General features: G+C 63.0%; 223 protein-coding genes and 1 tRNA gene (2 of these 224 only partly in view). 87 read left to right on the forward strand and 137 right to left on the reverse strand.

What is annotated here, in order from left to right:
- Nucleotides 1–751: the 3' portion of a 3-hydroxyacyl-CoA dehydrogenase NAD-binding domain-containing protein gene (locus ACGYLI_RS02480; protein WP_394416828.1), read on the forward strand. It extends 1,451 nt beyond the left edge of the window; only the last 751 of its 2,202 coding nucleotides appear in the window; the start codon falls outside the window, past its left edge; it ends in the stop codon at nt 749–751.
- A gap of 213 nt (nt 752–964) precedes the next feature.
- Here ACGYLI_RS02480 and ACGYLI_RS02485 read toward each other — a convergent pair whose 3' ends face one another.
- Entirely contained in the window at nt 965–1,606 is a 642-nt protein-coding gene (locus tag ACGYLI_RS02485; RefSeq protein WP_394416830.1) for a sulfotransferase family 2 domain-containing protein, read from the reverse strand.
- Nucleotides 1,603–2,535 carry a DMT family transporter gene (locus tag ACGYLI_RS02490; protein ID WP_394416832.1) on the reverse strand — a complete coding sequence of 311 codons (933 nt, stop codon included), beginning with the start codon at nt 2,533–2,535 and terminating at the stop codon, nt 1,603–1,605. The genes ACGYLI_RS02485 and ACGYLI_RS02490 overlap by 4 nt, the downstream gene beginning before the upstream one ends.
- Nucleotides 2,536–2,629: 94 nt before the next feature.
- Between ACGYLI_RS02490 and ACGYLI_RS02495 the strand changes: the two genes are divergently transcribed.
- Nucleotides 2,630–4,255 carry an AMP-binding protein gene (locus tag ACGYLI_RS02495; RefSeq protein WP_394416834.1) on the forward strand — a complete coding sequence of 542 codons (1,626 nt, stop codon included), beginning with the start codon at nt 2,630–2,632 and terminating at the stop codon, nt 4,253–4,255.
- Nucleotides 4,256–4,339: 84 nt separating this feature from the next.
- On the forward strand, nt 4,340–5,353 hold the full coding sequence (locus ACGYLI_RS02500; RefSeq protein WP_394416835.1) for a hypothetical protein: 1,014 nt from the start codon (nt 4,340–4,342) through the stop codon (nt 5,351–5,353).
- A 69-nt stretch (nt 5,354–5,422) separates the two neighbouring features.
- Here the strand turns inward: ACGYLI_RS02500 and ACGYLI_RS02505 are convergent, their stop codons facing one another.
- From ACGYLI_RS02505 to ACGYLI_RS02525, 5 genes are all read right to left on the reverse strand, one after another.
- A complete protein-coding gene (locus ACGYLI_RS02505; protein WP_394416837.1) occupies nt 5,423–6,856 on the reverse strand; it encodes an SPOR domain-containing protein in 1,434 nt (477 codons plus the stop codon).
- An 87-nt stretch (nt 6,857–6,943) separates the two neighbouring features.
- Nucleotides 6,944–7,585: a uracil phosphoribosyltransferase gene (gene upp, locus ACGYLI_RS02510; RefSeq protein ID WP_067263778.1), complete on the reverse strand. Its 642-nt coding sequence runs from the start codon at nt 7,583–7,585 to the stop codon at nt 6,944–6,946.
- 70 nt (nt 7,586–7,655) lie between these two features.
- Nucleotides 7,656–8,846, reverse strand: coding sequence for a phosphopentomutase (locus ACGYLI_RS02515; RefSeq protein WP_394416839.1), 1,191 nt, complete (start codon nt 8,844–8,846; stop codon nt 7,656–7,658).
- Nucleotides 8,846–10,150 (reverse strand): thymidine phosphorylase, encoded by a 1,305-nt coding sequence (locus ACGYLI_RS02520; RefSeq protein WP_394416841.1) that lies wholly within the window; start codon nt 10,148–10,150, stop codon nt 8,846–8,848. Before ACGYLI_RS02520 ends, ACGYLI_RS02515 begins: the two co-directional genes overlap by 1 nt.
- A 4-nt stretch (nt 10,151–10,154) precedes the next feature.
- A complete protein-coding gene (locus ACGYLI_RS02525) occupies nt 10,155–10,547 on the reverse strand; it encodes a cytidine deaminase (protein ID WP_394416843.1) in 393 nt (130 codons plus the stop codon).
- A 220-nt stretch (nt 10,548–10,767) separates the two neighbouring features.
- Between ACGYLI_RS02525 and ACGYLI_RS02530 the strand changes: the two genes are divergently transcribed.
- Complete coding sequence (locus tag ACGYLI_RS02530) at nt 10,768–13,041, forward strand: NADP-dependent malic enzyme (protein WP_394416845.1); 2,274 nt, start codon at nt 10,768–10,770, stop codon at nt 13,039–13,041.
- 42 nt (nt 13,042–13,083) lie between these two features.
- Here the strand turns inward: ACGYLI_RS02530 and ACGYLI_RS02535 are convergent, their stop codons facing one another.
- Nucleotides 13,084–13,827 (reverse strand): MipA/OmpV family protein, encoded by a 744-nt coding sequence (locus ACGYLI_RS02535; RefSeq protein WP_394416846.1) that lies wholly within the window; start codon nt 13,825–13,827, stop codon nt 13,084–13,086.
- Nucleotides 13,828–14,035: 208 nt separating this feature from the next.
- Between ACGYLI_RS02535 and ACGYLI_RS02540 the strand changes: the two genes are divergently transcribed.
- The 3 genes from ACGYLI_RS02540 (at nt 14,036) to ACGYLI_RS02550 (ending at nt 18,509) form a co-directional block, all read left to right on the forward strand.
- On the forward strand, nt 14,036–15,928 hold the full coding sequence (locus tag ACGYLI_RS02540; protein WP_394416848.1) for a propionyl-CoA synthetase: 1,893 nt from the start codon (nt 14,036–14,038) through the stop codon (nt 15,926–15,928).
- 225 nt (nt 15,929–16,153) lie between these two features.
- Nucleotides 16,154–17,248: a carboxynorspermidine decarboxylase gene (locus ACGYLI_RS02545; RefSeq protein WP_394416850.1), complete on the forward strand. Its 1,095-nt coding sequence runs from the start codon at nt 16,154–16,156 to the stop codon at nt 17,246–17,248.
- 19 nt (nt 17,249–17,267) lie between these two features.
- Nucleotides 17,268–18,509 carry a saccharopine dehydrogenase family protein gene (locus tag ACGYLI_RS02550; protein ID WP_394416852.1) on the forward strand — a complete coding sequence of 414 codons (1,242 nt, stop codon included), beginning with the start codon at nt 17,268–17,270 and terminating at the stop codon, nt 18,507–18,509.
- Between the two features lie 64 nt (nt 18,510–18,573).
- On the opposite strand, the gene ACGYLI_RS02555 is transcribed toward ACGYLI_RS02550, so the two are convergent.
- On the reverse strand, nt 18,574–18,771 hold the full coding sequence (locus ACGYLI_RS02555; protein WP_067267282.1) for a CsbD family protein: 198 nt from the start codon (nt 18,769–18,771) through the stop codon (nt 18,574–18,576).
- 123 nt (nt 18,772–18,894) lie between these two features.
- On the reverse strand, nt 18,895–19,656 hold the full coding sequence (locus tag ACGYLI_RS02560) for an NAD kinase (RefSeq protein ID WP_067267283.1): 762 nt from the start codon (nt 19,654–19,656) through the stop codon (nt 18,895–18,897).
- Between the two features lie 181 nt (nt 19,657–19,837).
- Here ACGYLI_RS02560 and glyA point away from each other — a divergent pair, with 181 nt between their 5' ends.
- Together glyA and ACGYLI_RS02570 are read left to right on the forward strand one after the other, a co-directional pair.
- Nucleotides 19,838–21,115 (forward strand): serine hydroxymethyltransferase, encoded by a 1,278-nt coding sequence (glyA, locus tag ACGYLI_RS02565; protein WP_259945921.1) that lies wholly within the window; start codon nt 19,838–19,840, stop codon nt 21,113–21,115.
- A gap of 277 nt (nt 21,116–21,392) precedes the next feature.
- Entirely contained in the window at nt 21,393–21,791 is a 399-nt protein-coding gene (locus ACGYLI_RS02570) for a cupin domain-containing protein (protein ID WP_394416854.1), read from the forward strand.
- A gap of 17 nt (nt 21,792–21,808) precedes the next feature.
- Here the strand turns inward: ACGYLI_RS02570 and ACGYLI_RS02575 are convergent, their stop codons facing one another.
- On the reverse strand, nt 21,809–22,183 hold the full coding sequence (locus tag ACGYLI_RS02575) for a hypothetical protein (RefSeq protein WP_394416856.1): 375 nt from the start codon (nt 22,181–22,183) through the stop codon (nt 21,809–21,811).
- Between the two features lie 54 nt (nt 22,184–22,237).
- On the opposite strand from ACGYLI_RS02575, the gene ACGYLI_RS02580 reads away from it, so the two are divergent.
- Both ACGYLI_RS02580 and carB read left to right on the forward strand, forming a co-directional pair.
- The gene (locus tag ACGYLI_RS02580; protein WP_394416858.1) at nt 22,238–23,023 is read left to right on the forward strand and encodes an alpha/beta fold hydrolase; all 786 of its coding nucleotides are present in this window, start codon (nt 22,238–22,240) and stop codon (nt 23,021–23,023) included.
- Between the two features lie 156 nt (nt 23,024–23,179).
- A complete protein-coding gene (gene carB / locus ACGYLI_RS02585; protein WP_394416860.1) occupies nt 23,180–26,539 on the forward strand; it encodes a carbamoyl-phosphate synthase large subunit in 3,360 nt (1,119 codons plus the stop codon).
- A gap of 55 nt (nt 26,540–26,594) precedes the next feature.
- On the opposite strand, the gene ACGYLI_RS02590 is transcribed toward carB, so the two are convergent.
- Genes ACGYLI_RS02590 through ACGYLI_RS02600 form a run of 3 tightly spaced genes read right to left on the reverse strand, consistent with a single transcriptional unit; the run spans nt 26,595 to nt 29,364 of the window.
- Nucleotides 26,595–27,158: a TadE/TadG family type IV pilus assembly protein gene (locus ACGYLI_RS02590; RefSeq protein ID WP_394416862.1), complete on the reverse strand. Its 564-nt coding sequence runs from the start codon at nt 27,156–27,158 to the stop codon at nt 26,595–26,597.
- Nucleotides 27,155–27,685 carry a TadE/TadG family type IV pilus assembly protein gene (locus ACGYLI_RS02595; protein WP_394416864.1) on the reverse strand — a complete coding sequence of 177 codons (531 nt, stop codon included), beginning with the start codon at nt 27,683–27,685 and terminating at the stop codon, nt 27,155–27,157. The genes ACGYLI_RS02590 and ACGYLI_RS02595 overlap by 4 nt, the downstream gene beginning before the upstream one ends.
- On the reverse strand, nt 27,682–29,364 hold the full coding sequence (locus ACGYLI_RS02600) for a pilus assembly protein (protein WP_394416866.1): 1,683 nt from the start codon (nt 29,362–29,364) through the stop codon (nt 27,682–27,684). Before ACGYLI_RS02600 ends, ACGYLI_RS02595 begins: the two co-directional genes overlap by 4 nt.
- Before the next feature lie 415 nt (nt 29,365–29,779).
- On the opposite strand from ACGYLI_RS02600, the gene ACGYLI_RS02605 reads away from it, so the two are divergent.
- Together ACGYLI_RS02605 and ACGYLI_RS02610 are read left to right on the forward strand one after the other, a co-directional pair.
- Nucleotides 29,780–30,904, forward strand: a complete 1,125-nt coding sequence (locus ACGYLI_RS02605; protein ID WP_394416868.1) for a beta-ketoacyl-ACP synthase III — start codon at nt 29,780–29,782, stop codon at nt 30,902–30,904.
- A gap of 77 nt (nt 30,905–30,981) precedes the next feature.
- Nucleotides 30,982–31,563 (forward strand): thymidine kinase, encoded by a 582-nt coding sequence (locus tag ACGYLI_RS02610; RefSeq protein WP_067267300.1) that lies wholly within the window; start codon nt 30,982–30,984, stop codon nt 31,561–31,563.
- Here the strand turns inward: ACGYLI_RS02610 and ACGYLI_RS02615 are convergent.
- From ACGYLI_RS02615 to ACGYLI_RS02635, 5 genes are all read right to left on the reverse strand, one after another.
- Nucleotides 31,560–32,510 (reverse strand): 2-hydroxyacid dehydrogenase, encoded by a 951-nt coding sequence (locus ACGYLI_RS02615; RefSeq protein ID WP_394416869.1) that lies wholly within the window; start codon nt 32,508–32,510, stop codon nt 31,560–31,562. The two genes, ACGYLI_RS02610 and ACGYLI_RS02615, sit on opposite strands and share 4 nt — an antisense overlap.
- Nucleotides 32,507–32,845 (reverse strand): tRNA-binding protein, encoded by a 339-nt coding sequence (locus ACGYLI_RS02620; RefSeq protein WP_209218245.1) that lies wholly within the window; start codon nt 32,843–32,845, stop codon nt 32,507–32,509. Before ACGYLI_RS02620 ends, ACGYLI_RS02615 begins: the two co-directional genes overlap by 4 nt.
- Nucleotides 32,838–33,653, reverse strand: coding sequence for a pyrroline-5-carboxylate reductase (proC, locus tag ACGYLI_RS02625; RefSeq protein ID WP_394416871.1), 816 nt, complete (start codon nt 33,651–33,653; stop codon nt 32,838–32,840). Before proC ends, ACGYLI_RS02620 begins: the two co-directional genes overlap by 8 nt.
- A gap of 30 nt (nt 33,654–33,683) precedes the next feature.
- Nucleotides 33,684–34,184: a YbjN domain-containing protein gene (locus ACGYLI_RS02630; RefSeq protein ID WP_394416873.1), complete on the reverse strand. Its 501-nt coding sequence runs from the start codon at nt 34,182–34,184 to the stop codon at nt 33,684–33,686.
- Between the two features lie 300 nt (nt 34,185–34,484).
- Nucleotides 34,485–34,727 carry an accessory factor UbiK family protein gene (locus tag ACGYLI_RS02635; RefSeq protein WP_067267308.1) on the reverse strand — a complete coding sequence of 81 codons (243 nt, stop codon included), beginning with the start codon at nt 34,725–34,727 and terminating at the stop codon, nt 34,485–34,487.
- A 94-nt stretch (nt 34,728–34,821) separates the two neighbouring features.
- On the opposite strand from ACGYLI_RS02635, the gene lgt reads away from it, so the two are divergent.
- From lgt to ACGYLI_RS02660, 5 genes are all read left to right on the forward strand, one after another.
- Nucleotides 34,822–35,706, forward strand: coding sequence for a prolipoprotein diacylglyceryl transferase (gene lgt / locus ACGYLI_RS02640; RefSeq protein WP_322328280.1), 885 nt, complete (start codon nt 34,822–34,824; stop codon nt 35,704–35,706).
- On the forward strand, nt 35,703–36,761 hold the full coding sequence (locus ACGYLI_RS02645; protein WP_394416875.1) for a class I SAM-dependent methyltransferase: 1,059 nt from the start codon (nt 35,703–35,705) through the stop codon (nt 36,759–36,761). Before lgt ends, ACGYLI_RS02645 begins: the two co-directional genes overlap by 4 nt.
- On the forward strand, nt 36,758–37,513 hold the full coding sequence (pgeF, locus tag ACGYLI_RS02650) for a peptidoglycan editing factor PgeF (protein ID WP_394416877.1): 756 nt from the start codon (nt 36,758–36,760) through the stop codon (nt 37,511–37,513). The genes ACGYLI_RS02645 and pgeF overlap by 4 nt, the downstream gene beginning before the upstream one ends.
- A 271-nt stretch (nt 37,514–37,784) precedes the next feature.
- A complete protein-coding gene (locus ACGYLI_RS02655) occupies nt 37,785–37,928 on the forward strand; it encodes a hypothetical protein (RefSeq protein ID WP_394416879.1) in 144 nt (47 codons plus the stop codon).
- Between the two features lie 272 nt (nt 37,929–38,200).
- Nucleotides 38,201–38,914, forward strand: coding sequence for a Hint domain-containing protein (locus tag ACGYLI_RS02660; RefSeq protein WP_394416881.1), 714 nt, complete (start codon nt 38,201–38,203; stop codon nt 38,912–38,914).
- Between the two features lie 2 nt (nt 38,915–38,916).
- Here ACGYLI_RS02660 and ACGYLI_RS02665 read toward each other — a convergent pair whose 3' ends face one another.
- A complete protein-coding gene (locus ACGYLI_RS02665; RefSeq protein ID WP_067267317.1) occupies nt 38,917–39,417 on the reverse strand; it encodes an Lrp/AsnC family transcriptional regulator in 501 nt (166 codons plus the stop codon).
- 215 nt (nt 39,418–39,632) lie between these two features.
- Here ACGYLI_RS02665 and trxB point away from each other — a divergent pair, with 215 nt between their 5' ends.
- Both trxB and ACGYLI_RS02675 read left to right on the forward strand, forming a co-directional pair.
- Nucleotides 39,633–40,637, forward strand: coding sequence for a thioredoxin-disulfide reductase (gene trxB, locus ACGYLI_RS02670; RefSeq protein ID WP_271688145.1), 1,005 nt, complete (start codon nt 39,633–39,635; stop codon nt 40,635–40,637).
- 193 nt (nt 40,638–40,830) lie between these two features.
- Nucleotides 40,831–42,543, forward strand: coding sequence for a bifunctional sulfate adenylyltransferase/adenylylsulfate kinase (locus ACGYLI_RS02675; protein WP_394416883.1), 1,713 nt, complete (start codon nt 40,831–40,833; stop codon nt 42,541–42,543).
- 59 nt (nt 42,544–42,602) lie between these two features.
- On the opposite strand, the gene ACGYLI_RS02680 is transcribed toward ACGYLI_RS02675, so the two are convergent.
- From ACGYLI_RS02680 to ACGYLI_RS02690, 3 genes are all read right to left on the reverse strand, one after another.
- Nucleotides 42,603–43,481 (reverse strand): PhzF family phenazine biosynthesis protein, encoded by an 879-nt coding sequence (locus ACGYLI_RS02680; RefSeq protein ID WP_394416885.1) that lies wholly within the window; start codon nt 43,479–43,481, stop codon nt 42,603–42,605.
- A 78-nt stretch (nt 43,482–43,559) separates the two neighbouring features.
- Complete coding sequence (locus tag ACGYLI_RS02685; RefSeq protein ID WP_007119022.1) at nt 43,560–43,778, reverse strand: DUF1150 family protein; 219 nt, start codon at nt 43,776–43,778, stop codon at nt 43,560–43,562.
- A gap of 4 nt (nt 43,779–43,782) precedes the next feature.
- Entirely contained in the window at nt 43,783–44,196 is a 414-nt protein-coding gene (locus ACGYLI_RS02690; RefSeq protein ID WP_067267324.1) for an Hsp20 family protein, read from the reverse strand.
- 163 nt (nt 44,197–44,359) lie between these two features.
- On the opposite strand from ACGYLI_RS02690, the gene ACGYLI_RS02695 reads away from it, so the two are divergent.
- From ACGYLI_RS02695 to ACGYLI_RS02705, 3 genes are all read left to right on the forward strand, one after another.
- Nucleotides 44,360–44,584 carry a YdcH family protein gene (locus ACGYLI_RS02695; RefSeq protein WP_067267347.1) on the forward strand — a complete coding sequence of 75 codons (225 nt, stop codon included), beginning with the start codon at nt 44,360–44,362 and terminating at the stop codon, nt 44,582–44,584.
- A 95-nt stretch (nt 44,585–44,679) separates the two neighbouring features.
- A complete protein-coding gene (gene purE, locus ACGYLI_RS02700; protein ID WP_209218256.1) occupies nt 44,680–45,165 on the forward strand; it encodes a 5-(carboxyamino)imidazole ribonucleotide mutase in 486 nt (161 codons plus the stop codon).
- A complete protein-coding gene (locus ACGYLI_RS02705; RefSeq protein WP_394416887.1) occupies nt 45,158–46,228 on the forward strand; it encodes a 5-(carboxyamino)imidazole ribonucleotide synthase in 1,071 nt (356 codons plus the stop codon). Before purE ends, ACGYLI_RS02705 begins: the two co-directional genes overlap by 8 nt.
- Before the next feature lie 2 nt (nt 46,229–46,230).
- On the opposite strand, the gene ACGYLI_RS02710 is transcribed toward ACGYLI_RS02705, so the two are convergent.
- Together ACGYLI_RS02710 and ACGYLI_RS02715 are read right to left on the reverse strand one after the other, a co-directional pair.
- Nucleotides 46,231–47,373: an alpha-D-ribose 1-methylphosphonate 5-triphosphate diphosphatase gene (locus tag ACGYLI_RS02710; protein WP_394416889.1), complete on the reverse strand. Its 1,143-nt coding sequence runs from the start codon at nt 47,371–47,373 to the stop codon at nt 46,231–46,233.
- Entirely contained in the window at nt 47,360–48,157 is a 798-nt protein-coding gene (locus tag ACGYLI_RS02715) for an alpha/beta fold hydrolase (protein WP_271688151.1), read from the reverse strand. The genes ACGYLI_RS02710 and ACGYLI_RS02715 overlap by 14 nt, the downstream gene beginning before the upstream one ends.
- Before the next feature lie 66 nt (nt 48,158–48,223).
- Here ACGYLI_RS02715 and ACGYLI_RS02720 point away from each other — a divergent pair, with 66 nt between their 5' ends.
- A complete protein-coding gene (locus ACGYLI_RS02720; RefSeq protein ID WP_394416891.1) occupies nt 48,224–48,688 on the forward strand; it encodes an NUDIX domain-containing protein in 465 nt (154 codons plus the stop codon).
- Here ACGYLI_RS02720 and ACGYLI_RS02725 read toward each other — a convergent pair.
- From ACGYLI_RS02725 to ACGYLI_RS02735, 3 genes are all read right to left on the reverse strand, one after another.
- A complete protein-coding gene (locus ACGYLI_RS02725) occupies nt 48,654–49,502 on the reverse strand; it encodes a DMT family transporter (protein WP_394416893.1) in 849 nt (282 codons plus the stop codon). The genes ACGYLI_RS02720 and ACGYLI_RS02725 overlap by 35 nt on opposite strands.
- 184 nt (nt 49,503–49,686) lie before the next feature.
- Nucleotides 49,687–50,436, reverse strand: a complete 750-nt coding sequence (locus ACGYLI_RS02730) for an ATP-binding protein (protein ID WP_394416895.1) — start codon at nt 50,434–50,436, stop codon at nt 49,687–49,689.
- Nucleotides 50,437–50,506: 70 nt separating this feature from the next.
- Nucleotides 50,507–51,898 (reverse strand): extracellular solute-binding protein, encoded by a 1,392-nt coding sequence (locus ACGYLI_RS02735; protein WP_394416897.1) that lies wholly within the window; start codon nt 51,896–51,898, stop codon nt 50,507–50,509.
- 83 nt (nt 51,899–51,981) lie between these two features.
- Between ACGYLI_RS02735 and ACGYLI_RS02740 the strand changes: the two genes are divergently transcribed.
- Entirely contained in the window at nt 51,982–54,045 is a 2,064-nt protein-coding gene (locus ACGYLI_RS02740; RefSeq protein ID WP_394416899.1) for an ATP-binding protein, read from the forward strand.
- A 23-nt stretch (nt 54,046–54,068) separates the two neighbouring features.
- On the forward strand, nt 54,069–54,497 hold the full coding sequence (locus tag ACGYLI_RS02745; RefSeq protein WP_067267334.1) for a response regulator: 429 nt from the start codon (nt 54,069–54,071) through the stop codon (nt 54,495–54,497).
- A 99-nt stretch (nt 54,498–54,596) separates the two neighbouring features.
- Here the strand turns inward: ACGYLI_RS02745 and groL are convergent, their stop codons facing one another.
- From groL to ACGYLI_RS02760, 3 genes are all read right to left on the reverse strand, one after another.
- Nucleotides 54,597–56,240, reverse strand: coding sequence for a chaperonin GroEL (gene groL / locus ACGYLI_RS02750; protein WP_067267336.1), 1,644 nt, complete (start codon nt 56,238–56,240; stop codon nt 54,597–54,599).
- A gap of 64 nt (nt 56,241–56,304) precedes the next feature.
- The gene (gene groES, locus ACGYLI_RS02755; RefSeq protein WP_067267338.1) at nt 56,305–56,592 is read right to left on the reverse strand and encodes a co-chaperone GroES; all 288 of its coding nucleotides are present in this window, start codon (nt 56,590–56,592) and stop codon (nt 56,305–56,307) included.
- Nucleotides 56,593–56,758: 166 nt separating this feature from the next.
- A complete protein-coding gene (locus ACGYLI_RS02760; RefSeq protein ID WP_394416900.1) occupies nt 56,759–57,439 on the reverse strand; it encodes a DUF2161 domain-containing phosphodiesterase in 681 nt (226 codons plus the stop codon).
- A gap of 151 nt (nt 57,440–57,590) precedes the next feature.
- On the opposite strand from ACGYLI_RS02760, the gene ACGYLI_RS02765 reads away from it, so the two are divergent.
- The 6 genes from ACGYLI_RS02765 (at nt 57,591) to ACGYLI_RS02790 (ending at nt 62,463) form a co-directional block, all read left to right on the forward strand.
- Nucleotides 57,591–58,511: a manganese-dependent inorganic pyrophosphatase gene (locus ACGYLI_RS02765; RefSeq protein ID WP_394416902.1), complete on the forward strand. Its 921-nt coding sequence runs from the start codon at nt 57,591–57,593 to the stop codon at nt 58,509–58,511.
- A 50-nt stretch (nt 58,512–58,561) separates the two neighbouring features.
- Nucleotides 58,562–59,434: a TIGR01459 family HAD-type hydrolase gene (locus tag ACGYLI_RS02770; RefSeq protein ID WP_394416904.1), complete on the forward strand. Its 873-nt coding sequence runs from the start codon at nt 58,562–58,564 to the stop codon at nt 59,432–59,434.
- 89 nt (nt 59,435–59,523) lie between these two features.
- Nucleotides 59,524–59,967 carry a MaoC family dehydratase gene (locus ACGYLI_RS02775; protein WP_067267345.1) on the forward strand — a complete coding sequence of 148 codons (444 nt, stop codon included), beginning with the start codon at nt 59,524–59,526 and terminating at the stop codon, nt 59,965–59,967.
- Nucleotides 59,968–60,029: 62 nt separating this feature from the next.
- On the forward strand, nt 60,030–60,962 hold the full coding sequence (locus ACGYLI_RS02780; RefSeq protein WP_394416906.1) for a bifunctional riboflavin kinase/FAD synthetase: 933 nt from the start codon (nt 60,030–60,032) through the stop codon (nt 60,960–60,962).
- Complete coding sequence (locus ACGYLI_RS02785; RefSeq protein ID WP_067262747.1) at nt 60,959–61,429, forward strand: YcgN family cysteine cluster protein; 471 nt, start codon at nt 60,959–60,961, stop codon at nt 61,427–61,429. Before ACGYLI_RS02780 ends, ACGYLI_RS02785 begins: the two co-directional genes overlap by 4 nt.
- Nucleotides 61,429–62,463 carry a threonine aldolase family protein gene (locus ACGYLI_RS02790; protein ID WP_394416908.1) on the forward strand — a complete coding sequence of 345 codons (1,035 nt, stop codon included), beginning with the start codon at nt 61,429–61,431 and terminating at the stop codon, nt 62,461–62,463. The genes ACGYLI_RS02785 and ACGYLI_RS02790 overlap by 1 nt, the downstream gene beginning before the upstream one ends.
- A gap of 4 nt (nt 62,464–62,467) precedes the next feature.
- Here ACGYLI_RS02790 and ACGYLI_RS02795 read toward each other — a convergent pair whose 3' ends face one another.
- Both ACGYLI_RS02795 and ACGYLI_RS02800 read right to left on the reverse strand, forming a co-directional pair.
- The gene (locus tag ACGYLI_RS02795; RefSeq protein ID WP_394416910.1) at nt 62,468–63,265 is read right to left on the reverse strand and encodes an alpha/beta fold hydrolase; all 798 of its coding nucleotides are present in this window, start codon (nt 63,263–63,265) and stop codon (nt 62,468–62,470) included.
- The gene (locus tag ACGYLI_RS02800; RefSeq protein ID WP_067262740.1) at nt 63,262–63,858 is read right to left on the reverse strand and encodes a 2-hydroxychromene-2-carboxylate isomerase; all 597 of its coding nucleotides are present in this window, start codon (nt 63,856–63,858) and stop codon (nt 63,262–63,264) included. Before ACGYLI_RS02800 ends, ACGYLI_RS02795 begins: the two co-directional genes overlap by 4 nt.
- 102 nt (nt 63,859–63,960) lie before the next feature.
- Here ACGYLI_RS02800 and ACGYLI_RS02805 point away from each other — a divergent pair, with 102 nt between their 5' ends.
- Nucleotides 63,961–64,980, forward strand: coding sequence for a ribose-phosphate pyrophosphokinase (locus tag ACGYLI_RS02805; protein WP_067262737.1), 1,020 nt, complete (start codon nt 63,961–63,963; stop codon nt 64,978–64,980).
- Between the two features lie 76 nt (nt 64,981–65,056).
- Here the strand turns inward: ACGYLI_RS02805 and ACGYLI_RS02810 are convergent, their stop codons facing one another.
- From ACGYLI_RS02810 to ACGYLI_RS02840, 7 genes are all read right to left on the reverse strand, one after another.
- The gene (locus ACGYLI_RS02810) at nt 65,057–65,407 is read right to left on the reverse strand and encodes an H-type lectin domain-containing protein (RefSeq protein ID WP_394416912.1); all 351 of its coding nucleotides are present in this window, start codon (nt 65,405–65,407) and stop codon (nt 65,057–65,059) included.
- 112 nt (nt 65,408–65,519) lie between these two features.
- The gene (locus tag ACGYLI_RS02815) at nt 65,520–65,960 is read right to left on the reverse strand and encodes a F0F1 ATP synthase subunit epsilon (protein ID WP_067262733.1); all 441 of its coding nucleotides are present in this window, start codon (nt 65,958–65,960) and stop codon (nt 65,520–65,522) included.
- 12 nt (nt 65,961–65,972) lie between these two features.
- Nucleotides 65,973–67,397, reverse strand: coding sequence for a F0F1 ATP synthase subunit beta (atpD, locus tag ACGYLI_RS02820; protein WP_209218274.1), 1,425 nt, complete (start codon nt 67,395–67,397; stop codon nt 65,973–65,975).
- An 18-nt stretch (nt 67,398–67,415) separates the two neighbouring features.
- Nucleotides 67,416–68,297, reverse strand: a complete 882-nt coding sequence (locus ACGYLI_RS02825) for a F0F1 ATP synthase subunit gamma (RefSeq protein ID WP_136720392.1) — start codon at nt 68,295–68,297, stop codon at nt 67,416–67,418.
- Between the two features lie 15 nt (nt 68,298–68,312).
- Nucleotides 68,313–69,851, reverse strand: coding sequence for a F0F1 ATP synthase subunit alpha (gene atpA / locus ACGYLI_RS02830; protein WP_209218275.1), 1,539 nt, complete (start codon nt 69,849–69,851; stop codon nt 68,313–68,315).
- Nucleotides 69,852–70,412: a F0F1 ATP synthase subunit delta gene (locus tag ACGYLI_RS02835; protein WP_067262214.1), complete on the reverse strand. Its 561-nt coding sequence runs from the start codon at nt 70,410–70,412 to the stop codon at nt 69,852–69,854.
- Between the two features lie 294 nt (nt 70,413–70,706).
- Nucleotides 70,707–71,453, reverse strand: coding sequence for a class I SAM-dependent methyltransferase (locus ACGYLI_RS02840; RefSeq protein WP_067262215.1), 747 nt, complete (start codon nt 71,451–71,453; stop codon nt 70,707–70,709).
- A gap of 63 nt (nt 71,454–71,516) precedes the next feature.
- Between ACGYLI_RS02840 and gloB the strand changes: the two genes are divergently transcribed.
- From gloB to ACGYLI_RS02855, 3 genes are all read left to right on the forward strand, one after another.
- The gene (gloB, locus tag ACGYLI_RS02845) at nt 71,517–72,284 is read left to right on the forward strand and encodes a hydroxyacylglutathione hydrolase (RefSeq protein ID WP_394416914.1); all 768 of its coding nucleotides are present in this window, start codon (nt 71,517–71,519) and stop codon (nt 72,282–72,284) included.
- Nucleotides 72,285–72,459: 175 nt separating this feature from the next.
- Entirely contained in the window at nt 72,460–74,781 is a 2,322-nt protein-coding gene (clpA, locus tag ACGYLI_RS02850; RefSeq protein WP_067262217.1) for an ATP-dependent Clp protease ATP-binding subunit ClpA, read from the forward strand.
- Nucleotides 74,778–75,731, forward strand: coding sequence for a M23 family metallopeptidase (locus tag ACGYLI_RS02855; protein ID WP_394416916.1), 954 nt, complete (start codon nt 74,778–74,780; stop codon nt 75,729–75,731). The genes clpA and ACGYLI_RS02855 overlap by 4 nt, the downstream gene beginning before the upstream one ends.
- A 15-nt stretch (nt 75,732–75,746) precedes the next feature.
- On the opposite strand, the gene ACGYLI_RS02860 is transcribed toward ACGYLI_RS02855, so the two are convergent.
- The 3 genes from ACGYLI_RS02860 to ACGYLI_RS02870 form a co-directional block, all read right to left on the reverse strand.
- Nucleotides 75,747–77,684 (reverse strand): peptidoglycan -binding protein, encoded by a 1,938-nt coding sequence (locus ACGYLI_RS02860; protein WP_394416918.1) that lies wholly within the window; start codon nt 77,682–77,684, stop codon nt 75,747–75,749.
- On the reverse strand, nt 77,684–78,883 hold the full coding sequence (locus tag ACGYLI_RS02865) for a biopolymer transporter ExbB (protein WP_394410482.1): 1,200 nt from the start codon (nt 78,881–78,883) through the stop codon (nt 77,684–77,686). The genes ACGYLI_RS02860 and ACGYLI_RS02865 overlap by 1 nt, the downstream gene beginning before the upstream one ends.
- A 71-nt stretch (nt 78,884–78,954) precedes the next feature.
- Entirely contained in the window at nt 78,955–79,485 is a 531-nt protein-coding gene (locus ACGYLI_RS02870) for a gamma-glutamylcyclotransferase (protein WP_271693054.1), read from the reverse strand.
- A gap of 66 nt (nt 79,486–79,551) precedes the next feature.
- Here ACGYLI_RS02870 and ACGYLI_RS02875 point away from each other — a divergent pair, with 66 nt between their 5' ends.
- Nucleotides 79,552–80,559 (forward strand): DUF2125 domain-containing protein, encoded by a 1,008-nt coding sequence (locus ACGYLI_RS02875; protein WP_394416920.1) that lies wholly within the window; start codon nt 79,552–79,554, stop codon nt 80,557–80,559.
- Between the two features lie 7 nt (nt 80,560–80,566).
- Here the strand turns inward: ACGYLI_RS02875 and ACGYLI_RS02880 are convergent, their stop codons facing one another.
- From ACGYLI_RS02880 to ACGYLI_RS02900, 5 genes are all read right to left on the reverse strand, one after another.
- A complete protein-coding gene (locus ACGYLI_RS02880; RefSeq protein WP_394416922.1) occupies nt 80,567–81,361 on the reverse strand; it encodes an extensin family protein in 795 nt (264 codons plus the stop codon).
- The gene (locus ACGYLI_RS02885) at nt 81,358–82,278 is read right to left on the reverse strand and encodes a prephenate/arogenate dehydrogenase family protein (RefSeq protein WP_394416924.1); all 921 of its coding nucleotides are present in this window, start codon (nt 82,276–82,278) and stop codon (nt 81,358–81,360) included. The genes ACGYLI_RS02880 and ACGYLI_RS02885 overlap by 4 nt, the downstream gene beginning before the upstream one ends.
- Nucleotides 82,278–83,360: a histidinol-phosphate transaminase gene (hisC, locus tag ACGYLI_RS02890; protein ID WP_394416926.1), complete on the reverse strand. Its 1,083-nt coding sequence runs from the start codon at nt 83,358–83,360 to the stop codon at nt 82,278–82,280. The genes ACGYLI_RS02885 and hisC overlap by 1 nt, the downstream gene beginning before the upstream one ends.
- Nucleotides 83,361–83,542: 182 nt before the next feature.
- On the reverse strand, nt 83,543–84,163 hold the full coding sequence (gene rpsD, locus ACGYLI_RS02895; protein WP_394416928.1) for a 30S ribosomal protein S4: 621 nt from the start codon (nt 84,161–84,163) through the stop codon (nt 83,543–83,545).
- A 170-nt stretch (nt 84,164–84,333) separates the two neighbouring features.
- Nucleotides 84,334–84,903, reverse strand: a complete 570-nt coding sequence (locus ACGYLI_RS02900) for a DNA-3-methyladenine glycosylase I (RefSeq protein WP_394410497.1) — start codon at nt 84,901–84,903, stop codon at nt 84,334–84,336.
- Between the two features lie 105 nt (nt 84,904–85,008).
- On the opposite strand from ACGYLI_RS02900, the gene ACGYLI_RS02905 reads away from it, so the two are divergent.
- From ACGYLI_RS02905 to phbB, 3 genes are all read left to right on the forward strand, one after another.
- Nucleotides 85,009–85,851, forward strand: coding sequence for an EAL domain-containing protein (locus ACGYLI_RS02905; RefSeq protein ID WP_394410500.1), 843 nt, complete (start codon nt 85,009–85,011; stop codon nt 85,849–85,851).
- A 163-nt stretch (nt 85,852–86,014) separates the two neighbouring features.
- Nucleotides 86,015–87,190, forward strand: coding sequence for an acetyl-CoA C-acetyltransferase (locus tag ACGYLI_RS02910; RefSeq protein WP_209218288.1), 1,176 nt, complete (start codon nt 86,015–86,017; stop codon nt 87,188–87,190).
- A gap of 75 nt (nt 87,191–87,265) precedes the next feature.
- Nucleotides 87,266–87,988, forward strand: coding sequence for an acetoacetyl-CoA reductase (phbB, locus tag ACGYLI_RS02915; protein ID WP_209218289.1), 723 nt, complete (start codon nt 87,266–87,268; stop codon nt 87,986–87,988).
- Between the two features lie 159 nt (nt 87,989–88,147).
- On the opposite strand, the gene ACGYLI_RS02920 is transcribed toward phbB, so the two are convergent.
- The 3 genes from ACGYLI_RS02920 to ACGYLI_RS02930 form a co-directional block, all read right to left on the reverse strand.
- Entirely contained in the window at nt 88,148–88,312 is a 165-nt protein-coding gene (locus ACGYLI_RS02920; RefSeq protein ID WP_082852182.1) for a YdcH family protein, read from the reverse strand.
- A gap of 100 nt (nt 88,313–88,412) precedes the next feature.
- Nucleotides 88,413–89,180, reverse strand: a complete 768-nt coding sequence (locus ACGYLI_RS02925) for a tRNA1(Val) (adenine(37)-N6)-methyltransferase (protein ID WP_271693046.1) — start codon at nt 89,178–89,180, stop codon at nt 88,413–88,415.
- Entirely contained in the window at nt 89,177–89,392 is a 216-nt protein-coding gene (locus tag ACGYLI_RS02930) for a DUF2007 domain-containing protein (RefSeq protein WP_040700850.1), read from the reverse strand. Before ACGYLI_RS02930 ends, ACGYLI_RS02925 begins: the two co-directional genes overlap by 4 nt.
- Before the next feature lie 55 nt (nt 89,393–89,447).
- Here ACGYLI_RS02930 and ACGYLI_RS02935 point away from each other — a divergent pair, with 55 nt between their 5' ends.
- Complete coding sequence (locus ACGYLI_RS02935; RefSeq protein ID WP_394416931.1) at nt 89,448–90,446, forward strand: polyprenyl synthetase family protein; 999 nt, start codon at nt 89,448–89,450, stop codon at nt 90,444–90,446.
- Here ACGYLI_RS02935 and ACGYLI_RS02940 read toward each other — a convergent pair.
- The 3 genes from ACGYLI_RS02940 to ACGYLI_RS02950 form a co-directional block, all read right to left on the reverse strand.
- Entirely contained in the window at nt 90,443–91,315 is an 873-nt protein-coding gene (locus ACGYLI_RS02940) for a 4-(cytidine 5'-diphospho)-2-C-methyl-D-erythritol kinase (protein ID WP_394416933.1), read from the reverse strand. The genes ACGYLI_RS02935 and ACGYLI_RS02940 overlap by 4 nt on opposite strands.
- Nucleotides 91,312–93,021: a tetratricopeptide repeat protein gene (locus tag ACGYLI_RS02945; RefSeq protein WP_394416935.1), complete on the reverse strand. Its 1,710-nt coding sequence runs from the start codon at nt 93,019–93,021 to the stop codon at nt 91,312–91,314. The genes ACGYLI_RS02940 and ACGYLI_RS02945 overlap by 4 nt, the downstream gene beginning before the upstream one ends.
- Nucleotides 93,022–93,184: 163 nt before the next feature.
- Complete coding sequence (locus tag ACGYLI_RS02950) at nt 93,185–94,837, reverse strand: 4Fe-4S dicluster domain-containing protein (RefSeq protein ID WP_394416937.1); 1,653 nt, start codon at nt 94,835–94,837, stop codon at nt 93,185–93,187.
- 365 nt (nt 94,838–95,202) lie between these two features.
- On the opposite strand from ACGYLI_RS02950, the gene greA reads away from it, so the two are divergent.
- Complete coding sequence (gene greA / locus ACGYLI_RS02955; RefSeq protein WP_394410518.1) at nt 95,203–95,673, forward strand: transcription elongation factor GreA; 471 nt, start codon at nt 95,203–95,205, stop codon at nt 95,671–95,673.
- A gap of 14 nt (nt 95,674–95,687) precedes the next feature.
- On the forward strand, nt 95,688–96,755 hold the full coding sequence (locus ACGYLI_RS02960) for a hypothetical protein (protein ID WP_394416939.1): 1,068 nt from the start codon (nt 95,688–95,690) through the stop codon (nt 96,753–96,755).
- Nucleotides 96,756–96,764: 9 nt separating this feature from the next.
- Here ACGYLI_RS02960 and ACGYLI_RS02965 read toward each other — a convergent pair whose 3' ends face one another.
- Genes ACGYLI_RS02965 through ACGYLI_RS02975 form a run of 3 tightly spaced genes read right to left on the reverse strand, consistent with a single transcriptional unit; the run spans nt 96,765 to nt 100,016 of the window.
- Nucleotides 96,765–98,528 carry a bifunctional molybdopterin-guanine dinucleotide biosynthesis adaptor protein MobB/molybdopterin molybdotransferase MoeA gene (locus ACGYLI_RS02965; RefSeq protein ID WP_394416941.1) on the reverse strand — a complete coding sequence of 588 codons (1,764 nt, stop codon included), beginning with the start codon at nt 98,526–98,528 and terminating at the stop codon, nt 96,765–96,767.
- Nucleotides 98,525–99,127: a molybdenum cofactor guanylyltransferase MobA gene (gene mobA / locus ACGYLI_RS02970; protein ID WP_394416943.1), complete on the reverse strand. Its 603-nt coding sequence runs from the start codon at nt 99,125–99,127 to the stop codon at nt 98,525–98,527. The genes ACGYLI_RS02965 and mobA overlap by 4 nt, the downstream gene beginning before the upstream one ends.
- A gap of 4 nt (nt 99,128–99,131) precedes the next feature.
- A complete protein-coding gene (locus ACGYLI_RS02975; RefSeq protein ID WP_394416945.1) occupies nt 99,132–100,016 on the reverse strand; it encodes a formate dehydrogenase accessory sulfurtransferase FdhD in 885 nt (294 codons plus the stop codon).
- 55 nt (nt 100,017–100,071) lie between these two features.
- On the opposite strand from ACGYLI_RS02975, the gene ACGYLI_RS02980 reads away from it, so the two are divergent.
- Nucleotides 100,072–100,797 (forward strand): AzlC family ABC transporter permease, encoded by a 726-nt coding sequence (locus ACGYLI_RS02980; protein WP_394416947.1) that lies wholly within the window; start codon nt 100,072–100,074, stop codon nt 100,795–100,797.
- Nucleotides 100,794–101,120 carry an AzlD domain-containing protein gene (locus ACGYLI_RS02985; protein WP_067265610.1) on the forward strand — a complete coding sequence of 109 codons (327 nt, stop codon included), beginning with the start codon at nt 100,794–100,796 and terminating at the stop codon, nt 101,118–101,120. The genes ACGYLI_RS02980 and ACGYLI_RS02985 overlap by 4 nt, the downstream gene beginning before the upstream one ends.
- A gap of 9 nt (nt 101,121–101,129) precedes the next feature.
- On the opposite strand, the gene ACGYLI_RS02990 is transcribed toward ACGYLI_RS02985, so the two are convergent.
- The 5 genes from ACGYLI_RS02990 to ACGYLI_RS03010 form a co-directional block, all read right to left on the reverse strand.
- A complete protein-coding gene (locus tag ACGYLI_RS02990) occupies nt 101,130–101,738 on the reverse strand; it encodes a hypothetical protein (RefSeq protein WP_394416948.1) in 609 nt (202 codons plus the stop codon).
- Nucleotides 101,739–101,771: 33 nt separating this feature from the next.
- Nucleotides 101,772–101,906: an aa3-type cytochrome c oxidase subunit IV gene (locus ACGYLI_RS02995; RefSeq protein ID WP_394416950.1), complete on the reverse strand. Its 135-nt coding sequence runs from the start codon at nt 101,904–101,906 to the stop codon at nt 101,772–101,774.
- A gap of 150 nt (nt 101,907–102,056) precedes the next feature.
- Complete coding sequence (locus ACGYLI_RS03000; protein ID WP_394416952.1) at nt 102,057–102,521, reverse strand: DUF6173 family protein; 465 nt, start codon at nt 102,519–102,521, stop codon at nt 102,057–102,059.
- 3 nt (nt 102,522–102,524) lie between these two features.
- On the reverse strand, nt 102,525–103,601 hold the full coding sequence (locus ACGYLI_RS03005; protein WP_394416954.1) for an MBL fold metallo-hydrolase: 1,077 nt from the start codon (nt 103,599–103,601) through the stop codon (nt 102,525–102,527).
- Nucleotides 103,601–105,328: an acyl-CoA dehydrogenase gene (locus ACGYLI_RS03010; RefSeq protein ID WP_394416956.1), complete on the reverse strand. Its 1,728-nt coding sequence runs from the start codon at nt 105,326–105,328 to the stop codon at nt 103,601–103,603. The genes ACGYLI_RS03005 and ACGYLI_RS03010 overlap by 1 nt, the downstream gene beginning before the upstream one ends.
- Nucleotides 105,329–105,486: 158 nt before the next feature.
- Between ACGYLI_RS03010 and ACGYLI_RS03015 the strand changes: the two genes are divergently transcribed.
- Nucleotides 105,487–106,428, forward strand: coding sequence for an L-threonylcarbamoyladenylate synthase (locus tag ACGYLI_RS03015; RefSeq protein ID WP_394416958.1), 942 nt, complete (start codon nt 105,487–105,489; stop codon nt 106,426–106,428).
- Here ACGYLI_RS03015 and ACGYLI_RS03020 read toward each other — a convergent pair.
- Nucleotides 106,425–106,979: a YqgE/AlgH family protein gene (locus ACGYLI_RS03020; RefSeq protein WP_067265595.1), complete on the reverse strand. Its 555-nt coding sequence runs from the start codon at nt 106,977–106,979 to the stop codon at nt 106,425–106,427. The two genes, ACGYLI_RS03015 and ACGYLI_RS03020, sit on opposite strands and share 4 nt — an antisense overlap.
- Before the next feature lie 164 nt (nt 106,980–107,143).
- Here ACGYLI_RS03020 and ACGYLI_RS03025 point away from each other — a divergent pair, with 164 nt between their 5' ends.
- A complete protein-coding gene (locus tag ACGYLI_RS03025) occupies nt 107,144–107,956 on the forward strand; it encodes a protein-disulfide reductase DsbD domain-containing protein (RefSeq protein WP_394416960.1) in 813 nt (270 codons plus the stop codon).
- A gap of 9 nt (nt 107,957–107,965) precedes the next feature.
- On the opposite strand, the gene moaB is transcribed toward ACGYLI_RS03025, so the two are convergent.
- From moaB to ACGYLI_RS03040, 3 genes are read right to left on the reverse strand one after another with little or no spacing between them, the layout of a single operon-like run.
- Nucleotides 107,966–108,508 carry a molybdenum cofactor biosynthesis protein B gene (gene moaB / locus ACGYLI_RS03030; protein WP_394416962.1) on the reverse strand — a complete coding sequence of 181 codons (543 nt, stop codon included), beginning with the start codon at nt 108,506–108,508 and terminating at the stop codon, nt 107,966–107,968.
- A complete protein-coding gene (locus ACGYLI_RS03035) occupies nt 108,505–109,119 on the reverse strand; it encodes a LysE family translocator (protein ID WP_394416964.1) in 615 nt (204 codons plus the stop codon). The genes moaB and ACGYLI_RS03035 overlap by 4 nt, the downstream gene beginning before the upstream one ends.
- The gene (locus ACGYLI_RS03040; protein ID WP_394416966.1) at nt 109,112–109,876 is read right to left on the reverse strand and encodes a uracil-DNA glycosylase family protein; all 765 of its coding nucleotides are present in this window, start codon (nt 109,874–109,876) and stop codon (nt 109,112–109,114) included. The genes ACGYLI_RS03035 and ACGYLI_RS03040 overlap by 8 nt, the downstream gene beginning before the upstream one ends.
- 109 nt (nt 109,877–109,985) lie before the next feature.
- On the opposite strand from ACGYLI_RS03040, the gene ACGYLI_RS03045 reads away from it, so the two are divergent.
- The 4 genes from ACGYLI_RS03045 to plsY all read left to right on the forward strand — a co-directional run bounded on the left by ACGYLI_RS03045 (nt 109,986) and on the right by plsY (nt 113,664).
- The gene (locus ACGYLI_RS03045; protein WP_322328326.1) at nt 109,986–110,933 is read left to right on the forward strand and encodes an aspartate carbamoyltransferase catalytic subunit; all 948 of its coding nucleotides are present in this window, start codon (nt 109,986–109,988) and stop codon (nt 110,931–110,933) included.
- A 56-nt stretch (nt 110,934–110,989) separates the two neighbouring features.
- Nucleotides 110,990–111,523, forward strand: coding sequence for a hypothetical protein (locus ACGYLI_RS03050; protein ID WP_394416968.1), 534 nt, complete (start codon nt 110,990–110,992; stop codon nt 111,521–111,523).
- A 252-nt stretch (nt 111,524–111,775) separates the two neighbouring features.
- Nucleotides 111,776–113,056: a dihydroorotase gene (pyrC, locus tag ACGYLI_RS03055; protein ID WP_394416970.1), complete on the forward strand. Its 1,281-nt coding sequence runs from the start codon at nt 111,776–111,778 to the stop codon at nt 113,054–113,056.
- The gene (gene plsY / locus ACGYLI_RS03060) at nt 113,056–113,664 is read left to right on the forward strand and encodes a glycerol-3-phosphate 1-O-acyltransferase PlsY (protein ID WP_394416972.1); all 609 of its coding nucleotides are present in this window, start codon (nt 113,056–113,058) and stop codon (nt 113,662–113,664) included. Before pyrC ends, plsY begins: the two co-directional genes overlap by 1 nt.
- A gap of 34 nt (nt 113,665–113,698) precedes the next feature.
- Here plsY and ACGYLI_RS03065 read toward each other — a convergent pair whose 3' ends face one another.
- The 3 genes from ACGYLI_RS03065 to ACGYLI_RS03075 form a co-directional block, all read right to left on the reverse strand.
- Nucleotides 113,699–115,069, reverse strand: a complete 1,371-nt coding sequence (locus tag ACGYLI_RS03065) for a glutamate--cysteine ligase (RefSeq protein ID WP_394416974.1) — start codon at nt 115,067–115,069, stop codon at nt 113,699–113,701.
- Between the two features lie 96 nt (nt 115,070–115,165).
- Complete coding sequence (locus ACGYLI_RS03070; RefSeq protein ID WP_394416976.1) at nt 115,166–115,696, reverse strand: hypothetical protein; 531 nt, start codon at nt 115,694–115,696, stop codon at nt 115,166–115,168.
- A gap of 16 nt (nt 115,697–115,712) precedes the next feature.
- A complete protein-coding gene (locus tag ACGYLI_RS03075; protein ID WP_394416978.1) occupies nt 115,713–116,432 on the reverse strand; it encodes a 16S rRNA (uracil(1498)-N(3))-methyltransferase in 720 nt (239 codons plus the stop codon).
- A gap of 12 nt (nt 116,433–116,444) precedes the next feature.
- On the opposite strand from ACGYLI_RS03075, the gene ubiA reads away from it, so the two are divergent.
- Genes ubiA through ACGYLI_RS03095 form a run of 4 tightly spaced genes read left to right on the forward strand, consistent with a single transcriptional unit; the run spans nt 116,445 to nt 120,133 of the window.
- Complete coding sequence (ubiA, locus tag ACGYLI_RS03080) at nt 116,445–117,419, forward strand: 4-hydroxybenzoate octaprenyltransferase (protein WP_394416980.1); 975 nt, start codon at nt 116,445–116,447, stop codon at nt 117,417–117,419.
- A gap of 59 nt (nt 117,420–117,478) precedes the next feature.
- Nucleotides 117,479–119,404 (forward strand): OmpA family protein, encoded by a 1,926-nt coding sequence (locus ACGYLI_RS03085; RefSeq protein ID WP_394416982.1) that lies wholly within the window; start codon nt 117,479–117,481, stop codon nt 119,402–119,404.
- Nucleotides 119,391–119,714 (forward strand): hypothetical protein, encoded by a 324-nt coding sequence (locus ACGYLI_RS03090; RefSeq protein ID WP_007118939.1) that lies wholly within the window; start codon nt 119,391–119,393, stop codon nt 119,712–119,714. The genes ACGYLI_RS03085 and ACGYLI_RS03090 overlap by 14 nt, the downstream gene beginning before the upstream one ends.
- 23 nt (nt 119,715–119,737) lie before the next feature.
- Nucleotides 119,738–120,133, forward strand: a complete 396-nt coding sequence (locus ACGYLI_RS03095; RefSeq protein WP_394416984.1) for a VOC family protein — start codon at nt 119,738–119,740, stop codon at nt 120,131–120,133.
- Between the two features lie 9 nt (nt 120,134–120,142).
- Here the strand turns inward: ACGYLI_RS03095 and ACGYLI_RS03100 are convergent, their stop codons facing one another.
- The 10 genes from ACGYLI_RS03100 to ACGYLI_RS03145 all read right to left on the reverse strand — a co-directional run bounded on the left by ACGYLI_RS03100 (nt 120,143) and on the right by ACGYLI_RS03145 (nt 128,787).
- Nucleotides 120,143–120,586, reverse strand: a complete 444-nt coding sequence (locus ACGYLI_RS03100) for a molybdenum cofactor biosynthesis protein MoaE (RefSeq protein ID WP_394416986.1) — start codon at nt 120,584–120,586, stop codon at nt 120,143–120,145.
- A gap of 3 nt (nt 120,587–120,589) precedes the next feature.
- Nucleotides 120,590–120,835 (reverse strand): molybdopterin converting factor subunit 1, encoded by a 246-nt coding sequence (moaD, locus tag ACGYLI_RS03105; RefSeq protein ID WP_209218317.1) that lies wholly within the window; start codon nt 120,833–120,835, stop codon nt 120,590–120,592.
- On the reverse strand, nt 120,835–121,500 hold the full coding sequence (pgsA, locus tag ACGYLI_RS03110; protein ID WP_067265553.1) for a CDP-diacylglycerol--glycerol-3-phosphate 3-phosphatidyltransferase: 666 nt from the start codon (nt 121,498–121,500) through the stop codon (nt 120,835–120,837). Before pgsA ends, moaD begins: the two co-directional genes overlap by 1 nt.
- A gap of 84 nt (nt 121,501–121,584) precedes the next feature.
- Entirely contained in the window at nt 121,585–123,453 is a 1,869-nt protein-coding gene (uvrC, locus tag ACGYLI_RS03115; protein WP_394416988.1) for an excinuclease ABC subunit UvrC, read from the reverse strand.
- Between the two features lie 285 nt (nt 123,454–123,738).
- Nucleotides 123,739–124,518, reverse strand: coding sequence for an SDR family oxidoreductase (locus ACGYLI_RS03120; protein WP_394416990.1), 780 nt, complete (start codon nt 124,516–124,518; stop codon nt 123,739–123,741).
- A 12-nt stretch (nt 124,519–124,530) separates the two neighbouring features.
- Nucleotides 124,531–125,490, reverse strand: a complete 960-nt coding sequence (locus ACGYLI_RS03125) for a calcium/sodium antiporter (RefSeq protein WP_247744594.1) — start codon at nt 125,488–125,490, stop codon at nt 124,531–124,533.
- A gap of 167 nt (nt 125,491–125,657) precedes the next feature.
- Nucleotides 125,658–126,455 (reverse strand): S49 family peptidase, encoded by a 798-nt coding sequence (locus ACGYLI_RS03130; RefSeq protein ID WP_394416992.1) that lies wholly within the window; start codon nt 126,453–126,455, stop codon nt 125,658–125,660.
- 59 nt (nt 126,456–126,514) lie between these two features.
- Nucleotides 126,515–127,276 carry an ABC transporter permease gene (locus ACGYLI_RS03135; RefSeq protein WP_067265544.1) on the reverse strand — a complete coding sequence of 254 codons (762 nt, stop codon included), beginning with the start codon at nt 127,274–127,276 and terminating at the stop codon, nt 126,515–126,517.
- Complete coding sequence (locus ACGYLI_RS03140) at nt 127,273–128,202, reverse strand: ABC transporter ATP-binding protein (RefSeq protein WP_271693019.1); 930 nt, start codon at nt 128,200–128,202, stop codon at nt 127,273–127,275. Before ACGYLI_RS03140 ends, ACGYLI_RS03135 begins: the two co-directional genes overlap by 4 nt.
- A 63-nt stretch (nt 128,203–128,265) precedes the next feature.
- Nucleotides 128,266–128,787 carry a CoxG family protein gene (locus ACGYLI_RS03145; protein ID WP_394416995.1) on the reverse strand — a complete coding sequence of 174 codons (522 nt, stop codon included), beginning with the start codon at nt 128,785–128,787 and terminating at the stop codon, nt 128,266–128,268.
- Nucleotides 128,788–128,890: 103 nt separating this feature from the next.
- On the opposite strand from ACGYLI_RS03145, the gene ACGYLI_RS03150 reads away from it, so the two are divergent.
- Nucleotides 128,891–129,871, forward strand: coding sequence for a DMT family transporter (locus ACGYLI_RS03150; protein WP_394416997.1), 981 nt, complete (start codon nt 128,891–128,893; stop codon nt 129,869–129,871).
- Here ACGYLI_RS03150 and ACGYLI_RS03155 read toward each other — a convergent pair.
- From ACGYLI_RS03155 to ACGYLI_RS03180, 6 genes are all read right to left on the reverse strand, one after another.
- Entirely contained in the window at nt 129,868–130,833 is a 966-nt protein-coding gene (locus ACGYLI_RS03155) for an NADPH:quinone oxidoreductase family protein (RefSeq protein WP_394416999.1), read from the reverse strand. The two genes, ACGYLI_RS03150 and ACGYLI_RS03155, sit on opposite strands and share 4 nt — an antisense overlap.
- Nucleotides 130,834–130,915: 82 nt before the next feature.
- A complete protein-coding gene (locus ACGYLI_RS03160; RefSeq protein ID WP_136720396.1) occupies nt 130,916–131,026 on the reverse strand; it encodes a DUF2474 family protein in 111 nt (36 codons plus the stop codon).
- A complete protein-coding gene (gene cydB, locus ACGYLI_RS03165; protein WP_394411611.1) occupies nt 131,026–132,033 on the reverse strand; it encodes a cytochrome d ubiquinol oxidase subunit II in 1,008 nt (335 codons plus the stop codon). The genes ACGYLI_RS03160 and cydB overlap by 1 nt, the downstream gene beginning before the upstream one ends.
- Before the next feature lies 1 nt (nt 132,034).
- Nucleotides 132,035–133,513 (reverse strand): cytochrome ubiquinol oxidase subunit I, encoded by a 1,479-nt coding sequence (locus tag ACGYLI_RS03170; protein WP_394417001.1) that lies wholly within the window; start codon nt 133,511–133,513, stop codon nt 132,035–132,037.
- Between the two features lie 90 nt (nt 133,514–133,603).
- Nucleotides 133,604–134,953, reverse strand: a complete 1,350-nt coding sequence (locus ACGYLI_RS03175) for a sensor histidine kinase (RefSeq protein WP_394417003.1) — start codon at nt 134,951–134,953, stop codon at nt 133,604–133,606.
- Nucleotides 134,950–135,621, reverse strand: coding sequence for a response regulator (locus tag ACGYLI_RS03180; RefSeq protein WP_394417005.1), 672 nt, complete (start codon nt 135,619–135,621; stop codon nt 134,950–134,952). The genes ACGYLI_RS03175 and ACGYLI_RS03180 overlap by 4 nt, the downstream gene beginning before the upstream one ends.
- Before the next feature lie 162 nt (nt 135,622–135,783).
- Between ACGYLI_RS03180 and ACGYLI_RS03185 the strand changes: the two genes are divergently transcribed.
- Nucleotides 135,784–136,905 carry a Do family serine endopeptidase gene (locus ACGYLI_RS03185; protein WP_394417007.1) on the forward strand — a complete coding sequence of 374 codons (1,122 nt, stop codon included), beginning with the start codon at nt 135,784–135,786 and terminating at the stop codon, nt 136,903–136,905.
- 105 nt (nt 136,906–137,010) lie between these two features.
- Here ACGYLI_RS03185 and ACGYLI_RS03190 read toward each other — a convergent pair whose 3' ends face one another.
- Both ACGYLI_RS03190 and ACGYLI_RS03195 read right to left on the reverse strand, forming a co-directional pair.
- Nucleotides 137,011–137,649 (reverse strand): response regulator transcription factor, encoded by a 639-nt coding sequence (locus tag ACGYLI_RS03190; RefSeq protein ID WP_394417009.1) that lies wholly within the window; start codon nt 137,647–137,649, stop codon nt 137,011–137,013.
- Between the two features lies 1 nt (nt 137,650).
- Nucleotides 137,651–140,167: a PAS domain-containing protein gene (locus ACGYLI_RS03195; RefSeq protein ID WP_394417011.1), complete on the reverse strand. Its 2,517-nt coding sequence runs from the start codon at nt 140,165–140,167 to the stop codon at nt 137,651–137,653.
- A 286-nt stretch (nt 140,168–140,453) separates the two neighbouring features.
- On the opposite strand from ACGYLI_RS03195, the gene ACGYLI_RS03200 reads away from it, so the two are divergent.
- Entirely contained in the window at nt 140,454–140,678 is a 225-nt protein-coding gene (locus tag ACGYLI_RS03200; RefSeq protein ID WP_394417012.1) for a hypothetical protein, read from the forward strand.
- Between the two features lie 13 nt (nt 140,679–140,691).
- Here ACGYLI_RS03200 and ACGYLI_RS03205 read toward each other — a convergent pair whose 3' ends face one another.
- Nucleotides 140,692–141,297, reverse strand: coding sequence for a helix-turn-helix transcriptional regulator (locus ACGYLI_RS03205; RefSeq protein WP_067265514.1), 606 nt, complete (start codon nt 141,295–141,297; stop codon nt 140,692–140,694).
- A 233-nt stretch (nt 141,298–141,530) separates the two neighbouring features.
- On the opposite strand from ACGYLI_RS03205, the gene ACGYLI_RS03210 reads away from it, so the two are divergent.
- Both ACGYLI_RS03210 and ACGYLI_RS03215 read left to right on the forward strand, forming a co-directional pair.
- Nucleotides 141,531–142,394, forward strand: a complete 864-nt coding sequence (locus tag ACGYLI_RS03210; RefSeq protein WP_394417014.1) for an alpha/beta fold hydrolase — start codon at nt 141,531–141,533, stop codon at nt 142,392–142,394.
- A 162-nt stretch (nt 142,395–142,556) separates the two neighbouring features.
- A complete protein-coding gene (locus tag ACGYLI_RS03215) occupies nt 142,557–144,629 on the forward strand; it encodes an ATP-binding protein (protein WP_394417016.1) in 2,073 nt (690 codons plus the stop codon).
- A 31-nt stretch (nt 144,630–144,660) separates the two neighbouring features.
- Here ACGYLI_RS03215 and ACGYLI_RS03220 read toward each other — a convergent pair whose 3' ends face one another.
- Nucleotides 144,661–145,515 carry a fumarylacetoacetate hydrolase family protein gene (locus tag ACGYLI_RS03220; protein ID WP_394417018.1) on the reverse strand — a complete coding sequence of 285 codons (855 nt, stop codon included), beginning with the start codon at nt 145,513–145,515 and terminating at the stop codon, nt 144,661–144,663.
- Nucleotides 145,516–145,764: 249 nt separating this feature from the next.
- Between ACGYLI_RS03220 and ACGYLI_RS03225 the strand changes: the two genes are divergently transcribed.
- Nucleotides 145,765–147,354: an ATP-binding protein gene (locus tag ACGYLI_RS03225; protein ID WP_394417020.1), complete on the forward strand. Its 1,590-nt coding sequence runs from the start codon at nt 145,765–145,767 to the stop codon at nt 147,352–147,354.
- Between the two features lie 25 nt (nt 147,355–147,379).
- Here the strand turns inward: ACGYLI_RS03225 and ACGYLI_RS03230 are convergent, their stop codons facing one another.
- From ACGYLI_RS03230 to ACGYLI_RS03240, 3 genes are all read right to left on the reverse strand, one after another.
- Nucleotides 147,380–148,519, reverse strand: a complete 1,140-nt coding sequence (locus ACGYLI_RS03230; protein WP_394417022.1) for an aminotransferase class V-fold PLP-dependent enzyme — start codon at nt 148,517–148,519, stop codon at nt 147,380–147,382.
- A 73-nt stretch (nt 148,520–148,592) separates the two neighbouring features.
- Complete coding sequence (locus ACGYLI_RS03235) at nt 148,593–149,264, reverse strand: amino acid ABC transporter permease (RefSeq protein ID WP_067265504.1); 672 nt, start codon at nt 149,262–149,264, stop codon at nt 148,593–148,595.
- Nucleotides 149,265–149,344: 80 nt separating this feature from the next.
- Nucleotides 149,345–150,154, reverse strand: coding sequence for an ABC transporter substrate-binding protein (locus ACGYLI_RS03240; RefSeq protein ID WP_394417024.1), 810 nt, complete (start codon nt 150,152–150,154; stop codon nt 149,345–149,347).
- A 198-nt stretch (nt 150,155–150,352) separates the two neighbouring features.
- Here ACGYLI_RS03240 and ACGYLI_RS03245 point away from each other — a divergent pair, with 198 nt between their 5' ends.
- Nucleotides 150,353–150,985 (forward strand): GntR family transcriptional regulator, encoded by a 633-nt coding sequence (locus ACGYLI_RS03245; protein WP_276155682.1) that lies wholly within the window; start codon nt 150,353–150,355, stop codon nt 150,983–150,985.
- On the opposite strand, the gene ACGYLI_RS03250 is transcribed toward ACGYLI_RS03245, so the two are convergent.
- Nucleotides 150,982–151,857 (reverse strand): LysR substrate-binding domain-containing protein, encoded by an 876-nt coding sequence (locus tag ACGYLI_RS03250; protein ID WP_394417142.1) that lies wholly within the window; start codon nt 151,855–151,857, stop codon nt 150,982–150,984. The genes ACGYLI_RS03245 and ACGYLI_RS03250 overlap by 4 nt on opposite strands.
- A gap of 130 nt (nt 151,858–151,987) precedes the next feature.
- Between ACGYLI_RS03250 and ACGYLI_RS03255 the strand changes: the two genes are divergently transcribed.
- The 3 genes from ACGYLI_RS03255 (at nt 151,988) to htpX (ending at nt 154,020) form a co-directional block, all read left to right on the forward strand.
- Nucleotides 151,988–152,692, forward strand: a complete 705-nt coding sequence (locus tag ACGYLI_RS03255; RefSeq protein WP_394417026.1) for an SDR family oxidoreductase — start codon at nt 151,988–151,990, stop codon at nt 152,690–152,692.
- The gene (locus ACGYLI_RS03260) at nt 152,682–152,930 is read left to right on the forward strand and encodes a DUF6552 family protein (RefSeq protein ID WP_394417028.1); all 249 of its coding nucleotides are present in this window, start codon (nt 152,682–152,684) and stop codon (nt 152,928–152,930) included. Before ACGYLI_RS03255 ends, ACGYLI_RS03260 begins: the two co-directional genes overlap by 11 nt.
- A 166-nt stretch (nt 152,931–153,096) precedes the next feature.
- A complete protein-coding gene (htpX, locus tag ACGYLI_RS03265; RefSeq protein WP_394417030.1) occupies nt 153,097–154,020 on the forward strand; it encodes a zinc metalloprotease HtpX in 924 nt (307 codons plus the stop codon).
- A gap of 7 nt (nt 154,021–154,027) precedes the next feature.
- Here the strand turns inward: htpX and ACGYLI_RS03270 are convergent, their stop codons facing one another.
- From ACGYLI_RS03270 to ACGYLI_RS03310, 9 genes are all read right to left on the reverse strand, one after another.
- Nucleotides 154,028–155,071 (reverse strand): siderophore-interacting protein, encoded by a 1,044-nt coding sequence (locus tag ACGYLI_RS03270; protein ID WP_394417032.1) that lies wholly within the window; start codon nt 155,069–155,071, stop codon nt 154,028–154,030.
- Between the two features lie 60 nt (nt 155,072–155,131).
- Nucleotides 155,132–157,228, reverse strand: a complete 2,097-nt coding sequence (locus ACGYLI_RS03275; RefSeq protein ID WP_394417034.1) for a TonB-dependent siderophore receptor — start codon at nt 157,226–157,228, stop codon at nt 155,132–155,134.
- Nucleotides 157,229–157,326: 98 nt separating this feature from the next.
- A complete protein-coding gene (locus ACGYLI_RS03280; RefSeq protein ID WP_394417036.1) occupies nt 157,327–158,151 on the reverse strand; it encodes an ABC transporter ATP-binding protein in 825 nt (274 codons plus the stop codon).
- The gene (locus tag ACGYLI_RS03285) at nt 158,148–159,179 is read right to left on the reverse strand and encodes a FecCD family ABC transporter permease (protein WP_394417038.1); all 1,032 of its coding nucleotides are present in this window, start codon (nt 159,177–159,179) and stop codon (nt 158,148–158,150) included. Before ACGYLI_RS03285 ends, ACGYLI_RS03280 begins: the two co-directional genes overlap by 4 nt.
- Nucleotides 159,176–160,177, reverse strand: a complete 1,002-nt coding sequence (locus ACGYLI_RS03290; protein WP_394417040.1) for a FecCD family ABC transporter permease — start codon at nt 160,175–160,177, stop codon at nt 159,176–159,178. The genes ACGYLI_RS03285 and ACGYLI_RS03290 overlap by 4 nt, the downstream gene beginning before the upstream one ends.
- Entirely contained in the window at nt 160,177–161,094 is a 918-nt protein-coding gene (locus ACGYLI_RS03295) for an iron-siderophore ABC transporter substrate-binding protein (RefSeq protein WP_394417042.1), read from the reverse strand. Before ACGYLI_RS03295 ends, ACGYLI_RS03290 begins: the two co-directional genes overlap by 1 nt.
- Nucleotides 161,095–161,281: 187 nt before the next feature.
- On the reverse strand, nt 161,282–166,393 hold the full coding sequence (locus tag ACGYLI_RS03300) for a GEVED domain-containing protein (RefSeq protein ID WP_394417044.1): 5,112 nt from the start codon (nt 166,391–166,393) through the stop codon (nt 161,282–161,284).
- 529 nt (nt 166,394–166,922) lie between these two features.
- Nucleotides 166,923–169,457, reverse strand: coding sequence for an ATP-binding protein (locus tag ACGYLI_RS03305; RefSeq protein WP_394417144.1), 2,535 nt, complete (start codon nt 169,455–169,457; stop codon nt 166,923–166,925).
- Nucleotides 169,458–169,535: 78 nt separating this feature from the next.
- Nucleotides 169,536–170,018 (reverse strand): molybdopterin-dependent oxidoreductase, encoded by a 483-nt coding sequence (locus tag ACGYLI_RS03310; protein WP_209218349.1) that lies wholly within the window; start codon nt 170,016–170,018, stop codon nt 169,536–169,538.
- A 251-nt stretch (nt 170,019–170,269) separates the two neighbouring features.
- Here ACGYLI_RS03310 and ACGYLI_RS03315 point away from each other — a divergent pair, with 251 nt between their 5' ends.
- From ACGYLI_RS03315 to ACGYLI_RS03335, 5 genes are all read left to right on the forward strand, one after another.
- On the forward strand, nt 170,270–170,890 hold the full coding sequence (locus tag ACGYLI_RS03315; protein ID WP_067267389.1) for a response regulator transcription factor: 621 nt from the start codon (nt 170,270–170,272) through the stop codon (nt 170,888–170,890).
- A 418-nt stretch (nt 170,891–171,308) separates the two neighbouring features.
- A complete protein-coding gene (locus ACGYLI_RS03320) occupies nt 171,309–171,821 on the forward strand; it encodes a hypothetical protein (protein WP_394417046.1) in 513 nt (170 codons plus the stop codon).
- Between the two features lie 58 nt (nt 171,822–171,879).
- A complete protein-coding gene (locus ACGYLI_RS03325) occupies nt 171,880–174,513 on the forward strand; it encodes a beta strand repeat-containing protein (protein WP_394410674.1) in 2,634 nt (877 codons plus the stop codon).
- A gap of 119 nt (nt 174,514–174,632) precedes the next feature.
- Entirely contained in the window at nt 174,633–180,374 is a 5,742-nt protein-coding gene (locus ACGYLI_RS03330; RefSeq protein WP_394417048.1) for a hypothetical protein, read from the forward strand.
- Between the two features lie 225 nt (nt 180,375–180,599).
- Entirely contained in the window at nt 180,600–181,328 is a 729-nt protein-coding gene (locus tag ACGYLI_RS03335) for a hypothetical protein (protein WP_394417050.1), read from the forward strand.
- Nucleotides 181,329–181,409: 81 nt separating this feature from the next.
- On the opposite strand, the gene ACGYLI_RS03340 is transcribed toward ACGYLI_RS03335, so the two are convergent.
- The 3 genes from ACGYLI_RS03340 to ACGYLI_RS03350 form a co-directional block, all read right to left on the reverse strand.
- On the reverse strand, nt 181,410–182,516 hold the full coding sequence (locus tag ACGYLI_RS03340) for a M24 family metallopeptidase (RefSeq protein WP_394417052.1): 1,107 nt from the start codon (nt 182,514–182,516) through the stop codon (nt 181,410–181,412).
- An 89-nt stretch (nt 182,517–182,605) separates the two neighbouring features.
- Nucleotides 182,606–184,195, reverse strand: a complete 1,590-nt coding sequence (locus ACGYLI_RS03345; RefSeq protein ID WP_394417054.1) for an ABC transporter substrate-binding protein — start codon at nt 184,193–184,195, stop codon at nt 182,606–182,608.
- A 52-nt stretch (nt 184,196–184,247) separates the two neighbouring features.
- Nucleotides 184,248–184,856, reverse strand: a complete 609-nt coding sequence (locus ACGYLI_RS03350) for a helix-turn-helix domain-containing protein (RefSeq protein WP_394417146.1) — start codon at nt 184,854–184,856, stop codon at nt 184,248–184,250.
- Nucleotides 184,857–185,062: 206 nt separating this feature from the next.
- On the opposite strand from ACGYLI_RS03350, the gene ACGYLI_RS03355 reads away from it, so the two are divergent.
- From ACGYLI_RS03355 to ACGYLI_RS03380, 6 genes are all read left to right on the forward strand, one after another.
- Nucleotides 185,063–186,094: an ABC transporter permease gene (locus tag ACGYLI_RS03355; protein ID WP_168613200.1), complete on the forward strand. Its 1,032-nt coding sequence runs from the start codon at nt 185,063–185,065 to the stop codon at nt 186,092–186,094.
- Between the two features lie 9 nt (nt 186,095–186,103).
- Complete coding sequence (locus tag ACGYLI_RS03360) at nt 186,104–187,009, forward strand: ABC transporter permease (protein ID WP_168613199.1); 906 nt, start codon at nt 186,104–186,106, stop codon at nt 187,007–187,009.
- Nucleotides 187,006–187,842, forward strand: a complete 837-nt coding sequence (locus ACGYLI_RS03365) for an ABC transporter ATP-binding protein (protein ID WP_394417056.1) — start codon at nt 187,006–187,008, stop codon at nt 187,840–187,842. The genes ACGYLI_RS03360 and ACGYLI_RS03365 overlap by 4 nt, the downstream gene beginning before the upstream one ends.
- Entirely contained in the window at nt 187,839–188,594 is a 756-nt protein-coding gene (locus tag ACGYLI_RS03370; RefSeq protein WP_394417058.1) for an ABC transporter ATP-binding protein, read from the forward strand. The genes ACGYLI_RS03365 and ACGYLI_RS03370 overlap by 4 nt, the downstream gene beginning before the upstream one ends.
- On the forward strand, nt 188,591–189,088 hold the full coding sequence (locus tag ACGYLI_RS03375; RefSeq protein ID WP_322328370.1) for a GAF domain-containing protein: 498 nt from the start codon (nt 188,591–188,593) through the stop codon (nt 189,086–189,088). The genes ACGYLI_RS03370 and ACGYLI_RS03375 overlap by 4 nt, the downstream gene beginning before the upstream one ends.
- Nucleotides 189,089–189,518: 430 nt before the next feature.
- On the forward strand, nt 189,519–190,160 hold the full coding sequence (locus tag ACGYLI_RS03380; RefSeq protein WP_394417061.1) for a 2-hydroxychromene-2-carboxylate isomerase: 642 nt from the start codon (nt 189,519–189,521) through the stop codon (nt 190,158–190,160).
- Between the two features lie 37 nt (nt 190,161–190,197).
- Here ACGYLI_RS03380 and ACGYLI_RS03385 read toward each other — a convergent pair.
- The 4 genes from ACGYLI_RS03385 to ACGYLI_RS03400 form a co-directional block, all read right to left on the reverse strand.
- Nucleotides 190,198–190,274 (reverse strand) — tRNA-Arg (locus ACGYLI_RS03385).
- A 76-nt stretch (nt 190,275–190,350) separates the two neighbouring features.
- Nucleotides 190,351–191,736, reverse strand: a complete 1,386-nt coding sequence (locus ACGYLI_RS03390; protein ID WP_394417062.1) for a sensor histidine kinase — start codon at nt 191,734–191,736, stop codon at nt 190,351–190,353.
- Between the two features lie 8 nt (nt 191,737–191,744).
- Nucleotides 191,745–193,166, reverse strand: a complete 1,422-nt coding sequence (locus tag ACGYLI_RS03395; protein ID WP_394417064.1) for a dihydrolipoyl dehydrogenase family protein — start codon at nt 193,164–193,166, stop codon at nt 191,745–191,747.
- The gene (locus tag ACGYLI_RS03400; RefSeq protein ID WP_394417066.1) at nt 193,163–193,921 is read right to left on the reverse strand and encodes a TVP38/TMEM64 family protein; all 759 of its coding nucleotides are present in this window, start codon (nt 193,919–193,921) and stop codon (nt 193,163–193,165) included. Before ACGYLI_RS03400 ends, ACGYLI_RS03395 begins: the two co-directional genes overlap by 4 nt.
- Nucleotides 193,922–194,237: 316 nt before the next feature.
- Here ACGYLI_RS03400 and rpmH point away from each other — a divergent pair, with 316 nt between their 5' ends.
- From rpmH to ACGYLI_RS03450, 10 genes are all read left to right on the forward strand, one after another.
- Nucleotides 194,238–194,372, forward strand: a complete 135-nt coding sequence (gene rpmH / locus ACGYLI_RS03405; protein WP_007118882.1) for a 50S ribosomal protein L34 — start codon at nt 194,238–194,240, stop codon at nt 194,370–194,372.
- A 26-nt stretch (nt 194,373–194,398) separates the two neighbouring features.
- Nucleotides 194,399–194,821, forward strand: coding sequence for a ribonuclease P protein component (gene rnpA, locus ACGYLI_RS03410; protein ID WP_067267461.1), 423 nt, complete (start codon nt 194,399–194,401; stop codon nt 194,819–194,821).
- The gene (gene yidD, locus ACGYLI_RS03415; protein WP_067267460.1) at nt 194,818–195,039 is read left to right on the forward strand and encodes a membrane protein insertion efficiency factor YidD; all 222 of its coding nucleotides are present in this window, start codon (nt 194,818–194,820) and stop codon (nt 195,037–195,039) included. Before rnpA ends, yidD begins: the two co-directional genes overlap by 4 nt.
- Nucleotides 195,040–195,105: 66 nt before the next feature.
- Nucleotides 195,106–195,975, forward strand: coding sequence for a tRNA 2-thiocytidine(32) synthetase TtcA (ttcA, locus tag ACGYLI_RS03420; protein ID WP_394417069.1), 870 nt, complete (start codon nt 195,106–195,108; stop codon nt 195,973–195,975).
- 107 nt (nt 195,976–196,082) lie between these two features.
- The gene (locus ACGYLI_RS03425; RefSeq protein ID WP_394417071.1) at nt 196,083–197,624 is read left to right on the forward strand and encodes a putative bifunctional diguanylate cyclase/phosphodiesterase; all 1,542 of its coding nucleotides are present in this window, start codon (nt 196,083–196,085) and stop codon (nt 197,622–197,624) included.
- A gap of 303 nt (nt 197,625–197,927) precedes the next feature.
- Entirely contained in the window at nt 197,928–199,799 is a 1,872-nt protein-coding gene (gene yidC, locus ACGYLI_RS03430) for a membrane protein insertase YidC (protein ID WP_394417073.1), read from the forward strand.
- Nucleotides 199,796–200,536 (forward strand): MOSC domain-containing protein, encoded by a 741-nt coding sequence (locus ACGYLI_RS03435; protein WP_394417075.1) that lies wholly within the window; start codon nt 199,796–199,798, stop codon nt 200,534–200,536. The genes yidC and ACGYLI_RS03435 overlap by 4 nt, the downstream gene beginning before the upstream one ends.
- Nucleotides 200,536–201,186: a ribosome biogenesis GTP-binding protein YihA/YsxC gene (gene yihA, locus ACGYLI_RS03440; RefSeq protein WP_394417077.1), complete on the forward strand. Its 651-nt coding sequence runs from the start codon at nt 200,536–200,538 to the stop codon at nt 201,184–201,186. The genes ACGYLI_RS03435 and yihA overlap by 1 nt, the downstream gene beginning before the upstream one ends.
- Before the next feature lie 37 nt (nt 201,187–201,223).
- The gene (gene argB / locus ACGYLI_RS03445; protein WP_394417079.1) at nt 201,224–202,087 is read left to right on the forward strand and encodes an acetylglutamate kinase; all 864 of its coding nucleotides are present in this window, start codon (nt 201,224–201,226) and stop codon (nt 202,085–202,087) included.
- Nucleotides 202,088–202,153: 66 nt separating this feature from the next.
- The gene (locus ACGYLI_RS03450) at nt 202,154–202,648 is read left to right on the forward strand and encodes a SixA phosphatase family protein (RefSeq protein WP_394417081.1); all 495 of its coding nucleotides are present in this window, start codon (nt 202,154–202,156) and stop codon (nt 202,646–202,648) included.
- Nucleotides 202,649–202,710: 62 nt separating this feature from the next.
- Here ACGYLI_RS03450 and ACGYLI_RS03455 read toward each other — a convergent pair whose 3' ends face one another.
- The 28 genes from ACGYLI_RS03455 to rpmC form a co-directional block, all read right to left on the reverse strand.
- Nucleotides 202,711–203,478, reverse strand: a complete 768-nt coding sequence (locus ACGYLI_RS03455) for an amino acid ABC transporter ATP-binding protein (RefSeq protein WP_067263096.1) — start codon at nt 203,476–203,478, stop codon at nt 202,711–202,713.
- 14 nt (nt 203,479–203,492) lie between these two features.
- Nucleotides 203,493–204,791 carry an amino acid ABC transporter permease gene (locus ACGYLI_RS03460; RefSeq protein WP_271692981.1) on the reverse strand — a complete coding sequence of 433 codons (1,299 nt, stop codon included), beginning with the start codon at nt 204,789–204,791 and terminating at the stop codon, nt 203,493–203,495.
- A gap of 3 nt (nt 204,792–204,794) precedes the next feature.
- Nucleotides 204,795–206,009 (reverse strand): amino acid ABC transporter permease, encoded by a 1,215-nt coding sequence (locus ACGYLI_RS03465; protein WP_394417083.1) that lies wholly within the window; start codon nt 206,007–206,009, stop codon nt 204,795–204,797.
- 242 nt (nt 206,010–206,251) lie between these two features.
- On the reverse strand, nt 206,252–207,268 hold the full coding sequence (locus ACGYLI_RS03470; protein ID WP_209218372.1) for an amino acid ABC transporter substrate-binding protein: 1,017 nt from the start codon (nt 207,266–207,268) through the stop codon (nt 206,252–206,254).
- Between the two features lie 193 nt (nt 207,269–207,461).
- Nucleotides 207,462–208,175 carry an ATP12 family chaperone protein gene (locus ACGYLI_RS03475; RefSeq protein ID WP_394417085.1) on the reverse strand — a complete coding sequence of 238 codons (714 nt, stop codon included), beginning with the start codon at nt 208,173–208,175 and terminating at the stop codon, nt 207,462–207,464.
- A complete protein-coding gene (locus tag ACGYLI_RS03480; protein ID WP_394417087.1) occupies nt 208,172–208,855 on the reverse strand; it encodes an HAD-IA family hydrolase in 684 nt (227 codons plus the stop codon). Before ACGYLI_RS03480 ends, ACGYLI_RS03475 begins: the two co-directional genes overlap by 4 nt.
- Nucleotides 208,852–209,898 carry an RluA family pseudouridine synthase gene (locus tag ACGYLI_RS03485; RefSeq protein ID WP_394417089.1) on the reverse strand — a complete coding sequence of 349 codons (1,047 nt, stop codon included), beginning with the start codon at nt 209,896–209,898 and terminating at the stop codon, nt 208,852–208,854. Before ACGYLI_RS03485 ends, ACGYLI_RS03480 begins: the two co-directional genes overlap by 4 nt.
- The gene (locus tag ACGYLI_RS03490; protein WP_209218376.1) at nt 209,895–210,248 is read right to left on the reverse strand and encodes a CrcB family protein; all 354 of its coding nucleotides are present in this window, start codon (nt 210,246–210,248) and stop codon (nt 209,895–209,897) included. Before ACGYLI_RS03490 ends, ACGYLI_RS03485 begins: the two co-directional genes overlap by 4 nt.
- 31 nt (nt 210,249–210,279) lie before the next feature.
- Nucleotides 210,280–211,587: a replication-associated recombination protein A gene (locus ACGYLI_RS03495; RefSeq protein WP_394417091.1), complete on the reverse strand. Its 1,308-nt coding sequence runs from the start codon at nt 211,585–211,587 to the stop codon at nt 210,280–210,282.
- Between the two features lies 1 nt (nt 211,588).
- Nucleotides 211,589–212,962 (reverse strand): trypsin-like peptidase domain-containing protein, encoded by a 1,374-nt coding sequence (locus ACGYLI_RS03500; RefSeq protein ID WP_394417093.1) that lies wholly within the window; start codon nt 212,960–212,962, stop codon nt 211,589–211,591.
- Nucleotides 212,963–213,076: 114 nt separating this feature from the next.
- The gene (rplQ, locus tag ACGYLI_RS03505) at nt 213,077–213,493 is read right to left on the reverse strand and encodes a 50S ribosomal protein L17 (protein ID WP_067263154.1); all 417 of its coding nucleotides are present in this window, start codon (nt 213,491–213,493) and stop codon (nt 213,077–213,079) included.
- A gap of 163 nt (nt 213,494–213,656) precedes the next feature.
- Nucleotides 213,657–214,673 carry a DNA-directed RNA polymerase subunit alpha gene (locus ACGYLI_RS03510; protein ID WP_007118862.1) on the reverse strand — a complete coding sequence of 339 codons (1,017 nt, stop codon included), beginning with the start codon at nt 214,671–214,673 and terminating at the stop codon, nt 213,657–213,659.
- A 114-nt stretch (nt 214,674–214,787) separates the two neighbouring features.
- A complete protein-coding gene (rpsK, locus tag ACGYLI_RS03515; protein WP_067263152.1) occupies nt 214,788–215,177 on the reverse strand; it encodes a 30S ribosomal protein S11 in 390 nt (129 codons plus the stop codon).
- A 15-nt stretch (nt 215,178–215,192) separates the two neighbouring features.
- Nucleotides 215,193–215,561, reverse strand: coding sequence for a 30S ribosomal protein S13 (gene rpsM / locus ACGYLI_RS03520; RefSeq protein WP_067263150.1), 369 nt, complete (start codon nt 215,559–215,561; stop codon nt 215,193–215,195).
- 260 nt (nt 215,562–215,821) lie between these two features.
- On the reverse strand, nt 215,822–216,469 hold the full coding sequence (locus ACGYLI_RS03525) for an adenylate kinase (protein ID WP_271688297.1): 648 nt from the start codon (nt 216,467–216,469) through the stop codon (nt 215,822–215,824).
- Nucleotides 216,466–217,848: a preprotein translocase subunit SecY gene (gene secY / locus ACGYLI_RS03530; protein WP_394417095.1), complete on the reverse strand. Its 1,383-nt coding sequence runs from the start codon at nt 217,846–217,848 to the stop codon at nt 216,466–216,468. The genes ACGYLI_RS03525 and secY overlap by 4 nt, the downstream gene beginning before the upstream one ends.
- A gap of 119 nt (nt 217,849–217,967) precedes the next feature.
- Nucleotides 217,968–218,450 (reverse strand): 50S ribosomal protein L15, encoded by a 483-nt coding sequence (gene rplO, locus ACGYLI_RS03535; RefSeq protein ID WP_394417097.1) that lies wholly within the window; start codon nt 218,448–218,450, stop codon nt 217,968–217,970.
- 433 nt (nt 218,451–218,883) lie between these two features.
- On the reverse strand, nt 218,884–219,072 hold the full coding sequence (gene rpmD / locus ACGYLI_RS03540) for a 50S ribosomal protein L30 (RefSeq protein WP_067267994.1): 189 nt from the start codon (nt 219,070–219,072) through the stop codon (nt 218,884–218,886).
- A 2-nt stretch (nt 219,073–219,074) separates the two neighbouring features.
- Nucleotides 219,075–219,656, reverse strand: coding sequence for a 30S ribosomal protein S5 (rpsE, locus tag ACGYLI_RS03545; protein WP_067267992.1), 582 nt, complete (start codon nt 219,654–219,656; stop codon nt 219,075–219,077).
- Between the two features lie 170 nt (nt 219,657–219,826).
- Complete coding sequence (gene rplR, locus ACGYLI_RS03550; RefSeq protein ID WP_271692971.1) at nt 219,827–220,186, reverse strand: 50S ribosomal protein L18; 360 nt, start codon at nt 220,184–220,186, stop codon at nt 219,827–219,829.
- Nucleotides 220,187–220,197: 11 nt separating this feature from the next.
- On the reverse strand, nt 220,198–220,731 hold the full coding sequence (rplF, locus tag ACGYLI_RS03555) for a 50S ribosomal protein L6 (protein WP_067267988.1): 534 nt from the start codon (nt 220,729–220,731) through the stop codon (nt 220,198–220,200).
- Nucleotides 220,732–220,741: 10 nt separating this feature from the next.
- A complete protein-coding gene (gene rpsH / locus ACGYLI_RS03560; RefSeq protein WP_067267987.1) occupies nt 220,742–221,134 on the reverse strand; it encodes a 30S ribosomal protein S8 in 393 nt (130 codons plus the stop codon).
- Nucleotides 221,135–221,146: 12 nt separating this feature from the next.
- On the reverse strand, nt 221,147–221,452 hold the full coding sequence (gene rpsN / locus ACGYLI_RS03565; RefSeq protein ID WP_136720403.1) for a 30S ribosomal protein S14: 306 nt from the start codon (nt 221,450–221,452) through the stop codon (nt 221,147–221,149).
- Between the two features lie 18 nt (nt 221,453–221,470).
- Entirely contained in the window at nt 221,471–222,034 is a 564-nt protein-coding gene (gene rplE / locus ACGYLI_RS03570) for a 50S ribosomal protein L5 (protein WP_209218383.1), read from the reverse strand.
- Nucleotides 222,027–222,338: a 50S ribosomal protein L24 gene (rplX, locus tag ACGYLI_RS03575; protein ID WP_067267981.1), complete on the reverse strand. Its 312-nt coding sequence runs from the start codon at nt 222,336–222,338 to the stop codon at nt 222,027–222,029. Before rplX ends, rplE begins: the two co-directional genes overlap by 8 nt.
- A gap of 2 nt (nt 222,339–222,340) precedes the next feature.
- On the reverse strand, nt 222,341–222,709 hold the full coding sequence (rplN, locus tag ACGYLI_RS03580) for a 50S ribosomal protein L14 (RefSeq protein WP_005621870.1): 369 nt from the start codon (nt 222,707–222,709) through the stop codon (nt 222,341–222,343).
- 63 nt (nt 222,710–222,772) lie between these two features.
- Nucleotides 222,773–223,018, reverse strand: coding sequence for a 30S ribosomal protein S17 (rpsQ, locus tag ACGYLI_RS03585; protein ID WP_067267977.1), 246 nt, complete (start codon nt 223,016–223,018; stop codon nt 222,773–222,775).
- A 14-nt stretch (nt 223,019–223,032) separates the two neighbouring features.
- Complete coding sequence (gene rpmC / locus ACGYLI_RS03590) at nt 223,033–223,236, reverse strand: 50S ribosomal protein L29 (RefSeq protein ID WP_209218384.1); 204 nt, start codon at nt 223,234–223,236, stop codon at nt 223,033–223,035.
- Between the two features lie 181 nt (nt 223,237–223,417).
- Between rpmC and ACGYLI_RS03595 the strand changes: the two genes are divergently transcribed.
- Nucleotides 223,418–223,977: the 5' portion of a 2OG-Fe(II) oxygenase family protein gene (locus ACGYLI_RS03595; protein WP_394417099.1), read on the forward strand. The gene runs 64 nt beyond the window's last position; the window shows 560 of its 624 coding nt (coding positions 1–560); the start codon lies at nt 223,418–223,420; its stop codon lies off the right edge, out of view.

A 223,977-nucleotide genomic window follows, 5' to 3' on the forward strand; every position in this document is an offset into this window, starting at 1 on the left:
CGACCGGGCCGTGGCCAAGGCGCTCGACTATGTGCGCCAGATCCGCAAGACGCCGATCGTGGTCAATGACGCGCGCTTCTTCTACGCCAATCGCTGCATTATTCCCTACATCAACGAGGGTGTGCGGATGGTGCAGGAGGGTGTCGAGCCCGCGCTGATCGAGAATGCCGCGAAGTTGGTCGGCATGCCGTTGGGCCCGCTGCAGCTGATGGATGAGACCTCGATCGATCTGGGCGCCAAGATTGCCCGTGCGACTAAGGCGGCGATGGGCGATGAATACCCCAACGACGACATCGACCCGCTGGTGTTCTGGATGGAGGAAGAGGGCCGTCTGGGTCGCAAGGCCAACGCCGGTTTCTACAGCTATGACGCCAAGGGCAAGCGCGAGGGTCTGTGGCGCGGCATGGGGCACAAGTACCCCGTGGCCGACGATCAGCCCGAGCTGATCGAAGTGCAGCACCGGTTGCTGTTCTCGCAGGTCTTGGAGGCCGTGCGCGCGCTGGAAGAAGGCGTGTTGATGGACATCCGCGAGGGGGACGTGGGCGCGATCCTTGGCTGGGGTTTTGCGCCTTGGTCCGGTGGCCCACTGAGCTGGCTCGATATGATCGGCGCGCCCTATGCGGCGGAGCGTTGTGACGCGTTGACCAAGAAATACGGTGAGCGCTTTGCCTGCCCGGACCTACTGCGCGAAATGGCGCAGAAGAACCAGAGTTTCTACGGACGGTTCAACCCGGACGCCAAGGCGGCGTGAGGGGGAGAGGGGCGCTTCGGCGCCCCTTTTTATTTGACGCTCCTGCTGCCACCCGGCCCGGAATCAAGCCGCAGGCGCCGGGCCATCGCCTGCCCGTCCCCCGGGTAGGCGATTTGGTGAGGCTGAGCGTGACCCCGCGAGGGCACATCACGGTTGAACCATAAAGTGGCAACAACACTGCGCGGGTCGCCAACCCACGGGCAGGCGCTGGCCCTAGTGCTCTTGGTAAACGTAGCCGAACCGCGCGATCTCCTCGGCGCAGAGCTCCGCCACTAGATCGTGCAACTCGGGTGTATAGGCCGCCTCCCCTTCCGAGGCATTCACCCGCGGCAATTCCAACTCAAACCCAAGATGCTCAAACAACGGCGCCGCATCTTCGAAAAAATGCTCCAGCCGAATATAGAGATCACAGCGCTCCCGCCCTGCAGCATCCTGCATATACCGCCGCGCAGGCCATGCGCGCAGACTGGCTTGCGTCTGCGGATGCCGCAGGAACCCGGCGAAATCCGTCGCCTTCGCCAGCGCCACCGCCGGATGCTCAAACCCCTGCCCCCGCAGCCAGCGATAGTAGCTCGCGACCCGCTCCCAAGGATTGCGCACCAGCGTGAAGCAGAACAGCCCCGAGAGTTCCTCCGCTGTCACCAACCCGTCGATGTCCGCCAGCGTCGAATGCTTCCACAGCCGCCCCGCGGTCTCGCCCCCCTGCACCCGCCGCCGCCGCTTGCGCGCTTTCGGCGTATCCCCCAGCATCACATCGTCTTTCATCGCGCGATCCTCAAGCGCCAGCGCCAGTGAGGTGCCCCCGGTCTTGGGGATATGCACGAAGACGTAACGCCGACCGCGACTGATGATCACTCCACCGCCTCCGGCGCGCGTAGGGTCGAAGGCTCATCGCTGCGCAGGGCGATCACCGCCCCGGCCAGTGCGATCAACGCCATGCCCGCGAATGCCAAGGGCGGCACCTCTTGATCCCAAAGGATATAGGCCCAGAAACTGGCGAAGATCAGAAGGGAGTACTCGAAAATCGCCACATGCCCGGCCTCTCCCAATTGGTAGCCGCGCACCAGAAAGCCGATGCCGATGAGCGAGCCTGCCGCCTGCACCGCGATCCAGAACCACATCGGGCCGTCAAGCGGCCCCCATGTGCGGCTGACGAAACCTTCGGCCCCCGCCACCTCCGCCCCCGGCAGAACCAAGACACCGATGCCGCCCATGACTGCCAACATGCCGAAGAAGCCCGCGGTCATCACCATCGTGCTCTCCCCCTCGCACCACGCCCGCGTCGCTACGGCGCCGATGGCATAGAGCGCCCCGGCCAACAGCGGGAGGAAGGCCACGGGGTCAAGATCGCTCGGGTCAGGGCGGATCACCATCAAGGCCCCGGCAAAGCCCACGGCCACGGCCCCCCACCGCCACGGGCCGACGCGTTTGCCCTGAAACAGGGCCGAGATCATCAGCACGAAAAGCGGCGAGGTGAACAGCCCGGCCACCACCACCCCGATGGGCAGAAAGGCAAGACAGCCGAAATAGATCAACATCGCGCCCGCCTGAAACAGGCTGCGCCCGGCCACGGCCCAGAACCGCCGCGGGCGCAGAATGCCGAAACCCAGGGCCGCGAGCACCATCAGGATCGCCACCGCCATAAGCCCCCGCAGGAAGTGAAACTGCCAGAGCGACCCGCGCTCGGTGATGAAGGGGACGAAATTATCCGTCAGCCCCAAAGCCGCCATACCGCTCACCGCGTAAAGCGCCGCCAGCCCCGATTTTACCGCTATGTCCTGCATCTGCCCTCCTTTTCCCTCCTGACCTCTTTTCAAAGTCACGTCCGGGCAGCAATACTCAACCCCAAATCGCAACCAATGCCTTGGGAGGGGTCGCATGGGGTGGATGACGGATGAAAGCGGGCTTGAGAAATGCGCGGCGAATTTCGTGCCGCTCACGCCCTTGTCGCATTTGGCCCGCGCCGCAGAGGTTTTCCCGAACCAGACGGCAGTGATCCACGGCGTGCATCGCGTCACCTATGCCCAGTACCATGACCGCTGCACCCGCCTCGCCGCGCTACTGGCCGAGATCGGCGTGACCCCGGGCGATGTGGTCGCCACCCTTATCCCCAACTTGCCCGCGCAGGCCGAGGCGCATTTCGGCGTGCCCGCCTGCGGGGCCGTGCTCAACACCATCAACATCCGTCTCGATGCCGGGACGGTGGCCTATATCCTCGACCACGGCGGCGCCAAGGTGCTGCTGGTCGATACCGAGTTCCTGCCGCTGGCCGAGGAGGCCTGCGCGCAGATGGAAGGCACCTGCCCCGCGATCATCGAAGTGCCCGACCCCACCGCCGGCTTTCCCGCCACCGGGCGGCATCCGCAATACGAAGAACTGCTGGCCGAGGCGAACCCCAATTTCCAGTGGATCATGCCGCAGGACGAATGGGAAAGCCTCGCGCTGAACTACACCTCCGGCACCACCGGGCGGCCCAAAGGCGTGGTCTATCATCACCGCGGCGCTTACCTGATGACCATGGGCACGGTGATCTCATGGCAGATGGTGCTGCGCCCGGTCTTCATGCAGATCGTGCCGCTGTTTCACTGCAACGGCTGGAACCACACTTGGATGATGCCGCTTCTGAGCGGCACGCTGGTCTGTTGCCGCGACATCACCGCGGCGGCGATCTATGACGCCATCGCCGATCACGGCGTCACCCATTTCGGCGGCGCGCCCATCGTGCTGAACATGCTGGTCAACGCGGAGGCAGAAGACCGCCGCGCCTTCGATCACCGGGTCGAGGTTTTCACCGCGGGCGCGCCCCCGGCCCCCGCGACCCTGTCGAAGATCGAAAAGCTGGGGTTCAACGTCACGCAGGTCTATGGGCTGACCGAGACCTTTGGCCATGTCACCGAATGTCTCTGGCAAGGCGAATGGGATGGGCTGCCCGAGCCTGAGCGCGCCGGGATCAAAGCGCGCCAAGGTGTCGCCATGCCGATGATGGAAGAGATCACCGTGATGGACGCCGAGATGGCCCAAACCCCGCGCGACGGCGCGGCACAGGGCGAGATCATGATCCGCGGCAATGCGGTGATGAAAGGCTACCTCAAAAACCCAGACGCCACGGCCGAAGCCTTTGCGGGCGGCTACTTCCACTCCGGCGACATCGCGGTGCAGCATCCCGACGGCTACATCCAGATCGCCGACCGCGCCAAGGACATCATCATCTCGGGCGGAGAGAATATTTCGAGCGTCGAGGTCGAGGGTGTGTTGATGGGCCACGGCGCGGTCAACCTCGCCGCCGTGGTGGCGCAACCGGATGAAAAATGGGGCGAGGTGCCCTGCGCCTTTGTCGAGTTGAAACCGGGGGCGGAGGCCAGCGAAGAGGCGCTGATCGCCTTCGCCCGCGCGCGCCTTGCCGGGTTCAAGACGCCCAAGCGCGTGGTCTTTGGCGAACTGCCCAAAACCTCCACCGGGAAGATCCAGAAGTTCGAATTGCGCAAACAGGCGGCGTGCCTCTAAGGCGGGGCATTATGTCACCTGCCATTGCTGATCCCGCAGCGCGTGGTAGAGTGGCGAAAACTGACAGGCCCGCAGCAGAACCCCATGACCGCCTTGACAAAATACGCCCGGCTCGAAGCGACGGGCCTCTGGCGCGCCGCGCCCGATGCGCAGCGGCGCGAGGTGATCGTCTCTATCGGTGACGCGACACTGGTGATCAGCGATCTCAAGGATCAGGCGCTGACCCATTGGTCGCTGGCCGCCGTCGACAGGGCCAACCCCGGCCAGACCCCCGCGCTCTATCATCCCGACGGGGATCCGGGCGAAACCCTGGAACTGCCCGACAATGAAACCGAGATGATCGAGGCCATCGAAAAGCTGCGCCGCGCGATCAATCGCAGCCGTCCCAAGCCGGGGCGTTTGCGGTCGGTCGGGATGCTGGCCTCCGTCGCGGTGGTGGCGGCGCTGGCGGTCTTTTGGATGCCCGGCGCGCTGCGCGATCATGCGATCAAAGTGGTGCCAGAGGTCAAGCGTGTCTCTTTGGGCACGGCGCTGCTCAAGCGGCTTGAACGCGTCTCTGGCCCCGCCTGCGAAAGCCCCGGTGGAAGCGCCGCGCTGGCGCGGCTCACCAAACGGTTGGAGGTCGGGCGCGTGGCGATCCTGCCTGATATGACCCGCGCCAGCCTGCATCTGCCGGGCCGTCTCATCGTGCTCGACCGCGCGGTGCTGGAGGATTACGAAGAGCCCGATGTCGCCGCGGGCTATGTGCTGACCGAGGATGTGGCGCGCCGGGAACATGACCCGCTGCGCGCGCTCTTGGAGGCTGTGGGCCTGCGCGAGAATTTCCGCCTGCTGACCACCGGCGATATCTCTTCCGAGGCGCTGGATGCCTATGCCGAGCAACTGCTGATGCGCCCCGCCGCGACACCGCAGGTTGAGGCTCAACTGGCGCGATTTGCCAAAGCCGAGCTGCGCAGCAAGCCCTATGCCTTTGCGCGTGACATCACCGGCGAAAGCACCCTGCCCCTGATCGAAGGTGACCCGATGAACGGCAAGCTGACCGCGCCGCTGATGTCGGATGCCGATTGGCTGAGATTGCAAAGCATCTGCGGCGGCTGACTGATTGGCCCAAGAAAAAGGCCAGCCCGGGGAAACCGCGGCTGGCCTTTTACCTTCATTACAAAACGCTTAGCGCCGCAGATAGGCGTCCCGGTATCCTGCCCGGCGCAATTGGCCAAGCGCCGCTTGGGCAGAGCCGCCCGCGATGGGGCCTGCCTGAACGCTGTGGTAGGTCTTGCCGCCACGGGTCTGTTTGCCAATGCGGGCGGGCAGCCCCAAGGCCGCGATCTGCCGGGCCGCGCGCTGCGCATTGGCGGGGCTGCCAAAGACACCGACCTGCACATAGCCCGCTTTGGTGCTGGGCTGGGCTGTCGGGGCCGAGCGGCTGGAATAGACGGGGGCCTTCTTGATCGGGCGGGCATCCCGATGGATCGGCGCGGCGTTGCGGTAGCGCAGCACCCGTTTCACCACTTGGCCATCCCGCTCGACGATCTTGACCCGCCCCAGCTTGCGGCGCTGCGTTTCGATATCGAGATAGGGATAGATCAGCGGCACTTTGGCGGTCACGTCTTCGCCGGTGGCCTTGTTGACCAAACGGCGCGGCAGGGTCTGGGTCCAGACCAATAGCATGTCGGCGCGGCCTTCCAAGGTTTGCTCGGCCCGGTGCGGGTTCAGACGGTCGTCTTCCCAAACCTTCCGGTATCCTTTCGGGACTTTCACATTGGTCGTGTTCACCCGATTGATCGCCACATGTTTCGGCACGATCCGCGTCTGCGTGCCCACGGCGCGGGCGGGCTTGGCGCTGACCACCGGTGCGGCGACGGCGGCAGGGGCCACGATCCGCGCGGGTGCAGTGGCAACGCCGGGCATCACACCCGCGCTGCGGTAGGGCTGCGGTGCGGTGCCGCGCTGCGGGCTCGAAGGGGCAAGACGCCCCGTCACAATCGGCTCCGCCTGCGGACCGCAGCGCACGCTATAGCCATCCCCGCGCCGCATATAGCGCTGCGACAGGGGCGAAGCGCCGGGGCAAGCGGTGACAAAGCCAGCCGGTGCCGGGGCGGCCAGCGCGACGGGTTTGCTGGGCACCACCGGCACGGGGCGCGGTGCGGTCTCGCGCACGACCTTGGGCGCGGATGCACGCACCGGGGCCGGCGCCACACGGCGCACCACCTTTTGCGGCGCGGGCCGCGCCACGGGGGCCTTCGGCTTTGCCTTAGGCGCGGACGCTTCGGCGACGCGGACCGGGGGTGTCTTTGCGGGGGCCGGTTCGACCTTGGTCCGCGCCGCCTCAACCTTGGCCTCTGCCACTTTCACGCCATTCGTGGGCTGGAACCCGCAAATTTGCTCGCGCGCGCGGCTCATGCGGGGCACCCAAGACACATTCCCGTCAATGCCCGCGCGGATGAACACACATCCCGCGCTGTCGACATATTGCTTACCCTTGTAAGAGGACGGCGGAAACTCTGCCGGTTGGCTGCGGCTGTCCTGCGCTTGGGTCTGCGATCCGCCGACGCCCAAGGCTGCGACGATCATCGCCATGGCAATACTTCTGGTAAGTGTCATCTAATGCCCCCACACTATCTGGTAGAACGATGCATCAGCGCGCGGCCTGAGTAAAGCACCGCGCGCCGATTAGCGAAACTTACCCGATCACTTGGTGCCGAACATCCGGTCACCCGCGTCGCCCAAACCGGGGATGATATAGCCCTTTTCGTTGAGGGACTCGTCCAGCGAGGCCGTGACGATGCGCACGTCCGGATGCGCCGCTTTCATGGTGGCGACCCCCTCGGGCGAGGCCAGCAGGCAGAGGAAGATGATATTGGTGGCGCCTGCCTCTTTGAGCAGATTGATCGCCGCGACCGAAGAATTGCCGGTGGCCAGCATCGGGTCCACGGCGATGACGAGGCGGTCTTCCATCGCCTCGGGCACTTTGAAGTAATACTGCACCGGCTGGAGGGTCTCTTCGTCACGGTAGAGACCGACAAAGCCGACCCGCGCCGAGGGGATCAATTCAAGCACCCCATCCATCAGCCCGTTGCCCGCCCGCAGGATCGAAATCAGCGCCAGTTTTTTGCCGTCGAGCGTTGGCGCGTCCATCTCTTGCATCGGGGTCTCGACCCGTTTGGTCGTCATCGGCAGGCCGCGCGTCACCTCATAGGCCAAAAGCTGGCTGATCTCGCGCAGCAACTGCCGGAAGACGGCGGTCGAGGTGGCTTTGTCGCGCATGATGGTCAGCTTGTGCTGCACCAGCGGATGGTCGACGATCGTCAGGTGATTGGGGGTATCGGTCATGCGGCAGGCTCCTTTATTTGCCCTGCTTCTAGCCGCACAAGCGCCCCGCTCGCAAGCAAAGGCTGCGCGGCTACTGCGGCACCTCTACCCCCAGATGCCCGGCGACGAGGGCTGCGACATCGGTAAAGCCGATCTGCCCCAACGCCCCCGCCCCGGTCCCTGCGACCAGCACCTGCACCCTTTCGCGGGTGTGATCGCTGCCCGCCCATGTCGGATCATTGCCATGGTCTGCCGTCACCACCAGCATGTCGCCCTCGCGCAGTGCGGCGATCACCTTGCCGATCTCGGCATCGAACCACTCCAACGCGCGGGCATAGCCCGAGACATCGCGGCGGTGTCCATAAAGGCTGTCGAACTCCACGAAGTTGGCAAAGGTCAGGCTGCCCTCTTCGGCCTCGGCAACCAGATCATGCAGATGGTCTATCAGCTTGGCATCCGGCCCTTTGCGCAGCTCGTCGATGCCCTGCATGGTAAAGATATCGCCGATCTTTCCCACTGCATAGACCCGCCCTCCGGCGTTCTGCACCCAATTGGTGAGCACTGGTTTCGGCGGGGTGATGGCATAGTCGCGCCGGTTCGCGGTGCGCTGGAATGCGCCCGGTTCGCCAGTGAAGGGCCGCGCGATGACACGGCCCACCTTCATCTCATGCAGGCGGGGCGCGATGTCTTGGCAAAGCGTCAAAAGGCGGTCGAGGCCAAAGGTCTCTTCATGCGCGGCGATCTGGAACACGCTGTCGGCAGAGGTATAGCAGATCGGCCAGCCGCTTTCGCAATGCTCCGCCCCCAGCCGTTCGATGATTGCCGTGCCAGAGGCGTGGCAATTGCCCAAGATGCCATCGGTGCCCGCGAGCCGCGCGACCTCTGCGGTCAGGTCTGCGGGAAAGGCAGGCGTTTCATCCGGGAAGTAATGCCATGCCCAAGGCACCGGCAGCCCGGCCAATTCCCAATGGCCCGAGGGGGTGTCTTTGCCCTGCGAAACCTCCGTCGCAGCCCCCCAGCGGCCTTCGGGCGCAGCACCCAGCCCCGGCGCCTCCATCCCACTGGCGAGCTTCAGCGCGGCACCCAGACCCAACCGGTCGAGATTGGGCAGGGCCAGCGGCCCGCTGCGCCCCTCTTCAGCCTCTCCCGCGGCACAGGCCTGCGCGATATGACCCAGCGTATTGGCCCCGGTATCGGGCAGATCACCGTTAAAGAAACCCCCCGCGTCCGGCGCACCGCCGATGCCGACGGAATCGATCACGACCAAGAATGCACGTCCCATCAATCGATCCTTTCCAAAATCAAATCCGGCGCTTCAACCGCCTTGTCCCCTAGCGTGATCGCCGCCAGAACCGTCGCCTCTGCCGCATCCGCAGCCGCCTCTCCCGCCGCGTGGATCGTGGCCAAAGGCGCGCCCGCGCGGACCTCTTCGCCCAAGCGCAGCACCTGCGACAGGCCCACCGCCGGGTCGATCTGGTCCGCCTCGACCACCCGGCCCCCGCCGAGGTTGACCACCGCCATGCCGAGCGCGGCGCCGTCGATCGCGCTCACATAGCCGCCTCGCGGCGCGGGAACCGCTCGGATCACCGGGGCTTTGGGCAGAATGCGCTCCCAGTTTTCGGCGAAATCGGCAGGTGCGCCCATGGCGCTGAGCATCCGGGTGAAACGCTCCAACGCGCGGCCATCGCGGACCGCCGTGCGCAGGGCTTCGGCCCCCGCCTCAGCCGTCGCGGCCAGACCGCCATTGGCAAGAAGCCCACCGCCCAATTCAGCCGTCACATCAAGGATCGGCCCCGTCACCGCCCCGGTCAGCACCCGCATTACCGCGGCCACTTCCAGCGCGTTGCCAAGGCTCGGCACCAGCGGCTGGTTCATGTCACTGATCACCGCCGTCGTCGGGCAGCCCGCCGCCGTGGCGGTGCCGCTCAGCGCTTCGGCCAAGGCACGCGCCTGCGCGAGCTCCTTCATGAAGGCGCCCGAGCCCACCTTCACGTCGAGCACCAGCCCATCCAGCCCGGCGGCGAGCTTTTTCGACAGGATCGACGCGGTGATCAGGTCGAGCGAATCTACGGTCGAGGTCACATCCCGCACCGCATAAAGGCGCCGATCCGCCGGGGCGATGTCGCCGCTGGCGCTGACGATGGCGCAGCCCACCTCCCGCACGACCGCGCGAAACCGCGCCTCATCCAACTGCGTGCTGACGCCGGGGATCGCCTCAAGCTTATCCAGCGTGCCGCCCGTATGCCCCAGCCCCCGGCCCGAGATCATCGGCACATAGGCCCCGCAGGCGGCCAGCGCGGGGGCGAGGATCAATGAGACGCAATCGCCCACCCCGCCGGTCGAATGTTTGTCGAGCACGGGGCCGTCCAAGTCCCAGTCCAACACCTGCCCCGAATCGCGCATCGCGAGGGTCAGCGCCACGCGGCCCTGCTGGTCCAAGCCATTCAGGCAGATGCCCATGGCAAAGGCTCCGGCCTGCGCGTCGCTGACACGGCCATCGGCCAGCGCCCCGGCCATCCAGGTCAGCGCCTCTGCATCCAATGCCTCACCATGGCGCAGCCGCGCCAGAATGTCCCGCGCGCTCATGCGGTTAACCCTGCATATGGGCGGCGCCAAAGGCCCCCGGCAGCAAGTCGCCCATGGTGGTCTGCTGTTCCTTGCCCGCCACGGTCGCCATGGTGACGGATACATCCCCGCCCGAGAATTCCACCAGTTTCTGGCGGCAGCCGCCGCAGGGCGTCACCGGCATATCGCTGCCCGCCACGACATAGACCTCGGCGATCTCACGCTCGCCTGCTGCGACCATGGCAGCAATCGCGCCCGCCTCGGCGCAGGTGCCCTGCGGGTAGGCGACGTTTTCGACATTGCAGCCACTGAACACCGCGCCCGAGGCGGTGCGGATCGCCGCGCCGACCTTGAAATTCGAATAGGGCGCATGGGCGTTTTCCCGCACCAATACAGCCGCGTCGCGCAAATCAGTCATTAGGCTCTCCCTTTTCTAGGACTATAGAAAATTGCCCCGCCCTGTGCGATGCAAAACCACATGTCCCCTCAATCGCCTCTTAAAGCCCGCGCAAAATGACCTGCAAGGGCGACGCTGGGGCAAAGCCATCCGGCACCCAGACCGCCCCCGCCAAAAGCCGCTTTGCTTGCGCGCAAAAATTAGTTTAACGCTAAACCATTATTCGGGAGAAGCATAAACGATGTCCGACACCCCCAACCTGCGCCAAGCTGCATTGGATTACCACGAACACCCCCGGCCCGGGAAACTGGAGATCCGCGCGACCAAACCGCTGGCCAATGGCCGCGATCTGGCGCGGGCCTATTCACCGGGCGTGGCCGAGGCCTGCATCGAGATCAAGAACGACCCCGACACCGCCGCGCGCTATACCTCGCGCGGCAATCTGGTGGCCGTGGTCAGCAATGGCACGGCAGTGCTGGGGCTGGGCAATATCGGCGCGCTGGCCTCGAAACCGGTGATGGAGGGCAAGGCCGTGCTCTTCAAAAAATTCGCCAACATCGACTGTTTCGACATCGAGCTTGATCAGTCCGACCCCGAGAAACTGGCCGAGATCGTCTGCGCAATGGAGCCGAGCTTTGGCGCGATCAACCTCGAAGACATCAAGGCGCCCGACTGTTTCGTAGTCGAGAAGATCTGCCGCGAGCGGATGAACATCCCCGTTTTCCATGATGACCAGCACGGCACCGCCATCGTCGTCGGCGCCGCCGCCAAGAACGCGCTGCATGTGGCGGGCAAGCGTTTCGAGGACATCAAGATCGTCTCCACCGGGGGCGGGGCGGCGGGCATTGCCTGCCTCAATATGCTGCTGAAACTCGGCGTAAAGCGTGAGAACGTCTGGCTCTGCGACATCAACGGGCTGGTCTATGAGGGCCGGACCGAGGATATGAACCCCAGCAAAGCCGAATATGCGCAGAAATCCGACCTGCGCACGCTGGATGATGTGATCGACGGGGCCGACCTCTTCCTCGGTCTCTCCGGCCCCGGTGTACTCTCGCCCGAGATGGTGGCGAAGATGGCCAAACGCCCGATCATCTTCGCGCTGGCGAACCCCACGCCAGAAATCCTGCCCGATATCGCCCGCGCCGTGGCACCGGACGCGATCATCGCCACAGGGCGCAGCGATTTTCCCAATCAGGTCAACAACGTGCTCTGCTTCCCCTTCATCTTCCGGGGCGCGCTGGACGTGGGTGCGACCACGATCAACGACGAGATGAAGATCGCCTGTATCGACGGCATCGCCGCCCTCGCCCGCGCCACCACGAGCGCGGAGGCGGCAGCGGCCTATCAGGGCGAGCAGCTGACTTTTGGCGCGGAATATCTGATCCCGAAACCCTTCGATCCGCGCCTCATCGGCGTGGTCTCTTCCGCCGTGGCGAAGGCCGCGATGGAGACGGGCGTAGCGGCGCGGCCCATCGAAGACCTCGACGCCTACAAGCGCAAACTCGACGGATCGGTGTTCAAATCGGCGCTGATCATGCGCCCGGTCTTTGAATCCGCCCGCTCCTCCCCCCGCCGTCTGGTCTTTGCCGAGGGCGAGGACGAACGCGTGCTGCGCGCCGCGCAGGCGATCATCGAAGAGACGGTGGAACGGCCCATTCTGATTGGCCGCCCCGAGGTGATCGAACGGCGCATCGAAAAGGCGGGTCTGAACCTGCAACTGGGCCAAAACGTCGATCTGGTGAACCCCGAGAACGACCCCCGCTACCGCGATTATTGGGAGACCTACCACAGCCTGATGTGCCGCCGCGGCGTCAGCCCCGACATCGCGCGGGCAATCATGCGCACCAATACCACCGCCATTGGCGCCGTCATGGTGCATCGTGGTGAGGCCGACAGCCTGATCTGCGGCACCTTTGGCGAATTTGGCTGGCACCTCAATTACGTCAACCAAGTGCTGGGCCGCGACGGTTTCCGCCCGCATGGCGCGCTTTCGATGATGATCCTCGAAGACGGGCCGCTTTTCATCGCGGATACCCAAGTGAACCTGCACCCCACCCCCGAACAGATCGCCGAGATCGCCATCGGGGCCGCCCGCCACGTCCGCCGCTTTGGCATCGAGCCGAAAGTGGCGCTCTGCTCACAAAGCCAGTTCGGCAATCAGGGCGAAGGATCGGGCAAACGTCTGCGCGCGGCGCTGGAGATCCTCGACGCGGGCAACCATGATTTCGTCTACGAAGGTGAGATGAACATCGACACCGCGCTTGATGCCGAACTTCGCGCGCGGCTGCTGCCCTGTAACCGAATGGAAGGGGCCGCCAATGTGCTGGTCTTCGCCCATGCCGATGCCGCCTCGGGCGTGCGCAACATCCTGAAAATGAAGGGCGACGGGCTTGAGGTCGGGCCGATCCTGATGGGCATGGGCAACCGCGCGCATATCGTGTCGCCCTCGATCACCGCGCGCGGGCTGCTGAACGTGGGCGCCATCGCGGGCACGCCGGTCGCGCATTACGGCTAAGGCCAGACAAGGCGCCGCCCCGAAAGGGCGGCGCAACGCCGTTCAGAACCGCCAGGTGAAGGCGCGGCTGACGCCAATGCGCATGGTCCATTGATCCTCTGACCCGGCCTGTGTGATCGGGCTGTCGGCGGCGTCATTCAGCAGACGTTGATAGGCCACGGCCCCTTCCAGCGCCCATGCCTCGTCCAAACGATAGGTCGCCTCGACCTCGACACCCGCGCCGAGCAGACCGCCACCGGCCTCATAAGCGGCGAAGTTCGTGGTGGCGGTGTCGACGCCGTAATAGGTGTCAGCATAGGTGTCGTTGCCAAGGCTGAAACGCGGGCCTGCGGTGATAGTCCAGCGTTCATCGGGGCGGAAGATCACATCGGCGCCAATGTCGCCGGTCACGCCTTCATGGCCGCCAAAGCCACGGCGCACCTTGCCGAAGACCTGCCAGTTCACCTCGCGGTAGACCACGCCAAAGCCCAGTTCGACCGCCGCGTCGATATCCTCAAGCCCCGCAAGCTCCGCGTGATCGGAACTGTCACGCTCACCCAGATAGCGGAACGCGCCGGTGAAACCGAAACCGGTCTTGGGCGCTTCGCCAATGTTGGTGCCGATCTTGCGCCCGCCCCATTCCAGCGAACCGAAGGTAAAGGCCAAATCCGGCGTCGCACGATAGCTGCTCGCCCCCGGATAATCCGGCGCCGCCCCGACACCGCCGCGCAGGGCGAAGTTGATGCTACGGTCCTGCGCCGCCGCAGGCAGCGCGGCAACAATGGCAAGGCAGGATGCAAGAGGCAAAGAAAGGGCGAGACGCATAATGGCAGGCTCCGGAAAAACTGTGAATTTCCGCCCAATCTAGCATGACGCGGCGCGACTGACAGGAACAATAGCGTTCCGCTTGCCGAAATCTTTCTAAGCGGCCAGAGTGACTGGAAATAATTGCGCGACACTGCACCTATACCCGGCCCGCGGGTTTGCCGCACAGTGCAACAGGAGGAGGAACACCATGGGATATCGCGACACCTACGACCGCTGGAAGGCCGACCCGGAAGCCTATTGGCTAGAGCAAGCCGAGGCGATCGACTGGGACATCGCGCCGACGCGCGCGCTGTTTGATCGGGGCGACCATATCTACGAATGGTTCGCGGATGCCAGTGTGAACACCTGCTACAACGCCGTGGACCGCCATGTCGACCAAGGCAATGGCAAGCGCGTCGCAATCATCCATGACAGCCCGATCACCGGCAATAAATCGACCCTGACCTATAGCGAGTTGCAGGCCCATGTCGCCTCGCTCGCCGGGGCGTTGGTGGCGCAGGGCGTCGAGAAGGGCGACCGCGTGGTGATCTATATGCCCATGGTCCCCGAAGCGGTGGAGGCGATGCTGGCCTGCGCGCGGATCGGCGCGATTCATTCCGTGGTCTTCGGCGGCTTCGCCTCTAGCGAATTGGCGGTGCGGATCGACGATTGCAAACCCAAGGCGATCATCGCCGCCTCCTGCGGGGTGGAGCCGTCGCGGGTGGTGGATTACAAACCGCTGCTTGATGGGGCCATCGAACAGGCCAACCACAAGCCTGACACCTGCATCATCCTGCAACGCGGCCAGAAACCCTGCGAGTTGAACCCCGAGCGGGACATCGATTGGTATGCCGCCCAAGACGGCGTGCGCCCGGCGCCCTGCGTGCCCGTGGAGGGGAACCACCCGGCCTATATCCTCTACACATCCGGCACCACCGGCGCGCCCAAGGGCGTGGTGCGGCCCACGGCGGGGCATCTGGTGGCGCTGAACTGGACCATGAAAAACGTCTATAACGTCGAACCGGGAGAGGTCTTTTGGGCCGCCTCGGACGTGGGATGGGTCGTGGGGCACAGCTATATCTGCTACGCGCCGCTGATCGCGGGCAACACCACCGTCGTATTCGAAGGCAAGCCCGTGGGCACGCCCGACGCCGGCACCTTCTGGCGGGTGATTGAGGAACATGGCGTGGCGAGCTTCTTTACCGCCCCCACCGCCATCCGCGCCGTGAAACGCGAAGACCCCGAGGGCGAAGAGATCAAGGAATACGACCTGTCGAGCCTGCGTGCGCTCTATCTCGCGGGGGAGCGGGCGGACCCCGATACCGTCGAATGGGCGCAGGAGAAACTGAGCAAGCCGGTCTACGATCACTGGTGGCAGACCGAGACCGGCTATACCATCGTCGGCAACCCGGCGGGGCTTGAGGCGCTGCCGGTCAAGGTCGGCTCCCCAACCGTGCCGATGCCGGGCTATGATGTGCAGATTTTGGATGAGCGCGGCGACCCCCTGCCCGCCGGAGAGTTGGGCGCCATCGCCATCAAGCTGCCCCTGCCCCCCGGCACCCTGCCGGGGCTCTGGAACGCCGAAGACCGCTTTCGCAAATCCTACCTCAGCACATTCCCCGGCTATTACGAGACCGGCGATGCGGGCCGGATCGACGAGGACGGCTATGTCTGGATCATGGCGCGCACCGATGACGTGATCAACGTCGCGGGCCACCGCCTGTCGACCGGCGCGATGGAAGAGGTTCTGGCGGGCCACCCCGATGTGGCGGAATGCGCCGTTGTGGGGGTCAGCGATGAGCTTAAAGGGCAGATGCCCATCGGCTTTTTGTGCCTCACGAAAGGCGTCGACCGCCCGCATGAGGAAATCGTCGCCGAATGTGTCACCCGGATGCGCGAGCAGATCGGCCCCGTCGCCGCCTTCAAACAGGCCGTGGTGGTCGACCGCCTGCCCAAGACACGCTCGGGCAAGATCCTGCGCGCGACGATGGTGAAGATCGCCGATGGGGAGGATTTCAAGACCCCCGCAACCATCGATGATCCGGCGATTTTGGACGAAATCCGCGAGGCGCTGAAGGGCATCGGCTACCCGCAGGGCTAACCAAAAATCACATGGCGGTGGACCTTTGCCTGTCCGGCGCTACAGTTACCCCCACGGAAACGCGCGCGCAGCCCAGCCCGCGCGTTTTTTACAATTGCGTTGCTTGCGCAAAATATGCGAATCGCCCCCGGAAATGCCCCCCGGCGGGGCCAACCACGACAGCACATTCAGTGGGTCTTTTCCCTCCCGGAGCTTGCCCTCCGGCCGCGCAGAAAGGTTTTCGACGTGCAGACACCCTATTACCTGATCGACAAGGCCAATCTCCGCGACAATATGGAGAAGATCGCCCGCCTGCGCGTGCTGTCGGGCGCGCGTTGCCTGCTAGCGCTGAAGTGCTTCGCCACATGGTCGGTCTTTGACTTCATGTCCGAGTATATGGACGGCTCGACTTCCTCGTCGCTTTACGAAGTGCGGCTCGGGGCCGAGAAATTTCCCGGTGAGTCCCATGCCTATTCGGTGGCCTACGCCGAGCATGAGATCGACGAGGTGTTGGGCCATGCCGACAAGATCATCTTCAACTCCATCGGCCAGCTCGACAAGTTCGATGCGCAATCGCAGGGCCACATCCGCGGGCTGCGGGTGAACCCCGGCGTTTCCACCTCGGACTTTGATCTCGCCGACCCCGCCCGCCCCTTCAGCCGTCTGGGCGAGCATGATCCGGCAGCGATCGACGCGGTCGCCGACCGGATCAGCGGGCTGATGTTCCACAACAATTGCGAGAACGACGACTTCGCCCGTTTTGATGAGATGCTGACCCTGATCGAAGACCGCTTCGGCGCGGTGCTGCACAAGATGGATTGGATCAGCCTTGGCGGCGGTATTCATTTCACCGGCGAGGGCTATCCGCTCGACGATCTGGCCCTGCGCCTCAAAACCTTTGCCGACCGGTTCGGCGTGCAGGTCTACCTTGAGCCCGGGGAGGCCGCGATCACCGGGGCGGCGACGCTGGAGGTCACCGTGCTCGACACGATGTTCAACGGTAAGAACCTTGCCATCGTCGACAGTTCCATCGAGGCGCATATGCTCGATCTGCTGATCTACCGTGAGCCTGCGAAGGTGAGCCCCGACAGCGGTGACCACGAATGGATGATCTGCGGCAAGTCCTGCCTTGCGGGCGATATCTTTGGCGAGTTTCGCTTCGATGCGCCGCTGAAAGCGGGCGACCGGCTCTCGTTTCAGGACGCTGCCGGTTACACGATGGTCAAGAAAAACTGGTTCAACGGCGTCAAGATGCCCGGCATCGCGGTGCGCGAGTTGGACGGAACCACCCGAATGGTGCGCGATTTCGACTATGACGATTTCGCCGCCGCCCTGTCGTGACAAGGAAGAGGTCAACACTATGAAACGCAATGTTCTTATCATCGGCGCGGGCGGCGTCGCACAGGTCGTGGCGCATAAATGCGCGCAGAATAATGACCGTTTGGGTGACTTGCATATCGCCAGCCGCACGGTCTCCAAATGCGAGGCGATCATCGCAAGCGTGCATGAGAAGAACGCGATGAAGCAGGACGGCGTTTTCAAGGCGCATGCCGTCGAGGGGATGGACACCGATGCCGTGGCCGCCCTGATCAAGGAGACCGGCTGCCAGATCGTCATCAACGTGGGCTCGCCTTTCGTGAACATGACCGTGCTGCAGGCCTGCATCGACACCGGTGCCGCCTATATCGACACGGCGATCCACGAAGACCCGACCAAAATTTGCGAGACCCCGCCGTGGTATGGCAACTACGAGTGGAAGCGCCGCGAGGCCTGCGCCGAAGCGGGCGTGACCGCGATCTTGGGCGCTGGCTTCGATCCCGGCATGGTCAACGCCTTCGCCCGTTTCGCGGTGGATGAATTCATGGATGAGGTCAAATCCATCGACATCGTCGATATCAACGCGGGCAACCACGGCAAATATTTCTCGACCAACTTTGACCCTGAGATCAACTTCCGCGAGTTCACCGGCACGGTCTACAGCTGGCAGGAAGGCGCGTGGCAGGAGAACAAGATGTTCGAAGTGGGTCGCGAATGGGACCTGCCCGTGGTCGGCAAGCAGAAGGCCTATCTGTCGGGCCATGACGAGGTGCATTCGCTTTCCGCGAACTACCCCCAGGCTGACGTGCGCTTCTGGATGGGCTTTGGCGACCACTACATTAACGTCTTCACCGTCTTGCAAAACCTCGGCCTGCTGTCCGAGCAGCCCGTGACCACCGCCGAGGGGCTGGAGGTCGTCCCGCTGAAAGTGGTGAAAGCCGTGCTGCCCGACCCGTCGAGCCTTGCGCCCAACTACACCGGCAAGACCTGCATTGGCGATCTGGTGAAAGGCGTGAAGGATGGCGAAGAGGTCGAGGTCTTTGTCTATAACGTCGCCGATCACAAGGACGCCTATAACGAAGTGGGCAGCCAAGGCATTTCCTACACCGCGGGCGTGCCGCCGGTGGCCTTTGCGATGCTGATCGCCGATGGCACCTATGACACCGCCACCATGGTCAATGTCGAAGAGTTGGACCCCAAGCCCCTCTTCGGTCTGCTCGACGACATCGGCCTGCCCACCCGTGTCAAAGACGACAAGGGTGACCGCGCGTGGCACGAGGCTTGAGCCTCTCTTGAAACGCAAAAGGCGACCCTCAAAGGGTCGCCTTTTCTAATTCTGCCGACGAAACTTAGTATTTCGCGGCGAAGTCATCGACTTGACGCTCGGCCTCGTCTTTGGCGATGCCATAGCGTTCTTGAATCTTACCCACCAGCTGCTCGCGATTGCCACGGGCTTCGGCGATTTCGTCATCGGTCAGATCGCCCCATTGCGATTTCACCGCGCCGGTCATCTGGTTCCAATTGCCTTCGATACGGTCCCAATTCATCTTAGGTCTCCTTTCTTCGGCTGTTAAGACGCGGGAGGATCCCGCTCTTGCAGGCTCAACGCTGGCGCGAAGTCTGGGTTCCGGCGAGCGCGAGGTGCGGCGGAAAGGCGCCGCCCTCCGCCGTCAGTTGAACTGTTCCGAGATCAACCGCTCTTCCAGCCCATGACCGGGGTCGAAGAGGATGCGGTGGCTGACGCTGGGGTCGGACGAGACCTCGACCGTCGTTACATCGCGGTGCGACTGGCCGTCGGCATCGGCCATCACGGGGCGTTTTTGCGGCTCTTGCACATCGAAACGCACCGTGGCCCGTTTCGGCAGCAAAGCCCCACGCCAGCGGCGCGGGCGGAAGGCGGCAATCGGGGTCAAAGCCAAAACGTCAGAACCGATGGGCAGGATCGGCCCATGGGCGGAGTAGTTATAGGCGGTGGAGCCCGCAGGCGTCGCCACCAGCGCCCCGTCGCAGACCAGTTCCTCCATCCGCTGACGCCCGTCTATCGTGATGCGCAGCTTGGCCGCCTGCGGCCCCGCGCGCAGCAGGGACACCTCGTTGATCGCCAGCGCGGTCGAAATCGTCCCGTCGATATGGGTGGCGCGCATGACCAAAGGGTTAATCACCGCCTCTTCCGCCGCCGCCAACCGCGCTTGCAGGTCGCCCTCTCGGTAGGCGTTCATCAAAAAGCCGATGGTGCCCCGGTTCATCCCATAGACCGGCGCGTCCATGTCTTGGGTGCTGTGCAGCGTGTGCAGCATGAACCCGTCGCCCCCAAGCGCCACGATCACCTCGGCCTGACGCAGTGGCACATCGCCATAACGCCCGATCAAAGCGGCCCGGGCCGTCTGTGCCACGCTGGCCCGGCTGGCCACAAAAGCGATCTTTAAAGACATGTCAGCAGGCTCATTCCGGCGAAGTTTCCGATCATCGGCGTTTGGGGCCAAAACAATCACATTATTCCGCGCGCCACCAGTGTTGACGCACATATCTTGCAACCTGTCGGTTTACAGCCTTCACCTCAGGCCGCGTTTCCGATAGGCAACACGCGAAACCAGCTCCAATGAGGATCCCCTGATGTCCGATTTCTTCACCAAATCTCTCGCTGATTCCGACCCCGCCCTCGCCGCTGCGATCGATGCCGAACTGGGCCGCCAGCGCGACGAGATCGAGTTGATCGCCAGCGAGAACATCGTCTCGGCTGCGGTGCTAGAGGCGCAGGGCAGCATCATGACCAACAAATACGCCGAAGGCTATCCGGGCCGCCGCTACTATGGCGGGTGTGAGCATGTGGACGTGGCCGAGAACCTTGCCATCGAACGCGCCTGCGCGCTGTTCGATTGCCAGTTCGCCAATGTGCAGCCGAACTCCGGCAGCCAAGCGAACCAAGGTGTCTTCACAGCGCTTTTGCAACCCGGCGACACCATTCTGGGGATGAGCCTTGATGCCGGCGGCCACCTGACCCACGGGGCCAAGCCGAACCAGTCGGGCAAATGGTTCAACGCCGTGCAATACGGTGTGCGCAAACAGGACAATCTGCTGGATTACGACCAAGTCGCCGAACTGGCGAAAGAGCATCAGCCCAAGATGATCATCGCCGGTGGCTCTGCCATCCCGCGTCAGATCGACTTTGCCAAGATGCGCGAGATTGCCGATAGCGTGGGTGCCTATCTGCTCGTCGACATGGCGCATTTCGCGGGCCTCGTGGCTGCGGGTGAGCATCCCTCCCCCTTCCCCCATGCGCATGTGGCGACGACCACGACCCACAAGACCCTGCGCGGCCCGCGCGGCGGCATGATCCTGACCAATGACGAGGCGATTTCGAAAAAGATCAACTCCGCCATCTTCCCCGGCATTCAGGGCGGCCCCCTGATGCATGTGATCGCGGCCAAGGCCGTGGCCTTTGGCGAAGCGCAGCAGCCTGAATTCAAAGCCTATGCCAAACAGGTCATCGCCAATGCGCAGGCGCTGTCGGATCAGTTGATCAAAGGCGGCCTCGACACCGTGACCCACGGCACCGACACCCATGTTGTCTTGGTCGACCTGCGCCCCAAAGGCGTGAAGGGCAACGACACCGAGAAGGCTCTGGGCCGGGCGCATATCACCTGCAACAAGAACGGCGTGCCGTTTGACCCGGAAAAGCCGATGGTAACGAGCGGTATCCGTCTCGGCTCCCCCGCGGGCACGACACGCGGCTTTGGTGAGGCCGAGTTCCGCCAGATCGCCGATTGGATCATCGAAGTGGTCGACGGGCTGGCGGCCAATGGTGCCGATGGCAATGCCGAGGTCGAGGCCAAGGTGAAAGCCGAAGTCGAAGCGCTGTGCCAGCGTTTCCCGATGTATCCGAACCTGTAAGCTCTCTGGCCCTCGCAGCGATGCGGGGGCCACCTTACCCTCCGGCCGGGCGGCGCCCGACCGCGGGTGGGCATCGCAACCTGCGTTCCTACCGCTTTATTTCTCAATCATGATGTGCGGCCAAGGTGATGTGCCCGGCAGCAAAAGCGCCCGCCCATGGGGCGGTCGGGCGCTGCCCGGCGGCGCAAAGCGCCTTGTTTCCGGGCGATCATCGCCAGACAGCCCCCCTTGCCGATCCCCCCTCCCCGCGCCACATTCTCTCGCAAAGGAGAACCGCATGATCATTCACCCCAAGGGCAGCCGCCCCTCTGAACGCGGCCCCGACGATTACTTCACCGGAGAGGTCGAGATGACGCCGCTGATCTCGGCCCCCGCCCCCGCCCGCCTGCGCGGGGTGACGGTAACCTTTCAGCCCGGCGCGCGCACCGCGTGGCATGTCCACCCTCTGGGCCAGACCCTGATCGTTACCGAAGGCACAGGCCGCGCCCAGACCGAAGGCAGCCCGGTGCAAACGTTGAACAAGGGCGATGTCGTCTGGTTCGGCCCCGGAGAGAAACACTGGCACGGGGCCGCGCCCGACAGCGCCATGACCCATATCGCCCTGCAAGAGGCACAGGTCGGTGAGGCGGTCGAATGGATGGAAAAGGTGTCGGACGCGGATTACGACCCGGCCTGAGCCCATCGGCGCGGCACTTACACGTAGCCGCGCCACCAAAGCCAGATCACAAAGCCTGCGAAAACCACCAGAATATTGAAAGCCACCCCGGCCAGCCGGTCAAGGATGATGCCGCGCCGCCGGGCCTTTGGGTCGATCTCTTTCAAATGCGCCGTAACCCGGTTGAAGGCGGCCCAAACCGGGGCATCCTCCAACTGGCGGGCGATATGGGGATTGGCGACCAGATGCTCGGTCTTGCTGAGCAACACCCCATCGCCGCGAATGCCGCGCGGCAGTTCCGGCCCGGCGCGGTGAAACGCCTCGCGCAGATCGCGGGCCTTGATGCGCAGACGGTCCTCGAACAAAGGGCGCAGCGCCTCGGCGCGGGTGTCGAAATTTTGGCGGTCAATCATGGGCGCATCTAATCGCTCTGGTCCCCGGGCTGCAATGCCCTTAAATTTGCCCGCATGTTGAATTACTCCGAATATGGCGAAGCCACCGCCGACCGCCCGACCCTGCTTATTGTCCATGGCCTCTATGGCTCTGGCCGCAACTGGGGCGTGATCGCCAAGCGTCTTGCGGACGCGCGTCATGTCGTCACCGTCGACATGCGCAACCACGGCAGCAGCCCGCATCACGACACCCACAGCTACCCCGAAATGGCGCAGGATCTGGCCGAGGTGATCATGCATCTGGGCGGCCCGGTGGACATCTGCGGCCACTCGATGGGCGGCAAGGCGGTGATGATGCTGGCACTGACCCGGCCCGAGCTGCTGCGCCGCGTGATCGTCGCCGACATCGCGCCCGTCGCTTACGGCCACACGCAGCAAATGTTCATCGACGCCATGCGCGGCGTGGACCTAAGCGGGGTCGAGCGCCGCTCGGACGCCGAGGCGCAGCTGGCCGAGGCGGGGGTGGAGCGCGCCTTGCAGAGCTTTTTCACCCAATCGCTCGACCTGCCCGGCAAGCGCTGGCGGCTGAACCTCGACGCGCTTGAAGCGGAGATGCCCAAGATCATCGGCTGGCCCGAGGATGTGACCGGCCAGTTCGCGGGGCCGACCCTGTTCCTGTCGGGCGGTGCCTCGGACTATGTCCAGCCCGAACACCGCGAGGCGATCAAGGCGCTGTTCCCACAAGCGCGTTTTGCCAAAATCCCCGGCGCGGGGCATTGGCTGCACGCAGAGAAACCGCGAGAGTTCGAAGCCACGCTGCGCATCTTTCTAAACGCCGAAGCGGCCGCGCCCGCGGGCTGACCCCTTCCGCCCCGGCGGATCGCCCCTGCATAGCGCCCGCAAAGGTTGAACAGACAGCCCCGCCCTTATTTCTGGGGCCGTCAAAGCCATTCCCCCCTTGCAGCCCGTGCCGCCATCCCTATAAGGCAGGACAATTTGCAAAATTAGGGGGCCGCCATGCCGAAACGTACCGACATCCAGTCGATCATGATCATTGGTGCGGGGCCGATTGTCATCGGACAAGCCTGCGAGTTCGACTATTCCGGCGCCCAAGCCTGTAAAGCGCTGAAAGAGGAAGGCTACCGCGTCATCCTCGTCAACTCCAACCCCGCCACGATCATGACCGATCCAGGCCTAGCCGACGCGACTTACATCGAACCGATCACGCCCGAGATCGTCGCGAAGATCATCGAGAAGGAACGCCCCGACGCGCTGCTGCCCACCATGGGCGGGCAGACGGGCCTGAACACCTCGCTGGCGCTCGAAGAAATGGGCGTGCTTGAGAAATTCGGCGTCGAGATGATCGGCGCCAAGCGCGAAGCCATCGAGATGGCCGAGGACCGCAAGCTCTTCCGCGAAGCGATGGACCGTCTGGGCATCGAAAACCCCAAGGCCACCATCGTCACCGCCCCGACGCGCGAAGACGGTAAGAAAGACCTCGCCGCAGGCGTGAACCTTGCTCTTGAGGCGCTGGAATACGTGGGCCTTCCGGCGATCATCCGCCCTGCCTTCACCATGGGTGGCACTGGCGGCGGCGTGGCCTACAACCGCGAGGATTACGAGTTCTACTGCCGCTCGGGCATGGATGCCTCGCCGATGGGCCAGATCCTCGTCGACGAGAGCCTGCTGGGCTGGAAGGAATACGAGATGGAGGTGGTGCGCGACACCGCCGACAACGCCATCATCGTCTGCTCGATCGAGAACATCGACCCGATGGGCGTGCACACCGGCGACAGCATCACCGTGGCCCCTGCGCTGACGCTGACTGACAAAGAATACCAGATCATGCGCAACCACTCCATCGCGGTGCTGCGCGAGATCGGGGTGGAGACCGGCGGCTCCAACGTGCAATGGGCGGTGAACCCCGCCGATGGCCGCATGGTGGTGATCGAGATGAACCCGCGCGTGTCGCGCTCTTCCGCGCTGGCATCCAAGGCCACGGGCTTCCCCATCGCCAAGATCGCCGCGAAACTCGCCGTGGGCTTCACGCTGGATGAGCTCGACAACGACATTACCGGCGTCACCCCCGCCTCCTTCGAGCCGACCATCGACTATGTGGTCACCAAGATCCCCAAATTCGCCTTCGAGAAATTCCCCGGCGCCGAGCCGAACCTGACCACCGCGATGAAATCGGTGGGTGAGACCATGGCCATTGGCCGCACCATCCACGAGAGCCTGCAAAAGGCGCTGGCGTCGATGGAATCGGGCCTCACAGGCTTTGACGAAGTCGAAATCGCCGGCCTCAATAGTGACCTTCCCGGCGATGCGCCCGAGAATATGGCGGCGCTTATCAAAGCCGTATCGGCGCCTACCCCCGACCGGATGCGCACCATCGCCCAAGCGATGCGTCACGGCATGTCGGACGACGATCTGCACGCGCATACGATGTTCGACCCGTGGTTCCTTGCCCGTATCCGCGAGATCATCGAGGCCGAGGAAGGCGTTCGCGCAAACGGCTTGCCAAGCGACGCCGATACTTTCCGCGAGTTAAAAATGATGGGCTTCACCGACGCCCGCCTCGCCATGCTGACCGACAGCCGCGAGGCACAGGTCCGCGACGCGCGGCTGGCGCTCGGCGTCAAGGCCGTGTTCAAACGCATCGACACCTGCGCCGCCGAGTTCGAGGCGCAGACGCCCTACATGTACTCCACCTATGAAACCCCGCTGATGGGTGAGGCGGAATGCGAGGCGCGGCCCTCGGACCGCAAGAAGGTCGTCATCCTCGGCGGTGGCCCGAACCGGATCGGTCAGGGCATCGAGTTCGACTATTGCTGCTGCCACGCCTGCTATGCGCTGACCGATGCGGGCTATGAGACCATCATGGTCAACTGCAACCCCGAGACGGTTTCGACCGACTATGACACCTCCGACCGCCTGTATTTCGAGCCGCTCACCTTTGAGCATGTCATGGAAATCCTGCGCGTCGAGCAGGAGAACGGCACGCTGCACGGCGTCATCGTGCAGTTCGGCGGCCAGACCCCGCTGAAGCTTGCCAATGGTTTGCAAGAAGCGGGCATTCCGATCCTCGGCACCACGCCCGACATGATCGATCTGGCCGAAGACCGTGAGCGTTTCCAGCAGCTTGTGCTGAACCTCGGCCTGAAACAGCCGCGCAATGGCATCGCCCATTCCGATGCAGAGGCGATGGAGATCGCCAAGGAAATCGGCTTCCCGCTGGTGATCCGCCCCTCCTACGTGCTGGGCGGCCGTGCGATGGAGATCGTGCGCGATCAAGCCGGCCTTGAGCGCTATATCACCACCGCCGTCGTCGTCTCGGGCGACAGCCCGGTGCTGCTCGACAGCTACCTGTCGGGCGCGGTGGAGCTTGACGTCGACGCGCTCTGCGATGGTGAGAATGTCCATGTGGCGGGCATCATGCAGCACATCGAAGAGGCGGGCGTCCACTCCGGCGACAGCGCCTGTTCGCTGCCGCCCTACTCCCTCCCGCGCGAGGTGATCGAAGAGGTCGAAGAGCAGACCCGCGCGCTGGCAAAGGCGCTCAACGTTGTGGGCCTGATGAACATCCAGTTCGCGGTGAAAGACGGCGAGATTTACCTCATCGAGGTGAACCCCCGTGCCTCGCGCACCGTGCCCTTCGTGGCCAAGGCGACCGACAGCGCCATCGCCTCCATCGCCGCGCGGATCATGGCCGGCGAGCCGCTGAGCAATTTCCCGCAGCGCCCCGCCTACCCCGATCAGGCCGCCTATGAAGACACGCTGCCCTTGGGCGACCCGATGACGCTGGCCGACCCTAATATGCCGTGGTTCTCGGTCAAAGAAGCCGTGCTGCCTTTCGCCCGTTTCCCCGGCGTCGACACGCTGCTGGGGCCAGAAATGCGCTCCACCGGTGAGGTCATGGGCTGGGACCGCGACTTCCCCCGCGCCTTCCTCAAGGCGCAGATGGGCGCGGGCAACCCGCTGCCGCGCAAGGGCTGCGCTTTCCTGTCGGTTAAGGATGCGGATAAGGGCCAGAACATGCTGGATGCTGCGAAAATTCTGCTGGACCAAGGTTTTACCCTCATCGGCACCCGTGGCACGGCGGAATGGCTCACCGCCAATGGCCATGCCTGCGATGTGGTGAACAAGGTCTACGAGGGGCGCCCCGACATCACCGATATGATGAAGAACGGCGAGGTACATCTGGTGATGAACACCACCGAAGGCGCACAGGCGGTCGAAGACAGCAAGTCGATCCGCTCCATCGCGCTTTACGACAAGATCCCCTATTTCACCACCGCCGCAGGCGCCCATGCCGCCGCATTGGCGATCAAGGCGCAGGCCGAGGATGCGATCGGCGTGAAAGCGCTTCAGGGATAAGAAAAAGGGGCTGCCCATCGGGCGGCCCCTTTCGCATTTGGGCATCGGTGCCCGCCTAGCTGATGATGCACCGGATCCAGCAAAGCTGAGGCGCGAAACGCATCCGTGTGGCATGCGAGACGTTGACCTCGGTGCCCTCCAAGCCGATCTGCGCAATCGGCTCGTACATGAAAGAAGTCTCCACCAGCACCAGACGGTCACCATTGGCCATCAGCGGCACCCGTTCACGCGAAAGCCCCGCGATAAAGTCGATGTCGAGCAGGCTGTCCAGCCCTATGCCTTGCGAGAAATCCACCGCCAAAATCCGGCGGTCCAGACTGTCGCAATTCAGAATGCACCGCACCTGCGTGACGCGCAGAGAGACTTCGTAACCGGTGAGTTGCTCCGCCACCGATTGCAGGCCCAAGAGATCAGCGGCGTTGATCGGCGTCGTCTGCCGCGACAGGCTGTCGGCGATGACGGCGGTGGCATCGGTCGCCATCCCACGCACCCGAAAGGCATCGGTAAAGGTCAGCATCGCCATGATCGACCAGACCAACAACGGCAGCAGAACCAGAAAGGCAATCGTCTGACTGCCCTCTTCCGACCGGACGAAACCTTTGAATACGATCCCCCTCATCCGCGCGGCTCCGTCACGAAAGCGGTGGTGACCCGCACGCCATATGTGCCATCCGACCCTTCGGGCAATTTCCGGCCCAAGCCTGTCCCCGGCAAAAGCGGATCGAAAAGGCGACAGACCCGCATCATCATCAGGTTGTTCTGCTGGCCGGGCAAAAAGCCATTTGCCGGGTCGAAATCCTCATCCCGATCCACACAAGGTGCGGGCCCGCCCAAGTTGGCCCAATCGGCAATCGGCATGGCGCGCATCTCAATCCGGATATTCTCAATGCAGCCCGCATCGAAAACCGACCGCTCACAAATCAGCGCCTTCATCGCGTCATAGCCTGGCACAGAACCGGTGGCCAAACGCACGTCCCGCACGGCCAAATTCGTGGCCCGGCGCAGCATGATCTCACGCGCGCTCCACAACCCCGTCTCAAGCGCGAGGAAGAAAAAGTAAAAGACGAGCGGCAAAAGGATGACGAACTCGATGGTGACCCCGCCCGCCTCGGACCGGCGAAAGCGGTCTTTGACGAAGCGGATCATTTCGTCAGCCTCAACATAGAGATGGACGCCGCGATCATGTCGAAGGCGGTTTGGATTTCGAGACCCTGAACGTCGAAGTAATGGGCCTCGGAAGAGGCGCAGTCTTTCAAAAGGCTGAGGGAGTTGGTGCTGTCGACATCCATGCCGATGGAATAGACGACGACGCCAGCAGTATTGGCTAAGCCGCAGATTTGGCGCAGACGGCGGTCCTTCTCCCCAGAACTGATCGTGTTGGTTACATAGTCTCGGAAGTCGGCGGCTCGATCTGCTACATTTGAATACCGCCGGATACCATATAGGTTGTAGCCATAGTAGTAGGGAGACATTTCAGCCCAGACTTGAGGCCAAGTAAGGTCCTCTTCTTCCGCGCGCCATGCATCACTGAAGTTCGGATGTTCAATTAGCCTGTAATCACTCCAAATTCGATCACGGTAAGAGGAATGGGAAGCGTAGAAATACCTTTCGGGATAGGGGCGCTGCCCATCGTTTTCAAGGGCATTCTCGGGGGAGTCCACGGTGTAATAGTCTGTCCTTCCTACGCTGGTTCGGGTAACCCCAGATGGGCCGGACGTATAGTTGGGGTGAAGTCGATATTCCTCACGGTTTTCACCGTCGGTCATCAAAACCAAGACTTTCATACTGTTATCCGCGTCATAGGGATGCGGACGACCCCGAAACTCTGGCTCAATGTGACCGGACGTAACCAAATTTCTGACAGGTCCCTGTGCCGAAGGGTCAAGCAGTGCCAGCCCCCACTTGGCTCCCATATCAATAGAAGTCGACCCAAGTGCTGTGAGGGCAGCGATTTGAGCTTGCAACTCGCGGACGGAACTGGACAGGGGCGTGATTGGGAAACCGGCGTCAAACCGACAAACCCACTGGCCTGCGGTTGGAGACCAAGCGGACATGGCTCCAATCAAAAAGTGGCCTGTGCGTTGTAGCTCTTGGTTTGTGCTTAACCCCAGATGGGTAAAATCGTCCGCATCGAAATCAACACAGTTTGAGTATGCATGCTCCTCTGTTGCCGAATATTGGCTAAGCAGCTCTTCCCCCGCGTTAACTTTGGTCGAATAGGGAACAATTGAAATCGACACCCGCCCCTCTTCGGAATCGCTTAGGATCGTCTCAACGAAATCGCTGGCCGCGTTCTTGAGCAGGTCAAGTTTGACCCTTCGGCTGCCATCACTGGTTCTCTCCCCCATCGACCCCGACACGTCCAACACCAGCGAAATCTCAATATCCTCCACCCGCTCGGTCGCCTCCGAGCTGATGGTCATACTGAGTGAATCGATGTCGAAAAAACGGAAGAAATAGGTGTTCAGCCCTGCCGGAAGCGAGGCTTCGACGGTCCGCCCCACCAGAATGCCACCGATCTTTTCTTCGCTTGAATCGATCACCACTTCGGATGCATCAAGCCCGGCGGAAGTCAGGTAGCTGCGCACAACCTCTTCTGGGTCGAGGTCTTGCGACAGGCTCGCCGCGGCCAGCACGGCATTGTCGAGATGGGTCTGAAAGGTGGTCCGCGTCCGCTCGTGGTTGGCCAGGTCCACGGCCAGCCCGCCAAAGATCGTGATCCCGAAAAACACGACCAACATGAGGACCAGCATGCCGCCGCCCTCGTCCTTGCGAAAACGCTTTGCCCGCTCGCAAAGCATTCGACTGATAATACTGCGCCTCATGACACCTCTCTTTTTCGGAGGTTGAATCCGTAAGCAAATTCTGTGCTTTAGGCTGCGGCATCCGCGGATGGTGGACCTGTAAATCACGCGCCGGAGGGGCCGCTGCCTCAAAAAACCCTGACTGTTCTCGTTCAATTAATGATTGCTAATGCTCAATCACTGCGCGCTTCCGGTTGCATAGTCAAGCCAGCGCGCGGGGGCCGGGGCGATCAAAATTCGCAACTGTAGCGGCATTCACACGTCTTCCCCGTCAAAGCCGTGGCAAGTCCTGCGCGGTTTCGCTAGAGTATGGAACCTGCACCTTGCTGCCCCCTGCATCAAAGTGCACCGACATGACAACGGCCCTTGCAATTCGCCCGGGGCTGCTCAGCTTTATCAGACCAGCCATGCCGTTGGAGAGAAAGGGATCACACCGATGTATCAAGCCGCCATCACCGGTACGGGCGTTTTCACGCCGAAGCAAACCATCACCAACGCCGAACTGGTCGAAGCCTTCAACGCCTATGCCGACCTCTACAATGCCGAAAATGCCGAGGCGATCGAAGCGGGCACCCTGGAGGCCAAGGCGCATTCCTCGGAAGAGTTCATCGTCAAAGCCAGCGGCATTGAACAGCGCTATGTCATGGATAAATCCGGCGTGCTGGACCCCAATGTGATGCACCCCCTGCTGCGCCAGCGCGCGGATGAGGAACCTTCCCTCATGGCCGAAATGGCCATTGATGCCGCGCAGAAGGCGCTCGCCGCCGCTGGAAAGAGCGCCGAGGATGTGGACGCGGTGATCTGCGCCGCCTCCAACCTCGAGCGGGCCTATCCTGCCGTGGCCATCGAGATTCAGGAGCTTCTTGGCGTGAAGGGCTTTGCCTTTGACATGAACGTCGCCTGTTCTTCGGCCACTTTCGGCATTCAGGCAGCGGCGGATATGATCCGCTCCGGCTCCATCCGCTCCGCCCTCGTGGTGAACCCCGAGATTTGCTCAGCCCACCTCGAATGGCGTGACCGCGATTGCCACTTCATCTTTGGTGACGTGGCCACCGCCACGCTGCTGGAACGCGCCGAAGATGTCGAAGGCCCCTGTTTCGACGTCATCTCTACCCGCTGCGCAACCGAATATTCCAACAACATCCGCAACAACAACGGCTTCCTCCGCCGCTCCCGCCCCGATGGGCTGAGCGACCGGCGCGATATGCAGTTCATGCAGAATGGGCGCAAAGTGTTTAAGGAAGTGTTACCCATGGTGGCCGACCATATCGGCGGGCATATGTCCGACAACGGGTTGGAATCCGCCGACCTCAAGCGCATCTGGCTGCATCAGGCGAATAAGTCGATGAACGATTTCATCGGGCGCAAAGTGCTGGGGCGGGAGCCTGAGCCGGGCGAACAGCCCAACATTCTGCAAGACTACGCCAACACCTCCTCCGCCGGGTCGATCATCGCTTTCGCCAAGAACTCCGACGATCTGAAAGACGGCGACACCGGGCTGATCTGCTCCTTCGGGGCGGGCTATTCCGTCGGCTCCGTCATCGTCAAAAAGCGCGGCTGACGCGCAGCGCCCGGCCCTAAGATCAGGGCGGGGTTTGCATCTTGATCCGCTGTCATGGGCGGCGTAACACCCTGTCCATGGCAAAGCTTTACTTCAATTACTCCACCATGAACGCCGGTAAATCCACGGTGCTGCTTCAAGCGGCGCATAACTATGTGGAACGCGGCATGGTGCCCTTTTTGCTCACCGCGCAGTTCGACAACCGCGCGGGCGAAGGGCGCATCGCCTCCCGCATTGGCATTGGGCAAGAGGCCGATACTTTCGCCCCGGGCGAAGACCTTTTGGCCAAGATCGAAGCTCGGTTGGAGCAAGGCCCCTGCGCCTGTATCTTTGTCGATGAGGCGCAGTTTCTGGAGGTCGAGCAGGTCTGGCAACTGGCCCGCGCGGTGGATGATCTGGGCGTGCCGATCATGTGTTTTGGCCTTCGCGTCGATTTCCGGGGCGAGCTTTTCCCCGGCTCCGCCACCCTGCTGGCGCTGGCCGATGAGATGCGCGAAGTGCGCACCATTTGCCATTGCGGCAAGAAAGCCACGATGGTCGTGCGCCGCGACGCCGAAGGGCAAGCGATGCGGGACGGCGCGCAGGTGCAGATCGGCGGGAACGAGACATATGTCTCGCTCTGCCGCAAACACTGGCGCGCCGCTGTGGGCGACGGTTAAACCCGGTTCGGCGGGGTCTCTCCGTCGATGAAGGCTTGTAGATTGGCCACCGCCATCAGCCCCATATCGACACGGACTTCATGCGCCGCCGTGCCGAGATGCGGCAGCAGCACAGCATTGTCGAGATCACGCAGCGCCTGCGGCACTTTGGGCTCGAACTCATAGACATCCAAACCCGCACCGCCGATGCGCCCCGCTTGCAGGGCTTCGATCAACGCGGCCTCCTGCACCACATCGCCGCGGGCGATGTTGATCAGATGGGCATGGGGCTGCATCGCGCCGAGAACGGCTTCATCGATCAGATGCCGGGTCTCGCCGCCGCCGGGCACGGCGATGACAAGCACATCCACGGCTTCAGCCAGCCCGGTCAGGCTCTCGACACGGGTAGCGGGAAAATCGAGGTCTTTCTCACTGCGGTTGAAATAGCTGACCTGCATTTCGAACCCATAGTGGCAGCGCCGCGCGATGGCCTGCCCGATCCGGCCCATGCCAACGATGCCGACCCGTTTGCCTGTCAGATGCAGGCCCAGCATCTGCGTCGGGTGCCAACCGGCCCAAGCGCCGGAGCGGACCAGCCGCTCCCCTTCGGCAGCGCGGCGGGCGGACATCAGCATGAGTGTCATGGCGACATCCGCCGTGGCATCGGTGACGGCGCCGGGGGTGTTGGTCACCTCCACCCCCGCCGCGCGGGCCGCTGCCGCGTCGATGTGGTTATAGCCAACGCCAAAATTGGCGAGGATCTTGCTGCGCGGCTCGGGCACATCGGCGAAAACCTCCGCCGAGAATGCATCCCCCAGGGTCGGCATCACCCCGTCATAATCGCGCAGCGCCGCGCGCATTTCTTCGCCCGAAAGCGGCGCGGTTTCCTCGCGCACCGTCACTTCGCAGCCCTTTAACGCCTCGGTGACTTCTTTGGGCAAGGGTCTGGCAATCAATATCTTTTTCAATGCATCCGCCCTCCTTCGGGCACTTTTTGATCGGGCGACAAAAGCACGATCTCTCCGTCCTTGTCGGGCAGGCCGAGCACCAGCACCTCGGACATGAAAGGCCCGATCTGGCGCGCGGGGAAGTTAACCACGGCCACAACCTGCCGTCCAACAAGCGTTTCCGGTGTATAATGCGCGGTGATCTGGGCCGAGGTCTTACGCTCGCCGATCTCCTCGCCGAAATCCACCCAGAGTTTGATTGCAGGCTTGCGCGCTTCGGGGAAGGCTTCGGCCCGGGTCACGGTGCCGACGCGAATATCGACCTTCAGGAAATCGTCGAAAGTGATCTCAGCCATTGGCCAGCTCCCGCGATCTGTCCGCCGCGGCGGCAACCGCGCGCTTGAGAAGGGGCGGGAAGCCTTCGGCCTCATCCATCAAAACCTCAAGCGCCGCTTGGGTCGTGCCATTGGGGCTGGTGACGTTGACGCGCAGCTGCGCCGGGTCTTCTTCAGCCTGCATCGCCAGCGCCCCTGCCCCGGCGACCGTCGCCTTGGCCAATTGCATCGCCAATTCCTTGGGCAGGCCTTGGGCCACACCGGCGGCGGCCATGCATTCGATCATGTGAAAGACATAGGCCGGGCCGGAGCCGCTGACCCCGGTGACCGCGTCGATCTGCGCCTCTTCGGTCAGGCGGACGACCTCACCCACCGCGCTCAGCAGCGTTTCGGCCTCATCCAAGGACCGGTTGCCCGCCTTGGCGTTGCCGACGATGGCGGTGATCCCTTTAGAAATGGCGGCAGGCGTGTTGGGCATGGCCCGCACAATGGGCGTGTCGCCGCCGAGGACGCTTTCGAAATAGCCGATGGTCGTGCCCGCCGCGACGCTGACGAACAGCGTCTCACCATTGCCCATCGCCTGAAGCGTCGGCAGCGCGTCCGCCATCATCTGCGGTTTAACTGCCACCAGCACCACCGCTGGCGCGGCGGGCAGGTCGGCTTTCAGGTTCACGCCGGTATCTTGCAGCCAATCGGACGGTTTCGGGTCCACGACCCAGACCGTGCTTGCCGGCAGCCCCTTCGCCAGCCAGCCCTCCAACATGGCCGATCCCATTTTGCCACAGCCCAGCAAAACCAGACCGTCGCGTGCCACTCTCCCGTCTTTCATCCTATCCCCCGAAGTTGTTCGGGGACTTTGTTACGCCCGGCCGTAAGCCTCTGCAATGGCGACGTCCATCGCGGCCTTTGGGGATTGATCGCCCCAAACGAGCAATTGCAGCGCAGGATAGTAGCGTTCCGCGCTCATGACGGCGGCACCGATCATCGTGTCGATCTGCTCTGGCCCCGCGACCTGTCCGCCCGCCAAAACCAGCCCGTAGCGGTAGACCATCAGCTGCTGATCGGCCCAGAAGCTGAAGGCCCCCGCCCAGCATTGATCGTTGACGAGGTTTAACAATTCGTAAAATTCCGGCAGTTTTTCAGCCGGAGGCTCCATCTCGAAGGTGCAGATCAGCCGCAGCGTTTCGTCGTAAGCCGACCATGCCAGCGTGATCGAATAGGTCCGCCACTGCCCCTCGACCGCCATGGCGATCTGGTCATCCGCCACGCGGTCGAATTCCCAATCGTGATGGGCCGCGAGATTTTCAACGATATCAATGGGGTGGATTTCTTCTTCAAGGTAATGCTCGGACAGGGCCATTTCGCCACCTCTCAATCTGTTCCACGAGGCGGGACCTGGCCCACCATGCATGGAAGCCTGCACAAATAGGCGTGTAGGTTCACATCACCTATACAAGATATGGTGCTTGCAGCGGAACAGTCTGGCAAGTTTTTTCTTGGGGATAACCACAATTGATAGGGGATAACCGCAATAACTTGTGGGTAAATCGCGGAAATCGTCTATAAATTGGAGGGAGAGGGCGCGAGGGGCCGCAAACGGCCCTGTCAACGCGGGGGATCGCCGCCCCGGCCCGGGGCGGCTGATCGAATTCTATCGGGTTCAGTCCTTGGCTTCGAGCTTGTCGAGCCGCGCTTTCAGCGCTTCGTTCTCTTCGCGGGCCTTCTGCGCCATGGCGCGCACCGCGTCGAACTCCTCACGGGTGACGAAATCACGATCGGCGAGCCAACGGTCGAGCATGCCCTTGAAGGCGGTCTCGGCCTCGTCCTTGGCGCCTTGGGCGACGCCCATCGCGTTTGTCATCATCTGTGAAACATCGTCGAAAAACTTGTTGCGGGTCTGCATGTCTGGCCTCCGGAGGTTTGTTAGCCTCTATATGGGGCGCGACGCCCTTGCTCGCAAGGTTGACTTCCCCGCGCGGCCTTGCTCAATCAGCAGCATGATAGCCATGCTCCCCTTCCCCGATATCGCGCCGGAAATCTTTTCGGTGACCCTGTTTGGTTCCACCTTCGCGCTGCGCTGGTATGCGCTGGCCTATATCGTGGGCATCCTGCTGGGCTGGCGCATTGCCACTGCGGCGGTCAAACGCCCCCAACTGTGGAAGAACGACACGCCGGTGATGAAACCCGGTCAGGTCGAGGACCTGCTCTTTTGGGTCATTCTGGGCGTGATCCTTGGCGGGCGTTTGGGCTATGTGCTGTTTTACCAACCGGCCTATTACCTGTCGAACCCCGCCGCGATCTTGCAGCTTTGGGAGGGCGGCATGTCCTTTCATGGCGGGGCGCTTGGGGTCATTCTGGCCGGTCTTTTCTATACATGGCGGCACCGGATTCCGGTGATTTCGACCGGGGATATGGTCTGTCTGGGGCTGGCGCCGGGGCTGTTTTTGGGGCGGCTTGCGAATTTCATCAATGCCGAACTGTGGGGCCGCCCGACGGATCTGCCTTGGGGCGTGGCCTTCCCCGGTGAAGCGGCGCAGTTCTGCCCCGATGTGGCGGGCATCTGCGCGCGCCACCCCTCGCAGCTCTATGAGGCGCTGCTGGAGGGGCTGCTCTTGGGCGGCGTGCTGCTGTGGATGGCGTGGAAACGCGGCGCGCTTAAAATGCCGGGGCTGATCGGTGGCACTTTCCTTGCGGGCTATGGCGCGGCACGGTTCGCGGTAGAGTTCCTGCGCCAGCCCGACGCGCAATTCGTCACCCCCGGCAACCCGCTAGGGCTGGCATGGCATATCGGCGGCTGGGGGCTGACCATGGGGCAAATCCTATCGCTGCCGATGATTGCCGTGGGCGTCTTCCTCATCATCCGAGCGCGGCGGCAGGCATGAGCCTGAAGGACCATCTGCTCACACGGATCGCGCTGGAAGGGCCGATGCGGCTGGACGCCTATATGCAGTCCTGCCTGCTGCATCCCGACTGGGGGTACTACACCACCCGCGCGCCTTTCGGCCCGGACGGGGATTTCATCACCGCCCCCGAGATTAGCCAGATGTTTGGCGAATTGATCGGCCTGTCACTGGCGCAAAGCTGGCTGGATCAGGGCGCGCCCTCCCCCTTCACACTGGCCGAGCTTGGGCCGGGCCGGGGGACATTGATGGCCGATATTCTGCGCGCCACGGCGCGGGTGCCGGGGTTTCAGGTGGCGGCGCAGGTCACGCTGGTCGAAGCCTCTCCTTCTTTACGCGAGGTGCAGCGCGAGACGTTGCGAGGGGCCGATGTCACTTGGGCCGAAAGTGCCGCTGACCTGCCAGATGCGCCGCTGTTCCTCGTCGCCAATGAGTTTTTCGACGCGCTGCCAATCCGGCAATTCATCCGCCAAGGCGCAGGCTGGGCCGAGCGCCGGGTGGGCGCGGCAGAGGGGGCGCTGACCTTTGGCCTCGGCCCCGTGACCCCACAGCCTGCCCTTGCCCATCGGCTGGAGGATACGAAGAACGGCGACCTTGTTGAGCTTTGCGCCCCGGCGGCGGAGATCATGCAAGAAATCGGCAAACGCATCGCGGCCCATGGCGGCGCGGGGCTGATCATCGACTATGGCGATTGGCGCGCCTTGGGCGACACGCTGCAAGCGCTGGAGAACCACAGCCCCGCCGATCCCCTCGCCAATCCCGGGCAGGCCGACCTGACCGCCCATGTCGATTTCGAGGCGCTGGCCCGCGCCTGCCCCTGCCCCCATAGCCGCGTGGTCACCCAAGGCGTTTTTCTGGAGCGGTTGGGCATCACCCCCCGCGCGCAGAAACTGGCCGAGGCGCTGACCGGCGACGCGCTCAGCAACCATATTGCCGCACATCGACGGTTGACGCACCCGTCGGAAATGGGAAACCTGTTCAAAGTGATGGGGCTCTACCAAAAAGGTCAGACCCCGCCCCCGGGGACAGAAGTATGACGCTCGAAATTCTGACATCCGATGCGCTTGCGCCTTTGCGGCACGGGTTTTTCACCCGCCGTGGCGGCGCGTCATCGGGGGTGTTTTCCGGGCTGAACTGCGGCAGCGGCAGCTCGGACCAATCCGAAATCGTGCGCATCAACCGCGCCCGCGCCGCCGAGGCGATGGGCCTGCCTGCCGACCATCTTGTCGGCGTGCATCAGGTGCATTCCGCCACCGTCGTCACGGTGACGGAGCCACACGACGACAAGCCCCGCGCCGATGCCTTGGTCACCAAAACCCCCGGCATCGCCCTGTCGATCCTGACCGCCGACTGTCAGCCTGTGCTCTTTGCCGATGCGCAGGCCGGGGTGGTGGGCGCGGCCCATGCAGGCTGGCGCGGCGCGCTTGACGGGATACTCGAGGCGACGGTCGACGCCATGGTCGATCTTGGTGCCACCCGCGAAAAGATCACCGCGGTGATCGGCCCCTCCATCAGCCAGCGCGCCTATGAGGTCGGGCCGGAGTTTATGGACAACTTCATGAATGCCGACCCCGAGTTTGCCCGCTACTTTGCCCAAGGCGAAGGCGACCGGCTGCATTTCGACCTGCCCGGCTTTGGCCTGAACCGGCTGCGCGCGGCAGGGGTGGGCCATGCGGAATGGACGCGGCATTGCACCTACGCCGATGCCGCGCGATTCTATTCCTACCGGCGCACGACCCACGCCAAAGAAGCGGACTATGGCCGCTTGCTCTCGGCGATCACCCTCTGAACGGGGCGGGATTGCGGCAAAGCCTGCCCGTTTCGCGCCGCATTGCTGTTGCCAAATTTGAGCCGATCCACCTGAAACAGCGCCATTGTTTCCTGAGAACCCCGCAAACTACCGGAAATTAACGTTTTTTGAAGTAAGGCAAGGGCGCCCCAAACCGCCCTTCCAAGCCGTCAATTTCCCACAAGTTTCTCGCCCACGGTCAAAAACCGGCCCGATTGCACTGCGATAGTGGATGCAACGATGCCCGCGTGACCCGAAGAGGAACAGAGCCATGAAAAAGAACCCGCGCTTCATCAAATCCGTTGTCGAGACGGCGGCCAAGACCGACACCGTCATGCCTTGGGCCCGCGGTGCGCGCCGCGCCGCTTTCATCGCCAAACGCAGCAACAACGCCCCGGTCCGCAAGACCGCCTGAGAAGTTTCCCCCGGTACCGGTGCCACGTGCCCGGTATAGCAGACCGCCCCTCGTGACGTTGATTCGTTGCGAGGGGCGTTTTCATGCGAATATGGCGATCACGCACCCGGCCCGGAAACAGCCCCCCGCATTCAGCCGAGATTGGCGCGCAAACCGCAGCACTCAGGCCGGATATTTTGACAAATCCCGCAGAACATGGCGCAGTATCCGTCAGCCCGCGCCGGTGCATGCCGCCCTCGGCACCGCTGTGCCGGGCCGACAAAGGGTTTTGCATGACTGAGACCGCCACCAAAGCCGAAGGCCCGCCGCCCGCGCCGATGCGCAGCTATGAAGTCGCCGCGCTCCGCGCCGACGGGTCGCTCTATATCGGCCAAGACACCGCCCCCACCGCGCCACTTTTCGAAGCCGCTTTCGCGGCCTTCGCCCGCGGGACGCCGATCCAAACGGTACAGGGTGACATCGCCATCGAAGATCTCCAGCCCGGCGACATGATCCACACGAGTGCCGGAGACCCGGCGCAGTTGATCTGGATCGGGTCGAGCCGTTTCATCCCGGCGGACAGTGGGCGGCTGCCCCTCATCCGCATCATGCCCGACAGTTTCGGCGAGGGGCGCCCCAGTTCTTTCCTCACCCTCGGCCCCGCCGCACGGGTGCTCCAGACGCCGCCCCACCTGCGGGCCGAGGCGGAGGGCAGCCGCCTGCTCACCCCGCTGTGCGAATTCGTGGATGGGGTCAATGTGATCGAGGTCACCCCGCCAACCCCGGTACGCCTGTTTCATATCTGTCTGTCGCGCCATGCGGTGATCAAGGTAGGCGGGCTAGAGATGGAGACCTTTCACCCCGGCGCTCAAGCGCTGCGTGACGCTACACCCGGCCTGCGGGATCGCTTTCTATCCATGTTTCCGCAGATCGCGCATGGGCGGGATTTCGGCCCCCTCGCCCACCCCCGCGCGCCCGCGGCGGTAGAAGACCGCGCCGACAGCTGAACTCAAGGCGCGGTCGACAGCCGCGCTTCCAACACGTCAAAGGGCACGCCGGGCTCATCCTTGGCCCCGCGGATCACGAGGCTGGTCTTCACGCTTTCCACATTGGGCGTGGTCAGCAATTGCCCGGTCAGGAAGCTTTGGAAGCTCGACAGATCCGGTGCCACGCATTTCAGGATGAAATCGACCTCACCGTTCAGCATATGGCACTCGCGCACCAGCGGCCAACCACGGCATTTCTCTTCAAACGCGCTCAGATCAGCCTCGGCCTGACTGGCCAGCCCGACCATGGCGAAGACCTGCACCTCAAAACCCAGTTCCCGCGCATCGACATCTGCATGATAGCCTTTGATGTAGCCCTGCTCTTCCAAGGTGCGCACGCGGCGCAAACAGGGCGGTGCAGAGATGCCGACACGTTTGGCCAGTTCGACATTCGTCATCCGGCCATCAGATTGCAACTCGGCCAAGATCATCCGGTCTATCGGATCAAGTCGTGTACCCGCCATAACATCCTCAGTGAATTTTCGATTCTTATAGCAGCCTGCGTGGTGCGCGCAATAAAGTTTCACACAAGCGCAATATTCTTTATCACGGCCCTTGAGGCCAGCCGCCCGTCCGTTCACGCAAGCGTAATGACGGGGCGGTGACGGCAGGGGTTTAACGGCTTCGCGGCTATCGCTATATGAGGCGGGCAATATCAATGACAGCCCGGGGGCGCCAGATGGCCGAGACACGTAAAACCAAGGTACTGATCATCGGCTCCGGCCCTGCGGGCTATACCGCCGGGGTCTACGCAAGCCGCGCCATGCTGGAGCCGATCCTCGTGCAGGGGATCGAGCCGGGCGGCCAGCTGACCACCACCACCGAGGTTGAGAACTGGCCCGGCGACAGCGAGGTTCAGGGCCCCGACCTGATGATCCGTATGCAGGACCACGCCAAGGCCATGGGGACCGAGATCATCGGCGACATCATCACCGACCTCGACCTGTCGAGCCGCCCGTTCCACGCCAAGGGCGACAGCGGCACGACTTACGTCGCCGATTCCGTGATCCTCGCCACCGGCGCCCGCGCGAAGTGGCTGGGGCTGGAGAGCGAAGAGAAGTTCAAGGGCTTCGGCGTCTCGGCCTGCGCTACCTGCGATGGGTTCTTCTATCGTGGTCAGGAGATCGTGGTCATCGGCGGCGGCAACACTGCCGTGGAAGAGGCGCTGTTCCTCACCAACTTCGCTTCCAAGGTCACGCTGATCCACCGCCGCGACGAGCTGCGCGCCGAGAAGATCCTGATCGACCGGTTGATGAAGAACCCCAAGATCGAGCCGCTGTGGTTCCATGAGCTGCACGAGGTCTACGGCACCGACAACCCGCTCGGCGTCGAGGGCGTGAAGGTCAAACACACCAAGACCGGCGAGATCACCGACATTCCCGCCAAGGGCGTCTTTGTCGCCATCGGCCATGCGCCCGCCAACGAGTTGGTCAAAGATACGCTGGAAACCCACATGGGCGGCTACGTCGTGACCAAACCCGACAGCACCGAAACCTCCATCCCCGGCGTCTTTGCCGCAGGCGATTTGACCGACCACAAGTACCGCCAAGCGGTGACCAGCGCCGGCATGGGCTGCATGGCAGCACTCGAAGCCGAGCGCTTCCTTGCCGAAGTGGGCGACGATGACGGCAAAGATACCTCCCTCCCGCTCGGCTACGGGGCCGAGGTGAAGGAAGACGTTTAAGTCAGACGAAGGCGCGGCGGAGATAATTCCGGTTTCCGCCGCCCCTCAGCACCCGAATTGCAGGCCACCCTCGGATCATGGGATTTCGGCCTTTAACGGGGCGACACCCCTTAGTTCTATAGACTTTTCACATCTTTTGCAGCTATGGCAGCCGGGACCAAAGCCGCCTGTTCCCTGAAGAAAAGTGATAGTCATGATGCCCAGCAACCTCACGCCGATCCCCGAACTCTACGTCTCTTACGAGTCTTCGCAAAAGCTGAAGGTGGAGGCGGGCAATCTGGTGAGCCTCGACCTCACCCCGCGCCAGATCTGCGATCTGGAACTCTTGATGAACGGCGGCTTCAACCCGCTGAAAGGGTTCTTGGGCGAAGAGGACTACGACAGCGTGGTCGAGAATATGCGTCTGGCGGACGGCTCCCTCTGGCCGATGCCCATCACCCTCGACGTGACCGAGGCTTTTGCCGAGAAGCTTGAACTGGGTCAGGACATCGCCCTGCGCGACCAAGAAGGCGTGATCCTCGCGACCATGACCGTGACCGACCGCTGGACCCCGAACAAATCGCGCGAGGCCCAGAAGGTTTTCGGCGCGGACGACGAGGCGCATCCGGCGGTGAACTACCTGCACAACCAAGCGGGCAACGTCTATCTCGGCGGTCCGGTGACCGGCATCCAGCAGCCCGTGCACTACGACTTCCGCGCCCGCCGCGACACGCCCAACGAATTGCGCGCCTATTTCCGCAAGCTGGGCTGGCGCCGCGTGGTGGCCTTTCAAACCCGCAACCCGCTGCACCGCGCGCATCAGGAACTCACCTTCCGCGCCGCCCGTGAAGCGCAGGCCAACCTGCTGATCCACCCGGTTGTCGGCATGACCAAACCGGGCGACGTGGATCACTTCACCCGCGTACGCTGCTACGAGGCGGTGCTCGACAAATACCCTGCCGCCACGACCTCCATGTCGCTCCTGAACCTCGCCATGCGCATGGCTGGCCCGCGCGAGGCCGTCTGGCACGGGCTGATCCGCAAGAACCACGGCTGCACCCATTTCATTGTCGGCCGCGACCACGCTGGCCCCGGCAAGAACTCCGCCGGTGAGGATTTCTATGGCCCCTATGACGCGCAGGAATTGTTCCGCGCGCATCAGGAGGAAATGGGCATCGAAATGGTCGATTTCAAACATATGGTCTGGGTGCAGGAACGTGCCCAATATGAGGCCATGGATGAGATCGAGGACAAAGACAGCGTCACCATCTTGAACATCTCGGGCACCGAGCTGCGCCGCCGCCTGCGGGAAGGTTTGGAGATCCCTGAGTGGTTCTCCTTCCCCGAGGTCGTCAAGGAGTTGCGCCGCACCTCCCCGCCGCGCTCGAAGCAAGGTTTCACCGTTTTCTTCACCGGTTTCTCCGGCTCAGGCAAATCCACCATCGCCAACGCGCTGATGGTCAAGTTGATGGAGATGGGCGGGCGCCCGGTGACGCTGCTGGATGGCGATATCGTGCGGAAAAACCTTTCCTCTGAGTTGGGCTTCTCGAAAGAGCACCGCGATCTGAACATCCGCCGCATCGGCTATGTCGCGTCAGAGATTACCAAGAACGGCGGCATCGCTATCTGCGCGCCGATCGCGCCCTATGCCACCACCCGTCGCGCGGTGCGTGAGGATGTGGAGAACTTCGGCGCCTTCGTAGAGGTCCATGTCGCGACCTCTATCGAGGAATGCGAACGCCGCGACCGCAAGGGGCTCTACAAACTGGCGCGCGAGGGCAAGATCAAGGAGTTCACCGGCATTTCCGACCCCTACGATGTGCCACAGAACGCCGAACTGGTGCTGGAGACCGAGAATGTCGAGGTCGACAACTGCGCGCATCAGGTGTTGCTGAAGCTCGAAAGCATGGGGCTGATCACGGGGTAAGCCGCTCAGTCTCTGCTACGAACAACGCAGCCCCTCGGGGCTGCGTTTTGCGTTTGGAGTCAGGCCACCTCGGGCATGAAGACTTGGCCCGACATCACCACACGCCCCTGCCCCGCCACGCGGACACCGGTGATCGCATCGCGCGAGCCAAGCACCTCGACTTCCGCCCGTCCGGGGCGGCCCATGAGGTGCCCCTGCTCGGCCACGAAGGCCGGGCTCTCGATCAATCCGCGCGCCCAGAGATAGGCTGCCATGGCACCCGTCGCCGAACCGGTGAAAGGGTCTTCGGCGGGGCTAGGCGGGGCCAGCAGCAGCCGCGCGTATGTATCGCCCGCAGCAGTCGCGCCGTCGAGCGTCACCCAAAATGGCTCCATCATATCGCTGCCCTGCCCCAGATGGGCGTTATAGGCCCCGAGCGCCTTGGGGTTGAGCTTCAGCCCTTCCAAGGCGGCGCGGCTGCGCAGAACAGTGATACAGAACGGGAGCCCGGTGGAGACCACCTGCGGCGGCGCGATGATCTCTCCCGGGGCCACGCCGCCCACCTTGGCGACGAGATCGGCAGGCACTTCTTCCCCGAAAACCGGCGCGATCTGGGTCATGGCGATCTGGGAGCCGCGTACCTCGACCTCGACGATCCCCGCGCCAGTCTCCAACCGCAGTGGCCCTTCGCCGATCAACCCGCGATGGCGCAGCGCTGCGACGGTGGCGATGGTGGGGTGGCCCGCAAAGGGTATCTCTCGACTGGCGAGGTAGTATGTCACCCTGAAATCCGCGACCTCCGACGGGCCGGTAAAGGTGCATTCAACGAGGGATGTTTCGCGCACATAGGCCATGCATAGCTCATCCGGCAGCCCTGCCCCGCCATGCACCACCGCGCAGCCATTGCCACCAAAGACTTGATCGGTAAAGGCGTCTACCCAGTCGAAATCGAAATCCATAAGACCGCTCCCAATAAAAAAGGCCGCAGCGAACTGCGGCCTTGCATCGGGCTTAGCGTATCGTCGTGCCGCGCGGCGTCAATGCACCATCACTGGCCGGTAGTCATGCTCTCGCGCCAGCGAGAAAGCGAGTTTCTGATCGCCGACCAGCGCAAGCTGCTGCCCTTCGGCATCGTGAACGGCATAGAGAAGCTCAAGCCCCTCGGCCTGATCGCGCACCTCGCGCGGCAGGTCGGCGACAGCGATGGTTTTGACATAGACCATACGGTCGTTTCCATGGGTGATTGCGTCTTGCATGATGTTACCCCTTCTTGATCTTGATGGTTTGAACCACCGTTTCAGGCTTGGCGCGGGTCAGGTCGACATGCAGCAGACCATTCTCCATAACCGCCTCGCCCACATCGACCCCATCGGCCAGTACGAACGAGCGTTGGAATTGACGCGCGGCGATTCCACGGTGCAGAAACACCCGGTCTTCGCCATCGTCGGACTGACGCCCACGGATCACGAGCTGTCTATCCTCAACGGTTATCGACAGATCCTGTTCCGAAAAACCCGCTACCGCCAGCGTGATGCGATAGCTGTAGTCCGAGGTTTGTTCGATGTTGAACGGCGGATAACCTTCGTTTCCGGCCTTGGCGCTGCGTTCGAGCACCCGTTCCAATTGTTCAAACCCAAGCATATGCGGGTAAGAGGCAAGCGTTAATTTCGTCATGCGACACGTCCTTATCAGGTCAAGCGACAGTGTTTCACAGGCCCCGCAACCGGCAGCCCGTTGCATTGAATATGGGGGGGCTTGGGCAAGGGCGCAAGGGCTATGCCAAATGATCTCAACCGCTTATATTCAAGGTTCAGATGCCCAACGGAATCACCTGCCCATGAATGCCCCTACCGATCTGTCGATGAAAACGGACGAAGTGCTGCGTGTCGAGCTTGAGGTCTTTCGACGGGAACATCGCGATCTGGATGACGCCATCCATGCGCTGGTCGAACGCGGCACCGGGGATCAACTGACCCTGCAACGGCTCAAGAAACGCAAACTGCGCCTCAAGGATTTGATCGCCCAGATCGAAGACCGGCTGACGCCCGATATCATCGCCTAACCCATTATCCCCATGGCCCGCGGCAATCGGCGTTGCCAGATGGGCCGTGATGGGTATAGTGCGCGCTCTGATCCACCAAGAGAAGGCCCGCAGCAATGACCACGCCCCCGGTTGGCATCATCATGGGGTCCCAGTCCGACTGGGCCACCATGCGCGAAGCAGCAACCCTGCTGGACGAGCTTAACATCCCCTTTGAGGCGCGCATCGTTTCGGCCCATCGCACGCCGGACCGGCTCTGGGACTATGGCAAGACGGCGGTGGACCGGGGTTTGCAAGTCATCATCGCGGGCGCAGGCGGGGCGGCGCATTTGCCGGGCATGATGGCCTCCAAAACCCGGGTGCCGGTTATCGGCGTGCCGGTGCAGACCAAAGCGCTCTCGGGTGTGGATTCGCTCTATTCCATCCTGCAAATGCCGCGCGGCTTCCCAGTCGCGACCATGGCCATCGGTGCCGCAGGCGCGGCCAATGCCGCCCTGATGGCGGCGGGCATCCTTGCGCTGCAAGACCCGGAACTGGCCAAGCGGCTGGACGATTGGCGCGATGCGCTCAGCGCTTCGATCCCCGAGGTGCCGCATGACTGAACCCCTGCAAACCGGCGCCACCATCGGCATTCTGGGCGGCGGCCAATTGGGCCGCATGCTTTCTGTCGCCGCAGCACGGCTTGGCTTTCGCACCCATATCTTCGAGCCGGGCGCCAACCCGCCCGCTGCCGATGTGGCCCATGCGGTGACCACCGCCCCCTATGACGACCACAAGGCGCTGGAGGCTTTCGCCCGCGCCTGTGACATCGTCACTTTCGAGTTTGAGAACATCCCGACCGAAGCGCTCGACGTGGTCGAGGCGATCACCCCGCTGCGCCCGGGCCGCGAGGCGCTGCGCATTTCCCAAGACCGGCTGACCGAGAAGACCTTCCTCGGCGATCTTGGCCTGCGCGTGGCCCCTTTCGCCGATGTGACCGACGCCGCCAGCCTGAAGGCCGCCGTGGCCCAGATCGGCACGCCTGCGATCCTCAAGACCCGCCGTTTCGGCTATGATGGAAAGGGCCAAGCGCGGCTGAAAGATGATGCCGACCTCGACGCCGCTTGGGCCGAGATGAACGGCGCGCCTTCCGTGCTCGAAGGTTTCGTGAACTTCAGCGCCGAAATCTCTGTCATCGCCGCGCGCAGTGCCACGGGCGAAGTTGCCTGTTTTGACCCCGGTGAAAACGCCCACCGCGATGGCATCCTGCATACCACCACGGTGCCCGCCAAGATCAGTAATGCACAGCGCACTGACGCGGTGCTGCTTGCCGGTCGCGTGCTGAACGCACTGGATTACGTCGGCGTTATGGGGGTGGAGCTTTTCGTCACGCCGCAGGGGCTGATCGTGAATGAGATCGCCCCGCGGGTGCATAACTCTGGCCATTGGACCCAGAACGGCTGCACCATCGACCAATTCGAGCAGCATATCCGCGCCGTGGCCGGATGGCCCTTGGGCGATGGGCAGCGCTATGCAGATGTGGTGATGACCAACCTCATCGGCGATGACATGGACCGCGTGCCCGAACTGGCCCGCGCCCGCGACACCGCGCTGCATCTCTACGGCAAGGCCGAGGTCAAACCGGGCCGCAAGATGGGTCATGTAAACCAGATCACCCGCGGCTGAGGTCAGCCAAAGAACCGTTCCGCCACCGCGCCGGACATGAAGCTCACCTGCCCCGCCGCGAAAGTGGCGGCGACCCGGCCCGTGACCTTGTCCAACACCACGATATCGGCACGTTTGCCCGGCGCCAGCGTGCCGCGATCCGAAAGCCCCAACACCTGCGCCGGCCCCGATGAGACAAGCGCCCAAGCGCCTGCAAGGTCCAGCAATCCGCTCTGCGCCAGCATCAAGGCGGCGCGGCGCGGCGAGGGGTAATGGTAATCCGACGCCAGCGCGTGACAGAGCCCCATGCTGATCAGGTCCAGCGCCGAAAGGTTGCCGTTATGCGACCCGCCGCGCACCACATTGGGCGCGCCCATGATGACCGCATCCCCCGCCCGATGCGCGGCCTCGGCGGCCTCCTGCGTCTCGGGGAATTCCGCCAGCGTCACGCCCCGCGCCCGCCAAAGGGCGCGGCCCTCGGCGGTCTGGTCATCATGGCTGCCCATTTTAACGCCACGCTGCGCCAGTTCCGCGCAGAGTCGGTCCAAGGCCGCGGGCACCTCATCGCGCCGCGCGTGCATCTCCTGCATCTGTGCCAAATGGCTCTCCGGGCTGCGCCCGGCCTTCAGCGCCTGCCCGACCAGCCGTTTTGGGGTCTTGCCCGCCGCCAAACGATCATGCGGCAGGTGATCGTTGAACACCACATAGCCCACGCCCCAATCCGCCATGCGCTGCGGCAGACTGTCGTAAAGGTCGAGCATATGGGTCTCAAACCGAAGCTGCGGGCGGATGTCGGTGACCAATTCCGGCGCGGTGTCGCGGATGCCGCTAAAGACCTGATCGGCGAACGCCAGCCCCCGCAGCCCGCCTTCCCAGCTGACGAATTGCGCCAAAACCGCGGTGGTCATGCCATTCGCCGCAAGCTCCGCCTCCGCCGCGACCAACCCTTCGGACAGTTGCTTCATCGCCCCGCGACGCGGAGCCAGATGCCGCTCGAACGCGTCGCCATGCAGATCGACGATCCCCGGCAAGACTTGAAAGCCAGTCAGATCAATAGGCCGCCCGACCGGGGCATCGGCAATCACCCCGTCGGCAAAAGACAACGGCGCGCGGCTCAGCCCCTCGGGGTGAAGCACCTCCGCATTGACGAGATCAAGGTTTGGCATCGTCCCCTCCCACCCCCGGCAGGCAGCCCGCTTCCGGGCAGCCGATCGCATTCAGGACGCCATCGATAAAAGTCATCGACCGATCAAAACTGCCGGTTTTCAGAAAGGCCATGGTCTGGGCGATGACGCGCGGGTTGTTCATCATGAAGGTATGGGTCACCGGCAAGACGATATGGTCTTTCATCCCCGCCACACGGGTCGAAGCGACCGAGACCTTTCCATCATCCGGCCCCGGCAAAAGGCTTGAAAAATAGGGGTTTAGCGACTGTGAGCCAGCAATCACGCCCAACTCGAAAGGGACCGGCGGCAATTGGTTCGGCAAGGCCGCATCATCGGTGCCGATCTCGGCCCCGGCGGGCCCGTTCAACCATTCGAACGCAGGGTTCTCGACCAATTCGTCCACCACCTCGCTGCCGTGATTGGGCGGCCCCAGCATCACCACGCGCCCGACCCGGTCGGCACCGGCCTCGGCCACCCATTTGCGCACCAAAATACCGCCCATGGAATGAGTCACGAAATCGATCTGCGCAGTGCCGCAGGCCTCAATTGCGCGCGGCAGGGTCTGTTTCGCCAATTCCGCGATATTGGCCTCAGTCGAAGGGTAGCCCGGGCGCACCACGCGGTAGCCTTCGGCGGCCAAAGCCGCTTCCATCACGGCAAAAGACATCTCGGTCCTAGCCAGCCCATGGAGCAAAACCACACAGCGCCCCGCTGCGTTTTCGGCCGCGGCAGGCAGGGGGATCGCCAAGCAGATCGCGGCAATCAGCAGAGTGAAAAATCTCATCATGCCCCCCAGATAGACTGATTGCCCCGACTGTGAAATGGTCTTGGCGCGTTACCTGACGAAAGTATGCCGATGCCCCGACCCTGCCCTCGATTGGCCGCCCGCGCCGTGCTGCTGCACGAAGACCGGCTGCTGCTGGTCAACGCCTATGCCGATGATCGGCTGGGCCTGATGTGCGCCCCCGGCGGCGGGGTGGAGGCCGGCGCCTCCCTCCCCGACAACCTGCGCCGCGAGGTGTTTGAGGAAACGGGCCTCACGATCTCTGTCGGCGCGCCCTGTTTGGTCAATGAGTTCCACGACCCCGGCGGCGATTTCCATCAGGTGGATATCTATTTCAGATGCCACATCCTCGGATCCGCCCAAATCGCCCCCGGTTGGCAAGACCGGGAGGCCATCGTCACGCGGCATCGATGGGTCACCCAGGCGGAACTGGCACAAGTCCCCCACAAGCCCGGCAGCCTCGGCACGGTCGCTTTTGGCCCAACGGAGGCGGCGATCACCTACGATCCTTTGGAGCCGATTTTGCGCTGATCGCCCAAGCGATCCCGCCCAGAACCAAGGCCGTCGCGATGACCAGCGTCAGACTCAGCGGCTCACCCAAGAGCAGCACCCCGGCGAGGATGGCGATGATCGGCACGCTTAGCTGCGCCACCGCCGCCGTGCCCCCGTCGATCCGCGTCAGCACCGCATACCACAGGGCATAGCCAAGCCCCGAGGTCACCCCGCCGCAAAGCGCGCCCAACAAAAGCCCCGTCAGGCTGAAATGCGCCCCCGAAAAAGTGGGCAGGATGAGCATGAACGGCAAACACAGCAAAAAGTTTGCCGAAGTCGCCGCCAGCGGATCGCCCGATGTGCGACCGATGATCGTATAGGCGGCCCAGCCGATCCCCGCCAGAACCATCAGCCCGGCGCCGATTGGATCAGTGGAACCCTGCCCATCCGGCCAGAGGACCAAAACCAATCCCGCAAAAGCCGCCGCAGCCCCTGTAATCTGCCGCGCGGTGGGCGCCGCGCCGGTCAAAGCGGCGTAGGTGAACATGGTAATCTGCACCACGCCAAAAAGGATGAGCGCCCCGAGCCCCGCGTCCAACGTCAGATACGCCAGACTGAACCCGATCATATAGACAGCGAGGCTCACGGCTCCGCCGATCCTGTTGCGCCGCAAAAGCGACAGCCGTCCACCCCGCAGCGCAACCAAGATGGCCAAAACCAATGCCCCCGCACCGACCCGCACAAGGGCAAAGCCCGCCGGATCGATATGCCCGCCGTCCACCGCCATCCGGGTCAAAATTGAGTTCGCCGCAAAGGCGCACATGGTGAGGGCGGAAAGAAGGAAAAGCTGCATGGCCTCTCGCTTAGCCTCACTCTCGAGCCGCGCCAAGCGCGGAATGCCTTTTGCACAAGGTTCTAACTGTGACGTGATGATCTCCTCCTTCGCAGTGAATGCTGTGATAAGATAAGGCGGTACGCGCGCTGCAATTCGATAGTGGCGGCAGAGGGGTTCCTTGGCTCCCCGGGTTTCACCTATGCTATGTCATAGCCACGCCCTCCAAACGCACGGATACAGTCGCACCGCGCCCAGCACCGGTGGATACCAAACAGGCATGGCCCCCATAAGCCGCCGCGATTTTGCTAACCAAGGCCAGCCCCAAGCCCGACCCTTCAACCTCATCGCGCGACCGCAAAGTGGTCATCGGCTGGAAGACACGCTCACGATAACGCGAAGGTATTCCCGGCCCATCATCGGAAACGGTGAGCATCATGGCCTCCCCTTCGTTTTTTACCACTACCTCGACCCGCCCGGAAAACCGATCATGATGCTTGATCGCGTTTCCAATCAACGCCACGAAAAGCGAGTGCAGGTCCTGATCGTCAACGACGAAAGAGTCGCACCCGAAGTAATGATCAACCCGGAAACCACTGGGCGGCCCGACTTCCTCCAACGCGGCATCAAAGGCCTGACGAAGCTCAAGCACGGTCGCATTGCGCCCCCTTCCGGCGCGCGAGTATTGAAGCAGGTCGACTAACATCCGATCCAACCGCCGCGTGTGCCGCTTCATCAAGGCGATGGAACTGTGGACCGAAGCGCTTACCTCCAGTCCCGCGTCCTCAATATCCTCGGCGATCCATTCAGGCAGTTCCAACAGCGCGCGAATGGAGCCGCGCAGATCGTGACTTACCAGATGGATAAACTCCTCTGCATCAGGCCCGAGAGGCTGCGGCTCTTCGCGCGAAGGTAGCTCATGGTCGGCAGGTAACCTTACCAGCCGCTGCGTCATATCGCGACCTCCCTGCGATCAGCGCATGAGCAAAACGCCCTGCTAACCCGAATTAAAACCAAAGGTTCCATCAAGCGATATCCCGTAGCAATCGACGCGCATTGGGCGGATATTTCGCTCGCAGGCGCGCCCACCTTTGTATTTGCCTTTCGCGTCCAACCCGGCTGGTGATCAACTGCCATTGCTGTGCCACCCGGGTCAGGGCCATTTTCGGCGAAACCTCACCCTGAAGGGCCTTATCCAATCCCCTCCCCAATGTTTGGAAATACTCAGATTGCCCTTTCAAATAGAAATCGGGAATCGCCCTTTTAAGCGCCGCGCGATGCACCTCCAGAAAGGGCTTTGAATAGGCCGTCTCCACTCCCGGATCACTGTAGTGCTCATTACGAAAAGGGTCGAAAAACCCATCCGGCTGCCGAACGGCAAGTGTCGACATTGCTGGCGTGACCGCGAAGAGCGCGAATAGATAGGCGAGTTCTTTCTGCATCGATGCCGCGCTGATGACAAAGCTCCATCCCCAATTAAAATAGGGCATTTCGAGCAGTTCCTCCCCCACCTGCCCTCCGGGGGTTGGCCCGTAAAACATCCGTCCGCGCATCGATGATCGACGAGAGTTAAGGTATTTCTGCGTTCCGCCCCAGCCGATATTGCAATAGACATCACCCTTCGCGTATCGCGCCCAATTTCCAAACAGCCCCAGGCTCGAAGTTTCGGGGGCAAGGCAGTCCGTGATCGCGATCAACTCTTCCAGCGCCGCGACACCCGGGTCATCTGCAATTTGCGGCGTCATATCGGGGGACAAAGGCCAATAGCCCTTGGCGTGAAACCGCACCCACCATTCCCATGCGAGATACCCCGGCGTGCGGAACAACAGTCCGCCATATCGACCGGCCTCTGGTGCATGAAAGAACCGGATTTGCCGGTCCAGTTCCTGCCAAGTTTCTGGCTGAACAAGTGGATAGCCGAAACGATCGGCGTAGCGCGCTTGGTCATGCGGATCGCGCAACATCTCGCGATGGTAGAACATCAAATAGGCGTCGCCATCCGTTTGAAATCCATAAGTTTTACCGTCGAACCTATCCCCTTCTTGATAAAGCATAGGGTCGCGAAACCCCGGCGGTTCATAGCGTGCGGCGAAGCCATCCAAAGCATGGACCGCCCCCGCGGCCACCAGATCTGCGACACCAAAAGTCGCGGGCAAAGCAACGTCATATCGCGCCTCCCCGAGCACACTATTAAGCATCAGTTCCGCGTTGATCTGATCTACATGCACTTCTTGCAGGTCGACCGCGACCCCGGTCCGTTCTGTAAAGGCCTTTGCAACCGGCGCGAGATTGGCCCGCGACCCTGCAGGCAACAGCACCGAAAGCGTCTTGGCGTTCCCCCCCAATTCGCGAGCCTGCGCGGCCACCTTTATATCAATCGCCTCACCGAGTGCCGGAGCGGCGATCAGCGTGCTCAAACCGGCGCCCAATCCGATTGAAACCGTTCGCCTTGTTAACCTGCGGCCGCTTGACACGATTCGATCCTCTAATACGCCGGGGCATGACCCCTTCCCGCTGTCATGGCGCTGGTTTTAGGGCGACGGCGATTAACATTGCGTTAATCGGTCACGGCTATTCACAAGGTATGAAAACGATGCACCCCCCTTGGCGCCTCCTGCAGCTTTTCGGCAGCCGTATCAGCACCCGTCTCAGGGCCGCTTTTCTGCTCGTTGCGGGCATCATCGGCCTAGCCGGGTGGGTTGCTACGGGGCAAATGCGCGCTGTTTTGGCCAGTCATGCTCATCTAAGCCAATCGGCGCTACCGATGTTGGCTATTTTCCAGCAGATTGAGCGGTCTTTGAATGGTGTATTCCTTTCGATTGAACAGTTAAATCAGCGAGATACCACCGCTTCGCCATCAGTCCTTGGGCAGGAAATTGGGACAAAGATCAGCGAAATCTCCAAACTTTTAGATGATCTGTCGACGTCCGAGATCGCGCCGCCCTTGGCCGCCCGGCTGGAACAGCGTTTGCAGATGGCACGGCGTGCGACGGATGCGACAGTAGTCAGCCTTCAGGAGATGCGGGGCGTGGAGGCGCAAATCGTCTCAACCCTCGATGTTGTCGAGCAAATTCAAGAGCAAAGTCACCTCATTATCGACGATCTGGCCTATCGGCTTTCTAGGCAAACCGAAGCTTTGCTGGCCGAAGCCCTTAGGACTTCGGATTCCGGCCAGCTTCAAAATCCTACGTCCCGCTTTCCCGAATTGTTGTTAAGTGCGGTCAATTTGAATGACATTCGGCTCAGTCTCGACACGCTGATCAATATCGTCATGTCGCAAGGGCTACAGAACCAACCCCTTCAACTCGCGCGCGCGAAACTACTTGTCGAAGAACATTTCCAGGATGCCATAGCCCGCTTACCGCGCATTCACGAAACCGCAAGCAGGCGGTCACTTGCCCGCCAAATTGACGCGTTGCGCGACCTGCTGCTTCGTCCCGAAACAGGGTTCTTTGCCCATACAATGGCCCGGCTGCGGTTCAATAATAGCTTCGAAAGGCTGCAAGCCGAACACCTTCCCATGATCGTGGAAATTTCCGATATCTCCTCCGATCTGACCCAGAATACCCTAGAGCGGGTGGATGCTGCGACGCAGGCCCTGCGTGATACCATCAGCCAAGTCATTTGGACCGTGGGTCTCACCATGGCCTGCGCCTTTCTCGTGATTGCGATGGCAAACGGCTTGGTTATCGAACGGCAGTTTAACCGCCGGATCAGACGCTTGACCGATTCCGTGACCGCGATCGTTCGGGGGGATCTCGACCATCCGATTACCGTGAGAGGGCGCGACGAGCTTGGAGAGATGGCGCGCGCATTAACCGTCTTCCGCACCACGGCGGAGGAGCTTCGGCGCTCGAATATCGAGTTGGAGAAATTCGCCTATGTCGCTGCGCACGACCTGCGGTCGCCCCTCCGGGCGGTGCATGAATTGAGCCTTTGGGTGCTGGAGGATGAAGACAACGCGCTAAGTGCCGAAAGCCGAAGCTATTTGCTGATGTCTCAACAACGGATTGACCGGCTGAACCGTCTTTTGGCCGATCTTTTGGACTACGCTCGCGCCGGGCAGGACCAGCCTGCGCCGGAGCCTGTCCATCTTGGCCGCTTAGTGACGGAGCTCGCCCGCTACATCGATACCGAAGGCCGTTTCAAAATCACCTTTACCGGGGCGGAGCAGGTCGTCGACGCGCAGCTCACCCCCTTGCAGCAGATTTTGGGCAATCTCATCTCGAATGCGATCAAACACCATGACCGGGATCATGGGACGATCCATATCAGTGCGCAGCGTCGGCAGGACCACCTTGTCTTGACCGTCCGCGATGATGGGCCGGGGATAGAGCTTCGGCATCAGCAAAAGATATTTGAACTCTTTCAAACCCTTAAACCCCGCGATGAGGTTGAGGGGAGCGGCTTGGGCCTCGCCATCGTAAACAAGCTTGCGGCCCACCAAAAAGGCAAGGTCACGCTATTTTCCGACCCTGACAAAGGGCGCGGCGCGACCTTTGTGGTTGAGCTTCCACTGGTACCTCAAACGCATCAACCCCTGCCCGTGGCGGCCGCGGCGTGACAGCAGTCGGAAAGGAATATCGGATGAAAACGACGCCCGCGAAATTTCTTATCGTCGATGACGACAAAGTCAGCGTGATGGCCATGCAACGGGCGATGCGCAAATTGAAAATTGTCAATGAGACGGCGGTTTGCCATGACGGCCAGCAAGCGCTTGAGTTTCTGGCGGAGGAAGTGAAACGGCACGGGCGATTGCCGCCCTATATCATCACGCTCGACCTCAATATGCCGCGCATGGGCGGGCTTGAGTTCCTGGAGGTCGTTCGGGCCGATCCCGCCTTGGAGCGTATGGTGGTCTTTGTCTTCACGACCTCCGACATGCCCACGGATGTGCAATCGGCCTATAGCAAGAATGTCGCAGGCTATATCGTGAAGGAGAACCCGTCAGAGACCTTTGCCAATGCGCTCGACATGTTGAACACCTACGCGCGGATTGTGGAGCTGCCCAGTTAGGCCGATGAGAACCGGTTAACCGCCAGTCAAAGCCTCCCGAAACGAAAAGAGGCGCGCCATTGCTGGCGCGCCTCCGGAACCTTAGCCGAAACGGCTGGCTTACATCATGCCGCCCATGCCGCCCATGTCGGGCATGCCGCCTGCGGGGGCTGCGCCCTCTTTGGCGGGCTTGTCGGCAACCATCGCTTCGGTGGTGATCAGCAGACCTGCGATTGAAGCTGCGTCTTGCAGTGCGGTGCGCACCACTTTCGCCGGGTCGATGACGCCGAAGGAGAACATGTCACCATATTCTTCGGTCTGTGCGTTGAAGCCGAACTTCAGGTCGTCGCTTTCGCGGATTTTGCCGGCCACAACCGAACCGTCCACACCAGCGTTCTCAGCGATCTGACGCAGCGGTGCTTCCAGCGCCTTGCGGACGATGGAGATACCGACGTTCTGGTCGTTGTTGTCGCCTGTGAGGCCTTCCAGCTTCTTGGCGCCTTGAACCAGAGCCACACCACCGCCAACGACGATGCCTTCTTGAACAGCGGCACGTGTCGCGTTCAGCGCGTCATCGACGCGGTCCTTGCGCTCTTTCACTTCGACTTCGGTCATGCCGCCAACGCGGATCACGGCAACACCGCCTGCCAGTTTGGCAACGCGTTCTTGCAGCTTCTCACGGTCGTAGTCGGAGGTGGTCTCTTCGATCTGGTTGCGGATCTGAGCAACGCGGGCTTCGATCTCGGCCTTCTCGCCAGCGCCGTCAACAACGGTGGTCTCGTCTTTGGTGATCGACACTTTCTTGGCCGAACCCAGCATGTCCATGGTCACGGACTCGAGCTTCATGCCGAGGTCTTCGGAGATCACTTGACCACCGGTCAGGATCGCGAGGTCTTGCAGCATCGCTTTGCGGCGGTCACCGAAGCCCGGTGCCTTCACAGCAGCAATTTTCAGACCGCCACGCAGCTTGTTCACGACGAGGGTCGCCAGGGCTTCGCCCTCGACGTCTTCGGCGATGATCAGAAGCGGCTTCTGGGACTGGATGACCTGCTCGAGCAGCGGCACCATCGGCTGAAGGCTCGACAGTTTCTTCTCGTGCAGCAGGATGATCGCGTCTTCCAGCTCGACAGTCATCTTGTCGGAGTTGGTGACGAAATAGGGGCTCAGGTAGCCACGGTCGAACTGCATGCCTTCGACGACATCGGTCTCGGTTTCCAGACCTTTGTTCTCTTCGACGGTGATCACACCTTCGTTGCCGACTTTCTGCATCGCGTCCGCGATCTGGCGGCCGATTTCACGCTCACCGTTGGCGGAGATGGTGCCAACCTGCGCGACTTCGTCGCTGTCGGACACGTCGCGTGCCGCGGCTTTGATCGCGTCGACGACCTTGGCAGTCGCCAGATCGATGCCGCGCTTGAGGTCCATCGGGTTCATGCCAGCGGCAACCGATTTCATGCCTTCGCGCACGATGGCTTGGGCCAGAACGGTCGCGGTGGTGGTGCCGTCACCGGCTTCGTCGTTGGTCCGGGAAGCGACTTCCTTGACCATCTGCGCGCCCATGTTCTCGAACTTGTCTTCCAGTTCGATTTCCTTCGCCACGGATACACCGTCTTTGGTGATGCGCGGCGCGCCGAAGGATTTGTCCAGAACCACGTTCCGGCCTTTGGGGCCGAGTGTGACTTTCACCGCATCGGCAAGGATGTTCACACCCTTGAGCATCCGGTTGCGGGCATCGGTGTCAAATTTGACGTCCTTAGCAGCCATGTTGTCTTCTCCTAAAATCTTGGATTGATGTCAGCGTCTTCAAAGGGTCGGCAAGCCGAGTGGCTTACGCGATGATCCCCATGATGTCGCTTTCTTTCATCATCAGCATTTCTTCGCCGTCGACGGTGACCTCTGTGCCGGACCACTTGCCGAACAGGATTTTGTCGCCGGGTGCGACGGCCATTTCGATCAGCTCGCCGTTGTCTTTGCGGGCGCCAGTGCCGACAGCCACGACTTCACCTTCGGAAGGCTTTTCCTTGGCGGAATCGGGGATGATCAGCCCGCCGGCGGTTTTCTCTTCGCTTTCTGTGCGCTTGACCAGCACACGGTCATGAAGCGGTTTCAATGCCATCTTTGCAGCTCCTTAAGGCTCAAAGTTACTCTTCCAAGCCACCCCCTCCGGGCGAGGGGTGCAGCCGTTAGCACTCGACCCATGTGAGTGATAACGATGCATAGCTAAGGAGCGGCCCGCGGCCTGTCAACAACGGCGTTGAAAAATTTTGAGCGCATTGGAACCATTATTCGGCCCCTAAAATGCGCCCCGCAGTCGCGAGAGCCTCGGCCCCCTTTGGGGTCAGCCCGTATATGCCTTTGTCGACCTTTTCAAACCAACCATAGTGATCGTCCCGCATCATGCGGGTCGCCGCCGAGACGCCAGTCGCCCGGGCCACATCCGCGCCTTTGCTGGCGCCCGCTTCGAAGAGGTAGACCGCGAGTTTCAGCGCATCCTGTCGGTAGGCCGTCACCAGTCCCGCCCGGGTCTGGCCGCCGTCGTTCGGATCCCCCTGCCGCCGGGCAAACTCTCGCAAGAGCAGCGCTGCCCGTTTGGCATTCTTGCGCGCCGCATAGGGACCGGGATCGCAATGCACCTCGACCAGCCCATCCGACAGCCGCACGGTGATCAGCCCCAGCCCCAGCCGCCGGGCCAGCGTGACGTTGTCCTTCACCGCCTTGGCAAAGCGCTTGCCCGGTTGGCGCGCCACGGCAAGGTAGACATCATCCGCCACTTTCAGCCGCGCCAGACATTGATGAAACAGCGCCAGCGAAAAGCCGAGCTTCAACTCGACCACTACCGGCGGCTCTGCCCCGCGCACGGCCACCACATCCGCCGCGCCGACCTCGGCCTTCACCACATAGCCCTGATCCTCAAGGAAGGCTTTGATCGGTGGGTAAAGATCGGTTTCGCGCGGATTGCTCATGGCGCGCAACTTGCCCCATCGCGCGGCGCTATGCAAAGGGCGGCGGCGCCTGAAAGTGCCGCGCAATGCCGCATTGCAGCGCGCGCAGGTGACAAGCCTATTCAACCTGCTATAAGGCGCGCAAATCCACCCGAACAGACAGGACCGCCCCATGACAACGCTTGTTTTTGGCCATAAATCCCCCGACACCGACAGCACCGGCAGCCCGATCGTTTGGGCATGGTATCTTAATGAGATCAAAGGCATCCCCGCCAAACCCGTCCTGCTGGGCGAGCCGAATACCGAAGCGCTCTTCGTGCTCGACAAATGGGACCTCGAAAAGCCCGAAATCCTGACCGAGCTTGAGGCCGACACCAAGGTTGTCATCGTCGACACCAACAACCCCGCCGAACTGCCCGACAACATCAATGACGCCGACATCACCGGCATCATCGACCACCACCGTCTGGTGGCAGGGCTTGAGACACGCGGCCCGATCGAGATCAACATCCAGCCGCTCGCCTGCACCGCGACGATCATGTACAAAATGATCGGCAAGGATTGGGCGCAGGCCCCGCGCGGGGTAAAGGCCGCGGCCCTGTCCTGCATCCTGTCGGACACGCTTGAGTTCCGCAGCCCCACCACCACCCAAGAAGACCGCGCTATCGCCCATGACATCGCGCAGGATCTCGGCGTCGATATCACGGATTACGCGGCCGAAATGTTCGCCGCGAAATCCGATGTGTCCTCCTTCAGCGAAGCGGAACTGCTGCGCATGGACAGCAAGGGCTTTGACCTTGACGGCACCAACCTGCGCGTGAGCGTGTTGGAAACCACCTCCCCCGCGCCGCTGTTGGAGCGCAAGGACGCGCTGATGGCCGAGATGCCTAAAGTGGCCGAAGCCGACGGTGCCGCGCAGGTGCTTTTGTTCATCGTCGACATTCTGAAAGAAGAGGCGACCCTTTTGGTGCCCAACGACATGGTCAAACATATCGCCGAGCAGAGCTTTGGCGCTGAGGTCTCCGGCGACACGGTCGTGCTGCCCGGTGTGATGAGCCGTAAAAAGCAGATCATCCCGAACCTCAAGATGTAAGCCAATCGGGCGGGCCCAGTGCCCGCCCTCACTTTTTGAAAGGCCGCCCCATGACCCGCATTATCTCTGCCCTGCCCGACGTATCCGATCAATATGACGCGCTTTTCGTCGATCTTTGGGGCTGCGTGCATGATGGGCGCAAAGCGCTGCCGGCGGCGGTTGCGGCCTTGCAGGCCTATCGCAAGACCGGCGGCAAGGTCGTCTTGGTCACCAACTCCCCCCGCCCCCGTGATGGCGTGGAGAAACAGTTGCAGCAATTTGGCGTGCCGCAAGACGCATGGGACAGCATCGCCACCTCCGGCGATTCCGCGCGGTCGGCGATGTTCCGGGGGGCCGTGGGCGAAAAGGTCTGGTTCATCGGCCACCCCGGAGAGCGCAAGTTTTTCGAGCCGCTGACCATCCTGAAAGACCCAGTCGAGATTGAGACCGTCCCGCTGGCGCAGGCCGAGGGCATCGTCTGCACCGGCCCCGGCGATGCCATGGCTGACCCGGAAGTCATGCGCCCCGAGTTTGAGCAGGCCATCGCCCGCGGGCTGAAGCTGCTCTGTGCTAACCCCGATATCGTGGTCGACCGGGGCGAGGTGCGCGAATGGTGCGCCGGGGCGCTGGCTGCGCTCTATACGGAAATGGGGGGCGAAAGCCTCTATTTCGGCAAGCCGCATGCCCCGATCTATGACCTCGCCCGCCGCCGTCTTGCCGCGCTTGAGGTCGACATCCCCGACAATCGCATCCTTGCCATCGGCGATGGCATCCTGACGGATGTCAAAGGCGCGATGGACGAAGGGATCGATTCGCTCTTCATCACCGGGGGGCTGGCCGCCGCGGAAACCGCCACGACCGAGCAGCCTGACGAAGCCAAGCTCCGCGCCTATCTCGACCGCGAAGCATCGGCCCCGACCTATGCCATCGGATTCCTGCGCTAACCCAGAAAGAGCTTGATTTTCTGCGCCTGCGAAGTAATAAAGTTGCAACTCGGCGCATCCTAGCGTCACTTTGTTACCAAGGAGCCGTCATGTTGGACAATATGCCACGCGGGACGATCTGTATCGAAGATATCGAAATCGGCATGTCGCGCCATCTGCGCAAAGTCGTGACCGATATGGATATCGAACTTTTCGCGCAGGTCTCGACCGACCGCAACCCCGTGCATCTGGATGACGACTATGCCCGCGAGACGATATTCGAGGGGCGCATCGCCCATGGGATGCTGACCGCCGGGCTGATCTCGGCGGTGATCGGGGAACAGCTGCCCGGTCATGGCACGATCTACCTCGGGCAATCGCTCAAGTTCCTCGGCCCCGTGCGCCCCGGCGATATGGTGCTGGCCGAAGTCACCGTGACCGACATGGACATCGCCAAGCGCCGCGTCAAAATGGACTGCCGCTGTACGGTCGACGGCAAACCCGTGCTGGCCGGAGAGGCCACAGTCCTCGCCCCCTCGGCCAAGCTCGACTGACCGGGCGGTTTTCGCCGCCTGTGCATCTTGCTCTTGCCCCGCTGCACGGCTAGGCAAGGCGCATGCGGATCATCCGAGATTATCAATTCGTCGACCTGCCAGATCGCGGTGCCACCGCCGCGATCGGCAATTTCGATGGCGTCCACCTTGGCCACCGGTCGGTGATCGAACTGGCGCAGCAGGCGGCCCCCGACGCGCCGCTCGGCGTCGTCACCTTTGAGCCGCATCCCCGCGAATATTTCGCTCCCGACGCCCCGCCCTTTCGCCTGATGGGGCGCGAGGCCCGCGCGCATCGGCTGGAAAAGATCGGCGTCAAACGGCTCTATGAACTGGCCTTCAACAGCACGCTGGCGGGCCTCTCGCCCGAGGCTTTTGCCCGCGACGTGCTGCATGAAGGGCTGGGGCTGGCCCATGTGGTCGTCGGAGCTGACTTCTGCTTTGGCAAGGGCCGCGAAGGCACGGCCGAAGATCTGGTCCGCTTCGGCGCGCAATATGGCTTTGGCGTCACCATCGCCCCGCTGATGGCGCGCGATAAGCTGACCGTATCCTCCACCGCCATCCGCGAGGCACTGACCCGCGGCGCGCCGCGTGAGGCCGCCGCCATGCTGGGCCATTGGCACCGCATTGATGGGCCGGTGATCTCGGGCGAGCAGCGTGGCCGCGAGTTGGGCTTTCCCACCGCGAATATGTCCATCGACGGCCTGCACCCGCCCGCCTTTGGCGTCTATGCCGTGCTGGTTGACGTGCTGGAGGGGCCGCATAAGGGCAGCTATCACGGTGCGGCCAGCATCGGCACCCGTCCGATGTTCGGTGAGAACAAAGCCAATATCGAGACCTATGTCTTTGACTTCAAAGGCGACCTTTATGGCGCGCCGCTCTCGGTCGGGCTGGTCGAACATCTGCGCGGCGAAGAGAAGTTTGACAGCCTCGATGCGCTGATCACCCAGATGGGGCAGGACTGCGACCGCGCCCGGACCATTCTGGCGGCGTTATGAGCGATCCGATCCCCCGCAAGGGCCTGACCCCGAAGTTCTGGGAGAAGAAACCCCTGACGGAGATGTCCCAGACCGAATGGGAAGCGCTCTGCGACGGTTGCGGCAAATGCTGCCTCAACAAGCTCGAAGACGAAGACAGCGGCGAAGTGGCCCTGACCCGCGTGGCCTGTCGCCTGCTCGACGACAGCAGCTGCCGCTGCGTGCATTACGAGAACCGGCATGAATTCGTGCCCGACTGCATCGTGCTGCGCCCCGACAATCTTGATACCCACGCCTATTGGATGCCGCAGACCTGCGCTTACCGCCTGCTTTGGGAGGGCAAGCCCCTGCCCGAGTGGCACCCGCTCAAGACCGGCACGCCGGACAGCGTGCATGACGCCGGGGTCAGCGTGCAATTTGATACCGTGTCCGAATTTGATACCCCGTTCGAAGAATGGGAAGACCATATTATTGAGGAGCCCACCTGATGTTTTTCGCCTCTGACAACGCCGGTCCCGTCCACCCCAAGGTGATGGAGCGCATGATCGCCGCAAATACCGATTATGCGATGCCCTACGGCAAAGACCCGATCATGGATGAGGTCCGCGACCAAATCAGGCAGCAGTTCGAGGCGCCAGAAGCCGAGGTCTACCTCGTTGCCACCGGCACCGCGGCCAATGCGCTGGCGCTGGCCTGCTACACCCAGCCGTGGCAGACGATCTTCTGTTCCAAGGTCGCGCATATCGAAGAGGATGAGTGCAACGCGCCCGAGTTCTACGCAGGCGCGGCCAAGCTGACGCTGGTGGAGACCGAAGACAAGATGACCCCCGAGGCCCTGCGCCGCGCCATCGTCGCGCGGGTGGCGGGCGATGTGCACACGCCGCAACGCGGTCCGGTGTCGATCACGCAAGTCACAGAACGCGGCGGGGTGCACAGCCTTGAAGAGCTGCGCGCGCTGACCGCAGTGGCCAAGGAATACGACCTGCCCGTCCATATGGACGGCGCGCGTTTTGCCAATGCGCTGGTGGCCTTGGGCTGCACCCCGGCTGAGATGACGTGGAAGTCGGGCGTCGATGTGGTGAGCTTTGGCGGCACCAAGAACGGCTGCATGGGTGTCGAAGCCGTGGTCTTCTTCGACCCCAAGAAGGCGTGGGAGTTCGAATTGCGCCGCAAGCGCGGGGCGCATCTCTTCTCCAAACATCGGTATCTCTCAGCCCAGATGGCGGGCTACCTTGCAGATGGCACATGGTTGGAAACAGCCAAGGCGGCCAACGCCAATGCCGCCCATCTTGCCCAAGGGCTGCGCGCGGCGGGGGCGGAATTCCTTCATGCGCCTGCGGCGAACATGATCTTCGCCCGCTTCCCCCGCGCCATTCACCGCAAGCTACATGAAGCAGGCGCGCGCTATTATCTGTGGGACGGCACGCTGGACGGCGACGATGACGAGAGGGTCGCGGCGCGCATGGTCTGCGACTGGTCGATCAGCCGTGAACAGATCGACCAGTTCCTGAGCCACTTCTAAACGTTCACGCCAGCGGCACGTCCTTCAGGAAATCAAGGATCGCTTCGGCGACCTCGGCGGCATGGGTGATGGGAACCATATGCCCTGCTCCCTCGACCGAGACGCGCCGCGCGTCCGGCAAGCGGCGCATCAGCGACGCGTTGATCGCATGTGCCGCTTTGGGAGAGGCGCTGCCTTCGACCAAAAGCGCGGGCATCGACGCACGCTCGAACATACCCGGCGCCAGCAAACCAGCGCTATCCTCCCCCAAGAAGGGCGAAGAGGCGGGGATGAAGCCGATGCGATCGACCATATAGGCGCGGGTCGGCTCGGGGATTTCATCCCATTTCGTGCCATCGCCCCAAACGCGGTTGAAGAGCCGCGCGGCGGTTTCCGCGTCGCCCCCGTCCAAAGCCGCCTCAAAGGCCGCGTTCTGCTCGTTGTATTCGGCCATCGCCTCAGGGTCATCCTGTTTGGCGGCGGCGAAATAGACAGGCTCGATCAGCGTGATGCTGCGCACCAGTTCGGGATGTTCGATCGCCAACCGCATTGCCACGGTTGCGCCAAAGGAATGGCCGATCAGGTCCATCGGCGCTTCGAGCAGGCTCAGCGCCATCTCGGTCGCCACGTCGTGGATATTGCCCTGCCCGTCCCAATCGCCCGACCGCCCGTGCATCGGCAGATCGAAAGCGCGCAGGGTCAGCTCATCCGACAGCGCCGCCCCGATTCCCCGCCACGCGCCGGAATGCGCCAGCGAGCAATGGATCGCCAAAGCCGGGCGCGGGCCGTGACCAAATCGACGCGCGTTAATCTCTGGAATCACAGCTTGCCCCCGAGGTGCAGATCGAGGTCTTCCAAACGGTCCTGCCCCCAAAACTTCTGATCCCCGACGATATAGAACGGCGCGCCAAAGACACCCTGCGCCACAGCCTCTTCAAGGTTCGCGGCATAGGTCTCGGCGCCTTGTAGCAACCCGCTGTCGGCCAGAGCCGGATCGAACCCCGCCTCGCTCAAGCAGGCCCGGACCACATCGTCATGGCCGATGTCCTTTTCCTCGGCCCAGACCGCGCGGGTGATGGCATGGGTCAGCTTGCCCAAATCGCCCCCGCCCGCATTCTGCGCCGCGATCACCGCATAGGCCGCGGGCGCGCCGTTCGTCGGCCAATGCGCGGGCTTAAGGTTGAACGGCAGGCCCAGCTTGCGCGCCTGCCGCGGCAGGTCTTGGGCGCGGTATTCATTCCGGCTGGGGTGACGCTCTGCCGGGGGCAGCCCGCCGGTACGCGGGAACGCAGCAACGATGTCGAAAGGTTTGTAAACGATCTCGGCCCCGTGCTTTTCGGCAATCGCCTCAAGCCGATTCCCGGCGAGGTAGCAATAGGGTGACAGCGTTGCGAAAAAATAGTCGATCCGGGCCATTTGGCTCTCCTTCGGGGGCGGTGCAGCTTTGCCCGACCGTAAGCGCATGCTAAGCGGTGTCAACGTCACGAATCTGCAACCTACCGCTGCCCCGGAGCCCCTATGCCACGCACTTCAGAACCTAAACTGATCTCAGGCAATGCCAATATGCCGCTTGCCAAGGCCATCGCGCGGCGCATGTCGCTGCACCGCGGCGTCAATGTCGGCCTTGTTGATGCGCGGGTGGAACGGTTCAACGACGGCGAGATTTTCGTCGAGGTTTATGAGAACGTGCGCGGCGAGGATATGTTCATCATCCAGCCCACGTCGAACCCCGCGAACGACAACCTGATGGAACTGATGATCATGGCCGACGCGCTGCGCCGGTCCTCGGCCGCGCGGGTCACTGCGGTGCTGCCCTATTTCGGCTACGCCCGTCAGGACCGCCGCACCAAGGCGCGCACGCCGATCACCGCCAAAATGGTCGCCAACATGCTGACCGGCAGCGGGATCGAGCGGATCCTGACCATGGACCTGCACGCCGCGCAGATCCAAGGTTTCTTCGACATTCCGGTCGACAACCTCTACGCCTCCCCGATCTTTGCGCTGGATATCAAGGACGCTTTCAAAGACCGTATGGATGAGCTAATGGTCGTCAGCCCCGACGTCGGCGGTGTGGCCCGCGCGCGCGAACTGGCCAAGCGGATCAACTCCCCCCTGTCGATCGTCGACAAACGCCGCGAGAAAGCGGGCGAAGTGGCCGAGATGACCGTGATCGGCGATGTGAAGGGCAAGACCTGCCTGATCGTGGACGACATCTGCGACACCGCGGGCACGCTCTGCAAAGCCGCCGAAGTGCTGTTGGAGAACGGCGCCAAGGAAGTGCACTCCTACATCACCCACGGCGTCATGTCTGGCCCGGCTGTCGAACGTGTGGCCAATTCGGTCATGAAATCGTTGGTCATCACCGACAGCATCGCGCCGACGCCCGCGGTCAAGAAAGCGCCGAACATTCGCATCGTGCCCACCGCGCCGATGTTCGCCCAAGCGATCCTGAACATCTGGAACGGCACCTCCGTCTCCTCGCTCTTCGAGGCCGAAACGCTGGGCCCGATCTATGACGGAATGTATGCCGCGAGCTAGGCCTCGTGCTGTGATCTAGGGCCGGCCCAAACGGGCCGCCCGCGCCTTCTGGGCCCCTCCCGCCGAAGCGACGGGCCTAGCCGATGACCCAGTCATCCTCCTCCCCCAGTGATCCGATCGCCGACCAAGCCAGCCGCGCCCGTGCGACGCGGGTGTCTCCCCATGTGCGGAACACCATGTCAAAGCCTGCCTCGGTCACCGCCTCGGCGCAGATGTCGGCGCGGGTGACGGTGCTGGCGTCGATGTCCCAAAGCGACATCGTGACCTGAACATGCGGCGGCTCACGGAAAGGTTCGGAAAAATTGATCCGGCGGCGGCGTTCACGCTGGCCATGGCCCGTCCACATCGAACCGCCGTCTTCGAACTCTGAAAACAGCATGACATCGCCGTTGTCCACGCCGATGGTATGGCTGCGCAGTCGTTTCATATCCCTAGCCTGCCCGCTTTTTTTTGATCACAACACAATGATGCCGCAGCAGCGAGAGGCAGAAAAGCAAAAAGCCCCGCCGAAGCGGGGCTTTTCACGAATTTTCAACGCATTACAGGTTGGGCTGCTTGCTCGACAACCCGATGTGATCACCAACGGCAACCATATCGGAGAGCAGCTTGGCGGCGTCATCCACGGGACCGGGCTCATTCTCCCAGTTGTCCTTGGCGCGGGTGTAGACGGCATGCGCCTCTGCCACCATGCTGTCCATCTGCTCCTGCGTCATGTCGGCACGCGCCACGGCACGTTCCGCCAGCACAGACACGCCGCCCTGACCGCCGATTTCGGCGAAGCCGCCGGTCACGACGTATTCGGTCGTGCCCTCCGGCCCTTCCACGCGCAGAAGGCCCGGACGCAGGGTGGTGATGGTGGGCGCATGATCGGCCATGGCCGTCATGTCACCCTCGGTGCCCGGAATCTGCACGGCCGTCACCTGCATCGATGCCAGCCGCCGTTCCGGCGAAACGAGGTCGAATTGCATTGTGTCTGCCATTGTCAGCGCTCCTTAAGCGGCGTCTGCCGCCATTTTCTCGGCTTTCGCCTTCACTTCGTCGATGCCGCCAACCATGTAGAAGGCACCTTCGGGCAGGTGGTCATACTCACCGGCAACCACGGCCTTGAAGGACGCGATGGTTTCTTCCAGCGGCACCTGAACGCCGTCGGAGCCGGTGAAGACTTTCGCCACGTCGAAGGGCTGGCTGAGGAAACGCTCGATCTTACGGGCGCGGGCCACGGTCAGCTTGTCCTCTTCGCTCAACTCGTCCATGCCGAGAATGGCGATGATGTCCTGAAGCGATTTGTAGCGCTGAAGCACCTGCTGCACGTCCGTCGCCACCTTGTAGTGCTCGTCGCCGATGATCAGCGGGTCAAGCAGACGCGAGGTGGAGCCGAGCGGGTCAACCGCAGGGTAGATGCCCTTTTCCGAGATCGAACGGTCGAGAACCGTTGTCGCGTCGAGGTGGGCAAAGGAGGTCGCCGGCGCGGGGTCGGTAAGGTCGTCCGCGGGAACGTAGACGGCCTGAACCGAGGTGATCGAGCCGTTCTTGGTCGAAGCAATACGCTCCTGCATCACACCCATGTCGGTCGCCAGTGTCGGCTGGTAGCCCACAGCGGAAGGAATGCGGCCCAGAAGGGCGGACACTTCGGAACCGGCCTGCGTGAAGCGGAAGATGTTGTCGACGAAGAACAGAACGTCGGAACCGGATTCGTCGCGGAACTGCTCGGCCAGTGTCAGGCCGGTCAGGGCGATCCGCATACGCGCACCGGGAGGTTCGTTCATCTGGCCGTAGACCAGCGCAATTTTCGAATCCACGAGGTTGTCGGGAACGATTACGCCGGATTCGATCATCTCGTGGTAGAGGTCGTTGCCCTCACGGGTCCGCTCACCCACGCCCGCGAACACGGAAAGGCCCGAGTGCACTTTGGCGATGTTGTTGATCAGTTCCATGATGAGAACGGTCTTGCCCACGCCGGCACCGCCGAAGAGGCCAATTTTACCACCCTTGGTGTAGGGGGCCAGCAGGTCGATGACCTTGATGCCGGTGACGAGGATCTCGGTCTCGGTCGACTGGGCCGCGAACTCGGGCGCTTCGCCGTGAATGGCGCGGGAGTTGTCCGCGTTGACCGGGCCCTGCTCGTCCACGGCTTCGCCGGTGACGTTCATGATGCGGCCCAGGGTCGCGTTGCCGACAGGCACGCGGATCTGGTCGCCGGTGTCGGTCACGTCCTGACCGCGGACCAGACCTTCGGTGGCGTCCATCGCAATGGCACGCACGGTGTTTTCGCCAAGGTGCTGCGCCACTTCGAGAACCAGCGTCTTGCCTTGGTTCTCGGTGTGGAGCGCGTTGAGAATCTCGGGCAGGTCGCCCTCGAATTGAACGTCAACGACAGCGCCGATGACCTGTGTAATTTTACCGACAGCTTTTGCCATGTCGTGTCTCCGATTTGCTTACAGCGCTTCCGCGCCGGAAATGATTTCGATCAGCTCGTTGGTGATGACAGCCTGACGCGAGCGGTTGTACTCGATGGTCAGCTTGTCGATCATCTCACCCGCGTTGCGTGTGGCGTTGTCCATCGCCGACATCCGGGCACCCTGTTCGGACGCGCCGTTCTCCAGCAGAGCCGAGAAGATCGCCGTGGCGACCCCGCGCGGCAGAAGGTCGGCCAAGACCGCCTCTTCGCTGGGTTCATAGTCGAACAATGTGGACGCTGCGCTGTCGTCGCCTTCTTCGCCGTCGAATTTGGCGGGGATGATCTGCTGCGCCGTCGGCGTCTGCATGACCACGTTGACGAACTTCGCGTAAAAGATCGTCGCCACGTCAAATTCGCCCGCGTCAAAGCGGTTCAGCACGTCCTGCGCGATGTTCTGCGCGTCGCCGTAGCCGATCTTTTTGACTTCGCTGAGGTCAACATGGCCCACCAGATGATCGCCCAGATCGCGGCGCAGCGCGTCGCGGCCTTTCTTACCAACGGTGAGGATTTTCACCTCTTTGCCCTGGGCCAGCAGATCGCGCGCATGGGCCTTGGCCTTCTTCGCGATGTTGCTGTTGAAGCCGCCGCACAGCCCGCGTTCGGCGGTCATGACCACCAGCAGATGCACCTTGTCTTCACCCGTGCCGCTGAGCAGCTTGGGCGCGCTGTCGGAACCGCCGACGCTGGCCGCGAGCCCTGCCATCACGGCGTTGAACCGCTCAGAATAGGGACGCGAAGCCTCGGCAGCCTCCTGCGCGCGGCGAAGTTTCGCCGCGGCAACCATTTGCATGGCCTTGGTGATCTTGCGGGTCGATTTGACCGACGAGATCCTGTTCTTCAGGTCCTTGAGATTTGGCATTGCCTTATCTCCCGTTTAAGCGAAGTCGGCGGCGAAACCGTCGATGGCGGCTTTGATCTTCTCTTCCAACTCGCCTTTGACCTTGCGGTCGTTGTTGGTGATGTCCTTGAGAAGGTCGTCATGCTTGCTGCGCAGATGCGCCAGCAGGCCCGCTTCGAAACGGCCAACGTCCGAGATGTCCACCTTGTCGAGATAGCCGTGGGTACCGGCGTAGATCACGCAGACGATTTCGGAGTTGGTCAGCGGCGCGTACTGGGGCTGCTTCATCAGTTCGGTCAGACGCGCACCACGGTTCAGCAACTGCTGGGTCGCGGCGTCGAGGTCGGAGCCGAACTGGGCGAAGGCCGCCATTTCGCGGTACTGGGCCAGCGACAGTTTCACCGGACCAGCGACCGAAGACATCGCTTTGGTCTGGGCCGAGGAACCCACGCGGGAAACCGACAGACCGGTGTTCACGGCGGGGCGGATGCCCTGATAGAACAATTCGGTCTCAAGGAAGATCTGACCGTCGGTGATCGAGATCACGTTGGTCGGAATAAACGCGGATACGTCGCCACCCTGGGTCTCAATGATCGGCAGCGCGGTCAGAGAGCCGTTGCCAGCTTCATCACCCAGCTTCGCCGAACGCTCGAGCAGGCGGGAGTGGAGGTAGAAAACGTCGCCCGGGTAGGCTTCGCGGCCCGGCGGGCGGCGCAGCAGCAGGGACATCTGGCGGTAGGACACGGCCTGCTTGGAAAGGTCATCGTAGATGATCAGCGCGTGGCGGCCGTTGTCGCGGAAATGCTCGGCCATCGCGGTGGCGGCATAGGGCGCGAGGAACTGCATCGGCGCGGGCTCGGAAGCGGTCGCGGCCACGACGATGGAGTAGTCGATCGCGCCGGTCTCTTCGAGCTTTTTCACCAGCTGCGCCACGGTCGAGCGCTTCTGGCCGATCGCGACGTAGACGCAGTACATCTTCTTGCTCTCGTCGTCGCCAGCGGCTTCGTTGACCTGAGCTTGGTTCAGCATCGCGTCGAGCGCGACGGCGGTCTTGCCGGTCTGACGGTCGCCAATGATCAGCTCACGCTGGCCACGGCCGATCGGGATCATCGCGTCAACGGACTTGAGGCCAGTGGCCATTGGCTCGTGCACGGATTTACGCGGGATGATGCCCGGTGCCTTCACGTCGGCGATGCCGCGCTTGGTGGCGCCGATGGGGCCTTTGCCGTCGATGGGGTTGCCCAGACCGTCAACAACGCGGCCCAGCAGTTCGTCACCGATTGGCACGTCCACGATGGAGTTGGTGCGCTTGACGGTGTCGCCTTCGGTAATGTCGCGGTCGGAGCCGAAGATAACGACACCCACGTTGTCGGCTTCGAGGTTCAGGGCCATGCCCTGAATGCCGCCGGGGAATTCGACCATTTCACCGGCCTGAACGTTGTCCAGACCATAGACGCGGGCGATACCGTCACCGACGGAGAGAACGCGACCCACTTCGGCCACTTCGGTTTCCTGACCGAAATCCTTGATCTGGTCCTTCAGGATCGCAGAAATCTCTGCTGCTTGGATACCCATTTATCCGACCTCTTTCATTACATTCTGGAGGGAATTGAGCTTGGAGCGGATCGAGGTGTCGATCATCTTCGAGCCCACTTTGACGACAAGACCGCCGATGAGGCTTTCATCAACGGTCGCATGAAGTGATACTTTTTTGCCGGTGGAAGCGGTCAGCGATTTCGCCAGCTTGTCCGACTGTGTCTTCGTCAGTGCTTTGGCCGTGGTGACCTCGGCAGTGATTTCGCCTTTGGCTTCGGCAATGGTCTCGCGCAGCGCTTTGACCAGCGCGGGCAGCGCGAACAGGCGGCGCTTTTGCGCCATCAGTTGCAGCGTGTTCGCCATGGTCTTGGTCAGGCCCATCTTTTCGGCCAGCACCTTGATCGCCTGCTCCTGCTCTTCGCGGGTATAGAGCGGCGAAGTGGTCAGGCGGCGAAAATCGTCGCTGTCGTTCAATGCCGCTTCAAGCGCTGTAAGATCGCCCTCGATGGCATCGACCTGATTGGCCTCGCGGGCCAGATCGTACACGGCTGTCGCATAACGTTCCGCGATACCGGTGGAAATGGAAGCAGGTTCGGACACGTCCATCCTCTCGTTCAATAAGCGCCGGATATGCGAAGATGTCGCGTCACCAGCAGTTGGCGCGGCTTGAAGTTACCCAAGACGTCTAAATCAGGGGCGATGTAGCAGACAGGTTCACGCCCGGCAACACAGTATAGGCAGGTAATGTCGCGGCGTGCTGCAATATTGCAAGGGCTGCGGCCTATCGCGGCTCTTTGCCGCAGAAAAATGCCACCCCACTCACCGCTGGAGCAGGCCCACGAATCCAGCCCCCTCGCTTACTGCATGCGCTAAGTCTACAAGGCGCTGAGGCGTTTAGACCGGTTTGGCCTGCGGCTCTGCCATCCCCTCCAACACCCCGATGGCGCGCCTTGCGGTGCTGCGTTGCGGGCGGCCTCGCGGCGGGTAAACCAGTTTCGTGGCCTCCACCAAGATCGCGCCGCCGCCCATCATCGTCGGCATCTGACGTCCGATTTTTTCGAACAAAGGCGCCGATTTCATCCAGATTCGCTGTTGCGAAGGGAACTGATAAAGCGCGCCAAGGTGCCGTTCCGGCAGGAACTGATGCTTGCGCAACTGCGTCTCTAGCTGCCCCGGCGAATAGGGCCGCCCATAACCGAAAGGCGTGCGGTCGCGCCGCGCCCACATGCCCGCGCGGCTTGGCACGATGAACAGCGCCTTGCCCCCCGGCCCTAGCACACGCCAGCATTCGTCCAGCAGCTCGCTGGGCCGTTCGGAGGTTTCGAGCCCGTGCATGAGCACCAGTTTATCCACTGCCCCCGTCTCGACCGGCCAAAGCGTCTCTTCCGTCAGGACCGAGGTGTTAGGCATCCCCGCCGGCCAAGGCATCACCCCCTGCGGGCCGGGCATCAGGACCATCACCCGCCGCGCATCCGCCAGATAGGGGCGCAGCAGGGGCGCGGCAAAGCCAAAGCCGACGACGGTCTGGCCCTTCGCTTCGGGCCAAAGCTCCAACAACCGCCCGCGCAGGGATTTCTGCGCCGCACGTCCCAACGCGCTGCGATAATAGAAATTGCGCAGATCCTGTACATCAAGATGCATTGCAGCCCGCCTTGGTGAGTGTCACTCTTACCGGACCATAACAACACAGCGAGGTAAGACGCCATGGCCTTTGATCTGGTCACGATTCCCTGTCTGTCGGACAACTACGCCTTTCTGCTGCGTGACCATGACAGCGGCGCGGTGGCGCTGATCGACGTGCCCGAGGCCGCGCCGATCATGGCAGAGCTTGACCGCCGCGGCTGGACGCTGAGCCAAGTCTGGTTGACCCACCACCACCCCGACCACGTTCAAGGTCTGACCGAACTGCTCACCCGCTTCCCCGCCGAGGTGATCGGCGCCAAAGCCGATGCCCACCGCCTGCCCCCGCTCGACCGCGCGGTGGCCGAGGGTGACAGCATCAAGCTGGGCGCGCTTGCGGCCCAAGTGCTCGACGTATCTGGCCATACCGTGGGCCATATCGCCTTCCATGTGCCCCAAGCCAAGGCGGCCTTCACCGCAGACAGCCTCATGGCGCTTGGCTGCGGCCGCCTCTTTGAAGGCACGCCTGCGCAGATGTGGGAAAGCCTGCAAAAGCTGGCCGCCCTGCCCCGTGACACGACGATCTGCTCGGGCCACGAATATACCGCCGCCAACGCAAAATTCGCCCTGACCGTTGATCCGGACAATCCCGCCCTTATATCAAGGGCCAAAGACATCGACAGCGCTCGTGCCAAGGGGCAACCGACCGTCCCCTCGTCGCTTTCACTGGAACTAGAAACCAATCCCTTCCTGCGCCCCGGCGACCCGGCCATCCGCGCGACCTTGGGGATGCCAGACGCCACCGACACGGAAGTGTTCACCGAAATCCGCAGGCGAAAAGACCAGTTCTGAGCGCCTGCAATCATGGCTCAAAGTCCTCGCTCACGGCAAATGTGACCGATTCGGACCAGAATCTTCTTGAAGATGGGCGATGATCAACCAAACTCTAATACTATGAGGCCATGGTCGGACCGGGGCCTGAGACATCTCAGCACCTCACCGACCCCGATCGAAAAGGAGCACGCCCGTGCCTTCATTCTCGACTACACTTGAGCAGGCAATCCACGCGGCCCTCGCGCTGGCCAATGCCCGCCGCCACGAATTCGCAACGCTTGAACATCTGTTGCTGGCCTTGCTCGATGAACCCGATGCCGTGCAGGTCATGAAAGCCTGTTCCGTCGATGTCTCTGACCTGCGCGATACGCTGGTGGAATTCGTCGACGATGATCTCAGCAATCTGATCACCGACATCGACGGTTCCGAAGCGGTTCCAACTGCGGCTTTCCAGCGCGTAATCCAACGCGCCGCGATCCATGTGCAATCCTCGGGCCGGACCGAGGTAACGGGCGCCAACGTGCTGGTCGCCATCTTTGCCGAGCGTGAGAGCAACGCCGCCTATTTCCTGCAAGAGCAGGATATGACCCGCTATGACGCGGTGAACTTCATCGCCCATGGTGTCGCCAAAGACCCGGCCTATGGTGAATCCCGCCCCGTCACAGGCGCGCCCGAGACCGAGGAAGAGGCCCAAGGCGTCACCGATGGCGACAAGAAGGAATCCGCGCTGGCGAAATACTGCGTGGACCTCAACGCCAAATCCCGCGAGGGCGACATCGACCCGCTGATCGGCCGCGAGGGCGAGGTTGAGCGCTGCATTCAAGTGCTTTGCCGCCGCCGCAAGAACAACCCGCTGCTGGTGGGGGATCCGGGCGTGGGCAAGACCGCCATCGCCGAAGGACTGGCGCGCAAGATCGTTGCCGGTGAAACGCCTGAGGTGCTGGCCAATACCACGATCTACTCGCTCGACATGGGCGCGCTCTTGGCCGGCACCCGCTACCGCGGTGACTTCGAAGAGCGGCTCAAGGCCGTGGTGACCGAGCTTGAGGATCACAAGGACGCCGTGCTTTTCATTGACGAGATCCACACCGTGATCGGCGCCGGTGCCACTTCGGGCGGCGCGATGGACGCCTCCAACCTGCTGAAGCCCGCGCTTCAGGGCGGCAAGCTGCGCACCATGGGCTCCACCACATATAAGGAGTTCCGCCAACACTTCGAGAAGGACCGCGCGCTGAGCCGCCGGTTCCAGAAGATCGACGTGAGCGAGCCTTCGGTCGAAGACGCCACCAAGATCCTCAAGGGTCTCAAGCCCTATTTCGAGGAGCATCACAGCGTCAAATACACCTCCGACGCGATCAAGACCTCCGTCGAACTGGCGCATCGCTACATCAACGACCGCAAGCTGCCCGATAGCGCGATTGACGTGATCGACGAAGCCGGTGCCGCCCAGCACCTCGTCGCCGCCTCCAAGCGCCGCAAGACCATCGGCACGAAGGAGGTCGAAGCCGTGGTGGCCAAGATCGCCCGCATTCCGCCGAAGAACGTCTCCAAAGACGACGTGGTGGTGCTGAAGGATCTGGAAAGCTCGCTTAAACGGGTGGTCTTCGGTCAGGACGACGCCATCGTGGCGCTGTCTTCGGCGATCAAACTGTCCCGCGCAGGCCTGCGCGAGCCGGACAAGCCCATCGGCAATTACCTCTTCGCTGGTCCCACTGGCGTGGGTAAAACCGAGGTCGCCAAGCAATTGGCCGACACCCTTGGCGTGGAACTGCTGCGTTTCGACATGTCGGAGTATATGGAGAAACACGCGGTCAGCCGTCTGATCGGCGCCCCTCCGGGCTATGTCGGCTTTGACCAAGGCGGCATGCTCACCGATGGCGTGGACCAGCATCCGCATTGCGTGCTGCTGCTCGACGAGATGGAGAAGGCGCACCCTGACGTCTACAACATCCTGTTGCAGGTGATGGACCACGGCAAACTGACCGATCACAATGGCCGCACGGTGGATTTCCGCAATGTGGTGCTGATCATGACCTCCAACGCGGGTGCTTCCGAACAGGCCAAAGCGGCTGTGGGCTTTGGCCGCGACCGCCGCGAGGGCGAGGATACCGCCGCGATCGAGCGGACCTTCACGCCGGAGTTCCGCAACCGTCTGGACGCCGTGATCTCCTTCGCGCCGCTGCCGAAGTCGGTGATCCTGCGGGTGGTCGAGAAGTTCGTGCTGCAACTCGAAGCGCAGCTGATGGACCGCAACGTGACCATCGAACTGTCGAAGAAGGCCGCCGAATGGCTTGCCGACAAGGGCTACGACGACAAGATGGGCGCGCGTCCCCTGGGCCGTGTGATCCAAGAGCATATCAAGAAGCCGCTGGCCGAGGAGCTGCTCTTTGGCAAGCTGGCCAAGGGCGGCGTCGTCAAGGTCGGCGTCAAGGATGATGAGTTGACGCTCAAAGTCTTGGGCAGCGAAAGCAAGCGTCTTTCCGGTGATCGGCCCCCGCTGCTCACCGCGGAATGATCTCTCGGGCCGCACTGGCCCTGATCCTCTCCTCCGCCAGCCCTGCGCTGGCGGAGGATTTGCAATTGGCCTTCCCGCTGGATTGCACCCTTGGGCAGGACTGCCACATCCAACAATATATGGACCGCGATCCAAGCGGCGGCGCAGAGGACTACCGCTGTTCTGGCCTGACCTATGACGGCCACAAGGGCACGGATTTCGCCCTGCCCGACCGCGCGGCGATGGCCGCGGGCGTGACCGTGCGCGCCGCAGCGGCGGGGGTGGTCAAAGGGCTGCGAGACGGGATGCCAGATGGTGCGCCGCTCTCGGAGGTCCAAGGGCGCGAATGCGGCAATGGCGTGGTGATCGACCTCGGCCAGGGATGGGAGACGCAATACTGCCACCTGAAACACGGCTCGCTCCGCGTGCAGGAAGGGCAAGGGGTGGCAGTTGGCGACGCTCTCGGGCTCGTTGGCCAGTCTGGCAAAGCGGCCTTTCCGCATCTGCACCTGTCGCTGCGCCATCACGGCCAGCCCGTCGATCCATTCGCCCCCGAAGGCCATAGTTGTGACGTCGAACCGCGCAAAACCCTCTGGCAAGACACCCCGCCCTACCGCCCCGGCGGGCTGATTGCGCTTGGCTTTGCCGACCGCGTGCCCAGCTATGATGAGATCAAGGCGGGCGAAGCCAATCGCGACAGCCTGCCCAAAGAGGCGCCTGCCTTGGTTATCTACGGCTACAGCTATGGCACGCAAAAGGATGACGTGCTGCGCCTCGGCCTCGCGGGGCCAAAAGGCACGGTCATCGAGAGGGATGTGGTGATGGAGAAGCCGCAGGCGCAAGCCTTTCGCGCCATCGGCAAACGCGCGGCTTCTGCGCCATGGGCCGCCGGGCGCTATACGGGCAGGGTCACCCTGCTGCGCGAGGGCCGTGTGATCGACGAAAAGACCGGCGTTCTGACCCTGCGATAGGCCGGGGCTGCCCGACTACTTCTCGGTAAACTTCAGCTCGATCCGCCTGTTCTGCGCCCGCGCGGCTTCGGTATTGCCCTCGGCCACAGGCTGATACTGGCCAAAGCCATTGGCGGCCAAACGATCCGGCGCGATGCCAAGGAAATTGACCATATATTTGACCACCGACAACGCCCGCGCTTGGCTGAGTTCCCAGTTGTCCGCAAACTCTCCAAAGCCGGAAAGCGGTACATTGTCGGTATGACCATCGACGCGGATCACCCAATCGATCTCGGGCGGGATGTCATCCACAACGCTGCGCAGAATGCCCGCCACCTTGGCAATCTCACCCTGCCCGTCTTGGCTCAGCACCGCACTGCCCGGCGCGAAAAGCACCTCGGAGGAGAAGACAAAACGGTCGCCTTCGATCCGCACACCCTCCTGGTTGCCCAGCAGATCACGCAACCGCCCAAAGAATTCTGAGCGGTACTGGGCGAGGTTCTTGCTCTCTTCCTCAAGCCGCTTGCGCTCTGCCGCTTCCAACTCGGCGCGGCGGCGTTCCTCTGCCGCGACCCGCGCCAGCGCGGTGTTCAACTCGGAGCCAAGCGATTGCAGTTCCACCGATTTCGCCGCATCCCGCGCCACGGCGTCATCGAGCAGCGCCTGTAGGTTGCCCAGTTGCGCGCGCAGTTCCGCGACCTGTTGGTTCAGCAACTCGGTCTGCCGCTGCGCCGCGGCGCTCACGGCTTTCTCCTCGGCCAGCGTTTCTTCGGCCTGCGCCAAAAGGGCAGCGCGACGTTCCGCGGCAGTGGTCTTATCCTCGGCCAAAGTCTCCGCCGCGAGTTTTGCCGCCAGCGCCTGCGCCAAACGTTCGCGCAGATCCGACTGCGTGCCGCTCAGCGCTTCGCCCTCTTCCTCAAGGGATTGCACACGGGCCAGCGCCTCGGCCAGACGGGCATTCAAGGCCTGCTCAGTCGCCTCGGCCTGCGCCAACCGCGCGCGCAGGTCCTCTTCGGTGCCTTCCGCGGCTTCCAACTCTTCGGCCAGCGCGGCGCGTTCGGCCTCCAGCCCCGCGCCGCTCTCCTCCAGCCGCTCCATCCGCAGCAGCGCAGCGGCAAGCTCACTGTCGAGATCGCTGCGCGCCACGCGAGCGGCGGCCAAAAGGGTCAGCGTCTCTTCGGCCTTCTTGCGCTGCGCCTCAAGCGAAAGGGTCATGGCCGTCAATTCCGCATCCGCATCCTCCAGCCGGTCGCGCAGGGCCTGCGCCGCTGCGGCTTCGGCCAGACGGGCGGCTTCCTCGGCGCTGAGCGCCTCTTCGGCCTCCGCCACCTCGGCATTGAGGGCGGCGACTTCGGCCTCGGCTTCGGCGTTTTGCGCCCGCAGATCGGCCACCAGCGCATCCAGCGCCTCACGTTTCGCGGCGGCAAGCCGGGCCGTTTCCGCCTGCGCGTCGATCTCCTCCCGCGCGGTGCTGAGCGCGAGGTTCAGCGCCTCTTGCTCATCCAACAGCGCGGCTTCGCGGTCCTCCAAGTCACCGATGCGCGCCTGATCTTCGGCCTGCGACGCCAAGAGCGCGGCCACCCGCGCCTCAAAGCCGGTGATCTTGGCCTCCGCCGCCTGCAAAGCTGCCGCCTGCGCGTCGCGTTCAGAGGTCAGCCCGGCAATCACCGCCTCTTGTCGCGACACCTCATCTCGCGCGTCGTTCAGTGAGGCATTCAGCGCGCCAAGCCGCGCCTCCAACCGCGCGGTGGTGCGCTCTTCGACGCCAAGCGCTTGGGCAAGGGCCGCGACCTCTCCGGCCAGTTCGTTAAGCTCGCTTTCCTGCCCGCTGATCCGCTCTGTCAGGACGAACTGCACCACCATGAAGATGGTCAGCACAAACATCAGAACCAGCAAAAGCCCGGTCATCGCATCGACGAACCCCGGCCAGATGGAGCCCTGAAACCGTGCGCCTGTCCGCCGGGAAAGTGCCATTACTGGTCCCCGCCACCGGGGATATCGCTGGCCCGCAGGCGGCGGGCCTCAGGGGCGCGTTGCCCGGAAAGCGCCTTGGCCAGCAAAGAGATATCCTTGCGCAATTCGGCCATGGTTTCCTGCCGCCCGGCAGAAATCTCTTCCAAGATACGCAGCATCTGCACGTCGATGGAGCGCAAGCGCATCCGGCTTTCTGCGTCGATCCCTTCGCCCGCAACCTGACCTTCGAGCGTGGCGATCAATCGGTCTTGCCCATCGGCCACCCGCTCCAGCGCGCTGTTGGTGGTGGTGTCATGCTCCATCCGCGTGGTCATCCGGTCCACGGCATCAGCCAGCTTGCCCAACTTGTCGTCGACCATGGCGCGGCTGACGTCTGATTGGGTGAACATCTGCTGCATTTCGGCCATCTGTTCGACCATCTGGTCCATCACGCTGGCCATGATGTTCTGGTCGCTCACATCGTCGCCCGAGGTCAGCCCGACCCGCGTGATGGAACTCAGCCAATCTTCCAACTCTTGATAGAAGCGGTTCTGCCCGTGGCCTGCGAAAAGCTCCAACAGCCCCACCACGAGTGAGCCCGCAAGCCCCAGAAGCGAGGAGCCGAAGGCCACGCCCATGCCGCCCAGTTGCGCCTCTAGCCCGGTCATCAGACGGCCAAAGACATCGACGCCCGCCTCCCCCTCACCGGGGGCGAGGGAGCGGATCGTGTCGACCACTGCCGGAACGGTCGTGGCCAGCCCGTAGAAGGTCCCCAGAAGGCCGAGGAAAATCAACATGTTGACAATATAACGCGTGATCTCACGCACTTCGTCGATGCGCGAGGCGACGGAATCGAGGATCGACCGGGTGGAGGTCGTACTGACCTGCATCCGCGCGCCGCGCTGGCGCAGAAGCGACGCCAAGGGTGCCAGCAACTGCGGCGGTTTGGCATCGGGTTCGGCATTGCCAGCGGCGAAATCCTCGATCCAGCGGACCGAGCCGATAAGCTGCATCACCTGATAGAAACAGGCCAGCACACCGACGATGAAGACAAAGATGATGACCCCATTCAGCCATGGGTTCGCGGCAAAGATCGGCAGCACCCGGGGCAGCGCCAGAAAGACCCCGGCCCCCGTGAGGCCGAGCGCGATCAGCATCAGAGAAATCTGACGCACCGGTTGTGAAAACTGCGGTTTTGCCTTGCGGTCTGGCTGTGCCATGCGGCCTTTCCTGACCCTTTGTTCTGCTCTTGCCGGAGCTTACACTGAAACGGCAAAGAGTTGCCAAGTTTTTATGAGGTCAAAGCCTTCACCCGGTCATGCAACCACTCCAACGCGGGGTCATGCAAGCCCACTTCGGACAGATGCACGGCGGTATTGATCAAATACTCGGTATTGGGCCCGCGTCCGCCTACGGCGCGGGCAATGATCTGCGCTTGTTCTTCCAAGGGCAGGCCACCGCAATATTGATCATGCGCCGCGTCGATCACATAGGTCACCGCCTCCACGTCGCGGCCATCGGTCAGATGCACGGTGAGGTTTTTCTCGACATAGGCCGAAGAGATCAGCTCACGCTCGCGCAGGTACTCCAGCGTCTGCGCCTCATGCCCCGCAGCCACCCGCATCGCCATGCCTTCGCAGGCCGAGCGGACGGATTCGTCGAGCGCCAGCACCAGCCCCGGCTGTTCGACCGTGCCCCGGTGATGGATCGAGCGCATGCAGAACGATCGAGCATAGCCCGGCAGCGTGGCGATCACGCTTTCCGCTACCTCAAAACCGGGGTTCCACAAGAGGCTGCCATAGCCAAATACCCACATTGTCATCCTGCTGGTCCTTTCTGCTGGCCTTCGGTAAACCGCATCTGAAGCACGATTTGAAGGGCTATCGAAATGCGGAAATTGGTTTGGCTGCTGATTGTGCTCGCCGCACTTTGGGGCGCGTGGTGGGCTGCCGCCACGACACAGATGCAAAGCACCCTGACCCGCCTGCTCGACACCCGCCGCGCGGCGGGTTGGGAGGTGACGCTCAAAGAGATCGACAAAGCGGGCTTTCCCCTGTCCTTGCAAAACCGGCTGAGCGGGTTTGCCGTGGCAGACCCGGCCCGCGGTCTGGCATTCGAAGCCCCGCAGCTTGATCTCTCCGCCCCCGTCTGGTGGCCCGGAGATCTCTCCGCCCGCGCGCCCGTGGCGGCGGCCGACCTGCCCGCAGGCGCGCTGCCCCTGACGCTAAAGATGCGCGACTTGCGCGCCGATCTGGAACTGCATCCCGGCACCTCGCTTCAACTGGAGGCGATGGAGCTTCGCAGCACGCATCTTGAGGTCGACGGCCCCGACGGGCTGCTGCTGAAGGCGGAAGAGCCGCGGATGCGGATCGCGCAATCGGGCAGTGCAGCGCGGGACTATGACATCGCGCTGCTGCCCGGCGGCATCACCCCCGGCCCCTTGCTGCGCAAGGTCTTGGGCGATGGCGCGGGCCAGCCCGGCGGGCAGCCGATCCTCTCGGCGCGGATGGCCGTGACCTTTGCCCGCCCGCTGGACCGGCACAGCGCGATAGCAGGCAGCCTGCCGCAGATCGACGCGCTGACGGTTGAGAATGTGGATGCCGCTTGGGGCGAGGTGGCTTTGGGCGCCGAGGGGGCGCTCACCTTTGACGCCGCAGGCATTCCCGATGGGGTGCTGAGCCTGCGGGTCACTAATTGGACCAAACTGCTGGACGCGGGCGAACGCGCGGGCTTTCTGCCGCCGTCGATGCGCGGGCAGGTCGACACCATGCTGCGGCTGTTGGAAGCGCGGGGCGGCACGCCGGGCGGATTGGACCTCGACCTGATCTTTACGGACGGTCAGATGATGCTGGCAGGGATTCCGCTTGGCCCCGCGCCGCGGTTGGTTCAGCCCTAACGGCCGCTTAGCGGCAGTAGCTGCCACTGCGATAGCGCGCCGTGTCGAAGTGAAAGTGGTCTTGGTGAAAGCGGTCCGCCTCTGGCCCCAGCACCGTGCCAAACGGCCCGCAGGCGCCCCGGTGCATCCGTCGCAAAGCCGCGCTGCTGCGCCGCGCGCGCCAGCCCTTCAACAGGCTGATCGTGCTGCCGTCCGCCAGCTCAAACCCGGAAATGTCGATCGCGCGGCCCTTGCCATGTTCGGAAATCTTACCCCCCTTGCGGTTGTTCCGCGTCCGGCAGGCGTAATGCGCGGCGACCTTGAGCTCCTTCAGCCCGCCGCCCTGCCCCGCCAAGGCAGGCACCGCCGATTGGCGCACCCATGTGTTCAGCGCCTTGGCCGTGGTGCAATCCATCACCGCCGCGGTGCTAAGCCGGATGCCCGAGACCGAGCGTATCTTAACTGCATTCTCAAGCCCGCAACCGTTGATCCGGCCCGGAACCCGGCCCACCCGGCTGCCCTGTATCGCCAGATCGCCGCAGACTGCGCCCTTGGCCAACATCCGCTGCCGAGCACGGGCGGCCTGTTCGACCTTGGCGCTGCGCAGGGTGGGACGGAGGGATGCTTTCATCCCCTGCCCGCCCTCGACGGCGGCACGGGCGGCGGGGTCACGTTCGGGCGGGGCGATCGCGCCGCCGGGGGCGACGCTGACCGGCAAGCTATTCCCTTCGTTTCGCGCCACGGGCCGCTCAGAACTGTCCGGCCCCGCAGCCAAGGCGATTTGCCCCAGCATGATCAGCGGCAGGACAGCCCAGACCCTCATGACTTGGGCGCGCCCCGGCCAAAATCGGGCGCGTCGGTATCCTGCCCCGCCTCGATAATGCCGCGCCGGATCGCCCGGGTGCGGGTGAAATAGGCGTGCAGATGCTCGCCGTCGCCGGTGCGGATCGCGCGTTGCAGGGCGAAAAGCTCTTCGGTGAAACGGCCAAGGATTTCCAGCGTCGCGTCCTTGTTGGTCAGAAAGACATCGCGCCACATTGTCGGGTCACTTGCCGCGATCCGGGTGAAGTCGCGGAAACCGGCGGCGGAATACTTGATGACCTCGCTGTCGGTTACCCGGCGCAGATCGTCGGCCACGCCCACCATCGTATAGGCGATGAGGTGCGGCGCGTGGGAGGTGACGGCCAGCACCAGGTCGTGATGTTCGGCGTCCATCTCCTCCACATTGGCGCCCGCCCCTTCCCAGAGCGCGCGCAGCCGCGCGATGGCGCCCTTATCGGTGCCTTCCACCGGGACCAGCAGGCACCAGCGGTTGTCGAAGAGCTCGGCGAAGCCGCTGCGCGGGCCGGAATGCTCGGTCCCCGCCAGCGGGTGCGCGGGGATGAAATGCACACCTTCGGGCAGATGCGGCCCCACCTGCGCGATGACGTCGGCCTTGACCGAGCCTACGTCCGTCACCGTGGCACCGGGTGCGAGATGCGGCGCGATTTCTGCGGCCACGGTGCCCATGACACCCACCGGCACGCAGAGCACCACCAGATCGGCGCCCGCGACGGCCTCGGCGGCGCTGTCGCAGACCCGGTCGCAAAGCCCGATCTCGCGCGCCGTGGCGCGGGTCTCGTCACTGCGGGCATAGCCGGTGACTTCGCCCGCCAGACCGCCACGCTTCATCGCCCAGAACAGCGAAGACGCAATCAGCCCGAGCCCGATCAGGGCGACCCTGTCATAGACCTGCGCCATCAGTTGCCCCCCTTGAACTGCCGCACCGCATGGACGACGCGGCGGCAGGCGCTCTCATCGCCCACGGTGATGCGCAGGCAGTTGGGCAGGTTGTAGCCCGCCACCCGGCGCACGATCAGCCCTTGGGTCTTGAGGTAGTCGTCACAAGCCTCGGCCTCGGCCTGGTTGGCGAAACGAGCCAGCACGAAATTGGCGAGCGAGACGTCTGAGGGCACGCCGATCTCGGCCAGCGCATCGGCGAGCCAGGTGCGCCAGCGGGCGTTCTCGGCGCGGCAATGGTCGGTATAGGCGCGGTCACGCATCGCCGCCTCGGCGGCGTTGAGCGCGGCCTGCGACAGGTTGAACGGCCCGCGCACCCGGTTCAGCACGTCGATCACATGGCCTGGCCCATAGCCCCAGCCGATGCGCAGCCCGCCCAGCCCATAGAGCTTGGAGAAGGTGCGCGTCATCACCACATTGTCGCGCCGGTCCACCAATGCGGCACCGCCGTCGTAGCCCTCGACATATTCGGCATAGGCCCCGTCGAGCACCAGAAGCGCCTGCGGCGGCAGCGCCTCGGCCAGCCGTTCAAGCTCGGCCAGACCGATCATCGTGCCGGTGGGGTTGTTGGGGTTGGCGATGAACACCAGCCGCGTCGCCTCGGTGCAGGCGGCGAGGATGGCATCGACATCGGTCACCCGCTCACGCTCGGGCACCTCGACGGGCGTCGCACCTGCGGCCAGCGCCGAGATGCGGTACATGGCAAAGCCGTGCTCGGTATGCACGACCTCGGTCCCCGGGCCGGCATAGGCTTGGCAAAGGAAAGCGATGATCTCGTCCGAACCGGCGCCGCAGATGATCCGCTCGGCATCGAGCTCCAGAACCTCGGCAATGGCGGCGCGCAGGGCGCTATGGTCGGAGGATGGGTAGCGATGCAGGTCATAGGCCGCGCGGCGATAGGCTTCGACGGCGGCGGGGCTGGGCCCCAGCGGGTTCTCATTCGAGCTGAGCTTGACCACATTCTCAAGGCCCGCGACATGCGCCGCACCCCCTTGATAAAGGTCGATCTCCATAATGCCCGGTTGCGGTGCGATCTGTGTCATCTCGCTCTCATCCTCACGCTACTGCCGCCCTTCTATCGGGGGTGTCGCGGTGATGCCAGAATCATTCTGCATCCGCGACGCCAGCGGACAGGCTGTTGCCCTGCTGCCCGCCGCCCTGCGCAAAAAGAAAAGGCCGCGCGGTTCGCACCACGCGGCCTTTGGTATTCGACAGGCGAAGAAGCTTAGTTCTTCGCGTAGAATTCCACGACGAGGTTCGGCTCCATCACAACCGGGTACGGCACGTCGCCGAGGCTCGGTGTGCGCACGAAAGTCGCGGTCATTTTGGAGTGGTCACACTCGAGGTAATCCGGCACGTCACGCTCGGGCAGTTGCACGGCTTCCAGAACCGAAGTCAGCTGCTTGGAACGGTCACGCACTTCGATGACGTCACCCTCTTTCACGCGGTAGGATGGGATGTTGACCTTGCGGCCGTTCACTTTGACGTGGCCGTGGTTCACGAACTGGCGTGCGGCGAAAACGGTCGGAACGAATTTGGCGCGGTACACGACGGCGTCCAGACGGCGCTCCAGCAGGCCGATCAGGTTTTCACCGGTGTCGCCTTTGACACGCTCGGCTTCGCCGTAGATGCGACGGAACTGCTTTTCGGTCAGGTCGCCATAGTAGCCCTTGAGCTTCTGCTTGGCGCGCAGCTGGATGCCGAAGTCCGACATTTTGCCCTTGCGGCGCTGGCCGTGCTGGCCGGGGCCGTATTCACGACGGTTCACCGGGGACTTCGGACGACCCCAGATGTTTTCGCCCATACGGCGGTCTAGCTTGTGCTTGGCAGCTGCGCGTTTTGTCACGGCTGATCTCCTTTATAAGGCCCCGAGGGGCGGTAAAGGGCGTTGTCCTTTGGCCGAAGCCCGACAGGCTTCCCCTTGCGGGGTCCACCAACACCAATGAAGGAGCGCTTATACGGCGCCATGGCAGGGAGTCAACGGGGGACTTTCAGCAAATTTGATACGTCCCGCCGCTACCGCGCCATGGCGGCGCAGGGTGCGTGGCGGTGGCAGGTCAGGATATGATCGTTGACCAACCCGCAGGCCTCCATCCAGGCATAGGTGATCGTCGGCCCGCAGAACTTGAAACCGGCTTTCTTCAAGTCTTTGCTCACCTGCTCGGACAAGGCGGTCTTCGGCGGCACCTCGGCCTGTGTGGCAAAGCGGTTTTGCAGCGGTTTGCCATCGACATAGCGCCACATGAAGGCGTCGAACCCCTCGCGCGCCTCCACCTCCTGCCATGCGCGCGCGTTGGTGATGGCGGCCTCGATCTTGCCCCTGTGGCGGATGATGCCCGGATCACCCAGCAGGCGCAGCACATCCGCCTCGCCCCACTCAGCAATCTGATGCGGGTCGAACCCGGCAAAGGCCGCACGGAAATTATCGCGCTTTTTAAGGATCGTGATCCAGCTTAGCCCCGCCTGAAACCCGTCAAGGATCAGCTTCTCCCAAAGCGCGCGGCTGTCGTATTCAGGCACGCCCCATTCGGTGTCATGGTAGGCTTGGTAAATCGGGTCATCCCCGGCCCAGTCACAGCGCTGCATCTTCGGCTCTCCTTCGCGCGATCCACCGCGGAAATCGCCGCCGATTAAGACCGTATTATCACCTTTGCGCCCATACCAATCGCAGGACAGCAAGAGAGTACCGCCGTGCCCCGTCGATTCCAACGCCCTTTCGCCGACGTTCCCCCCGGTGGGGACAGCCCGCTGAACCATGCGGTGATGCAGCGCGATGCCGCGACGCTTGAAATGGTGCGCGAGGCCGTGGCCCATCGCCAAACGCTGCTGGCGTTTCAACCTGTCATGCTGGCCAGCGATCCAGCGAATGTCGCCTTTCACGAGGGGCTGATCCGCCTGCTTGATCCCACGGGTCGCGTGATTCCGGCCAAGGATTTCATGCCCGCGATCGAGGACACGGATACCGGGCGGCAGGTGGATGTTCTGGCCCTGCGTCTTGGGCTGAACGCGCTGCACCACCATCCCGGGCTTCGACTGTCGATCAATATGTCCGCCCGCTCCATCGGGTATCAGGAATGGACCCGCGTCTTGCGCCACTGGCTGGCCCGCGATGCCACCTTGGGCGAGCGGCTGATCCTTGAGATCACGGAAAGCTCGGCCATGATGGTGCCGGAACTTGTGACGAGCTTCATGAACCAGTTGCAGCCCCACGGCATCTGCTTTGCCATGGATGATTTCGGGGCGGGGCAAACGGCGATCCGCTATTTCAAGGATTTCTACTTTGATGTCCTGAAGCTTGACGGGCAGTTCATTCGGGGCATCGCCACCAACCCCGACAACCGCGCCCTGACCGCCGCGCTGATGTCCATCGCCACGCATTTCGACATGCTGACCGTGGCCGAATGCGTGGAGAACGCCGCCGATGCGGCGGTGCTGACCGAGATGGGCGTCGACTGCCTGCAAGGCTACCACTTCGCCGCGCCAACCACCCGGCCCCCATGGCTGAATTTCGACCGGGTGCGGGCCACCGGCTAGGCCCGCGCGGGCAGGCCGCCGGGGCTGCGGCGGCGGGCTGCCTGCTCAGTTGCCGCATTGCAGCGCATCCGCTATCACTACCTCAGAGGGACGGGAGCGCCCACGCCCGACGATGGCGCGTGTCGGTGTGCCCCCGCCCAACAAGGTAGAGGAAAGTCACATCATGACCAATGTCGTCATCGCATCCGCCGCCCGGACCGCCGTGGGCAGTTTCGGCGGAGCGTTCGCCAATACGCCCGCCCATGACCTTGGTGCCGCCGTTCTGAAAGAACTGGTGGCCCGCGCCGGGGTGGACCCGTCCGAAGTCTCCGAGACCATTCTGGGGCAGGTGCTGACCGCCGCCCAAGGTCAGAACCCGGCGCGTCAGGCGCATATCAACGCAGGGCTGCCGAAAGAGAGCGCGGCTTGGGGCATCAACCAGGTCTGCGGCTCGGGCCTGCGCGCCGTGGCGTTAGCGGCCCAGCACATCCAGCTTGGTGACGCGAATATCGTGGCCGCTGGCGGGCAAGAGAACATGACCCTCAGCCCCCATGCGCAGAACCTCCGCGCGGGCCAGAAAATGGGCGATTTGCAGTTCATCGATACGATGATCCGCGACGGTCTCTGGGATGCCTTTAACGGCTACCACATGGGCCAAACCGCCGAGAACGTGGCCGAGAAATGGCAGATCTCCCGCGACCAGCAGGATGAATTCGCCGTCGCCTCGCAAAACAAGGCCGAAGCCGCGCAGAAGGCTGGCAAGTTCGCCGATGAGATCGTTCCCTTCACCATCAAGACCCGCAAGGGCGAGACGGTCGTCGATCAGGACGAATACATCCGCCACGGCGCCAATATCGAAGCGATGCAGAAGCTGCGCCCGGCCTTCACCAAAGACGGCTCCGTCACCGCGGCCAATGCCTCGGGCATCAACGACGGTGCGGCGGGTGCGCTGCTGATGAGCGCGGATGAGGCCGAAAAGCGCGGCATTCAGCCGCTGGCGCGGATCGCCTCCTATGCCACTGCCGGTCTCGACCCGTCGATCATGGGCGTCGGCCCCGTCTATGCATCGCGCAAGGCGCTGGAGAAAGCCGGTTGGTCGCCCGAAGACCTCGATTTGGTGGAAGCCAACGAAGCTTTCGCCGCACAGGCCTGCGCCGTGAACAAGGAGATGGGCTGGGATCCGGAAATCGTGAACGTCAACGGCGGTGCCATCGCCATTGGCCACCCAATTGGCGCCTCGGGCGCGCGGGTGCTCAACACTCTTCTGTTCGAAATGCAGCGCCGTGACGCCAAGAAAGGTTTGGCGACGCTGTGTATCGGCGGCGGTATGGGTGTTGCCATGTGCCTAGAGCGCCCCTAAGACTAAATCGGCGCGCAACTTTCTTGCGCGCCGAAACATGCATTTGCAAGAACATTACCTTGAGGGAGGGATTACATGTCACGCATCGCTTTGGTCACCGGGGGAAGTCGCGGGATTGGCGCCGCCATTTCGACCACGCTGAAAGACAAAGGCTATACCGTCGCCGCCACCTATGCCGGCAATGACGAAGCCGCCGCGAAATTCACCGAAGAGACCGGCATCAAGACCTATAAATGGAACGTGGCAGATTACGACGCCTCCAAAGCGGGGATCGAACAGGTCGAAGCCGAGCTTGGCCCCATCGAGGTGGTGGTCGCCAATGCGGGCATCACCCGCGACGCGCCCTTTCACAAGATGACCCCCGATCAGTGGAATGAAGTCATCGCCACCAATCTGACCGGCGTCTTCAACACGATCCACCCGGTCTGGCCCGGCATGCGCGAACGCAAGTTCGGCCGCGTTGTCGTGATCTCTTCGATCAACGGGCAAAAGGGGCAATTCGCGCAGGTGAACTATGCCGCGACCAAGGCGGGTGATCTGGGCATCGTGAAGTCATTGGCCCAAGAAGGCGCGCGCGCGGGCATCACCGCTAATGCCATCTGCCCCGGCTATATCGCGACCGATATGGTCATGGCGGTGCCCGAAAAAGTCCGTGAAAGCATCATCGCGCAGATCCCCGCCGGGCGATTGGGAGAGCCAGAAGAAATCGCCCGCGCGGTGGCCTTCCTCGTTTCCGACGATGCGGGTTTCATCAATGGCTCGACCATCTCGGCCAATGGGGCGCAATTCGTCGTCTGACGGGCCGATGTTCTGGAAATTTAATGGGCCAGTCTTTTCCAAAGACTGGCCTTTTTAATGGGAAAACAGAACCCGACTGCGTCCTTTACTAGCCATCCAGCCTGCCGCCCCGCCAAAGCGGAACGACAGCGATCAAAACGCCGCATTGCGCGGCGAGGGTCAGCTCGACAGGCGGCTAATCTCCTCTTTCAAACGCAGTTTTTCCTTTTTCATGGAAGCCACTTTCAAATCGTCCATACCGGGGGCGCGTTGCGCGGTTTCCACCGCCTCACTCATCGCCTGATGCTTGCGCTTCAGGGTGTCCAGATGTGCGTTCAAAGCCATACAATCCTCCATGATTGGTGTGTAGAATTTCAGTGGACCACAGCGCGACCCACAAGTCACGCGGCACCGCAGCATAGGGGTGAAGTTGGTAAAGAAACGCTTAAGAAGTAGGATAGACCAGCGGCGCCCCCCGGCGCAGGACCGCTTCGATTTCCGGCACATAGCTATCGCCGTCCCCCTCATGCCGCGCGCCACGGTGCATGACAAAGCTGTGATAAAGCCGAAAAGCGCCGCGTCCGTTCTTGCGCGCACGCAAGAGAATCAACTCCGGCATCCGCCCCGCGCGCGAGGCGAGCGGCAGCACTTCGACCGATCCCATCTCATGCGGCAGCGCCGCCAGAATCTCGGGCAGCCGTTCCGCGCGATGGATAAAATGCGCCTGCCCCTTGGGCTTTAGCCGCCGCGCGGCGGTGCGGACCCATTGTCGCAGGGGCGTCGCCTCACCCAAGGCCGTCTCGCGCCCGGGATCGCGGGACTGGACCGAGGCGGCCCGGTCGAAATAGGGCGGATTGGCAAGAACGTGGTCAAATTGTCGCTGGCGCAGATGCAGGGGCATCTCGGTCAGATCGGCCTCCACCACCTCCAGCGCCGCGCCCCCATTGCGCCGCGCCAGTTCGGCATAGGCGGGTTGCAGCTCACAGCCCGTCAGCGTCAGCCCCGGTACCCGCGCCCCCAGACAAAGCACCGCCGCACCGGCTCCGCAGCCAAGCTCCAGCACGCTCTGCCCTGCCTTGGCTTCAATGCTCGCGGCCAGCAAAACCGGGTCCACCCCGGCGCGATAGCCCCGCCCCCGGCGCGGCTGCCAGAGGTGCAGCTTGCCGCCGAGAAAAGCGTCGCAGGTCAGGTCGTCTTCGGTGAAACGGGTCACAGCCCCAGCGGAATCTCATTGTCGCGCATCACCCGCAGGGCGGCGTCATGGTCATCAGGATGCACCATCAGGCGGCGCGGGAAAATCCCGATGCCCCCTTCGAGCACGCTCATGTTTACGTCCATTTCAAAGCAGTCTATATCCTCCCCCCTGAGAAGGGCGGTGGCAAAGGCGATGATGGTCATGTCGGTGCTGCGCAAAAGTTCCTTCATATCAAAGATGTAGAGCCGGATCACCGGCATGTCGAGCGGGACGCGGGAAATGATGATGAAAAGTGATGCAACGGGCAAACCGCACGACCGCATGGCGGCCTATCTAAGCGATGATATGGCGGCGGTCAGCGCCCTGATCCGCGAGCGGATGGCGTCGAAACACGCGCCCCGCATCCCCGAGGTAACCGCCCATCTGGTCGAAGCGGGCGGCAAGCGCCTGCGCCCGATGCTGACGCTGGCCGCGGCCCGGATGTGCGGCTATGACGGCCCCTATCACGTCCATCTGGCCGCCACGGTTGAGTTCATTCACACCGCGACCCTGCTGCACGACGATGTGGTGGACGAAAGCGCCCAACGGCGCGGGCGGCCTACGGCGAACCTTCTGTGGGACAACCAGTCGTCGGTGCTGGTCGGGGACTACCTCTTTGCCCGCAGCTTTCAGTTGATGACCGAGCCGGGCTCGATGCCGGTGATGCGCATCCTGTCGAACGCAGCCGCGACCATCGCGGAGGGCGAGGTGCTGCAACTGACCGCCGCGCAGAATCTGGCCACGGATGAACAGGTCTATCTACAAGTCGTGCGCGGCAAGACAGCGGCGCTCTTCTCAGCCGCGACCGAGGTGGGCGGCGTGATCGCCGATGCTCCGGAGGATCAGGTCACGGCGCTCTATGACTATGGTGACGCCCTTGGCATTGCCTTCCAGATCGTCGACGATCTGCTGGATTATCAGGGTGATACAGGGGCCACGGGCAAGAACGTCGGTGACGATTTCCGCGAGCGCAAACTGACCCTGCCGGTGATCAAAGCCGTGGCCAAGGCCGACGAGGAAGAGCGCGCCTTTTGGACCCGCACCATTGAGAAGGGCAAACAGGAAGAGGGCGACCTCGACCATGCGCTGATGCTTATGGCCAAACACGACACGCTCACCGCGACGCAGCGCGATGCCTGTGATTGGGCGGAGAAGGCCAAAGCGGCGCTTGCCCCCCTGCCCGACCATGAGTTGAAAGACATGTTGATCGATCTAGCCGACTACGTCGTCGCCCGGATCAGCTAAGCGGCCAAGATCGGCGCGGCGGCGACCCACCATCGCGGCGCCGCGCTGGCGATGCGATGGGCCGCGGCCTCGGCCTGCGCCGCCGTGGCGTAGAGGCCGAAACAGGTCGCGCCCGAGCCGGACATTCGCGCCAGCGCCGCATCGCTCAGCGCCTCCAGACAGACCCTGATGACCGGCTCCCGCGCGATGGCGGGCGCGGCAAGGTCGTTGCGTTGTGCGCTCAGAAAATCAATGAAGTCGGAAAAGCGCGCGAAGCTCGGGATCACCTTCGGCATCGGCAGCTGGTTCTTGTCGCTGAGCGCCGAGAAGACAGCGGGCGTCGGCACATCGACGCCGGGGTTCACCAGCACCATATGGCAAGCCGGCAGCGCGGAGAGCGGCGCGAGGATCTCCCCCACCCCCTGCATCCGCTGCGGGCCGCGGGTCAGACAGACCGGCACATCCGCCCCGAGCTGCGCCGTCTCTGCGGGCAGCGGAACGCCCCAATGCGCCGCAAGCAGCTCCAAGGCCGCCGCCGCGTCGGCAGAGCCGCCCCCGATTCCCGCCGCTGCGGGCAGGTGTTTCTCAAGATGCAGTGCTGCGCCACGGCCCGCGCCTGCGTCCAGCATCTCTGCCGCGCGCAGGACAAGGTTGCGCGCATCGGTCGGCACCCCTTCGGCCCGCGGGCCGCTGACCGTCAGGGTCAGATCATTCGCGGCGGCCACATCCAGCCGATCGCCCACACCGGCCCGCACCACCAGCGAATCCAACAAGTGATAGCCGTCGGCCCGCTGGCCGGTGCAATGCAGGGTCAGGTTCACCTTGGCCCAAGCCATTCGCGACGCCGCAGCGCCGGGGTCGGCGGGCGCCCCATCCTTTGAAAGGCTCATTCGTCCGCAGCAACCTTGAGCGGGGCCGCACCCTCTTCGGCCAGCACGGCGTCGAGCCCGACTTCCAGCTTGCGGCGCATCCGCTCGGGGTCGGCCTCGGAATCCGCATCCGTCAGGTCAACGAAAGAGAGCGCCCGACGCCACTGGAATTCGGCCTCGCGCTTGCGGCCCACGGCCCAGTAGACGTCCCCGAGGTGATCGTTCACCACCGGATCGACCGGCTCCAACTCGACCGCACGCTCCATCTGCTCAACCGCTTCTTCGTAGCGGTCCAGCCGGTAGAACACCCAACCCAGCGAATCGACGATATAGCCGCTGTCGGGGCTGGCGGCGACGGCGCGTTCGATCATCTCCAGCGCCTCATCCAAGTTGCGTTGCTGTTCGACCAGCGAGTAGCCGAGGTAGTTCAACACCTGCGGCTGTTCGGGGTTCAACTCAAGCGCGGCGCGGAAATCGGCTTCGGAGCCTTCCCAATCGCCGCTGCGTTCCTTGGCGATGGCGCGGGCGTAGAACAGCACCCAGCGGGCGCGGGCGCCCTCGGGCGTGCGCTCCAGCGCCGCGTCGTAGGAGTCAATGGCCGCCTCGTATTCCTCTTCGGCGCGCAGCATGTCGCCCAGCGTGGAATGCACGACCGGCAGATCGCCGTGGCTACGCGCCAATTGCTCCAGCACTTCGATGGCCTGCGCGGTCTTGCCCGAGCGGCGCAGCGCATCGGCGCGGCCCAGTTCGGCGGCGTGATAGGCCGGGCTGTCGGCAGGCAGGGATTTATATTCGGCAATCGCCAGATCATGCTCGCCAAGGTTCTCCAACAGGCTTGCCGTCAGCAGCAGCGCGTCGATATGTTCGGGGCGAAGATAGCGGGCGATGCGGGAATAAAGCAGAACGTAGTAGTCCCCCGCCGCCTCATTGCGCAGCACGGCGGCGAAGGTGAAAAACACCTCGGCCATACCCGCTTGGGCGTCGGGCATATGGCTGAAGGGCGCGGGCGTTTCCTGCTGCAAACCTTCGATCAGCCGCGCGATTTCGGGGTCGCTATCCGCGCCAAAACCGTCCGATAGCACGGCCAGCGCATCCTTGCTGCGCCCCAATTGGCCAAGAATCTCGGCATGGGCCATCACGCCGCGCCGGGTCTGGCCTGCGGCCCCTGCCTCACCACTGGCAAAGATCGCCTCCGCCCCTTCGAAATCGCCGACGCTCGCCAGCGCGAGGGCCTTGTGATACATCACGAAGCCCTGCATCCCGGCCTCTTCGCTCAGGCTGTCGAAAGCCTTTAGCGCGGCGGTGACATCGCCCGCCCCCATATGCGCCCACGCCTGCACCAGCCCGCCGACCCAAGGGCCGATGGCCGAGGTATCGCGTTCAAGCAGGGCCTTGTAATCGCCCTCTTTCGCCAAAGCGGCCACGAGGGTCATCTCGGCCACCTGGCTCTTGGTGCCGAGGGTGATCATATTGCGTGCCAGCGGCAGCGCCTTCTCCACCCGCCCGAGCGAGAGATAGGACAACACCGCGCTTTCCATCAGTTCGATGTTCTTCGGGTCCCGCGCCAGCGCTTCGGTGTAGTATCGCGCGGCCTCAGGGTAGTCGCTGTTCACGGCGGCATGACGCCCCGCCAGATAGGGGCCTGCGACCGATTGCGCCATCAGCGGCGCCGACAGGCCGATGCAAAGCGCCGCAACGCTGGTGAAACCTAGGACATTCCGAAACATGCAAACCGCCTCATATCGCTTTGCACGCAGGCTATCATCTTCGTGCCGGGGCGCAATGGCGGGGCGGTGATGTCGCCCGGGGCAGACAGGATTTCGCCGAAAAGACGAAAAAGACCGACATGCCTGCGCGTGCCGGTCCTTTAACTGTGCCTTTGGCGATGGCTCACATATTCGGGTAGTTCGGCCCGTCGCCGCCCTGCGGAGTGGTCCAGACGATGTTCTGCGTCGGGTCCTTGATGTCGCAGGTCTTGCAATGCACGCAGTTCTGGAAGTTGATCTGGAACCGCGTCTCGCCGGTTTTGTCATCCTCGACGAACTCGTAAACCCCCGCCGGGCAATAGCGGGCCGAGGGGCCCGCGTATTTCGGCAGGTTCACCTCGACCGGAATGCTCGGGTCTTTCAGCTTGAGATGCGCAGGCTGGCTCTCCTCGTGATTGGTAAAGGAGAAGGCCACATTGGTCAGACGGTCAAAGCTGAGCTTGCCATCGGGTTTGGGGTAGTCGATCTTCTTGTGCTTATCCGCAGGCTCGGTCGCCTCGGCGTCGGATTTGCCATGGCTCAGCGTGCCCAAGAGCGAGAAGCCGAGCGTGTTGGTCCACATGTCAAAGCCACCAAGCGCCAGCGACGCGGTGAGCCCGTATTTCGACCACAGCGGTTTCACGTTGCGCACCTTCTTAAGGTCCGTCGCGATCGGCCCTTCACGAACATCGGTCTCATATTCGGTCAGCTCATCACCGCCACGGCCCGCTTGGATCGCGGCATAGGCGGCCTCAGCCGCTGCCTTGCCCGAGAGCATGGCGTTGTGGTTGCCCTTGATGCGCGGCACGTTGACCATGCCCACCGAACAGCCCAACAGCGCCACGCCGGGAGCCACCATTTTGGGCATCGACTGATAGCCGCCCTCGGTGATCGCCCGCGCGCCATAGGCCACGCGTTTGCCGCCTTTGAGCAGTTCGGCCACCATCGGGTGATGCTTGAACCGCTGGAATTCCATGTATGGGAAGACATGCGGGTTCTTGTAGCCGAGGTGAACAACGAAGCCGACGTAAACCTGATTATTCTCAAGGTGATAGATGAACGACCCGCCGCCCGCATTGCTGTTGAGCGGCCAGCCCATTGTATGGGTCACGGTGCCTTCTTTGTGCTTGGCGGGGTCGATCTCCCAGATCTCTTTCATTCCAAGACCGTATTTCTGCGGCTCTTTGCCCTCATCCAGCCCGTATTTCGCAATGACCTGCTTGCTGAGGCTGCCGCGCACGCCCTCGGAGAGGAAGACATATTTGCCGTGCAGCTCCATGCCCGGCTCATAGCTTGGGCCGGGGGTGCCATCGGCCTGACGCCCCATCTCACCGGCAACAACGCCTTTGACTTCGCCATTCTCGCCAAAGACGAGTTCCGAACAGGCCATGCCGGGGAAGACTTCGACGCCCAGTTCCTCGGCCTGTTCGGCCATCCAACGGCAGACATTGCCCATCGACACGATGTAGTTGCCGTGGTTCTTCATCAGCGGGGGCATCGGAAACTCGGGGATGCGCAGCTTGCCCGCCTCGCCCAGCAGGTAAAAGTTGTCTTCCTTCACCGGCACGTTCAGCGGCGCGCCTTTTTCCTTCCAATCGGGGATCAGCGCATCCAGCCCGCAGGGGTCAAGCACCGCGCCCGACAGGATATGCGCGCCCACTTCCGAGCCCTTTTCAAGCACCACAACATTGCAATCGGCATCCAACTGCTTGAGCCGGATCGCAGCCGACAGGCCAGCAGGCCCGGCGCCGACGATCACAACGTCATATTCCATCGCTTCGCGTTCAATCTCGGCCATTTTGGTGCTCCCTCACGGCAAATTCGGTTTGGATTTGGCTAAACCACCGCCGCGCGCAATGCAATCGCGACCCTGCGTTTATTGCGCAAAACGTGGGCCCCGCGACATAACATGACGCACGACCCTGCGGGCCGCCGGTTCTTCCCCCTTGAGATAGTGCTGCGGCACCCGGTTTCACCACCCAAGCGCCGCGGCCCGCACGGCGAAAACGGGACCGGATTGACGGCAGTCAACCGCCGATCTCAGCGCCGTTAGCCCCTTGCAATTGGCGGGCAGTTTGGGTCAGGTATCTGCCAAGTTAACACGCAATTGGCCGCCCCCCGGCGAAAACCCGGGTGCGGCCCTCATTATGTAGGCACACCGCCATGGAAAAAATCCCGATGACCCGCGATGGTCACACCGCGCTCGAAGTCGAACTCAAGCAGCTTAAAACGGTTGAACGCCCCGCCATCATCAAGGCCATCGCCGAGGCGCGTGAACATGGTGACCTGTCGGAAAATGCCGAGTATCATTCCGCCAAGGAAAAACAGTCTTTCATCGAAGGCCGCATCAAAGAGCTTGAAGGCGTGATCTCGCTCGCCGATGTGATTGACCCCAAGAAACTGTCGGGCTCGATCAAATTCGGTGCCACGGTAACGCTGGTCGATGAGGACACGGACGAAGAGAAAACCTATCAGATCGTTGGCGAATATGAGGCCAATATCGAAAAGGGTCTTTTGAACATCAAATCCCCCATCGCGCGGGCGCTGATCGGCAAGGACGAGGGTGATTCCGTCGAGGTGCGCACCCCCGGCGGGCAGAAATCCTATGAGGTTCTCAAGATCGTCTACGCTTGAACGGGAAAGCTGACATGGCAGAGCCCGACGCTTCCGCATCCCCAGAGCAAGCCCCCCGCGCCCCGCGCGGCGGGAATGGTGCAGCACGCCCCACACCGATGGGCATCTACGACCGGCCCAAGGCCAATAGCATCACCGAGATCGAGGTCATCGCAGGCGCGCTTTCGTCGCTCTGGCTGCTTGGCACGGCGATCTATTTCACCTTCATCGCCGCCGAGGTGCCCGAGGGCACGCCCGACAGCGGGCTGCGCGGGCTGTTGATCCTACTGGTGGTGATCATGCCCGTCGCGATGATCTGGGTTGGGGCCACCGCCGCCCGCGCCGGGCGGGTCATGCGTGAGGAAAGCCAACGTCTGCAAGCCGCGATCGACGCGATCCGGCATTCCTATATCTCGCAACAGCAGGGCAACAAACCGGCGGGCGAGGGCAGCATTGCACGCAAGCTTGATGAACTCGCCGCCAGCGTCCGCAAGACCGAGATTGCGCTGGCCGGACTTCAGGGCCGCGATGCACCATCGCGCCCCGTCGAGCCGGCCCCCGCGCCGACACCGCCCGCCGCAGAAGAGCAGCCGACGCTGGCGCTTGGCACGCAGGCGGGCGACAGCGCGCAGCCGCTTTCTGCCGAGGATTTCACCCGCGCCCTCAACTTCCCCGAAACGGCGGAGGATCAGGCCGGTTTCGACGCACTGCGCCGCGCGTTGAAAGACCGGTCTGCCGCGCAGCTTGTACAGGCCGCGCAGGATGTGCTGACCCTGCTGAGCCAAGACGGCATCTATATGGACGACCTGCGCCCCGACCGCGCCCGCCCCGAAGTCTGGCGGCAATTCGCCAGCGGTGCGCGGGGCCGGACCATCGCGCCTTTGGGCGGCATTCGGGATCGCTCCTCGCTGGCGCTGGCCAATGCGCGGATGCGGCAAGACCCGATCTTTCGTGACGCCGCGCATCACTTCCTGCGCCGCTTCGACCGGACCTTTGCGGAGTTCGAGAAACAGGCCACGGATGAGGAAATCTCGATGCTGGCCGACACCCGCACCGCCCGCGCCTTTATGTTGCTGGGCCGCTGCGCGGGCACCTTCGATTGACGCGCGGCCCTAGCTGGTAAAACTGCCATAGGGGATGAAACGGACAGTATCGCCCGGCGTGATGTCGCGGGCGGCCTCGTCCAATTCGACCAGCCCTTCGGCCCAACTGAGCCCGCTGATGCGCCCCGACCCTTCGGAGGCAAAGACCTCGGCCCGGCCATCGCGCATCCGCGCGCGCAGGTATTCCCGCCGCCCGGCCTTTTTGCGCTTTTCGAAGGCGGCAGGCACATCAAAACCCTGCGGCTCCTGCCAGCAGCCCCCGGCCAAAAGCGCCATGGCGGGCCGGGCGAAGATCAGCGAACAGACCATCGCCGCCACCGGGTTGCCCGGCAGGCCAAAGACCGGCACCCCCTGCCACATCCCAAGCGCCAAGGGCCGCCCCGGCTTCACCGCGATCCGCCAAAGCTGCATCGCCCCCGCTTCGGTCAGCAGGGCCGAGACGTGGTCTTCGTCCCCCGCAGATGCGCCGCCGCTGGTGAGGATCACATCGACCTGCTGTGCCGCCGCATCAAGCCGCGCGCGCAGCGCGGCGCGGTCGTCGGCCACGCGGCCCAGATCCACCGCCTCATGGCCAAATTCGGTGGCGAGTTGCAGCAGCATCGGGCGGTTGGCGTCGTAAATCTGCCCGGCGCGGGCCGCCGCGCCCATTTCGACCAATTCGTCCCCGGTTGAGATCACACCGACCTTGAGCCTTTTGCGCAAAGACACCTCCGCCACACCGGCGGCAGCCAAAAGCGCCAGTTCCGCCGGACCGATGCGCGTGCCCGCGGCGAGGATCACGTCGCCCGCCTGCACATCCTCCCCGGCCTTGCGGGTGTTGGCCCCCTGTTTGACCGGCCCGTGAAAGCGCAGCACGCCCCCCTCGGCGGTCACATCCTCTTGCAAAATGACGGTATCAACGCCTTCGGGCAGTGCCGCGCCGGTCAGCACACGGATCGCTTGGCCCGCAGGCACCGCGCCGGGGCGATCCCCCGCCGCTGCACGGCCCGGCACCAGCGGCATCTCATGCAGCCCCTCGTCCCGGCTCCCGGCAAAGCCATAGCCATCGACCGCCGTATTGGGCAGCGGCGGATTGGCGCGGATGGCGGTCACATTTTCGGCCAAGATGCGCCCCCCGGCATTGGCGGCGGGGCAAGGCTCGGCCTCTGTCACCGCGGGAAGCCGCGCGCGCAGCAGGTCCAGCGCCTCATTCACCGGGGTCCAATGCACGCCGGGCGGCAGGGCGAAACAGTCGTTGCGCAGGGGCGGCGGCGCGGGCGTGGCGGCGGCCGCCGGGGTGGCGATCAGCCCCACGTTGCGCAGGATGAAATCGGCAATCGTACGGGTGTCGTTCAGATCGAAAACGGGCCGGTCCATTTCAAGCGCTACGTCGCTGGCCACCGCACGCACGGTCGGATCATCCGGCGCGATCAGCGGATTTCCCGTCTCGGCCCGATGCGCTTCGACCTTCGGATGGCCGTCGCGTTTGTAGCCTTCGATCAGCACCAGATCGACGGGCGAGAGCCGCGCCAGATGCGCCTCCAACGGCGGCTCATCGGCCCCGCGCAACTCATGCATCAGGGCAAAACGCGCGCCCGAGGCCAAAAGCACCTCCCGCGCGCCTGCGATGCGGTGGCGGTGGCTGTCTTTGCCGGGGTGGTCCACGTCAAACGTGTGATGCGCATGTTTGACGGTGGAGACGGTGAAGCCGCGGCCCGTGATCTCGGAGACCAGCCGCTCCATCAGCCCGGTCTTGCCCGCGTTCTTCCAACCGACGACGCCGTAAACCCTCATACCATCGCCTCTGCTTTCGCTAGATCTTCGGGCGTGTTCACGTTGAAGAATGCCGCCTCATCGGGGAAGAGTGTCTCGCGCCCGTCGTGGCGTTCCGTCCAGAGCACCACCTTGCGCAGCCCCCCCGCCAAAGCGCTGCGCAGATCGTCGCGCAGCGCCACGGGCCAGAGGCCAAAGGTCGGATGCCGCGCCGTGCCGCGTTTGGCGTCCGGCGTGGCGGCGAGGGCCAGCGGATGGGCCATGCCATCGGCGGCCAGCAGCAGACGCGGCACCAGATCGCAGGGGAAGAAAGGCGTATCGGCGGCAGCGGTCACAATGCTCTCGGCCCCCTCTTCGGCGGCCCAGTCCAGCCCGGCGAGCACCCCCGCCAGCGGCCCGGTGAAGCCCTCGATACTATCGGCCAGCACCGGGAGGCCCAGGTCGGCAAACCGCGCCGGATCGCCATTGGCATTAAGCGCCAGCCCCGCAACCTGCGGCTCCAGCCGGTCGATCACCGAGGACAGAAGCGTGCCCTGCCCCAGCGGCAGCAGCCCCTTGTCGCCGCCGCCCATACGGGTCGCCTGCCCGCCCGCCAGAATGACGCCAAGTGGTTGTTTCATGTAGTCAATCCTTCGCGCCCTTGCGCCCGCTTTTGCGCGGCTCTTCGGCCACGCTGACCGGATCCGCATCGCGGATCAACCGCCCCTCCCCCGCGAGACAGGTAAACCGCTGCCCGCGCATCCGTCCGATCAATGTGAGGTTTACCTGCTGCGCAATTTCCACCCCCCAAGCGGTGAAGCCCGAGCGGGACGCCAGCACCGGAATGCCCATCATCGCCGTCTTGATCACCATCTCAGAGGTCAGCCGCCCGGTGGTATAAAGCACCTTATCCTCAGCCCCGACCCCTTCGGAGAGCATCCAACCCGCGATTTTGTCGACCGCGTTGTGACGGCCCACATCCTCCATATAGACCAAAGGCCGGTCGCCTTGGCACAGCACCGTGCCGTGGATCGCTCCGGCTTCTAGATAAAGGCTCGGCGTGCGGTTGATCTTGGCCGCCAGCGCATAGAGGTCCGAGGTGCGCACCGGCGTCTCGGGTAGGTTCACCTCCGCCAGCCCCTCCATCATATCGCCAAAGACGGTGCCCACGGCGCAGCCGCTTGTGCGGGTCTTGCGCTGCATCTTGTCTTCGTAATCGGTGGCCCGTTTGGTACGGACGACGACAGTCTCAAGCTCCTCGTCATAATCGACGCCGGTGATCTCTTCATCCGGGCGCAGCATCCCCTGATTGCGCAGAAACCCAAGCGCCAGATAGGCTGGGTAATCGCCAATGGTCATGGCGGTCACGATCTCTTGCCGGTTGAGGAATATCGTCAGGGGGCGCTCTTCGACCACATTGATCGCCACTTCGGCCCCGGTGTGATCCACGCCAGAGACGCTGCGCGTCAGCCGAACAGCAGTCGGATCCGGGGCGATCAGATAATTGCTAAGTTCATTGTCTCGGGCCAATTGTATCCCCCTGCGGTTAGGTCTAAGCCTTTGACATTATATTTAAGAGTTCACCATGGCCATCACCACCACCAAATCCGCCTATCGCAAAGGGATCGTCGACGCACTGCCCTTTGTGCTGGTGATCATCCCCTTTGCCTCGCTCTTTGGCCTATTGGCGACCGAGGCCGGGTTGAACGTGTTCGAAACGCTGACCTTTTCGATCGTGGTGATCGCCGGGGCCGCGCAGTTCACGGCGCTGCAACTGCTGCGAGAAGACGTGCCCACGGCGATCATCCTGGCCTCTGCGCTGGCGGTGAACCTGCGCATGGCGATGTATTCGGCCTCTCTCACCCCGTGGATCGGCGGCGCGCCGCTGTGGCAGCGGGCGCTGGCGGCCTATATGACGGTCGATCAATCCTATGTCGCCGCGATGACGCAATATGAGCGCGACCCTGAGATGACGGTGCCGCAGCGGATGGCCTATTTCTTTGGGACCGTGACGCCGGTGGTGCCGCTTTGGTATATCTTCACGCTGATCGGCGCGATGGTCGGCTCCAGCGTGCCGGATAGCTGGGCGCTGGACTTCGCCATCCCGATCACCTTCCTTGCCATGATCGCGCCGATGTTCCGCACGCTGGCCCATGTGGCGGCGGCGGTCGTTGCGGTGGTCGTGAGCCTTTTCGCCGTTGAGGTGCCCTATGCGCTTGGGCTGATCATCGCAGGGCTCGCGGGCATGATCACCGGCGCGCAGGTCGAGGCATGGATGGAACGGCGCAAACCCGGGAGCATGGCACGATGATCGATAGAACCGCACTTTGGGTCGTGATCATCGGCCTCGGGCTGGGCAGCTTTTTCCTGCGCTTTGTCTTTACCGGATTGGTCGGCAACAAACAGATGCCCGCGTGGCTTTTGCGGCATCTGCGCTATACTGCCGTGGCGATTCTGCCCGCGCTGGTGGCTCCGCAGGTGATCTGGCCCTCGGCCACCGGGGGGCAGTTCGACCTGCCGCGCGTCACTGCGGCGGCGGTGACATTGGGCGTGGGACTGGTGACCAAGAACGTCCTCGCCGCGATCCTGTCGGGGGCCGCGGCGCTTTATGGGATGCTCTATCTGGTGGGGTAAGCGCGGGCGCTACTGCTGGGCCAGTTGCGCCGCGCGCAGGGCGTCGATCACATCGCCCTCATCGTCTTCGTAATATTTCGTCGTGGTGACACCCGGCAGGGCCTCGAACCGCTCTTGCAGCTTGACGGGATAGTAGGTCGACCCAACGCTTTGAAACCCCGGCAACTGGCTGAGAATGCCGCTGGTGGCATTGGCGCAAAAGGCACCAGGCACCGCGCCATTGGCGGTCACCAGTTCAAGCGCGCGTTCGGCCACCTCGGGGCTGACAGGAATTTCCTGACTGACCACATGAAAGGTGCTGCGCGCATGGGCCGATTTATAGGCCTGCAACCATGCGGGCGTCACACCGTAGAGCACGTCGCCACGCTCGGCCATGCGCGCGTCGCGGAACGATCCGGCGGGATCGAAGATCACCCGCTGCGACCCATTCACCATAAGCGCGCTATGCCCGCCGCTGCCGGTGCGGTTGTTCACCATGGTCAACAATGTGAGGGACGGCGGCTCGGGCGCGCGATAGGCCGCACGCGCCACGACATCGGGCGGGCTATCGGGGCTTTGATCCACCGAACAGCCAGCCAGAACGCCAACAAGTGCAATCGACGCCAAGAGTGTTTTCAAAGGACGACCCTCGCGCCTAGGGATAGGACGTGATCAACCGGCAAAGATCGCCAACAGAACAAGGATCGCGAGGATGACAACGGTGCCGCGAGTCACGAAGGTCATGAACCCGTCAAAGGTCTTTTGCTGCGCTTCGTAGTTCATGCTGCCGTGTTCATGTTCAGCCATTTTCGTCTCCCTAAGACAATTTGTTGGCGCTGATTAACCTATTCGCATCACCCTGTCACGGGGGGATGATGCGCAGAAAACCATACTAGCTTTGCGCAGAACTACGCGCTATAGGGGAATCTTACACTTCCCCGCACGTTATAGAGTCCCTCAGGTTTCGCCGTCTGCCAGATCGGCAACCAGCCGAAAGCCGATCCGTTGCGGCGCGGCATCCGGCACCTTTTTCGGCAAGGCCCGCAGCATCACGTTTAACTGCCCCACATGCTGCACCAGTTGCGCCCGCGCCCCTGCGGGATCGACGCCGTAAAAGGTGATGATATCGGGGTCGAAATACCCCATACCTTCGATCCGCAGCACCCCGGCGTCGCCCCCGGCAAAGCCGATGGCCGCCTCGTGGTCGTTGTCGAGCTTTTCCTCGAAATTCTTGAGATAAAGCACCACCCGCTCATAGGCCCATTGGGCGGGGGATTTCTGTATCACCGGCTTGTCGGTCACCGATTTGGGCAGGGGTTGATCGCCCGACTTGGGCTGATCGGTGCCCGTATGCACCTCATGCATGCGCGGTAATGCCGCAGCCTCATAGGCCTCGGCCGCCGTTTTCACCTCATCGCCCATCGCTCACCCCTTGCGCTGATACACCCATGCGCCGTCCGCCGCGCGCAAGCTGCGCGTGGCCTCTCCGGCTTGGTAAAGGTGGCTCAGATGGGCGACAGCTTCAACCAACGCGAGGCCATATTCCGCCTCACCGATGTTGCGTTTGAACAGCGGCGCGAAACATTCCGAGGCCGATTTAGGCGTGTCGATATAGGCCAGAAGCCTGCGCAGGGCGCTGTGATGGTTTTCGATCAACTGCCTCAGCCGCGTCGGCAGGCCGGTGAAGGGCAGTTTGTGGCCGCCGAGCACCAGATGATCCTCCTGCGCCAAGGGCACGAAACGCTCGCAAGCCTCCAACCACTCGCCGATGGGATCGGCCATCGGCTCGGTGGGATAAACGCCGATGTTGGGGCTGATGGAGGGCAGGATCTGATCCCCCGCGATCACCAGATTGTCATCGCGGCTCCAAAAGGTCGCGTGTTCGGGGGCGTGGCCATTGCCGATATGCATCTCCCAATCGCGCCCGCCCATGCGGATTACATCGCCCTGCCGGATGCGGGTGAACCCCAGCGGCAGCGGGGCCACCACATCGGCGAAATTGAAGGGCCGCTCATTGGCGCGTTTGTCATAGAGCGCCGCGGCCATCCCCGCCTTGCGGTAGAACGCAAGGGCTTCGGCGACCGGCACCTCTTGGACATCCAGCGTCAGCATCCGCGCGGTCAACCACGCGGTGCGCGTGGTGACCAGTTCCGCCCCGAACTCGCTCTGCAACCATCCGGCAAGGCCGATATGATCGGGGTGGTGATGGGTGACGACCACGCGCGAGATCGGCTTGCCGCCAAGCGGCCCCGCCATCAGCCCACGCCAAATCTCCTTGGCCCGGCGCGAGGCAAAGCCCGTGTCGATCACCGTCCAGCTATCGCCCTCGTCCAAGGCATAGACGTTGACGTGATCCAGCTTCATCGGCAGCGGCAGGCGGAACCAAAGCACCCCCGGCGCCACCTCGATCGCCTCCCCCTCGGCGGGTGGCACCTCCCAAGGATAGCGCAGCCCCTTGGGCGTTTTTGGCTCGGCGGCGGAGAGGGTGGCCTGCTCTGTCATCAGCTTCTCAGGTCTTCGACATCAAGCGCATAGAGGTCTTCCGCCCCGGCCTGCGCATGGGCCAGCAGGCCCTGATGCTCGGGCAAGAGCCGTTGGATATAGAAGCGCGCCAATTTCTCGCGCGCGCCGCTGCCGCCTGCGGCTTTCTCGGCCATCGCGGCTTGCAGATGTAGATGCCCGCCCATCACGCGGGCAAAGGCGCGCAGATAGGGGACGGCACCGGCGAAACGGGCGTTCATGTCCTTCTGCGCGGTCATCCACTCGGTCGCCTCGCGCAGGGTCTCGCTGGCCTGCCAGACCGCATCGGCCATGCGCGGGAAAGGGCCGCGTGCGGATTCGGCATGGGCTTCGATCTCATCCAAGAGCCGGTTCGCCGCCTCGCCGCCGTCCATCATCTTGCGGCCCACAAGGTCCATCGCCTGAATGCCGTTGGTGCCCTCGTAGATCGCGGTCACGCGCACATCGCGGCTGAACTGTGCCGCGCCGGTTTCTTCGATAAAGCCCATGCCGCCATGCACCTGCACGCCCATTTCAGCAACGCTGATGCCCACGTCGGTGCCGAATGCCTTGGTGATCGGGGTGAGGAACGCGGCCCGCGCGCCCCATTCATCCCCCTGCCCGGCGCGCGCCATATCGCTGGCATAGGCACAGCTCAGCGCAATCGCGCGGGAGGCAAAGATATCGGCCTTCATGCTCAAAAGCATCCGGCGCACATCGGCGTGATCAACGATGGTGCCGGTGCCGCCTTCGACGGGGGAACGGCCCTGCTTGCGCTCCAACGCATAGTCCAGCGCCAGTTGATAGGCCCCTTCGGCCGCGCCGATGCCCTGTTCGCCGACACCAAGGCGCGCGTTGTTCATCATGGTGAACATCGCCGCCATGCCGCCGCCCTCGCGGCCTACTAGCCAGCCGGTGGCCTTGTCATATTGCATCACCGCGGTGGGCGATCCGTGCAGGCCCATCTTATGCTCGAGGCTGACCACATTCACACCATTGCGCTGGCCCGGCGCACCATTCTCATCGGGGATGAACTTCGGCACGAGGAAAAGGCTGATCCCCTTGGTCCCCGCAGGTGCACCCGGCAGGCGCGCAAGAACCAGATGGCAGACATTGCCTGCAAAATCATTGTCGCCCCAAGAAATGTAGATCTTCTGACCAGAAACCGCATAAGTCCCGTCGCCATTGTCTTCGGCCCGGCTGCTCAGCGCGCCTACGTCCGATCCCGCCTGCGGCTCCGTCAGGTTCATCGTGCCGGTCCATTCGCCCGAGATCAGCTTGGGCAGGTACAATTCCTTGATCGCGTCGCTCGCGTGATGCTCCAATGCTTCGATCTGCCCTTGGCTCATCAGGGGGGCGAGTTGCAGCGACAGGCAAGCGCCGCTCATCATCTCGTTGACCGCGCTGGTCAGGGTCATCGGCAGGCCCATGCCGCCAAACTCCGGGTCCGCCGACATGCCGATCCAGCCGCCCTCGGCAATCGCGGCGAAACCTTCGGCAAACCCGGGAGAGGTGCGCACGACGCCGTTTTCCAGTTTGGCAGGGTGCAAATCCCCGCCCCGTTGCAGCGGCGCTAACACGTCATCGCAAAGCCGTCCGGCCTCTGACAGGATCGCGCCGGTGACGTCTTCACTGGCCTCAGCGAAACGGTCGGTGCTGCGAAGCGTTGCGAAATCCAACACGTCCTCGATCAGAAAACGGTAGTCATCCACGGCGGCGCGGTACGGCATATCATATCCTCCTGAAAGGCGCGCTTGTTCTGGCAAGCCTGACATGGCCCTGATAAAGGCTGGTTTATGTTGCCGCCAGCATGAAATGCCCGGCCGCCCCCCGCAACCCAAACGCGGCGTCACGGGATGCTGCATGATCCGACAGGCCGAAACACCCGATGACCCAGCCGACCGAGACCCTGACCGCCACGCCCCAAGGCATCGCCCGCGCGGCACGCCTGCTGCAAGACGGCGCCCTGGTCGCCCTGCCGACGGAGACGGTCTACGGCCTTGGCGCGGATGCCCGTAATGGTGAGGCCGTGGCGGGTATTTACGCCGCCAAGGGGCGGCCCAGTTTCAACCCGCTGATCGTGCATCTGCCGGATATCGACACCGCCAAACGCTATGTCGACTGGACCGAACAGGCCGACCGGCTGGCGCAGGCCTTCTGGCCCGGCGCGCTCACGCTGGTGCTGCCGCTGAAGCCCGACAGCGGGCTGTCGTCGCTGGTCACGGCGGGACTGCCGAGCCTTGCGGTGCGGGTGCCCGCCCATTCCGCCATGCGGCAGGTCTTGCAGGAACTCGGTGGGCCGGTCGCCGCGCCCTCGGCCAACCCCTCGGGCAAGATCAGCGCGACCACGGCGGATCATGTGCGGGCGGGCCTCGACGGGAAGATCTCCGCGGTGCTGGACGACGGTGCCTGCCCCGTTGGGTTGGAAAGCACGATCATCGGCCTGACCTGCCCCCGCCCCACCCTGCTGCGCGCAGGCGGTCTGCCGAGCGAGGCAATCGAGGCCGCGCTTGGCCAGACGCTGGAGGTCGTAGATGGGGCCGAGATCATCGCGCCGGGGCAGCTCGCCTCGCATTACGCGCCCGGCGCGGCGGTGCGGCTGAATGCGCGGACGGCGGGACCGGGTGAAGTGCTGCTTGGGTTTGGCGAGATGATCTGCGATCTCAACCTCTCCCCCTCCGGCGATCTGACCGAGGCGGCGGCGAAACTGTTCGACCACCTGCACCAGTTGGACGCCACCGGTCAGACCATCGCCGTGGCGCCGATCCCTGATCACGGGCTGGGCCGCGCGATCAATGACCGATTGGCCCGCGCCGCCGCACCGCGTTAGGCGTGCCCGGCTGAGGCCGACAGCCCCAAGGGGTCGATCCCCAGCGTCTTGAGCGCCGCGCCCCATTTCTCGGGGTCCGGCAGGTCGAAGATCACCTCAGGCGAGGCTTCGCAGGTCAGCCATCCGTTCTGGGCGATCTCGCCCTCCAACTGCCCCGGCCCCCAGCCCGCATAGCCCAGCATCAACTGCGCCTGCGCCGGGCCCTTGCCGGTGGCGATGTCTTCGAGGATGTCGCGGGTGGTGGTCAGGGCGATGCCATCGCCCACGCGCAGCGTCTCAATGGCCGAGCGGTATTCGTCGGAATGCAGCACAAAGCCGCGCCCCGTCTCGACCGGTCCGCCGAAATGCACGGCCAGCGATTTGGCCTGCGGCGGTGTGTCTTCGACCAGTTGATCCAGCACATCCGACAGGCGCAGTTCCGGGGCGGGTTTGTTGACGATCAACCCCATCGCCCCCTGTTCGGAATGCGCGGAAAGATAGATCACCGAATGCGCGAAACGCGGATCGCCCATGCCCGGCATCGCGACCAGCAGCTTGCCCGTCAGTTCCATCGTCTGCCCCGTCAACGCCCACCTCCTGAAGGTAACCTTTCTTTGAACATGGCCGCTTGCGCCCCACAAAACAAGAGAGGCGCCCCACCGTCCGCCGCATCGGCGAAACATGGATGATGCAAATGTGACTTGGCAGGCGCGGAAGGATACCGCATCAAGTCCGCATGACCATATCGCGCTTCTTTTCCGCCCTTCTCTCCTGTCTCGCCTTTGCCCTGCCCGCCGCGGCGCAGGAGGCTGTCGGCACGCCCTTGCGGGGCGATCTGCTCACTGGTTGGCAACAGTCTGACGGGAGGCGGGTGGCGGCGATCCGGCTGCGCATGGCACCGGGTTGGAAGACCTATTGGCGCAGCCCCGGTGACGCAGGCATCCCGCCGGAGTTTGACTGGTCCGGCTCGGACAACCTGCGCGATGTGCAGATCACATGGCCCGCGCCCAAGGTCTTTGACCAAGGCGGGGTGAACTCCATCGGCTATGCCCGCGAGGTAATCTTGCCGCTGACCATCACCCCGCGCCGCGCCGGTGCGCCGGTGACATTGGACACCAGCATCGACCTTGGCGTCTGCAGCGACGTCTGCGTGCCGCAGACCATCCACCTGCGCGCCCTGCTCGACACCCGCGACAGCAAGCCCACCCCGGCCATCGCCGCCGCCTTTGCCGCGCGGCCCTATTCCGGCGCTGAGGCCGGATTAAAAAGCGCCCATTGCAGCCTGCGCCCCACCGCGCGGGGGCTGGAGATCGAAACCCGGCTGGCCCTGCCCTCTGCCGGGGGCAAGGAGACCGTGGTGATCGAACCCGGCAATCCCAACATGTGGATGAGCGAGACAGTGAGCCAGCGGTCGGGCAATACGCTTATCGCCAGCGGCGAGATGATCGCCGAGAACGGCACCGCGCTGGCGCTCGACCGTTCCGCCATTCGGATCACGGTGATCGGCAAGAACCACGCGGTCGAGGTGACGGGCTGCAGCTCTGGCTAAACCTGCGCGCTACTTGCGGCGCTGATGCTCGTCCAGCCGCGGCATGATCTCGACGAAGTTGCAGGGCATGTGGCGGTAGTCCAACTGTTTGAGCAAGATGCCATCCCATGCGTCTTTACATGCCCCCGGGCTGCCCGGCAGCGCGAACAGATACGTCCCCTGCGCCACGCCGCCTGTGGCCCGGCTTTGCACCGCGCTGGTGCCGATCTTCTCCATCGAGATCCGGGTGAAGACCGTGCCGAAGGCGTCGATCTCTTTCTCATAGACATCGCGGTGCGCCTCGACCGTCACGTCGCGCCCCGTGAGGCCGGTGCCGCCGGTGCTGATCACCACGTCGATCTCAGGGTCCGCGCACCAGTCACGCAGAAGCGCTGCGATGGCGGGGCGGTCGTCGGTCACGATCTCGCGCGCGGCCAGCACATGGCCCGCCGCTTCGATCCGCGCGACCAACACGTCGCCCGAACGGTCCTGGGCCAAGCTGCGGCTGTCCGAGACGGTCAGCACGGCGATTCTTACGGGGATGAACGCCCGGCTGTCATCGATCCTGCTCATGTCCGCTCCATCATTGCCAAACGCGCGGCCAAAGCCACGAAAATACCACTGCTGATCCAGCCCAGCAGCCGCCCGCCACCCGCCAAACGCCGTCCGATCCCGGCGGCAAAGACACCCACCGCGCCGTTGATGACGAAACCGCCCAGTGCCAGCACCGCACCAAAGGTCAGGAACTGCACCAAGACCGGCCCGGCCTCGGGCACCACGAATTGCGGCAGGAAGGCCAGCACGAAAAGGATCACCTTAGGGTTTGTCAGATTGACGGCAAAACCAGTGTTGAAAGCGCGCCAGCCGCCCATGCCGGGCGTCGTATCGCGCGGCTTTCCAGCCTGCCGCAGCGTCTGCACCGCAAGCCAGAGCAGATAGACCACGCCGAGCCAGCGGATCATGTCCAGCGCCCAAGGCAGCGCCGCGACGACCGCGCCCAGCCCCAACCCGGCCAAGGCCACATGCACCAGCACGCCCGCCGAAATTCCCGCGCTCGCCGCCAATGCGGCACGCGGGCCCGAGCGCAGCCCTTGCCCAAGGCAGAACATCATATCCGCCCCCGGCGTGAGGTTCAGCGCCAAGGCGGCGGGCACGAAGGCCAAAAGGGTCAGCGCATCAACCATCGCGCAGCTTGGCCTGAACGCTAAGCAAATCGGCCCAAGCCTCGCGCTTGGCCTCGGGATTGCGCAGCAGGTAGCCGGGATGCACCATCGGCATGCAAGAAAGATCGGCGGCCTTGGTCCAATTGCCGCGCAGGCGCATGATGCTGCGTTTCTCCAAAAGCGACTGGCAAGACCAATTGCCAAAGAGCACCAGCACCCTAGGCTTGGCCAATTCGATATGACGCTGCACAAAGGGGCGCATCATCGCGATCTCATCTGGCTTCGGGTCGCGCCCCTGCGGCGTGCGCCACGGCAGGATGTTCGACAGATAGACATTGCGGTCGCGCCCCATGTCGATCGCCGCCAGCATCCGATCGAGCATCTGACCCGCACGCCCCACGAAGGGCTTGCCCGCGCGGTCTTCGTCCCGGTCGGGGGATTCGCCCAAGATCATCAGCGGCGCGCCGGGAACCCCATCGGCAAAGACCAGATTGCGCGCGCCCTTGTGCAGCTCGCAATGCTCGAACCCTTGGATCGCGGCGCGAAGCTCTTCCAAGCTCTGAGCACCCTGCGCGGCGCGGCGGGCCAGCGCCACCGGGTCGGGTTGCTCAGAGGCTTGCAGGGGCTGCGGCCCTTTGGCCAGTTTGGCGCTGGCCTTGGGCGGGCTTGCGGGCACCTCATAGCGGTTGACCGGCGCGTCGCAGATCGCCTCGGTCGCGCCAAGCTCGACCTGCCACGCCAGCATCTCTGCCGCCTGATGATAATCAAATGATTCCATGACCCGCAGCTTACGCCCTGTGGGCGAGAGGCGAAATGCCCTATCGCTGCGCTTTACGCGCCAAGCCACCCGCGCCTATAAGGCGGCAACAGCAGAAGGGATCGCCACCATGTCATTCGCCCATCGCCACCTGCTTGGCATCGAGCAGCTCTCGCAATCCGACATTACCACCCTTCTGGACTTGGCCGACACCTATGCCGACCGGAACCGCCAACCGAACAAACATTCCGACGCGCTGCGCGGGCTGACCCAGATCAACATGTTTTTCGAGAACTCCACCCGCACGCAGGCGAGTTTCGAGATCGCGGGCAAACGTCTTGGCGCAGATGTGATGAATATGGCGATGCAGGCCAGTTCGATTAAAAAGGGTGAGACGCTGATCGACACGGCGATGACGCTGAATGCCATGCACCCCGATCTTCTGGTCGTGCGCCACCCGCAATCCGGCGCGGTGGACCTGCTGGCCCAAAAGGTGAACTGCGCCGTGCTGAACGCGGGCGACGGGCGGCACGAACACCCCACGCAGGCGCTCTTGGACGCGCTGACGATCCGCCGCGCCAAGGGGCGGCTGCACCGGCTCAGCATCGCGATCTGCGGTGACATCGCTCACAGCCGCGTGGCACGGTCGAACATCCTGCTTTTGGGCAAGATGGAAAACCGCATCCGCCTTGTCGGCCCGCCGACCCTGATGCCGAGCCAGATCGACCAGTTCGGCGTCGAGGTCTTCGACGACATGAAAAAGGGTCTCGAAGGCGTCGACGTGGTGATGATGCTGCGGCTTCAGAAAGAGCGGATGGACGGCGGCTTCATCCCGTCGGAGCGCGAGTATTACCACCGCTATGGGCTAGATGCCGAAAAGCTCGCCCATGCCAGCCCCGAGGCCATTGTCATGCACCCCGGTCCGATGAACCGCGGGGTGGAGATCGACGGCACCTTGGCCGACGACATCAACCGTTCCGTTATTCAGGATCAGGTCGAGATGGGAGTCGCCGTGCGCATGGCCGCGATGGACCTGCTCGCGCGCAACCACATCGCCGCCCAACCCGGCGCGGCCTGACCGGAACCCCGACGGGCCAAGCGGCGTTTTCCTGAGAACAGTCAAAGGAAGCCGTCATGCCCCATACAGAAGTCGCCCCGCAAGAAGCCGGCAAGGTCCGCGTCTATGCCCTCTCGCTCTCGGATGCCGAGGCGCGGGCGATGCGCGATGATGAGACAGCTCAGTCCGCGGCCCTCGGGGTCGAACGGATCGACGCTGCCTATACGGAGGTCTTCCGGGTGGCTGACCTCGATCAACTGGGGCTTGCGGGCTATCTGCGCGACGGCAATGGCGTGAACCCCGAGCAGATCGAGACGGACCGCAGCAAGCTTGCCGCGCTCGACGGTTGGGTGATGATCGTCTACTCCCGCGCCTTCGCAGGGCAATCGCTGCAACTGGCTCCGATCCCCGCGCTGACCCATATCGGCACCTATACCGAAGGCGGCCCCGACACACCGGTGCAGGCGATGGAGGCCGAAGCCGCCCAGCCCTACACCGGCATCCCCCGCGTCGCCCCCTCCGAGCCCGCCAAGGGTGGCGGCGGCAAGACCATGGTGATCGTCGCAGTGGCTGTGCTGATCCTGCTCATCATCTGGTGGCTGCTGGCCTAAGCGCGAAAACCGCTGGCACCCTTGGGGCCAGCGAGCTACATCTGGCCTATGCAAGAACCTGAACACGATCCGAAAATGTCCGGCCGTATCGCCATGGTCGCCCTTCTGGTGGCCTTTGGCGTGGTCGGACTGATGATCTGGATCGGCGGCTAGAGGCGACAGCGCGGGGCACGCGCCCAAAAGACCGCTTGGTTTGGGGGGCGATTTGGGGCATGACAGCGGCGCATCCGCTATCGCACCAAAGGCCCGCCCATGACCCAGTTCTTCACCAATCTGCGCCTTCTCGACCCTCAGGCTGGCACGCTTGAGTCTGCTGCGGTTCTGGTCCGCAACGGGGTGATTGCCGAGCTTTTGGGAGATGGCGCCACAGCGCCCGCGGGCGCGGAACTGGTTGATTGCGGCGGCCATATCCTCGCCCCCGGCATCGTCGATATTGGCGTGAAAGTCTGCGAACCGGGCGAGCGGCACAAGGAAAGCTACCGCTCTGCGGGCCTTGCCGCGGCGGCGGGCGGGGTGACCACCATGGTCACGCGCCCCGACACCGATCCGGCCATCGACAGCCCCGAAACGCTCGAATTCGTCACCCGCCGCGCGAATGAGGCCGCACCCGTGAACGTCGTGCCCATGGCCGCGCTGACCAAGGGCCGCGAAGGGCGCGAAATGACCGAGATCGGCTTTCTGATGGACGCAGGCGCCGCTGCCTTCACCGATTGCGACCGCGTGGTGACGGATACTAAGGTCTTCTCCCGCGCGCTCACTTATGCCCGCAGCCTCGGCGCGCTGGTCATCGCCCACCCGCAGGATCCGGGGCTGAGCAAGGGGGCGACCGTCACCTCCGGCAAATTCGCCTCACTGCGCGGGTTGCCTGCCGTCTCGCCCATGGCCGAGCGGATGGGGCTGGACCGCGACATCGCCCTCATTGAGATGACCGGGGCGCGGTATCACGCGGATCAGATCACCACCTCCCGCGCCCTGCCCGCGCTGGAACGCGCCAAGCGCAACGGGCTCGACATCACCGCCGGTGTCGGCATCCACCACCTGACGTTGAACGCGCTCGACGTGGCCGACTACCGCACCTTCTTCAAGGTGAAGCCGCCGCTGCGCGATGAGGAAGACCGCCTTGCCGTGGTCGAAGCCGTGGCGAGCGGCCTGATCGACATCATCTGTTCCATGCACACCCCGCAGGACGAAGAGAGCAAACGCCTGCCCTTCGAGGAGGCCGCCAGCGGCGCGGTGGGGCTGGAGACGCTGCTGCCCGCCGCGATGCGTCTGGTCCATGCCGAGATGATGGACCTGCCCACGCTTTGGCGCGCGCTGTCGCTGAACCCGGCCAAACGCCTCGGCCTGCCCGGCGGACGGATTGCCGTGGGCGCGCCTGCGGATATGGTGCTGTTCAACCCCGACGCGCCCTTCGTGCTGGACCGCGCGACGCTGCGGTCGAAATCCCGCAACACGCCCTTTGACGGGATGCGGATGCAGGGTAAGGTCGTGGCAACTTATGTAGCAGGTTCCTGCGTTTACGAGGCGAATTGATGCCCCCTATCGAGACTTCCGTTGAATTGATCCTCTTCTGGGCGCTGGCAGGCTATGTCATCGGCTCTATCGCCTTTGGCATGTTGCTGGCGCGGCTAATGGGGCTAGGCAACCTGCGCAGCATAGGATCGGGCAACATCGGCGCGACCAACGTGCTGCGCACCGGCAACAAGAAGGCGGCGGCGCTGACCCTGCTGCTGGACGGGGCCAAGGGGGCCGTGGCGGTGCTGTTGGCCCGTGCCTTCGCGGGCGAAGATGCGGCGCAGGCGGCGGCGCTTGGCGCGATGATCGGCCATTGCTACCCGGTCTGGCTGGGCTTTCGCGGCGGCAAGGGTGTGGCGACCTTTCTGGGCCTCATGCTGGCGCTGGCTTGGCCCGTCGGGCTGGCCTGCTGTGCGGTCTGGCTGGCGACGGCGGCACTCTCGCGCATCTCGTCCCTATCCGCACTGGCGGCGGCAGCAAGCTCGACCTTCCTGCTGGTCTTCCTTGGCTACGGGGAAATGCTGCTTTTGGGCATCGCCCTGACTTTGCTGATCTTTTGGCGCCACCGCGACAATATCAGCCGGATCCGCGCTGGCACGGAATCGCGCATCGGCCAGAAAGGCTGACACCGCCCGTGGGCGGCATCAGCCTCTTTACCCTTCAGTAGGAATATTCGGCGTAGATACGGCTCAGATCGCCGTTCCATGGGCCGTGGTAATCCGCCAACAGATCGTCAGCAGGCACGCGGCCCGTCTCGATGCTGTCGCGCAAGGCGTTGAGGAAATGCGTCTCATCCGGCACCAACCCACCGGCGCCGGGACGGGCGCGGGCTTTCAGCCCCGCCTCTGACAGGGCCACGGCCTCGCGCGCCAGATCATGCATCTTGAGCCCGCCCACCTCGGCCTGAAGGCCATGGGTGGAGGCGGCGATGCGCAATTCTTCCCGTATCTCGGCATCCCAGCCTTTGACCAGATCCCACGCCCCATCCAGCGCGCTTTGGTCATACATCAACCCGACCCAGAAGGCCGGCAGGGCACAGAGCCGCCGCCACGGACCGCCATCAGCGCCGCGCATCTCGATGAACTTCTTGACCCGCGCCTCGGGGAAGAGCGTGGTCAGGTGGTCGGCCCAATCGCTCAGCGTCGGCTTCTCGCCGGGCAGCGCGGGCAACTCGCCTTTCAAAAAGTCGCGGAAGGACTGGCCGAGCGCGTCGATATATTTTCCGTCGCGGTAGACGAAATACATCGGCACATCGAGCGCGTATTGCACCCAAGCCTCAAAGCCGAAGCCCTCATCAAAAACGAAGGGGATCATACCCGTACGCGCGTCATCCAGATGCCGCCAGACCAGACCGCGGGTAGATTTCACGCCATTGGGCTTGCCGTCGAGAAAGGGCGAATTGGCGAAAAGCGCATTGGCGATGGGCTGCATCGCCACGGCGACGCGCATCTTCTGCACCATGTCGGCCTCGCTCGCGAAGTCGAGGTTGACCTGAACGGTACAGGTGCGGCGCATCATGGTGGTGCCCATGGTGCCGACCTTTTGCATATAGCCGTCCATCAGCTTGTAACGGCCCTTGGGCATCAGGTCCATCTGCTCATGCGACCACTCAGGCGCGGCCCCCAGACCGATGAAACCGACGCCGATCTCATCCGCCACGTCTTTCACCTCGCGCAGGTGGGTGTTCACCTCGTCGCAGGTCTCGTGAATGGTCTCGACCGGGGCGCCCGAGAGTTCCAACTGGCCGCCCGGCTCAAGGCTGATGTTGGCCCCGTCTTTCTCAAGCCCGATCAGCTTGCCACCCTCTTCGACAGGGGACCAATTGTGGCGGTCGCGCAGCCCTTCCAGCATCACCCGGATCGAGCGTTCCCCCTCATAGGGGAGCGGTTTGAGCGTGTCCTTGCAATAGCCGAACTTCTCATGCTCGGTGCCGATGCGCCACTGCTCGCGCGGCTTGCAGCCGTCCGCCAGATACTGCGCCATCTGGTCGTGATGTTCGATCGGGCCGCCGCCGGATTGAGGAATGGACATATGCGAGGGCTCCGTTTTGAAGGATCGTCTTGGGTGTCTTCTAAGTTGTCGACGTGGCGTCGCGTCTAGCAGGGATGGGCGGATTTGACGGGGCTGTCAATGCAGCAAGACATGCGCCGGGCGCAGCGGCGCGCGCTCCCAGATCACAACGGCGTCATGGCGGGTCTTGCGTAGCTCAAAGAGCATCCTCTCGGTGCGCAATCCCGGCAGGGCGGCAAAAGCGTCAAACAGCGCCTCGGATCCGGCGGCATTCACCGGGATCAACAGGGGCGTGTCATCATCGCGCGGTTCAAGCCGCCAATGGGCCGGAAACATCTGCCGGTCGAGGCTCAGCCGCTGCAACTCGCGCAGAGCGACCGTGCCGCCGGTCAGCGGGCCAAAGTAGGTGATCTGCCCTTCGACGACCTGCACCGCGCCCGCGCCATCGCCCTTCCCGCGAAAGCGCGCCCGCTGCACGCCAAGCCAGATCAGCGCGGCACCGCCCGCCAGCGCCGCATAGCCCGGCACCGCCAGCAGGAAACCGGGGCCCGCCACGAGCCAAAGGCCCAGGCCCATCAGCCCGCCGCCGACAATCGCTTCGCGCCAGCGCCAAAGCTGGTCGCGGGCGCCTTGGCGCAGGAAACTCATCGGGCCACCCTTTGCATCACCAATCTCCCAAAGCCTGCTGCCACATGGTCATCGCCGCCACGGCCGCCGTATCGGCCCGCAGGATGCGCGGGCCGAGCGTGACCGCATGGGCGTGATCGAAACCGTGCAGCCGTTTGCGCTCGCCCTCGGAAAAGCCGCCCTCGGGACCGATCAGGATGGCCCATGGCCCCTGCGCATCCGGCGGCAGCGCGCCGCTTTCCCCGGCCAAAGCCTCATCGCAGAACATGATCTGCCGGCTGCTGTCCCACTTATCCAGCAGCCGCCCCAGCTTCTCGGCCTCGGCCACTTCCGGCACATAGGTGCCGCCGCATTGCTCTGCGGCCTCGACCGCATGGGCCTGAAGGCGCGGCTGCTGCACGCGGCCCGCGTTGGTAAATTCGGTCATCACCGGCACGATCCGCGCGGCCCCCATCTCGGCCGCCTTTTCGACGATGAAATCGGTACGGGTCTTTTTGATCGGAGCGAAGAGCAGCCACAGATTCGGCGGCATTTGCAAAGGCCGGGTCTGCTCGACACAGGTCAGCACCCCGCCGCGTTTGCCCGCCTCGGCGACCTCGGCCAGCCATTCGCCATCGCGCCCGTTGAACAAAAGCACCCCGGCCCCGACCGTGAGCCGCATCACCCCAAAGAGGTAATGCGCCTGCTCGCGCGTCAAAGGAACCGTTTGCCCCTGCCCCAAGGGCTGATCTACATACAATCTGATTTTCGCGTTCATAGGGCCAGATATATGCACAACCAGCCGCCTTCGCCAGATGCTACGCCCGATGCGCCTGTTGCCGATGCGGTGGCCGACAATTGGGTCGACCGTCACGCCCCGGCGGGGCTGCGCCCCTACCTGCGGCTAAGCCGCGCAGATCGGCCCATTGGCACATGGCTGTTGCTGCTGCCCTGCTGGTGGGGGCTGAGCCTTGCGATCCTCTTCGACCAGTCGCCGCGGTGGGAGGATCTGTGGATCTTCGCAGGCTGCGGCATCGGTGCTTTCCTGATGCGCGGCGCGGGGTGCACGTGGAACGACATCACCGACCGTGACATCGACGGCAAGGTCGCCCGAACCCGCTCGCGGCCGATCCCCTCGGGCGCCGTCTCGGTCAAACAGGCGCTGGCCTGGATGGCGCTGCAGATGCTGCTGGCGCTGATGATCCTGCTCACCTTCAACCAGGCGGCCATCGCCATGGGCGTGCTGGCGCTGCTGCCGGTGGCGATCTACCCCTTTGCCAAACGCTTTACGTGGTGGCCGCAGGTCTTTCTGGGGCTGGCCTTCAACTGGGGTGCCATGCTGGCCTGGACGGCGCATGCGGGCACGCTGCATGCACCCGCCATCGTGCTCTACCTCGCCGGCATCGCCTGGACGCTGTTTTACGACACGATCTATGCCCATCAGGATGCCGAGGATGACGCGCTGATCGGCGTGAAATCCACCGCCCGCCTCTTTGGTGAGAATTCCGGCAAATGGCTGCGGCGCTTCCTGATGGCCACGGTGGGGCTGATGGGGATTGCCGTGATCTATGCCGGGCTGCCCCAAGCCTCGGTACTGGCGCTGGCGCTGGCCCTTGGCGGGCCTTGGGCAATGGGATGGCATATGGCATGGCAGCTGCGCGGGCTGGATACCAAGGACAATGCCAAGCTCTTGCAGCTCTTCCGGGCCAACCGCGATACCGGCATGATCCCGCTGTTGTTTTTCGCGGCAAGCTTGCTGGCCTGATTGCACCCCCGGCAGGACGCGCGTATCAAGTCGCAAGCTTAACAATCAGAAGTCCGCCCATGCGCCTCTCCGCCATTTTCACGATCGCCCTGACCTTTGCAGCCGCAGCGGTGGTCTCTCTGGTGGCGGCGAGCTTTTCGGTGCAACTGATCGAAGACACCTCGGAAATCGGCGTACGTGACGCGCTGGACGCGCAGGGCATGACATGGGCCGAAGTGCAGGCCGATGGCTTGCAGGTCACCCTCGCCGGGATCGCGCCGACCGAGGCCGTGCGCTTTCGCGCCCTGTCGACCGCAGGCACCGTGGTCGACGCCGCCCGCGTCATCGACGAGATGGAGGTCGAGGCCCAATCCGGCATCGCCCCGCCGCGTTTCTCTGCCGAGGTGCTGCGCAATGACGCGGGCATCTCGATCATCGGCCTGATCCCCACCAGCACCGACCGCGAGGCGGTGATCGATGCCTTTGGCGACATGGCGGGCGACGCCTCGGTCACCGATCTTTTGGAATCCGCGGATTATCCTGCGCCCGAAGGCTGGGAAGACGCGCTGAGCTTTGCCGTACAGGCGATGGCCGACCTGCCCCGGGCCAAAGCCTCGGTCGATGCGGGGCGGGTGACCATCACCGCCATCGCCGACAGCGCCGCCGCCAAGGCGCAGATGGAACGTAAACTGCAACGCGCCGCCCCGCCCAGCCTGCGGCTGCGACTGGACATCGCGGCCCCGCGCCCGGTGATCACGCCCTTCACCCTGCGGTTTGAGATCGACGCAGAAGGCGCGCGTTTCGATGCCTGCTCTGCCGATACCGAAGCCGCCGCCGACCGTATCTTGAAAGCGGGCATCACCACCGGCGCGCCTGAGAATGCCGATTGCACCATCGGTCTGGGCGTGCCCAGCCCGAACTGGGGCCGCGCCGTGGCGCTGACCATCGACGCACTGGGCCGTTTGGGCCAAGGCAGCATCTCTTTCGCCGATGCGGACATCACCCTGCTGGCCGCGCCCGGCACCGAGTCCACCACATTCGACCGCGTGGTGGGCGAATTGGAAAACGCGCTTCCCGATGTCTTTGCCCTGACCGCGAAACTGCCCGAGGTCGAAGACCCAGAAGCAGGCCCGCCCGAATTCACCGCGACCCTCTCGCCCGAGGGGCAGGTGCAGCTGCGCGGACGACTTTCGACCGAGGGGCTGCGCGATCTGGCCGACAGCTACGCGAAATCGCATTTCGGCTCGGCCAACGTCTATACCGCCGCGCGGCTGGACGAGACCCTGCCCGGCGATTGGGCCACCCGCGTTCTGACCGGGTTGGAGGCCATGGCCTCCCTCGCCAATGGCTCTGTCAAAGTCACGCCTGACCGGCTTGAGGTGATGGGCAACACCGGCAACAAAGACGCCAATACCACCGTCGCCTCGCTTTTGGCCGACAAGCTGGGCGAAGGGGCGGATTACAGCATCGATATCACCTATCAAGAAAAGCTCGACCCCATCGCGGGCCTGCCAACGCCCGAAGAATGCGAAGCCGAAATTCGCGAGATCCTGGAAATTGGCAAGATCACCTTTGAGCCGGGCAGCGCCACGATCGACGCCTCCGCGCTCGGGACGATGGACGATATCGCCGAGGTGCTGAAAAACTGCGGCGACATCCGGCTGGAGATTCAGGGCTACACCGACAGTCAGGGCCGCGAATCGATGAACCTGTCGCTGTCGCAAAGCCGCGCGGAATCGGTGCTGAACGAATTGCGAGCGCGTCGGGTGCTGACCTCCTCCTTCGTGGCCAAGGGCTATGGCGAGGAAAACCCCATCGCAGACAACAAGACCGAAGAGGGCCGCGAAGCCAACCGCCGCATCGAATTCCGCCTGATCCAGCCCGAGGCCGAGACGCCCGAGGACGAAACAGCGCTGGAATCTGCTGAAGAAACGGGCGATACCACGGCAGAAGAGATCGGGGAATCCGACGAAACCGAAGAAGGCAGCGGTGATGAGCAGAACTGAGTTTGTCCTGGCAACAGCCATCATTCTTTTCGTGGCCTTCTGCATGGGATGGTTCGCCAATTGGCTGCTGAACCGCTTTACCCGCGTGGCCGCCGATGATGTGGCCCAGCTGGACCGGATGAGCCAAGAGCTGCACGAGGCCGAGGAAACCCGCGATCAGGCGATCACCTATCTGCAACAGCGCGAGGCCGAGTTGACCAACCAACTCGCCCAGACCGAGGCTGAGCTGCGCGCCGCGATGGACGGGCTGCGCGACGCCCGCCATGAGGCCGAGGAAATGCGCGCCTATATCGAACGTCAGAAAGCCTAACCCCAGACCTTCGGAGCCCTGCCATGGCCAAACTCGCCCATTCCATGATCCGTGTCTTTGATGAGGCGGCATCGGTAAAGTTCTACGAAGACGTGTTCGGGCTGAAAATCGCGGACCGTCTGGATTTCGACAGTTTCACCCTGATCTACCTGCGCGATGCCACGGGCGCCTTCGAGCTGGAATTGACCGTCAACAAGGACCGCGAGACCGCTTACGATCTGGGCGACGGCTATGGCCATCTGGCCTTCGTGGTCGACGACCTCGAAGCGGCGCGCGAGACCGCGATCAAGGCCGGTGCTATCCCACGCGAGATCGTTGACTTCCGCCCCGCCGGAGAGACCGTGGCGAAGTTCTTTTTCGTGGCAGACCCCGATGGCTATCAGATCGAAGTCATCGAAAAAGGTGGGCGTTTCACCTGAGGCCGAAGCTTACCAGCGTTCCAGCGCGGCCTCGTCTTCGTCCTTTGCGGCGACCCATGCATCACCCTCTGCCGTGATCTCGCGCTTCCAGAACGGCGCGCGGGATTTGAGGTAGTCCATCAGGAACTCCGCTGCCTCAAAGGCATGGCGGCGATGCCGCGCCGCCGTGGCGACCATCATGATTTGCTCACCCGGCACCAGCCGCCCATAGCGGTGGATCACCAGCGCATCTTGCAGATCGAAACGTCCCATCGCCTGCTCGGCAATCTCGCGCAAGGCCTTTTCGGTCATGCCGGGGTAATGTTCGATTTCCATCGCGCTGAGCGTGCCCGCGTCATTGTCGCGCACCACGCCGGTAAAGGTCACGATCGCGCCGCTGCCCCCCTCGCCCTTGGCAAAGCGCGCGGCCTCCTCACCCAGATCAAAGGGCGCTTCCTGCACCAAAACGCGCATCGCTCAGCCCCCGGTCATCGGAGGGAAGAATGCCACCTCGCGCGCGCCTTGCAGCGGGGCGTCGAAATCGGTCAGTTCCTGATCCACGGCGACCCGCAGTGCGGAAAGGTCGGAAAAGGCCACTTCGTAGCGCTCTTCCCGGCCCCGCAATTCTTCGACCAATTCGGCCACCGTGGCGGCTTGGCTCTCGACCCGTTCGCGGGGCAGGCCGATGCGTTCGCGGACCCATGCGAAATACAAAACATCCATTAGCGTGGCTCCTTCAGGTGCGGCAGCGCCTTGCGCAGATAGTCAAAGCCGGTGATGGCGGTCAGCACGGCGGCGACCCACAAGAGCGCCAGCCCCAGCAGCCCGGCCCATTCCATCCCGGCGAGTTTCCAGCCCAGCCCGAGATGATCTTCGACCTCGCCATCAAGGATCGCTTCGATCATCTGCTGGTCCATGCCGAAAACGCTCATCCCGAGGTAATGCTCGAACACGCCCTGCGAGAAGAGCACGGCGATGGCGATCATCTGCAATGTCGTCTTCCACTTGGCCAGTTGAGTCACCTTCAACGTGCCGGCGACATCGCCCAAATACTCCCGCAGGCCCGAGACAAAGACCTCGCGAAACAGGATCAACGTGGCGGGCAACACCAACCACGGCGACCAGCTTGAGAAGGCGACGATCACCATCAGCGCGATCACGACCATCGCCTTGTCGGCAATCGGGTCAAGCATGGCGCCGAGTTTGGTTTCCTGCGCCCAAGCGCGGGCAAGGTAGCCATCGAACCAGTCCGTCACCGCCGCCCCGACAAAGAGCAGCAGGGCGAACCAATCGGCATAGGGGCGCGTAAAATAGAGAAACATGACCGCCACACCGGGGGCCGCGACCAGCCTGAGCAGGGTCAGGATATTGGGCAAATTCCATTTCATGACGTTATCCTATCTTGCGCCGTTCGTGGCTGAAAGGACGAAACCGCCCCGCCTGCGGGCCGTCGCCACCACGGGGCCGCCCGCCTAGCCTTTTTCATGGAAATAGCCGTAGATCGTCTCGGCCAGCGCATCCGATACGCCCTCGACCGCTTTGAGATCGCTGAGGTTCGCGCGGCTTACCGCCTTGGCCGAACCGAAATGCGCCAGCAGCGCACGCTTGCGCGCAGCGCCGACGCCCGGCACATCGTCGAGCGGTGTGGCGCTGACCCCCTTGGCCCGTTTGGCACGGTGGGTGCCGATGGCGAAACGGTGCGCCTCATCCCGCAAGCGCTGCACGAAATAAAGCACCGGATCGTTGTGGCGCAGCGCCATGGGGCGCTTGCCGACGCGGTGGAACTCTTCCTTGCCCGCGTCGCGGTCAATGCCCTTGGCCACGCCGACCATGGGGATATCCTCGACCCCATGCTGCGCCATGATAGAGGCCACGGCGCTCACCTGCCCCGCGCCGCCGTCGATCAGCAGCAGATCGGGCCAAAGGCCGCGGCTGCGGTCCGGGTCTTCTTTGATCAGCCGTTTGAAGCGGCGGTGCAGCACCTCTTTCATCATGCCGAAGTCATCGCCCGGGGTCAGGTCATCGCCGCGGATGTTGAACTTGCGGTACTGGTTTTTCATCATGCCTTCCGGCCCCGCCACGATCATCGCGCCGACGGCATTGGTGCCTTGGATATGCGAGTTGTCGTAAACCTCGATCCGCTCGGGCGGCTTGGGCAGGTCGAAGGCATTGGCCAGCCCCTGCAACAGCTTGGTCTGCGTGGCCGTCTCAGCCATCTTGCGGGCAAGGCTTTCGCGGGCATTGCGCAGGGCACCGTCGACCAGTTCGGCCTTTTCCCCGCGTTTGGGCACCAGCAGTTCGACCTTACGGCCCAGCTTGCCGCTGAGCGCCTCGGCCATCAGATCGGGGTTCTCAATCTCATTGCTGAGGATCAACTGCCGGGGCGGCTCGCGGGTGTCGTAAAACTGGCCGATGAAGGCCTCCAGCACCTCGGCGGCGTCGATCTCGCTCCCGATCCGGGGGTAATAGTCGTGGTTGCCCCAGTTCTGATTGGCGCGGATAAAGAAGACCTGCACGCAGGCCTGACCGCTTTCCATGTGCAGCGCGATAATGTCGGCCTCGTTCACCCCCTGCGGATTAATGCCTTGGGCGGTCTGAACCTGCGTCAGCGCCTTGATCCGGTCGCGCAGGGCGGCGGCGCGTTCGAACTCCATCGCCTCTGACGCCTCTTCCATGTCCCGCGCCAAACGGCCCTGAATATCCGTCGATTTGCCGCTGAGAAACCGCTCGGCATCGCGCACGGTCTCGCGATAATCCTCGGCCGAGATTTTGCCGACACAGGGGGCGGAGCAACGTTTGATCTGATGCTGCAAACAGGGCCGCGTGCGGCTGTCGAACATCGCGTTGGAACAGTCCCGCAGCAGGAACACCCGTTGCAGTTGGTTCAGCGTCCGGTTCACCGCGCCCGCGCTGGCGAAGGGGCCATAGTAACTGCCCTTCTCCTTTTTCGCGCCGCGGTGTTTCTTGATCTGCGGGTAGTCGTGATCGGCGGTGACAAGGATATTAGGAAAGCTCTTGTCGTCGCGCAGCAGCACGTTGAACTTGGGCTTAAGCTGCTTGATCAGGTTCTGTTCGAGCAGCAGCGCCTCGGTCTCGGTCTTGGTGGTCAGAAACATCATCGAGGCGGTATTGGCGATCATTCGCGAGATCCGCGCCGAATGCCCCGTGGGCCGCGCGTAGGACGACACCCGCGCCCGCAGGTTCCGCGCCTTGCCGACGTAAAGCACGCGGCTTTCCGAATCGAGCATCCGATAGACGCCCGGCGAGGAATCGAGCGACTTCAGATAGGCTTGAATCACCTTGCGGCCTTGCGGCGGAGGGCTGTCGTTGGGCGTGGTCATCTCAGGCGCTGATTCTCGTGCTTCGCTGCAATAGGACGGCAATGGGGGCAAGCTTTAACATGTCCACCAAACATGTGGATAACTCTGCCGATAACTTCTGGGCATCTTGGATTTCTCTTTGTTTTTAACATGGTTCGCTGATTTGCCTATTTTTTAGGCGCGCCCATAATATCCTGATTTTGCTCATTCTTTTGTTTACCATGAAACAAGCCTCTGAAAACAAAAGGGTTTCGGTAACACTTTGGTTACATAGGTTAAGGACGTGCAAAACTTCCCGCATGCGCGTCAGTTTCGGGGGCATTTAGGGCTTGTTTCCCATTGCAAATGCTCTCCGCCATCGGTGCAAATAAGCTGCCCCGTGACCCCCGGCGAATCGATGAAATACCCCAGTGCCGCCGTGATATCCTCCGGATTCGCGCCGCGTCCCAGAACCGTGCCGCGGCGCTGCGCGGCAAAGTCATCGGGGTCTTGATGCGGGCCTTGCAGGGTCGGGCCGGGCCCGATGCCATTCACGCGGATCGCGGGGGCCAGCGCCTGCGCACTGGTGCGCGTCATCGCCCATAGGCCCATCTTGGCGATCGTATAGGTGGTGAATTCCGGCGTCAGGTTGCGCACCCGCTGATCCAGCATGTTGACGATCAAACCACTGGCACGCGGCTCTCCCCCGGCGTCGGTATCGGGGGTCAGCCCCTGCCCCGCCATCGCCTGCGTCAACACGAAGGGCGCGCGCAGGTTGCTGCCCATATGGCGATCCCAACTTTCGCGCGTGGCGCTGGTGATATCGTCCTGCTCGAAAATCGAAGCGTTGTTCACAAGGCAGGTGATCGGCCCGCCGAGCGCCTTGGCCGCGCGGGGCAAAAGCGCCGCGGCTGCGGTGTCGTCGAGAAGGTCGGCTTGCAGGGCCACGGCACGGCGGCCCATGGCCGCAATCTCGCCGACGGTCGCCTCGGCCCCGCTTTGCGAGGTGGCATAATGCACCGCCACATCAAAGCCGCGCTGCCCGAGGTAGAGCGCCATGGCGCGGCCCAGACGTTGCCCGGCTCCGGTCACCAATGCCCGCCGCATCTGCCGCCCTCCTCAGATCAGGATGATAAACAAATAAAGCCCGTATAGCGCGCTCAGCACCACGCCCCAAAGTCGGGTGATATCGCGGCCCAGATAGACGAAGGGGATCAGCAAGAGCGACGCGCCCAACATCACCCAAAGGTCGATCCGCAAGAAGGCTTCGTCGACCGAGATCGGACCGACAAGGCTCGCGATGCCGATGATCGCCAGCAGGTTGAACATGTTGGAGCCGATCACATTGCCAAGCGCCACATCCGCCTGACGGCGCAGCGCCGCCATCACCGTGGTCGCAAGTTCCGGCAGCGACGTGCCCACGGCCACCAGCGTCAGGCCGATCACCGTGTCACTGACCCCATAGGTCTGGGCGATGATCGTGGCGTTATCCACCAAAAGGCTCGCCCCCAAGGGCAGGCCGATCAGCCCGAGGATCAGGAACATCGCAATCTGCCAGCCCGCCATATCGGGGTCCGCGCCTTCGGGCTCTTCCTCATCCTCTGCCGCGCCGCTGCGGCAGGCGTGGCGGTGGTCCTTGGCATCGCGGAAAGCGTCGAAAAGCATATAGGCCAGACCGGCGAGCAGGATCAGCCCGGCGATCCAGTCAAAGACGCCGCGGAAGGCCAGCGCGATGAACAAGAGCGAAGCCGCTATCATCTGGTTATAGGTCTTGCGGGTGCTGCATTCCGAGGTGTGCATCGTGGCCAAAAGCGCCGGAATGCCCAGCACCATCAAGATATTGGCCGTATTCGACCCCACGACATTACCAAGCGCCAGCCCCGGCACCCCGTCCAAAATCGCCTTGACCGAGATCAGCAACTCCGGCGCCGAAGTGCCAAAGGCCACGATGGTCAGGCTGACGATCAACGCAGGCACGCCAAGGCGCAGGGACAGGTTCACCGCCCCTTTCACCAGCGCATCCCCCGCAAACAGCAGGATCACGAGGCCAAGCCCCGAAAGTAGCCATGGCATCAGCATCAACGCCCTCCCTTACAGGCACAATCGCCTTTGCCAATGCGGTAACGTCCGCAGTCACGGCATTTGGTCCGGGACAGACGTTTGCCCCCCAGCCAATGCATTTTTCCAAACCAAGCCATGAGGCCCATGGCCACCAGAAACAGCAGGACGATCTTGAAAACCATGGGCTAGAGTCCAAACCGCGCGAAGGCCGCGCGTTCCTCTATGCCCTGCACCGCGTCCTGCATCATCTGAACGCCAAAGCGCGACAACAGCCCGCGTTTCACGCCATAGCGGCGCAGCCTGACCTTGTCGCCAAAGCGCTCTTTCAGCAGTGGTTTCAGATGGCCGATCCCGTCGATCAGCCCCAGTTCGGCAGCGCGTTTGGCCAGCCAGATTTCCCCGGTAAAGAGGTCTTGCCCCTCGGGCAGCTTGCCCGCGCGGCGGGTCTTCACATGGTCGATAAAGTTCTCATGGATGTCTTCGAGCAGCAGTTTCAGCCGCGCGACATCTTCGGGGTTTTCCGGGCGGAACGGGTCGAGCAGGGATTTGCTCTGCCCTGCAGTATAGACGCGCCGCTCGACCCCATGCTCGCGGATGAACTCATGCACCCCGAAGGAGGCCGAGATCACCCCGATGGAGCCGACGACCGAGCTTGGGTCCGCGTAGATCTCGTCTGCTGCCGCCGCCAGCCAATAGCCGCCCGAGGCGGCCACATCTTCGACGAAGGCGATGACGGGAATGTTCTTTTCCTCGGACAGCCGCCGGATGCGCGCGCCGATCAACGACGACTGCACCGGGCTGCCACCGGGGGAGTTGATCTCCAAGGCGACAGCGGCAGGCTTGCCCTTGGCAAAAGCCTTTTCGATGACCGGACCCATGGTGGCATCGTTCAACACCGCGCGGCCCTGCGCGCCGATCATGCCGGAAAGCCGGATTACGGAAACGCTGGGCGGGGATTTCAGGAAGGGCAGCCGAATTCTCATGCCCTCCATGTAGAACGCCCACCCCGCGCAAACAAGGCGGACGCCCAAGTTTCGTAGGCTCAGGCCCGCAGACGCCAGCCGGTGCGGAAAATCCACCAGATCACGCCAAGGCAAAGCGCGGTAAACAGCGCGATGGCGGCAAGGCTGGTGATGATCGGCACATCCGCCGCGCCGAAAAACGCCCAGCGAAAGCCCGAGATCAGATAGACCACCGGGTTAAAATGCGAGATCACCTGCCAGACCGGCGGCAGCATCGAGATCGAGTAGAAAGACCCGCCAAGGAAGACCAACGGCGTGACGATCAGAAGCGGCACCAGTTGCAACTGCTCAAAATTCCCCGCCCAGATGCCGATGATAAAGCCCATCAGCGCGAAGCTGATGCAGGTCAGGATCAGGAAGGCCACCATGGCGATGGGGTGCTGGATGGTGATATCGACAAAGAAGAACGCCGTGATCAGGATGATCGTGCCGATAAAGAGCGCCTTGGTCGCCGCCGCGCCGACATAGCCGATGACGATCTCGAAGAAATTGATCGGGGCCGAGAGCAGCTCGTAAACCGTGCCGATGAATTTCGGGAAATAGATCCCGAAAGAGGCGTTGGAGATCGACTGCGTGATGACGCTGAGCATGATCAGCCCCGGCACGATGAAGGCGCCGTAGCTCACGCCCTCGACCTCATCAATGCGGCTGCCGATGGCGGCGCCGAAGACCACGAAGTAAAGCGAGGTTGAGAGCACCGGGGAGATGATGCTTTGCGTGATGGTGCGAAAGAAACGCGCCATTTCAAAAGCGTAGATGGCTTTTATCGCGGTCCAGTTCATGCCGCATCCTCCTTAAGCAGATCGACAAAGATATCTTCCAAACTGCTTTGCCGTGTCGCCACGTCTTGCAGCACCAGACCGCTTTCCGCGACCTTGGAGAGCAGCTTGGTGATGCCGGTCCGCTCGGCATTGGTGTCATAGGTGTAGATCAGCGATTGCCCATCGGCGGACAATTCCACGTCCGGGGATTGCAGCGCCGGCGGCACTTCGGTGATCGGCTCGGTCAGTTGGACTTCGAGTTGCTTCTTGCCCATCCGCGCCATCAGCGCGTGTTTCTCTTCGACCAGCAGCAATTCGCCCTTGGCGATGACGCCAATCCGGTCGGCGATGGCCTCGGCCTCTTCGATATAATGGGTGGTCAGGATGATCGTCACGCCCGAGGCTTTCAGCCCCGCCACGATTTCCCACATATCCTTGCGCAGTTCCACATCGACGCCCGCGGTCGGCTCATCGAGAAACAGCACCTTGGGGTCATGCGCCAGCGCCTTGGCGATCAGCACGCGGCGTTTCATCCCGCCCGACAACTCGCGGATCTGGCTGTCTTTCTTATCCCAGAGCGAGAGTTGCCGCAGGATTTTCTCCAACACCGCCTCATCCGCCGGACGGCCAAACAGCCCGCGCGAGAAGCGCACGGTGTTGATGACCTTCTCAAAGGGTTCGAGATTGATCTCCTGCGGGACCAGCCCGATCATGGAACGGGCCGCGCGGAAATCATCCCGAATGTCATGGCCGCCGACGGTCACCTTGCCGCTGGTCGCAGTGGTGATGCCGCAGATGGTCGAAATGAGCGTCGTCTTACCCGCCCCGTTCGAGCCCAGAAGCGCGAGAATCTCGCCCTTTTCGATCTGTAGATTGACCCCTTTGAGCGCCTCGAAACCGCCCGCGTAGGATTTACGCAGGTTTTGAATATCCACGATTGTCGGCATGGTCGTCTCCGCATTGGTAAGGCGCGCAACCTAACCGGCTTTGCACCGGCTGAACAGATGCCTTCAGGTCTTGGCGCGGCCGAACCAGCCCTTTTTGGCGGGCGCGTCTTCTTCGGTGTCCTGCGCCTCTGCGCCCTCCTCTGCCGGACCTTCGAGCGAGGATTGCAGGTTGTCGAAGAACTGATCCGCCATTTTCTTGGCGAAACCGTCGATGATCCGGCTGCCAAGCTGCGCCAGCTTGCCGCCGACCTTGGCCTCGACATCATAACTCAACTCGGTCCCGCCGTCCTTTTCGGCCAGCCGCACTTCAGCACCGCCCTTGGCGAAACCGGCGGCGCCGCCCTTGCCCTCGCCGGTGATCGTCAGCGCCTCATTCGGCACCAAATCAGAGAGCGTGACATGGCCCTTGAACGTCGCTTTCACCGGGCCGACCTTTTGCACCACCGTCGCGTCATAGCCCTCTTCGACCGAGCCTGAGACGTCTTGTGCGCCGGGCACGCAGGTTTGCAGCATCTCCGGGTCGAGCAATGCCGCGTAAACCTCGGCAGGGGTGGCGGCGATCTGGCGGGTGTCGGACATCTGCATGGCTGGCTCTCCCTTTGGCGTATCGCAACAGTCTAGCGGGTAATTCTGTGCAAACCAATGTCAAAGCGCTGGACCTTACGCGCCGGGCTGATAGGTCTTTGCCATGACAAGTAATTCCCATAACCGCGCCGGACTGGCGATCGGGCTGATCCTTCTCGGCGTCGCCGCGATTTCGGTCAATGACATGCTGATCAAACGTCTGTCGGGCGGCTATCCGCTGCATCAGATCGTCTTCACCCGCTCGGCCATCGGGATTCTGCTGGGGCTGGTGCTGGTCAAACTCGAAGGCGGGTTTCACCTGCTCAAAACGCGGCAGCCGGGGCTGCATCTGCTGCGCGGGCTGCTCATCGTGATCTCGAACATGTCCTTCTTTCTGGCGCTATCGGTTTTGCCGCTGGCCGAAGCGACAGCGCTGTTCTTTGCCGCACCGCTTTTCATCACGGTGCTGTCGATCCCGCTGTTGGGTGAAAAGGTCGGCCCGCTGCGGCTTGGCGCGGTGATCGTGGGGTTCATCGGCGTTGTGATCATGATGCGCCCTTGGGCCAGCACCGCGACGCTCGAAACCTCCCGCTGGGTGTTGCTGCTGCCGGTGCTGGCGGCGCTGACCTACGCGTTGAACCAATTGATGACCCGCAAGCTTGGGGTGAACTCCAAAGCCTCGGCGCTGATGGTCTATATCCAAGCCGCCTTTGTCGCCGTGTCGCTGGGGTTCTTCCTGATCGCAGGTGATGGGCGGTTCGTGGATGAGGGCAGCAGTGCCTCGCTCCAGTTTCTGCTGCGCGCGTGGATTTTGCCCGCGCGGGAGGATTACCTCACCTTCCTCGGCATCGGGTTGAACATCGCGCTGATCGGCTATTGCCTCAGCCAAGCCTACCGGCTGGGGGATGCCGCCACCGTCGCCCCGTTCGAATATATCGGCCTGCCGCTGGCGGTGTTCTGGGGTTTCGTGATCTTTGGCGACCTCCCGGTCTGGGAGGTCTGGGTCGGGATCGCGCTGATCCTTGCCTCGGGTCTGTTCGTCTACCTGCGCGAGCGCCAGAAGGCGCTGCGCGTGACCCGTTTGCAGGGCGGGCGGCGGGCTTAAGCCGCCACCTCGACCACCACCTTGCCCGTCGCCTTGCGGTCGCGCAGCAGGGCCAGCGCCTCATTGGCCTGTTCCAGCGGCATCACGTTGCTGACATGGGGTTTCAGCTTGCCCGCCACATACCATTTGATCAGCTCGGCGAAACTGTCGGTCAGGACCGAAGGTTTGATCTTGGCATAGCCGCCCCAGTAAAAGCCCAAGACGGTGAGGTTTTTCACCAGCAGGATATTGGCCGGGATCTGCGGCACCTCGCCGCTGGCAAAGCCCAAGGGGATCAGCCGCGCTTCGGGGTTGCAGGCGCGCATGGCGGCTTTGAACTGATCACCGCCCACCGGGTCATAGACCACATCCGCCCCGCCCAATTCCTTGACGATGGCGCGGATGTCGTCGGTTTCGGAATTAATCAGGTGATCGGCGCCCGCCTCTTTACAGACGGCGAGCTTATCTTCGCCGCGCGCCACGGCAATCACCTCGGCCCCCATCAGCTTGCCCAGTTCCACCGCTGTCAGCCCGATGCCGCCCGAGGCGCCCAAGACCAGCAGCCGCTCGCCCGGCTGCAACCGCGCCTTGTAGTCCAGCGCAACATGGCTGGTGCCATAGGCGATCAGAAAGGCCGCCGCGTCGACTGCCTTCATCTCTTCGGGGATCGGCACGCAGACGGCTGCCGGAATGGCGGCATATTCGGCCAGACCGTCAAAGCCGGTATAGGCCGCCACGCGCTGGCCGACCTTCAGGTGATCCACCCCCGCGCCCAGAGCGGTGATCCTGCCCGCCATCTCCATCCCCAGCGTGAAGGGCAGCGGCGGTTTTTCCTGATAGGTGCCTTTGATGATCAACAGATCACCAAAGTTCAGCCCGCAGGTCTCGACCTGAACCAGCACCTCGCCCTGCCCCGGCATCGGCATCTCAAGCTCTTGCAGGGTGAGCGGTTCGTCATAGGCGGTGACTTGCATGGCGCGCATCGGGCTGTCCTTTCGTGCTGCTTTGGCCCGAAGAGGCCAGAAGCCAGCGCGCTTGGCAAGACCCGTGGCCCGCGCCGCTGCGTCAGCCGGGCATGATCACCAGCCGGATGCCATAGGCCACCACCGCCAGCAGGGCGACGCTGGCCAGCCAAAGCGCCACGAACCAGCCCGCGCGTTTCAGCCAGTGGCGCATCAGTGATAGCCCTCCTCGGGGTCGATCTTGCCGCGGAACACCCAATAGGCATAGGCGGTGTAGCTCAAGATCAGTGGCAGCAGCACCAAGGTGCCGACTAGCGCGAACATCAGGCTCTCATCCGGGGCGGCAGCTTCTGCAATGGTCAGGCTGGGCGGCACCATATGCGGGTAAAAACTGATCCCGATGCCGATGAAGCCCAGCACGAAGAGCGCCAGCGCGCAGAAGAACGGCTGTTTGTCGCCTCGGCGTTGCAACCCGCGCAGCATGCCGAACGCCGCCAGCGCCACGAGTAGAGGAACGATGCCGCTGAAGAGTGCTGTGGGCCATGCGAACCAGCGTTCGAAATAGACCGCATCGGTGAAGGGTGTCCAAAGGCTAACCAGCCCCATGAAGACCAGTGTCGCCACCGCCAGCGGCCATGCAAGGCGGCGCATATGCGCTTGGATGCGGCCCTCAAGCTTCATGTTGAGCCATGTGGCGCCCAAGAGCGCATAGCCCGTGGTCACCGCCACACCGGTCAGGATCGAGAAGGGCGTGAGCCAATCCCACCAGCCGCCCGCATAGGCGCGGCCTTCGATCTCGATCCCCTGCACCAGCGCGCCCAAGGCGATGCCCTGACAGAAGGAAGCCACCAGCGAGCCGCCGAAGAACGCCATGTCCCACAACGGTTTCCAGCGTTTCGTGCGCCAGCGGTACTCGAAGGCAACGCCGCGGAAGATGAGGCCCAGCAGCATCAGGATGATCGGCATGTAAAGCGCGGGCATCACCACCGCATAGGCCAGCGGAAAAACGGCGAAGAGCCCGCCGCCGCCCAAGACTAGCCACGTCTCATTGCCGTCCCAGATGGGCGCGACCGAGTTCATCATCACGTTGCGCTCGCCCTCGTCCTTGGTCATCGGGAAGAGCAGCCCAACGCCCAGATCGAAGCCGTCGAGGATAACGTAGATCAGCACCGCCCCGGCGATGATCCCGGCCCAGATGAACGAAAGTTCAAGTCCAAACATCTCAGCTCTCCTCGCCCTTGTTATGCGCAGTCTTGTCTCTGACCGCCGCCTCTTCGCCGACAGCAAGGATCGGCCCCTCGCCGCGCGCCGGGTCGTTCTGCGCCGCCCCGTCTTGCGCGTCGTCCCCCTGAACGTCGTCGCGTTCATCCTCCAGCACATGACCGACAACCGGCTTGCGCATCATCGCCAGAATATACCAAGTGCCCGCGCCGAAGACGAAGAAATAGACCACGATGAAAGCGATCAGAGAGGTCGCGACCGCCGGTGCCTCGATCGGGGCAAGGCTTTCCGAGGTCCGCAACAGTCCGTAGACGGTGAAGGGCTGCCGCCCGACCTCGGTCGTGATCCAGCCCGCCAGCACCGCGACAAAGCCGGTCGGCCCCATCACCAGCGCCAGACGGTGCAACATCGGCGCGTCGTAAAGCCGCCCGCGCAACCGCGCGAATGCGGCCCAAAGGCCAAGCCCCAGCATCGCAAAGCCAAGCCCGATCATTATGCGGAAAGACCAAAAGACGATGGCCACCGGCGGCTCATCCGCGTCTGGGATCGTGTCCAGCCCGTCGAGCGGCGCGTTCAGATCATGCTTGAGGATCAGCGACGACAGTTTGGGAATTTCTACCGCGTAGTCGATGCGCTTTTCCTCGGGGTTCGGGATACCAAAGAGGATCAGCGGCGCGCCTTCGGGGTGGCTGTCGTAATGTCCCTCCATCGCCATGACCTTGGCGGGCTGATGCTCCAGCGTGTTCAGCCCGTGCATATCGCCTGCGAGGATCTGGAGCGGTGTGACCAGCAAGAGCATCCACATCGCCATGGAGAACATCCGCCGCGCTGCCGCATCCGCACGGTCGCGCAGCAGGTGCAGCCCCCCGACCCCGCCCACGACCAGCGCCGTGGTGAGATAGGCCGCCAGCACCATATGCACCAAACGGTAGGGGAAGGAGGGGTTGAAGACGATCGCCCACCAATCCTCGGGCACGAATTGGCCCACGTCATTGATGGCAAAGCCCGCAGGCGTCTGCATCCAAGAGTTCACCGACAGGATCCATGTGGCCGAGGCCAGCGTGCCAAGCGCGACCAGCGCTGTGGCGAACATATGCAGCCCGTCGCCCACCCGTTTGCGGCCAAAAAGCATGATGCCCAGAAAGCCCGCCTCAAGGAAAAAGGCCGAAAGCACCTCATAGGCCATCAGCGGCCCGACCACCGGCCCCGCCTTGTCAGAGAAGACCGACCAGTTGGTGCCGATCTGGTAGGACATGACGATGCCCGAGACGACCCCCATGCCAAAGGCCACCGCGAAGATTTTCTTCCAGTAGTTGAAGAGCTTCAGATAGGTCTCTTCGCGTTTCCACAGCCAGAGCGCGTTGAGCACGGCCAGAAAGCTCGCCAACCCGATCGAGAAAGCCGGGAAGATGATGTGGAACGAAACCGTGAATGCAAACTGCACCCGCGCTAGGATTTCGGCGGTGTAACCGTCGAGCATATGAAGCCCCCGCGTATTGTTTCCTGACCTATATAGGACCCGGCGGCGGGAGCGGCACAGGCTAAATTGCCGCAGTGCTTGGCCCGCGTTCTAGCTGTCGAACCTCACCACGACGCGCAGCCCCGGCGCGTTGTCGGCAAGCTCCAGCCTTGCCCCATGGAGTTTCGCCACCCCATCGACCAGCGCCAGACCCAGGCCATGACCCGGCGTGCCCCGGCTGCGATCAAGCCGGTAAAGGCGCTGCAACACTTTGTCGCGGTCCTCAGCCGGAATGCCGGGGCCGCCGTCCGCCACCGTGAGCGTGACCTGCCCCGCCGCCTGCTTCAGCGCGACCTCCACCGCCTCGGCATCCCCGGAATGGCGCAGGGCGTTTTCAATCAGATTGGCCAGCAATTGCCCCAAAAGCGCGCGGTCACCGGTGACATGAACAGGGGTTTCGGGCAGATCGCAAAGCAGGTGTTTGCCCTGCTCCCCTGCTGCGGGTTCGTAAAGCTCGACCATGGTGCGGCAAAGCGCCGTGAGGTCGACGGAGGCGAAATGCGCGCGGGCCTCGCCCTGCTCCACCTGCGCCAATTGCAAAAGCGATTGAAAGATCGCGGCGATGCCCTCCAACTCGGCCCGGGCACGGGCCAGCGGTTCGGCGCGGTCCGCGCCCGCAGCCTCGGCCCGGTCCAGATCGTCGAGATGGACAGAGACACGCTGAATCGGGGTCTTCAGATCATGCGCGATATCGAGAGAGACCTGCCGTAGCGCCGCAACGGAGGTTTCCTGCGCCCGGGCCATCTGGTTCACCGCCTCACCGATGCGCAGCAGGTCATCCGACCAGCGCGGCCCCGGCGCGACCCTTGCGGCCAGATCCCCTGTCGTCAGCCGGTCCAGCGTGGCGCGGATCACCTCCACATGGCGTTTGGAGCGACGGGCAAGGATCAGCCCGCCCGACAGCGCGATCAGCACCGTGGGCAGCAGGCTCACCAGCAGAATATTGACGAAAACTTCGCGCAGGGCCGTGATCTCGGCCCGGCTGCGCGCGATGGTCAAAAGCCCGCCATAGAGCGTGTCGGTCAGAGTCAGGTAAACACCCCGATACTCCGCCCGCGCCGCGCCGAGCGAGACGATGTGATAGCCCTCGTTATCCCGCGCGATGGCCCCGTTGCCGTAGATCCGCCCGTTGGGACCGATGTAGCTGAGGATCAGGCGGTTCGGGTCGGTCTCCCGCGATTCCGCCTCGACCAGCCGCGCGAGCGCGGCGGCGCCGGGGGCGGCACGAAAGCCCGCCATGTCCTGTGCCAGATCGGCGCGGATCGCTTGCTCGAACGACCGCTGGGTCACGGCATAGCTGGCCGCGAGGCTGAGCAGGCTGACGATGGTGAACAAAAGCACCAGCAAAAGCGCCAGACGCAGCGGCATCGACCGCCAGAGCCCCGCCAGCCGCGCCCTCATGCGTCGATCCTATAGCCAGCGCCACGCACGGTCTGGATGAGTTCGCTGTCAAAGGGCCGGTCGACCTTGGCGCGCAACCGGCTGATATGGGTCTCCACCACATTGGTCATTGGGTCAAAGGAAATGTCCCAGACCGCCTCCAGCAGCATGGTGCGGGTCTGAACCCGGCCCTTGCGGCGCAAAAGATGCTCCAAGAGGGCAAACTCGCGCGGCAGCAGGTCGATCTCTTGGCCCGCCCGCGTCACCCGGCGGCTGATGAGGTCCATGGTTAGGTCGCCTGCGCGCAGGACCGTTTCCTGCTCCAGCGCCTGCGGACGGCGGGCCAATGCGTTGACCCGCGCCGATAGCTCTCCGAAGGCGAAGGGTTTGACCAGATAGTCATCCGCCCCGGCATTGAGCCCGTCGATCCGGTCCTCCACCGCGCCCATCGCCGTCAGCAGAAGCACCGGCGTGGCATTGCCCGCCCCGCGCAGGGTTTTCAGCAGCGTCAGCCCATCCAACTCGGGCAGCATTCGGTCAAGGATCAGCACGTCATATTGCCCGGTGGTGGCCTGCACCAACCCGTCGCGGCCATCCGCGACCACATCCACCGCATGCCCCTCTTCGCGCAGGCCGCGCGCGATATAGGTGCTGGTGGTGGTATCGTCTTCGACAACAAGCAGTTTCATCGGGACCTCATGTAGGATTGCCGATGAATTATGCCAAATTCGCCGCCCGTGCAGCCCGCAGTCGGCAATCTCACAAATTTGTATAGGGCACGGCAAGGCACTGTAAAACCGCAGGTCCAGATAGGCTCCCGGAACGACCGAATGCACAGCAAGGAGCATGCAATGACCAAGACCCTTTCCAAAGCCCCCCGCGCCGCCGCCCTTGCGCTGAGCGCCGCGATGGCCGCGACGCCGATGCTGGCGCTGGCCCCCTCGGCCGCGCTCGCCGTCCCGCCGGGCGGCTATGCCGACCTGGTCGAGGCCGTCTCCCCGGCCGTCGTCTTCATCGAGGTGACCGGCAAGCAGCAACAGGCCGTGGCCCAGCAACAGCTGCCCCCCGGCATGCCCGAGGAACTGCGCCGCCGGTTCGAGCACATGCTGCCCGGTCAGGATGGCGCCGCCCCCGCCCCGCGTCAGGGTCTGGGTTCGGGCTTCATCATCTCCGAGGACGGCCAGATCGTGACCAACCACCACGTCGTCGCAGGTGCCGAGACAGTGACCGTGAAACTCGCCGATGGCCGCAAGTTCGACGCCGAGGTGGTGGGCAGTGACGCGATGACCGACATCGCGCTGCTGAAAGTCTCTGCGGATGTGGACCTGCCCAAAGTGGACTTTGGCACCTCGAAAACCCTGCGCGTGGGGGATGAGGTCGTGGCCGTGGGCAACCCCTTCGGCCTTGGCGGCACCGTCACTTCGGGCATCGTCTCGGCCCTGTCGCGCGACATCCAGGCAGGCCCCTTCGATGACTTTATCCAAACCGACGCGGCGATCAACCGCGGCAACTCCGGCGGGCCGCTGTTCAACAACGACGGCGAGGTCGTGGGCGTGAACACCGCGATCCTGAGCCCGGGTGGCGGGTCGGTCGGCATCGGCTTCTCGGTGCCCTCGGATCTGGTGCAGACCATCGTCGCCGATCTGGCCGATGACGGGTCGGTCGAGCGGGGCTGGCTGGGCGTGCAGATCCGGCCCATGACCCCCGAGGTCGCCAATGTGCTGGGCTATGACGAGCCGCGCGGCGCAGTGATCGAAGCGATTACCGAAGAGAGCCCCGCCGCCAAAGCGGGCCTCAAGAAGGGCGACATCATCCTGTCCTTCGGCGACACGGAAGTGGACGATCTGCGCGACCTCACCCGCGCCGTGGCCACCACCACGCCCGAGAGCGGGGCAGAGGTCGTCGTGCTGCGCAAAGGGTCTGAACAGACCCTCGACGTGACCGTGGGCGCGCTGGAACCCAAGCCGGCGTGATCCACGCTTTCCCGGCGCTCCTCATGCCGCCGGGAAGCCCCCAGCCCTTCGCCCTCGCCGGGGGCTGGGCAGCCTGCCCCGGTGGTCCTGCACTGCCGGGGCTTTTTATGTGCCCTCGCCGCCATCACCTTCGCCTGATGGCGCATTGTGCATATGGAACCGCACCAGTTCCGCCACGGAATTCGCCTCAAGCTTGCGCATCACCCGCGCGCGGTGCACCTCGACCGTCTTGATAGAGATGTCCATCTCGCTGCCGATCTCGCGGTTCGAAAGCCCCGCCGCCACCCGTTCGAACACCCGGTGCTCCTGCGGGGTGAGCCGGGCCAGAAGCTGCGCGTTTTCGACCTCTGCCGCCTTGCTCTTGCGCCGGGCCGCATCGGACTGAAGGGCCGCGTTGATCAGGTCGAGCATGTTTTGGTTGTTGAAGGGTTTTTCGATGAAATCCACCGCCCCCGCCTTCATCGCCGCCACGGCGGTAGAGACATCGCCGAAGGCCGTCATCAGGATCAGCGGCAGTTTGATCCCCCGCGCGTTCAGCGCCTTTTGCAACTCCAAACCGCTCATCCCCGGCATCCGCACGTCGCTCACAAGGCAGCAGCAACCGCTGTCCTCATAGCTATCTAGGAACGCTGCCGCCGATGCAAAGGGAATGGCGCGCAGCCCAACGGAGCCCAGCAACCACACCAGAGACTCCCGCACCGCGGCGTCATCATCGACGACGTAAACGATCCCCTCTTGCGACATTCTACTTTTGCACCTCCAACGGCAGACGCACGGTCAGGCAGGCGCCTTCGGCATCGGATTTCGTCACAGCGATCGTTCCGCCATGGGACAGAACGATCGTTTCGCAAATCGCCAGCCCCACGCCAAGCCCCTTGTCCTTGGTCGAGCGGAAGGCGCTGAAAGCGGTCTGCGCGGGCATGTCCGGGGCAAAGCCGCGCCCCGCATCGGCCACGTCGATCACGATCTCCCCGGCTTCGCAGCGCGCGGTGACCGACACTTCGGCATCCGCACGCTCCGCCTCCCGACAGGCGTCGATGCCGTTCTTGATGAGGTTAATCAACAGCTGCTCGATCTCGATCCGGGCGCAATGCAGGGCGACTTCGCCACATTGATCGTTGATGGCCACGGTGACCCCGGTGGCCGAGCTTTCGGGCTGGATCAGCAGTTGCACCGAGCGGAGGATCTCGTCAAAGCGGACCGCATTGCGGTCGGCATCGTCGCTATGCAGATAGTTCGACATGGAGCGCAGGATGGCGCTGGCCCGTTCAGATTGGCTTTGCATATTGTTGAGCACGGCGATCATATCCTCTCTCTCAAGCTGGTCGTTCTTGGCACGCAGCACGCAGCCTGCGGCAAAATTGTGAATAGCGGCTAAAGGCTGGTTCAATTCATGGGCGATGGCGGCGGTCATCTGGCCCAGCGTTTCGCGCCGGTTGAGCAGTTGCAGCGCCGTTTCATGCCGGTGCAGCCGCTCTTCGCGCTCGACCTTTTCGCTGATGTCGGAAGCGATGGTCAAAAGCCCGCCCGCGGCCACGGGGTAATCCGTCACTTCTAGCCAACGGCCCGTCGATGTCCGCGCGCGAAAGAACTTGGCCGGGGCGTTGCGCCGGTCGCGCCGCTGCGCGCTCCAGCGGAACTTGCCTTCGGTGGTCGTCGCCAATTTGCCGGTCTGGGTGAAATGGGCGAGCAGTTCATCGAAATGTTTCCCGATGATATCGCCCTCCATCCCGGCATAGGTCGCGCGATATTCCTCGTTGCAATAGACCAGACGGTCGCTGCTGTCGAAGAGCGCCACCATGGTCGAGATATTCTCGAAAGCCAGCGCCAGAGCCTCCAATGCGCTTTTGCGCTCGGTCTCGGCGGTGGCGATTTCGGTCATATCGAAACAGGTGCCGCGATAGCCTGCCAGTTCCGCTTGGGCATCGAAGAAAGATTTGCCTGACATGTCGATCTGCCGCGCCCGCCCCTTGCCCAAGGGCAGGACCAACCGCAGATCGCGAAAGGCTTCTCGCGCGGCGAAGCGTTGTTTTAGCAGCTCGTAATCCCCTTGGTCTTTCGCCACATCGGCTTCGGCAAGGGTTTTGCCCAGATCGAAGATCGGGGTTTCGCTGTCGGTCTGACGGCCCCCGCCTGACAGAAAGGTGAAACGCCCTTCGGCGTCCATCTCCCAGACCCAATCGGTCGCGCTTTCGGTGAAGTCGCGAAAGCGGGTTTCGCTTTCCACCAGTTCGGTCAGCACGTTTTGCTGATCCGTCACATCTTGAATCGCGGCCAGCAGATGCACATGACGGCCCCGGTCCAAACGGCGGATGCAGGCCCGCGCTTCGATCTGGCGTCCGCTGGCGGCAAGGAACTTGACGTTCTCCACCACATCGCGCGGACGGCTGCCTGCCATATGCAGGTTGTTGCGGATCGTGGCGCGGCTGCGCGGCTCCACGAAACTCTGCCCCTGCTGCCACATCTCGCGCAGGTCTTGCGCGTCGCTGCCCAAAAGCGCTTCCACCTCGGGCGAAGCATCGACCAGCGCGCCCTGCTGATCCCACTCCAGATAGCCGATACCCGCCACCTCTGCCGCAAGCGCATGTTTCGCCGCGCTGACCTCTGCCTCATGCACCGCGTCCTGCACGGCGGAGCGGTCCATGATCATGACCAAAACCCCCACCACCTGCCCCCGGTCGGACAGCGGCTGATAGACCGCCGCCCCTTGGGTGCGGTCCAGCACGGGGCGCGAGAAATCGAAATGCCATGTGACCTGCCGCCCGGCCAAGGCCTTTTCAAGGTTGTCCGAAATCTCGTCCAGCAGGTCCGGTGGGACGATCTGCGACAGGTGTTTGCCCACGATCTCATCCGCTGGCCTGCCGAAGGACGCGCTATAGGCGTCATTGACGAAAGCATAGGTCATATCGGGCGTGAGAAAGGCCGCCTGCACCGGCAAATGGTCGAGGAAGTCGGGCAATCTGCGCCGTGTCTCATCGGTGTTGGCGGTGTTTTGCAGCTTGCGCCGGTTGCGCATCACGCGCCAGACCTGCGCCACCAGCACCGCAAGCGCCGCCACCGCAAAGACCAGTTCGATCGGGTCGCCATAGGCGCCGCCGCGCGGGGCCGATGCCAATACTACGGCGACATAAAGCGCCAAGACCGCAACCGCGCCCCCTACGGCGAAGCGGTTGATCGCATCGCCGATCTGCTTGGCGATCATCACGCCGGACAAGACGATCCCGCACAGCGCAATCAATGTAAACGCCGCGACCAAGCTCATGCGCACCTCTACTTTCCCTCAAAAGGTCGGCTTTTTCGGCTCCCCTGTCTATTGGGGGAAACCCTGACAAGGGCCGATTAAACCGCCTCGCAAAACGGGTATACGACGGCGCGCCATAAATTCGTGAAAATATCTGCCCCAATTTCAGCAGCTTATTCCCGACTATAGGGGATAACCCTGACCCGGCTGGGGCTTTGCCCAATTGGCGGCGCAATTTCAGGCCGGTAGCTTGTGCTCACCCCACGGAATTGGCCGTGTGATACATGGTCAAAACGCGGATTTTGCAGTGACAGATAGTGAAACCCCACCCTCGAAGCCCTCTGACGCAAAGGCAGAAAGCAAGACGCCCACGCAGGCCGATCTGATGGAGATCCGCAGCCTCTACGCTCGGGCCGACGCGATGGCCGAAGCCGCTGAGAAAGCGGGCAAATCCGACGGTGAAGCGCAGCCTGCCGCGGCCCCGCCCCCACAGAGCGCCGAACAGGGTGATGAATGGAATGACGCGGGCTAAGCGCCGAGACCGCTCACTTCGTACTGTTGGACACCACATGGTCACTGTCGATCCCGCCCAACGAATGAAACAGGCCCGACGTATTGCTGACCCCGAATTTCTTGAGCAATTTCGCGCGATAGACCTCTACCGTCCGGTGCGAGATATCGAGGTTGAGCGCGATTTGCTTGCTGGTCAGCCCCTCTGCCAGATGGCTCAGGATCTCGCGCTCGCGCCGGGTCAGCGGCAGATAGGGCCGTTCGGCAGAAAGGTCCGCAAAGCTCCAGACCGCACGGTCGAGCGGGCGTTCGGGGGTGAAGGAATGGCCGCGCACCCGGCACCAGAACAGGCTGCCGTCGCGCCGTGCCATGATACGCTCGTCCCAATAGGTATTGGTCTTGCGCAGCTGGTCCACGCCGCGGTCGCGGATGTTTACGAACTCTTCATCCGAGGGGTAGAGAATGGCGAAAAGCTGGTCGCGCAGATCGCCGCGCGCATAGCCGAACATGGCCGCGAAGGCGTTGTTGCAGTCGCGGATGCAGCGGTTCTCGGTCACCACAAGCCCGACGGGCGCATGAACAAAGGCAAGCTCTTCAAAGCGCCCCTGCGCAAAGCAATCGTCGGTACGTATTTCCACCATCTTGCTCCGTCTAACTCTATTTCCGATGCTGAAACCGCAAGCTAGTCGACGGGAGGAGGCGGCGCAACACGGCGCTGGCCCGTGCAGGGAGGACGCGATGCTAACACGCAAGCGCATGGCGGACGCGCCATGATCGCGCGGGCCGCGGTCGCGCGGGTACGGCTGGCAGGGGGCAAGGGCGCGGGTGGCATCACCCGCGCTATGCCCATGGTGATCTGGAAAGGCACGCGCCAATGACCGCCCCCCAGTTCCACTTTGTCCCCGTAATGGGCCATGAGGTGCATGTCGCCGAATGGGGTGATCGCCAGAAGCCTGCAGTGCTAATGCTGCACGGTCTGGCCCGCACAGGGCGCGATTTCGATGAGGCCGCCGCTGCCCTGTCGCGGGATTTCCATGTGCTCTGTCCCGATATGATCGGGCGCGGAAGGTCGAGTTGGGCGCGAGACCCTGAGGTGGAATATTCCGTTAAACACTACGCGCAGATCGCGACGGGGCTTTTGGATCACTTCCAGATCGACCGCGCCGCGTGGTTCGGCACCTCTCTGGGCGGCATGATCGGGATGCATGTGGCCTCTAGCCTCGAGGCGCAGCGGGTCAGCGCCTTGGTGGTGAACGACATCAGCCCCGAACTGCCCGAGGCCGCGGTGCAGCGGATCCTTTCCTATGTGGGCAGCCTGCCCGCCTTCGACAGTTTCGCGGAAGGAGAAGCCTGGCTGCGCCAGACCTACGCGCCCTTCGGCCCGGCGGCAGATGCCTATTGGCAGCGCATGGCGCGGTCTTCACTGCGGCGCCGTGGGGATGGACGGCTGACCCTGCATTATGATCCGCGCATCACCGTGCAATTCACCGCCTCGGCGCATGAGTTGACGACATGGGACCGTTGGTCACGGACCCGCACGCCCACCCATCTGCTGCGCGGCGCGCAGTCGGACCTGCTGCAACCCAAGGCCGCACAGCGCATGACACAAAGCGGCCCCCGGCCCGACATGACCGAATTCCCCGGCTGCGGCCATGCCCCCAGCATGTCCAACCCCCAAGACATTGCCCTACTACGTCGCGTTCTGGTTGAATTGTTGGGACAATCCGCGCCCTCATAGGCGCGATTTATGCAAAATTGACGCTACCGCCCCGGCATTTGCATGCATCCGGGTATTTTTCTTGCGTCAACAAAGAACTGTGCGGTCTAATGCCCCCGGGGCGTATCCGGCCCTCAGAAGGCCGGAGCGTGGAGGACAGGGACCACTTTGGGCAAAGCCGGCATGGAAAAGATCAGAAATGCGCTGTCTCAGCGTGCGAAACGGATTGTCGTGCTGGTCGCGCTCTGCGCCGTTGTCCTTGGCTTTGGCCATCGGATCGAGACGCTGTCCTATCAGACCTACATGCAGGATCTGGAGCTCGACACCACCTTGGAGCTGATCGAAGTCCGCGAACGGATCCGCGCGGATATCTTCGAGCAGATCCTGAAACTGCGCGAATTGGCCACCGTCATCAGCGAGAACCCGACGATCACCCAATCCGAATTCAGCGCCCGCGCGGCAGAGTTCATGGCCGAGAATCCGGATGTCATCAACCTCGCCGTCGCCCCCGACCTCGTTGTCACCATCGTCCACCCCTATGAGGCCAATCGCGGCGTGCTGGGGCTGGACTACCGCCAGAACGCGGCGCAATTGCCGAAAGTCGAACAGGCTTTGCAAAGCGGTGAGGGGCTGGTCACCGGCCCGGTCGATCTGGTGCAGGGCGGGCGCGGGTTGATCCTGCGACATCCGATCTTTGATTCAACCGGCACCAATGCCGCGCCGGACACGCCTTGGGGCATCCTCTCGATGGTGGTCGATTACGACGCCCTCGTCACCCGGTTGCAAATCCCCGAACTGACCGAAAAATACGATCTGGCCATCCGCGAGTTGACGCCAGAGGGAGAGGTCGAACAGACCATCATCGGTGACCCCGAACTGACCTTGGTCGACCCGATCAAGCTCGACTTCAGCTTTGCCTTTGGCACTTGGCAGCTGGCCGCCACGGTCAAAGGCGGCTGGCCAGAGCACCGCCCGGACTTCTGGCTGAACTGGCTTTTGCGTCTGCAAGGCGCGCTCGGCATTACGATTTTTGCGTGGTACATCATGCGTCTGGCCGACAACCGCAAACTTGCCGAAGAACGGCTGCGCACCGGTGTCGAAGCCTTGGACCACGGTTTCGTCATGTATGACGCCAAGGGTACCTTGGTGCTTTGCAACGAAAAATACCGCGAGATTCATGGCTATAGCGACGTGGTGAAGCCCGGCTCGACCTATGAACAGATCGTGCGGGACAGCATTCGCCGCGGCATGGTCCCCGATGCCATCGGCAAGGAAGAGGAATGGATCCGCATCTGGCTGGAAAAACGAGAGAACGGCGCCTTCGAGACCGAGCAGCGCATGCCCGATGGCCGCATCATCCGCACGTCGGACCGGCGGATGAAGGACGGCAGCGTCGTGGGCCTACGGATCGACGTGACCGACCTGAAGAAGGCGCTTTTGACCGCCGAGGACGCGAACAAGGCCAAGACCGATTTCATGGGCGTGCTGAGCCATGAGTTGCGCACGCCGCTGACCGTCATTCTGGGCCATGTCCGCCTTGCGCGGCATTTCGACCGGACCCCGGCGGCGCGTGACCTATGCAACGCCATCGAGGCTGATCCCCAGACCCGCGAAACGCTCTCTCCCAAGCTTTCGGCGACGATGGCCAAACTGGGCGACATCATGCAAACGGTCGAGCGGTCGGGCAATCACCTGCTGACCCTGATCAACGAGGTGCTCGACTTTGCCAAGATCGACGCGGGCAGCCTGTCCATCGCGATGGAGCCGGTGCAGATCGACGATATCGTCACCCCGACCGCAGATCAGCTGCGCCCGATGGTCGAAGACAAAGGGCTAGAATTGAAGGTGAAATCGGCCAGCGGCGTGATGCTGGCGGATGGCAAACGCATTCAGCAAGTGTTGATCAACCTGCTAAGCAATGCGACGAAATTCTCCGACGAAGGGACCATTTCGCTGACCTGCCGCATCCGGGGGGAGGTGGTGGAATTCCGCGTGACGGATTCCGGCATCGGCATCCCCGAAGATGAACTGGAGCGCGTTTTCGAACCCTTCCATCAGGTCGATTCCACCGCCACCCGGCGCTTTGGCGGCACCGGGCTGGGCCTTGCCATTTCGCGCGACATCGCCACCGCCCATGGCGGCAGCCTTGTCGCCACCAGCATCATGGGCAAGGGCAGTAGCTTTTTGCTGACCCTGCCCCTGCGCCCTGCCATTGCCCTCGCCGCCGCCGAAGCGCGGGAGGCCGAGGTGGCCTGAGCGCCGTACCTCGGCTCTTCAACACCGCGGCTCACCGCGCGAGCAGGTGCTCCACCACTTGCTCCTGCTCGCCCAGCCCTTGCACGCCCAGCCGAACCCGGTCGCCGGGGCTGAGATAGCGCTGCGGTTTCAGCCCCATGCCCACGCCCGGCGGGGTGCCCGTGCAGATCAGGTCGCCCGGCTCCAACTGGATGAATTCGGACATGTAGGAGACAATCGTCGCCACATCGAAGATCATCTTTTCGGTAGAACCATCTTGCAGCCGTTCGCCATTGACCTCGGTCCAAAGCGACAGCTTGCCCGGATCGCCCAACTCATCCCCTGTCACGAGCACTGGCCCTGTCGGGCAAAAGTTGGGAAAGCTCTTGCCCTTGACCCATTGCCCGCCCCGCTCGGCCTGCCACGCGCGTTCTGACACGTCGTTGACGACGCAATAGCCCAGCACATGATCCAGCGCCCGATCGCGGCTGACGTTCAAGGTGGTACGCCCGATCACCACGCCCAACTCGACCTCCCAATCAAGTTTGCTCATCTGCTTGGAATAGAGAAGCGGATCGTTCGGCCCGCAATAGGTGCGGCTGGCCTTGTTGAACAGGATCGGCTCGCGCGGGACCTCCATGCCCGACTCCGCCGCATGGTCGGAATAGTTCAACCCGACGCCCCAGATGTTGCGCGGCTGGCTTACCGGCGCGGCGATGCGTTGGCCTTGGGTCTGGGCCAGCGGCAGCCCCTCCATATCGACACCGTCCAGCACCTCGCGCAAAGTCGGGATCGTCTCGGGCGTGAAGTCCGGCACAAGGCTGCTGACATCGCGCGCCTGCCCTGCCGCATCCAGCACCACCGGCGTTTTCGCGCCGTCCCGCGCCCCGTATCGCATCAATTGCATGGTCAAATCTCCCCTCTTCGCAACCCTCGTTGGCCGTACCATAGCTGCTCGATTTACGATGACCACCGCTTTGCAAAGTGGCGCACGCCGTCTCTGCCAATCGGCATCCGTCTGCTTACCTGGGTGAAAAGTCTTGTTCTTGCCCCAATTTAGCCGTTGCGGCATTGGCAGCGGTGCCCGAGGGGGATACCTTGGGTGAACATCTGCCCACGCGCCAAGACAGATGCAAAGATCACGACAGAGGCAAATATGAACGACTTTTACAACGCTCTGGCGGATTTCGACGATCCGCTGCGGCAACTCTATATGCTTGCTGTCGAACCTGACCTCTCTGTCGAAGACAAGATCGCCAAGCTTTTGCAACTGGGCACAGAGGCGCTCGACCTCGAACTTGGCATCGTCTCCCGCGTGGATCACCCGGTCTATGAATGCGTCTATGTTCATGGGCCCGATTGGGCACCCGCCCCGGGCAGCACCTTCGACATCAATGGCACCTATTGCCTGCATACGCTTGGCAACGACGATGTGACTGCTTTTCACCACGCGGGCCAGCAAGAGATTTCGGCCCACCCCTGCTACGAGAACTTTGGGCTGGAAAGCTACATTGGGGCACCGCTGAAAATCGGCGATGCGCTCTTTGGGACGTTGAACTTTTCCGGTACCGCCCCGCGCCCCGCCCCGTTCAGCAAGGCGCAGACCCAATTCGTTCAATTCCTCGCCCGCTGGCTGAGCAGCGAGCTCTCGCGGCAATCCGAGCGCCGCGCGCTGCGCGAACAGCGCGGGCTGCTCAAGGCGATGGTAGATGCCGTGCCCGAGGCCATCATCATGGCCGACCCCAACCGCCGCGTGGCCATGGTGAACCCGGCGGTAGAAACACTGTTCGGCTATGCCCCCGACGCGCTTTTGGGGCGGCAAACGGCGGTTCTTTACGAGACCCTCGGCAGCTATGAACGTGTCGGCGAAGAGCTGTCAAATGCCGGCACCACCAGCAAAGAGAGCGGATTCTCCGTCGCCTGTCGCCGCGCCGATGGCACGACCTTCGAAGGCCAGGTCGCCACCGCCAAGGTCGAGACCGACAGGGGCGAGCATCTGGGCTATCTTGGCGTGGTGCGCGACGTCAGCGAACAGCGCGAGTTTGAACGCGCCAAGGACCAGCTGATTGCCACCGTCAGCCATGAAATGAAGACCCCGCTGACCGCGCTGACCGGGGCGCTGCGCCTGCTTGAGTTAAACCCGGACGATCTGCCGCCGCAAAAGCGCAAACTGTTGGAGCTTGCGATGCGCAACGCGCGGGCGATCGATCAGATGGTGGGGGATATTCTGGATGTCGAAACCCTGCGCAGGCCGGATCAATCGGGGTTCTCCGAACGCGCCTTGGCACCGCTCTTGGTCCAAGCCTCAGAGACCTTGGTCTCATACGCGAAAGAGCGCGGCGTCGGCCTGGAAATGACCCCCTCCGAGGCCCCCGCACCGCTGTTGCGGCTGCACGAAGGGCGGCTTACGCGGCTGTTGTCAAACCTGCTGTCCAACGCGATCAAAGCCTCGGACGAAGGCGGCACGGTTCAGCTTGGTCTTTCGGAAGATGGCACCGGTTTCTGGGTCAAAGACCACGGCAGCGGCCTGCCTTTGGAACTGCAACCGGTTCTTTTCGAACGGTTTTCCCGCGGCTCCAGCTACCGGGTCAAAGAGGGGCATGGGCTGGGCATGAGCATCGTCAAAGCTATTGTCGACCAGCACCTTGGGGAAATCCGCTTTGAAACCGCCGAGGGCGAAGGCACGACCTTTTTCGTAGACTTCCCGCCGCTCGAAGGGCGGCCGGATGCGATGGCCGCCTCCTGACGGCACATCGCGGCCCCGGCGAGCGTCAGGTCAGAAAAGCCCGAAGCGCGTGCAGCGTGCGGTCAATCCCGGCGGCGGTGGTCAGCACCCCCGGCGACATGCGCAGGGTCTGGCTGCGGTTGTCGACGTAAATCTCCAACGCGGCCAACTGCGCCACCACATCCGCCGCATCAATGTGATCGGGCAGAACCACCATAAGACTGCCGCCCCGCTGATCCGGGTCCGCCGGGCTGGCAAGGGTCAGGCCCATCCCCTCAAGCCCCGCCTGTAGCTGCGCGGTCAGCTTGCGGTTATGCGCCGCCAAGACTTCGGTGTTTTGCCCCATGCGCCATTTCATCGCCGGCAGGCTGGCCACCGCAGGAACGGTCGAGGGCGTGCCACTGTCGAGCCGCCGAATGTCAGGCGCGAATTCGAAAGCGTCCAGATCCCATGAGAACGGATTGCCTTGCGAGAACCAGCCGCGCATCTCGGGCTGGCACTGCGGGATCAAATCGGCATCCATATAGACGATCCCCGCCCCCGGCGTGCCGCACATCCATTTGAGGCTGGTCGACAGGGCGAAATCGACGCGCGGCGCGGTCACGTCATAGGGCAGCAGCCCCACGGCCTGCGTCATATCCACCCCGATGAGCGACCCCATCTTGCGGCCATGCGCCACCAATTGCGGGATGTCCAACCGGTGCGAGGTCGTCGAGCTGACCCAAGTCAGCAGGGCCAGCGCCACCTCCTCGTCCCAATGGGCGATGATGTCTTCGGCCTCGACCCAGTGCCCCCCTTGCCGGATCGGCACAGTGTTCAACGTGAAACCAAAACGCTTCGACAGGCCGGTAAGCAGGAAGTGCAGAGAGGGGAAACCATCCTCAGCCACCAAGACCTTCTTGCCGCGCAGGGTGCCTTCGGGCAGCGCACCGATGACGGCCATCAGCCCGGTGGTGACGCTCTCTGTCGTGGTGACGGTGCCCTTCGGCGCGCCGATCAACTCGGCCCAGAGGTCAATGAACTGCTGGCGTTTGGGCAAGACATCGGCCCATTGGTCGCCGTTGGGCGCGGCCCATGCATCGGTGAAATCGGTGAGCCCGGCCAGCATATCCGCATGTTTGCCGGGGTATTGCCCGATGGAGTGATAGAGGAGATAGGCGTCGCCCGTTCCTGTTTCTGTGGACATTGTAATCTCCGTAGGGTGTTGGCCGCGCAGGCGCGCGGGACGGTAATTTTGTGGGGGACGGGGCCGCTTCGGCTCAGCGGTAGCCGCGCTTGTAATGCTGCTCTAGCCAGCCGGTGAAACGGACCATTGGCCAAAGGATCGCGATGTAGATCAGCGCGGCCAGCAGCAGCGGCGTGGGGTTGGCGAAAAGCGCCTGCGCGTCGGTGGCCTGTTTCAGCAGATCATCCATCGCCACGACCGAGGCGAGCGAGGTGTCTTTCATGATCGCCACCGCATAGGAGGCCAGCGGCGGGATCATCATCCGAAACGCCTGCGGCAGGATCACCTTGCGCATGGTGGTAAAGAAAGACAGGCCAAGCGCATCGCAGGCCTCAAACTGGCCGCGCGGCACGGCTTCGATCCCGGCGCGCACGACCTCTGCCGTATAGGCCGCCAGCACCAGCGCCAGCGCAATGGTCGCCCCCACGAATGAGGAAAAGACGATGCCCGCGAAGGGCAGCGCGTAATAGACGAGGATCAGCACCACCAGCACCGGAATGGCGCGGAAGATATCCGTATACAGAACCGCCAGCAGCCGGAACGGCTTGGCCGCATAGAGCCGCACCAGACAGACCAGCACGCCAAGGATACCGCCAAAGAAAATCGCCGAAGCGCCCAGCAGGATGGTGTTGAGCAGCCCCCGCATCAAGATCGGGAAAGCGCGGCGCATCACGTCGAGATTGAAGAAGATGTCGATGATTTCCATTGCGCAGTCCGTCAGTTTGATCGCAGGGGGCGAGCTTTAGGCCGTGGGCGGAGCAGCGCCCCGCCTGCGGCCCAAAGGTATCAGTCAGCCGAGGTGGGCACCGGCAGCGGGGTAACCGCAAGGCTGCCTTCGGCAGGGGCCACGCCGAGCCATTTCTCATAGAGCGCCGCCATGGTGCCGTCCTCTTTCATCGAAGAGATCGCATCGTTGACCGCCTCCAGATGCTCAGAGCCCTTGGGCATCATGATCGCGAATTTATCGCCCGTCGGAATCTCGACCGCGACCTGCAAGCCCTGCATCGTCGGCTGGGCAAAGGCGTAGCGCAGGCTGACGATATCATTCACCGCGGCATCGATCCGGCTACTGCGCAGATCGGTCAGCATATTGGCGGTGGTGTCATAGCTGGAATAGGATTTATAGCCGAGCTCATCCTCCCGCTCTTTCAACCAGTTCTCTGGGAAAGAGGTGGCTATGGAACCGATGCGTTTGCCCTCCAGCCCGTCGAGATCGGCAATCCCGGCGTCGGTCTTGGTCCCGACCCCCAATGCGCCCGAAAAATAGGGCTGCGTGAAAGACTGCGCCTCAAGCCGTTCATCGGTGATGGTGAGCGAGGAAATCACCGCATCGACCCGGCCCGAGGCAGTGGCCACGAAAAGCGCGCGGAAGTCGTAGCCGCTGATTTCGGTCGTCTTGCCAAGCCGGGCCGCGACCTCATTGATGATGTCGACCTCGAACCCCTCGAAGGCACCCGCTTCGTTCTTGAACTCCCACGGCGGGTTCGCCGGGTAAGAGCCGATTTTCAGCACGTCCTGCGCCATGGCAGAGACGCCCGACAGTGTCGTCAGCGCCGCGACGGTGAGGCCAACGATCAGATTATTTTTCAGATTCATGTTTTGCTCCCTGTGAACACCCCCGCGCAGCGCGGCAAGCTTTCCCCCTATTGGCTGCCAGTTTTCGTATACGAATTCAATTGAATTTTGCAAGTATGCAAACTTATACCTAGCCATAAGCATATTTCTTGCGCATGCTCGGCCCGCAATCGCATACTTTTCGGAGAGGTCGGAATGCCCCGCTCAGCCAAGCGCCACATGAAAGATCAGATTTACGACATCTTCCTCGGGCGAATTCAGCGGGGCGAGATCAGCCATGGCGACCGCTTTGTCGACACCGCCGTCGCCGAAGAGTTCAACGTCTCGCGGATGCCGGTGCGCGATGCGCTGATGCGCCTGTCGCATGAAGGCTACCTCGACAGCACGACACGGGGCTTCACCCTGCCCAACCTGTCGATGCGCCAGATTTGCGAGATTTTCGAGTTGCGCCGCCTGCTGGAACCGCGCGCCGCGGCGCTGGCCACCAATCAGCTGACCGATGAGGACATCGCCACCCTGACCCGCGCGGTGGAACAATCCGAGCGCACGTTGGAAACCGGCGATATCGAAAGCCTCTATGCCGCCTCCGAAGACATCCGCCGCACTTGGATCATGGCGGTGCCCAACATCGAGTTGCGCGACACGATCCTGCGCTACATGGCCCAAATTCAGGCCGTTCGCATGGCCACGCTGCGCGACGCCGTCGCGCATGAAACCCTCGTGGAGTTGCACCGCGACATGCTGCGCGCCTTTACCGCCCGCGATGCGGCCAAGGTGGAGCTTTTGCTGCTGCGCTACGTTCTGGCCGGAGAGGACAGTTTCCTGCGGCTGAAAGCCCGCGCGCAGGATTAACCCGCCTCGCCTTTGGCCACCGCACAGAGCCAATCGCGCACGATGATCGCCGCGCTCGACACCCCCTGCCGGGGCGAAAGCAGGTAGAAATCCAGCCCGCCTTCCATCACATGCGGCACCGGGCGCAGCAGCCGCCCCGCCTCAAGATCGCGCTGCACCAGAAAGCGGCTTGCCAGCGCCACCCCCTGGCCCGCCAAAGCAGCATCGAGGCTCAGCGTCGTTTGATTGAACCGCAGCGCGCGGGCCGGTTTGACGCTGCCGCCAAAAGCCTCTTCGGCAAAGCGCGGCCAGAGGTCATGGGTATCGTGAAGCAGGGTCATGCGCGCCAGTGTGGCGGCATCGACCGCCCCCTCCCCCGCAAGCAGCGCCGGAGAGCACACCGCCACCACCTCCTGCGTGAAAAGCAGGTTCGCCCTCAGGCTCGCCCCAAAGGGCGGCCGCGCCTGCCGCACGGCAAGGTCGATCCCATCGGCATGAAAACTCGCCACCCGCTCTGTCGCCGTGATGCGCAGATCAATGCCGGGATGGGCTTGGGTGAAATCCGAAAGCCGGGGGATCAGCCATTTGGATGCGAAGGTCGGTGTCACGCTGATCGTCACCCGCGCGGGCGCGTGGCGCAGGGCATCCGTCGCCTCCGCCAATTGTTCGAAAGCACGCGATACCGACAGATGATAGGCGCGCCCCTCGTCGGTAAAGGCCAGCCCCCGCGGCTCGCGCAGGAACAGACGCAGCCCCAGATGATCCTCCAGCCCGCGCACCTGCTGGGCAACCGCGCCTTGAGTCACGCCCAACTCATCCGCCGCGGCCCGGAAATTCAGGTGACGCCCCGCGGCGGCAAAGGCACGAAGCCCGTTCAAAGGCGGCAGGGGCATCTCATTCGGCACAATAGATTTCCTACAGTCACAGGACAAAGCATCTGGCTGGCTGCATGGGATCACAGCGCCTAAATGACACGTCATATCCCCGCAGCATAATCGCTGCCTAGTATATGGAGCATATCCGATGACAGCAGAAAAAGTAGCCCTTATCACCGCAGGCGGCAGCGGCATGGGCGCGGGCGCGGCCCGCAAACTGGCGGCAGACGGCTTTAAGGTCGGCGTCCTGTCTTCTTCCGGCAAGGGAGAGGCGCTCGGCGCCGAACTTGGCGGCTTTGGCATCACCGGCTCGAACCAATCGCCAGACGCGCTGGCGCGGCTGGTGGATGGCGCGATGGACCGTTGGGGCCGCGTCGATGTGCTGGTGAACTCCGCCGGGCATGGGCCGAAGGGCGACATTCTGGAAATGAGCGACGCAGATTGGCACGATGGGATGGACGTCTATCTGATGAACGTGATCCGCCCCACCCGTTTGGTGACGCCGATCATGGCGGCGCAGGGCGGCGGTGCGATCATCAATATCTCAACCTTCGCCACCTTCGAGCCGGACCCGCTCTTTCCCACCTCGGGCGTCTTCCGCGCCGGGCTGGCGGGTTTCGCCAAACTCTACGCCGATCAATATGCGGGCCAGAACATCCGCATGAACAACATCTTGCCCGGCTTTATCGACAGCCTGCCCGAGACTGAGGACCGGCGCGTGCGCATTCCCATGGGGCGCTACGGCACCGAGGCCGAGGTGTCATCGCTGATCGGCTGGCTCGCTTCCGAGGGCGGGGCCTATGTCACCGGGCAGAACTGGCGCATCGACGGCGGGCTTACCCGTGGCGTCTGAAGTGCTTGCGCCCGCCACGCCGCAGCGGCTGGCCTTTTTGGTCAAATGGATCGCCTCGGTGATCCAGATCCTCGGCTATGCCGCCACAGGTTTCGGCTGGACGCCGTGGAACCTCTACCTCTTCGTGGTGGGGGTTCTGGGCTGGCTGATCGTCGGGCTGCTTTGGAATGACCGGGCGATCACGCTGGTTCACCTCGTTGCCATGGGGGCGATGCTGGCGGGGATGGCCAGTCAGTAGTGGCGGAGTATCCGGGGGGGGGGCGTCGCCTGCGTGATGGCCTCTCAGCCCCCGTATCCCCGCATAACATCCGGCGGGGGGAACCGTGCCCCCCTCCCCCGCCTACCTTGCACGACGCGGAAGCTGCCCCATATCTCTTTGCAAAGGACAACCGCGAGAGACCAAGATGGGCTATGTGAAGACAGCGATGCTGATGGCGGCGATGACCGCGCTTTTCATGGGGGTCGGCTATCTGATCGGCGGATCGGGCGGCGCGCTGATCGCGCTGGTGGTGGCGGCGGGGATGAACGCCTTCACTTGGTGGAACTCCGACCGCATGGTGCTCAAGATGCACAATGCGCAGCCCGTCTCGCCGGGGGACCGCGCGGGGCTCTACGCCATGACGGCAGAGCTTGCGCGGAATGCGGGCCTGCCCGAGCCGAAGGTCTATCTGATCGACACGCCCCAGCCCAACGCCTTCGCCACCGGGCGCAATCCGGCCAATGCCGCCGTGGCGGTAACGAAAGGGCTGATGCAAAGCCTCAGCCGCGAGGAACTGGCGGGCGTCATCGCCCATGAGCTGGCGCATATCCGCAACCACGACACGGCGATCATGACCGTGACCGCGACTTTCGCCGGTGCGATTTCGATGCTGGCGAATTTCGCGCTATTCTTCGGCGGCGCGCGTGAGCGGATGGGGATGATCGGGACGTTGATGATGATGTTCCTCGCCCCCATGGCCGCGGCGCTGGTGCAGATGGCGATCAGCCGAACGCGGGAATATGCCGCCGATAAGGCCGGGGCCGAGATCTGCGGCCACCCGCTCTGGCTCGCCTCCGCGCTTGATAAGATCGCCATGGGGGCTGCGCGGATCGACAATCACGCGGCAGAGCGCAATCCGGCCACGGCGCATATGTTCATCATCAACCCGCTACACGCGCATAAACACGACAATCTTTTCGCCACGCACCCGGCGACGGAGAACCGCATCGCGGCCCTGCGTGCGATGACACCTGACGCCGCGCCAGTGCGAACACAGAGCGCCCGCCCAACCAGCAGCAGCCGCATCCCGAAAACCGGCAGACGCCGCGACGCGGGGCCGTGGCGCTAGGCCGCGCTTAGCCCCGCCGCCAGTAGGCGGTACAAATCTGGCGGGTTTTATCCATGCCGAGATGGGTTTTGAAATGCCCGCGCAATTGCTGCGCGTTCTGGAACTCTCCGGCGAAAAAGGCATAGCCCAAACCGTCATCCGTCAGCGCCTGCGCATGGCCAAGCACTTCGGCTTCGAAGGTGGCGGGCGGCAGGGCATGGACGCGCAGCTTGGTCTTGGGCAGGTAGTCGCGATACGACACGCCGGGCGGCAGGGCCGCCACCACATCGCCCACCGCATCCTCCGGCAGACGCGCCAAAAGCTGCGCCACGGCGGGCAGCCCCGTGCCATCGGCGGCGAGGAAATAGGAAGAGGCTTCGGGCAAAGCGCTGATGCCCACCGGCCCCATTGCGCCGATCCGCTGCCCCGCATGGGCGTTCTGCGCCCATTGCGAGATCAGGCCGGAGCCGTGCCGAACCACGTCGATATCGACCTCTTCGCGCTCGGGGCGGATGTTCTTGAGGGTGACATAGCGGGCGTGCAACTCATCCGCACCCTTGGGCCAAACCGGCGCCCCATTGGCGCCCATCACCGGCCAGACCGGCGTGCGGCTGGCATCGCGCGGCAGGATCAGGCGCAGATGGATGCCCTGCGGGGCAAGCTCGGCAATATCCGGGTAATGCAGGGTGACGCGCTGCATCCCTTCGAAGAGGATTTCGCTGTTCAGCACCTCCAACAAGCGGAAGTTCTGCGGCGTCTCTCCGGCCTGTTGCGCCACTCCCTGCCAGCGGATGCGATCGGCCAGCGCGGGGTCAAACTCCGCCACATGATGGACCATGCCCTCTTTCGAGAATTGCATGGCGTTTTCGCCGGGAGCTTGCAGGCTGACCTCCAGCCCACGCGGGCAAAGATCGAACTCCACCCGGTAGCCGTCTTGCTCAAACACATGACCCGTCGGCCCCTTGGCGCGAAACGCCATGCCGTGATCATCGACAAGATGCGACAGGATTTGCGACAGCATCTCCTGCGGGGCGTCCATGGGGATGGTGGTCTTGGCTTTGGCGATGGTCATCCGTGGCTCCTCCCGGTCAAAAGAAAGCGCGGCACACGAGGGGAGTGCCGCGCTCTAGGCTCACCAGCTATGGGCCAGCTTCACAGTGACTTCACGGCCGGGGCTGTAGAAGTCAGCGTAAGAGCCGCCGAAGGAGGTGTGCTTTTCGTCGAACAGGTTGGTGACATTGGCCGACAGGGTAGTCTGCTCGGACAGGTCATAGCTTACCGCGGCATCCACCACGACAAAGCTGCCCGTCTCGCCTGTGGCGTTGCTGTCGCTGTAGTAGTAGCCGCTGTTGAACCGTGCGCCCAAACCGACGGTCAGATCACCGCGGCCAAGGTTTTCCCAAGTCCGGCTGGCCCAGATCGAAGCGACGTTTTCAGGCACCAGACCGGGGCGGTTGCCGACGTTGCCAGAGGTGCCGTTCTCTTTGATCTCGGCATCCAGATAGCTGTAGGCGGCGGTGAAGGTATAGGCGCCCATCTCGGCCTTGGCTTCCAGATCGATACCACGCACGCCGATCTCACCAATGGTTTCCGGCAGGTTAGTCGCCGGGTTGGTGCGGGTGATGTTGCTTTTCGACAGGTCATAGACCGACGCCGTCAACAGCGCGTTGGTCCCCATGGGCTGCCATTTGGTGCCCAGTTCGAACTGCTCGCCCTCTTCCGGCTCGACGCCAAAGCCTGCGGGCACGACCGACTGCGCGTAGTTCCCAAAGACCGAGAGGTTGGGTTTGATCTTATAGGTCAGACCCAAGCGGCCTGTCGTCTCGCTGATGTCGTTGGTCTGCACCGTGCCGGCAAGGTTGTTGGTCTCAGTCACGTCGATCCAGTCGTGCCGCAGCCCGAAGGAGGCGATGAAACGCTCGTTCCAGTTCAGCTCTTGCTGAGCGTAGATCGCCTTGCCCTCCGTCTCGGTGTCAAGATCGGCAAACATCGGCACGCTGGTCGGACGGCCCGTATAGGTCGGGTTATCGCGGTCAACCGAAGGCGCCGCGCCGTAGAAGCGCTGATCGGATTCGTCGGACCACGAGAATTCGACACCCGCCGTGGTGGTGCTGGACGCCCCGCCGAGGAACCCCTCATAGGTCAGATGCAGATCGGAGATCATGCTCTCGCTCGTGCCATCGCTGGCAAAAAAGGCGCGGTCCACCGTGCTGTCATTCGGGGTTCCATCGCTGACATAGGCATAGCCGAAGTCATCGGCGCTGTCGCTGTAGCGCAGGGTGCCGCCAAAGCTCAGCCCGTTGCCGAAGTCATGCGCGCCCAGAACAGAGACGGTCGTCCGCTCGGTGCCGCGGTAGTTGTAGTCAGGCTCACCGTAGAACACATCGCTGCGGTCAAAATCGCCGCCCGCCGGGAAACCGCCGCTGCCGGGCACGGAATCGCGGTTGAGGTGGTCGACGATCACGGTCAGTTCCGACGCATCGGAGGGGCGCCATGTCAGGCCACCCATCGCGAAAATCTCATCGTTCTCGGAATAGGGATACTCAAGCTCGCCATTGCGCAGCAGGCCGGTGAAACGGTAGCTGAGCGTGCCTTCCTCATCCAGCTTGTCGCCGAAATCCACACCGGTTTCCAAGCTACCATAGGAGTCGACCGAGGTGTAGACACTGCCAAAACGTTCGTCACGGGGGCGTTTGCTGACATAGTTGACCGAGCCGCCGGGATCGGAAAGGCCAAAGGTCGAAGACGACGCGCCCCGGATCACTTCGACCCGCTCATAGGCGAAAGGCTCTTCGCGGACCGATCCGAAGTTCGCGCCCAATGTCAGCCCATCGCGGTAGGTATAGGCTTCGAACCCGCGCAGGATGAAATAGTCGAACCGGTCATCCGCGCCATAGCTGTCGGTGCTGGCACCGGCGGTGTAGTTCAACACCTGCTCCACGCTATCCGCGCCGCGGGCTTCGATCTCGCGGCTGGTGATGACCGAGATGCTGGCCGGGATGTCGATGATCTCACCCGACAGTTTGCCGCCGCTGCTGATCTCGCTGGCGACAACCGTTTCGGCATCCGCCGCGCCCGAAGTCTGCGCTTCGGCTTCGAGGATCACGTCATCCAACTGGTAGGCTTCTTGCGCGTAAAGCGTGCCCGGCACCAGCGCCGTACAGCACAAAAGCGCCGTCTTGAGAGAGCCGCGCCCCAGTTGCAGGGGGATGAGTTTGGAAGAGGACATGGCGGTCTCCGTAATAACCTAGTGAATCTGTCGGGATTCCCTTACCCCTATGATACGGAGGAGACCAGAGTCAATCTGACCAAATTAGTCAGTTATTTTCAGGCCGCGGCATCTTTGCGTGGCGGCCCGATCTTGTGACGCCCAATCGGCACCATGCAGGGGGTCTGCGAGACCGGATCGTTGACGATACGGCACGACAGGCCAAAGACGGTTTTCACCAATTCCTCGGTCAGGACCTCGGCGGGCGGCCCCTCGGCGCGGATGCCCCCATCGCCCACGGCGATCAGGTGATCGGCATAGCGCGCGGCGAGGTTCAGATCATGCAGCACCATGACGATCGTCGTGCCTTGCGCCATGTTGAGATCGACCAGCAGGTCCAGCACCTCGACCTGATGCGCCACGTCCAGAAAGGTCGTTGGCTCGTCCAGCAGCAGCAGATCGGTCTCCTGCGCCAAGGCCATGGCGATCCATACCCGCTGGCGTTGACCGCCCGACAGGGTGTCGAGATCGCGCTCGGCCAGCTCCTCGGTCCCCGTCGCGGCCAGCGCGCGGGCCACGGCGCGGTCATCCTCTGCCGACCAGCGCGAGAACAGCCCCTGATGCGGATGCCGCCCACGCCCCACAAGATCGGCCACGGCGATCCCCTCAGGCGCGATGGGCGATTGCGGCAGCAGCCCCATGACCTGCGCCAGCTTGCGCGATTTCATTTGGTGCACCGCTTCGCCATCCAGCAGAACCGCGCCGGACTTGGGCTGCAAAATCCGCGCCAGCGTCCGCAAAAGCGTCGACTTGCCCGAGGCGTTCCCACCCACGATGGCCGTGATCTTCCCCGCCGGGACGGTGAGCGTTACCCCCTCCAAAATCACGCGCTTTTCATAGCCCGCGCCCAGATCGCGCGTTTCAAGACGGTGGTCGTGGGTCATAGCGTGCCCCCATTTCTATTGGCGCGAACGATGAGATACAAAAGGAAGGGCGCGCCGACCGCGCCGGTGACGACCCCCACGGGCAAGCGGGCGGGCAGCAGGAACTGCCCCACGAAATCGCCCGCGATGACCAGCAAAGCGCCGACCAGCCCGGACCCCAACAGCAACCCGGTCGCGCCCGGCAAGAGCCGCGCCGCAATGGGCCCCGCAAGGAAGGCAACAAAGGCAATCGGCCCGGTCGCAGCCGTCGCGATGGCCACAAGGCCGACGGCGGCCAGTGTCACCCGCAGCCGCGTGGCGTCGGCCCGCACACCCAAGGCCTCGGCGGTGTCATCGCCAAGGCGCAGCACCTCCAAATCGCGGGCGGTAACGGCCAGTAGCCCTCCGAACACCAACAGCGCCCCGGCCACGGGCAGGGCTTGGACAAGCTGCATGCCGTTAAGGCTGCCGGTCAGCCAGCGCATCGCCTCGGCCCGGTCCCATGCGGGCGCTTCAAGCAAGACATAGGCCGTCACACTGTCGAGCATGGCAGAGACGCCGATGCCGATCAGGATCAGCCGCGCCCCGGCGGCACCGCGGCGCGAGGACAGCGCCCAGATCATCGCCGCGACCCCAAGCCCCGCCACGACCGCCACAAGCGACACCAGCCAACCGTCGAGGGCCAGAATAACGATGGCAAAGACCGCCGCCGCACCTGCGCTGGCGCTGATGCCGATGATATCGGGGCTGGCCAGCGGGTTGCGCAGCATGATCTGAAACGCCACCCCGCCCAAGCCAAAACTCGCCCCGGCCAGCAGCCCCATGACTGCGCGCGGCAGACGTAAATCGGCCACCACGAAAGAGGCGTTCGCGCCCGGTGCGCCCGTCAGCGCGGCCCAGACGTCACCCGGCGGCAGGCAGCCGCGCCCGCAGCTCAGCGTCAGAAGCATCAGGCCCAAAACAAGCGCGGCCAGTGCGCCCAGCACCTGAATGCGGCGCGCGGCGGCGGGGCGAAAACTGCGCGGCGCGCTGAAGGTCACATCGCTCATAGCCCGCGCATCCTGTGATTGCGTACCGTCCAGATAAAGAAGGGCGCGCCGACAAAGGCCGTGACGATGCCCACGTCCAACTCATTCGGGCGGGCGATGACGCGGCCCAGCACGTCCGACAGCCCCAGCATGGAGGCCCCCGCCAAGGCCGAGAGCGGCAGCACCAGCCGGTAATCGACACCCGCGATCATCCGACACAGATGCGGCACCACCAGCCCGACAAAGCCGATCGGCCCGCAAAGCGCCGTCGCCGTGCCGCAAAGGATCACCGCCCCCGCCGCCGCCATGACCCGGCCCAAGGCGACGCTTTGGCCAAGGCCGGTGGCCAGTTCTTCGCCCAGGGCCAATGCGTTGAGAACCCGGGCCGAGGCGAGGCTCAGCGCCAGCCCCACCAGCGCGAAGGGCAAGGCGGGCAAGAGGGTCTCAAAGCTCGCGCCGCCGATGCCGCCGACCTGCCAAGATTGCACGGAACCCGCGATGTCATTGCGTGGCAGCACCACCGCGATGATAAAGGCCGAAACCGCGACAGAGGTCGCGGTGCCCGCAAGGGTCAGCTTGAGCGGCGTCGCTCCGCCCTGCCCGGCGGAGCCAATCAGATAGACGAAAACCGCCGTCACCCCGGCCCCGGCGATGCCGAGCCACAGAAAACTATGCGCGCCGCTGATGTCGAACCAAGCGATGCCCACCACGACGAAAAGTGCGGCACCCGCGTTGACGCCCAGAATGCCCGGGTCGGCCAGCGGGTTGCGGCTGATGCCCTGCATCACCGCGCCTGCGAGGCCAAGCGCCGCGCCCGCCAGAACGGCCAGCGCCGTGCGCGGCATCCGCACGGCGACGGCTGCGGCGCCGATGGTCTCGATCCGGCCGGTCATCCCCGCCCAGATCTCGCCCCACGGCACGGCGCGCGCGCCCACGGTCAACGACAGGCCGGTCATCAGCAGAAGCAGGCCAAGCAAAAGCGCGAGGCCTGCCAGCCGTTGGGGGCGCTGCACCTGCATTACTCGTCGCGCGTGGCGGCGGCGCTCAGCCGCGCGAGGTAATCATCGAGCACATAATCGATCGACAGCGGTGTCGGGTTCGCGGCGGTGCCCATCGGGTCATTCGCCAAAAGCACGACCGAGCCGCGGGCGACAGCCGGAAAGCGCGCGATCAGCGGGTTTTTGGCCAGTTCATCCAAGCGCGCCTGATCGCCATAGGTCACCACAACGTCTACATCGTCAAACAGGTCGATCCGCTCGGCGCTTACCCGGCCCGAGTATTTCCCGGCCTCGCTGGCCTCGCGCACCGCTTGGGGCGTCGCCATGCCGATATCGGTCAGGAACTGCACCCGCTGGTCGGCGGCGGCGTAGAAACCGATGGTGCTGAGGTCGCGCGGATCGAGGTGGGTGACGAACATCCCGGTCTTGCCCGCCAGCTCGGGATGCGCCGCGCGGGCGGTGGCGATCCGCTCTTCGATCTCGGCGACCATCGCGTCGCCCTCCTCGGCCATGCCAAGGCCCGCCGCATTCTGGCGGATCATCTCGCGCCATGTCGTGGTCCATGCCGCTTCGGGATAGGCGACGACCGGGGCAATGCGGCTAAGCGTTTCATAGTCCGACTGCGACAGGCCGGAATAGGCGGCGAGAATCACATCGGGCTGGGTGCTGGCCACGGCCTCAAAATCGATACCATCGCCCTCGTCAAAGAGCGTAGGAACCTCGGCGTCCAATTCGTCCAACCGTTCGATCACCCAAGGCAGCAGCCCATCGCCATCGTCGTCCCCCCAAGAGGCACGGGCGAAACCGACCGGCACGATACCAAGCGCCAAGGGCACTTCGTGATTGGCCCAACCGACCGAGGCGACCCGCTCGGGACGCTCTTCGATGGTTGTCTCGCCGAAGGCGTGTTCAACGGTGAGGGGAAAGTCTTGGGCCATGGCGGCTGTTGTGCCAAAAGCCAAGAAAATGAATGACAACGTTCTGAGCACCGCGGCCCCCTTAATCCGATTCTTTTAGTAAACTATTGCCTGTTATGCCGCTGCGGGCGGGGATGCAACAGGTCAGTTCATCGGATCATGGGTTGGGACTGCGCCGGGGCCGCCTGCGAAGCGGCCCCGGGTGTGGTTATTGGATGCTGACCTCGAAGGAGACGAAGCCCTGCGCGCCCGGTTGCAGCGCACCGGTACAGGACCAGCGCAACGCCCCCTCATAGCCCGGCGCATTCGCCAAAGGCGCGTCCAGCGTGCAGGTCACCCCATCGGCCAGGGTGACCGGGCTGGGCACCGCCGCGGCCAGAGCCGTGTAGGGCGGCGTCTTGTCGTAGACGACGATGTCGCGCGCGGGCACGGTGCCCACGGTTTCGACATAGATGCGGTATTCCAACACATCCCCGGCAGCGGCGCCGTTGCTGACCCCCTCGGGCGTGCCCCGCGTCACGTTCTGGACGGTTTTGGTCAGTTTCAACGTGCCCTGCGCCGCCTCAACCACCAGCCGGTCGGTGTTGACGTTTCGCTGGGCAAGCCCGCTGGACCCATAGTTGGTGTCGGCGACCAGATCGAAACGATAGGTCGATCCCTGCGTTGCCGCGCCCGAGGCGGTGACCCGTGCGAGGACACAGATCAGCCCGCCCGCATTGGTAGGCAGCGCCCCGGTAATCGCTTGGTCCGGCGTGCCGTCGCAATCCGTATCCTCGTAAAGCGCGGTCGAGAAGGCCCCTTCGGGGGCCGAGGCTTCGGCGGCGACGTTGAAGGTCACGCTTCCCGGGGCCGAGGCGATATATTCATGCCGCAGCGCCAAGACCTGTCCGGCCCGGATCGTCTTGTCCTGCGATTGGTTCAGCCGCGCCGCTTCGATGAGGCCGAAGTCGAGCCCGGCGTAGGCGGTGCCCGCCGCGGGGGTGAAGGTGAAGCGCCCGTCATGGGGATCGCCGTTCACCACGCCGGGCAAGGCCGCGCCGCCCTCGGACACGTTGAGCAGACCCGCGCCGGGCTGGGCCACCACGGTGACCGCGCCGCTATACCCCTCAGGCAAGGCCGCGCGCCATGTGCCGTCCGCCGCCAGATCGGGCGTGACTAGCAAAGCGCCGCCCGCATCCAAAATCTCGACCACGGCGCGGTCCGTGCCCGCCTCGCCAGTCTGCTGGGCCCCGTCATAGGCGTCGGCCCCCGCGCCGATGTCAAAGAACACCACGCCCGAAAGCACCGGACCGTTGGAGCGTCTGGCCACGCGGGCAAGCGCCTCGTCATCATCGGCCAAACCATCGCCGAGGTCATCCACCAACGAGCCGGTGCCGGGATCACTATCGGGGTCAGGAAGCGACGCGCCGATGATCTCTGCCCGATTTTCCGTGGCGCCTTCGCCCTGCAGCGTGACGCGGATGGTCAGGCTGTGGCTGCTGCCCGAGGGCACGTCGCCGAGCAGCCACAGACCGGTCGAAGCATCATAGCTATCGCCCTGCGCCGCCGCATCGTCCGAGACATAGGCGAAGCCTTCGGGGATGAGATCGAGCACCCGCACATCCGACGGGCTGCCGGGGCCGGTGTTGGTCACGGTCAGCACGAGGTCGAGCGCCTCTCCCACCGTGGCCTCTGTCGCAGGGCTGGCGTCCGCCGCGCGTAAGATGGTTTGGGTCAGGGCCAAATCGGCCTCAGTCGGTAGGGTTTCAAAACCGAAATCAGAACTCACCGGGCTGCCGCCGCCCGCATCCACGGCAAGGCTCGCGATCGGGTTTCCAGTGGTCAGGGTGAGGCCCGCCGGTATCTCAGGGTCGGCCTCATCCACTTCGACCAGATAGGCACGTGCCGGGTCGAGGTTGCTGAAGGAATAGGCCCCCGCCGCATCGGTTTCGGTCACCGCCGCCTGCGTATCATCGGCCCGGTCGCCGGGCGTGCCAGCATCGTCGAAAAGCGTCACGGTGATGCCCGCGGGCAGCGTGGCTTCGGCCCCGTCGCGGCTGCCGGAACTGTCGGCGTCCTCATAAAGCGTTCCGCCGATCCGGCCCTGCGGCAACAGATTGACGAGAGTCACGAGGTAATCCTCAACCTCCCCATCGAAGTTCAGACCGCTGAAGGGGTCTTGCGTCAGCGCGCTGGAGGTCGACCAGCGGATGCGGGCATAGGTGGTGCCATTGCCCACATCGACCGGCACGGGAATGTTCAGGCTGATCTGGTTGTTGAACGCGCCATCCGTATCGCCCAAGCCGCCGTCGCGAAAGTTGATGGCCACCTGTTCGGTCGGGTCGAAGACATTGTTCTGGTTGAAGTCGATCCAGAGCTGAAGATTGGTGATGCCTTCGGTCACCGGCAGGCCAAGGGCCAGTTGCACGCTGAGGGTCTCATGGGTCTGAATGGTCAGCGGCACGATGGTGCCCGCCTCAAGCACCGGGAACTCGGCAATGGAATCCTCGTCGTCGATCCCGTCGAGGTCGTCGCCATCGGCATTGGCGCTGAACATGCTCTCGGTCTCGGAATCGGGGAGGCCACCGCCAAGGTAGATGTCCGGCACGATGATATGGCGCGGCTCACCATAGCTGGCAGGCGCGTCGCCCCGGTCCACCAGATCGGCGGCGGCGATGATGAGGGAGTAATCCTCGATCTCGCCATCGACGGCAAAGCTCGCCACCGGCAGCCCGGCCTCAGAGGAATAGCGGAACCGCGCAAAGGTGGTGGAGGTGGTGGCATCGCTGGGCACGGTCACGTCGATCTGGATCACGCCGTCGCCTGCCACATCGTCAAAGCCTGTGCCATCGTCACGCAGGTCGCGGGCGATGTTCTCACCAAAAGACCCTTCGAAGACCCCGTCGCCATTAAAGTCGATCCACGCCTGAAGGTAGCCCGCCCCTTTGACCGGAATGTTGAGCGTGCTGATCAACCCTTGGGTCATCACCGGAAAGACCACCGCGTCTTCGTCATCGCTGTCCAACAGGTCGTCCGCCGTGGCCGAGGCATCGGACTGGGCCACCAGTTCGATATCGGGCGGCACATCGCCAAGATAGACCTGCGGCGTATCGCTGACCCCATGCGAGGCGGTCAGGTAAGAGATCGGCGCATCGCCAAAGTCGACCCCGAGCCCGTCAAAGACCGCGACCGTGACCTGCGCCCGGTCGCATTGCGTGGGGTCAATGCTGTCGCAAAGCTCATAGTCGATCAGATAGGTGCCCGAGGGCACCCCCGGCGGGACGATCACCCGGCCCGCATCGACGCCTTGGGTTTCCAGCACGGGGACCGGATCACCGCTGTTCTGGGGTACGGCTTCGGTTAGCACCGCAAGCGTCGCGGTGGGGAACGCGGCAGGCAGCCCGTTGATCGTGTCATTGGACATGACCTCTCCCGCCGTGCCGCCAAGCAGGCTGTTGAGCGGCGTCGCGGTATAGTCATCATCGCCCGCCACCACGCTGGCCGAGGTATTCGCCACCGCGCAAAGCCGGATCGACGAGCCGCGCCGCGCGTTGTTCAGCGAACTGCCGGTATAGCCGTGGATGAACTCCCCCTCGGTGAAGGTGCCGTATTCATAGGTGGCATAGTTGTCGAAGCCAGTCTCGTTCGGCTCTTCCGTCCAATTGGTCGGGTCACCCACCTTGGCGGGGTCCATCGTGATCGCCTGCCCCCCGGCGGGAAAACCGGCGAACGGGGCGGTGTGGAAATAGGAAATGCCATCGGGCGCGAGCAGCGGGCCGACCACATCCGAACTGTCATCCGATGTCCCACGGCTGTCCACATCCGTCTGCTGAACGATCACGCCGTTGATACGGCTTTGCTCGACCGCCCGCCCTTGGGGGTTCGAGGGGGTGGCGCTGCCGTCTTCGACCAGGCGCAAACGGTAGGTGACGAAGCCGTTGTCAGCGGGTGTCATCCGCGCTTCGAGCGAGCCGTCGATATTGACCGCAGTGGCGTTGCTGATCTGGGTCGCTTGGAACACGACATCCAGATCGTTGCCATTGATGTCGGTGGTGACATTATCAAAGACGAAGATGTCCGAGGTCGTCAGCCCCGCCGCGCTGCCCGCCCCTGCCAGCTGCGTGCGCGGCTGCGCGAAAACCGAACGCGGGGTACAAGTTTGCGGGCCGGTGTCGGTGGACAAGACATTGGCGACGATGCTGGCGTTCTGCGGGTTGGACTGCAGGCGCGACACGAAAGGCGTGCCGATCGCGCCGATCCCCGCCGTGGCCGTACTGTCGACCGCGCCCGACAGGGCATCCGCCGCCGTCACGGTATATTCCGCCGTACAGGTCACCTTGCCGCCCGGGGCCACAGGTGCGGTGATGGCCGGGCAAGTGACCGTGCCGACAAGACTGTCTTCGATCACCACGTCTTGGTTCGGGTTGAAGGGCAGCTCCCCTGTATTGGTCACCTCATAGATAAAGGTGACCGTCGTGCCCTGAAGCGCGGAGAGCGGGCTGGTAAACCGTGCAAGGCTGATTGTCTGTTCGGTGGTAAAGTTCACATCGGCGAAGATGCCGATCCCCCGCGCCCCCGCATCATAGGGCAGGGTCACCGGATTGTAGTAGCTGCGGACCTCGCCAATACTTTCGTCGTACCAAAGCTCAATCCGTGAGGTCGCATTGGGGTAGCTCAGCCGGATCGACCCATTGGTATCATCGCCCGAACCGGGAGAGAGGAAGGCACTGCCGTCGATGAAAAGACATTGCGCCTCGTTCCCGTTCAGCAGGCCGGTGTCGCCGGACCCCGGCCCGGGGCCGACCACGACGGTGGGTGCCGGCCCCAGTGTGGTGATACTTGGGTTGCCGTTATCACCAAAGGCGGTCACGAAATCGCAGCGGTCCCCGGTGCTGTGGTTGTCGGTGGGGTCAATGTCGAGGATGTCGACGGTAAGGTTGTCGACCTGAAACGCGACGCCGCCGGAACTGGCCGAGACGCTGGCGGTGATCCGGTCATCGCCGCGCCGCCCCGCATTCGGCGCGGCATCGCCCACGATGACAAGCGAATCGACACCGCCGCCCAGAACATTCACATCGTCGGGCGTGAAGATCGGATTGCCCTGCGCATCAGTGCTATAGGGGCGCAGATTGCCGGTGATCTCGACCGTCGTGTCGATCTCGAAACCATATTGGTCCGACAGAGTCCGCAACAAAGGCCCGGCAAAACCTGCGGGCCAATCGAAAGTGGACCAATCGATCGAGAAATCCCCGGCATCCGCGGGAGAGGAGGAGACGGCAAGCGTGGCACAAACGGCGAGGGAGACACCGCGCAGCGCTTTTCGGTTAGAGAGACGTTTCACAATTCACCTTTCGGTCCGAACCGGAGAACCCGCGCAACGAGGCCCCCAGCGAGAATACGAACAAATATCTACCGGACATTTATCGCGAATTGTCGTTGCCAATGCGAAGGTGCGTCCGGTCAAAGCAGATGCCGCTGCGGATAGCGCGATATACTTACGGATAGGTGAAACAGCTCTGGCCAGATCGCCAAATGCGCCCCCGGTCTTCCCCCCGAGGGGAGGGACGGGGAAAACCGGTGGGGCGCATCGCTGCAAAGCTATCAGGGAGCCGCTCCCTGGGGTAGGGGAACGGGCAGCAGCTCCCGAGAAGGCCCGCGTCGTGAAGCATATTTTCAGGCGAAACGGTCGAAATGAACCGGTTGCCAGCTTGGGACGCGGTCATTGGTCTGGTCAATGACGCCTTCGTGCAGACCCGTCTATCGGCGGGCATAACTAACTATAGGTCGCGTCTCGCATCGTTGCATCTGGGCCGGGGTATAATCGGACTAGTCTTAAGGATAGGTTTCCGCCGCCCCGCTCAACGGACTTGTCAGAGGTCAAGCTGCGCCTTCATCGCCGCCAGCGTCGCGTCGCAGGTGGCGGGCAAAGCCTCAGCCAGCGCGCGGGCCTCTTCGTCCTTGTCGGTCTTGCAGGCGGTCTCAATCTCTTTGAGCAGGCCGTGCAGCCGGTCGGCGCCGAGCATGCCGCACATCCCGGCCATGGCATGGGCGCGGGCCTGTAGGTCGGGCAGAGCATCGGCTGCCATCAGATCGGGCAGATCGGTCGCGACTTGTTGGTCGAGCTTTTCCACCCGCTCGCGCAGTTTCTCCGCGCCCAACAGGTCGAGCAGATCTGCGATTTGTTGTTCGTTCAACAGGGGCCGTTTCGCGGATTTCGCCTGTACCGATGTCTGGGCGCTGGCCAAACGCTCGGGCAGAGCCTGCTCCGGCATCACCGCGCGTCCCGAAAGCTCGCGCAGCTTGGCGCGTAGTACCTTCATATCCAACGGCTTTTGCATGAACCCCGACATCCCGACGGCGCTGAACTCCGCCCGTTCTTTCGGCATGGCATGGGCGGTCACGGCGATGATCGGTGTTTCGCGGTTGGGGCCCTCGCCGGAAAGAATCGCCTTGGTCGCCTGAATGCCGTTCACCTCGGGCATGGAGATATCCATCAGGATCGCATCGAAGGGCGCATCTCCGGCCAGTTCGATCGCCTCGCGCCCGCCGGTGGCGAGGGTGACGTCATGGCCAATCTTCTCAAGCATCGCCTTGATCAGCTCGCGGTTGATCTCATTGTCGTCCACCAGCAGAAGGTTGAGCCGCTGGGCCGCCGCGGGTTCGGCAGGCTTTTGCGGGTCGGGGGCCGCATCGCAGTCGATCTCGGCCAGATCGGCAAGCTCTACCGGCAGGCGCAGGGTGAAACATGTCCCCTCCCCCACGGTCGACTCGCAGGTGATCTCACCCCCCAGACGTTTGACCAGACGGCGCACGATTCCAAGCCCCAGACCGGTGCCCCCGGTGCGGCGCTCATACCGGCTGTCGAGCGAGACGAAATCTTCGAAAATGCGGTCGATATCCCCCGCCGGAATGCCAGAGCCGTCATCTTCGACCTGAAGGTGAAATTCTTCCCCCTCCGTGGCGGATTTGGCGAACCACCCGCGCAAGGTCACATCGCCGCCGGGGCTGAACTTGATCGCGTTGCTTAAAAGGTTCACCAAAATCTGCTGGATCGCCCGCGGGTCTGTGACAATGGCCTTGTCGTCTAGCTGGGTCAGATCAAGGTGCAGCCGGGTGCCCCCGGCCTCGGCCAGAGGGTCCATCGTGTTGATGATTCCCGCCATCAACACGGTCATGTCACAGGTCTGACGCACCTGCTCATAGGTTCCCGCCTCACTGCGCTCAATGGCCAGCACATCATTGATATGGCCCAACAAAATCTCACCCGAGGTCATCGCCGCATCAAGGTATCGCTTTTGCTCATCATCAAGCCGGTCATCTTGCAGTAGTTGCAGGGCCGAGATCACACCATTGAGCGGCGTGCGCATTTCGTGGCTCATCATGGCGAAGAAACGCGATTTTTCCTGATAGGCGTCAAGGGCTTCATCCCGCGCGGCGATGATCTCGGCCTCGCGGAGGCGCTTTTCGGTGATGTCCCGAATATAGGCGATAAAGAGCGACCCCTGCCCCATCGGCGATTGCGACACGGACATCTCGACCGGGAAAATGCGCCCGGCGTGGTCGATCATCTCAAACTCGCGGCGGCCCTTGTCGGCGACCTCCGTCTCGCCGGTGATGCGGAACCTTTCAAGCCGCTCGCGGTGCATCGTACGGTCAGCCGGGGGGATCAAAAGGCTGATATAGTCCCTGCCCTTCGCCGCCTCATGGGTAATGCCGAAGATCTCTTCGGCGGAGCCGTTGAAATCTTCGATCTCCCCCCGCTCATTGATGACGACGATCGCGTCGAGCGATGCCTGAAGGGTGGTCGCAAGGCGCAGGTGGTTTTCTTCGACCAGTTGCGATGTGCGGTTCAACCGGCTGGCCTGCCGCGAGAGGCGGTAGACCGCCCCGACCAAGGCAAGGGTGACGATCAAGACGATCGCCGCCATCACCTCGATCAGCCGCACGATCTCATGGCGTTCGTTTTGGGACAGCTCGCTGGCAATGGCGATGGAGGCGAGGGCAATCTCGCGGGGCACGTCTTCGATGCTGCGCAACATGGCGTCGATATCGTCCAATGCCGCGATCAGTTCGGCGTCGGACCCGTCAATCGCGGGCAGGAACCCGTCCAGCAGGGCCCGTAACTCACGAATCTTCGGTTTGGCCTTTGCGTTGTTGCGCACCCGTTCGGCCAACAGAACGCGGCTATAGAAGATGTCGAACCTTTTGCGGAACTCGTCCAACGCTTCGGGCGTGGCGGATTTCGCCTGCGCCAAGGCGCGGTCGGTCTTGAGGAATTCGATCTCGATCTGCGTAAAGACCCATTCAGCGTGGTCTTGCTGCGCACTGTCGAGCGCCTGAATCCGGTCCCAGACGTTATAGGCCAGATAGGCGGCGATGCTCATCCCCAGCACTAGGATAAGCATCAAGACCTGTCGGCTTCTTGCGCGCGCGGGCCCGAATTTTCCTGCGTCGTTCATCCAAGCCCTCTGCGCCATTGTCAGTTACTCGACACTAATTCGGTCAAGCTGCCAGATCGACCGGCTGTAGACCAGTTCCGTCTGATAGGCGATGTCGCTGTCATAGGGGTAGACCACCCAAAGCGGCCCCTTGTCCCGGCGCGACATCTCCTCGCCATTGGTATGGTAGGCGATGATCGGCCCGTCTTCGACGGCGTCGGACATGGGGATTTCCACCGCATAGTCATTGATCGCCGTCGCGGTGATGGTGCCTTCTTCGACGTTCAGCGTCTCAAAGAGGTCTTTCAACGACACGCCTTCGAATGCCTGCGTGCCATCGGTCCAGATCGTCGTCGTCTCAAAGCTGGAGACAGGCATTGATTTGAGATCTGAGAGAGTGAAGCTATGGGTTTCCTCGGCCAGCGTCACTTCGAGCACGGCCTCTTCGTCTTGGGCGGCAACCGCCGACGCAAGGCCCAGAGAGAGAGCGGCCGCGGTGATGGTCTTGCTGAGGTACTGAAAGGTCATGTCAAATTTCCTTATCTGGCGTTGTGACCTGACCATACCCTGCCCGAATGACAGGCGCGAAGGCGCAGAAGCGCATCCCCCCTATACCAAAGGATAGGTGCGCCTGTCCCCGCGCGGCCCGCATTGCCATACCAAAGGATAGCGGCGCATGCCTTTGCCCCCCTTTCCCCTTGGGCTTTCATCTTTCTTTTGGAACGGGCACACTCTACCAATTAGAGAACGCCGGCCATTTTGGCTTCAGGAGATCTATTATGTCTTTGCGTATTTTAATTGCAGATGATCACGACATGGTCCGAGAGACCATCGCCATGTTCCTTGATGCGGATGGGGCCACCGTCACCGAAGCGGCAAGCGATCTGGCCGGAGCGCTGGACAAGATCAAATCAGAGCCGCCCTACGACCTGGTGCTGCTGGATTATACGATGCCCGGCATGAAAGGCTTGCAGGGTCTGCAAACCGTTCTCGATATCAATGAGGGTCGCCCGGTCGGGCTGATCTCCGGCACCGCCACCCGGCTCATTGCTGAACAGGCGCTCGAAATGGGTGCGATCGGCTTTCTGCCAAAGACCCTGCCCGCCAAGTCACTGGTCAACGCGGTGCGTTTCATGGCGGCGGGAGAGACCTATGCCCCGGTCACCTTCATGTCTGGCAAGGACAATCCCGAAGAAACGGATTTCGAGAAATCCCTGTCCGAGCGGGAGCGCCAAGTTCTGCGCGGATTGATGAACGCGCAGTCCAACAAAGAGATCGCCCGCGACCTCGATCTGCAGGAAGTAACGATCAAACTGCATGTCAAAACACTTTGCCGAAAACTGGACGCAAAGAATCGGACCGATGCGGCGATCATTGCGCGCGACGCGGGCTTCGTTTGAGGCCCGTTTCACACCCCTGAACCACCCCCGGCATCGGCCCAGCGCGTGTGCTGTAGCGCCCCCCGATTTCCCTCTGAGCGTAAACCATAATCGCCCGCCTCGTGCGGGCGTTTTTGCGTTCGGCCTATAGCTGCCCGCGACGAATCAAAGATTCGGAAGCCCCATTTTTCCCAGCAAAATTAACCATCTGCGGAGCCCGCGCCCGGCCCCATTTCCGCGCCAAATGATAGGCCGCGGCGCGACCTGATAGGGCCACCTATCCTTTCGGCTAAGCGCCTGACCACAGGCTCAGCGAGTTAACCCTTCGCTCAGATGATATCGGTATCCGGTTCCCCGAAGATGAGAACAGGACAACGCAATGAGCGTGTCCGTTCATTGCAATCGCCGGCTCTTCACCGGCCAACAAGGGAACTACTAGATGCGTATCCATATCTCCCAATTGTCCAAGACACTCATCGCGAGCACGGCTTTGTCGCTCGCGGGTTTCGCGGCTGCCGCCGACGCGCTCACGAGCGAATTCTCCTTCCGCGTGGTGGAAACCAATGCCGAGGGCGAAGAAGTCCTCGTTGAGCGTGAGACGGTCCGCCCGGGCGAGGTCATCTCTTATGAGCTGCGTCACCAGAACATGACCGACGGCGCCATGGAAGGGCTCGTCATCGCCGCGCCGGTCCCTGAGGGCGTCTCTATCACATTGGGTGCCGAAGTGACCTCTGTCGCCGCGGTCTTTGAAGTCCAGGCCGAGATGGACCCCGAACAGGAAGGGCTGGAATGGTCCACTGTTCCCGCCATCCGCAAGGTCATCGATGCCGATGGCAACATGACCGAAGAGCCGCTTCCTGAAGAGGCTGTCGCCGCCGTGCGCTGGACCCTCTCCGAACCGCTCGAAGCAGGCGATTCCGCCTTCAACAGCTACCGCGTGCGCCTGAACTAATCCCGGCGCCTCTCTCTCCACTCTCTCTCCAACTACTATAGAACTAGGGAATATTAACGTGAAACACCAAACAACCTTCCTGCGCTCCGTAAGCGCCGTTGCTCTGACCGCCGTGATCGGCACTGTCGCTTTCGCGGCACCCGAAGCGGGCTCTGTCATCGGCAACCAAGCCGTGGCGACTTATACCAACGCCGCGGGCGACACGATCACGGTAACCTCCAACACCGTTGAGACAGTCGTTCAGCAAGTTGCCGGCGTCACCCTGACCTCCGACAACACCGAAACCATCGCCCCCGGCGGTAAGGCGTTCCTGCCGCACATCATCACCAACGATGGTAACGGCCCGGATGCCTTCGCACTGACCGCGGTTGAGACCAACAGCGGCACGCTCGACACCTCGCAGCTGGTCTTCTACCCCGACGCCAACATGGACGGCGTGGCCGATAGCGCCACCCCGCTGACCGAGACACCGACCCTCGCCCCCGGTGAGCAGTTCGGCATCGTGATCGAAGCCTCCGTCGCCTCCACGGCCACCGGTTCCGACACGATCACCGTGACGGCGGCCTCGACCCTCGACGGCACCGTGCTGAGCACCAACACAGACACGCTGACAATCTCCAACGACGCGATTGTCGAGTTGGTCAAATCGATGACCGCGGACCCGGCTTCGGGCGGCAACCCCAATATCATCGACGCAGGCGATACGGTAACGATCACGCTGACCTACTCCAGCACCGGTCTGGCCGCGGCCAACAACTACTCTGTGCAGGACGTGCTTGATGGCCGCCTGACCTATGTGCCCGGCTCGGCCCGTTGGTCTGACTCCGCCACACCGCTGGACGATAACAACGGCTCCACCGTGGTCGACACGACAAACGGCTCTGGCGAGACCATCGCTTGGGACTATGACGACGCGCAGAACGTCAACTTCCTGATCTCCTCTGTCGGTTCTGGCCGCTCGGGTGAGGTGACGTTCCGTGCCGTGATCGCGGATACCGCCAACGCGGGCATCATTACCAACGTGGCGACCCAGGACGTTGACGGCGTGGCCTTCCCGCCATCGAACACCGCCTCTGTCACCGTGGACAACCAATATGCGGTTGCGGTTGCCGATACGGCGATCAACTCCAACGGCACGGCCAACCCGGCGATTGCCTCGGCCACCGACGATGACGCGGCCAACAACGATGTCGTCACGGAATCCGGTGATGTCTATCAGGGCGGCACGATCCGTCAGGAATTCGTGCTGACCAACCTCTCCAACAGCCCGGACAGCCTGACCCTCGACGTGACCAATGGCGACTTCCCGGCTGGCACCACCTTCCGCTTTGTGGGCGCCGACGGTATCACACCGGTGGTCGGCTCTGTCGGTCCCTTGGGTATCGGTGACAGCGCAAAGGTGACCTTGATCGCCACATTGCCAACCGATGTCGCACCGACAGCCACCACCAACTACACCGCCGTCATCACAACGACCTCGGACAACTCCGGCGTCAGCGATGTGTCGACCGCCGAATTCACCGGCGCGGTTCTTGCGGCTTCGGTCGATCTTGAGAACGCCGTCGTCGGTTCCGAAGGCGATGGCGCGGCACCGACGAACGGTGGCAACCCATGGGTCACCCAGTCGACAGACCCGGGCGCACCGGTTGTCTTCGAGATGCTGGTCGAAAACAACGGCCCCACCTCGGACAGCTTCAACCTGTCGCTGGATCAGGCCCTGCCCGCAGGCTGGACGGTTGAGTTCCAGCTGCCCGACGGCTCGATCGTGTCGAACACCGGCACCATCCCCGCAGGCGCATCGCAGGCCATCCGCGCCGTGATCACGCCAGCCGATGGCGCCCTGCCGGGTGACACGCTGGTCGACGTCGCGGTCGTCTCTTCCGTCTCGGGCCAAGGTGACCGGATCGTCAACCAAGTCACGGTCAATGAAATCTATGACGTGAAGATCATCGAAGACCAAAGCGCGCAGGCTTCGCCGGGGGGTATCGTGGACATCCTCCACACCATCTCGAACGAAGGGAACGTGGCCATCACCGAGGCGTCGATCACGCAATCGGGTCTGACCAACTTCTCCGGTGCGATCTTCTGGGATCAGAACGGCAACGGCGTGATCGATCCGTCCGAACCGGTGATCGACAACTTCGATGACCTGACCGACGGTGTCTCGCCGGGTGTCAACGGCCTTGCCCCGGGCGACAGCATCTCGCTGATCTACCGTGTGCAGACGCCTTCGACAGCCACCCAAGGTGTGTCCGAAGTCGGCACCATCACCATCAACAACACGTTGAACGGTGTCGGGACCGATATCGACCAGACCAACAACGCCGTCGAAGACCGCGTGGTCATCATCTCGGGCGATGTCACACTGAGCAAGTATCAGTACATCGACGCGGGCTGCGATGGCACCGTGGGCACCTTCACCAAGACACGTCTTGATGTCGAGCCCGGCCAGTGCATCCGCTACATGGTCGAAGCCGAGAACACAGGTGCCTCTGCGGCGGACAATGTGATCATCACGGACGCGGCCCCGGCCTATACCGCGATCACGGACTGTGGCGGCGCCTGCCCTGAAAGCCTGTTCCCGGGCACCAGCACGGCCACCGTCACCTCGACCAACGTATCGAGCACGCATGGCACGATCCTTCCCGGCGGCTTTGCCCGGGTAGAGTTCACCGTGCGGGTCGACGACTAAGCGACCTCTCGGGCGCCCCCGGGCTGAGCGATGCTCTCCCGGGGGCGCCCCCTCCTCCCCCCGTTTCCGTCTCCCCCATTTTTCACTCCCTTCCCAGGGATCGCAACAGGAGCAAGCTGATGCGCAGTTTCCTTATGTCTAAAGCCCGCTCGGCTCTGGCCCTGATCAGCGCCTCCGCACTGGGCCTGAGCCTTCTGCCCCAGACCGCCACCGCCGCCCCGGCCCCCGGTGGGTCTTTCATCCGCAACGTGGCAGAAGTCAGCTATTTCAACACCTCCCTTGGCATCATGGAACGCGTCTTCTCGAACCCCGTGCGGGCCGAAGTCGCCGCGGTTCCCGGGCTGGAAGTGACCGGCTACTCCGACCTTCTGCTGACCCGCGGTGCCTTTGGCCGTTACCATTTCGACGTCATCAACAGCGGCAACGTGCCGCTTTCCACATCGGTCAGCATCGGCGAGCAAGGCAGCGCCAGAATGATGTCGCGCCAATCGCTCTTCCCTGACCTGAACGGCAACGGCCTGATCGACACCGAAGACCGCGCCTTCGATATGTCCGCGCCCTTCATGCTCGCCGTGGGCGAGCGGTTGCAGCTGATCTATGAATTCCGCATCTCTGCCGAGACCCCCGTAAGCACCCATTTCGCCAGCATGTTGACCGCATCTGCCGTGACCGAGGATGGCCAAAGCCTGACCGACGACGCGATGGGCGTCTCGCGGGTTGAGGAAGGCGGGCTCGAAGTCTCGAAAGAGCAGGTCGTCGCCGAGAGTGACGCGGGCGCGCTCATCACCTACACCCTGCGGCTGCGGAACGACTCCGAGCGGGACGCCTTTGGCTACCCTGAGATTGAGGGCCAGCCGATCGTTATCGATGGCACGCCCCGGACCGGTGTCTTGCTGCGCGATGCGATCCCGCTGAACACCGTGTTCCACGCGGTGCAGGATTCGGGCACCATGACCGCGCTGGTTCACATGCGCGGCGCGCCTGACCACCACTATGTCAGCGTCGCCCCGGCCGGGCTTTCCCATGACGTGGATGCGGTGGCCTTCTTTCATGAGGGCGACTACGCCGTCGGCCATGCGACCGATCCCAGCTTCTCGGTGCGGGTGCCTGCCGACTTGGGCAAGGTAGAGGTGCAGAACACCGCCTCGGCCTTTTACAACAACCAAGAAAGCACCCTGCTCTTGGCCTCCAACACCGTGGTCTATGACCGCGATACAGAGACGGTCGGCACCTTGGTCTTTGAACACCCCCAGACCGGCGCGGACCAGCCCTATGGCACGCCGGGCAGCGACACCCGCCTGCGCCTCACCTCGGGCGCCTGCAACATCAGCACCGAAGTCGACAGCACGGCGGTGACCATCCGCAGCATGCTGACCGGCGATGTGGAAACCATCATCGCGACCGAGACTGGGGCCAACACCGGTGTCTTCCTCACCCCCGCCCTGCCGATGGCGCAGATGTCGCCCGCCGTGGCCGGGGATCAGGTTATGGCCACCGACTTTGGCGATAGCTTCATCGCGACAGCCTCTTGCGACAGCGCGGTGCTTGAGGACGATCTGATGATCAACCCCGGCAACTTTCTGTTCAACTCCGTCACCAACGCCCCGATTGACGGCGTGGCCGTGGCGCTTGTCGATGCCCGTTCGGGCAACGAAATGGCCCGCACCCAGACCGACCAGCGCGGCTTTTTCACCTTCTCCGAAATGCCCGAAGGCGACTACCGCTATGCCGTGATGGACGCGCCCGCATGGATCTTCCCCTCCGCGCGTCTGGACTATGCCGGTATGGGCCGCAATGTGATGGATGCCGGTTGGGGCCGCGCGTTCAGACACGCAGGCGGCGCATTGTTCGTCTCCGACATCCCGGTTGATCCGAATTATGGCACGCCGCTGGCGCTGGACAAAGCCGCCGACCTCGACCGCGTGGGTCACGGTGAATTTGTCACCTATACACTGAGCTTCACCAACAACATGCACCAAGCGCTGATCGGCGGCGAAATCCTCGACCGGCCCGCCTATGGTGTGAACTACGTGCCCGGCACGGTGACCCTCAACGGAGAACCGCTGGACGATCCGCAAGAGATCGGCAATGGCGATCTGCGCTTTGACCTGGGCATGCTTGAGCCGCTGTCGAGCCATGAGCTGTCCTATGTGATGCAATTCTCTGCCGCCGCCCGCGAAGGCCGCAACGAGAACAGCGCGATCCTGTCGGGCCGCCAAGCGGGCACCGGGACGCTGCAACAATCGCAGACCGCGCGCGCCATGGTCCGGCTCGACAATTCGGGTGGTGTCTTTGCACGCCAAGGCACCGTGCTGGGCGCCGTGTTCATGGATTGCAACGGCAACGGTCTGCGCGACCGCGTTGAGGAAGAGCCCGGCATTCCCGGTGTGCGCATCGTGACCCAAGAAGGGCTCTTTGTGGTGACCGATATCAATGGCGCCTATTCGCTAAACGGCATGCGCCCGGTCACCCATGCCTTCCTCGTGCAGCCCGAAACCCTGCCTGCCGGAACCGCGGTGCAGGTGACCCGCGCCAACGATCTGCGCCGGGGTGGCTCGCGCATCGTGCCGCTGAAGAAGGGCGAGTTGCGGACCGAGAACTTCGCCGTGGCCCAATGCACCCCCGAAGCGCTTGAGGAAGTCGGCAAACGCCGCGACCATTTCGCCGGCAAACGTCAGACCCCCGGCATGAATTCAGCCGATCTGCCGATCGACGGCCAGCGCAGCAGCACCCGCTCCGTGCGCGGTGAGGCTGGTATCGCCACCACCACCCAGCTGACCCCCGGCATGATCGCGGCACAAAGCGAAGAGGCCGGGCGTGAACCCTCCTCTGTCGCGCAAGCGGCGCGTGCCTCGGCCCAGCGTCAATCGCTCGACAGCATGATCCAGAACCTCGATAGCGCGCCGGGCTTTGTCGACTTTGCCGAAGACACCGCCGTCACCCGCGCCACACAGAACATCCGGATCAAGGGCAAGGCCGATCTCACGCTGTCGCTTCTGGTGAACGGGCGCGAGCTGGGCGGCGACCGGGTGGGCGAACGCACCAATCTGGCGAAAAACAATGTGCAGGCGCTGGAATATGTGGCCGTGAAACTGGCCTCGGGCGAGAATGTGCTGACGCTGGTGGGCCGTGATGGTTTCGGCATCGAGCGTGTCCGCAAAGAGCTGCGCCTGACCGCCCCCGGCAAACCTGCCCGGATCGAGATCCTGATGCCGGAAACCGCTTCGGCCAATCCCGCCTCGGTGGTGCCAGTCGTGGTGCGGGTGCTCGACGCCGGGGGCCGCCCGGTGCCCGCGTCGGGCACCGTGACCCTCGCCGCTCGCCGGTCGCTTTGGGATGTGACCGACATCCGCAACAGCGCGCCCGGCGTGCAGGCCTATCTCGACAATGGCGAGGCGACCTTCAACCTGATCCCGCCGCAGGCCTCCGGCCCCGATCTGATCACCGTGCGCTCCTCCTTTGGCGAGGCCGAGGCGCGGGTGACCTTCACCCCCGACCTGAACGAACGTGTGCTGATCGGTGTGATCGAAGGCGCGGTTTCGCTGAGCGGCGATGCGGGCAATGTTATCGAAGAAGACCGCATCAGCGCCTTCGAGGACACCACCACCGGGATCCGGGGTGAGCTTTACCTCAAAGGGGTGATCCGTGGCGATGCCCTGCTGACCCTGCGCTACAGCTCGGACCGCGACACCGAAGACAGCCTGTTCCGCGACATCCGGGGCGAGGAATACTACCCCGTCTACGGCGACAACTCCGAGCGCGGTGCCGATGCGCAATCTTCGTCGAACCTCTTCGTCAAAGTGGAAAAAGGCCGCTCCTACGTGCTCTACGGCGATATCGCCATCGAGCCAGAGGCCAGCGCGCTGAAACTGGGCGGTCTGCAACGTGTCGCCACCGGCGCCAAGGGCCACTGGGAGAACGACCGCGTTTCGGTCACCGTCTTCGCAGCCCGGACGGCGCAGGAGCAGCAGATTCAGGAAATCCGCGGGCGCGGTGTCTCCGGCCCCTATGACCTTGACCTGAGCGGCTATGTGCAGGGGTCCGAGCGGGTGGAGATCCTCGTGCGGGACGAAGACGGCGGCGATATCCTCTCGGCCACGCCCCTGCTGCGCGGCACCGACTACCTGCTCGACTTCTTCCGCAACACCATCACCTTCGACAGCCCGGTGCGCCAGTTCGACCTAGACGGCAACCCCGTGTCGATCCGCGTGACCTATGAGGTCGAAGCCGAAGGTGCCGAGGCCTACTGGCTCTACGGTGGTGAAGTGAACTATGCCCTGTCCGAGCGGACCTCGATCGGCGCCCGCGCGGTGCATGCCGACGCCCCCTTGGGCAACGCGGCCCGCCAGCGGATGCACTCTGCCTACCTCCAGCACGAAGACCGCCAAGGCGGGCTGTGGGAGGCCGAGGTGGCCCGGTCGGAGAACGCCATGGGCGACAAGGACAGCGCCGCACGCCTGTCCTATGAGCTGAAGACCGAAACCCGCCACTTCGCTTTCGAGGCGATCCACACGGGCCGCGACTTCTACGCTCAAGGCGGGTTGGCCCGCCCCGGCACCACGCAGGTCCGTCTGCGCTATGGCGAAGAGATCGACCGGCGCAGCGACATCGCCTTCGGCGCGGAATACACCCGCGACCGGATCAACGACAGCACGCGGCTGACCGTGGATGCGATCTATTCCCGGCATCTGAGCAAGACCCTGCGCGGCGAGATCGGCCTTGAGTACAGCCGGGACCGCACCGCCAGCGGCAGCGAGACCGAGACCGCCCTGATCCTGGGCGCGCATTGGACCCCAGCGGCCCGCCCCGGCACCGTGATCGAGGCCAAGCTACGCGCACCTCTTGGTGGCGACGCCCCCACCGAACTGACCCTCGGCCTGTACGACGAGCCTAAGAACGGCTGGCGCGTCTATAACGAGATCGAGCTTCAGTTCGGCAGCGACGCTCTGGTCACCCGCGCGGCCTATGGTTTCACCTATACGATGAACGAATGGGTCACTGGCCGTACCGAGATGACCAAAACCAGCGGCACCAGCGACACCACCATGGTGCAGGGTCTGTCGGTCGATTGGGACCTCAACGAAAGCACCAACCTGCGCGCCGACCTTGAGCATTCGCGCAACCTTGAAACCAATGACGGAGAGCTGACTTCCTTCGCGATCGGCACAAGCTGGGAATCGGCGGATGGTGACTGGGTCGGCGATGCCGAGCTGGAAACCACTTGGGAAGAAAGCGGCAAGACCCATTACGCCAGCTTCGGCATCGCGGGCAATGTCACCCCTGAGCTGACCGTTCTGGCCCGCAGCCGCGCCGCGCTTGACCGCCGCGAGGGCGAGAACTCCCGCCGCATGCGCACCCGCATCGGGGCCGCTTATCGCCCCAAGGACAACGCCCGCCTGGATGTGCTGGCTTGGTACGAGCACCGGCTGGAAGAGAAACACGCCAGCACGGAAACGCATCTGTGGTCGATCGACGCGAATTACGAGATCGACGCCGACCTGCGGATCAACGGCAAATATGCCGGCCAGTACCAGAAGATCGGCACCAATGCCGGCGCGCGGGCCAATACCGCCACGCAATTGATCCAAGGCGGTCTGAACTACGAATTTGGCGACGACCGTTTCCAACTCGGCCTCAACGCCACGCATCTGTGGGACAGCGAGGGCAATTCTTCCAACGGGATCGGCGCCGAATTTGGCTTCACCCCGCGCGAAGGTGTCCTGCTGGCGCTCGGCTACAACAAGGCCCGTGGCCGGGTGGCAGGGCAAAGCAGCCTCTATGACGAAGGGTTCTATTTCCGGTTCAACCTGCTGTTGGACAACTCACTCTGGACCCAGTTCGACCAGTTCCTCGGAAGCTGACCGGGAGACTCAGCCCCGAGGGAGAGCCACGTTCCAAGCGCATCTGGAACGTGGCTCATTTCTCTTTCAGAGCGCGGCGTCGCTCCAAAGTCGACCCGGCCTATTCCAAGTGCCGGGCCGACTATCCTTTCGAGACGCTAACTAGCTGTCCGCATTAATGAAATATCGATTTTGGAGGCGCATGATCAGGGACAACGCAAACCTCCAGCCCGATGGGAAACTCCGATGAAAAAGCTCGCTGCCAGCACCGCCTTTTGCCTGATCGCCGCCACCCTCTCCGGCGCGGCAAATGCAAATGATTTCGCCCGTTTCGACAGCCGCAAGATCGCCGTCACCGGCCTGAACTTCGCCCTGTCGCCCTCCGCCTCGGATGCGCGGATCCACCTCAACCGGGGCATGATCCAGACGCCTGTCAAACATGCTCAGCCCCCCCGCAAACTGACCCTGCCCCCGCGCGGCGGCCCATCGGCGGCGGTGCGCCATGTCATCGCCTCTGCCGAGGCGGGCGCGAAAGGCTATGACGCGGTGCAGCATGGGGCGCGGATCAAGCCGCCCAAGCGCCCCACAAGCATGACCATCGGCGAAATCTATCGCTGGATCAAGGCGACCCCAGGCCAGCCCCATGCCATCGGGCGCTACCAGTTCATCCCCAACACTTTGAGAACGCTCGTCGCCGAAGCGGGGCTGAGCAAGAGCGACCGGTTTACCCCACAGGTTCAAGACCTGCTGGCCGATCTATTGCTCGAAGACGCGGGATTTACTCCCTTCATGAAGGGCAAGATCAGCCGCCATCGTTTCATGGAAAACCTCGCCCGCATCTGGGCCGGGCTGCCCACTTCGACGGGCCGGTCCTATTATCACGGCCATGCGGGCAACCGGGCTGTCATCACTTGGAACGAATTCGACAGCCATATGAAAAGCATCTTTGAAAACACGGCGCGCGGCACCTCCTGACCGCGCGCCCCACTCTCTTCTCCCTCTCTCCGTCTCCCTCCAGGCCAAAGCGCGCGTATTTTCGCCGCTTTGGCCGCCTTTTTAGCTGCGGCGCTGCATCTCGCGCGGCATTTCCGAGAAGATTTCAGGCCCATCGGCGCGTAGGATCACGATCTCTTCCAGACGCACGCCGAATTTGCCTTCCAGATAGATGCCTGGCTCGATTGAGAAGACATTGCCTTCGGCCAGAACCGCATCGGAGTTCGCGGCGATATAGGGCGGCTCATGGATGTCGATGCCAAGGCCATGGCCGGTGCGGTGCAGGAAGTGTGCACCATAGCCCGCCTGCGTGATCACATCGCGGGCGGCGCGGTCGATCTCGCGTGCCGCGACGCCGGGGCGGGCAGCATCAAGCGCGGCCAGTACTGCCCGCTCGACCGTGGCGAAAACCTCCTCATACTCGGCATCCGGCGTGCCGAAAAAGCCGCTGCGGGTCATGTCGGAGGGGTAACCGTCTAACCGGCAGCCGGTGTCGATCAGCACGGCCATGCCTTGGGCCAATGCCGTATCGCCGGGGTAGTGATGCGGGAAAGCGCCAGATTCGCCGAAACAGACCGAGCAAAATTCAAGGTGCGCGCCGTTGGCTTTGTAGTGGTCCTGAATCAGCGCCACGACCTCACGCTCGGTGATGCCTTCTTTCAACGCGGCAAAAGCAGCCTGAACGGCACTGTCGTTCAGCAGATGCGCGGCTTTGATCGCGGCATATTCTTCGCTGTCCTTGCTGGCGCGCAGCAGGCCGACGGTGTCATCGGTAAAGCGGCGTCGCGGATGATCGAGCGCATCCAGTAGCCGCAGGGCGAAATCGGTGCGCATGGTCTCATCCAGCACCACCGAGAGCCCGGGGGCCGTAGCGCCGCAGGCGTCGAGCAGTTCGGTCAAGGCGGCCTCCGGCCCCTGATCGTCGCTCCATGCGTGGAATGGCAGATCGGTGTCTTTGCGCGCGGCGGCGGCGTTCAGGGCGGGCATCAGAAACCCTGCGTAATCGGCGCTGACCAAGAGCATCACCGGGCGTTCGTCGCCATGCGGATGCACACCAGAGAGCCACGCCATATGGCTCGACGGGCCGAGGGCAACAAGATCGGTGCCCGTCTCGGCCATGCGCGCACGCAGGTTGGCAAGGCGGGTATCGAAGGGGGAGGAAGCGGACATGGGCAAAGACCTGGGTATTCAAAAAGGGGTATTGGGATGCGCGGGCCGAGGGGAGCCCCCCGGCCCGCGCAGGGATCAGGGAAGCGGGATCAGCCCTTTTCCACCAACCGGTAGAAGACGAAATCCGATGTCGCGCCGTTCACATAGCCGGTCACGTCATCGTCCATCGCCACCTGATAGGCGGCTTGGAACATGATCACGATGGGCGAGTCCTTTTGCACCTTCTGCTGAAGGTCGCGGTACATCTCGAGCCGCTTTTCCGGGTCGGCTTCGGACAGCGCCGCCATGGTCTGCTTGTTCAGCTCTTCCGGCACGGCCCACGCGTTGCGCCATGTGGTGGTCGCGGCATAGGAGTCGTCGGAGTTGTCCGAGTTATAGGCAAAAGCCTTGGCATTGGAATGCGGGTCCATGAAGTCGGGGCCCCAGTACAGCAACATCGCCTCGTGGCTGCGCTCACGGTACTTGGTGATGACCTGACTGCCGGTGCCCGGCAGGATTTCGAAGTTAATCCCCGCGTCGGCAAAGCTCGCCTGAAGCGACTGGGCCATGTCGGTGAACGGCGCCGCGTTGATCACGTCGAGCGAGACGGTGATCGGCGTCTCGATCCCGGCATCGGCGAGGATTTGCTCTGCCTTTTCAGGATCGTAGGTGAAAGGCGTCTCGTCGAACGAGCCGGGGAAGCCCTTGGGCCAGAAGGCCTGATGCACGTCCATTTGACCTTTGATGATCGAATTGGTCATGCCTTCGTAATCCACCAGATAGCGCGCGGCTTCCCAGACGGCGGGCGGGGTCAGGCTTTCCGTCTTTTGGTTGAACGACAGGAAATGCACCGCCGCCTGCGGGTAGGTTTCGACCTTGATCTCCGCGTTGTCGATCGAGGCGATCTGGTCCGGCGTCAGGTTGCGCGCGAGGTCGATATCGCCCTTCTCAAGCAGCAACTGCTGGGTGGCGGATTCGGCCACATGGCGGATGATCACGCTGTCGATCTCGGGCGCGCCGTTGAAATAGCCCTCATTCGCGCTCATCCGAACCATCTGCGCGGGCGCATAGCGGTCGAGCTTGAAGGGGCCGGAACCGGCGGAGTTTTCGTTTAGCCAAGCATTGCCCATGTCGCCGTCGACTGCATGCTCTTTCACCAGCACGCTGTCGACGATGGAGGCGGGACGCGCGGCGAGCACGTTCAGCACAAAGGCCGGGGAGAAGTCGCCGTCGTATTTCACGGTGACGGTATTGCCCTCGGCCGTGACCATCTGGTCGATGTTCTCAGCCGTCCAGCCCAATTGGGTCAGGATGAAGGCCGGGGTGAGGTTCAGTTTGATCACGCGTGCGAAAGAGAACAGCACGTCATCCACAGTCACCGGGTTGCCGGAGGCGAATGTCGCGCCGTCGCGCAGGGTGAAGGTGATCGTCTTGGCCTCGGCATCGGCTTCCCAGTCAGAGGCCAGACCGGGTGCGAGCACCGTGGTGTCTTCGGCGTCATATTGCACCAGACGGTCGTAAAGGTTGGTGACCAGCTCGCCGGAGGTGAACTCATAAGCCTGCGCGGGGTCGAGCGCCACGATGTCGTCGATATTCTGCGCCACGACAAGCACGCCTTCGGGCGTATCGGCCAAGGCCAGCGGCGCGGCCAAGGGCAGCGCCAGCGCGCTTGCCAATAGGGTTGATCTAAGTGTTTTCATGGTTGTCTCCTTGTTGGATCGTTGAAGTTGGAATGTCATTTGCCCAGCGCGCCTAGGCTTTCTTGATCAGTTCAGGCAGCTCGATGGCCCCTGCCCGGTTCAGCACCGTCAAGGTGCCGGTCCAGAGGATGCGCGCAGTCGTGTCGGTTCGGTTTGCCCAAGCATGGGGAAGCTGGCCGCTGTAATGCAGACAGTCGCCCGCGCTCATGCGGAATTTCTGCCCGTCGAGGGTCTGCTCGATCTCTCCCTCAAGGACAAAGACCATCTCCTCGCCCTCATGGCTCACCGTCTCGGATTCGTAGCCGGGCGGGACGTTAAGCAGATAGCTCGACAGTTCTGCGCCCGGGAAAGTGGCGGCAAGGCTTTCATAGGTCAGTGATGAATTGGCCAGCGCGAACTGCGTGCGCTCATTGCCACGGGTCAGCCCGTCCGAGGGTTTGGGCGCGGCGATAAAATACTCCAAAGCCACATCCAACCCATCGGCGATCTGCGCCAACGTGCCGAGCGACGGCGTGGCATTGCCCCGCTCCACCTGACTGAGATAGCCCATCGACACGCCGGATTTGTCGCAGAGCATTTGCAGCGTCATCTGCATTTGCTTGCGCCTTTTGCGGATCGCGGCACCGAGGTTCGGCTCGGGCTTGGCTTTGTCGCGCGGCATCTTGGTCATCTCCCCTGTTCTGTGCTGACGTTACAAAAAATTATTTTGTCTGGCAAAAAAATTTTTGCAAATGGCGAAATTTGTTTTATGCACAAAGCATCCAGAACGGTGCCACCGCACCCTGAGGCCGCATGTCGGCGCAGGAAATGGCTTGCTTATCAATGGCATCGGCGAAGGAAGGGAGGGCGTGGCCCGTGAATACGAATATGACAAAAGCCCGCAGGCTGGCGCAGGGGGTCTCCTCTCTCGGCGGTTTTGCGGTGGTGACCCTGCTCACCTTCATCGGGCTGATGGCGATCACATTTTTCATCGGGCGGGTCATTCCGATTGATCCGGTGCTGGCCGTGGTCGGCGACCGTGCGACCCAAGAACAATATGACGCCGCCCGCGTGGCGATGGGGCTGGACCGGCCCCTGATCATGCAATTCTTCTCCTATGTCGGCGATGTGTTCCAAGGCGACCTCGGGCATTCCGTCTCGACCAACCGGCCCGTGGCGCAGGACCTTGCTCAGGTCTTTCCCGCCACGCTTGAGATGGCAACGCTGGGCATTCTGATTGGCATCGGCCTTGGCGTGCCCTGCGGTGTCTGGGCCGCCGCGCGGCAGGGCACTTGGGTGGATCAGATCATCCGCGTCTTCGCGCTGCTGGGCTACTCGGTGCCCGCCTTCTGGCTGGGGCTTGTCGGGCTTGTCATCTTCTACGCCAATCTGGGTTGGGTCGCGGGGCCGGGCCGTGTCGATATCTTTTACGAAGGCATGGTAGCGCCGCGCAGCGGGCTGATGCTGGTGGATTCGGCCCTTGCTGGTGAGTGGGACATCTTCTGGAACGCGCTGGATCACCTGATCCTGCCTGCCGCGATCCTCGGGTTTTTCTCGCTCGCCTATATCGCGCGGATGACCCGCAGCTTCATGTTGGACCAACTGGGGCAAGAATTCATCACCACCGCGCGGGTCAAGGGCGTGGCCGAATGGCGGGTGCTTTGGGTGCATGGGTTCCGCCCGATCCGCGTGCCGCTGATCACCGTGATCGGCCTGTCTTACGCCGCCCTGCTGGAAGGGTCGGTGATGATCGAGACGGTCTTTAGCTGGCCGGGCATCGGGAACTACCTGACCGTGGCGCTGCTCAATGCCGATATGAACGCCGTGTTGGGGGCGACGCTGGTGATCGGCGCGGTCTTCATCCTGATCAACAAACTCTCGGATGTGCTCTACCGCATCCTTGACCCGCGCAGCCGCTAGGAGGCCGTCATGACCACTGCAAGAAACTGGCTTTTGGACGACTCCCCCGCCTCGAAATTGCAGGCGAATATGGGCAACGCCTATCGCATGCTGCTGCAATTGCTGCGCAATCCGCTAGCGGTGGTGGGGGCGGTGATCCTGCTGATGCTAATCCTCGCCGCGCTGTTTGCGCCTTGGATCGCGCCGCAGAATCCGCTGGGACAGAACCTCGACGCCCGCCTGTTGCCCCCTTCGGCGGCGCATTGGATGGGCACGGATGAACTGGGCCGCGACATTTTCAGCCGCGTGATCTATGGCGCGCGGATCACCCTGATGATCGTGGCCTTGGTCGCTGTCATCGCCGCCCCGCTGGGGCTGCTGATCGGCGCGATCTCGGGCTATTTCGGCGGCTGGACCGACAGGGTCTTGATGGGGGTGACGGATGTGTTTCTGTCCATGCCCAAACTGATCCTCGCGCTGGCCTTCGTCGCGGCCCTCGGGCCGGGGATCGAGAATGCCATCATCGCCATCGCCATCACCTCATGGCCCGCCTATGCGCGTATCGCCCGGGCCGAGACGCTGACCTTCCGCAATTCCGAGTTCATCTCGGCCATGCGCCTGCTCGGCGCGTCGCACGGGCGGATCATCACGCGGCACGTGCTGCCGCTGTGCACCTCGTCGATGATCGTGCGGGTGACGCTGGACATGGCGGGGATCATCCTGACCGCCGCGGGCCTTGGCTTTCTGGGCCTCGGCGCGCAGCCGCCGCTGCCGGAATGGGGCGCGATGATCTCGCGCGGGCGGGCCTTCATCTTGGATCAATGGTGGGTGGCGACGATGCCCGGCTTTGCGATCATCCTTGTCTCGCTCGGCTTTTGTTTTCTGGGCGACGGGCTGCGCGATGTGCTCGACCCCAAACAAGGAGGCAAGTCATGACCGCGGCACTGCTGGAACTTGAAAACCTCACCGTCAGCTTCCCCACCCCCAAGGGCCGGGTTGAGGTAGTCAAAGGGCTGTCCTTCACCCTCGGTCGCGAACGGCTTGGGATCGTCGGCGAAAGCGGCTCGGGAAAATCCATGACCGGGCGCGCGATCCTGCGGCTTGTGCGTCATCCGGGGCGGCAGCAGGCCGATGTGATGCGCTTTGACGGGATCGACCTACAAAGCCAGTCGGAAAGACAAATGCGCAACCTGCGAGGGGCGCGGATTTCGATGATCATGCAGGACCCAAAGTTCTCGCTGAACCCGGTGATGACCGTGGGTGCGCAGATCGCCGAGGCGCTGCTGACCCACGAACGCCTCGCCCGGCGCGATGTGAAGGCCCGGGTGATCGAAATGCTGCAATCGGTGCGGATCAATGAGCCCGAGCGGGTGATCGACCTCTACCCGCATGAGGTCTCGGGCGGCATGGGCCAGCGCATCATGATCGCCATGATGCTGATCCCGCGCCCCGATCTGCTGATCGCGGACGAGCCAACCTCGGCGCTGGATGTCAGCGTGCAGGCGCAGGTGCTCGACCTCATCGACGAGCTGGTGCGCGACCACGGCATGGGGCTGATCTTGATCTCCCATGACCTCAACCTCGTAGCGCGCTATTGCGACCGGATCCTTGTGATGCACGCAGGTCAGGTGGTGGAAAGCTGCGCCGCCGCCGACCTGCACAAGGCCAGCCATCCCTATACCAAGGGCCTTTTGGCCGCGGTTCCGAAAATGGAAGAGACGCGCGATGAACTGCCCGTCCTCGACCGCAGCGCATGGAGCGGCACATGAGCGCGATTACACTCAAGAACCTCGACATCTCCTATGGGCAAACCAAGGTGGTCACCGGGGTGAATATCGACGTGGCCGAGGGCGAAAGCTTTGCGCTGGTGGGCGAAAGCGGCTCGGGCAAGTCCACGGTGCTCAAGGCCATCGCGGGGCTGGCCCCCGATTGGACCGGTGAGATTTCCGTGCTCGGCCAGCCGCGTGGTCACAAGGTGGACCGCGCCTTTGCCGGGCAGTGTCAGATGGTGTTCCAAGACCCCTATGCCTCTCTCCATCCCCGCAAGACGGTGGACGGCGTGCTGTCCGAGCCGCTGATGATCCACGGGCTTGGCAATCGCAGCGCCCGCGTGGTGGAGATGTTGCAGGCCGTCGGCCTCGACAAACGTTTCCGCTTCCGCTTTCCGCATCAGCTCTCCGGCGGGCAGCGGCAACGGGTCGCCATCGCGCGCGCGCTGATGCTTGAGCCCAAGGTGATGCTGCTGGATGAGCCGACCTCAGCGCTGGATGTCTCGGTTCAGGCGGAGATCCTCAACCTGCTGAAACGGCTGCGCCGCGAACAGGGGCTGACCTATCTGATGGTCACCCACAATCTGCCCGTCGTCAGTTTCATGTGCGAGCGCATGGCGGTGATGAACAAAGGCCGCGTGGTCGAGATCGCCCCGTCCAGCGCGCTGCATGACGGCAGCTTTACCGATCCCTATACCCAAGCCCTCTACGCCGCCTCGGGCGGCAATCCAGACCGCAAGGAAGCCCCATGACCGATACCACCGACGCAATGCAACGCTTTCAGACAGCGCTTGAGCAGGCGACCACCGAGACACAGGCCTTCGACGCGCTCTGCGCGCTGACCAAGGCCACCGTGGGGGCCAAACTCTTTACCGTGATGACCGCGGATATGGACGCGATGCTGGCGCGGCGGGTCTATACCGACGACGCCGAGAATTACCCAACCTCCGGCACCAAAGAGATCACCATCGACACTTGGTTCGAACAGGTCCACGGGCGGCAGGAATGCTTTGTCGCCAACACCTTGGCCGATATCGACGCGGTCTTTCCCGATGCGGAACTGATTGGCCGTTTGGGCTGCGCCTCGGTCGTGAACCTGCCGATCATCATCGGCGGCAAGATGGTCGCCACGGTCAACATCCTGCACGAAGAGGGCTACTACACCCCCACCCGCGTGGAACAGGTCAAAGCGCTGCTGACCCTGCCTGCCATCGCCACCATGGCCGTGGTGCGGCAAATGGGCTGACGCCCGGAGCGGGCGCTGCCGAAAGAAGGCCGTCGCTAAAATGCGGCGGCCTTTTTGACTTGCGGCCCCGGCCAAAGGCCGCCACCATCCCGGCCAAGACGGAACCCATCGGGCATCGCTAAGGTTAATCTTATGAACATGCCCTAGGAGGAATGGCTCATGTGGACTTACGAACTTTTGATCCTGATCATGGCCGCGGTGGCGGCACTGGCATTCATGGCCAAGCAACGCCCCCAGCCTCGGAAGGTCCGCGCAATCGCGCCCCGGCCCCGCGCGAACAGATTGCATAACCGCCGGTATTGAGGCGTCATCGCGGTTAGAAGCGCCCCGTTACGGGCCCCCCCGCTATTCCGCACTCGGCTTTCGGCCCCCGTCCTTGTCTCCCCGTCGGTTTCCGCCATGATGCTGGCAAAACCGGAGGGAGCCGACCTTGGACACCATTGAATATTTCTATTCCGCCCATTCCGCCTACGCCTATCTGGGGCATCGCAAGCTCTTGGAAATTTGCGCGGCCCGCGGTGCGCGGCTGGTGCATCGCCCCTTTGACCTCAACCCCGTGATCGCCTCAAGCCGTGTGGACCACTTCCGCGGCTTCACGCCCCATTACATCGACTATTTCTTTGGCCGAGAGATCGAGCGTTGGGCGCAGTATCGCGGGCTGGAGGTTCTCAACCACCGCCCGACCCATCACGACAACCCGCTGAACCTTGCAAACGGCTACCTGATCGCCGCCGCTCAGGCAGGGCGGGATGTCGACGCGCTTTCTTTCGCGATTCTTCAGGCCCATTGGCGCGATGATATCGATCTCGCGAATCCCGAGCATCTGCGCCGCGCGACTGAAGCGGTCGATCCCGACTGCGACGGGCTGATTGCACGGGCGATGGAAGAGAATGTGCAGGCAATCCACGCGCAAAACACCAAAGAAGCTATCGCCCGCGGCATCTTTGGCTCGCCCAGCTATTTTCTGAATGGTGACATGTATTACGGCCAAGACCATCTGGAACTGATGGACCACGCCTTTGACCAGCCCTACCGCGACACGGGCTTCTACAACCCGCCGCGAGACGGATAAGACGCCCACAAGCGCCGTGTTCTTCAATTTTGGGTAGTGGCGGACCGAGGAGGATTCGAACCCCCGACCCCCTGATTCGTAGTCAGGTACTCTATCCAGCTGAGCTATCGGTCCACTGAGCGGGGGTTTAGTCTTAGCCCCGGGGAGTTGCAAGCCCTCGTTTCAAGGAAATGCAATTTTCTTCAAAAATCTACAGGGCGCCGTCCCCCTTGGGGAGTGTTATGTCAAAAACCGTACCTTCCGGCCCGCTGCTGCGCAGCGCGAGGCTGCCACCGTGGCCACGCACCAGTTCGGAGGCGATTACCAGCCCCAAACCGGAGCCACCCTTGCGCGCCCCGCCCTGGAAGGCGGTGAAGAGATGCTCCCGCGCTTTGGGCGGCAGGCCGGGGCCGGTATCGCTGACGGTGATGCACCATGCCTCGCCCATATCCTCGGCCCGCAGGTAGACGTCGCCCGGTTTGCCGGTGGCGGTGATCGCCTGCCGGGCGTTACGCATGAGATTTGCCAGCACGCGGTACATTTGTTCAGGATCCGCACGCACGGTGAGATTCGCGGGAATATCAGCGGCAAAGCGCACGATGCTTTCGGGATCGGCAAGGCGTTCGCCGTCGATGACCTCTTCCACCAGTTCTTCGAGCGGCATGAGCGTCAGCGTCGGCCCCGGCTCTTCGGCCTTGCCGAAGGCCAGCGTCGATTCGCATAGGTGTACCGCCCGGGTGATCGACCCCACAAGCTTGGGCGCCATGCGTTTGACGGTCGGGTCTTCGGACATTTCGATCCGGTCGGTGAACAGCTGGGCAGAGGTGAGGATGTTGCGCAGATCATGGCTGATCTTGCTAACGGCGCTGCCCAATTGGGCCAAACGCTCTTTCTGTTTAAGCGCCTGCGTGAGGTCGGTTTGCAGCTTCTGAAGCGCCTCTTCGGCCTCGCGCAATTCGGTCACGCTGGCGGAAGGCTCGATAATCCGCCGCGCATCTTCGGGTGCGGCGGCATAGCGCTGCATATGCCCCGCCACCCGTTTGATCGGTTTCAGCAGCAAGGCCCGCATGGCAAAGAACAAAAGCACCGCCGTGATGACCGAGATCACCGCCGAAAGGATGAGGATGCGAATCCCGTAGTCGAGCATGGCGACACGCATGGGCGCTGTCTCCATCGTGACCTCAATCAGCAGCCCCGCTTCGCGCACCGGCGCGCCGATCACTCGGACCACCTCATTCCCCGGGCGGAACAGCCGCAGCATCGCATCCCGGATCAAGATCGTCGCCGAGGCATCGCGCAGATCATAGGTCTGCGACACCATGCGCGGCATGGGCGACGCCAGCACCAATTGCCGCGCCTCATCCCGGCGCAGCACCACATTGAACACCTCGGCGTTGCGCAGCAGTTCCTCTTCCAACTCCGGGTCGAGCATGTCGTCGGCCAAAAGCGCCAGCGAGGCGATCTGCGCCCGCTCCAACCGGGTCAGCATATATTCCTCGCGAAACCGCGCGATGGAGGGGACAAAGATCAGCACTTCGGCCAGCATCACAAAGATGGTGGTGAGGATCAGCAGGCGGCCAGAAAGCGAGTGGATCATGGGCGATCTCAGGGCAAGAGGCGCTGCACGGCGCGCACCACCGTTTTGACCAGAGCGCTTTCGAACAGGCGCGGGCTGAAATAGGCCCCCGCCGCGCGTTTGTTAATCTCCGAGATCGTGGGGTAAGGGGCAACCATAGCAGCAATCTGGCTCATCTTCATCTTATTGACCAGCGCAAGCGACCACAGGGTGATCAATTCGCCCGCCTGATGGCCGACGATACTGGCCCCCACCGGGCGGCCCTTGACCACCATCACCTTGATGAACCCTTTGGTCTGACGCTCGGCAATCGCGCGGTCGTTGTGGTTGTAATGGAACCGCACGACCTCCAGCTTGTCGCCATGCTCTTCGCGCGCCTGCGCTTCGGTCAGCCCCACCTGCGCCAGTTCCGGCGCGGCATAGGTGACCCATGGAATATGGTGTAGCTTCGTCTTGCTCGGCAGGCCAAAGAGGATTGAGCGGATCACCACCCCGGCGTGATAGCCTGCCACATGGGTGAATTGCAGCCCGCCTGCCACATCGCCGATGGCATAGACCCGGCGGTTGCTGCTGCGCAGGCTGTCGTCGACCTTGATGCCTGCCTTGGTGGTCTCCACCCCGGCCTTATCCAGATCAAGCCGGTCGATGTTGCTCTTGCGCCCCACGGCCATCAACAGATGCGAGCCCTTGATCACGCGGCCATCCTTGGTCTCGACCGTGATCGCCCCCGCCGCACCGCTGACCTTGGCCGCATCGCTGCCTTCCTCGAAAACCACCCCCTCGTCCCGCATGGTCTGCAACACCACCTCGGACAGCTCGGGGTCATCCTTGCCAAGCGCGCGGCTGCCTTCGATCACGGTGACCTTGCAGCCCATCCGCACATGCGCCTGCGCCATCTCAATGCCGATGGGGCCGCCACCGATGATGATCAGATGCTCGGGCTTCTCGCGCAGATCAAAGAGGGTCTCATTCGTCTCATAGGGCACATCCTCCAACCCCGGAATCGGCGGCACCAGCGGAGAGGAGCCGGTGGCCACGACGATGCGCCGCGCGGTGATGATGGTATCGCCCGCCTGCACCTCTCTATCGGAAATGAAATGCCCGTATTCGCGGATTACCCGCACGCCCAAGCCCTCGAACCGTTCAACCGAATCGACCGGCGCGATTTGCGAGATGACATCGGCCACGTGATCCTTGGCGGCGGCGTAGTCGACCACCCCGGCGGCAGCCTCCACCCCATATTGCGCGCTGTGTTGCTGGGTATAGGCGGTCTTGCCGGTCTTGATCAGCGCCTTGGAGGGCACGCAGCCATAGTTCAGGCAATCGCCGCCCATCTTGTGCCCTTCGAGCAGGGTCACATCCGCGCCCATCTGCACGGCCCCCGCTGCCACCGACAACCCGCCAGAGCCTGCGCCGATGATCAGAACGTCGGTCTTGATACGGTTGGTCATTTCAGCAGATCCTTCTTCCCGGTAAATGTCTTGATCGCCACGGGCAGCAGCGACAGCACGCAAAGGCCCAGAATGGGCAATAGAATATGCGGCTCGAAAATAATCCCGAGGTCGGGCGACTCACCCCGGGCGAAAACCGCACCTAGCCCTGCGCCCACCGAGGTAAAGACCAAGGCCCCCGGCATGATCCCGAAAAACGTCGAGATCACGAAGCGAAACAGCGGCACACCGAGAAAGGCCGGCAGCAGATTCGCGACAAAGAAGGGCACCACCGGCACCAGCCGGATAAAGAAGAGCATCGACCACTGGTTGTCGTCGATCCCCGCCTTGATCTTGCGCACCATGCCCTCAGAGGCGTCCATCCGGTCTTTCAACCGTGCGCCAAGGCCCCATTGCGCGGCCAGAAAGATCACCACCGCGCCCAAGGTCGCAGCACTGACGTTATAAAGCACGCCCGGAAACAGCCCGAAGAGGAAGCCGCCCGTCAAAGTGGCCACCGTGGCCCCCGGCAGGGAAAAGGCCACGATCACCACATAGGCGGCGACAAAGACCAGCGCGGTCAGCAGGTAGTTGCTGTCGCGAAAGGCGATCAGCGCCTCGCGATTGTCACGCAGCGCGTCAAAACTCAGGTAATCGCGCAGGGTAAAGGCCCCGATGGCCGCGATGACGGCGATCAGCGCAAGGGGCAGATAGCGCATCAGCGCAAGGGGCAGATAGCGCATCAGCGCGGGTTTACTTTGGTCATTGCGGCTCATTTTCACACTTCCTTGGGCCTACATCAGACCAATTTCGCTTTCCTCAATGATGGCGTGAAGCGGGGCGCGGGAACAGGCTCCTCACGCGCGCTTGATGGGACTTGTGCGGGAAAGGGCGATTTTGCAAAGTTACGGGGTGAACTGAAACAATTCCGGCCCCGCAAACCGGCATTTTGTTGCAAAGCGCGGTTTTTCCCTATCAGGGGGTTTGACTTGCGCGTCCCGCCGCATTAGAGGACGGGCTTGAATTGACGCTGGCCGCGGTGGAACCTTCAAGTGATTCCGTGCCCAGCCAGCTTTAGATGGAGACGGAGCGATGAAACGCACCTTTCAACCCTCGAACCTCGTGCGCAAGCGGCGCCATGGTTTCCGCGCGCGCATGGCCACCAAAGCCGGCCGTAAGATCATCAACGCACGCCGCGCACAGGGCCGGAAATCGCTGAGCGCATAAGCGCCCTCGATCTTCGGAACCAGAATATGACACCGCCGGAGGCACCCTTGAATGGCACTTGCGCCACGAAGGGGAACCCTGCCCCGGCGGTTTCTCTGCGTCTGGAGACCCTGACCAAACGGGCGGATTTCCAACGTGCCAGCCGCGCCAAACGCGTGGCCACCCCCGGCTTCATTCTACAAATGCGACCCCGCCGGGAGGATGAGCCCAGCGCGGCGCCCATTCGCGTGGGATTCACCTGTTCCAAGAAGGTCGGCAATGCCGTGGCCCGCAACCGCGCCAAGCGCCGCCTACGCGAGATCGCGCGGCTCACCCTGCCGCAGGCCGGGCGCGCGGGCATGGACTATGTCTTTGTCGGGCGGCGCGAGGCGACAGCCACCCTGCCCTTCGACCAATTGCTCGCTGATCTGGCCCGCGCGCTGGATATTCTGCATGGGGTCCGAAAATGACTCCCCTGGCCGCGCTTCTTGCCCTGCCGGTGCGCGGCTATCGGCTGATCTTCAGCCCATGGGTCGGGCATAACTGCCGCTATCAGCCCACCTGCAGCGCCTATGCGCTGGAAGCCTTACAAAAACACGGCGGGCTGCGCGGCGGATGGCTGGCCGCCCGCCGGATCGCGCGCTGCCACCCTTGGGGGCAAAGCGGGATCGACAACGTTCCCGATTAGCGCCGCGCTTGCGGCAAAGGGGCAAAATGCCCTAGGTGAAGCCAAGCTGATAGTGAGAGACCGACGATGCTGGACGAAACCGACGAGATTCACCCCCTCTTTGCCGGTGCACCGCAAAGCACCGAGTTCAAGAAACTGCGCAAACGCATCGTCCGCATGACCCGCGAGGCGATCGATCAATACGGCATGGTGGAGCCGACCGCCCAAGGTGCGCCCAAGCCGAAATGGCTGGTCTGCCTGTCAGGCGGCAAAGACAGCTATACCCTGCTGGCGGTTCTGCATGAACTGCAATGGCGCGGCCTGCTGCCGGTCGAGCTTTTGGCCTGCAATCTCGATCAGGGGCAGCCAAATTTCCCGGCGACCGTGCTGCCGGAATTCCTTGAAAAGATGGGCGTGCCGCATCGCATCGAATATCAAGACACCTATTCAATCGTGATGGACAAGGTCCCTGCCGGGCGCACCTTCTGCGCGCTCTGCTCCCGCCTGCGCCGGGGCAATCTCTACCGGATCGCGCGGGAGGAGGGCTGCTCTGCCGTGGTGCTGGGGCACCACCGGGACGACATCCTCGAAACCTTTTTCATGAACCTTTTCCACGGCGGACGACTGGCGACCATGCCGCCCAAATTAGTTAACGAGGAAGGCGATCTTTTTGTCTACCGCCCCCTCGCCCATGTCGCGGAAAGCGATTGCGAGCGTTTTGCCACGGCGATGAACTACCCGATCATTCCCTGCGATCTCTGCGGCTCGCAGGACGGGCTTCAGCGCCAACAGGTAAAGGCGATTCTCGACGGGTGGGAGGCCAATAGCCCCGGTCGTCGCCAAGTCATGTTCCGCGCGCTGATGAACGCCCGCCCCTCGCATCTGCTGGATCCCAAGCTTTTCGACTTCGCCGGGCTCATGCGGAACATTGAGGGTACGGAGCAAGAACAATTTTAGATAATAATCCGCAAAAAAGCGGGTTCTGTTAACCCACAGCACACCCTAAAGGCGATATCCCTCCCCCGTCAGCGCAGGCATTGCGCGTACTGGGAAGGGATATCGCGATGGCAATTCACCGGCTTTCCGGGCTCACGCAGCTGCGGCAGTCGTTCGCCGCTTTGCTCAGCGGTCAGGCCGCTTTGGCCTTCCTCCCCGCGCTGACGTTGCTGGCCTTTTGGATCGGCGGCGAAATGGCTCTGATCGCCGCCTCCGCTGCGCTGCCGCTTCTTTTCCTTGCGGGGCAGCGCTTTAGCGGGAATTCCCAGGCACACCAAGACGCGCTCGGCGGCATCCTACAGCGCAGCGCTTTTGAGGAGCTGACAGAACAAGTTTTTCAAACCGCCCATTCGCGGGGGCGTTTGTCGGCCACATGTTTCATCGCGCTCGAAGGGCTTGACCAAATCATCGAACGCCACGATCAAACCGCCGCCGACACGGTCCTGCGGCAAAGCGGCGAACGATTGCAGGGCGCCCTGCGCGACGATGATCTCATCGGCAAGATGGGAGAGGCGCGGTTCGCCGTCTGCACCGCCCCGGTCCGACAACTCGATCTTGAGCTTTGCATTCAACTGGCGGGGCGGCTGCAATCCGCCTTGGAAAAACCGTTTTTCGTCGACGGGGTTACGATCTACCTCACGGCCTCCGTCGGCTTTTGCCTTAACACCCGCACCCCGGGCGGGGATGGCGCCGCATGGCTTGCCGCCGCCGCCACCGCCCTGCGCAGTGCGCAGCGGCGTGGCCCCTCCTCCATTCGCGCCTTTTCCGACCAGATGCGCCGGGAAACCGAAAGCCGCGCCGAACGGCGCGAAGAGGTCGCGCAGGCTTTGGACAGCGGCCAAATTCAACCATGGTTCCAGCCGCAAATCTCAACCGACACAGGCCAGATCACCGGTTTTGAAGCCTTGGCGCGCTGGAACCATCCGGTACAGGGCATGATCCCCCCTTCGGATTTCCTGCCCGCCGTCGAAGAGGCCGGCCTGTTGGAGCGTTTGGCCGAAGTCATGATGTACCACGCCTTCGCCGCCCTCAAAGCTTGGGATGGGTCCGGCACCGTGGTGCCGCAGATCGGGGTGAATTTCGCCGGGGGCGAACTTGCCAACCCCCGGCTCATCGACAAAATCACTTGGGAGTTGGACCGGTTCGACCTGCCCCCCGACCGGCTCGCGATCGAAGTGCTGGAAACCGTCGTCGCCTCGACTGCAGACGATGTGATCACCCGCAATATCAACGCCCTGCGCAAGCTCGGTTGCCGCATCGATCTTGACGACTTCGGCACGGGCCATGCCTCCATCGCATCCATCCGCCGCTTTTCCGTCAGCCGGATCAAGATCGACCGCTCTTTCGTCATGAAAGCAGATCGCGACCCCGATCAACAGCGCATGATCAGCGCCATTCTCACCATGGCCGAACGACTGGGCATTGAGACCCTCGCCGAAGGTGTGGAAACGGTGGGGGAGCATGTCTTACTCGCCCAACTCGGCTGCGACCATGTGCAGGGATTCGGCATCGCCCGCCCCATGCCCTTTGAGCAAACACTCGATTGGATCGCCCGCCACAACGCGAAACTGCAAGACGTGCCGCGCATCATGAATGGGCGTGCCACCTAGCGGGCTCTGTGCTTAGCACCGGCCCGGGGCATTAAGCGACGGTGGTCGCGACTGCCGAAGAGGTTGGAGGCGAAGGAGAACACCCCGCGCCCCGAAGTACGGCCACACCCTCCGCCCCCTGCCCCGTTCAATGCCGGGGCCACCGCTCCCCCGCAACCGCCCCCGGCGAAACTCCGCAAAACCCATGCCAGATGGACCAAAACCACCCTGCATCCCCCTTCATCCCGCCCGATTCCACTTGACCTTTGGCCCCGCACTCTGTTGAACCCCCGTGATATTCAAAGACATCAGGTGGCGGTCCCCATGGACGAACAGAACAAGAATCTCATCCTTGCCACGGCGCTCAGCTTTGCCGTCATCCTCGTGTGGTTCCTTCTGTTCCCGCCCCCTGAAGCCGACCCAGCATTGGAACCCGGCAGTGAGATCAGCGAGACTGTCGAAGGCACTTCTGTTCCCGCCTCCACCGCCGATACCGCTGCCGCACCTGGCACGGAAGATGGCGAAGGCGCCGCCCCCGAAGGCCGCCGCGCGGCACTGGCAGCAGCGCCCCGCGTGGCAATCGCGACCGACAAGGTCAGCGGCTCCATCTCGCTCATGGGCGGTCGGATCGACGATCTGAAACTGAACGATTACCAAACCACGCTCGACGCGGATGCCGAAATCGTGACCCTGCTCTCCCCCGAAGGATCGAGCGATGCCTACTACGCGCTGCACGGTTGGGCCGCCGGTTCGGGCCTCGCCCCCGATTCCGTCCCGGGTGTCGACACGCTTTGGACCCTGAGCGAGGGCGAAACGCTGGGCGTCGACAGCCCCGTGACCCTCACTTGGGACAATGGCGCCGGGCAGGTCTTTACCCGCACCATCTCGGTCGATGACCAATATATGTTCGACATCACCCAGAGCGTGACCAACAACGGCGAAGGCGCGGTGAACCTCGCCCCCTTCGGCATGATCGCGCAGCACGGGCTCCCCGAAGACCTGAAAAGCTTCTTCATCCTGCATGAAGGCGCCGTGGCCATGGCCAATGGTGAGCTTTCCGAAGTTGATTGGGACGATATCGCCGAAGCCGATGTGAACAGCACCTGGGGCCGCCCCGCCGTGGTCACCGAAGGCGTTACCGAGGGCTGGGTCGGCTTTACCGATCACTATTGGCAGGCGGTGCTGATCCCCGATGCGGGCGAAACCTTTGAACAGGCGCTCACCTATGATCCGCGCGCGGACACCTACCGCGCCTTCACCCGCCAGCCGACCCGCTCGGTCGCGGCAGGCGAAAGCGTAAGCACCTCCAGCAAGTTTTTCGCCGGCGCCAAGGAATGGGAAACCCTTCAGGATTACCAATCCTCCGGTGTTGCCAAATTCATCGACAGCATCGACTGGGGTTGGTTCTTCTTCCTGACCAAGCCGATCTTCTGGCTGCTGCATGAGCTGAACAAACTTATCGGCAACATGGGTGTCGCCATCATCGGCCTGACGCTGCTGATCAAGGCTGTCCTCTTCCCGCTGGCGTACAAATCCTACGTCTCCATGGCGCGGATGAAAGAACTTCAGCCCGAGATGGAAAAGCTGAAGAAAGAAGCGGGCGACGACCGTCAGAAAATGCAACAGGGCATGATGGAGCTCTATAAGAAGAACAAGGTGAACCCTGCTGCGGGCTGCCTGCCGATCCTGCTGCAAATCCCGATCTTCTTCTCGCTCTACAAGGTGATTTTCGTCACGATCGAGTTGCGCCACGCGCCCTTCTTTGGCCCGTTCCAAGACCTCAGCGCGCCCGATCCGACCTCGATCATGAACCTCTGGGGCCTCTTGCCCTATGCCGCGCCCGAGCCGGGTTCGATGCTGGCGCTGATCTTCATCGGCATCCTGCCGCTGCTCTTGGGTATCTCCATGTTCTTGCAGCAAAAGCTGAACCCGGCGCCCACCGATCCGACACAGCAAATGATCTTTGCGTGGATGCCGTGGGTGTTCATGTTCATGCTGGGCGGTTTCGCGAGCGGCTTGGTGGTGTACTGGATCGCCAACAACACGATCACCTTCACCCAGCAATATTTGATCATGCGCAGCCAGGGTTACAAACCTGACCTCTGGGGCAACATCAAAGGCGGCTTCAAACGCACGCCCAAGAGCGCTGCCGCCAATGCGGATGCCAAGCCCAAATCGGGCAAGTCGAAAAAATGATGCAGGTCACCGCGCTCAACCGGCATCCGCTCAAGGCCCATGGCCGCGAGACGGTTGAGCGTGTGACCCTGCGCGCCGGGCAATCCATGCCCTACGACCGGCTCTGGGCCGTGGCCCATGACGCCTCCAAAGCCGCGCCCGGAGACTGGGCGCGGTGTTTAAATTTCACCCGGGGGGCCTCTTCGCCGCAGTTGCAGGCGATCACGGCCAAGCTGGATGAGACGACTGAGATGCTCACCCTGCGCCACCCGACGCGCGGCGAAATCACCTTCCACCCGGATCGCGAACAGGCGGCTTTCCTCGACTGGGTGCGCCCGCTGGTGGCCGAAGGCCGCGCTGCCCCGTTGGACATCCTCCGCCTTGATGGCCGCGGCTATACCGACAGCGCGGAGCCGACGCTGTCGCTCAACAGCCTCACCTCCCATCGCGCGGTCGAAGAATTGGCAGCTGCCCCGCTGCAAACCGCCCGCTGGCGCGGCAACATCTGGTTTGACGGCGCCGCCCCTTGGGCCGAGTTCGACTGGCTGGGGCGGGACCTGAAAATCGGCAAAGCACGGCTGCATGTGTCCAAACGCATCACCCGCTGCCTTGCCACCACCGTCAACACCGACACCGGCGCGCGCGACGTGGACACGCTCGCCGCGCTCGACCAATTGGGTCACCGGGATTTCGGTGTTACCCTGACCGTCACTAATGGCGGAGAGATCGCCGTGGGCGACGAACTGGAGCTGATCTGATGCAAGTGAACTACACCATCGCCGAAGAGCCCGACGCCTCGAGCGCCGAGAAGGGCCGGATGCTTTTCGCCGGGGAGACGACATTCGTCAAAGGCGTGGTGGCGATGGATGGGCTGCCGCCCCCCGACCGGATGGAGGTCTGCTTTGCCGGTCGTTCCAACGTCGGGAAATCGACGCTGATCAACGCGCTGACAGGGATGAAAGCGCTGGCACGGGCGTCGAACACACCGGGCCGGACGCAAGAGATTAACTTTTTCACCGCCGGGGAAGAGCACTACCTCGTCGACCTGCCGGGCTATGGCTATGCCAATGCGCCGCTGCCGGTGGTCGAGAAGTGGCAGCGCCTGCTGAAACAATACCTCTCGGGCCGCCAGACCCTGCGCCGCGCCTTCGTGCTGATCGACGCGCGCCATGGTGTGAAGAAGGTCGATGATGAGATCATGTCTCTGCTCGACAGTTCCGCCGTCACCTTTCAGGTCGTGCTGACCAAAGCCGACAAGGTCAAAGAGGCCGAGCGTGAGAAGATCCTGAAGCAGGTGAAGGACGCGCTGAGCAAACACCCCGCCGCCTACCCGGAGATTGTCGTGACATCTTCGGAAAAGGGCTGGGGCATCCCTACGCTGCGTGCCATCATCGCCACGCTGGTATAGCACCTCCCGCCGCTATCGGCTTCCCATGGGTCAACAGATGAGAACGCAAGACATGAACCGCGACTGGATCGCCACCGCCCAAACCCTCAGCCAAGCTCTGCCCTTTCTGCAACGCTACGCCGATGCCACCGTGGTCATCAAACTGGGCGGCCATGCGATGGGCAGCGACGAAGCGATGGACGAATTCGCCCGCGATGTCGCGCTGATGCGGCAGGTGGGGGTGAACCCGGTGATCGTCCATGGCGGCGGCCCAATGATCAACGACATGCTGGCGCGGCTGAACATCAAGTCCGAATTCGTGAACGGCAAACGGGTGACCGATGCCGCGACCATGGAAGTGGTCGAGATGGTGCTTTCGGGCCTCGTCAACGCGCGGATCGTGCAGGCGATTTCAGAGCAAGGTGGCCGTGCGGTTGGCGTTTCGGGCAAAGACAGCGGCCTGATCGTTTGTGAGCCTGAAGACCCCGCTCTAGGCCTCGTGGGCAACCCGATACAGGTCAACCCGCGCATCCTGCGGGACTTTGCCGACAAGGGCATCATTCCCGTCATCGCGCCGCTCGGCATGGGCCACAGGGGGGAGACCTATAACATCAACGGCGACACCGCCGCTGGCGCCATCGCGGGCGCGCTGGAGGCCGACCGCTTGCTGTTGTTGACGGATGTGGCGGGCGTCAAGGACGGCAACGGAGAGGTTGTGACCGACCTCACAGCGAGCCAGATCAACGAGATGATCGCCGATGGCACCATTGCGGGCGGGATGATTCCCAAGGTGCAAACCGCGCTGGACGCGCTCGAAGGCGGTGTGCGGGCGGCCGTCATCCTCGACGGGCGCGCGCCCAATGCCTGCCTGTTGGAGCTTTTCACCGAACACGGGGCGGGCAGCATCATTCGCAAGGGCTAGGCCCAAAGCGCTTGCCCCCTGCCCCTGCTTCGCGCCTATGATGGGTCGAGCAGTGAAAGGAACGACATGCGCCGCCTGATCCTGATGCGACACGCGAAATCGGACTGGTCCCATGGGACCAGCGATCATGACCGCCCCCTGAACGCCCGCGGGCGCGGGGCGGCCCAAGCCCTTGGCAATTGGCTGCGCGCAGAGGCGCTGCTGCCTGATGCGGTGCTCTGCTCAACGGCGGCCCGCACCCGCGAAACCTGCGCCCGCTTGGCGCTGCCTGAGGGCTGTCAGGTGGAGCACCTGCGCGAACTTTACCTCGCCGAGCCTGATCAGATCATCACCAGCCTGCGCCAGCGCGGCACAGGCAACACCTTGCTGCTGGTGGCGCATAACCCCGGCATCGCCGCTGCCGCCGCAGGGCTGTTGCAGCAGCCGCCCGAACAGGAAGCCTTTGATCGCTACCCCTCGGGCGCGACGACGGTGATGGATTTCGCGGTTGAAAGCTGGGCCGAGGTGGCCCCCGGCAGCGGAGTGCTGCACGCCTTCACCGTCCCCAAACAACTGGTTTGAAACGCAAACGCCCCGACCGAATGGCCGGGGCGCATGTTTTACCTTGATCCGATTCTCCCGGTTCAGTGCCCGAGAATCTGGCTCAGGAACAGCTGCGTGCGCGGGCTTTGCGGGTTGTTGAAGAAAGCCTCAGGCTCGTTCTGCTCAACAATCTGGCCTTCGTCCATGAAGATCACCCGGTTCGCCACCTGACGGGCAAAGCCCATCTCATGGGTCACGCAGAGCATGGTCATGCCCTCTTCGGCAAGCTCGATCATCGTGTCGAGCACCTCCTTGATCATCTCGGGGTCGAGGGCCGATGTCGGCTCGTCGAACAGCATGACCCGCGGGCGCATGCAGAGCGAACGGGCAATCGCCACACGCTGCTGCTGACCGCCCGAAAGCTGGCCGGGATACTTATTGGCCTGATCGGGGATCTTCACCTTTTCGAGGAAATGCATCGCCGTTTCTTCGGCTTCCTTCTTGGGCGTCTTGCGGACCCAGATCGGCGCCAGCGTGCAGTTCTCAAGGATCGTCAGATGCGGGAAGAGGTTGAAGTGCTGGAAACACATGCCGACCTCTGAGCGGATCTTGTCGATGTTCTTGAGGTCCGAGGACAGAAGCGTGCCGTCGACCTCGATGGTGCCCTTTTGATGCTCTTCGAGCGCGTTGATGCAGCGGATCAGCGTCGACTTGCCCGAACCCGAAGGCCCGCAGATCACGATCCGCTCGCCCCGATGCACGGTCAGGTTGATGTCGCGCAGCACGTGGAAGGCCCCGTACCACTTGTTCATGTTGTCGATGCGGATCGCGACTTCGTCGGATACTTTCATTTGTGCGGTCTCAGCCATGCGAGAACCCTCCCTTAACGATGGTCAGTCGCAAGACGGCGTTCCAGCCACTGCGAGTATTGAGAAATGCCGTAGCAGACGATGAAGAACAGCACGGAAGCAAAGAGGAAAAGCTCCCAGTAGACGCCGTTCCAGTCGGTCGAGGCGAGGATCGGTCCGCGGATCATGCCGATGATGTCGAACAGCGAGATCACCGAGACCAGCGTGGTGTCCTTGAACAGGCCCACCGCGATGTTGACGATGCCCGGGATCGAGATCTTCAGCGCCTGCGGCAGGATGATCAGCCGCATCGCCTGCGGGTAGTCGAGGCCAAGGCTGTCGGCGGCCTCGTACTGGCCCTTCGGCAGCGCGGCGAGGCCACCCCGGATCACTTCGGCGATATAGGCCGAGGAGAACATGGTGATCATGATCACAACGCGGATGAAGAGGTCAACGCCTGAACCCGGCGGGAAGAAATAGGCCAGCATCACGTTCGCCACGAACAAGAGGGTGATCAGCGGCACGCCGCGGACGAATTCGATAAAGACCACGCAGATGCCCTTGACGATCGGCAGATGCGACTGCCGGCCAAGCGCCAGCGCGATGCCGATGGGCAGCGACAGCGACACGCAGGTGATGCCCAGCATCATGTTGAGCATGAAGCCACCAAGGTCACGGCTGGGGATCGCTTGCAACAGTGGCGAGGCGGGGCGCAGCGCCTCGCCAATAAAGCCGCCGATATACCAGACGATCACCGCAGCGACGACGCCGCCCGCCAGCGCCATGGCAAAGCTTTTCTGCACCAGGCGGCTATAGACGACATAGCCCGCCACGACGCCCAAGAGCGCGAAGATCGGCCCCCAGATCGGCCCGCCCCAGATCAGCCAGAAGGCGAGGAACGGGTAAACGCCGGTGAAAAGCAGCAGCTTGCGCGGCAGGTCGATGAAGAGCACGGGGGCCGCGGCGAGGAACAGCAGCACCAGCGCGAGGGTGGGACGCCAGTATTGGTCGCTGGGATATTTGAAGCCAAAGAGCAGTTGATGCCAACGCTCGCTCAGCACCGAGAAACAGGCCCCGGTCGCCCCGTCCAAAATCTCACGACATTCCGACAGGCTGCTCGCCGACCAGACGCCGTTCAACAGCCACGGCAGAGAGCCCGAGACCAGAAGATACAGGAAATAGAGCGCCACAATCGTCAGGATCGCATTCGCCCATGTCGGGAAAAGGTTGTCCTTCACCCATTTCAGCGGGCCGCCGACCTTATCCGGCGGAGCCGCCGGCGGCAGCGAGGTTTCACGCACGAAGGCGATGGATTCAGCATGTGTGTCTGACATGGCTTAACGCTCCTTCAGCTTCGTTGCGTTGTTGTAGACGTTCATCACCATGGAGATGCCCAGCGAGATGACGAGGTAGAAGAGCATCAAAAGAACGACGCATTCAATCGCCCGACCGGTCTGGTTCAGGGTGATCCCGCCCAGCGTCGCGGTGATGTCGGCATAGCCCACAAGGATCGCCAGCGAGGAGTTCTTGGTGATGTTGAGGTAGTTCGAAATAAGCGGCGGGATGATGACGCGCAGCGCCTGCGGCAGCACCACAAGGTTCATGATCCGGCCCGACCGCAGGCCCAAGGCGGCAGCGGCTTCGGACTGGCCCTTGCTGACCGCCTGAATGCCCGCGCGGACGTTCTCGGCGATGAAGGCACCGGTGTAGATCGACAGGGCGAACCACAGCGCGATCAGCGGCGCGCCGATCTGGATGCCGCCGCGGAAGTTGAAGCCCTTCAGCGCGGGGTAGTCGAGCCCGATCGGCATGCCCATGATGAAGAACATGATGATCGTCGGCAGCAACAGGATCGCGACCGAAGGCCAGAGCATCGGCAGCAGGCGACCGGTGTCATAAAGCAGCTTGGTCGCATAGCGGCGGTAGGCAAAGACGCCGATCACCGAGGCGACAAAGGTCGCCACCACGATCATCGACCCCGGTCCCCAGACAGGCCCCGGGATATAGACGCCGCGGTTGGTAAATGCGAAAGATCCCAGCATCATGCTCGACGCCGGATCGTCGCCCCGGAAGGCCGACGGCGCGGGCATCGCGGCGGTCATGATGGTGTAGATGATCAGGATCCAGATCAGCACCGGGATGTTGCGGAAAATCTCGACGTAGCCCGCCATGAGCTTGCGGACCAGCCAGTTGTTCGACAGGCGCAGAACCCCGGCGATGACGCCAAAGATCGTGGCCGTGACACAGGCAAGGAAGGACACCAGCAGCGTGTTGATGATCCCGACCCAAGCCGCCTGAAGGTTCGACGATTGGCTGGTATAGGGGATCAGCGTCTGGTTGATGTCATAGCCCGCCGGATTGCCGAGGAACTGGAAAGAGATGTTCAAACCGGCGGCGCGCAGGTTCGCGGCAAGGTTCGATCCCAGATACCAGATCGCCGTGACCAGCAGCGCGAGCGCGATCACCTGAAAGGTGATCGACCGATAGCGGGTGTCGCTCAACAGCATAGATGGCCGGAACGACGCCTTGGGAGGGTCGGAGAATGTCGTCATGTATGTATCCCTGTGTTCCGGCTTGTTTTTTATCGGTGCATTTGGCGCACCTTGGCCGAATCATTTTTGGTCGTAGATCGATTTATCTCGATCGTGGGTTTTTATTGTCTCGTTGGGGTTCCGTCAGTCGTTTTTTGACCGTTCTTCTTGTCAGTAGGGAGCTTTTGTTGGCCAGAGGCAGGCAGACCCACCGGCCAGAGGCGCAAGGGGCGCAGGAATTCCCGCGCCCCTCGCTTCGCTATTTAGCGGAAGGGCGGTGCGTAGAGCAGGCCACCGTCTGTCCACTGGGCGTTCAGCCCGCGTGCCAGACCGATCGGTGTCTCTTCGCCGATGTTCTTGGCAAAGATCTCACCGTAGTTGCCTTCGGCCATGATGGCGCGCTTGGCCCAGTCGGCGTCGAGGCCGATCATCTCACCCAATGTGCCCTCGGTGCCCAAGAGGCGGGCAACTTCGGGGTTGTTGGTATTGCCGGTCATCTCTTCGATATTGGCCGAGGTGATGCCCAGTTCTTCGGCAGCGATCAGCGCGTTCAGCACCCAGCGGGTGATGTCGCCCCAGTCGTTGTCGCCGTGACGGACCAGCGGGCCCAGCGGCTCTTTCGAGATGATCTCGGGCAGCAGCACGTGCTCATCGGGGTTCTCGAAGGTTGCACGTGTCGCGGCAAGGCCGGAGGCGTCGGTGGTGTAGGTGTCGCAGGCACCGGCAAGGTACTGCTGCTGGCCTTCGGCGTTGGTTTCAACCGGAACGGGCTCGTAGCTGATGTTGTTCTTGCGGAAGAAGTCCGCGAGGTTCAGCTCGGTGGTGGTGCCGGTCTGGATGCAGACGGTCGCGCCGTCCAGATCCTTGGCCGAGGAAACGCCGAGCGCTTTCGGGACCATGAAGCCCTGACCGTCGTAGTAGTTCACGCCGATGAAGTCGAACTTCAGGTCGGTGTCGCGGCTGAAGGTCCATGTGGTATTCCGTGCGAGGAAGTCGATCTCGCCCGAGGCCAGCGCGGTGAAGCGGGTTTTGCCGGTTGTCGGCACGAATTCCACGGCGTTCTTGTCGCCCAGAACGGCGGCGGCAACGGCACGGCACACGGCCACGTCGAAACCTTCCCATTCGCCGTTGGCGTTCGGCGCGGCAAAGCCTGCAAGGCCTGTGGTCACGCCACAGTTCAGCTTGCCACGGGCCTTGACGTCATCAAGCGTGGCGGCACCAGCAGCGCCGGCCGCAAGGCCAGCGACGGTCAGCGCGCCAAAAATTACGGTTTTTTTCATTTTTACCTCTTCCTGATAGTCCGCCACGTTCACTGGCGGTTAATCCGACGCCAGATGACGCCGAAAGCGATCTTGTGCAGGGTTTCCCCTGCTCAATGAAAAGCAGTGTGGGCGGATTCAGGTTTGAAGGTCAAGGGCGCGATGGGCAAAATCAGGGCGGGTTTTCACATCGAGTCGCAAAGCTTTTATCAAGTTAAGCAGCTTTGCAAAGCACTATTATTGCACATGCATGTAAAAACGCCTGCCGCTTGATTTTGGCCTCTTGCTCGGCCACGTCATCGCGCCCCCATTGCTCGGCCTGCCATGTCTCATCCAGCCGCGACAGGGCCCAAATCTCCTCGGGGTCAAAGGCCTGTTCGAGCGCGGCAAAGCCAAGGATCAGTGAGCCGGTGAGGCTCACAAGGTCATGAAACGCCGCCAGTTCAAAGGGATCGAGCGCCGCCGTCCGCCGGTGCAACTCGGCCAGGGCTTCGGGCGCTTGCGGCTCATGCATAATGCCCTCCCGCGTCTCCAACCGCACGCCAAGGGTTTGCGCCGCCCAGTCCAGCATCGGATCCCACTCAGCCGCTTGCCGGGCGACCAAACCTTCGGGGCTGTCGGCGCGGTAACACAGAAGATCGCTGTCGCCATAGGCCGCGAGCATCTCGACGACCTCGGTCTTTTGCATCGCGACCTTGTCGATCGCGGCATTGGCGGTCTTGGTCACCGGCATGGTACGCGGGTCGATCTGTTTCTCCTGCGCCTGCCATTCGGCTGCCACGGCCTCGGCCATGGCGCGGGTCGGCAGGGTCAGCGGGCGCTTGGCCGGGGTTTTCACCCGGCGGCCGTCCAACTCGACGGTGAAACCACCTTCGACCGCGACCACAGCGGCGTCTTTCCAAAAGCGTTTGGCTTTCCAGTCACTCATGCGGGAATGCTCCAGATTTGTTCCAGCAGGGCGGGCAGCGCCGCGAAATCCTCGACCAGATGCGCGGCGGCAGCCAGCCGTTCCGGGCCGTGATAGCCCCATTTGACGCCGATCCCGGTCACCCCGGCAGCGGCGGCCATGTCCATGTCGAAAGAGGTATCGCCGATCATCACCGTGGTCTCAGGCCCTACCCCGGCATCGGCCATCGCCTGATGGATCATCGACGGATGCGGCTTGGAGGGATGAAAATCCGCCACCTGCTGCGTGATGAAAAGACCCTCCAGCCCGTGACCGGCGATCAGCTTATCCAACCCGCGTTTCGATTTGCCCGTGGCGACGCCCAACAGCACCTCCGGCTTTGCGTGAAGACGCCGCAACGTCTCAACCGCGCTGGGGTAAAGCGGCGAGGATTGCGCCACCCCCGCCTCGGCCCGCAGGGTCATATAGGCGGCCTTATAGGCCTCCACCATCGCAAGGTGATCGCCGGTTGGGCGTGTGGGCGCCAGCACGGTCATTGCCACATCAAGCGACAGGCCGACGATCGACAGGATCTCGGTCCGCGTTGGCGCGGGTGCCTCCACAGCCGCAAAGGCCGCCGTCATCGCCGCGACGATATCGCCTTGGCTGTCGACCAGCGTGCCGTCGACGTCAAAAATCACCAAACGGAGCGGTTTGCTCATTGCAGCGACTCGAAAGGGTCTTCTTCGGCCAGATCTTCGGTCCAACCGAAGGTGTCCCAGCTATGCGCCATATGGTCGGGCAGTTCGGCGGTGATCGTCACCACCTTGCGCGTGTGCGGATGTTCGAAACGCATCATCCGCGCGTGCAGATGCAGCTTCTTCGAGATGATCCCGCCCAGTTGCGCGCCCCAGCCGTCGCCGAGGTTCTCCTGCCCCGAACCGCCGTATTTGCCGTCGCCAACGATCGGATGCCCGATCTCGGCCATATGCGCCCGCAGCTGGTGGGTGCGGCCCGTGACCGGCTCCATCGCCACCCAAGACGCGCGCGAGCCGACGCGGAACAGCGTTGCATAAAGCGTATGCGCGCGTTTCGCGCCCGGCGTGTCGTCCATGTCGCGCGGGTGTACGGCGATCATCTTCTCGCCCTCGCCCTTGCGGCCATGGCCACCGGCTTTGACCAGACCGTATTTGATCTCCCCCAGATAGGGCGTGGGCACGCCCGCGACGATGGCCCAGTAAATCTTGCGGGTCTCGCGGTGCCGCATCGCCGCCGTCAGCGCCTTGGCCGCCGCACGGGTCCGCGCCAAGAGCAGCACGCCCGAGGTGTCGCGGTCGAGCCGGTGCACGAGGCGCGGCTTTTCCTCGGCATCGAAAATGAGCGCTTCGGACAGCGCGTCGACATGGCGGTCGGCCTGCCCCGAACCGCCCTGCACCGCCAGCCCGGCGGGCTTGTTGAGCGCGATGACGTGGTTGTCGCGGTAGATCACGCAGTTGCGGATCATCTTTGCATCCGCCTCGGTGATGCGTGTCCGCTTGGGCGGCGGGGGCGGCGCGGCATCGGGCAGCGGCGGCACGCGCACCTGCTGGCCCGCCTCGAGCCGGGTATTCGCCTTCACCCTGCCCCCATCGACGCGGATCTCGCCCTTGCGGCACATCTTCTCGATGAGGCCCTGATTGATCTGCGGAAACATCCGCTTGAACCAGCGGTCAAGCCGCTGGTCGCCATCGCCCTCGGCGACGGTCACTGTCTGTACGCGGCTCATGCCAATACCTCTCGGGCCAACCAGAGGCCCAGCAAACAGGCGGCCAGCGACAAGATCACCGAGGCCCCCACATATGAAAATGCGACAGCGGCGCGGCCTGCCTCAAGCAGGCGCAGCGTGTCGAGTGAAAACGCCGAGAAGGTCGTGAAGCCGCCCAGAAGCCCGGTCATCAGGAAGGGCAGCAGCAGCGCCTTGTCAGCAAACGTGACCCAGACCAACCCGATGGCGAGTGAGCCCGCGACATTAACGGCAAGCGTGCCCAGCGGGAAGCCCACGGCCAGACCGACAAGGTAGCGCAGACAGGCCCCCAGAGCGCCGCCGAGCGCCACCATGATCAGTGTTTTCATCATCGACACCCCATCGCGCCTGCGCGGCCCGGAGTCAAGTTTTCCGCTTGGCGCGCAGCCCGGCGAAGTAATCCTGCCGCTTTTTCAACTCCCGCTCGAAACCGCGCTCGACCGGCTCGTAGAGGCTGGGCCGCTCCATCGTGTCGGGGAAGTAGTTCTGGCCTGAGAACCCGTCCTCGGCGTCGTGGTCATAGGCATAGCCCGAACCGTAGCCCTGCTCCTTCATCAGCTTGGTGGGCGCGTTCAGGATATGTTTCGGCGGTGGCTCCGACCCGGTGCTGCGCGCCAGACGCCGCGCGCCCTTGTAGGCTTTGTAGACGGCGTTGGATTTCGGCGCGAGGCAGATGTAGGTCAGCGCCTGCGCGATGGCCAACTCCCCTTCGGGGCTGCCGAGCCGCTCATAGGTCTCCCATGCCTGCAGGCAGAAGGCCTGTGCCTGCGAATCGGCGAGGCCGACATCCTCCACAGCCATGCGGGTGATCCGCCGCATCAGGTAGCGCGGGTCCTCGCCTCCCTCCAGCATCCGGCCCAACCAGTAGAGCGCCGCGTCCGGGTCCGAGCCGCGCATGGATTTATGCAGGGCCGAAATGAGGTTGTAATGCGAATCCCCCGACTTGTCGTATTGCGCCGCGCGGCGCATGAGGCGTTTCGACAGGCCCGCCTTGTCGAGGGGCGCGTCGTCCTTCCACGCGGTCACCTGCTCGATCAGATTGAGCAGCGCCCGCCCGTCGCCATCGGCCATCTCCAGAAGCGCCTCGCGCGCCTCGGGTTGCAGCGGCAGGGGCTTGCCCAACTCGCGCTCGGCCCGCTGCGCCAAGCGTTCCAGATCGTCATGCGGCAGGCGCTCCAGCACCAGCACCTGCGCGCGGCTGAGCACAGCGGCGTTGAGTTCGAAACTCGGGTTCTCCGTGGTGGCGCCGACCAGAAGGATGGTGCCATCCTCCATATGCGGCAGGAAGCCGTCCTGCTGTGCCTTGTTGAAACGGTGGATCTCGTCGACGAAGAGCAGCGTTCCCTGCCCTTGACGGCGGCGCATCTTGGCCGCGTCAAAAACCTTGCGCAGTTCCGGCACGCCCGAGAAGATCGCGCTGATCTGCACGAAATGCAGATCGGTCTCATCCGCCAAGAGCCGCGCGATCGTGGTCTTGCCGACGCCGGGCGGCCCCCAGAAGATCAGCGAAGACAGCGCCCCGGCGGCCAACATCACCGAAAGCGGCGCATCGGGGCCGAGCACTTTCTCCTGCCCGATCACCTCGCCAAGCGACTTCGGCCGCAGCCGGTCGGCCAAGGGACGGTGGCCGCCCTCTTCCGCCTTTTCCGTCTCTCCGAACAAATCCGCCACGCTACCCCCTGAACCGCAGCGCCATGCGCCGGTCGCCCCGTTGTATCACCATCTGGATGCGGCGCACCTGCCCCGAGAGCAGCGCCACGAGGGCGGCGGTATCTTCCACCGCCACGCCGTTGATCGAAATGATCACGTCGCCATCGCTGAGCCCCACGCGCGGGCCAAAGCGCCCGGCGTCGAGCACCACGACGCCCGCGCTTTCCAAGGGCAAGTTCATCTCGGCAATGACCGCCGGGTTGATCCGCGCCGCTTTCAACCCCGGCAGCAGGCTGCGCGCGCCCAAGGTGACCTCGGCCCGGTCCGGCACGTCGGGCGCTGCGATCAGGGCCACGGTCACCTCCTGCAGCCGCCCCTCGCGCATGACGCCCACGCGCGCGGAATGGCCCAGACCTGCCACCGACATGCGGTAAATCATCTCGGCGGGCGTGTTCACCGGCTGGTCGTCAACGCTGACGATCACGTCGCCGACCTTCAACCCCGCGCCGTTGAAGGGGCTGGCGGGATGCAGCCCGGAAACGATGATCCCGCCCGGACGGTCCAGCCCCAAGGGCCCCGCCATGTCGGCATCGACCGGCTGGCCCGAAAGCCCCGCCCAGGGGCGCTGGAAAGCGGTCTCCCCGGCGCGGGCCTGTGCGACGAAGGCGGCGACCAGATCGGCGGGAATGGCGAAACCGATGCCGTTGCTGCCGCCTGAGCGGGTGAGGATCGAGGTATTCACCCCGATCAGACGCCCGGACATGTCAATGAGCGCCCCGCCGGAATTGCCGGGATTGATCGGCGCGTCGGTCTGGATGAAATAGCCCTGCCCGCCCCCGCCTGCCGCGCCAGAGCGCGCCAGCCCCGAGACGATCCCGCTCGAGACGGTCTGCCCCACACCGAAGGGATTTCCGATGGCCAGCGTCAGCTCGCCCACTTCTACCGCGTCGCTTTCGCGCAACTCGAGAAACGGCAGGTCCTCGGCCCCTTCGAGCTTGAGGATCGCCAGATCGCTGTCGGCATCGCCCAGAAGCACCCGGGCGCTGTACTCGCGCCGGTCGTTCAGCACGACGCGGATGTCGGTGGCGGTACCGACGACATGGTAGTTCGACACGACGATGCCGTCGGCGGAAAGGATCACGCCGGAGCCGAGCGAGTTCTGCACCCGGGGCCGCTCGGAGAAGGGATCGCGGAAGAAACGCTCGAAGAAGGGGTCGGCCTGCAGCGGCGTGCGGCGGGCCTTGGTGATGGTGCGGGCGTAGATGTTGACCACCGCCGGCGCGGCCTCTTTGACAAGCGGCACAAAGCTCAACTGCATCTGCGCGGCGGAGCTTGGCACCTGCTGCGCCATCGCGGGCGCGGCCAGTAGCATGAGGATCAGGGCAAGGGTTCTCATGCCCCAGATATGCGCAGGGACTGAGGCCGGTGCAACTGCGTTTTCCGTCACTCTCCCCTGCAAAAGAAAAGCCCCGCCGAGGGCGGGGCTTTCCAAATAACGACGGCGGGGATCTTATTCCGCCGCTTCTTCCTCGGCCAGACGCGCCTTGTCGGCGGCACCCTTGGCGTCGCGGTCGCGGTCGACGAATTCGATGATCGCCATCGGCGCCATGTCACCATAGCGGAAGCCGGCCTTCAGGACGCGGACGTAGCCGCCCTGACGGTCCTTGTAGCGCGGGCCCAGAACGTCGAACAGCTTGGCGACATACTGGTCTTCTTTCAGCTTCGACGCAGCCTGACGGCGGGCGTGCAGGTCGCCGCGCTTGGCGAGTGTGATCATCTTCTCGATGATCGGCTTCAGTTCCTTGGCTTTCGGCAAGGTGGTCTTGATCTGCTCATGCTCGATGAGCGAGCCTGCCATGTTCGAGAACAGCGCCTTGCGGTGTTCATGTGTACGGTTCAGGCGGCGGTATCCACGTGCGTGACGCATTGTCTTACTCCAATCGTGATGCCCTCTACGGGCGGTTTTGCTTTGTCTGGCCCGCGATGCGTGTCACGAGCTCTCCTTGGGGCATGCACCCGGTCGTAACGGCACCCGATTTCTTTAAAAGAAATCGGCTCCGGAAACTTTGAAAGTTTCCGGGCACCGTATCTTAGAACGAATCCTCGAACTTCTTGGCGAGGTCTTCGATGTTCTCTGGCGGCCAGTCCTCGACGTCCATGCCAAGGTGCAGACCCATGCCCGAGAGCACTTCCTTGATCTCGTTCAAGGACTTGCGGCCGAAGTTCGGGGTGCGCAGCATCTCGGCTTCGGTCTTCTGGATCAGGTCGCCGATGTAGACGATGTTGTCGTTCTTCAGGCAGTTCGCCGAACGGACCGAGAGCTCCAGTTCGTCGACCTTCTTCAGCAGCAGCGGGTTGAACTCGAGACCGTCGTCGTCGTCCTGACGGGACGCCGATTCCGGCTCGTCGAAGTTGACGAAGATGCCAAGCTGATCCTGCAGAATGCGCGCGGCGAAGGCCACGGCGTCGTCCGGCGTGATGGAGCCGTCTGTTTCGACCTTCATGGTCAGCTTGTCATAGTCCAGCACCTGGCCCTCACGGGTCGGCTGCACGTCGTAGGAGACCTTCTTGACCGGCGAATAGATCGCGTCGATCGGGATGAGACCGATGGGCGCATCTTCCGGCTTGTTCTTGTCGGCGGAGACATAGCCCTTGCCGGTGTTGACGGTCAGCTCCATGTAGACGTCCGCACCATCGTCGAGGTGGCAGATCACATGCTCGCGGTTCAGAATCTCGATGCCGGCGGATTCGGAGATGTCACCGGCGGTGACGACGCCCGGACCCTTCGCGGAGATCGACAGGCGCTTGGGCCCTTCGACTTCCATGCGCAGGCTGACGCCCTTGAGGTTCAGGATGATGTCGGTCACGTCTTCGCGCACACCGGCGACGGAGGAGAACTCGTGCAGCACGTTGTCGATCTGCACGGAGGTGATCGCCGCACCCTGCAGCGAGGACATCAGCACGCGGCGCAGCGCGTTGCCGAGGGTCAGACCGAAGCCCCGCTCCAGCGGTTCGGCCATGACGGTCGCCTGACGGGCCGGGTCATTGCCCGGCTTGACGTCAAGCTGTTGCGGCTTGATCAATTCAGCCCAATTCTTGTGGATCATGCGTCCCTCCATCCTTGTTTGTGCCTCATGTCCAAATGACACAAACGCTCGAGGTTTCTGAAAAGCGGTATGGGGCCGCACGCAAGGCGCGACCCCATGTAAAACAATCCCGGCTTAAACGCGGCGGCGTTTGGGCGGGCGGCAGCCGTTGTGGGCCATCGGGGTCACATCACGGATCGAGGTGATGTTGAAACCGGCAGCCGCCAGAGCGCGCAGTGCGGATTCACGACCCGAACCGGGGCCTTGCACTTCGACTTCCAGCGTCTTGACGCCGTGATCCTGAGCCTTGCGGCCTGCATCTTCTGCGGCCATCTGAGCGGCATAGGGTGTCGATTTACGCGACCCTTTGAAGCCCATGGTGCCAGCGGAGGACCAGGAAATTGCGTTGCCTTGAACATCCGAGATCAGGATCTTGGTGTTATTGAAGCTCGAGTTCACATGCGCCACACCTGCGGCGATGTTCTTGGAGACCTTACGCTTGGTGCGTGTCTTATCGCGTGCCATTGATCGAACCCTCCCTTATTTCTTCTTGCCAGCAATGGCCTTCGCGGGGCCTTTGCGTGTGCGTGCGTTGGTATGGGTGCGCTGGCCGCGAACCGGCAGGTTGCGACGGTGGCGCAGGCCACGGTAGCAGCCGAGGTCCATCAGGCGCTTGATGTTCATCTGCGTGTCACGACGCAGGTCGCCTTCGACGGTGTAGTTGGCGTCGATGTGCTCACGCACGGCCAGAACTTCGGCGTCGGACAGTTCGTTAACCCGGCGGGTCTCGTCGATGCCGACAGCTTCGCAGATGGCCTTGGCGGAGGAGCTGCCAATACCGGTGATATAGGTGAGGGCGATGGGAACCCGCTTTGCAGTCGGGATGTTTACGCCGGCAATACGTGCCACGTTAGCTATTCCTTTTCGTTGCGGGTCCGTGATTCCAGACCCTTTTTTCACAACACAAGCCCGAGGCAAAGGGCCATCGGGCTAAGGCTGATCAGGTGATCTTGCGGGGTTGGGCGGAACCCTTGCCGCAATTTGATTCTCTTACGAGATAGGGGTGACTATGAGGTTTTGCGCAGGGCGTCAAGGCCCGCACAAAACTCTACGCTGCTCGGCCGCGCGAAGGCAAAGGACAGCGCCCCCTGCCCCGCGCCGCCGGGAAATCACTTGTCGAGAACCTGCGCAATCGCGCCGCGCACTTCTTCGATCTGGCCCAGACCGTTCACGCCGCTGAGCATGTCTTTGGCATAGTAGTAGCCGATCAGCGGAGAGGTCTGTTTGTAATAGGCCATCAGACGGGTCTTGAGGCTTTCCTCATTGTCGTCCGCGCGGCGCTTGAACTCGGTCCCGCCGCAGTTGGTGCATTTACCATCTTCGGGGATCGGTTTGGTCAGGTCGTTATAAACCTCGCCACAGCTTGCGCAGGTGGAACGCGCGGTAATGCGCGCGACCAGCGCCTCATCGTCGACCTTCATCTCGATCACGGCGTCGAGGGTCTGGCCCTCTTGCGCCATCAGATCGGCCAGCGCATCGGCTTGCGCCAGCGTGCGGGGGAAGCCGTCGAAGATAAAGCCGCCATGCTCGGCCTTGTCGGTCAGCTTTTCGCGGATCAGGCCAATTACGATCTCATCGGTGACAAGCGCGCCGCGGTCCATCACGTCGGCCACGATCTTGCCCATCTCCGTACCGCTGTCCTTGGCTTCACGCAGCATGTCGCCGGTAGACAGCTGAACCATGTTGCGGGTCTCGACCAGATGACGTGCTTGGGTGCCTTTGCCTGCGCCCGGAGGCCCGAGTAGGATAATATTCATCGACGTACGGGGCTCCGTTTCTTGCGTGTACCTTTGCCTTTGCCCGCGCCCTTGCCGCGCAGCTGAGACTTCTCAAGCAGACCTTCATACTGATGCGCCAGCAGATGGCTCTGAACCTGTTGGATCGTGTCCATGGTGACCGAGACGACAATCAGCACCGAGGTGCCGCCGAAGTAGAAGGGAATCGCGAACTGGCCGCGCAGAATCTCGGGCAGAACACAGACCGCCGCCAGATAGGCCGAGCCGAGGACGAGGATGCGGTTGACCACATACTCCAGATACTCAGCCGTGCGCTTGCCGGGGCGGATGCCGGGAACAAAGCCGTTCTGGTTCTTCAAGTTGTCGGCCACGTCATCGGGTTTGAAGCTGACGTTGAAGGTGTAGAAATAGGCGAAGAAAACGATCATGCCCACGAAAAACAGCAGGTAAAGCGGCTGGCCGGGGCCGAAGTTCGCCAAGAGCCAAGACATCACCGGGCTGGTAGAATTGCCCGAGAAGGTGCTGACGGTGACTGGCAGCAACAGCAGCGAGGAGGCGAAGATCGCCGGGATCACGCCCGCCGGGTTCACCTTGATCGGCAGGTGGCTGGTGCCGCCATCGTACATTTTCATGCCGACTTGGCGGCGGGGGTATTGAATGTGAATCTTGCGCAGCGCGCGCTCCATGAAGACCACGAACATGATCGTCGCGATCACCATGACCAGCACGCCCACGATCACGGCGGGGCTGATCGCGCCCGATCGGCCCGAGGCAAAGAACTGCGCGATGGCGGCGGGAACCTCGGCGATGATGCCCACGAAGATGATCAGCGAAATGCCGTTGCCGATGCCGCGTGCGGTGATCTGCTCACCCAGCCACATCAGGAACATGGTGCCGCCCACGAGGGTAATCATACAGGCTGCGATGAAGCTAAAACCCATCTGGCCATCGGCGACGATGTCACCGGCCTGAAGGCTGACCGCAAGGCCGTAGGACTGCAAGGTCGCCAGCGCCACGGTGCCGTAGCGCGTGTATTGGTTGATCTTCTTGCGCCCCTGCTCGCCCTCTTTCTTCAACTGCTCCAGCGCAGGCACCATGGAGGTCAGCAGCTGAACGATGATCGAGGCCGAGATATAGGGCATGATGCCCAGAGCGAAGATACCCATCCGGCCAAGCGCGCCGCCGGTGAACATCGACACCATGCCGCCGATGCCTTGGCCTGCGCTCTCCATAAAGTCACGCAGCGCGCCACCGTCGATGCCGGGAACCGGAATGAAGGTGCCAAGGCGGTAAACGATAAGCAGCCCGAGCGTGAACAGAATCCGGTTGCGCAGGTCTGTTGCCTTGCCCAATGCGGACCAGCTCGTGTTCGCGGCCATGTTTTCGACGGCAGATACCATGAGGGGTCTCTTCTCTTGTTGCGAAAACGCCGCCCGGGCCGTTTTCCGGCGGGCGGCGTTCGGGAAAACTTGAGGCTATGTAAGCGGCTGGCGCGCCGCTCACAAGCCTTAAGGCCGCTTTACTCGGATGCCTCGGCCGCCTTGGGGGCGGTCACGGTCACCTTGCCGCCTGCCTTCTCGACCGCCTCGATGGCGGACTTGGAAGCGCCAGCGACGTTCAGGTCGATCTTGGAGGTGATGTCACCCTTGGCCAGAACGCGGATACCGTCCAGCTCACGACGGACCAGACCGGACGCGACCAGTGCTGCGGCGTCGATGGTGTTACCCGAGTCTAGTTTCTTCGCATCGATGAATTTCTGGATCAGGCCCAGGTTAACGACAGCGAAGGATTTGCGGTTCGGCTTGTTGAAGCCGCGCTTGGGCAGACGCTGGTAGATGGGCATCTGGCCGCCTTCGTAGCCGTTGATGCTCACACCCGAGCGGGACTTCTGACCCTTGATACCACGGCCACCCATTTTACCCTTGCCAGAGCCGGGACCACGGCCAACGCGCATACGCTTCTTGGCTGCGCCTTCGTTGTCGGAAAGTTCGTGCAGTTTCATGTCGCTTCTCCTTATGCCGGAAATGGCCCCCAGCGACGGGAGTGGCCAAACGCGGCGTTGCGATTCCATTGCGACCCAACACGGGCCACCGGGGGCGTATAGGGGATGGCGGGCGGCGTGACAAGGGGGGCATGGCGCCTAGCGCTTTTTGCGCAGCCACGAGGGCCAGCGCCTGCCCGTGGGGTGGCGATCTTAACGGCTATCCGACCCACTTCATGGCGCAGCAATAGTGTACGCTAACAAGGTCGTGCCCAGCCCCACCAAATCGCCAGCCCGCCGGTACGCGCAGGCGATGGCCCGGCGCCTTTGGCTCGATTCCGGGCCTGCGGCCCCGCAAAGCGACGCCCCCTGCCACACAACGTAAAACGCCTCGCAGTTTCCTGCGAGGCGCTTTCGTAGGGGTGGTCTTCCACCCTACCGCTGAAACCTAGCTTCAGCCTTTCTCTTCAACGATCTCAACCATATGCGAGACCTTGTTGATCATGCCGCGCACGGAAGGTGTATCTTCCAGCTCACGGGTGCGACCCATTTTGTTGAGGCCGAGGCCGACCAGCGTTGCGCGCTGTTTGGCGGGGCGGCGGATCGGCGAACCGACCTGCTTGATTACGAGTGTCTTGGCCATGCTTATGCCTCCTCAGCCACTTGAGCGGAGGACTCTACGTTGTCTTCACGCTTGGGCAGAATGTCAGCCACTTTCTTGCCGCGACGCTGCGCGACGGAACGGGGCGATTGCTCTTTCTTCAGACCGTCCAAAGTGGCGCGGATCATGTTGTAGGGGTTCTGCGAACCGACCGATTTGGACACAACGTCTTTCACACCCAACATCTCGAACACGGCACGCATCGGACCACCGGCGATGATACCGGTACCTTCAGGTGCTGTGCGCATGATGACGCGGCCAGCGCCGTGGCGACCATGCATATCGTGGTGCAGGGTGCGGCCTTCGCGCAGTTGAACGCGGATCATCTGACGCTTGGCTTGCTCGGTCGCCTTGCGGATGGCCTCGGGCACTTCTTTCGCCTTACCCTTACCAAAGCCGACGCGGCCTTTCTGATCGCCCACGACCACGAGTGCGGCGAAGCCGAAACGCTTACCACCCTTAACGGTCTTGGACACGCGGTTGATCGCGACCAGACGGTCAGCGAATTCCGGGGTCTCGTCGCGTTGGTTGCGGCGGTTGCCCCCACGGTTGTCATCTCTTGCCATCTGGCATCTTCCTTTTTCTGTGGCCTTATGCGGCCCTTAGGATCAATCCTGGTGGGCCGATGGCCCCCGGATCATCGAGAGGGCCAACCGGGCCCTCTTCGCAGGAAAGCTATGCGCGGGGCATAGCCTTCGTATGAAAGGAGGTGCGTGGTTGCCCACGCACCGCACAATCAGATCTTCAAACCGCCTTCACGCGCGGCGTCGGCCAGAGCCTTCACCTTGCCGTGGAAGAGGAAGCCGCCACGGTCGAAGTATGCTTCTTCGACGCCGGCTTTCTTGGCACGTTCGGCAATCGCGGCACCGACTTTGGTCGCTGCTTCGATGTTGTTCTTGCCGACAACGCCCAGATCCTTCTCCATGGAGGAGGCGGAAGCCAGTGTCACGCCGTTCACATCGTCGATCAGCTGGGCCGAGATGTTCTTGGACGAACGGTGTACCGACAGGCGAAGACGCCCGGCGTTGACTTTGCGGAGTTTGTTCCGAACGCGCATGCGGCGCTTCAGGAACAGCTGTCGTTTGGTATTTGCCATCAATCCGTTCCTTACTTCTTCTTGCCTTCTTTGCGGAAGATGAACTCGCCCTTATAGCGGATGCCTTTGCCCTTATAGGGCTCGGGCTTGCGCCATGCGCGGATGTTCGCGGCAACCTGACCAACGAGCTGTTCGTCGATGCCTTCCACAACGATTTCGGTCTGCTTGGGTGCCGTCACGGTCACGCCCTCGGGCGCAACGTAGTCGACATCGTGGCTCAGGCCGAGGTTCAGTTTCAGCGTGTTGCCGTTCATGGCCGCACGATAACCAACACCCTGGATTTCAAGCTCTTTCTTGAAGCCCGTGGTGACGCCGGTCACCAGGTTTTCGATCATGGTGCGGGACATGCCCCACTGCTGACGGGCGCGCTTGGACTTACCGCGCGGTGTCACAGTGATTGCGTTGTCTTCGACCGCGAGGCTCACGTCATCAGTGGCACGGAAGCTGCGGGTGCCCTTGGGGCCCTTCACTTCGATGGTCTGACCGCTCACCTCTGCCGAGACACCCGAAGGCATAGCGACTGGTTTCTTACCGATACGAGACATTGTCTTCTCCTTAGAATACGGTGCAGAGCACTTCGCCGCCAACATTGGCAGACCGTGCAGATGCGTCCGACATCACACCTTTGGAGGTGGAGACAATCGACACGCCGAGGCCCTGACGGACGACGGGAATGTCATTGACGGCCATGTAGACGCGGCGACCGGGCTTGGAAACCCGCTTCAGCTCGCGAATAACAGGTTCGCCTTCGTAGTACTTGAGGCTGATCTCGATGGCGGGGTGGCCATCGGCGCCCGTGACTTTTTCATAGCCGCGGATGTAGCCTTCGTCGGCCAGCACGTCCAGAACCCATGCACGCAGCTTGGAGGCCGGTGTCATGACAGTGGATTTGCCGCGCAGCGAAGAGTTACGGATGCGTGTCAGCATATCTGCGATAGGATCGTTCATCTGATGCGCTCCTTACCAGCTCGACTTGACCATGCCGGGAATCTGGCCGGAAGAGCCAAGGTCCCGCAGCGCGATCCGCGAAATTTTCAGTTTACGATAGTAGGCGTGCGGGCGGCCCGTCAGCTGGCAACGGTTGTGCAGACGCACAGCAGAGCTGTTGCGCGGCAGTTTCGCCAGTTTCAGGGAAGCGCGGAAACGCTCTTCCATCGGTTTGCTTTCGTCGCTCACGATCTCTTTCAGAGCCGCGCGCTTGTCAGCGTACTTCTTAACCAGTGCTTCGCGCTTCTTCTCGCGCTCAATCATGGATTTCTTAGCCATTTCTAATCCTTCCCGCGCTTATGAATTGAAGGGCATGTTGAATGCTTTCAACAGCGCCTTGGCTTCAGCGTCGGTTTTCGCCGTGGTGGCGATCACGATGTCCATACCCCAAGTCTCGTCAACTTTGTCGAAGTCGATTTCGGGGAACACGATATGCTCTTTCAAGCCCATGGCGTAGTTGCCACGGCCGTCAAAGCTCTTGCCCGAGATGCCGCGGAAGTCGCGGATACGGGGCATTGCGATCGTGATCAGACGATCAAGGAATTCGTACATACGGTCGCCACGCAGGGTGACTTTCGCACCCAAAGGCATGTCCTCACGCACGCGGAAACCAGCGATGGATTTCTTGGCCACGGTTGTCAGAGCCTTCTGGCCTGCAATCGCGGTCAGGTCTTCCTGAGCCGACTTGGCTTTTTTGCTGTCGCGCACGGCTTCGGCACCGCAGCCGATGTTCAGAACGATCTTGTCCAGCTTGGGGATCATCATGTCGTTCTTGTAGCCGAATTCCTCTTTCAGGGCGGCGCGGATCTTCTCGCGGTATTCGGCCTGAAGGCGGGGTGTGTAGGTTGCGGTATCAAGCATCGATCACGTCCCCCGTGGTCTTGGCAAAGCGCACTTTCTTGTCGCCTTCGATTTTGAAACCCACGCGGGTGGCTTTGCCATTGGCATCCACCAGTGCGAGGTTGCTCAGGTCGATCGGCATCGCCTTGGGGATGCGGCCGCCTTGAGATGTCTGTGTCTGGCGCGTGGCGCGGATGGCGATTTTCACGCCGTCAACGATGGCCTTGTTCGATTTGGGGTCAACGGACGAGATGGTACCCGTCTTGCCTTTGTCCTTGCCGGACAGGACGATGACCTTGTCACCTTTGCGAAGTTTAGCAGCCATGATTACAGCACCTCCGGAGCGAGCGAGATGATTTTCATGAAGTTCTTCGCGCGCAGCTCACGAACGACCGGCCCGAAGATACGGGTGCCGACCGGCTCGTTGTTGTTATTCAAGATAACAGCGGCGTTGCGGTCAAAGCGGATGGCGGTGCCATCTTCACGACGAACTTCTTTGGCGGTGCGAACGACGACGGCCTTGCGGACGTCGCCCTTTTTCACACGACCACGCGGGATGGCTTCCTTGACCGACACGACGATGATGTCGCCGACGGACGCGTATTTACGCTTGGAACCACCCAGGACCTTGATGCACTGAACACGGCGCGCGCCGCTGTTGTCAGCAACATCCAGGTTGGTCTGCATCTGGATCATTTGGTTTCTCCCGACCTTCTGGGGGGCGATGCGGCCCTCATCCCAGGGTTTCGTTTAAGGGGCTCAGGCCTCGGCTTTGTCCGAAGTCAGAACTTCCCAACGTTTGGTTTTCGACTTGGGGGCACATTCGATGATGCGCACAGTGTCGCCCACCTTGAACGTGTTGTTCTCATCGTGAGCCCGGTACTTTTTGGACTTACGGATGGTCTTTTTCAGAACCGGATGCGTAAAGCGGCGCTCTACGGAAACGGAAACTGTTTGTGCGTTGGCGTCCGATGTCACGGTGCCTGTAAGGATACGCTTGGGCATGTTTCAGGCTCCTATTATTCGGCTGCCGCAGCAGCGGCTTTCTGGTTCAGCACGGTGTGGACACGGGCCACGTCACGCTTAACAGTCTTCAGACGTGCGGAATTCTCAAGCTGGCCGGTGGCCTGCTGGAAACGCAAGTTGAAGGATTCTTTTTTCAGGTTCACAAGTTCGTCGCGGAGCTGGTCCGGCGTCTTGTCGTGCAGTTCGCTGGCTTTCACGGCCTCTTCCTTTCAACATCACCAGTAGGCCCCTGTCAGGGTGACCATGATTCTGGTGGAGTTCATGATGAAAGGTGCCAATACGCGTTGAGGTCGCACATGGCAACCCCCGTTGGCCCGCATCTGCGCTTTTGGCGCAAATAGGCTGGCGATAGGGGTATGTTCGGCGTAAGGAGGAGCCATGTCAAACATCAAATCGCTTTTCGCCACCCGCCTCTATCACGCCGCCCTGTCGGAACACGGCAAGCCCATCGACACCGATGAACTGGCCGCCTCCTGCTTCTCGATTGCCGAGGATGACGAGGCCGGTCAGGACTGGTGCGAAGAGAACGGCTATGCGGGCTACACCTCATATGCCTCGCTGGACGACTTGCCCTACCGGTTTCCGATCTTTAAGGATTTGGTCAAATCGCTCGACAAACATGTCGCGGCCTTTGCCAAGGACCTCGAATTCGATCTTGGTGAGCGTAAATTGGTGCTCGACTCGCTTTGGCTGAACATCCTGCCCGAGGGCGGCATCCACACCTCGCATATCCACCCGCATTCGGTGATTTCAGGCACGACCTATGTGACCATGCCCGAGGGCGCCAGCGCGATCCGTTTCGAAGACCCACGCCTGCCGATGATGATGGCTGCGCCGGGCCGGATGAAGGACGCGCGCGAGGAACTGCGGCCTTTCATCTATGTGGCCCCCGAAGCGGGCGACGTGCTGCTGTGGGAAAGCTGGCTGCGGCACGAAGT

It is taken from the genome of Sulfitobacter sp. 1A13421, assembly GCF_043557285.1.
Lineage (GTDB): Bacteria > Pseudomonadota > Alphaproteobacteria > Rhodobacterales > Rhodobacteraceae > Sulfitobacter > Sulfitobacter faviae.

Coding starts and splice junctions, on each gene's coding strand:
- ACGYLI_RS02490 (WP_394416832.1), bottom strand. CDS start 2,535: ATGCAGGACATAGCGGTAAAATCGGGGCTGGCGGCGCTTTACGCGGTG.
- ACGYLI_RS02495 (WP_394416834.1), top strand. CDS start 2,630: ATGGGGTGGATGACGGATGAAAGCGGGCTTGAGAAATGCGCGGCGAAT.
- ACGYLI_RS02500 (WP_394416835.1), top strand. CDS start 4,340: ATGACCGCCTTGACAAAATACGCCCGGCTCGAAGCGACGGGCCTCTGG.
- ACGYLI_RS02505 (WP_394416837.1), bottom strand. CDS start 6,856: ATGACACTTACCAGAAGTATTGCCATGGCGATGATCGTCGCAGCCTTG.
- upp (WP_067263778.1), bottom strand. CDS start 7,585: ATGACCGATACCCCCAATCACCTGACGATCGTCGACCATCCGCTGGTG.
- ACGYLI_RS02515 (WP_394416839.1), bottom strand. CDS start 8,846: ATGGGACGTGCATTCTTGGTCGTGATCGATTCCGTCGGCATCGGCGGT.
- ACGYLI_RS02520 (WP_394416841.1), bottom strand. CDS start 10,150: ATGAGCGCGCGGGACATTCTGGCGCGGCTGCGCCATGGTGAGGCATTG.
- ACGYLI_RS02525 (WP_394416843.1), bottom strand. CDS start 10,547: ATGACTGATTTGCGCGACGCGGCTGTATTGGTGCGGGAAAACGCCCAT.
- ACGYLI_RS02530 (WP_394416845.1), top strand. CDS start 10,768: ATGTCCGACACCCCCAACCTGCGCCAAGCTGCATTGGATTACCACGAA.
- ACGYLI_RS02540 (WP_394416848.1), top strand. CDS start 14,036: ATGGGATATCGCGACACCTACGACCGCTGGAAGGCCGACCCGGAAGCC.
- ACGYLI_RS02550 (WP_394416852.1), top strand. CDS start 17,268: ATGAAACGCAATGTTCTTATCATCGGCGCGGGCGGCGTCGCACAGGTC.
- ACGYLI_RS02555 (WP_067267282.1), bottom strand. CDS start 18,771: ATGAATTGGGACCGTATCGAAGGCAATTGGAACCAGATGACCGGCGCG.
- ACGYLI_RS02560 (WP_067267283.1), bottom strand. CDS start 19,656: ATGTCTTTAAAGATCGCTTTTGTGGCCAGCCGGGCCAGCGTGGCACAG.
- glyA (WP_259945921.1), top strand. CDS start 19,838: ATGTCCGATTTCTTCACCAAATCTCTCGCTGATTCCGACCCCGCCCTC.
- ACGYLI_RS02570 (WP_394416854.1), top strand. CDS start 21,393: ATGATCATTCACCCCAAGGGCAGCCGCCCCTCTGAACGCGGCCCCGAC.
- ACGYLI_RS02575 (WP_394416856.1), bottom strand. CDS start 22,183: ATGATTGACCGCCAAAATTTCGACACCCGCGCCGAGGCGCTGCGCCCT.
- ACGYLI_RS02580 (WP_394416858.1), top strand. CDS start 22,238: ATGTTGAATTACTCCGAATATGGCGAAGCCACCGCCGACCGCCCGACC.
- carB (WP_394416860.1), top strand. CDS start 23,180: ATGCCGAAACGTACCGACATCCAGTCGATCATGATCATTGGTGCGGGG.
- ACGYLI_RS02590 (WP_394416862.1), bottom strand. CDS start 27,158: ATGAGGGGGATCGTATTCAAAGGTTTCGTCCGGTCGGAAGAGGGCAGT.
- ACGYLI_RS02595 (WP_394416864.1), bottom strand. CDS start 27,685: ATGATCCGCTTCGTCAAAGACCGCTTTCGCCGGTCCGAGGCGGGCGGG.
- ACGYLI_RS02600 (WP_394416866.1), bottom strand. CDS start 29,364: ATGAGGCGCAGTATTATCAGTCGAATGCTTTGCGAGCGGGCAAAGCGT.
- ACGYLI_RS02605 (WP_394416868.1), top strand. CDS start 29,780: ATGTATCAAGCCGCCATCACCGGTACGGGCGTTTTCACGCCGAAGCAA.
- ACGYLI_RS02610 (WP_067267300.1), top strand. CDS start 30,982: ATGGCAAAGCTTTACTTCAATTACTCCACCATGAACGCCGGTAAATCC.
- ACGYLI_RS02620 (WP_209218245.1), bottom strand. CDS start 32,845: ATGGCTGAGATCACTTTCGACGATTTCCTGAAGGTCGATATTCGCGTC.
- proC (WP_394416871.1), bottom strand. CDS start 33,653: ATGAAAGACGGGAGAGTGGCACGCGACGGTCTGGTTTTGCTGGGCTGT.
- ACGYLI_RS02630 (WP_394416873.1), bottom strand. CDS start 34,184: ATGGCCCTGTCCGAGCATTACCTTGAAGAAGAAATCCACCCCATTGAT.
- ACGYLI_RS02635 (WP_067267308.1), bottom strand. CDS start 34,727: ATGCAGACCCGCAACAAGTTTTTCGACGATGTTTCACAGATGATGACA.
- lgt (WP_322328280.1), top strand. CDS start 34,822: ATGATAGCCATGCTCCCCTTCCCCGATATCGCGCCGGAAATCTTTTCG.
- ACGYLI_RS02645 (WP_394416875.1), top strand. CDS start 35,703: ATGAGCCTGAAGGACCATCTGCTCACACGGATCGCGCTGGAAGGGCCG.
- pgeF (WP_394416877.1), top strand. CDS start 36,758: ATGACGCTCGAAATTCTGACATCCGATGCGCTTGCGCCTTTGCGGCAC.
- ACGYLI_RS02655 (WP_394416879.1), top strand. CDS start 37,785: ATGAAAAAGAACCCGCGCTTCATCAAATCCGTTGTCGAGACGGCGGCC.
- ACGYLI_RS02660 (WP_394416881.1), top strand. CDS start 38,201: ATGACTGAGACCGCCACCAAAGCCGAAGGCCCGCCGCCCGCGCCGATG.
- ACGYLI_RS02665 (WP_067267317.1), bottom strand. CDS start 39,417: ATGGCGGGTACACGACTTGATCCGATAGACCGGATGATCTTGGCCGAG.
- trxB (WP_271688145.1), top strand. CDS start 39,633: ATGGCCGAGACACGTAAAACCAAGGTACTGATCATCGGCTCCGGCCCT.
- ACGYLI_RS02675 (WP_394416883.1), top strand. CDS start 40,831: ATGATGCCCAGCAACCTCACGCCGATCCCCGAACTCTACGTCTCTTAC.
- ACGYLI_RS02680 (WP_394416885.1), bottom strand. CDS start 43,481: ATGGATTTCGATTTCGACTGGGTAGACGCCTTTACCGATCAAGTCTTT.
- ACGYLI_RS02685 (WP_007119022.1), bottom strand. CDS start 43,778: ATGCAAGACGCAATCACCCATGGAAACGACCGTATGGTCTATGTCAAA.
- ACGYLI_RS02690 (WP_067267324.1), bottom strand. CDS start 44,196: ATGACGAAATTAACGCTTGCCTCTTACCCGCATATGCTTGGGTTTGAA.
- ACGYLI_RS02695 (WP_067267347.1), top strand. CDS start 44,360: ATGAATGCCCCTACCGATCTGTCGATGAAAACGGACGAAGTGCTGCGT.
- purE (WP_209218256.1), top strand. CDS start 44,680: ATGACCACGCCCCCGGTTGGCATCATCATGGGGTCCCAGTCCGACTGG.
- ACGYLI_RS02705 (WP_394416887.1), top strand. CDS start 45,158: ATGACTGAACCCCTGCAAACCGGCGCCACCATCGGCATTCTGGGCGGC.
- ACGYLI_RS02710 (WP_394416889.1), bottom strand. CDS start 47,373: ATGCCAAACCTTGATCTCGTCAATGCGGAGGTGCTTCACCCCGAGGGG.
- ACGYLI_RS02715 (WP_271688151.1), bottom strand. CDS start 48,157: ATGAGATTTTTCACTCTGCTGATTGCCGCGATCTGCTTGGCGATCCCC.
- ACGYLI_RS02720 (WP_394416891.1), top strand. CDS start 48,224: ATGCCGATGCCCCGACCCTGCCCTCGATTGGCCGCCCGCGCCGTGCTG.
- ACGYLI_RS02725 (WP_394416893.1), bottom strand. CDS start 49,502: ATGCAGCTTTTCCTTCTTTCCGCCCTCACCATGTGCGCCTTTGCGGCG.
- ACGYLI_RS02730 (WP_394416895.1), bottom strand. CDS start 50,436: ATGACGCAGCGGCTGGTAAGGTTACCTGCCGACCATGAGCTACCTTCG.
- ACGYLI_RS02740 (WP_394416899.1), top strand. CDS start 51,982: ATGACCCCTTCCCGCTGTCATGGCGCTGGTTTTAGGGCGACGGCGATT.
- ACGYLI_RS02745 (WP_067267334.1), top strand. CDS start 54,069: ATGAAAACGACGCCCGCGAAATTTCTTATCGTCGATGACGACAAAGTC.
- groL (WP_067267336.1), bottom strand. CDS start 56,240: ATGGCTGCTAAGGACGTCAAATTTGACACCGATGCCCGCAACCGGATG.
- groES (WP_067267338.1), bottom strand. CDS start 56,592: ATGGCATTGAAACCGCTTCATGACCGTGTGCTGGTCAAGCGCACAGAA.
- ACGYLI_RS02760 (WP_394416900.1), bottom strand. CDS start 57,439: ATGAGCAATCCGCGCGAAACCGATCTTTACCCACCGATCAAAGCCTTC.
- ACGYLI_RS02765 (WP_394416902.1), top strand. CDS start 57,591: ATGACAACGCTTGTTTTTGGCCATAAATCCCCCGACACCGACAGCACC.
- ACGYLI_RS02770 (WP_394416904.1), top strand. CDS start 58,562: ATGACCCGCATTATCTCTGCCCTGCCCGACGTATCCGATCAATATGAC.
- ACGYLI_RS02775 (WP_067267345.1), top strand. CDS start 59,524: ATGTTGGACAATATGCCACGCGGGACGATCTGTATCGAAGATATCGAA.
- ACGYLI_RS02780 (WP_394416906.1), top strand. CDS start 60,030: ATGCGGATCATCCGAGATTATCAATTCGTCGACCTGCCAGATCGCGGT.
- ACGYLI_RS02785 (WP_067262747.1), top strand. CDS start 60,959: ATGAGCGATCCGATCCCCCGCAAGGGCCTGACCCCGAAGTTCTGGGAG.
- ACGYLI_RS02790 (WP_394416908.1), top strand. CDS start 61,429: ATGTTTTTCGCCTCTGACAACGCCGGTCCCGTCCACCCCAAGGTGATG.
- ACGYLI_RS02800 (WP_067262740.1), bottom strand. CDS start 63,858: ATGGCCCGGATCGACTATTTTTTCGCAACGCTGTCACCCTATTGCTAC.
- ACGYLI_RS02805 (WP_067262737.1), top strand. CDS start 63,961: ATGCCACGCACTTCAGAACCTAAACTGATCTCAGGCAATGCCAATATG.
- ACGYLI_RS02810 (WP_394416912.1), bottom strand. CDS start 65,407: ATGAAACGACTGCGCAGCCATACCATCGGCGTGGACAACGGCGATGTC.
- ACGYLI_RS02815 (WP_067262733.1), bottom strand. CDS start 65,960: ATGGCAGACACAATGCAATTCGACCTCGTTTCGCCGGAACGGCGGCTG.
- atpD (WP_209218274.1), bottom strand. CDS start 67,397: ATGGCAAAAGCTGTCGGTAAAATTACACAGGTCATCGGCGCTGTCGTT.
- ACGYLI_RS02825 (WP_136720392.1), bottom strand. CDS start 68,297: ATGCCAAATCTCAAGGACCTGAAGAACAGGATCTCGTCGGTCAAATCG.
- atpA (WP_209218275.1), bottom strand. CDS start 69,851: ATGGGTATCCAAGCAGCAGAGATTTCTGCGATCCTGAAGGACCAGATC.
- ACGYLI_RS02840 (WP_067262215.1), bottom strand. CDS start 71,453: ATGCATCTTGATGTACAGGATCTGCGCAATTTCTATTATCGCAGCGCG.
- gloB (WP_394416914.1), top strand. CDS start 71,517: ATGGCCTTTGATCTGGTCACGATTCCCTGTCTGTCGGACAACTACGCC.
- ACGYLI_RS02855 (WP_394416916.1), top strand. CDS start 74,778: ATGATCTCTCGGGCCGCACTGGCCCTGATCCTCTCCTCCGCCAGCCCT.
- ACGYLI_RS02860 (WP_394416918.1), bottom strand. CDS start 77,684: ATGGCACTTTCCCGGCGGACAGGCGCACGGTTTCAGGGCTCCATCTGG.
- ACGYLI_RS02865 (WP_394410482.1), bottom strand. CDS start 78,883: ATGGCACAGCCAGACCGCAAGGCAAAACCGCAGTTTTCACAACCGGTG.
- ACGYLI_RS02870 (WP_271693054.1), bottom strand. CDS start 79,485: ATGACAATGTGGGTATTTGGCTATGGCAGCCTCTTGTGGAACCCCGGT.
- ACGYLI_RS02875 (WP_394416920.1), top strand. CDS start 79,552: ATGCGGAAATTGGTTTGGCTGCTGATTGTGCTCGCCGCACTTTGGGGC.
- ACGYLI_RS02880 (WP_394416922.1), bottom strand. CDS start 81,361: ATGAGGGTCTGGGCTGTCCTGCCGCTGATCATGCTGGGGCAAATCGCC.
- ACGYLI_RS02885 (WP_394416924.1), bottom strand. CDS start 82,278: ATGGCGCAGGTCTATGACAGGGTCGCCCTGATCGGGCTCGGGCTGATT.
- hisC (WP_394416926.1), bottom strand. CDS start 83,360: ATGACACAGATCGCACCGCAACCGGGCATTATGGAGATCGACCTTTAT.
- ACGYLI_RS02900 (WP_394410497.1), bottom strand. CDS start 84,903: ATGCAGCGCTGTGACTGGGCCGGGGATGACCCGATTTACCAAGCCTAC.
- ACGYLI_RS02910 (WP_209218288.1), top strand. CDS start 86,015: ATGACCAATGTCGTCATCGCATCCGCCGCCCGGACCGCCGTGGGCAGT.
- phbB (WP_209218289.1), top strand. CDS start 87,266: ATGTCACGCATCGCTTTGGTCACCGGGGGAAGTCGCGGGATTGGCGCC.
- ACGYLI_RS02920 (WP_082852182.1), bottom strand. CDS start 88,312: ATGGCTTTGAACGCACATCTGGACACCCTGAAGCGCAAGCATCAGGCG.
- ACGYLI_RS02930 (WP_040700850.1), bottom strand. CDS start 89,392: ATGAAGGAACTTTTGCGCAGCACCGACATGACCATCATCGCCTTTGCC.
- ACGYLI_RS02935 (WP_394416931.1), top strand. CDS start 89,448: ATGAAAAGTGATGCAACGGGCAAACCGCACGACCGCATGGCGGCCTAT.
- ACGYLI_RS02940 (WP_394416933.1), bottom strand. CDS start 91,315: ATGAGCCTTTCAAAGGATGGGGCGCCCGCCGACCCCGGCGCTGCGGCG.
- ACGYLI_RS02945 (WP_394416935.1), bottom strand. CDS start 93,021: ATGTTTCGGAATGTCCTAGGTTTCACCAGCGTTGCGGCGCTTTGCATC.
- ACGYLI_RS02950 (WP_394416937.1), bottom strand. CDS start 94,837: ATGGCCGAGATTGAACGCGAAGCGATGGAATATGACGTTGTGATCGTC.
- greA (WP_394410518.1), top strand. CDS start 95,203: ATGGAAAAAATCCCGATGACCCGCGATGGTCACACCGCGCTCGAAGTC.
- ACGYLI_RS02960 (WP_394416939.1), top strand. CDS start 95,688: ATGGCAGAGCCCGACGCTTCCGCATCCCCAGAGCAAGCCCCCCGCGCC.
- ACGYLI_RS02965 (WP_394416941.1), bottom strand. CDS start 98,528: ATGAGGGTTTACGGCGTCGTCGGTTGGAAGAACGCGGGCAAGACCGGG.
- mobA (WP_394416943.1), bottom strand. CDS start 99,127: ATGAAACAACCACTTGGCGTCATTCTGGCGGGCGGGCAGGCGACCCGT.
- ACGYLI_RS02980 (WP_394416947.1), top strand. CDS start 100,072: ATGGCCATCACCACCACCAAATCCGCCTATCGCAAAGGGATCGTCGAC.
- ACGYLI_RS02985 (WP_067265610.1), top strand. CDS start 100,794: ATGATCGATAGAACCGCACTTTGGGTCGTGATCATCGGCCTCGGGCTG.
- ACGYLI_RS02995 (WP_394416950.1), bottom strand. CDS start 101,906: ATGGCTGAACATGAACACGGCAGCATGAACTACGAAGCGCAGCAAAAG.
- ACGYLI_RS03000 (WP_394416952.1), bottom strand. CDS start 102,521: ATGGGCGATGAGGTGAAAACGGCGGCCGAGGCCTATGAGGCTGCGGCA.
- ACGYLI_RS03005 (WP_394416954.1), bottom strand. CDS start 103,601: ATGACAGAGCAGGCCACCCTCTCCGCCGCCGAGCCAAAAACGCCCAAG.
- ACGYLI_RS03010 (WP_394416956.1), bottom strand. CDS start 105,328: ATGCCGTACCGCGCCGCCGTGGATGACTACCGTTTTCTGATCGAGGAC.
- ACGYLI_RS03015 (WP_394416958.1), top strand. CDS start 105,487: ATGACCCAGCCGACCGAGACCCTGACCGCCACGCCCCAAGGCATCGCC.
- ACGYLI_RS03020 (WP_067265595.1), bottom strand. CDS start 106,979: ATGGAACTGACGGGCAAGCTGCTGGTCGCGATGCCGGGCATGGGCGAT.
- ACGYLI_RS03025 (WP_394416960.1), top strand. CDS start 107,144: ATGACCATATCGCGCTTCTTTTCCGCCCTTCTCTCCTGTCTCGCCTTT.
- moaB (WP_394416962.1), bottom strand. CDS start 108,508: ATGAGCAGGATCGATGACAGCCGGGCGTTCATCCCCGTAAGAATCGCC.
- ACGYLI_RS03035 (WP_394416964.1), bottom strand. CDS start 109,119: ATGGTTGATGCGCTGACCCTTTTGGCCTTCGTGCCCGCCGCCTTGGCG.
- ACGYLI_RS03040 (WP_394416966.1), bottom strand. CDS start 109,876: ATGGAATCATTTGATTATCATCAGGCGGCAGAGATGCTGGCGTGGCAG.
- ACGYLI_RS03045 (WP_322328326.1), top strand. CDS start 109,986: ATGTCATTCGCCCATCGCCACCTGCTTGGCATCGAGCAGCTCTCGCAA.
- ACGYLI_RS03050 (WP_394416968.1), top strand. CDS start 110,990: ATGCCCCATACAGAAGTCGCCCCGCAAGAAGCCGGCAAGGTCCGCGTC.
- pyrC (WP_394416970.1), top strand. CDS start 111,776: ATGACCCAGTTCTTCACCAATCTGCGCCTTCTCGACCCTCAGGCTGGC.
- plsY (WP_394416972.1), top strand. CDS start 113,056: ATGCCCCCTATCGAGACTTCCGTTGAATTGATCCTCTTCTGGGCGCTG.
- ACGYLI_RS03065 (WP_394416974.1), bottom strand. CDS start 115,069: ATGTCCATTCCTCAATCCGGCGGCGGCCCGATCGAACATCACGACCAG.
- ACGYLI_RS03070 (WP_394416976.1), bottom strand. CDS start 115,696: ATGAGTTTCCTGCGCCAAGGCGCCCGCGACCAGCTTTGGCGCTGGCGC.
- ACGYLI_RS03075 (WP_394416978.1), bottom strand. CDS start 116,432: ATGAACGCGAAAATCAGATTGTATGTAGATCAGCCCTTGGGGCAGGGG.
- ubiA (WP_394416980.1), top strand. CDS start 116,445: ATGCACAACCAGCCGCCTTCGCCAGATGCTACGCCCGATGCGCCTGTT.
- ACGYLI_RS03085 (WP_394416982.1), top strand. CDS start 117,479: ATGCGCCTCTCCGCCATTTTCACGATCGCCCTGACCTTTGCAGCCGCA.
- ACGYLI_RS03090 (WP_007118939.1), top strand. CDS start 119,391: ATGAGCAGAACTGAGTTTGTCCTGGCAACAGCCATCATTCTTTTCGTG.
- ACGYLI_RS03095 (WP_394416984.1), top strand. CDS start 119,738: ATGGCCAAACTCGCCCATTCCATGATCCGTGTCTTTGATGAGGCGGCA.
- ACGYLI_RS03100 (WP_394416986.1), bottom strand. CDS start 120,586: ATGCGCGTTTTGGTGCAGGAAGCGCCCTTTGATCTGGGTGAGGAGGCC.
- moaD (WP_209218317.1), bottom strand. CDS start 120,835: ATGGATGTTTTGTATTTCGCATGGGTCCGCGAACGCATCGGCCTGCCC.
- pgsA (WP_067265553.1), bottom strand. CDS start 121,500: ATGAAATGGAATTTGCCCAATATCCTGACCCTGCTCAGGCTGGTCGCG.
- uvrC (WP_394416988.1), bottom strand. CDS start 123,453: ATGACCACGCCCAACGACAGCCCTCCGCCGCAAGGCCGCAAGGTGATT.
- ACGYLI_RS03120 (WP_394416990.1), bottom strand. CDS start 124,518: ATGCGGCGGGCATTGGTGACCGGAGCCGGGCAACGTCTGGGCCGCGCC.
- ACGYLI_RS03125 (WP_247744594.1), bottom strand. CDS start 125,490: ATGCTGATGCCATGGCTACTTTCGGGGCTTGGCCTCGTGATCCTGCTG.
- ACGYLI_RS03130 (WP_394416992.1), bottom strand. CDS start 126,455: ATGAGAATTCGGCTGCCCTTCCTGAAATCCCCGCCCAGCGTTTCCGTA.
- ACGYLI_RS03135 (WP_067265544.1), bottom strand. CDS start 127,276: ATGAACTGGACCGCGATAAAAGCCATCTACGCTTTTGAAATGGCGCGT.
- ACGYLI_RS03140 (WP_271693019.1), bottom strand. CDS start 128,202: ATGCCGACAATCGTGGATATTCAAAACCTGCGTAAATCCTACGCGGGC.
- ACGYLI_RS03145 (WP_394416995.1), bottom strand. CDS start 128,787: ATGCAGATGTCCGACACCCGCCAGATCGCCGCCACCCCTGCCGAGGTT.
- ACGYLI_RS03150 (WP_394416997.1), top strand. CDS start 128,891: ATGACAAGTAATTCCCATAACCGCGCCGGACTGGCGATCGGGCTGATC.
- ACGYLI_RS03155 (WP_394416999.1), bottom strand. CDS start 130,833: ATGCGCGCCATGCAAGTCACCGCCTATGACGAACCGCTCACCCTGCAA.
- ACGYLI_RS03160 (WP_136720396.1), bottom strand. CDS start 131,026: ATGCGCCACTGGCTGAAACGCGCGGGCTGGTTCGTGGCGCTTTGGCTG.
- cydB (WP_394411611.1), bottom strand. CDS start 132,033: ATGTTTGGACTTGAACTTTCGTTCATCTGGGCCGGGATCATCGCCGGG.
- ACGYLI_RS03170 (WP_394417001.1), bottom strand. CDS start 133,513: ATGCTCGACGGTTACACCGCCGAAATCCTAGCGCGGGTGCAGTTTGCA.
- ACGYLI_RS03175 (WP_394417003.1), bottom strand. CDS start 134,953: ATGAGGGCGCGGCTGGCGGGGCTCTGGCGGTCGATGCCGCTGCGTCTG.
- ACGYLI_RS03180 (WP_394417005.1), bottom strand. CDS start 135,621: ATGAAACTGCTTGTTGTCGAAGACGATACCACCACCAGCACCTATATC.
- ACGYLI_RS03185 (WP_394417007.1), top strand. CDS start 135,784: ATGACCAAGACCCTTTCCAAAGCCCCCCGCGCCGCCGCCCTTGCGCTG.
- ACGYLI_RS03190 (WP_394417009.1), bottom strand. CDS start 137,649: ATGTCGCAAGAGGGGATCGTTTACGTCGTCGATGATGACGCCGCGGTG.
- ACGYLI_RS03195 (WP_394417011.1), bottom strand. CDS start 140,167: ATGAGCTTGGTCGCGGCGTTTACATTGATTGCGCTGTGCGGGATCGTC.
- ACGYLI_RS03205 (WP_067265514.1), bottom strand. CDS start 141,297: ATGGTGGAAATACGTACCGACGATTGCTTTGCGCAGGGGCGCTTTGAA.
- ACGYLI_RS03210 (WP_394417014.1), top strand. CDS start 141,531: ATGACCGCCCCCCAGTTCCACTTTGTCCCCGTAATGGGCCATGAGGTG.
- ACGYLI_RS03215 (WP_394417016.1), top strand. CDS start 142,557: ATGGAAAAGATCAGAAATGCGCTGTCTCAGCGTGCGAAACGGATTGTC.
- ACGYLI_RS03220 (WP_394417018.1), bottom strand. CDS start 145,515: ATGCAATTGATGCGATACGGGGCGCGGGACGGCGCGAAAACGCCGGTG.
- ACGYLI_RS03225 (WP_394417020.1), top strand. CDS start 145,765: ATGAACGACTTTTACAACGCTCTGGCGGATTTCGACGATCCGCTGCGG.
- ACGYLI_RS03230 (WP_394417022.1), bottom strand. CDS start 148,519: ATGTCCACAGAAACAGGAACGGGCGACGCCTATCTCCTCTATCACTCC.
- ACGYLI_RS03235 (WP_067265504.1), bottom strand. CDS start 149,264: ATGGAAATCATCGACATCTTCTTCAATCTCGACGTGATGCGCCGCGCT.
- ACGYLI_RS03240 (WP_394417024.1), bottom strand. CDS start 150,154: ATGAATCTGAAAAATAATCTGATCGTTGGCCTCACCGTCGCGGCGCTG.
- ACGYLI_RS03245 (WP_276155682.1), top strand. CDS start 150,353: ATGAAAGATCAGATTTACGACATCTTCCTCGGGCGAATTCAGCGGGGC.
- ACGYLI_RS03250 (WP_394417142.1), bottom strand. CDS start 151,857: ATGCCCCTGCCGCCTTTGAACGGGCTTCGTGCCTTTGCCGCCGCGGGG.
- ACGYLI_RS03255 (WP_394417026.1), top strand. CDS start 151,988: ATGACAGCAGAAAAAGTAGCCCTTATCACCGCAGGCGGCAGCGGCATG.
- htpX (WP_394417030.1), top strand. CDS start 153,097: ATGGGCTATGTGAAGACAGCGATGCTGATGGCGGCGATGACCGCGCTT.
- ACGYLI_RS03270 (WP_394417032.1), bottom strand. CDS start 155,071: ATGACCATCGCCAAAGCCAAGACCACCATCCCCATGGACGCCCCGCAG.
- ACGYLI_RS03275 (WP_394417034.1), bottom strand. CDS start 157,228: ATGTCCTCTTCCAAACTCATCCCCCTGCAACTGGGGCGCGGCTCTCTC.
- ACGYLI_RS03280 (WP_394417036.1), bottom strand. CDS start 158,151: ATGACCCACGACCACCGTCTTGAAACGCGCGATCTGGGCGCGGGCTAT.
- ACGYLI_RS03285 (WP_394417038.1), bottom strand. CDS start 159,179: ATGAGCGATGTGACCTTCAGCGCGCCGCGCAGTTTTCGCCCCGCCGCC.
- ACGYLI_RS03290 (WP_394417040.1), bottom strand. CDS start 160,177: ATGCAGGTGCAGCGCCCCCAACGGCTGGCAGGCCTCGCGCTTTTGCTT.
- ACGYLI_RS03295 (WP_394417042.1), bottom strand. CDS start 161,094: ATGGCCCAAGACTTTCCCCTCACCGTTGAACACGCCTTCGGCGAGACA.
- ACGYLI_RS03305 (WP_394417144.1), bottom strand. CDS start 169,457: ATGCTTATCCTAGTGCTGGGGATGAGCATCGCCGCCTATCTGGCCTAT.
- ACGYLI_RS03310 (WP_209218349.1), bottom strand. CDS start 170,018: ATGACCTTTCAGTACCTCAGCAAGACCATCACCGCGGCCGCTCTCTCT.
- ACGYLI_RS03315 (WP_067267389.1), top strand. CDS start 170,270: ATGTCTTTGCGTATTTTAATTGCAGATGATCACGACATGGTCCGAGAG.
- ACGYLI_RS03320 (WP_394417046.1), top strand. CDS start 171,309: ATGCGTATCCATATCTCCCAATTGTCCAAGACACTCATCGCGAGCACG.
- ACGYLI_RS03330 (WP_394417048.1), top strand. CDS start 174,633: ATGCGCAGTTTCCTTATGTCTAAAGCCCGCTCGGCTCTGGCCCTGATC.
- ACGYLI_RS03335 (WP_394417050.1), top strand. CDS start 180,600: ATGAAAAAGCTCGCTGCCAGCACCGCCTTTTGCCTGATCGCCGCCACC.
- ACGYLI_RS03340 (WP_394417052.1), bottom strand. CDS start 182,516: ATGTCCGCTTCCTCCCCCTTCGATACCCGCCTTGCCAACCTGCGTGCG.
- ACGYLI_RS03345 (WP_394417054.1), bottom strand. CDS start 184,195: ATGAAAACACTTAGATCAACCCTATTGGCAAGCGCGCTGGCGCTGCCC.
- ACGYLI_RS03350 (WP_394417146.1), bottom strand. CDS start 184,856: ATGCCGCGCGACAAAGCCAAGCCCGAGCCGAACCTCGGTGCCGCGATC.
- ACGYLI_RS03355 (WP_168613200.1), top strand. CDS start 185,063: ATGACAAAAGCCCGCAGGCTGGCGCAGGGGGTCTCCTCTCTCGGCGGT.
- ACGYLI_RS03360 (WP_168613199.1), top strand. CDS start 186,104: ATGACCACTGCAAGAAACTGGCTTTTGGACGACTCCCCCGCCTCGAAA.
- ACGYLI_RS03365 (WP_394417056.1), top strand. CDS start 187,006: ATGACCGCGGCACTGCTGGAACTTGAAAACCTCACCGTCAGCTTCCCC.
- ACGYLI_RS03370 (WP_394417058.1), top strand. CDS start 187,839: ATGAGCGCGATTACACTCAAGAACCTCGACATCTCCTATGGGCAAACC.
- ACGYLI_RS03375 (WP_322328370.1), top strand. CDS start 188,591: ATGACCGATACCACCGACGCAATGCAACGCTTTCAGACAGCGCTTGAG.
- ACGYLI_RS03390 (WP_394417062.1), bottom strand. CDS start 191,736: ATGATCCACTCGCTTTCTGGCCGCCTGCTGATCCTCACCACCATCTTT.
- ACGYLI_RS03395 (WP_394417064.1), bottom strand. CDS start 193,166: ATGACCAACCGTATCAAGACCGACGTTCTGATCATCGGCGCAGGCTCT.
- ACGYLI_RS03400 (WP_394417066.1), bottom strand. CDS start 193,921: ATGAGCCGCAATGACCAAAGTAAACCCGCGCTGATGCGCTATCTGCCC.
- rpmH (WP_007118882.1), top strand. CDS start 194,238: ATGAAACGCACCTTTCAACCCTCGAACCTCGTGCGCAAGCGGCGCCAT.
- rnpA (WP_067267461.1), top strand. CDS start 194,399: ATGACACCGCCGGAGGCACCCTTGAATGGCACTTGCGCCACGAAGGGG.
- yidD (WP_067267460.1), top strand. CDS start 194,818: ATGACTCCCCTGGCCGCGCTTCTTGCCCTGCCGGTGCGCGGCTATCGG.
- ttcA (WP_394417069.1), top strand. CDS start 195,106: ATGCTGGACGAAACCGACGAGATTCACCCCCTCTTTGCCGGTGCACCG.
- ACGYLI_RS03425 (WP_394417071.1), top strand. CDS start 196,083: ATGGCAATTCACCGGCTTTCCGGGCTCACGCAGCTGCGGCAGTCGTTC.
- yidC (WP_394417073.1), top strand. CDS start 197,928: ATGGACGAACAGAACAAGAATCTCATCCTTGCCACGGCGCTCAGCTTT.
- ACGYLI_RS03435 (WP_394417075.1), top strand. CDS start 199,796: ATGATGCAGGTCACCGCGCTCAACCGGCATCCGCTCAAGGCCCATGGC.
- yihA (WP_394417077.1), top strand. CDS start 200,536: ATGCAAGTGAACTACACCATCGCCGAAGAGCCCGACGCCTCGAGCGCC.
- argB (WP_394417079.1), top strand. CDS start 201,224: ATGAGAACGCAAGACATGAACCGCGACTGGATCGCCACCGCCCAAACC.
- ACGYLI_RS03450 (WP_394417081.1), top strand. CDS start 202,154: ATGCGCCGCCTGATCCTGATGCGACACGCGAAATCGGACTGGTCCCAT.
- ACGYLI_RS03455 (WP_067263096.1), bottom strand. CDS start 203,478: ATGGCTGAGACCGCACAAATGAAAGTATCCGACGAAGTCGCGATCCGC.
- ACGYLI_RS03460 (WP_271692981.1), bottom strand. CDS start 204,791: ATGTCAGACACACATGCTGAATCCATCGCCTTCGTGCGTGAAACCTCG.
- ACGYLI_RS03465 (WP_394417083.1), bottom strand. CDS start 206,009: ATGACGACATTCTCCGACCCTCCCAAGGCGTCGTTCCGGCCATCTATG.
- ACGYLI_RS03470 (WP_209218372.1), bottom strand. CDS start 207,268: ATGAAAAAAACCGTAATTTTTGGCGCGCTGACCGTCGCTGGCCTTGCG.
- ACGYLI_RS03475 (WP_394417085.1), bottom strand. CDS start 208,175: ATGAGTGACTGGAAAGCCAAACGCTTTTGGAAAGACGCCGCTGTGGTC.
- ACGYLI_RS03480 (WP_394417087.1), bottom strand. CDS start 208,855: ATGAGCAAACCGCTCCGTTTGGTGATTTTTGACGTCGACGGCACGCTG.
- ACGYLI_RS03485 (WP_394417089.1), bottom strand. CDS start 209,898: ATGAGCCGCGTACAGACAGTGACCGTCGCCGAGGGCGATGGCGACCAG.
- ACGYLI_RS03490 (WP_209218376.1), bottom strand. CDS start 210,248: ATGATGAAAACACTGATCATGGTGGCGCTCGGCGGCGCTCTGGGGGCC.
- ACGYLI_RS03500 (WP_394417093.1), bottom strand. CDS start 212,962: ATGAGAACCCTTGCCCTGATCCTCATGCTACTGGCCGCGCCCGCGATG.
- rplQ (WP_067263154.1), bottom strand. CDS start 213,493: ATGCGTCACGCACGTGGATACCGCCGCCTGAACCGTACACATGAACAC.
- ACGYLI_RS03510 (WP_007118862.1), bottom strand. CDS start 214,673: ATGATCCACAAGAATTGGGCTGAATTGATCAAGCCGCAACAGCTTGAC.
- rpsK (WP_067263152.1), bottom strand. CDS start 215,177: ATGGCACGCGATAAGACACGCACCAAGCGTAAGGTCTCCAAGAACATC.
- ACGYLI_RS03525 (WP_271688297.1), bottom strand. CDS start 216,469: ATGAATATTATCCTACTCGGGCCTCCGGGCGCAGGCAAAGGCACCCAA.
- secY (WP_394417095.1), bottom strand. CDS start 217,848: ATGGTATCTGCCGTCGAAAACATGGCCGCGAACACGAGCTGGTCCGCA.
- rplO (WP_394417097.1), bottom strand. CDS start 218,450: ATGAAACTGCACGAACTTTCCGACAACGAAGGCGCAGCCAAGAAGCGT.
- rpmD (WP_067267994.1), bottom strand. CDS start 219,072: ATGGCCAAGACACTCGTAATCAAGCAGGTCGGTTCGCCGATCCGCCGC.
- rpsE (WP_067267992.1), bottom strand. CDS start 219,656: ATGGCAAGAGATGACAACCGTGGGGGCAACCGCCGCAACCAACGCGAC.
- rplR (WP_271692971.1), bottom strand. CDS start 220,186: ATGGCAAATACCAAACGACAGCTGTTCCTGAAGCGCCGCATGCGCGTT.
- rplF (WP_067267988.1), bottom strand. CDS start 220,731: ATGTCTCGTATCGGTAAGAAACCAGTCGCTATGCCTTCGGGTGTCTCG.
- rpsH (WP_067267987.1), bottom strand. CDS start 221,134: ATGAACGATCCTATCGCAGATATGCTGACACGCATCCGTAACTCTTCG.
- rpsN (WP_136720403.1), bottom strand. CDS start 221,452: ATGGCTAAGAAATCCATGATTGAGCGCGAGAAGAAGCGCGAAGCACTG.
- rplE (WP_209218383.1), bottom strand. CDS start 222,034: ATGCTTGATACCGCAACCTACACACCCCGCCTTCAGGCCGAATACCGC.
- rplX (WP_067267981.1), bottom strand. CDS start 222,338: ATGGCTGCTAAACTTCGCAAAGGTGACAAGGTCATCGTCCTGTCCGGC.
- rplN (WP_005621870.1), bottom strand. CDS start 222,709: ATGATCCAGATGCAGACCAACCTGGATGTTGCTGACAACAGCGGCGCG.
- rpsQ (WP_067267977.1), bottom strand. CDS start 223,018: ATGCCCAAGCGTATCCTTACAGGCACCGTGACATCGGACGCCAACGCA.